The sequence below is a fragment of the Chryseolinea sp. H1M3-3 genome (assembly GCF_029360725.1).
Lineage (GTDB): Bacteria > Bacteroidota > Bacteroidia > Cytophagales > Cyclobacteriaceae > Chryseolinea.
In genome coordinates this window covers 1,188,730-1,389,150 of sequence record NZ_JARKMY010000002.1, presented here as the reverse complement: position 1 = coordinate 1,389,150, position 200,421 = coordinate 1,188,730, and the positions used below count along the sequence as shown (strand labels likewise).

Sequence of the window (200,421 nt, the reverse complement as noted above, 5' to 3'; positions counted from 1 at the left end):
TCATCAATGCAGTAAGAAATAAATTAATTCATCGAATTGTGGCTGTCATCAAACGTGGAACTCCGTATCAAACCACACTGAAAAATAATTTACAAATCTCTTGATTTGATCATAGATATCGTTTGTATATGCAGCGTTGCCGTGTTAAAAGTGCATCGCTGTCCAAAGTACAAACCGTTATTTGAAATACAAATTACCGAAATAGCACGTCACAGGCAATGATGCATATACTTTGTTAGCGGTTCGGGCTTTTGGTTTATCGCTCCATCTTCGTAAGCTTAATACTGTCAAGTGGGCTTCTAAAGCCAAACAAATAGTCATCCTTTATTCTATAAACTGTAGAGTCCGTTGTTAAATAATACTCGTTTCCTTTTTCCTCAAATTTTCCATGTAAAAAGCTCGTCGAAGAGCCTGGATTAGTACTTTCACTGATGTCATACGTATCTTCAAGCTTCCAATGATCGATTCTGAACGTAGTGTCTTGAATATTAAAAGTCCAACCTTCAACCCTTTTGTTCAAATACCGATCAACTCCCATCCCAAATAAGTAGTACATTAAAATACCAGCTATTATCGTGTTAATTAAAAATAGGGAAGAAAGATTTGACTTTTTAAAATAAAGAATCAATGCAATAACTAAATTTACGAAGACCACAAATGGAACAAGTATAATTAATGCAATTGACACGCTCGGATCTGGATCCATCAGTTTAACACACCACCAAGTGACTACGAAATCAATTATTGCAAGGCATATTATTCTGACCCAGAAATTTCTTAATAGTTCTGTCATCTATTTTCGGAGTTACTCTCTAGCCTGACCGCTAACAACTTACTAAACATATTACGTTTAGCCAACCACGGGTATGCGAATTCGCATATTTCTGTTTTAGGCGAAGTGCCTTTCAAAGTTCGGTTTTGAATTTTTCTATGGGAATTACAACATCACGAACGTGCTTTGAGAGCAAGACCTCGAGGGTGGCGCGAACTTGGTACTAGTTATCAGCCTTCCCCATATAAGGATCGGAAATTGAATCGACGCCGGTCTCCAGTCTGCCGGCGTATTGAACTTTGATACTTGCCGTTCCCTGCGTATGCACGGAGAAGTTATACCAGCCCTGCACCGAAGTTGTATCAATGACGAAGTTTCCTGTAGCGCCAGCTTTCAAGACAGTATCTTGTTTTTTGTTTTGATATTTATCGTCAGCCAATTGTAATTTCAAGGTTTGCTTGCCTGTGTTTTTCAGATTTATCTTCAGCACACCTGTAAGCTTTTGTCCCTTCTTCAGTGGCTCACAATTTATATCCAGCTGACTTGCATTGTTACCTTCAAATTCCCTGAAGTATCCGTTCGGTCCATAGACCCTCAGATGATAAACACCTCCTTCAAATGACTTCAATGGCCACCGGTATTCAATTACGTCTCCCGCCTTTACAGCAAACGCCCATGACTTTACCGGTTCAAATGCCCGCGTGTCGCTGTTCCAATAATTGCCGGGCGCGTAGACATTAAAAGGTGCACCAAGAGCTTCGTTACCAAACAGATCTTTGCCGGCTTTAAAGCGAATGATGAAATCTCTACTGTCGTCGCTGAGTTTGCCGTCTACGTGAAGCTCATACTTCAAACCATTGGAAGGTTTTGTACCAGGTTCCTGCTTAGGGAGAATCGAGATTTCAGGGCGCGCTAACACCGCTTTAACCTCGTCACCCGTGAGACTTTTAAAATTATTCGGCAACTTTTTAAACCTGGCGCTATAAATTTCCTGAACATGTTTGTCTCGATCCAGCCACGCAGGTAGTGATATAGCTTCACCGTTGTATGGCCTGAATGCCGATGTCAGATTGCCACTCACGGCCCTTCTCCACGAACTGATGTTGGGTTCCTCAACCTTTTTACCTGTCTTCTTTGAAAGAAACTTTTCCATGAATTGGATGGTAGACGTGATGTCACAGACTTCCGAATTTACCCACCCTCCTCTCGACCACGGCGAGGCGATAATCAAAGGAACACGGAATCCCAAACCAACAGGACTGGTTCTTGAGTCTTCCGCGTCAAAGCCAGCTTTCATCTCTGCTTCCTTCGTTACGAATTCGCCGTCGACACTAAGCCCGGTTGATACTTTTCCGTTATCGGTGCTGCGTGGATCAGGTGCTACGAAGGGAGGAATGTGATCGAAGTACCCATCATTCTCGTCATAGTTGAGAATGAAGATGGTCTTCTTCCATACTTCCGGATTTTGTGTCAGAATATCCAGCACCTCAGAAACATACCACGCACCGTACCATGGTGCGCTGGGGTGATCTGAAAATTTCTGCGGCGCTACCAACCATGAGACTGCCGGAAGATTTCCTTCCTGAACATCTTTGCGGAATTGATGAAGTATGTCGCCTTTTGGGATTTTTGTGGAGCGCTCTTCGCCACTATCAGAATAAGTCATGTCCTCGACTTTGTGATAATCCGGATCTCCGATGTTCGTTGCAAAAGCTTTCTTGTGAAGGTTCTGTTCCCTTGCTGAGAGCTGTTTGAATTTTTCCGGATTCCATTTTTCAAGATGGTGTATGACTTGTTCGATTTCGGTTTTCTTTTCGGATATCTTTTTTGTCAGTTCATTTTGATTTACACCGGCACCGCTAAGCTGAGCTTCAAGTTCCTTTAATTCGCCAGGCAGTTCTTTTTCTTTCTTCTTCAGAAATTCGTAAAAACCCGTAGCATAACGAACGCCATATTGTGTAAACCATTCCAGGTTATTGTCTGTGAAGTTTGCCAACAGTGAATCGTCTTCCACATCGGTCGGGAGACTCACTTCATTTTGATAAACTTTCCAGGAGATACCATGATCCTCAAGCCGCTCCGGAAAAGTTGCCCAGTTTGCCTCATGCTCATAGTTGAGTTCTCCGTTTCTCACCTTGGCTTTGTCACCCGGTGCGCCATGTGTTTTTCCTGTCCAGAAATAACTTCTATTGGTGGTGGTGCCGGTTAATGCTGCGCAAAAATGTTGATCACAAACAGTGAATGCGTCTGCCAGTGCATAGTAAAAAGGAAGATCTTCACGTGTGTAATAACCCATCGTAAGCGGGATATCTTTATACTCCTTATTACCCGGTCGTTTAGCTTCAATCCATCCATCATATTTACCTTCATTGCGGGCATCAACCTGATCATCCCACGAATGTGGTACACCGCCCATCCAAGTCGCTTTTGTGTCTTTGATATCGAGGCGAAATGGAACAAACCGGTTTCCTGCTTTGTCGGGTTGAAACCACACCGGGTTTTTATCGGGTAGCGAGATGGCCAACGGATCATTAAATCCGCGTACGCCTCTAAGCGTTCCGAAGCTGTGATCAAAAGAACGGTTTTCCTGCATTAGCAAAACGACATGTTCGGCGTCGTAAAAGGTTGTTCCTTTGTCGGGCGAAATTGCGAATGCTTTTTCTATTGAAAAGGGCAAAGTGTTCAAAAGGCCAGCACCGCCCGCAAGCATAGCTGCTTTCTTCAAAAATATTCTTCTCGATTCGTTCATTCTATCTTTTAAATAATGCGCTTGAGGTTTTCAATTTATTAATAAGTTTAGCAAAATTGGGTAGCAAATCACGCTTTTCATCTCCCACTACACAACTTATTCGCGCCTGGTTATTCAAGAAAATATGGTCTTCCGTTTGATCTGTTGTTTATACATCAATTCCTGCACGTAATGTTATGGAATGATAACTCATTTAAGATAACTTGTGTATTAAGCTTTTTTTAAGAATGAACGAATGCCTCAAACCAGCCTTTGTAATAATTGATAAAGCGATTGCCCAGATTATACTGGCTGGTTCGTCTTCTTCAGAAACGCAAAAGGTGCAGTCATGAGAAATTGTGGCCTAAACTAGAATCTAAAATCTCATGGATCTCTAAACCGATGTGATTTCGAAGTTCTTTCATCGCCTTTTTTAAACTTTCTTTTAAGATAAACCAATGTGCTTCTTGAACACACTGCACGAAATGTGAATTAACTGTCACTTATCATGAACTATCGGCGCATCACCACCAAACAAAGAAGCGCATCGCGGACTTGCCTGTAATTCGATAGTGAATCGTAGTCTTGTAAGGTTTCCTCCGTTTAGGATAGGAACCGATTCCTGTTGCATCTTTGATTCTACTATATTTATAGCACAACGATACGCTACACGTTATACAATGATCCACAATTTCCGCCCCGACAATCTCCTGGAAAATATTCGTGAAGAACTTCAAACATCACGACAGATATTGAAAGCCATTTTCGATAGCACCCAGTCCTCCATATTTTTATTGGCTCCAAATTATCGAGTCATTTTTTTTAACAAGTGGGCCCGTGACGGGAGCAAATTTCTGTACGGACGAGATCTGTTTGTCGGTGATAGTTTACTAAACTACAGACGACCCGGAGATGAAGAAATATTTCAAGCTTTTAAGCAGAATTTTGAGCGCGCCGTAATATCAAAAGAACCAGTAGTCGCCGAGCGCGAAATGCATTATCCACAAATGAGTTTTTGGGTACGCTCGGAATATACACCGGTTTATGACGATGACAATAAATTTATTGGCGTTCTGTTGAACGTGCAGAATATCAGTGACCGGAAAAGTTATGAAACGGCAAGCGATGAGATGCAGGACCAGCTTAAGCAAATTGCATGGTCTCAGTCGCATGAAACACGACAACCCGTTGCAACAATCCTGGGGCTCATCAATATCTTTGATAAAGAAACGCTAAGCGCCGAAAACAAAGAGATCCTGCTGCGCCTGAAAGAAACAGCCTGTAAACTTGAATGCATTATTCAGAAGAATGTACTTCTGGCAAACACGCACTCACAAGACCACAAGCGAAAAAAGGAAATGCAGCATGTTCATTCATCTCAACCAGATTCACCGGTATCCTAATAATTCAACTAGCGCTAGCAAAGACTAATGCCGTATGGTAAAACCTTTATACCAAATCGTTTCGACGGTGAAGGCTTTCTCGTTTTTGTAGGCTATTGAGAACTTCGCTACGAAATGACAAGACGTTCAATCGTCAGTCAACAATTTTCCTGAACACATGTTTATCGGAGATCTGACCGAAACCGACCAGATCTTGATCAGAAAAGGACAAGAGCCCAACCACGATTCGCGATTACCGTCACTTTTCAATGCATCCGGGTGGCATGCGGTTTGTCATTCGCAAATTATTCCCTGGCCAAACCTTTCAATATGATGATTGCTAACTCTGCGACGATCGCTTTCCGCCATCTAAAAAAAAATAAACAATACACCTTACTTAATGTATTCGGTTTATCTGTAGGTCTGGCATGTTTCATCATGATCGGACTTTGGGTTCGGACTGAATTGAGCTTCGACAGATTTCACACCAAGGCGGACAGAATTTTTCGGGTCGGCTCCGCCCTGATGGATGAAACTTCGAGTACGCAACAAGCCGTCACAGGTCCGCCATTAGCGGCAGCAATGATGAAAGATTTCCCCGAGGTAAGGGATGCCGTACGTATTGACCCAGCCGACGCTACTATTCGAATCGGCGGCGAAACATTTGTCGAAGACAACATACTCGTAACTGAATCATCATTCTTCAACATTTTTGATTTTCGCCTCTTAAAAGGCGACCGCCGTACCGCTTTATCTGAACCATACACGATCGTGCTTTCGGAAAGCCTGGCAAAAAAGTACTTTTTAGATAGCGACCCCGTTGGAAAAATAGTCCGGGTGTTTCGCTATGACCCAGATGGTACCGGCATTGAGTTTAAAGTGACGGGTGTTATTGAAGACGCGCCTCACAATTCACACATCACCTATCATGCGCTCATCTCATTTAAGACATGGGAAACCGTCAGACCGGAAATAAACGGGCCGGGTGGCTGGTCCAATAATAGTGTCCACACGTACGTGTTGCTGAATAAAGATGCATCGGCCGATGCGTTAGCGCGAAAACTGCCCACGTTGGTCACGAGCTATATGTCAGAAAATGGAGATGGTAAACACGCGCAGCAGTTTTTTCTGCAAAAGATGACCGATATACACTTGTTTTCACGTTTGATGTTCGACTTCGGGCCAAACGGGTCTATGACGCATGTGATTATCTTTGGCAGTGTTGGCCTTGTTGTTCTTCTTCTTGCAGCCATAAACTATGTCAATCTCGCGACGGCCTATGCGACGCAACGTTACAAGGAGGTTGGTATCCAGAAAGTCATGGGTGCGCGCCGGCGGCAATTAGTTTTACAATACCTGGTTGAAGCCTGGATACTTTGCATGCTGTCTCTTCTGATTGCCATTTGTTGGGTTGAATTTGCGCGACCACTGTTTCAAAGTATGACAGGGTCTGAAATTTTCGGACTATATCAATGGCAAACCCTCACCACTCTCGTTGGACTTGCAACGTCCGTAGGATTGGCAGCCGGATTTTATCCGGCGGCAATGTTGTCGAATTTCCATGCCATCGATATGATGAAAGGTGGCCGTGGTACGCTATCCGGCGTATTGGTACGGAAAATTCTAGTCGTTGCACAATATTCCCTAACCACCATATTAATTGTGGGCATCGTGGTAATACAACTTCAGCTGAAGTATGTTAGAGATCGAGACCTTGGGTTCGACCAGGACCAAATCGTAGTGTTTGGGGTGCATGGAAGTCCGGAAGTGTTGTCTGGTTACGAAGTCTTTGCAAATGAGCTGATACGCAACAACAAAGTGAGCGGGGTAACGCGATCGAATACAACGATGGGTGGAGGCCTTGGAAATTCACTTTGCAACGTCCAGAATGCTGATGGACGATATGTATCTACCACGGTATACCGGTTGCGCATAGACCATGCGTATCTTGATGTTTACGGCATCCGTTTGGTAGCAGGCCGAGGTCTTATTCCAGGCAACCCGGCTGACTCCAGCGGGGCATTCATTGTGAACGAAACCATGGTCAAACAAATGGGCTTTCGCGATCCGACAGAAGCGCTGGATCGTCCACTTGAGTTGGATGGTATCAAAGGGGAGATCATCGGTGTCGTAAAAGATTTTAATTACGACGGACTGCATCAAAGGATTGAGCCGATGTGCATGTGGCTCCTTTCGGGGGGATACTCCAGAATTTCCATTCGACTAAAAGGAGACATGAAGGAGAGCTTTAATGACGTGGCGGCTACGTGGAAGGCACATTTCCCCTATAGCCCGATGCAGTGCCAGTTTATGGAGGATACGCTCTCAGGGGAATACGCATCCGATAAAAGGTTTTCAAAAGTCTTCCTTATCTTCTCCGCCATCTCGCTTACGATCGCCTGTCTTGGGCTTTTTGCCCTTGTTTCATATAGTGTACAACGACGGGCAAAGGAAATAGGGATAAGAAAAGTACTCGGCGCATCAGTTGCCAATATTCTGTCATTAGTATCTCGTGAATTCATAGCGCTGGTAACCATAGGGTTGATTATCGCAACACCTGTTGGTTATTATTTAATGGATCAATGGCTTATCAATTTTGCTTACCACATTACACTTGAACTCTGGATGTTTGCTGCGGCGGCGGCATTTGTGCTTATCATCGCGTGGGTCACCATCGGATATCGTTCTGTTATAGCGGCATCCGTCAGCCCTTCAGATACCTTACGAAGCGAGTAGGACTTTGCCCTAGCCTTCATGTAAGCTTCTGGAACAGGCGCATGGATTTACAACAGACATTATCGCGTACATGGTGTCCATGATCTATTCTCGCTTGATTTAAGCAGTAGCGTGGCTGTATTGTTATCAGAATCTAAAGAAACCTACTTTCTTTTATGCGAAAACATCCACGAAAGAAATGCAGGATCAGCAAATGCATTATCCCAGCTGTTATGATTGACACCTGGATATTCCGTGTATTTATTTTTTACTTTTAATGACTTTAGTTTCGCAAGCATTTCGCGCGATAGGTTTACATCGACGACTGCATCATCGGCGCCGTGAAAAAGCCAGAAGGCAGTTTTCTTTACACGTTTATCGTACGCTTTAGTATCGCCACCGCCGCAGATCGGCAAAGCGGCGGCATACAGATCGGGGTACCGGTAAACAGATTCGAATGTACCCATGGCTCCCATTGAAAGTCCGGTGATGTAGATCCTTGACGGATCAATAGCCTCTTCGTTAGCTATTTTTTTCACCAATTCATTGGCAGCAACCAATGGCCATTGCGGCGGTGCATTGTAATCGAAACTGATCTTAAAAGGTTGGGTTGACCGGTCTATGTTTGCTGCAGCCCAATAAGAATCCTGAGGACATTGCGGAACTAAGATGATCGCAGGAAATGCTTTACGGCTCTCGTCTTTCAGGAACAGCTTCGCGCCATGCACCAATTGTTTGTCGTTGTCGTTGCCTCGTTCCCCGCCACCGTGCAACAAGAGTATCAACGGATACTTTTTACTTTTATCATAATTGTCCGGATACAAAATTCTATAGGGCAGAATGTTTCCTGCATGTACATATTCTTTTCTTACATAAGGTTTGAGCGCCGGGTCAGGAGTTTTAAGAAGTCCCTGAACATCGAGCCATTCTGCAAATCTTTCGATCCATTTGTCTGTGGGAAGATTTTGTGTTCTCATTCCAAAGCCGTGATCACCCCGGGCATACATGTGAAGCTCCACATCTTTTTTTGCTTCAAGCCAGGCGCTGTACAGCCCAACGCTGTGAGGAGCAAGTCCGAGTCCGTCATTGGACGCGGTAAGGATGAATAGCGGTGGCGCGTCTTTGGCTATAGCACCGATCATGTCTTTTGAGAAATATGGGTACACGGGTGCGGCAAAATCCGGTCTGTTCTCGCGCGAGTAATTAAACAACGTTCCTGACGTTACGGTGCCTCCAGCGGAGAAACCCATGATACCGATGCGGTTAGGTATTACGTTGAACTCCTCTGCATGTTTGCGTACGTAGGCAATGGCTTCCCTTCCGTCGGCGATAGCGAGCGGAATAACTGCCGCGTTCGCTTCATCAAATTCTTTCTTACCCCACTTTGCAGTAACTTCAGCTACCGGGTCCGTTGTAAAGCTACGGGCCAGCCGGTACTTCAATACAAAACAGGTAACACCTTTTTGGACTAACCATTTCGCAACGTCATATCCCTCACTGTTGATGGACAGCGCATGGAACGCACCTCCCGGCGCGATGACCACCGCCGTACCATTTGCTTTTCCCTCTTCGGGCTGGAATACGGTCAACGTTGGTCTGCTTACATTGTACACCACCTTCGTTTGCCAGAGGTTGCTGTCATTCTCTGCTTCCGACCATGTCCAGGATTCACTGCCGGGAGGCGCGCCACCATAAAGTTGAATTACTTTCTGCTGTGCCACGACAGTGGCGGTCGATATCACAAGGTAAAGAACTACGCAAATTGTTTTCATGGGATGGTTATGTCTTCGGTTCATTAAGGTTCCGGATCTTCCTGCGATCGTGAAGAAAAATACGAACTTTTTACATATGACGAATGCTGCTCATCGAGTTTGTTATCTTCGCCTGGTCGCCGGTGAGTGATAAAGATATTACGCAATGTTAATTCGCGATGGAAGTTGCCGCGTTATCCTGGAACATCAAATAGCTTTAGAATAGTAAAACCTACCGCAGTAGTTCATTGCATAAGTTTTGCCGCTGCCTCATTTGCTCTATCCAATAACCTTGGCTCATTCATTTTTGTCGTTAGTTCGGCAAAAGTTGAGGTAGGGCCAAGCCATTGCAGTTGGTTGACGTTGTTAAATAGTGGTGCGTCAGTTCTTAACGAGGCGAGTCGTTTGAACAACAATGCTCGCTCGCGTTGTCCCACCAACACCTTCGGTGGAAAATTTTCAATGGGTCCATATTGATTCAACATCTGCGCAGCGCCTACCTCTCCAACGCCGGATATTCCCGGATAACCATCTGCGCTGTCGCCAACAAGCGCAAGAAAATCAGGAATCAAATCCGGGCTTACACCAAACTTTTTACGTACGGTGTTAGCATCTCTGATTACGCCGGTTCTACGGTCGATCTGTACTACCCGATCGTCGCGCACACATTGAGCGAGATCTTTATCCGGCGTCCAAATACAAACCTTCAGAACGCGCGGATCGGCGGCAGCGAGGCGGGCGGCAGATGCCAGTGCATCGTCAGCCTCGAGTTCAATCATAGGCCATACAACAATGCCCATGGACATTAATGCTTCTTCCAGAGGTTGAAATTGCTTTCGGAGCGCCCAATCGATTCCTGCTCCTGTTTTATAGTCTGGCCATAACTCGTTTCGAAAAGATTCGATCACATGGTCCGTGGCGACGCCGAGGTGTGTGGCGCCCTGCTCAATCATTTCCAACACACCATGCAATACACCAATCACAGCACCGGAAGGTTTGTCTTTACCTTTATTGTAACTGCGTTGCCCGTAAAAGTGCCGGAATAGTTCGTACGTGCCGTCGATGAGATGAATGATCATGAGAGATGTATCGTTGATAACTTCTTTGAGCACATTGCCACGGTAGAGATATTGATAAATCCGGACATGCAAGAATAAAAAAACAATGTGGCCGGACAATGCAAACTGTCTATTTAAAAATTTGTGGGCGTTACGTTGGCTACTTCGTTCTTCATAAGTATCAGTTAATTTCCTGGACCTTTGTGGTTATTTCCAAGCTTGTGCGACTTGAAGATTTAACCGCAGTGGACGCCGAGTGAAATGCACGCAGCGGAAGCGCAGAGCCCTCGATTTAAAGTGCCTCTGCGATTCGGGTATTAGCTCAGCGTGTGTCTGCGGTTATTGCATTCCTGGTAGCGGGCTGAGGTTGAGATGAGGGTCATACCTTATGCCATACGTCTTCGAAGTTTTTTTTACCGCAGTGGCCGCGGAGGAATGCTACGCAAAGATAATGCACGCAGAGAGTAGTTGAATGAAGTCTCGGCGCCTCTCAGCGGGTATTAGCTCGGCGGAACTCAGCGCTTATTTGTATTTTGAATTGTTTGAGCACTTTCTGGATACGGAAATACGGCTAACGCTTTATTTCTTTAATGGCAATGTTCCTGAATCTATGTGCTGCGCCAGGCCTCCAAGCACCTGGCATGTTGAATCCTCCGGGAATGGGTTGATATAAAGCAGTCCAATGCGATTGGAGGCCGATCATTCCGGCCACTGCCCCGGCGGTGAAATCATTTTGTGGCTGGGTAACTTCCCACATGAAAACGTCATTTACCCAGAGAGAAATTGTTGGGATTTCACCAACCATTCGTATACGAAAAGAATTCCAATCGTCGGCCTTCCATACCTTTGCTATTTCCTTTGCCTCCGCCGATTTACTAATCTGCATTGCTTCTCCGAATAATGAACCAGTGCCTCCCGGCATTGCCAATTCAATTTGATACGCCTGACCGCTTTCTGTCGACCGAAGAAAAATTCCGCCGTTACAGAACGAATCTATCTTTACTTCTACGTACAGTTCAAAATCTTTGAATTTTTTATCAGTTAACAGAACACCTCCCTGGCCATAAGGATTTTGTTTTAAAACGATCGCACCCTGCTGAACATAGAAATTTCCTACCGTACCTTGATGAGAAGTTCTGCTGACATGCCACCCTTGCAGATCTTTACCATTAAGCAAACTCTTGAAACCTTTCGGCACCTGCGCGTTCACGGCGCAAAACAAAACGCTAAAAAATGGTATAATGAAAATAACACGTTTGATCATTTCGATTTTATTTCTACATCCTTTACAATCCGGAAACCAACATCCCAGCCGTTGCCGGGACCTCCGGCATGGGTCATGTAAGTGGCATTTTTTACATCACCAACAAATGAGGCACCCTTCAGTACATGCTGCTTACCTTTGCGCAGTGGCTTAGGATCGGCAAAGAGTTTTTCGTTGTAATAGTCGTCTACCCACTCCCATACATTTCCCAGCATGTCATATAAGCCCCATGCGTTTGGTTTTTTGCTTGCAACATTAATCGGTGTTTTTTTATTGAGGTTCGCGGCAATTTGTATTTCGTCCCAGGGGATATCTTTGGTTGCGCCTGCACGGGCTGCATATTCCCATTCAAATTCAGTTGGTAAACGATAGCTTTTGCATTTTTCAGACCGGTTGAGGTTTTTAATAAATTTCTGCGCCTCCTTCCAGGATACGTTTTCAACCGGGAGGCTATCGGCACCTGGCGTTCCCTGAAACACCGAGGGATTGTAGCCCATGATTTTTTTCCATTGGCCTTGCGTTACTTCTGTCGTTGCGATGTAATATGGCTTTTCAATCATTACCGAAAATCCAGGTTGCGAATCTTTCATTGCCATTTCCCGGGCTAATTTAAATTCTTCTTCATTATAAACACGGCCATCACCCATCCACATCGTATAGGTGTGGGGCAATGATTTCACTGTATCGTTTGGAACCGGATAGGGCGGTTGAAATTCGCCAATAACAACAGCCCCTGACTCTATTAACACGAACTCCATCCCGATGCTGTTGGTAATCCTTCCCTGTCCCATTGCGAAATGCGTAACGAAGAGACAAAAACATATTAAAAATCTTTCAGTCATTCAGAAAAGATTATTTTTTCTTTGAAGTCGAATTCATCAAGACAATTTCAGCCAACGGGAATAGTGCATCTGCCTTGCCCGGCTTAAAGTTTCTGAATACAAAATAGAGATCATGTACCCCGTTCGTCTCCTTGATTATTGTTTCCGACGGAATGGTAAAGGAGTTTTTGTCTGAGCCTCTCGCAAAAAACCTGGAGGGATCCAGCGCCGGATATCTTTTCATTCTCTTTTGTTGCTCGGCCGATGGATTTTTTAGTCCATCAAATAATCCGCGGTAACGCGTGTTAAATTGTTCAGGCTCGAAAGCAGCCTCACCAATTAATTCGCCATCGGGTTTATCAATCCGTACCTCGACTTTTCCACCGGGGTAAATATCGTATAAGTGCCAATTTGGGTGAAAGGAAATTTGTTTTACAGTTGTAAGATCAACAGCCTTGTAGCCGATATATGCGTCCGGTTTTGCCGTCAAAAAAATATATTCATCAAGCTGATCTCTTAATGCACCGCCTTCAATTATTTCTGCCTTTACCGGGTTAAGTTTTGGACTTTTCAACAACACTATGGTATCTGTGGTTTGTGGTGGAATAGATCCGGCACCACGGTCGGTATAGGCAGCTCGAAAAATATACGTTCCACGTCCATTATCATCGGAGGGTACTTTGAGGCTGTACTTTCCTTTTACCGGAAGAGATGAGGGCTTTGGATTGTTAATATTTAAAATATAATTGGCGATCGTCCGTGCATCGGTCACGCTCATGTTGGGATGCGCAGGCATATTGTTATCCGTTCCCCAAAGGCCGGAACTGCCCTTAATGATTCTCTGCGCCAAAGTGTCTTTGCTACCAGGGAGACCGTTGTATTTTTCTGCAATCTGCTTGAAAGCTGGTCCTACGGCTTTAACGTCCACCGTATGACAATTCCGGCAATCACTTGATCTTATCATACTTTGTGCTACAACGTCGCGCGAAGCCGCATCAAGGTCTGCATGACCTAGTTGAATGGGGGCAAAATCAAAACCTTCCGACGTATAATCGAAACTCACGACAACAGCGTTGTTGTCGATTCCGTTACCCAGCGTTCCATCCTCTTTGTCACTTACTTTTACATCATATTCAAAAGTCGTTTCCGGAAAGAAAAATGTTTTATTGCCCTCAGATCTTAAAACCACAACAGGCGGCTCGTTTCCAGCAATCAATCGAACCGTTGCACTTCCTGATTCACCTTTTCCATCAGTAACGGTCAGGGTAGCTGTGTAAACGCCAGGATCCGTGAGCGTAATCACAGGACTTTCTCCTTTTTCATTCATCGTACTATTATTATCGCCGCTAATTTTCCATTCATATTTTAATTCATCGTTGTCGTAGTCGACGGTTCCCTTCGAACTTAAAGTGATAGTAAATGGAACAGCCCCTCCACGCTTAGAGGCTGACGCCTGCACCACTGGCTTTCTGTTACCAGCGTTATACTCCACACGCACTAATCGGGATTCTGCTGCAGATCTAACGGTGTTGCTACCGTACTCCAAGACATAAAGATCTCCCGAAGGACCAAACTTAATATCCAGTGGTTGTACAGGATGGTAGTCCGGAGCAAAACGTTCCATGGATACGTAATTTCCATCATCGTCCAGTGTAACCGCCATGATCCAGAATCTTGAATAGTCGCCCATCAGCCATTTGCCTTCATAATACTCAGGAAATGGCCGCTGCGGATTTTTAAAATCACTTCTGTGATAAATGGGGCCGCCAATCGCACAACGCGAGCTTGAACCAACAAGAGGAAATTTGTCGGACGTTGCATATGGATAATAAATCAAAGCGGGTTGTGCAGGCGGCAATTCTTTTAAGCCGGTATTATTTGGTGAAGTATTAACCGGCCTGGTTGGATCAAGCTTTTCTCCTACCCTGTCATTTGCAAAATCATATTTAGGAATCGCTTGATTGTCTGCAATGAAATAAGGCCAGCCAAAAAAACCAGGGCCTTTCGCTTGATTTTGTTCATCGTAACCCCGGGGACCTGTCTCTGAATCGGTATCCTGATCAGGGCCAACCTCACCCCAATAGATCCAACCCGTTTTGCTATCCACTGAAACACGCCAGACATTTCTATGGCCCATCGTGTATATTTCAGGACGTGTCTTAGCGGTATTCTCAGGAAACAAATTCCCTTTTGGAATGGAATAACTCCCATCCGGTTCAGGATGAATGCGAAGTATTTTTCCGCGCAGGTCATTGGTGTTAGATGCACCACGCTGGTCATCAAGGTAACTGAAACCGGGACGTTCATCCGTCTGCGCTGTTAATCGATTGCCTGTATTGTTTCCAACAGTAAGGTATAAATTACCATTTTTGTCCCAGGTCATTCCTCCTCCCGTATGATTTGTATTTTCACGATCGACAGGAATTGTTAATACAACCTTTTCGGAGCCTTCAACGAGTTTATCATTTGACACCTCCCATCTAACCAGTTTAAACACGTTTTCTTTTGCCGGGGCGTATTGGAGATAGATCCAATGATTAGTTTGAAAGTTTGGATCAAGCGTCAACCCGATAAGTCCTTGTTCATTGCCGGTAAATACATCGAGTGTTGTGATCAGGTTCATGGTTCTGGTCTTCAGGTCGAACCTTTTGAGAGCACCCTTTCGCTCGATTATAAAAACTGAGTTCTCATCGGCAACTTCGAACATCATCGGCTCGTCCAACGCACCTTCGGGTGTAAGGATGACTGGCGTAAACCGATTGTCTTCCGGTTTTAACACAGAAACCTTCTGGACTTGTTCTTCCTTTACTGAACAGGAGGCCGTCATGATCAAAACCAATAAATACAGACCTTTAGTTATGATTCGCGCGTAATTCATTATCTGTTATAAAATTTCTTACTCAATACATTCAATGTAAGTAATTTCCTGCAATGCCGTCATTAGCAAATGGATGCATGATACCCAACATAAATTCGCAAGTTCCTTCCAAAACATTTATTCTCAAAGAATTTTACAGAGACACAAGCTGCTCGAGAACTCAGGCAAACTTGCGGACGAATATCTGCAATGATATAATATTAAATACAACACGCGGAAAAATTCATCACCTTCGCGGAAATCGGATTCATGAGCATCATCAAATATACAACGGTAGAATTGTCGTCGATCGTAAAAGAGGCAGACCTGATTCTGCAAGTCGCGTACCTGGAGCGGTATACAGAAGAGGTTCCCGTCAAAAGTGTTGACCCTAGCAAACCAGCTCCTCCATTTGAGAAAAAGGGATTTGTATTCAGCGTAAAAAACATTCTTAAAAATGCCAAGAAGATTGATGTTCCGCCAACGATTCGTGTTCCAGTAGAGGAATGGAGAAGATCTTTAGGTCAGTATAAAGAGCGATATGCCAACGGAGCTAGCAAATCATATATCGTAAAGAAGTACGAAACAAGTTCAGCTTCCCTTCAAAAAGCAACGATACTTTTCCTTCATCATTTTCAAGGCGTGTTTGAACTGGAAGTCAAGGGCTCATTTGAGTCTGAAGAGGCGCTTGAAAAAATAACGATCCTGATTGACGCAGATAAGGATTGACGAAGATGCATTCCCAAATTAGTTAAGAGAAAGAGTAATATTTTCTCATCGCAACCTAACATAACCATTAAACTCAAGCAGTGGCGTTCTGCCGGTAAACCAACGGAATGTATGTCACCCATTATTCCCATCAAATCAAGAATGGCATGAAACAAAATTACCATTCGTTGCAACAAGCGTATTTCATTTGAAGACCAAAATCGGTCCAACTTCATTGCTTAATTCAACACCGCTATGATTATACATCTTATTACTATACTGCTATTCGCAAATTGCATTTTTTCCGTTTCCGCCAATGCTCAAAACTTTCCCACTCCAAAAAAGGGATTCTTCATTGTGGCGGATGATTCCGTCGTCATTGAAAAAGGGACATTAAAAAAAATAAACGTATCCGTGCTCAGAGCAAAGGGTTTATCCAATGAAAATGTTCGTATGGAAACCACATCATTTCTGCCAGACGGTGTCGAAATATCGTTCGCGCCCGAACGCGGTGATATTGATTTGAGTGAAGCGATCATAGCGGTAGCGCCATCAACCAAGGTGGGCTCCTATTTTATCGTGTTAAGTGGAACCCTTCAATACAAAACCAAGGGGAGAGTCATCAAATTGGTCGTTACGGATAACGCGACGGTCAATGCATCGGGGCATTGAAAAGACCGGACACTAACATTTCTCAGTATTCTCACCACGATGCATATCTTTTCTCCACGGGACAGTAAATCAGCCTCGGCTTGCTGTCCGCACTGACATTATACTTTCAAATTTTTACGCACGCAACTTTTTTGAGGCGCGGCTCTGACACTCACTGCTAAAGCTGCCATCCTACCATACGCAAGGGATTTTTGTCCAGGCATTGCGTTGCTCCAATAAGAATCAAAGCGTAATCGAACACTTGATTGCGTGGTAATGCAACGAATCTATCCTCCGTTGAAACCATAATACCCGAGCGACATATTGATTACCGGTAACTTTATCCTACTAAAAAAACAGGTACACGAAGGTCGAGTGTGTTGTGTCTTCCTGTTTTTGAAGCGTAACAAGCCAGCCTAACCGAACCTCGTTTTCTTTTCACGAAAACGCAACGCCTTTTTCCACTCAAAAACCAGTAAGATTTATAATAAAGATATGCGGTACTATCTCCTGCTTCTATGTTTGATCATCCTTCCTTTTGCTTTTGGACAGAATCGAATTTTGGACAGCCTATACATTGCGTTGAAGAATCACCCTGAGAAAGACACCATTCGGTTAGCCATTATTTTCGACATCTGTCTTCAGGAGTATACGAACCGTCCTGAAGTGCATAAAAGACTAGCAGAAGAAGCACTGCAAATTGCCGAACAAATAGATTTTCCAAAAGGCATCGGTACGGCTAACGGGGCTATCGCACTTTATTACTGGGTGATAGGTGAGTACGAAAAAGCCACAAGATACGCCTACAAAATGCTGAGCATACATGAAAGCATCAACTACCAACGAGGCATTGGTCAGTCCTATCAAATGCTCGGCCTTATTCATCAATTGGAAGGAGAATATAGTAGAGCAAAAGACTTCTATGACAAGGCCGTTGCTATATATTTAAAGGAAAGTCTTGACGCTGATTTAGCGTGGTGCTACAATTTAATGGGAACATTTTATTTAAAACTTTCTCAGCTTGCGTTAGCAGAAGAATATTTTTCAAGGTCCCTACAAATAAGGCAACGGCTAAACGACGAGGATGGGATTGGCCAGGTATTTGCAAATCTCGCGCGGCTGTATACGTTGAAAAACGACCCAGAAAATGCATTAGCTTATTTCAAAAAGTCACTCGGCATTGCATTGAAGTTTAATAATAAATTCCGGATGACCACTATATATACAGCCATGGGGCAGTTGTATACACTTACCGCCAAATACGATACAGCAGAATTCTATTTATTCAAATCGATCGCATTGGCCAAAAGTTTTAACGGTAAAAAGAAATTGGAGGAAGCTTATAATCAACTTGTCGCCCTTGAGAAAAAAAGAGGAGGATTTGCAAAAGCAATTGCCTACCGCGATTTGGAATCCGCTTATCAGGACAGTCTCTATACTGAAAGTAAGAGCAGGAAAATCGCTGAGATTGAAGCGTATTATGAATCTGAAAAAAAAGAACAAGCCATAAAGCTATTGGAGCAGGAAAAGAAAATTCAAAAGCTGTGGACAAATGCACTTATTACCGGATCACTACTTTTACTCGTGGCGCTCATCACGATTTACAGGCTACAGCACTTACGGTCTCGCAAGGCAAAAGAACTGTTGGATATACAAAAAAAACTTAATGAAAATCTAAAAGATGCTCACCAATTAAAGTCAAGGTTTTTTGCAAATGTATCACACGAATTCCGAACACCTTTGTCACTCATCCTTGCGCCGATAGAAAGCAAATTGAAGTCCGGTGGTTTGAGTCAGCAGGACCGAGATGATCTTAGACTTGTCAATCGAAACGCGCATCGCTTACTCGATCTGATTAATCAACTCTTGGACATGTCCAAGTTGGAGGAAGGCAAAATGGTACTCAAAATTCAAGCGGGCAACCTGAATGAATTTGTAAAAATGCTGATAGCTTCTTTTGATGTTTTGGCAGAAAGGAGGAACATTTCATTTCTAAAAGACATTGAGATCACATCAGAAGACGCATGGTATGACGCCGACAAACTGGAGAAAATCATCAACAATATTTTGTCGAACGCAATTAAATTCACTCCGATCGGGGGTACGGTTACGCTCTCGGCTTTTACATCATCCGAAACAGGAATTCTGACGATCAGGGTAACTGATAACGGCAGGGGTATCCCTAAAAAGGATTTACAACACATCTTTTTACCATTTTATCAAATCGGAAACACCGCCGAAGATGGACAGCAAGGAACCGGTCTTGGGTTGTCTTTGGTAAACGAATTGGTAAAACTTTACCAAGGGAAAATCGAAATAACCAGTCAAGAAAATGTGGGTACAAGAGTCTCCATCGCACTACCTTTTAATAAAGAAAAATTTCCTAAAGCAACACAAGCCGGTACGACCCGACACCATTATTTCTCACAAGACCAAAACGTCGAAGTTTTTCTTCACGACCGTTCTGATGAGCGGTGTTTTAAAGAAACTGACAGCGATGAAATGCACGCCGAGTCAATTCTTATTGTGGAAGATAATCCTGAGTTAAGAAATTTTATCGCGGGAAAATTCCTTGACAATTTTGCAATACTCGCTGCAAAAAATGGTGAGGAAGGATTTTCAATAGCCATAGAAAAGATTCCAACACTAATTCTGTCTGATGTGATGATGCCAAAGATGAATGGTATAGAACTCACACAAAAGCTCAAAGCCGATGAGCGAACCAGTCATATTCCGATTATTCTGCTTACGGCAAAAACTGACTTTGAATCACGGATCGAAGGATTAAAAACGGGCGCTGATGACTATCTGCCAAAACCATTCTCGATTGAAGAGTTGCAGGTTCGAATAATCAATTTAATTGAACAACGAAGAAGATTAGCGGAAAAATTCCAGGAGGAATTTAGTGCACTACCCAAAGAGCCACGCGAGCTATCTCTCGACGATAAATTCATCATGAAGGCAACATTGGTTGTAGAGGCGAACATGAGTGATGCAGGATTCGGTATTGAAAGATTCGCAGCGGAAATGAATTTAAGTCGTACGCAATTATTTCGCAAAATGAAAGCGCTTCTTGGTGTTTCTCCTTCAGACTTCGTTAACAACCTAAGACTGCAAAAAGCTTCGGATCTAATTCTCGCCAAAGCGGATACGCTTTCTCAAATCTGTTATACTGTTGGCTTTAACGAACCATCTTATTTTGCCAAACGATTCCGCAAAAAATTTGGATTGTCGCCAAGTGAATATGCTAAATCAGCGAATTGACTTCTTCCTGACGAACACGCGGGAATATTCATTAAAAACACGGTACGCATTTAAGATTTAGCGGGTTGCAACGAAAGTACCTCTTTTTGAACTGATCCTACCATTCCGTTTGAGGGTTTTAAACGTCCTTTATTTAAATAAATTCTATTGCGAATGAAAGCACGCACCCGCTCGTTTTTAACGTATCTATCCCTGTTAATTTTATTTGCCTGTCAGTCGGAAGAAAACCACCCTTTAGACACCGGTCAGGTGACGTTCTCATTTTCGCCCACCACGAGAGATAATGGAAAAGGAAATGAAACAAAAGCGCCTGCTTATGTGCTGCTGAGTTTTAAGAATAGCGATGGCGTTTCGCAAGAAAATATCAAACTCGCGCTATTCGATTTTGGGCAAGGATACTTAAGCGACAAGCTTGAGCTCCCGGCCGGCAAATATCAACTTAACGGATTTGCAGTACTTGATATAACAAACAAAATTGTTTACGCCGCTCCCACTGAAGATTCCGATATGGCCAAGTACGTGGCACATCCACTGCCAATACCATTTACGGTCAATGATGAAAACACATTCATTACGCCACAAGTATTGGAAGTTTTTGAAGACGATAAACCGGAAATATTTGGATATGTAATCTTCGGATTTGAGGTTATTCAAAATAATCTGGTAAGGAAAGTCACGCTGGACGGTATCGGTGTTCAGGACTCGTTAAGTTTTTATTATGACAACGGAAAAATAAGTACCGTTAACTGGTGTACACATATTAAAGGCGCATCGTCTACTGACGGCTGCACAGTGGGATATTCGGAATTGAGGAGCTACAACGACGTGGGACACCTAAGTTCTATAAGCGGACGATGGGATCTGTCCTACATTTACGAAAACGGTCTCCGAAAGAAAATTCTTACCTACCACGACGATCAATACTTCAGTACGACTACTTTTCTAGAATACGCCGGAACATATCCAAAGCGGTTGAACGTGGAGGAAAAAGAAACCACAGCTGATGTCGAGCTCACCTTTAACACTGATGGCAATCTCATTCGCCAAACGATAAAAAAGCAAGGAACACTTCTTGCCGATTTCCAAATTGAATATACCAGCATTATCAATCCGCTCTACAAAAAGATGGAGGCCCTCTCCTATGCTGTGGAATTTTCAGGGTTCAACAATTTTGTTTTTTATTATTCACAACATCTTCCCGCAACGATTACCAACGCGGCGCCTACACAACCGGGTCACCCTGTGCTCATCAGTCACATTCAATACAATTATACTGTAGACAACTCGGGAAGATTCATTTCAGGAAAAGCTTTTTCCAAACAAAACAATGTTCACAATATTATCATCAGTTATGTCAAATAATAGCAATTTCTATTTGGGCCTGTTTGTTTTACTTCTCACTTTTTCTTCTTGTCAGCAGGAAGAAACACTATTACCGGTGAAAAGTCAGGTGAAATTTTCCATATCCGAAGTGATCGCAAGCAATGGTCGTTTGAAAGAGACCGTCACTCCCGCGTTTGTAAAACTCAGCCTTGTAAATGGCAGCGGCGACGTGCAGGAACTCATCAAACTACGGCTATATGATTTTGGCCAAGCCTACCTCAGTGAAAGCCTTGAGTTGTTAGTTGGTGAATATCAATTGACACATTTTGAGGTCTTGGACGAATCAGGTAAAACTATTTATGCCACGCCGTCGGAAAGTTCTGACCTCGCCAACTATGTTGCCGATCCGTTGCCGATAACCTTTATGGTTAAGAATGAAGGCATCCGTGTTACGCCACAGGTATTGGCTGTACAAGATGATGATCTAGCAAAACAAGTCAACCTTAACATTCATCTGCGGTATCCGGCTTTAACTGCTTTCGACTCCGCATATGTTGTTTTTACAAACGATTCGACCGAACTTAAATACACGCTAACGGTAGACAATTTACTGTACGCGGCAACCGGTCATGTTCGTATTCCAGTAGGTAATTGGAAGATCTCAACTTCATATTTCGGGAATATAATAGCGAACTATAAAAGTCTGGAAACGGCGGGGACAGTTGAACTCCAGATCAGTAACGCGGCTACAGATTTAATTTCCAACGAGACCAATGTATTCATTAAGGATGGTTCGGGCCCCGCTGATCTAAAGACGTTTCTTTGGGAGAAATATTACTATTACCAATTGTTTTTGGGCAATACCATAGAAGGCTTCGCGAGGATTCCAACCGATCCAACAAATCCATTTATCGAAGTGACTACATTTCAGTCCAAGTGGATTTATCTATTTACATCACGATCGTTCTACAACCGCAGTCAGGACGGAAGCAGCAATTATCACCAGGGAAGTTGCGCCTTTGAAGTTTATGGGAAAAGTGGCGACAGTCATGACCGTCTCGAGAAAAGAATTATCGATACAACTTCCTTGCAAGCTGGTATTCTTCAGGTCAAGGATAAAACATGGAATTATGTGGATGGCCTCATTATCCTGTACGATGATCAAGGTAATGAATTGTTATTTTTTGATGAATGGGATCTAAGAACATCAACAGGTGGATGACAATTGTACGATGCCATTGCAAATGAGCATAAAATCTGCAGGGGTCTTACCGAATTTCCTTTCTAAAGGGCAAGATGAAACAAATTCATCGGTGTATGCACTAAAATTACCGGCGCACACTTTTCAGTGAATGTACTTTTGAATGTGGTCTTTGGTTGAATTCTATGATCAGATCAACGTTTAGGCTATCAGCCGTGTAAAACATTAACAACATTCAAAATAGTATGAAGAAATGAAGGTTAGCATTGAGTGCCACGACAGGCTTCAATTCCGCATGCAGCTAGCCCCCGGGTGATGCATTTCATCACCGCATTAAAAGGAATCGGGTTGCGTTAAGATATTTTGCGAGGTGGTATGAAAATCATCTGTTGCAAGAAAAATTGATGTCGTTGAAATGAGTTCTCCAACAAACCACGCGGCGTTGACCATCTCACTAATGCGCCGTTACATGCTTATTAATTCACTTTATAAATATTAAAAAAAACGAAAGCCATACTTATGCGTAAAAATGTATTTCTATTAGCCTTTATCTTTTTGATTTCAGCGACCTACAGCTTGCACGGGCAAACAAATGATGCACGTAGGAGAATTTCGGGAACCGTTACGTCCGCCACCGGAGAAATATTACAAGGAGTTTCTGTAATCGTGCCCGGCACTACGCAAGGGACCATTACTGATTTGAATGGCCGGTATGCCATGCTCATTGCCCCAGGTTCGTACAGCCTTCGTTTCAGTTTTGTAGGCTACGAAACTGTTACCCGTGAGGTTGTAATCGGTCAGACCGACCAGGTCATGGATATCTTACTAACAGAAACAGCTGCCTCATTAAATGAAGTTGTAATTCTTGGATCCAGGGCAGCAACAGCGCGCACAAACATTGATAAACCCGTTGCGGTAGACGTTATCAATACCAGGGAAATAAAGAATTTCGCGCAGACTGATCTCTCTCAAATTTTAAATTACGTCGCGCCGTCGTTTAGTTCTAACCGTCAAACAGTAGCCGACGGAACGGACCACATTGATCCTGCATCGTTGCGTGGTTTAGGAACGGATCAAGTTCTTTTACTGGTAAATGGTAAACGGCGCCACACAACTGCGCTTGTGAACATTAACGGCACGTTTGGTCGCGGAAGTGTGGGAACTGATATGAATGCTATTCCTGTAGCAGCGATTGATCGTATTGAAGTGTTGCGTGACGGAGCTTCGGCACAATATGGATCGGACGCCATCGCCGGAGTTGTCAACATCGTGTTGAAAAAAAAATCACCACTTATTTTGTCAACTACCTATGGACAGTCACTGTCTAACACCTTTGGAGAAAAATTTACAGATGGGAAAACTTTTCAACTGGATGGAAACAAAAGTTTCTCGTTGGGCAAGAATGGGTTTATCAATGTTGGCGGTCAGTTACTCCACCGGGATGGTACCAATCGCGGGGGTCCTGATACACGTCCCTTGCTTTATTCCGCATTGCCATCAAAGGCTGCCGGAGAATCGGAAGCTGACTTTCTAGCCCGCTATACAACTTTAAAAGCTGCGGATGACGCCAAAGCGAGCGCGGCAGGGCTTGACAGGAACACGATGCTGGTAGGCAACTCACAATCAACGAATGCAGGCGTATTCGCAAATGCAGAATATAAAATCTCGCCAACATTAACGGGCTATTTTGCCGGAGGTTATAGCGCACGCAAGGGAAAGGCCGCCGGTTTTTACAGACTTCCTGTTCAAACCTCCCAAGTCGATCTCTCTTTGTACCCCAATGGATTTCTTCCCTTCATTAATACAACCATAAAAGATTTGTCGGCCATTGCCGGTATTAAAGGCGAAGTTGGAAAATGGAGCTACGATGTAAGCAATACCTTTGGGACAAACTCCGTGGACTTCCATATTACCAATACCATGAACGCGTCGCTCCCTGCGGGAACAAGTCCAAGGGAGTTCGATGCCGGTATGCTGAAGTTTTCACAAAACACTGTAAACCTTGATCTGGCGAGAAGATTTAATTTGACAAGCGGCATATTAAGCTCGCTGAACATTGGATATGGCGCCGAATTTCGCCTGGACAAATATCAGATTACAGCTGGAGAAGAGTTATCCTATTCTTACGGACAGCCCTCTAAAAATATCGATGGTCTTCCTGGCAAAGCTGCCGGTGCGCAGGTATTCCCCGGGTTCAGGCCTTCCAATGCAATAGACCAATCGAGAAATAGTAAAGGTATATATGCAGACATTGAAGCAGAGTTTGGTCCGCGACTGCTTATAGACGTGGCGGGGCGATTTGAGAATTTTTCAGACTTTGGTTCCAACTTCTCCTACAAATTTTCAGGACGATTTAAAATATATAATGAGTTCGCGATTCGCGGCGGCATAGCCACCGGCTTCAGAGCACCTTCCCTGCATCAGCATTATTTTAATAACGAGAGCACCCAATTTGTTCAGGGGCAGCCGACCCAGGTATTAACAGTAAACAACGACCACCCTATTGTACGTGAATTTGGAGTAGGATCGTTAAAACCAGAGATCTCCACGTCTTATAGTTTGGGTATTACCGGTGAACTGCTGAACTCGATAAACTTCACAATAGATGCATATCAAATTGATATTGATAACAGGATTGTATTTTCCAGTCAGTATGCCCGGGAGCGCGACGCAGGAAATCATCTAATAGCAACGGGGAAGGTAAACCAAATTTTAAATACCGTTGATCCCGGCGCTACGGTAAACAGTGTGCAATTTTTTACAAATGCAATTACCACCCGAACAAAAGGAATTGACATTGTCTTAACCGACAGGATAAATACAACGGCAGGCAACTTCTTCCTGGTTGCTGCTGCCAATTTCAATAACACCAAGGTGACTGATATTCGGGGTACAGATGTGATTGAAGGTGACCAAGGCTTAAAAACAAAACTGTTTGACCGTTTAGAGCGGTCACGCTATGAATCCTCAGTTCCAAAAAGCAAAATCACATTCAGTGTAAACTACAACGTAAAAAAATGGAGCATCCTTTTACGAACCGTTCGCTTTGGCGAGGTCACTTATTTAAATGCGGTTGATCCTCATGTTGCCGCAAATAATTTACCCACTGCGATTGATCAGACGTTTTCCGCCAAATGGATAACAGATGTTTCCATTAGTTACGCCCTTCTTAAAAGTCTCAACCTTACGTTGGGTGCAAATAATATCTTCGATGTATACCCCGACAAAGCATACATCGATCCACGAAATAATCAATTTAATTTAAGCGGAGATCCTTCCAGCAACTATACCACCGGACGTGATAACACATCCAACGGTCATTTTCTTTACAGCAGAAATGTGTCGCAATTTGGATTCAATGGGCGATATGTGTTTGCGAAATTTACGTTTCAGTTATAACGTTCAACGTTGGTGTTATGCTTTAATATACGGACCTTAAGTAACCGATCGCATCGCGAACATCGTTACATGAAAATAAAAATAACACTCCCGAAAAAACAGGAGTGTTATTTTTATCTATCGATTATGATATACAACTCATGATCGTCGTTTTATGTCTTAAAATTTTTCAACACCTCGCACATTCATTTCTATCGATGTTACACGATCCACCGGACCGGTGATGAATAAGGTTTTTTCATCTTTACCTGCAAAGACGTTGTTGGTGGCGCCACCACCGGTATCGATGGTCATAATTTTATTTCCCATCGGATCAAACACAACAACTCCCAGACTATTACTTATATAAATATTTCCTTGTTCATCCATTGACATACCGTCACCGCCCATGTCCACAAACTTGTTCATATTAGAAAGTGTTCCATCGTCCTTTATATCAAATACCCAGGTACCACCCATGTTATCGCCAGCCCATTTGTTAACGTAGAGTTTTTTTCCATCAGGCGTTCCGACAACACCGTTAGGCCATGAATCAGCATCCCATCCGTCTGTGACACGAACCAATGTAGAACTGCCCGGCGCGAGATAGTAAACATGGCCACCCTTACCTGCGTCGGCTTGTTCCGAATGAGTTGGAGGCCAATTTTGCTTACGCGGATCGTCATCTTCCCAATAACCTCTTGGGAACAGGGGGTCAGTGATGTACATACCGCCGGTAATGGGATTTATCCACACGTCGTTAGGTCCATTTAACCGTTTTCCCTTATAGTTATCTACCAGCACCTGGTGAGTGCCATTTGGAGCGATTTTCCAGAGTTCGCCATACATATCAGCACAAGCAATGAGATTCCCGTCTTTGTCAAAAGCCATCCCATTGGATCTACCTGTTCCTTCTAAAAAGGGAGTGACATCACCCGTTGATGCATCCCACTTGTAAATTTTATCATTAGGCTGATCTGTAAAGAATACATTTCCGTCCTTATCAACGGCAGGCCCTTCTGTAAAGCTAAATCCCGTTTCATGAGTTTCTAAATTTCCAACGGTACTAAGCGTAATTTTGGGATCATCTGAATCGCAAGAATAATATCCTAAGGATCCCATAACTCCAAGGAGAAAAAAAAGTCGTTTTTTCATAAAGAAGAATTTAGGTTTTAATAGAAAATGAGAGTTTATGATACAGCATATATAAACTCCGTTGTCGGGGCGTAAAGCTATAGGAACTTGGATGATAAGAACTTCCAGTAAACGTCGGCGACAGATATTGAACAAAAGCCGTTTGTTCAAAGTTTTTTACCAATAGCCAAAGTGTACCGTGAGTGAATTGCAGTGTACTACCTAGATCCACCCTTGCCTGGCCAGACTAACGACATAACCGGCAACTTTTCACTTGCAAGTTTACGTTTTGACAGCCATGTATGCCTGTAGAATCCCCAAGGGTGCTCTTTCGAAGGAGCAGATCCTTCGCGCCGCACCGGCCATTGCACGGGCCCTTGCTCAGGACATCGGTAAATTGGTAGGGTGGGCTTTCGAACAGCCGCTGATTATCAAAGAGTGCTGGCTCCTCATTTGGATCGAGTTCCTGAGTGGTGTATTGTGTAGCGCAAGAGCGAGCGAAGGATCTGTTGCGGGTTAAGGTGCTGTTCGAAGTGTGCTCTTTCGAAGGAGCAGATCCTTCGCTCCAGCCTTTAATATTTTTTCCGTCCACTCCATTTTATCATAGGTCACCTGGAGAATGATCATTACTTCGGTACGAATGGTGATGGTCCTCAAAAAACCGATTTGTTTTCGCAGGTCAAAAAACGGAATGATTTTTTAACGGCACCATTCAAATTCATAGAACAGGTAAAATAATTTCATCTGAAGATCGGACGTATGATGATAACTGCTTTTAAAACGCTATTGCAGTAACAAATTTTATTTCATTCTTTGGGAGTTATCTATTGATGATAATAAAATATTCTTTTACTAACTGATCCTACGTGAATGGCAAAGCGATTTGAATACACGACACTCGCTCAACGATATACTGCGAGATTTCCTGTACTTACCTATGTGGGCATTCAGGTGAACTTTTGGATCATTGCAAACATCTTGCTTGTTGCAATCATATACCTGCAGCTCCAGATCATTGGCCAGACCTTCGAGATACCGGTAGCAAAAAGCTTTGGTCCGATTCTATTGATCGCTGTCATCTTAGGTATTGTATATGGGGTGAGCCTAGGACTAACGAGTTATTATCTAGACAAAAAAGTTTTCAGGAGGCTATCATTAGGAAAAGTTATTTTATTCAAAGCATTGGGGTCGCTGGCTGTTCTTACGGTTCTTGTAGCATTCACAAGATTTGTTTTATTCGAACCCTTCATTTCTCCATCGTTGTATACGCAAGGCATTACACTGAATGAAACGTCCTGGGAGTATACGTTTTACGTCCTGTTAATCTATTATTTTTTCATGACACTCGTGATCAGTTTCATCAACCAGGTAAACAAGAAATATGGTCCGGGTGTCCTGGTGCCTTTACTGATGGGGAGATACCGAAATCCGAGAGAAGAAGAAAGAATTTTTATGTTCATGGATTTGAAATCATCCACAACGACGGCAGAAAAATTAGGGCACCTGAAATACAGCTCATTCATCCGGGATTGTTTTATGGACATCAATGATGTTTTGCTCCCCTTTCATGCGCAGGTCTATCAGTACGTGGGGGATGAAATCGTCGTTACCTGGACGGAAGACGAAGGGCTAAAAAATCTGTTTTGTATCAAATTTTACTTTGCCTGTAAAAAGCAGTTTTTGAAAAGAGCCGAATATTACCGAACAAACTATGGTTTACTTCCGGACTTCAAGGCTGGTATTCATACCGGAAAAGTAACGGCGGTAGAGATAGGAGACGTTAAAAGAGATATTGCGTTCCACGGCGATACATTAAATACAGCCTCCAGAATTCAAAGTGTTTGCAACGAATACGAGAAAAGTTTTCTCGCTTCCGAATATTTAATTCAAAAAATCGGGTTGGATGACGGCATTAAAACGCTGCCGTTGGGAATGATTTTGCTGAAAGGAAAGGCAGAGAAGATCGGGCTCGTTAGTATCGAAAGTAACGAACTTCCTGCACCTTTTTCTTAAGCGAAGGTCGCTCCAATTACACGCACGGAATATTAATCTCATCCACGGTACTATACTGACATTATTGCAGGGCTTTTAGCAAACCTGACTCTAGCTAAGGGGTAGCTAAGGGTTGGCTATACTGACACTATGGTGAAGCTGTAAGTTGCAAAGCCTGCGTTGTGGGCTACAAGAGAATCGCAAGAAGCGGGTTTTGTTGAAGATGCGGCTGCGTGATCTTTGAACAAAAGACAGCACTATGCATCAATCAAGTCAACCTTCCATTCTGTATTTTGGGACACCGGTGGTATTAATCAGCAGCGAGAATGAAAACGGTTCGTACAACCTTGCCCCTATTTCTTCTGTTTTTTGGCTGGGTTGGCGATGTATCATAGGAATAGGGACGAACACCAAGACGGCTCAAAACCTAAAACGAACAAAGATGTGCGTGCTCAACCTGCCTTCCGTAGAACAAGTACATGCTGTAAACAAATTAGCATTGCTTACCGGTTGTGATCCGGTACCTGAAAGGAAGCGTATAAAAGGATATCGTTACGAACCCAATAAGTTCGAAACAGCGGGGCTTCACCCCATGGATTCGGAGGTTGTAGCAGTGCCGTCGGTTAAGGAATGTCCTGTACAAATGGAGGCAATAGTTACCGCTTTTAACCCCATTGGGGAAGATGATGAATCCCTGAAAAACCGCCTCGTTTCTATAGAACTAAAAATTATAAAAGTTCGGCTGGAAGAAAACATTCTGTTTCCTGGCGACCGTAATCATGTTGATCCTGACAAATGGCGACCATTAATTATGAGCTTTCAACAATTCTATGGATTAGGAAAACAAATTCATGAGTCGGCGCTCGCGCAAATATCAGAACACCTGTATAAGACCTAGTGACAAAATAAATCTCCGAACATTAACAAAGTCTTCCCTGCGAAGATTGGCCAATTTTGGCGTCTTTGCTTTGACCGGCGTTACACGAATTGAATTCCGTAGTCTTCAAGACATGCCCGAATCACATTTACGAAGACCCAGAAATCCGTTGTAGTGCTATTGCGTCTACCCTTACGGTTATTTTTCGTGAAGAATGATTTTCTTAAGGAGGTGGTCAACTCTACCTGTATCCCCTGTTTTCGCTTATTCTTGTTAACGATATTGTTCGGCAGACTTCCGTCAAGCATATCCTGAGTTGTAATATAGGCATTGAAACCCGCGGTCATCAGTTGAACTTCAAGAATCTCTTTTAATTCCTCATCAAGGCCTCCGATAAGACAAGCTTTATATCCTTTTCCGGTGGATTCATCGGGTTGCAGATCAGTGCAGCCATGAAACGCGAGACTGATTACGCTATTCTTTACGATTACATTTGCGTCAACGTCATTGTAATGGGAAGAAGTCACGTGTAGCTTTCCATTTTCACCGCTTGGATTTGTTCCGTTGAATATAAAATAGTCATAGGTGTTACTTGTGTCTGTAGCGCCGTTGAAATTTTTAACAAACCCGGCGGTTGCAAGGGCAAGTTCTGTGGTGCCACTTTCGATACTGCCACCATGAGGCGCTATGATAAATATTTTGTTTGCATCAACATAACCCTTCAGACTTTTATAACGGGCGCGGTGGCGGTACCACTCTTTGGTAAAATTTATTCCCTCTGTTTCATTGGCATACAGCGCGCTCATGCTATCATAATAATCAGGTCCTTCAGGCATAACGTTATTTTTAAATGGTTTAACTCTCCGGCTTCCGATACACCAATCACTACAAAATTATTTATCTATTGAGGAATTCCCAATTGTTCCGCACACTTGACTTGATATTTCTTCTCTCCCTCTTAACATACCCAAATCGGTCGCTGGTCGCAATCACTGACACGCTCAACAAAGCGAAATTGAAATTTTAAACAAAGTCGGTCGTAGTAGTAGACTCTACTTTTGTATAAACAAAAACAATTTCAATTTATGACTCAAACAAAAACACTCGACAATTATAATGGGCAGCTTCAAAAAGCAGTTGGTTCAGGATTTACGGCAAGCTCAACAGCAAGTGATGTCATCAATGGCATCGACCTTACCGGGAAAGTTGCAATCGTAACTGGGGGTAATGCCGGTATTGGTTTGGAAACTACGAAAATCATGGCTGCTGCTGGCGCCACCGTGATTGTTCCTGCAAGAGATATTAAGAAGGCAAAGAAAAATCTCGAAGGTATTGCCAATGTGGAACTCGCCCCAATGGATTTAATGAGTCCCAAATCCATTGATGCCTTTGCGGAAAATTTTTTAGCGTCTGGCAGAGCGCTTCATTTACTGATCAACAATGCGGGTATCATGTGGGTGCCCATACGCAGGGACAGCCGGGGCATCGAATCTCAATTAGCCACTAATTATCTAGGACAATTTCACTTAACGGCAAGGCTATGGCCAGCAATGAAGAAAGCCAATGGCGCCAGGGTTGTAAACCTGTCATCTTTCGGCCATCAAATGGCACCGTTCAACTTTGACGATCCGAACTTTCTTCATCGCCCGTATGAGACATTGCAAGGCTATGGACAATCAAAGACCGCGACGAATTTATTTTCGCTTGAGCTTGACCATCGTGGTAAACCTTTTAACGTCAGGGCCTATTCAGTACACCCTGGTTCCATTAACGGCACCGAACTGGGGCGTGAAGCTCCTATTGAATTATTTCAGCAAATGGGTTTTTGTGACGCTCAGGGTAACGTGCTTCCGGAAGTAGCTGCCAAGCTGAAAACAATCCCTCAAGGTGCCGCCACTACCGTGTGGTGTGCAACAAGTCCAATGCTGAATGATATCGGCGGTGTGTATTGTGAAGATGCAGACGTAGCTGAACTGGATTTGGGGATTGAACATCGGTACGACGACCCTTCTTCGTCGCGGGGCGTGCAGCCCTATTCGTTGGACGAAACGAATGCAAAACGTTTGTGGAAACTAAGTGAGGAGATGACTGGTATAACATTCCTCACGAACAGTTCGTCGTTGTAGGGCATTACATCAGATGCCTTTAATCATAGGTCAAGATTTTTTATAGATAGCGATCAAACCATACTATCAATTCAACAAGATGTACCTAAAATACTACCTGGGGTTGTCGTTTGGGACAACCCCACTAAATTGTAAATTGTATGCCAATGACAAGAGATATGGAATTCAAAACAAACTATATCACTCCAGATATCAAGCTTTCAGTTTTTGAGGACGAATTGTTTAAGACCGAAGTGCTTTTTGAACACCACTTGCTCATTTGGTTTATTTCCGGTGAAACAAAAATTATTCAGGCTGGAACTTCATATGTGTTCAACGCGGGAGATATTTTCCTGATCCCGCGTAATCAAGTGGTAACCATTATTAATTATCCCAAAGATGGACTTCCGCACAAAGCTGTAGGAATGCATCTCACGATAGAGCGACTCAGAGATTTTTATTCAAAACTGGAAATGAAATCCGAGGCCGGCTTTACTGACAAAATATATTCGTTCAAGAATCATCCGCTTCTCCAGAGTTGTTTTTCGTCACTACTTCCCTACTTTGACTTGCAAGAGAAATTTCCGGAAAGCCTGGCCGCACTAAAAATTACAGAAGCGATCACCATTTTAAGAACGATTGACAAAAACGTGGATGGGATCCTCGCAAACTTCGACACACCTGGGAAAATTGATTTGGCAAAGTTTATGGAAAGTCATTTTATGTTCAATTTGCCTTTAGAAAAGTTTGGTTATCTCACTGGCCGTAGCCTCTCAACATTCAACCGCGATTTTCGAAAAACCTTCAAAGCCACGCCGCAACGTTGGTTAACAAAGAAAAGGCTGGAATTAGCGCACTATCAAATTGCAGCTCAAGCGAAAAAGCCCGTCGACGTATATCTGGAAGTTGGTTTTGAAGATCTCTCCCATTTTTCGTTCGCGTTCAAGAAACATTTTGGTTATATCCCCACTGCTGTTGTAAGAAACTAGTGCTTCATTGGAAATCCCAAGAAGTAGGGATACTGATTTGCTTCAATTTAAAACTGGAAACGAATTGTGGAGCAAGCTTTTCATTCCTTTCATTGCCGATAAATTGTCATTCACGTGAAAGTCATAACTTTGATGAACAAGCTTCCTTAAGGCACTAACTCACAAGCAGCTCCTGAACTAGAAAGGTCTTGTATACCGAATGACGTCTGATCAATCTCATACACCAACAAAACGATTGGTATCCATCGATGCATTGCGCGGTTTTGATATGCTCATGATATCTGGCGCCGGATCGTTTATTTACCTTTTACATGGCAAAACGGATTGGCCGTGGGTAGACGCGCTTGCGTTGCAGTTCGAACATCCGCCGTGGAATGGTTTTACCTTTTACGATTTTATCTTTCCACTTTTTCTTTTTATCGCAGGCATGTCAATCCCTTTTTCCACTCGCAAAGGGCTAGAACAAGGGCTGTCGAAATCTCAGCTTTACTGGAAAGCTTTTAAAAGGATGCTGATTTTAATCGCGTTAGGTATACTTGATAAAAATGCCCCTGTTCCTTTTTTTGAGTGGTCTGAGATCCGTTTTGTTGGCGTACTTCAACGGATCGGATTCGCGGGATTTATAGTGACGATTCTCTACCTAAATTTTAATGTGCGAAGCAGAATGTTTTGGGTGGCAGGGCTATTGTTGTTATACTATGGAGCTATGTTTCTTATCCCGGTTCCAGGATATGGTGCTGGTGACCTTTCGATCGAAGGAAACCTCCATGGCTGGATCGACCGGAATTTCCTGCCCGGCAGACTACTGCAAAAAACGTATGACGAAAATGGAATACTTACACAAATTCCTGCGTTGTGTCTTACCATACTTGGAACATTGGCATCAGATATCTTAAGAAAGGAAGAACTTTCTGATTATGCGAAACTTCGGAACCTTGTGGTGTCAGGAGCTATCTGCGTCGCAATCGGACTTTTATGGAGCTTACATTTTCCAATCAACAAGCATTTGTGGAGCAGTTCATTCATTATGCTCACAGGCGGAATGGCGTTTCTGTCCTTCGCATTGTTCTATTGGATTATTGACATTCTGAAGTATCAGAAATGGACCTTCTTTTTTATTGTGATCGGCATGAATAGTCTGACTATTTATCTGGCGTACCGGTTTATTGATTTTGGCCATACGTCAAAATTACTTTTTGAAGGCCTTTATAAAGACACCCCGGAAGAATGGCACCCTGTTTTCGAAAGCATTGGCGCGTTGGCTATCGTATGGATCTTTCTATATATTCTATACAGGCGAAAAATCTTTGTCAAGATCTAGCCCTTACGTTATTTTTGGTTAATGCAGGAAATCCAATGCTTCCTCAAACTTTTGCAATACCTCGCCCTTAGATAAGGTGCTGCTATCAATCACCACCGCCTTAAAGTCCTTCGCTTGGTCTCTTAAAAACTTAAGCCAATTTATCATATGTTTATTAAACAGCTCAGGCTGTTCCCGTCCGTGTGTGAGCCTGTAACGCATTTCATCTTCACTGCAGTGGATGAGGATGATTGTATAGTTGTCGAAGTGGTGTTTTGCAAAACCACTGCGAATAAATTCCAAGTTCACCTGGCCTTCCAAAAAGATTTTTTCATCCGTGTATTCATGCATAATTCGGTCGATCCATTCGTGTGTTTTAATTTCCTGCCACCGAACAGGCGAGCTGAATTTTTCTCGCATCTCTTCTAACGAAGGGACTCCAATCGTGTCAAAGTGCAGGAATGACCAGGGTCTGTTGCTATACTTTTCCTCTAGCTGGGTAACTAAAGTTGTCTTGCCGACACCAGAGGCACCTGTAATAAAATACACCATCTTTCCTTCACTCCTATTCATTATCGTGACGTTAAATATCCTAGATAGCTTTTACAAGATACTCTACAAACACACCCGTCATTCCTATAGTCATAGCATAAATATTCAAGTAAGGGAGATGAAAAGAGAAAAGAGAAAATTCATACTTACAAAAGAAATGAATAGTTCGCTTCCATTCGTTCAAGCAGAACATCTGCGTTAACCTTTTTCCTGAAAATGGGTTCCAACGGATCACCTACATTCTTAAGCCTCTTAAAAATCTCCACATGGTTGAACTCATCCAACCGAAGGTCCTCCTTTATTTCTTCCCATAAAAGCGGTGCCGCAACCGTTAATGATTCTCCTGCCACAAGAGAATAAGGTGTAATGATATTTTGACCTCCTTCGTTAAGGAAATACTTCAATGACACCTTCCCGTAACTGTTGTCTTCAGACCCTTCCAGGAACACAAATTCGGGTATTTTAAGCCTGATAAGTTTACAGATGTATTGAGCTGCCGCCTGGCTTGTTTCAAATTTACTTTTGGCATCGAGTGGTATATAAATCTGCAGGCTGGACCGACCGTCTGTTTTAACAAAAGATGGCAGTTTCAAACCCGATAATATCTCATTAGCAGCAAGGGCGACCTTGATTGCGTTTCCAAGTTCTGCTTCCGGAGACTCAATTTCGATAACAAAATAATCAGGCAATTCCAAAGACTTCGTACGCGAAAGACCACTCATAAATTCCACACAACCAATCTCCGCGTAGTACAACAGATGTTCTTTGTTATTGCAGAGCAGCGATTGTTCTTTCTCTTTTGGCTTAGCGGCGTTTGTTGTTTGAATCCAGTCTGGCGGTTCCACATTTTCAGGGAGCGCGCCTAAAGTTTTATATTCCGTATGCGAGCCATCAGCTGAAAGAATTCTAATGGCAATGGGTCGATCTTTAAGATAAGGCAAGATGTAATCAGCGATTTTATTATAGTACTCCAGGACATCTTTTTTAGTAAGTGATGGTTTCCTGAAAACAATTTTATCGAGATCGGTAAACTTAATTTTATGCTTGAGTTTAAAGTCCGGCTGCCTGGGCCCCTTATCGATAACTTTTGCAGGAATCTTTTTCTGATCTTTTTCTTTTTTTACGTGCTTCGATTCTGTCTTTATGTTCGCGGCAGGAAAAGCATACTTTTCAGCCTTCTCCTTTTTTCTGAATACCGGCAGATCCGGAAGAGAAGCAAAATCTTTTTTTACAGCCTCGTCAAATTCGAATGGCGTTTCATCCCATGCTTTATTTGAAGTGCTGTGGAAAAAATAAATTCCCGGAGTATCATCACTTGCATGCAGTTGGCGATTTGACGATTCCAAATTACTCAATACGGCATAATAATTCATTTCATAGAACAGCGCTGCTTCACCCTGAATTCCTTCTACGCTTATTCTGTCTTCTATTGAATGTCCAGCTTTTGTAATGTAAAGACGTATAAGTTTTTCGCGGTCGGGCCTGTCCTTACACTTTGTTATTATTTCATAAATAGTTTTAAATGCCTTTGTGTTTTTTCGAATCAACATAATTGGTTGGTGACTTCAACTTAAAGATAAAGTTAAAAACTTGACATTCGAGATGGGTCCGTCCTCAACAAAGCTGTCCAGTTAGTCGCGTTTTTATGTTCTCGTCATATTTTTTCAACGCTCGTACCTCTCGTCTACATTGCCGGCAGCAGCCGACACATCGCACATCACTGTTGCGGAAGTCAGTCTGATGCGCTGGTGGACGATTTATGCGCATACATTATCGCAAATCGATAGTGATAATCTGCGTAAGAATAGTTTTATTTAGGCGTCTGAACAATGGTTAAATCGTTCAAATCTTAAAACGCTAAAACGAAATTTATATGCCTGATTTTCAAATCAAGGAGACTTCAAAATCATATGACGTTTGTATTGTTGGATCTGGTGCCGGCGGAGGTATGGCTGCTTACGTGCTGGCGAACGCTGGTGTAAAAGTAGTTCTGCTGGAAGCGGGGCCGTTATATGATCCTGCTAAAAATGTAACACAACTAAAATGGCCGTGGGAGTCCCCACGACGTGGAGCAAGTACACCTTATCGTCATTTTGGGGATTTTGATGCCGCTTATGGTGGGTGGGAACTTGAAGGCGAACCATATACACATAAAGATGGAACGCAGTTCGACTGGTTCCGGGCCCGAATGGTGGGAGGGCGTACCAATCACTGGGGACGAATTTCGTTGCGCTTTGGTCCGAAAGATTTTAAACGTAAAAGTATTGATGGCTTGGGTGATGACTGGCCGATTGGATATGAAGATGTGGCACCTTTTTACGACAAGGTTGACCGGCTGATTGGGGTTTTTGGTTCGAAGGAAAATCTTCCCAACGATCCGGATAGCATTTATCTGCCTCCACCAAAACCAAGGTTGCATGAGCTCATGATTCAGAATGCTGGAAAAGCACTCAATATTCCTGTCATTCCATCGCGGCTTTCAATCCTTACGAAGCCTGTCAATAAAGACAGAGGGTCTTGCTTCTATTGCCGTCAGTGTGGACGTGGTTGTACGGTATATGCAGATTTCTCTTCTTCTTCCGTGTTGGTAAAACCGGCGTTAGCAACAGGCAACGTTGATGTAATACCCCACGCCATGGCGCGCGAAGTATTAACCAACGGTGAGGGTAAAGCAACAGGCGTATCATTTGTCAATACGCAAGACTTACAGGAATATACGGTCAATGCCAAGATCGTCATACTGGCAGCGAGCGCATGTGAATCTTCGCGATTGTTGTTAAACTCAAAATCATCAAGAAATCCCAACGGTCTGGCCAATACCAGCGGCGTTGTCGGCAAGTACCTGCACGACTCGACAGGTGCTTCCATGGGTGGAATTCTACCGCACCTGGTGGGAAGAAAACGTTATAACGAGGATGGTGTTGGTGGTATGCATGTATACACACCGTGGTGGCTTGATAACAAAAACCTTGACTTTGCAAGAGGATACCATATCGAATATGGCGGCGGCATGAACATGCCTGGCTACGGGTTTGGATTTGGAATGGAAAAAACAAATGGAAAATATCCTGGTCGCGATGGCAAGCAAAAAGCCGCGGGTGGATATGGCGCTTCCTTGAAAGATGATTACCGGTATTTTTATGGGGCCGCCATTGGTATGTCAGGACGTGGTGAAGCTATCGCCCGCGAAGATAATTACTGTGAGATCGATCCGCATACGGTAGATAAGTTTGGTATTCCAGTGTTGCGTTTTCATTACAAGTGGAGTGAGCACGAGGTAAAACAAGCGAAGCACATGAAGGAGACTTTCAAAGAGCTAATTCATAAAATGGGAGGTGTCGTTACTTCTGGCGACGATGGTCCGGAAAATGATTACGGTCTGCTGGCACCCGGGAGGATCATCCATGAGGTTGGTACTACGCGTATGGGTAATGATCCAAAAAAATCGGCCTTGAATAAATTTAATCAGGCGCATGACTGCAAAAATTTATTTGTTGTTGATGGTGGGCCGTTCGTATCACAGGCAGATAAAAATCCAACATGGACCATCCTTGCGCTTTCAATGAGAGCGTCTGAATATATCCTTGATCAGTTGAAAAAACAGAATATCTAATGCTTTTATAAACTGCCGTTGTTGATGTGTATACTTGTAACACATATCAACAACGGCGTAATTTCTAACAAGCACCCCGTCCATGAATTCCACACCGTTGAGATAATCATCCTCCCCTCGGTTACATCGATTGAAATACATTTCTTTCCGCGGAGCAATCGAAAGCCGCGAAAACATGCAACAGTATCTGGCTTTGTATCGTACCACACACATGCTGAGACGAACATTTCTTCAGTCCTTCATGTTGCTGGCTGCCCCGAAAGCAGTCTTCGTTGGCGAACGCAAAAAAATGAAATCAACAAGCTATATACAGTTAATCAGGCATGCGACGCTGGTACTTCAAATCGAAGGAAAGCGAATGTTGATCGATCCCATGCTGTCAGAGAAAGAACAACTGGATCCCGTCAAAAACTGTGGCAATGAAAAACGAATTCCAATGGTTCCGTTGCCCTTCGAAAGAAGCAGCATATCCGAACTCCTTGCGGATATCGACGCCGTTATTGTAACGCATACTCATCGGGACCATTGGGATATTGAAGCCCAACATTTAATTCCAAAAAGCAAACCTATCTTTTGTCAGCCGTCGGACGAAGAAAAAATACGCGCTCAAAATTTTCTAGACGTTCGCGCAATTCCGCAGGAAATCGTGTGGAAAGGTTTGCTCATTCACCGCACAAGCGGACAACATGGGACCGGTGAGGTTGGGAGACAAATGGGAGAAGTATCGGGCTTTGTCATCAGCACTAACAAAACCAAAATCTACATTGCCGGAGATACCATCTGGTGCAAAGATGTGGAGGGAGCCATTAAAACATTTAATCCTGACTATATTGTTTTAAATGCGGGCGGTGCGCAGTTTCTTACAGGAGGACCAATAACAATGACGCCTGATGATGTTATTGCTGTGAGTGAAGTATCTCCGAGTAAATTGATTGCAGTTCACATGGATTGCGTAAATCATTGCTTCGTCACCAGGCAAGATCTGGCTAACAGCATCCGACACAAAAACATAAATATCCACATACCTGTGGATGGAGAGATCATTTCTATCCGGTAAGACTTACAGCGAGCGTCGGAGTTGAATGGATAACGAGGAAGATGTACTCTGCAAAGAATCTCAGAGCGCTATGCTAGACCTGCTTTACGGCTTCAGCCTTATCAACTTTACAACCTCTTTTGTGATTAAGTAATTAGTCAAAAGCACGACCGTAGCAGTTAGCTCACTGTTTGAGTTACTTAGCATACTTCCTCGTCACTTCTCAGTCTTCAATTGATGGATAAAGGGGATGCTCGGCCCGATAGTTAAGAAAACTGAAACGAATTTGTCGTATTATAGAATGAAATTTTGGTTCAGTAAGTGATGAGAAACGAATTGACGAAGATAATACCGGAAAGCAGAATCAGGGATCGGTTCATTGATCTGGTATCCTTTGCTGCCGACGCAGGATTTTATTACCTGATGCCTAAAGCTGTGGTGCAGCCGAATACGGAGGAAGAAATAATTGCATTGTTTGAGTTTTCTAATAAAAACAAAATCCCTTTGGTATTTCGTACCGGAGGAACGAGTCTTTCGGGGCAGTCGATCACGGATGGTATTCTTGTAGACCTTAGCAAGTTTTGGAAGAAGGTAACGCTCCAGGATGATGGAGCACTGGTGCGCGTGCAACCTGGCATAACCGGTGCCATGGTGAATACCTATTTAAAAAAACATCAACGTAAAATTGGGCCCGATCCTGCCAGCATCAATTCGGCGATGATCGGAGGAATCCTATCCAACAATGCGAGCGGAATGTGCTGCGGCGTAAGCCTCAACTCTTATCACACAACAAAATATATCCGGTTCATTCTTCCCAATGGAAAAACGTTCACGACAGAGTCCAAAACAGATTACGAAAGATTTAAAATAGAATGTAAAGAGATTTCGGAAACACTTCAGACTATCCGGGATGAGATCAGGCAGAATAAAATGTTATATGAGAAGATACGTGCTAAATACAAAACAAAAACAACGGTCGGTTATTCTTTAAATGCTTTTGTCGATTTTGAACATCCGCTTGACATCCTAGCGCATCTATTGATCGGAGCAGAAGGCACGCTCGCATTTATTTCGGAAGCAGTTTTGGAAACCGTGCCAGACTATCCTTATAAATCCACAACGCTACTTTATTTTCCCGACATCTACGCGGCCTGCAAGGCGATTGTACCACTCAAGCTAGCTGGCGCGATGATGGTCGAGCTCATGGATAGGGCATCACTTCATGCAGTGGAGAACCTGGCGGGTATGCCTGCCGTTATTAAAACACTACCGGAAACGGCCGCTGCGCTTTTAATTGAATTTCAGGAGAAGTCAAACACAGACTTGACGGAAAGAGTAGACCGCTTTCTAAATTCGATCCATGAACTGTCATTGCTGAATACACCACAATTTACCACAGACCCGGATGAGCAAGCATTCTTATGGAAAGTCCGCAAAGGACTTTTTCCTGCCGTAGGTGCAGTCAGGGCTAGCGGAACAACGGTGATTTTGGAAGATTTGGCTTTTCCAGTAGAAAGGCTTGGAGATGCCATACTCGATTTGCAAGTACTCTTTAAAAAATACAAATACTTTAATGCCATCATCTTTGGCCACGCTAAAGATGGCAATATTCACTTTGTCGTCACCCAATCATTCAATGATGAAGATGACATACTTCGGTATGATCGATTTATCCGGGACGTAGTGAAACTCGTTGTTGATAAATATAACGGTACCCTTAAAGGTGAACATGGCACCGGCCGTAACATGGCGCCTTTTGTTGAAGTCGAATGGGGCGGTGAAGCTTACGACATGATGAGAAGGCTTAAAAAAATTATAGATCCCGAAAATCTTCTCAATCCGGGGGTTATCATCAACGACAATTCCGATGCGCACATCAAATACCTGAAGAAGTTACCCGCTGTTGAAGAAGAGGTAGACCGATGCATAGAATGTGGTTTTTGTGAACATGTTTGTCCGAGCCATGACCTTACGACCTCTCCCAGGCGACGAATCGTGATACGAAGGGTAATGAAAAGCCTGCAACTTCAGGGAGACCAATCGAGGTATAAACAACTGCTGAACGAATACGAATATGATGGGAAAGATACTTGCGCAGTGGATGGAATGTGTGCAACGGCATGTCCTGTCGACATTAATACCGGCGACCTTATCAAAAGGCTAAGAAGGGAAAATCATTCGCCTTGGGCGAATCGAATTGCTTTAACGGTGGCGAAGAATTTTAAAACAATGGAATGGCTTACCAGGGTGGCCTTGACGACGGGACATGCTGTCAATAAGATTTTTGGAATCAACGCCATGCGAAAAATGACGAAGGGAATTAAAACTGTTTTTCCAGGCATGCCGCTTTGGTCAAACGCGCTGCAGGCTCCTCCTTCCCTGCCGTCCATCAACGGAAAAGACAACGCAGTGACTGATCGCAGCGAAAGATCCATTGTGTATTTTCCATCGTGTATATCAAGGGTTATGGGAAGCTATGCGGGAAAAGAAAAAAACATCATGGAGACGTTTCTAAGCGTTTGTCAAAAAGTAAATGTTAGCGTTAGCATACTGGATGAGGCTACGGGAAGTTGCTGCAGTCAAATATTTTCTTCTAAAGGATTTCAAGATGCTTACTGCTTCACCGCAAACAAGATTGTGGATCACCTGTGGAATGCTACCATCGAAGGGCGAATTCCCGTGGTTATCGACATCAGTTCATGCGCCTATACACTCCATCAGATCCGGCCAGCACTCGATATTGAAAGAGCCGCAAAATATGATCGCTTGGTCATTTTTGATGTTGTGGATTTTTTACATGACATGGTAATGCCTTATGCAGATGCGAAGCAAAAGAGCAGACGTGTTGTCCTGCACCCGGTATGCTCATTAACGAAAATGAAAACCGAAAACAAGTTCGTTGCAATAGCAACGTATTTTGCCCAGCAAGTGACTGTTCCTAAACACAAGGGATGCTGTGGTATGGCAGGTGATCGAGGTTTTCTTATTCCCGAGTTAACGGCGTCAGCGACATTTTTTGAAGCGGCTGAAGTTCGAAAGGAGCAATACGATGGTTACTACGCTTCAACAAAAACATGTGAGATCGCTATGACGGAAGCGGTGAACGCAAACTATGAATCTATTCTATACCTGGTTGATGAATCTTTGTGAGGGTGATGAGAAGACGGCTGGATTCAGGCATGATCAATCAACGTCGTTATTGACGATTATGTTCAACCCAAACCAAATCAGAAGTCTTGTAGCCAATGCCTTCTGCCTTTTTTAGGTAGGCCTGTTTAATATTTTCCGGCATGGTTGTTTCGCGTGACAGTAGCCACAGGTATTTCATACTCTCCCCTGCTATGAGGGCATATTTGTAGTCCGGATCAATGGCGATAACGTTGTAACCTGAATAGAATGGTCCAAAGAAGGAAACTTTGAGCCGTCCCTCATCCTTTGCTTCCACAAATTTTGCTTTGCCTGTAGCTTCTACCCACTTCTGTTTTTTATAGTTATAACCACGGTTGACAACTTTAATGGTACCGTCATCATTTAGTGAGTAATCCGCTGTGGTGTTGTTCAGGTTCTTTTCAAAACGAAAATCAAGACGCGCAATTTCGAACCAATTGCCTGTATACTTGCTGATATCAAACGACTTAACAACTTCAACATTGTTAGGTGTTGTTTGGCACGCGGTAAGGATCAATAGCGTACCGATGAAAACTGTTAGCCCAGTGATAAATATTTTGTATTTCATTCAGATATCGAAGTCTTAATGGGAGCTGTTACCCGCCAGTGCTTAAACTCGAAAACCATAACATTGTTAGAAATTGACTTAGAAATTCCTTAGTCACTGAAATTGAATTTGTCGCAAAATACCCTTTAAAAGGCCGAATTACCCCCCGGTTGAGTCAACGGCCGCGGCTAATTTTACTGTTAAGAAAGAAGGAAACGCAAGTATGAGTCGATCCACAGAAATAAAAGTCCGGCAATTGTTCATCATCATTTTATCTTGGATGGTGGTTGGAACCTTTATTTCGTTTTATGATCACCTGGTGCTCCTGACACATGATTCGAAAGGTCTATCATCCAGCTATTCATTTTCAAATTCGCTCAGTCAACATCTGGTCTCCGCGTTGATTGGTGGATTATTGGGGGGCAGCTTTCTCGTTTTTTACATTAATGTCTGGTTCCAGGATAAACCGTATGGCTACACGATCCTCGCCATTATCTTTTCGTTCGCAATCATTATCTTGATTATTATCATAGTGAAAGCCACAGCCTTTGGAACATCCAATGGATCTTTCACTTATTTTCTACATGACACAAGTCGCATCAAAAATATTATGGCATGGTTTGTAGTTGTTGCGTTGACCCAATTTTTACTTCAACTAAGCTGTAAGGTAGGACAAAATGGTTTCGGAAATATCTTGCGTGGAAAATACCATGTACCGCAAGAGGAGAAGAGAATTTTCATGTTCCTGGATCTAAACTCATCCACAACGATCGCGGAAAAACTCGGGGACGAATTGTATCATCAATTGCTCCGTGATTTCTTTGCCGACATGGCAGAACCGATTCTCAACAACCAGGGGGAGATTTATCAATATGTAGGTGATGAGGCCGTTGTAGCGTGGGATCATCAGGATGGCATCGTAGACAACCGCTGCATTCGTTGTTATTTTGATATCATTGAGAACATAAAAAGAAACCAGCAGAAATATATTCGCCGTTACGGATTTGTTCCAAGTTTCAGCGCCGGCTTGCACAGTGGAAAAGTGGTTGCGGGTGAAGTTGGCGTATTAAAAAGAGAGATCACGTATTCGGGCGATGTTCTTAACACAACGGCTAGAATTTTGAGCAAAGGAAAAGAAATTGGTGCAGGAATTATTTCATCTTCGTCGCTCCTTCGCGAGTTGACATTTGATGCCGGTTTCAAGATTCGTCCAATTGGCGCGTTCAAATTAAAAGGTAAGGAACGGGAATTGGACTTAAATGAGATCCTGTTAGCATAGCGTATGACAGCCTTATTCCACTTGCATCAACGGAAATAAAAAAGCACGACTTTATGCCGTGCTTTGCTTTACGAACAAAACGTTAAATGATTAAAACAGTTTCTCTTGTGGAGGAACAACCTTTGCAAGACGAAGATAAACTGTTGTTTGTCCCCGATGATGCGTCTGATGTTCGAACAATTTAGTCAACACCATCCCCTTCGTCATATCAAACTTGTTGAACAACTTTGTTTGCTCGGCAAGTTGCTGGGGCGTCATTTTTTTAATGGTGTTGATAACAAAATCATACCCGGCCATCACGAGTTTTGTGACATTAGCCTTGGACTTATCCGTTGCCTTCTCTGACTCCCCGAATGCAACGGGACTTTTCTCACCAGACGCCCCGGCAGCAAAGCCATAGTTAGCGTCAGTCAGGTGCAGCATTTGGTCAGCAAATGAGCGCATCTCCGGCGTGGGTTTGAGCGCGTAACCAGACTCGGGCATGACATCCAGATATTCTTTGGTATAAGCCTTGGCTCGTTCCCATTCTTTTACCATGTCGTCGATGGACTGTTGCGCATGAACAAAAGTGGCTGTTAAAAGAAGCAATAATGCTGATAAAAGGTTTGTGAGTTTCATAATGATAAGAGATTTATTGGGTAAAAGTTGGCTGTTTATGTTAAAGATTCATGCAAATATTGCTCATTAACCGATAAATACGTTTCGTTGATTTGTTATTTATCATTCAATACCGTTTCGAGCTTAGTTACATCGTTGCAATTCAAAACAACGACTTTGAGAATTTCCGGTCACGATACCTATAACACGATTGGAAGGCACATCTCACCTCCTTTGCTCACCCAACGTTGCTTGAACAATTTTGTCTTAAAAATATAGTCTGGATCCATGAGCCAACAGGGGTAAAGTAGACATTGTAAGGGGTTGATTTGGACAACCTCACGAAGTATCTTTGTTCAAAATTCTGCAATGAAACAAGTCACCATAGTTGTTCCGAATGGCAATGTTAACCTGAGCAGTATAACAGGTTCATTTGAAATTCTCACACGGGCAAACGAACATTGGCGCTCGATGGGAAACCAGCCAAAAATTGAAGTTCGCATTGCAGGTCTCGTAAAAGAACTCAAGTTGGATCTTGGATTCTTTTCGATTTATCCCATAAATATTAGCGACATTAAAAAAACGGATCTGGTCATTATACCTTCATTTTATTATGACGAACATTTGATTGAAGACAATCAACGACTGATTAACTGGATCGGAGAACAATATAAGGGTGGCGCTGAAATTGCGAGCATCTGTTCAGGCGTATTTTTACTTGCAGCCTCAGGTCTCCTAGATGGAAAAATCTGTTCAACACATTGGAATGCAGCAGCAAATTTCAGACGAATGTTTCCCCATATTAATCTTCAAACGGACAAATTGATCACTGTTGAAAAGGGAATTTATACCAATGGTGGCGGCTACTCATTTTTAAACCTGATTCTATTGCTGGTTGAAAAATATTTTAACAGAGAGATTGCTATCTTCTGTTCAAAACTTTTTCAAATTGATATTGAAAGACACTCTCAATCACCTTTTCACATATTTCAAACGCAGAAGAATCATGGTGATGAGTTGATAAGCAGAGCACAAACTTATATTGAAGAAAATCTTAGTGAAAAAATTTCTTTCGAGGAACTGGCTTCCAAGCTTGCTATCAGCAGACGGAATTTTGATCGACGTTTTAACAAAGCAACGGGAAATACGCCGGTAGAATATTTGCAACGTGTAAAAGTGGAAGTCGCGAAAAGTACGTTGGAAAAAGGGAGGAAAAGTGTTTTTGAGGTGATGAGTGAAGTGGGTTATTCTGATGACAAAGCATTTAGGGAAGTGTTTAAAAAAATAACAGGCTTGTCTCCTTTGGAATACAGGTCGAAGTATAGTAAAGAAGTCGCTATGGTTTCGCAGTGATTGGTAAACTGCGTAATCTCACTTCTCGGCCCAGAAAATCCCTTATAGTTAGGATGTAAAATACTCTTCAGGACGCAACGTGTAGCAGACAAATAAACTTCAAGCCGAACGATGGAACCAGCAAGTTCTTTATGGCCAATTCATGCTTAGGTGACTCAACTCCATATCACATCATCCTTGGCGATAAGGTCTGCGAAGCGCAAATATCAGGGCGCATTTATCCAGGTACTTTTCTACAGCCATGAGTGTAGCATCGGCATCATCGGGTGTGAGATTAATTTGGGCATATTGTGTTTTTAGCATTTTCTTGTTAAAGGGGACTTCATGTTCGCGAAGAAAGGTATTATAGTCTTTAAGCCAAATTTTAAATTTTGCATTAGGTGAGGTGAAGTATGCATCACAAATCGATTCATAGGTTTTGTTATATGCAGCCATCAACTCCTCTCCTTTTTTTATAGCCCACGCCGGTGTGCCTTCACCATCGGGAAGCTTTTGATATTCCTGTTCTATCGGGCCCAGTTTTTTACCAAACTCAGCGCGGAAATCTGCTTCAAGTTGATTAAAACTGTTTTCATATTCCGTAGCCTTTTGCTGAAAATCGGCCTGTAATTGTTGCATCTCCATCATCTCATTTTGCATTTTGATGATTTCATCCGGCTTCATCTGCTGATATTTTGTGGCGATGGCCATCCTTTCTTCATTCGTCATCTTATTGGCCTTTGCCTCTGCTGCTTGCTGGCTTTTTTGCAACTTTTCTTTAATCTCAGATTTGAGAAGGTAAATCTTTTCCCCAAAATCATCCTTGTCGGAGTAACACTGGCTAGTAAGTGCCGGGATCTTTTCCCAATAATTTTGGGCCTGCACGGGTGCAGCAGCGATAATAGAAAGTAAAAACAATAATGACAGCGTGGGCTTAATAAAAGAAATGGGGTGTATCATTGAATTTGTTGGTGATTTCCGAATAACAGCATTATACGGAAGGATCTAGGAAAAGATATAGTAGTTTATCAGAATTAATTTGAGCCTTTTGTCAGATGTTTAAATTAAAGTTACGAGTGCGAGGATCAACATCTTGATCCTTGAAGAAATTAAGGCCCTAATAATATGGAAAGACAGTGGAAGGTTTGTTTACCAGGTTGGTGGGATATCTTATTCTGAAATTCGTTATGATCGTGGCCCGAAAATGGTCAAGTCCTTCAACTATCCTGGGGTAGTAAAATATTCGTGCTTCAAACGTGTTGAAAATAAGATTTTCATTGCGAGCCCTTAGGCCCACTGACAATCCCGCAAACAAATTTCGTGCTTGCAAAAATTTGCCGCTGCGCTGAATCAACGCAAACTCAACTCTTCCGGTAGGCGCCATTCGAAATCCCAAAACTTTCCATGGCGTAAAAATCGTTGCTTCCTGTGCAATCGTGAAACGCTGGAGCCCTACCAAACTGTCAGTCAAGAAACCCGCAATTCCATTCAAGTCGCGAATATCAATTCCCCTTTTTACATTTTGATTAAAAAGTACAGCATACCCGGACTCGAATTGAGTACGGATAATCGATCTCCTTATCTTATTTATCTTACTGTATTTGGTAAAATCAAATGAAAACAGACCGTCTTCAGCGTCGCTTCCATTCCAAAAGGAGGCAACCTTCAGATTGAAGGTCAAGATGGTTCCGGTAGCCTGAACTTTGTTATAATTCAATTCGCTGCCTACATAAGGTCTTTTGCTTTGTAATTCTCTCTCCCACCCTCCCGTAAAGGATATCCGGTAGCCATGAGGCACATCTTCTGTTCGTCCGAAGCCTAACACATATTGCGTCTTGTAGAAATCTTGCCGGAAGAATGTCAGCTGCGCCAATATTGACAACCTATCCCTATATGCAAAACGATCAGGCTCAGTTAAATCAATATTCGTTGCGCCCTTCAGAAAATACTGCTTAAAACTTCGTAGTGCGAGAAATGTTCTGTTCCTGTTTTCCCTTAGGTTTTTCGGCAATCTTTTATGACCAATTGAATACCCAATCCAATAATCTTGAATTCTATAATGATATCTGGAAAAAGTGCTATCGGCTTCGCTGTAAACATTCCTTGAAAGGTTATCACTGTACTCAATGGCCCCAGCGAAACGGGCAAAAGGTTGGTATAGCGCTCTACTCAGCTTGAAGTAAACAGAACGTTCATTCTCGTTTCCAACGCTGATACCCCTATTGAGTTTTGTGTAGCCAAGGCTCGCGTCGATAAAACTCCCCTTTATATTGTTTATCTGATAGAAACCCTCGTAAGCATAACGAGGTGTTCTTCGCTGGTCGTAGATTTGGCCGACCTGAACATAATGTCCCAGACCTGCAATATTTATATCGCGAATTCTTATTCTGTATTTTCCGGGCAGGGAAGTACTGACAGATCCACCAAGACTGAATACATCTCTTGTGACGATAAGCAAATCGACCGAGTCTGAACTTTTTGAAATCGGCTTTACAAAAATTCGCGCATCCAAAATAAATTCCAGGTTACGAATTGTGCGTTCATTATCCGCCACCCGATATGCATTCAGTGGTCTGCCTTCTCTAATGAACAAATGATTTCTGATCACAGATTCCTTAGTATCCGTATGGAGATTGTTGGCTGTGTTGGCAATAAAACTTCGAAAAGTGTAGGCCGTATCTAAAACAATTTTGTCAAACCCAATGCGTCGTATGTTGATCTTCCGAATAATTTTTCCCTCGTATTTCAAAAAAGGATCTTCACTTTTGATGGTGAAAGGTGATTGGTCCACTTCAGGTACACGCGTGATAAGTCCCAAGAGCTTTTTGACGCCTTTGTTAAATTTCGTCGTATCAATTCCTGCTTGCGAGCTAACCGTATCCTTTTTTTCCTGTGCAAGGCTGCCGATATTAAAACCAAAAACGATAAGCAACAAGGTGCACCACGGCCCTGCAGTTTTATGATACATCGATGTGATTACGGCTTCCAAGTTTTCTCTGCTCCAAAAATTTACGTATGACGTTCGATAGCCCCTCTTCGTAGTAGACCTGTAAAAGTGGGAATATAAAGCGGTACTTTCAGGGTTTTATTGAGTTATCCCAGGAGGTTATCGGCAGACCTGATGGATGGAATTGTCTCCGCGTATCAAAAACCACTTGAGTGGATGAGTAAAAAATATGCTGAGAAAAAGTTCCCTATTTGCGCAGGAGCATAAGTTCAACGGACCAAACCTGCACGTACACAATTACAACGTAAGGAAGAAACCTAGAAAACTTAGTATTCAAAAATCGATATATTTGAATTTTACAAAACAATGAGCGCAACATCCCTGGAAGAGTTCTACCGGCAGACGGCAAATCTAATCCCTGAAAATATCAACAAAGAGATTGGCCATTTTAATGTTTTTCGAATTGATGAACTCATGGCCAAGTTGCGGGAAAAAAAAGAAATGCCGTACAACCGTCGAGCCTACTACAAGATCAGTCTCATTATCGGTCGGAACCGTGCAGAATATGCGGACAAGGTAATTGACATTGACAAAAAAGCGTTACTGTTTGCAACGCCACGAATTCCCTATAATTATATACCCCAGGATGAGAATCAAACAGGACACTTCTGCATTTTTACAGATGACTTCCTCATGCAAAGTAAAAGTGGTGTAGTGCTTGATGAGTTGCCAATTTTTCGGCCCGGAGGTTATCCTGTTTTTAAACTTTCTAATGATGATGCGAAAGAAGTGTCACGCATTTTCCTGAAAATTCACAAAGAGCTTTCCTCCAGCTACATCTATAAATATGACCTCATCAGAAATTACGTTCTGGAACTCATTCACTTTGGACAGAAACTGCAGCCAGCATCTACTTTATACAGTACGCACAACGCGTCTGCGCGGGTGACATCACTTTTCATTGAATTGCTTGAAAGACAATTTCCAATAGAATCGCCACAGCAAAGGCTAACCCTCAGAACGGCCAAGGATTTTTCAGAACGGCTCGCCATTCATGTTAACCATCTTAATAAGGTCTTGAAGGAAAACACTGGCAAGACTACTACAGAATTGATTGCTGCGCGCACCCTGCAAGAAGCCAAAATCCTGCTAAAGCAAACGAATTGGAACATCTCTGAAATTGCCTACAGCCTCGGCTTTGAAGAAGTCGCACACTTTTCCAACTTCTTTAAAAAACAAACGAAGTTGGCGCCGCTCGCTTTTCGTAGCTGATTTGATTTTTGCAAACTTCGGATTGATCCTTGCAACAAAAACAACGCTGGTGCGAGTGAATTTTGTGTCATTAAAAAAACAAAACCATGACACAAAAAAGTAAGATCGCGTTGATAACCGGCGGGAGCCGTGGCCTCGGCAAGGATATGGCTATAAACCTTGCGAAAAATGAAATTGATGTAATCATCACATACAACACAAAAAAAGAAGAAGCGATTGCTGTCGTAGATGAAGTGAAAAAGTTTGGAAGAAAAGCTACCGCTCTTCAATTGGATGCAAGTGACATTGGAAGTTTTCCTCATTTTATAAACGAGGTAAAGAACGCTTTGAAGGAAACTTTTGAAGTTGAGGCATTTGACTTTCTTATTAACAATGCAGGCATTGGCATTCATGCGCCATTTGCCGAGACTACGGAAGCGCAGTTTGATGCACTAATGAATATCCATTTTAAAGGTGTGTTCTTCATCACTCAAAAGGCGCTGCCATTGTTAAGTGATGGTGGAAGAATTATCAACATTTCTACTGGGCTAGCCAGATTCTCAAATCCCGGATACTCAGCTTATGCTTCAATGAAAGGGGCTGTGGAAGTGTTAACCAGGTATATGGCGAAAGAATTAGGGGCTCGAAAAATAACAGTAAACACGGTTGCGCCGGGTGCCATTGAAACGGATTTCAGCGGCGGAGTGGTACGCGATAATGAGCAGCTCAACAAATATATCGCCGGCGTCACAGCTTTGGGACGCGTCGGTGTTCCCGAAGACATTGGTGCAGTCGTGGCGTTTTTATGCAGTGAAGGAGGCCGTTGGATCAATGGCCAACGCATTGAGGTGTCAGGTGGAATGAATTTGTAAGTGTCTGTGATGCTGATTGCGACCTTGTTGGAAATCACCGATAGCTTCAAGGATGACAAAGAAAAATACGCTACACTGGGTCGAACATGCTTACGCAACATTCTCTCCTTGATGGATGAGAACAGGATGCATCGGGAAACCGTGGAGCTGCTCGGTAGCTGCGGTATTTCTTCGGAAAAAATGCCTTTTAGCGCAGATTTACCGGGCGTTCACCGAAGCCCAACCGAAGCTCCATGCTCGAAACTAAGGTGAGATACTAAGCGTGGATGACTTCTTATCCTGCCCGCTCTCGAAATAATTTGGGTTACAGAATAGCGCGATTGGAAAAGTATTTGAGTAAAACCTGAAAGGCACGCCAAAAGAATTTCGGGTTTGTTAACACTGCATTATTTCCAGATATTTATTTGGAAACGTACGACCGTTGATGCGCGTCGATTATTAGAGCGTCCACGTTTCTTAATACGTTTAGTATAATGCTTAGCTAGGACCATTCTATTTACCGTAACTAAAAAATGTACAATGAGACGACAAGAAAAAATGAAAACGGCAGTGTTACTCCTTCTGTTTTCCGCTTGTATATCCTGTTTTTCACAGACGAAAACCTCAATAACAAAGTTTAGAAATCCATCATCGATAGCAACACCCAAAGGATACTCTCATGCGGCTATTGTAGATTTGGGAAATTGTGAAATGATAATTTTATCCGGCCAAGTTCCGTTCGATCAAAAAGGCGATTTGGTTGGGGCAGGCGATGTGAGCAGACAAACTGAACAAGTATTCTTAAATATCAAAAATATTATGTCTGAACTCGGCGGGACAATGGAGAATGTTATAAAGATTGGAGTCTTTATGCGTGACGTTTCTCATATACAGAATTTTCGAGATGTTAGAGACAAATTTGTTAATAGCAAAAACCCTCCGACTAGCACATTAATTGAAGTAAACAAACTCTTCAGGGAGGATGTTTTAATTGAAATCGAAGCAACAGCAATAATTCCTAAGCGTGATTAATGCATTAACCTCATTCGAGCGGAGAGGTTATACTCACTCATGATATTTCGAAAGGAAAATCAGAAAATAGAAATTGTTAGCAGCGCGATTGTGTTTGCTACCAGTAAGAAACTCTTTTCAGCTAATCCAACGTGGTGGCTGGAATGAGCGGCGTGGTATTAGGAATTTTTCGGCATTGATATCAGGAGAAGTTCCAAATGTCATCTAATACTTGTTGACCCGTTCCCGTACGGATCACCTAAAATCCCAACTTGTACTCATCAATCAGACTGGTCTTTTTACCGTGCCTGAAAGCGTATAAGTCAGCAGGTCGTCTTTTATTCGAATTGTCCTGACCTACTTTCACAATCATGTCGGACTTTAGAATTTTCCTTCTGAAGTTAGGTCTGTCGATTGTTCTGCCCAGAATCCCCTCAACCAACGCATGGAGGTCGGGCAACGTAAATTTAGGCGGCAGCAGGTTGGACGCTATAGGAGCATACGGAAGTTCTTTAATCAGCGATTCTCTGGCACTTTCAACAATATGACTATGATCCATTGCTAAGGTCTTTGCCTTCTCTACGGAAAGCCATTGCGCCGCATCCAGAAACTGTGTTGGCTTCAGTTCAATTTTACTAAAATCCACAAGAGCCAGATAACAAACACTGATAAATCGTTTAGAGAACCATTTTAATACCTCGGCGTCGCCATCAAGCTTAGAAGTTCTGAGTACCTTGAATTCTTTTTCAAAGGATCGTGAAGCATCGCCAAATACTGCAAACTGTTTAAATAATATTTTTTCTAATCCCGTACTTTCCTTAACAATTCGCTGAACCGCATCGGTCAAATTCTCCGTCTGCTTAACATAACCGCCGGGTAACACGAACATCGTTGACTGGCCAAGCGCTATTTTATTAACAATCACTTTGAGCGTCTTCTCATGAAAACCAAAAATGACGCAGTTTACAGACAACTGGGGAATAGCTTCCTTTTCAAGAGATCTAATATATTTTTTAATCTTATCAATCATGTTCTCGTTCCTCAATAATCAAATTACCGGTTCATCACCCATCGGGCAAGTACAGCACAAAATTGCATGGAAACAAATTTCATGTATATTTGAGTCATATTGACTCAAATTGTTTAAACGTCTCCTACCTGCATGAAAAAACGCTATATAATCCTGCTAATCATCATTGCATTATGTATTGGGGCATACTTTTATTTTACCCGCGACACGCGAGATATAAAAGTACTGGTATTTTCAAAAACATCGTCGTTTCGGCACGAGTCAATACCTGCAGGAATTGAGGCCATCCGCACTCTCGGAATGCAGCATGGCTTCGTGGTAGACACGACTGAAAACAGTGCCTCATTCAATGAAAATACATTGAAACGTTATAATGTAATTGTTTTCCTTAATACTACCGGCGATGTATTGAACGACACGCAGCAGCTTGAGCTGAACCGTTGGGTTCAGGCAGGTGGCGGGTTCGTCGGGATACACGCCGCTGCAGATACCGAATATGAATGGCCGTGGTACGGTGAGCTAGTCGGTGCTTATTTTAATGGACATCCCAATGATCCCAACGTACGCGATGCAACAATAAAGGTAATTGACAAGACACACGTTTCAACAAAGCATCTGCCGGAAACCTGGAAACGTACAGACGAATGGTACAACTATAAGGACATCAGGCCGGAAATCAATGTATTGCTAAACCTCGATGAAAAATCATATCAAGGTGGCACGAATGGAGACAACCACCCCATGGCATGGTATCGCGATTTTGATGGAGGAAGAACATGGTACACAGGACTCGGACATACAAATGAATGTTACCAAGACAAGGACTTTCTTGAAATGCTTTGGGGCGGTATACAGTACGCAGCAGGCCCCGGTTCGCCTGTGGATTATAACAACTCAAAGGTCGCACCAGAAGAAAACAGATTTCAGAAAGTTGTTCTTGATTTCAACCTCAACGAACCCATGGAGCTCGACATGCTCCCGAATGAAGATGTGCTTTTTATCGAACGAAGAGGTGGCATCAAGCTATTCAAGAAAGCTGAAAATAAAACAAAGCTCGTTACCACATTTCCTGTATTCAATGAATTGGAAGATGGGTTGCTCGGGCTTGCAGTGGATCCAGAATACGAGAAAAATCATTGGATATATCTTTATTATTCTCCAGTCGGAAAGGAAGCTGTCCAGCGTCTTTCACGTTTCAGTTTCATCGGCGACTCTTTAGACCGATCGAGCGAAAAAATTATCTTGACGGTATCCACACAACGTGACGAATGTTGTCACTCCGCCGGATCAATTGAATTTGGTCCGGACCGATTGCTTTATCTGTCAGTTGGCGATAATACAAGTCCGCGGGCTACGGGTTATGGTCCGATGGACGAAAGCCCCGGTCGTTCAGCCTGGGATGCACAAAAGTCATCCTCAAACACAAAGGATCTGCGAGGTAAAATTCTTCGCATCAAACCTGAAGATGACGGCACTTACTCAATACCCAAAGGAAATCTTTTCACTGATCCAGCCAAAGGAAGGCCGGAGATCTTCGTGATGGGTGTTAGAAATCCATTCAGGATCTCGGTCGATTCAAAAACCGGATATCTTTATTGGGGCGATGTAGGACCAGATGCAGGTAAGGATAGCGTTGGATTTGGTTCTCGTGGTTATGACGAAATCAACCAAGCCCGGAAAGCGGGGAACCATGGATGGCCATACTTCGTCGGAAACAATTTTCCATATAACGACTACGATTATGCTTCTAATAAATCCGGTCCCTTGTTTGATCCAAAGAAACCCGTTAACAATTCCCCTAATAACACAGGCGTAAAAGAACTACCGGAAGCTGTTCCCCCGTTAATTTATTATCCTTATGCGACGTCAAAAGAATTTCCTTTGGTTGGTGAAGGCGGTCGCAACGCTATGGCTGGACCTGTTTTTTACGCCGATGAATACCCTGAATCCGAACAGCGGTTTCCAGTGTACTACGACAAGAAGTTTTTCGCCTATGACTGGATGAGAGGATGGGTCGTGGCTGTAACCCTTGATGAAGATGGAAACTATGTGCGAATGGAAAGATTCCTTCCCACCATGCCGTTTAACAATCTTGTTGACATTGTCTTTGGTCCATCCGGTGACATCTACGCCCTCGAATACGGCACCAATTGGTTTTCGCAAAATATGGATGCACGACTTATCCACATTACGTATTCATCAGCCAATCGTGTACCGCTCGCAGCAATTAGCGCAGATAAGACCGTGGGAAAAACACCATTTGCCATTCAATTCAGTTCTGATGAATCCAAAGATTTCGATGGTGATGAACTGACCTATGAATGGGCGTTTGGTGATGGAGAAAAATCTTCAGAGAAAAATCCATCGCATGTATTTACGAAGCCGGGTGAATACAAGGTAACATTGATGGTAACGGATCCGGCAGGCGAAAGTGCCACACAACACTTACTTGTTGTTGCCGGAAACGACCTCCCTGAAATCAAGATGAGTTTTAAAGGTAATAGCAAGTTTTATTGGGACAACTCAACGTTCGACTACAGCGTCGATGTAAAAGATACCGAAGACGGGAGCATTAACAATGGCATTGATCCTTCGTCAATCACTTTTACCGCAGATTACCTTCAGCGAGGGCATGACGTTACTGAAATTATTCAGGGACATCAAGCCAATATGGAAGCATCAGCCAACCTGGTGGGAAAAACCCTGCTTGAAAACTCGGACTGCAAATCATGCCACAACCTGACTGAAAAATCTGTTGGTCCATCTCTAACACAAATTGCCGACAAGTATGCTGGAGATGAAACGGTGATCAAAGGTTTGGTGGACAAGGTGATTAAAGGAGGCTCGGGTGTATGGGGCAACCTGATGATGTCGCCACATCCACAGCTTACCACAGAGGAAACGGAAAAGATGATCCGCTATATCCTTTCCATGAACAAAAAAGGTATTACGGCAGGGCTACCCTACAAAGGCTCCTATGCGTTGAATAAACACAAACCCGAAGACAAAGAAGGAGCTTATATTTTCACTGCTTCTTACACTGACAAAGGTGCTAATGGAATAAAACCTTTAACAGCAACTAAGGTAATATCACTTTCATATCCGTTGATCAGCGCCGACCGATTCCACGAGCGGAAGAAAACAACGACCTTTAAGGTTACCAAAGATATCTGGCCCGGGTTGGAAAACGAGATCATGATTGTGTTGCCAAGTGATCAGGGCGTGATACGTTACAACGGTATCGATCTAACGGATGTAGGTCAGATCAAATTTAATCTTGCCGTAGCGCCAAACTATTTCTCCGGAGGTGAACTTCAGTTGTTTATCGATAGTGAAGACAGCCAACCCATCGGTGTTGCCAACTTCGAGCCTGGACTCACAGATATGGGCTTTAAGGACTTAGGCGTGGACATAAAATCGACCCAAGGCATTCATGACCTTATTTTGAAAGTAAAATGCAAAGACCCGAGCAAAATATTTGCGGGTATTGCGACACTTGAATTTGTTAAGCGAAAATGACCATATAACAAACAGGTAGTTATAAAAAGAGATAGACCTAACGAAAGAAATCAGCACATGAAAAAATTCCTAAAGATTTTACTCTGGACGATCGTGTCGATTTTCGCCTTGATTGTGATCGCTTTGAGTGTCTTTATGTACAAAGTAAAAAATGGCTTTCCGGTTTCATACGAAACGGAAATACCTTCTATTGACTTTCCGCAAGATCGTACAAACGTACTGCTCTTTTCCAAAGCCACCGGCTTTCGTCATGGTGAATCCATTGAAGCGGGTAAAAAAGTTTTTGACAAGTTGGCGAAAAGAAATAACTGGTTTCTCTATAGCACCGAAGAAGGCGGTGTATTCAACCCAGATCAACTTGCCAGGTTTGATGCAGTGATATTCAACAACTCAACAGGTCGTGTGCTAAATGAGGAACAACAGAAAACACTCGAAGCATACGTTGGAAACGGCGGTAAGCTTATAGGTATTCACGGGTCGGGTGATGACTCGCATCATTGGGATTGGTATGAACAGAATTTTGTGGGTGCAAAATTTTCACATCACCCAATGAACCCACAATTGCAAGAGGCGACCCTTATACGAAATGGTATTGGAATAGACAGTGCGTTGTTACAAGGTTTGCCTTCAACGTGGCAACATACCGATGAGTGGTATGTATTCTATAAAAATCCGCATGACAAAGGTTTTAATGTACTCTATGAAATTGATGGTGAAAAAATAATTTCCAATGGAAACTTTCTTTGGATAAGAGACAAGGATTTCGGCATGGGAAAAAAACATCCGGTTGCCTGGTATCGAGTAACGGGCAAAGGAAGAACCTTCTACACATCCATTGGCCATGATGCTGCCGCCTGGAAACAAGAGCCCTTTGTGCGAATGCTTGAAAACGCAGTAAAATGGTGATCTGTTAAAACGTTATAAATAAAAAAACCTGCCGCCGTTCAGTTGCAGGTTTTTTTCTAAAGTAGTCAACTATTTAATTGAACACGTAAGAAGCTCCCAACATATAAATACTTCCCGTTTTGTCTGTTCCAAAAAATTCCCTATTCTCATTATTCAAAACATTTCTGCCATTCAAAAACACATTGAAATTTGCCAGCGGGGTATAATTTATTTTGGCATTTACTAAAACTTTTCCTTTGATTTGAGCATGCTCACCTAAACCATTTGGATCAGTTGCGTCGTATTGAACGTGCGATTTGTAGTAATAGCCGTTCACATTGAAATTGATTTTTTCATTCAATTTATAAGTCAAAAAATAACCCCCATAAAAGGCGGGCGTGTTTTTATGCTTTTCGTCACGGTAAGTCAAACCGGGCATTGCCGCTGGTGAAATAAATGCATCAGGAAGGTTTTTTACTTCTGTTTCCTGGATGGTGATGAATGGCTTGAATTGTAGTTTTTCATTCGGCACAAGGTTCACTGATATTGTACCCCCGAGCTGTATCGCTTCCGTTGGCACGTTATTAAATTGGATTTGAGATGGGCTGAAGGGAGGAGCGGGAGGAGATGGAGCAAATCCAGTGACCAGGTATGTTCCAAATTCACTACCCGTCTGATGGAAGAGGTCAACGTCAACCTGAATATTCTTATTAATCTTCACGCGGTAGCCCACTTCGAGCATTTGAATTCTAAAGAGATTATAGTTTCTATTTCCACGAACGTTGATGATGTAACCAGGATACGGCTCAAGATCAAAATTTCCATAGTTTTGGCCGATGAATGAGCCCGTGTTAGAGCGCGTTACTGCCGCGCGGACGATATGCGCTCCTCCAATTTTATAGGTTGATGCAAATTCATATGCCAGGGTCGTTTTATCCGGCGTGGAAAATTTATCACCGCGGATCGCGGTAAGAAATCGCCAATTTTTGGTCAGGTTAATGTCAGTGCGAACAAAGGCAGCGGCGGTAGCAATGGAATAACTTCCGTTGAGATACCCGGTGCGGGTGTCACCCGCTGTTGCATAGCCATTGTCGCTGTAATTGACATCTTGGAATGCCAGTCCCGGTGTGATCATTATTTTCTTGGTGACCTGCAATACGTATTCAGCATTCACGTCAAAGTTTTTATAATCGTAGCCATTCGGCGTCGCACCCACGTTCAATTCATCCACACCCATCAGGTATGATGTGCGTATGGCCAGACCGTAAATTTTAGCGGCGAGATTGATGTATTCTGTTTTAGCGAGGTTCGTCGTGAGCGGAACATCCATTGGCGCCAGCAGCGGCTTTTGTGCATCTGATTGCTGTAAGCCAAGTGTGATGTCCAAGTCAATATTCTTATTCGGGTTGTAATTTATGAATGCATTCGCGCCCCACTTCTGCATTGCCCTATTCATATTGGGATACCTTTTGCTTAGCATTGGATCGGATGAAAAATCTTGGTAAGTATTTGTGAGCGGGTTAAAATATTCGGTTTGAAAACGTTCCTTCTGCTGAAAATTTGCAGAGGCTAGGATCGCCAATTTATCCGTCACCTGTTTTCCAAAACTTGCCTGACCGATGAATGTACCAGGTGTGCCGTATTGAAGTGAGGCATATGCATGTTTATCACGCGTCACTTGCCTTGTAATAATATTAATTACTCCTGATGCAGCATTTGGACCGAATAAAGGTGCTGATGGCCCCCGCACGATTTCAATTCGCTCTACGTCGTTTATATCTACAGGAAGCGTTTCCCATGCCGTGCCTCCAAGGTTGTGATTAAAAACCGGACGGTTGTCAATCATAACTAAAGTCGTAAGATTGCTCTTTTCGACAACTCCAGTAGTTCGAAGAATATTATCAAAGCCTCTGATATGGATATCATAGTTTCCGTTCGTCTGTTCCCTGACAATTACACCGGGAGCCAGCCGAAGTGCTTCCATGATAGAAGTGGATCCAGCCTGAAGGATGTCCGCACGAGTAATGGTGTAACTTGACAAGGGTGCATCAAATAAAGTTTCATCCTTCTTTGAAGCTGAGTTAATCGGAATATTCATTAATTCTTCCAGCGTCAAAGCATAAAGATCCTGCTCTTCGCTCGATTGAGCCTGAACGACTGGTGGCATTCCAAGCACCAGCGCCAGGACCGCGCCATGGTAAAATTTTTTAGTCATTAAAATTTTATTTAGTTATAGACAAATAGAGGTGTGCAGATGAGAGGAAGCCAGACAACCCGGTGCAAAGCTGCATCAAAGACAGCGATGGAAAAGTTGAAAGTGAGAAGCAATCTAACGTTGACAGATTTACGTGTACTTAATACACAACCCTATCCGTATCTGCCAAATGGCGTTTTCTTCGTCCAATGCGGCCTTAATATCGATTCACACACTTAAGTGTTTTCTATTTTTTTCGCTCTTAGGCATTGAGCGTTTATGCCTCCCCATTAAAGACACAAAAACTTGCATCGCTTGCTTGTAATCGCATAAAATCAACAACAGACGTCGGGATTAGAAGAAGATCTTAAAACAGTTCGTTGCAACGATTGCACCATCTTTTACTACAAGATTGTCGTTACATCACTCAACTGCTCGTTGTTTATTGGTATAATTCAACGACAGGTTCTGCTTCATGAACGGAAACGTGAAAGCTGACTTCCCGTGAAAATGGGTATAAACCTGAAATGAGGCGTCGGGCTTCATCGCAGACTCCGTGTGGTTGAAACATCGTGTCAAATGTTCTCGTGCAACGACTAAATTTGCCCTAACTCTTACAAATATCCGATGCATTGGTATTGCAACTGCCTTCCGGTTCAGTACCTTCGAGGACGTGGTTCATCCAATCATTAAACGTTGTTCGTATGCTAAGAAACTATATCAAGATTACCAGTAGAAATCTTTTGAAGAATAAGTTATTTTCTTTGATTAATATTTTTGGACTTGCTCTTGGCATGAGCTGTAGTCTTTTGATCTGGTTGTGGATTCAAAATGAAAAAAGTATTGATAAATTTCATGCTAATGATGCACATTTATATGCTGTTGTAGAGAGGCAATTCTATGATGGAAAGGTTGAAGCAGGATACTTTACTCCTGCTCAGCTTCCGGAAGCATTAAAAACCACTTTCCCTGAGGTTAAATTTGCTACTGGAATGTCGGCAGCTGGCCTCAACACCTTTGAAGCCAACAATAAAGTTTTGAAACAAAGCGGCGCCTACGGTAGCCCGGATTTCTTTTCCGTATTTAGTTACCAACTTATCAAAGGTCAGCCTGAAACAGCAATAAAGAACCCTGGCGATATTATCATATCCCGCAAAATGGCTGAAAACTTTTTCGGCACGCCCGAAGCCGCAATGGGCCAGGTGATACGGTTTAATAATAAAAGAGATTTTAACATCTCTGCCATCTTTGAAAACTTACCTCCGAACAGCTCCATGAATTTCGATTACATTTTACATTGGGAAATTTTCATGGAGGAAACTTCATGGGCAAAAAATTGGAAGGCCAACGGTCCGGCTACTTACATTGTACTTCGCAGTGACGCAAATCCAATCGAATTTGAACTGAAGATCAAAGAATTTCTTGATCCATATCTTGATCAAAAAAACTTTGTAATCCGCTTATCGTTGCAGAAATACAGTGATATCTATCTCAATTCCAATTTTAAAAACGGAGAGAACACAGGAGGCCGAATACAATATGTTAGACTTTTTACCATTGTGGCAGCGCTAGTGTTGCTGATTGCCTGTATTAATTTCATGAATCTTACAACAGCAAATTCGATAAAAAGAGGAAAAGAAATCGGCGTGCGAAAAGTTATTGGGGCCCGTCAAAGCGGCTTAATTCGTCAATTCATGGGAGAAGCACTCTCGATCGTCGCACTATCATTTCTTGTCTCCCTGATGATTGTATCACTTTTGTTACCCATGTTCAATACGCTTACCCAAAAACAGATAGAACTTCCCTTTGATCAATATTCGTTCTGGGTAGGCATGCTCTTTCTGATTATTTTAACAGGCATCTTATCCGGCAGCTACCCAGCGCTTTACCTTTCGTCGTTCAAGCCCGTGACTGTTCTAAAAGGCATACCGAGATTCAGCAATAGCGCTTTATGGTTTCGTAAAACCTTGGTGGTTTTTCAATTCACGCTGTCAACAATACTGATCATCGGAACAATTGTTATCGCCCGACAAGTGGATTATATACATTCAGCAAATCTGGGGTACGATTGGGCGAATCTCATCATGGTGCCGCTAGAAGGCGACCTAAAATCAAAGTACGATCTTTTCAAGAAACAACTGACGACCCTGTCCGGAATTGAGCTGGTAAGCAGTATGTCAGACCCCCCAACGAATATTTTTAATAGAACAGGAGCTGTCAACTGGGAAGGAAAAGACGCAAATTCAAAGCCGCACTTTACGCAAATTCCAGTGGGTTTAGATTTCGCCAAAACCATGGGTGTACAAATGCTGCAGGGGCGTGATTTTTCTGATGGAGATTCTTCTGATTCTGTAAGCTATATTTTAAATGAAGCTGCGCTTCAAATTGTAGGCTTTGAAGATCCCATAGGAAAGCCGTTCAGGTTTTGGGGCAAGCAAGGGAAAATCGTAGGAATTATAAAAGATTTTCACATCAACTCCCTTCATCATGCCATCACCCCTACGCTGCTACACCTGGAGGAAAAACAACGATCAGGGTGGGCGCTGATAAGAACTGCGCCTGGCCAAACAAAAGAAGTGTTAGCCAGCGTTGAAGTCCTTCATAAAAAACTGAATCCGCAATTTCCGTTCACCTTCCAGTTTTTGGACGAGGAATACAAAAAGTTATACGGTAACGAACAGGTCGTTCAAACGCTTTCAAATACCTTTGCGTTCCTTGCGATTTTTATTTCCTGCATTGGTCTGTTAGGCCTTGCAATGTTTACAGCAGAGCAGCGTAACAAGGAAATTGGAATTCGTAAAGTGCTTGGCGCCAGCATGGCCTCTCTTTTTGGACTACTATCGAAAGAGTTGTTCATTCTTATTGCAATTTCATTAATGATCGCATCACCCCTGGCATGGTATCTCATGGAAAACTGGCTGCAGGCGTATGCATACCACATCGGAATAGGCTGGTGGATATTTCTACTGGCGGGGACCTTGACCGTTGCGATCGCTCTTATCCCACTAGGCATCCAAACCTTTAAAGTTCTTGTTGTAAATCCGATAAGTAGTTTGCGATCGGACTAGAGTAGTCTTTCGTTTATTTCAGTCTACTACCTGCAGAGAAATTCTTTGAACGACTGCATATTTCTAAACGAAACTACCGCAGTAGGAACAGGTTTAGAGGTGAACATCATAATAGCAGTTCCGCAACAGTCTAGCGGCGCCTGCACAAGACAGGAAGCTTGAGGCCAGTTCATTGCTCGGTTGCTCTTCATTAATCACTAATTCGGTGTATTTCTAAAGCTATCTCCGTCTGTGTAAAACAATGACGATTGACAAAAAAATCTCGTACTTTAATACTAATGTGTACCGCATACGCAATAATCCCTATTACCTACTTAACTGATAAAACTCATGAATACCAATCGCAGAAAATTCATTCAAAATGCCGGGCTAGGCGCAGCAGCACTTAGTGTTGGAGCTCCTTCCCTTGCTGCCGTAACACGAGAAAGTGCAGACAAAGACGGGCAGATATTATTTGTGGGCGACAATATTGCTGTCGCTAATACTGCTTACGGAAAAGTCAGGGGTTTTATTCTTCGGGGCATTAATACTTTTCTTGGAATACCTTATGGTGCAGATACTGCCGGAGCGAACCGTTTCATGCCGCCTCAAAAACCAAATCCGTGGGCCGAAGTGCTTCCGACAGTCTGGTGGGGAAACACGGCGCCTCAGAATATGGAAAGAAGGTATGCAAATGTTTATGCCTCTTTCGTGGATCACTGGAATTATGATGATGTTAGTGAAGACTGTCTTAAACTGAATGTGTGGACACCTGCTATCAACGACGGTAAAAAACGTCCTGTCATGGTTTGGTTGCACGGCGGCGGATACGCTAACGGTAACGCTATAGAACAAGATGGATATCATGGTGAAAATTTTTCCCGCAAGGGTGACGTGGTGTTCGTTTCCATAAACCACAGGCTTGGCCCTTTCGGTTATGCCCACTTTGGACAGGCAGGTGAAAAATTTGCAGCTTCAGGAAACGTGGGCATGTTGGATTGCGTTGCAGCCCTGGAGTGGATACGCGACAACATCACCAATTTTGGAGGTGACCCAGCCAATGTTACCATCATGGGACAATCCGGAGGAGGCGCTAAAGTATGTGTGCTTACTGCCATGCCTGCCGCAAAGGGATTATTTCACAAAGCCGTTGCATTAAGCGGATCATCCTTAAAGGCAGTGGAAAAAGGTAACGCAGAAAAGCTGGCATCATACATTCTTAAAGAAGCTGGCCTTACCTACAACGATATGGATAAGCTTCAGCAAATGCCATGGAAGCAATATCATGAATTTGCAACGCGTGCGCTAGTCAAATACAGGGAAGAAATGAAACTGCCGATGTTCGGCGGAGGTGGTGGCTTTGCTCCTGTTGTGGATGGAACGCACCTGCCGCAACATCCTTATAACGTTGATCCCGCTCCAACAGCATCAGAGGTACCAATGCTGATTTGTTCAACGTTCAATGAACAATCGCCTAGCCGGACCGATGCCTCTCTTGAAAAGATCGATATCAATGGCGTGAAAGAAAAATTAAAGGAACGTTTTGGCGATAAGACGGGATCCATCGTGGATGCTTATGCAAAAGCCTTCCCTGACAAACGTCCCATCGAAATATGGTCCATGATTGCCAGTAACCGCCAGAATGCAATCGCGCTCGCAGACGCGAAATCAAAACAGTCAGCCGGCGTTTATCTGGCATGGTTTGGCTGGCAGCCTCCCATGTTTGATAACCGCATGCGCGCATTCCACTGCGTAGATATCTGCTTCTGGTTTTATAATACAGACTTGATGCTTACCCACACGGGCGGCGGCGCCAGGCCGCGGAAGCTTTCAACCAAAATGAGTGATGCGCTTCTTAATTTTATGCGTACTGGCAATCCGAATGGCGGATCATTACCAAAGTGGCCATCGTACACCAGTGCCAACGGAGAGACTATGATACTGGATGACAACTGCGTCGTGAAGAATGATCCGGACCGTGAGGCACGTAAGGCTTTTGTTTGATGTATATATTAAAACGCTCTGAGGGTATCTTATATTAGATACCCTCTTTTTTTGCAGATGGTCCTGGTCATGTACCGCATCAATACATCGGTATAGCCAGCTATTTAATTACCAAATGACCAGAATATTTTATTGCTTAAGTCCTGTCTCCATATTGCCTGATTCAATCCGAACGTATCACTAACATACGGCAAAGATGAAATTTATTGTATAACGGTTAAGTTCATTATACATTGCGCCGGTATAGTTCAGAAACTTAGATCATTGAATATCTGAATATCTTATCTTGCGCAATGGTCAATTCGTTAACATACCTGTCTTAATCAAATAAAAAAAGTTATTTTTCATTCCCGTTTCCAAACCCAAAGGACCTATGAGCCGGACAATAACAACGAACGTTATCGGCAGCGCTTTGCTTGCCATCATTGCATTTGCGACGACAGAATGTACGTCACCTTCTGCGCCTGAATGGCAAAAGAAAAATAAAGAACTGATTAGTAAACACAATTTGACGGTACGGGATCTTCCGGGTCTTCCCGAAAATGATATTGAGTCAAACCTCGAAAGCGGAAAAGTAAAAAATCTTGATACGGTGGAGCGCATTGAGTTGCATCCGGGCGTTAATGCCAGAATATTCTGGGGAAGCGGTGGAATGGCCAGTATTCTCCAACTGAAACCCAATTCAAACATCCCGGAAGAAGTATTGCCCGCTGAAAAGTTTGTTTTTGTCCTTGAAGGATCTGTCGTTCAGCTTATCGATGGAACAGCCCTAACACTGACCTCAAAGGAAAGAGAGAATCCAGACGGCATCCATAGCGGGACGCCGAGAACTGACTTTGTTTACCTGGAAAAAGGCAGCAAAAGTGCCGTGACTGCAGGGCCATCGGGTGCAAAACTGTTGGAGGTTTACAGTCCACTACGGTTGGACTATTTGCAAAAGGCGGGAGTAACAAACCTTCCACGTGACATAGCCGATGTGGCAACTGCGCTCACCCCTAATGTTGAACCAAACAAAGTTTATGATTTGTATGATATTCAGCTTACAGCACTTGCCCCAGGCGCGCATTCAAGATTGGTTTCAGGAAAGAATATCCAGCTCAGTTTTATAACGATGGATCCAGGATCAAATTTTCCACATCATATTCATCCAGAAGAGCAAATGATGCTGGTATTGCGCGGAGACTGTAAGGAGACTCTTTTGGAAGACGAAACCGACATGAAAAAAAATGATATGGTGCGTATTCCGGCAAACATGGTCCACGCTGCAAAGATCGGAGAAGTCGGATGCGATGTACTGGATATTTTCTGGCCTGCAAGAGCAGATTATTTGGAAAAGGAAAACACGACCATGGCAGCATATCATGCTATTATTCCAGATGACGCCAAACTGGAACTGGTTATCGATGGCAAGAAAACGAAACCTGAATTATATTTTAGCGAAGGCCCAAAATGGCTGAATGGCAAAGTATATTTTTCAAACATGTTCTTCGATCAGAATTTTGGCGCCAACCCCAAGAAGAGCTCTATTGTAGAGCTCAATCCCGATGGCAGTTATAAAAATATTACTGAAGGTAAAATGCAGGCAAACGGACTTTACCCTTATAAAAATGGCCACTTGCTGGTCTGCGATATGATGGGACACCGGGTAGTCGAAATGACAACGAGCGGGGAAGTAGTAAAGGTAATCGCCGACAAATACAACGACAAGCCTATTGACGGCCCTAATGATGTGATCGCAGATGCTAAAGGTGGCGTTTACTTCACTGACCCGCAGTTTACTATGGAAGCGGAAAAATTTCAGCCCGGGCGTGCTGTATATTATGTTTCGCCTGACGGCAAAGTGACAAGACTCGTAGAGCCCAATGAATTTGCCATGCCTAATGGAATCGTACTATCGCCGGATGGCAAAACACTTTACATCAATAATTGCTACGATGATGAGTCATGGTACCCTGTTAAGAGTGAAAAAGATAATTATGTTTGGGCCTATGATGTAAACCCCGATGGCACTATCAGCAATGGTCGCAAGTTTGCGAAATTATTTCTAACTGGAAACGTACTTGATAGAAAGGGGAAGTCTTCCAGCGCCGATGGCATGGCTATCGATAAAACAGGTAACCTTTACGTTGCTACGTATTATGGCGTGCAGATTTTCAATACTAAGGGCGAATACGTGGGCATGATCAATCTACCTTCATTCCCTGTGAGCCTCTGTTTTGGAGATGCTGATATGAAAACGCTTTATATCGTGAGTTATAGTAAGGTGTATAAGATCCGAACAAACATGGAAGGCTTTGTGCAGTATTTGTAGGACGAGAGGGTTGCAGGATAGATACTGCAAGGAAACCTGGTGCCTGCGAATAATTAATCACGCAAGGCGCAAAGTTTTTTTTAATGTTATCCTTTTGCTTGGTCGTTGAAGAGACTTACCACGTCCTTTTGCTCATCACCTTTTCCAATTCTTCCCGGGTCATTTTACCTAACTCGGGATGTTTTTCAAGCCATTTTAAAAAATCGGTTTTCATCACATCGGTCCACTGACTATCGATTTCTCCGGTGCTGTATTTTCCCGTGCGTACCATCTCAAAACCGAATTGATCTTTTCGTATCACAAACTCCGATGTTGTTACGACTTGCTCTGCCATGTGCGCCGGTACAAAAAGGACACCTTCGCTTGTGGCTATAACAAGATCTCCCGGAAGCACCAAAGCCGTTCCAATACGAATGGGAGTATTGAGGCCCATCAAAACCATTTCCTCTACGAAGGAAGGATGAAAATCACGAACAAAAGCATTGAACCCTTTGATGTTTCCTATCTCCGTCAAATCCCTTGCGGCGCCGTTGAACACAACACCATTACCGGATTTACTGTAAATCGAGTTGGCTAAGGTAGCTCCCATGATACTGCCGCCGCTAATTTTTCCATACGCATCAGCAACATATAAGTCGCCTTTCACAAGTACATCGATCGGCCAGGAATTGGTATTTCCTTTTCGTCCTTCTTTGGCACCGCGGGCCTTAATATTTTTTTCTACATCGGGACGGCTGGGCAAATACATCGCCGTTAAGGCTCGCCCTGTCATTGGCGTATTGTTAACTGTTTTCCATCCACCTTCGAATTGATTTAAGTAGCCTTCATTCTTCAACACGGTCCACGCATCGTCGATCATGATATGCTTTGCTCTCTCCAACAAGTTGTCTGGAATTTTTGGTCTGCCGTCTGCAAATCGTTCTCCTTTCCATTCCGAGGTAAGAAAAATCAATTCATCCTTCGAGATGGTTTGTGCTAACAACAAATTTTCACAGGAGATGCTGCTTAACAAGAGCAACAGAATAGCAAATTTTAGTTTCATGGATGCATCAATTTTAAAATAGTTATATAGGCTCTAAGTTATCAAATCTACTGTTCACTTGGTTACATAAATGGTCATCGCTGATCGTCATCACCCATCACATCGTAACCACGCCATTTATATTCCTTCGCCAGCGCAGTAGCACTTGGCCATGCAATCTGGTGTTGACTGCTGGCTACCCACTTCCGGCGGTTTTCTTCCGTGTCAAACGAAATCTGAATTTGGTAATTATAGGTGGTAGGCTCAGCTTCTATCGTTTTAGAAATGTCAGCCGAAAAGAGGCGCAAAAGTTTTGAACCGAGATAGCCCTGCTGCACTGTCATGGCGGGCACATAAATAGAATAATACATTTTCTCAAAAGCATCAGCATTTTCTTTGGCAACAACAAAGTCCATTTGCAATGCCATGGCTTTTGGTTTCGTCAACGGCTTGGCTAGCATAAGACCTTTTTCTTTTGACGGAGCTATACCAATCACCAATACTTCAAGGTCTTCGTTTCCAGCATTCGACAGTGCTACCTTCTCACCCAAACCACCAAAGAAAGTGTCATCCGCTTTAACGCTCATCTTTGCTTCATTAACTGCAACTTCGCCTGACCCTTTTATCACATAATAAACTTCTTCGACACCTTCCAACTGACGGGGGGGAACAGCACTACCGGCTGGAATTACAACGTGATCAACATGCGCCCAATCAGTGCTGAAGACTTCAGGGCCCAGCATGCGACGATAAAGCACACCCTTGCCACCATAAGCGGCATCATTTGCTTTGAGTTTATCACGTTCCAAGCGAGCCGAAACAAACACAGGCGTAGGATCGGTTTTCACACCTACTCTTGCATCACCAAGATCAAAAGCATCTCCGCGACCTTTGTTTACGCTTACCGCAAAATTGAGCCAGCGAAGCCTTTCCCCGGAGGGATTGTAAATGGCATGCGCATCGCCCATCTTGCAGGGAACAATCGCCGGCGCCTTTATCGTTGACGTGCGTCCATTAATTGTGAATTCTGCCGCACCATTGAGGAGCACATACATCTCTTCAATATTATGATGAAAATGATGACCAATACCTGACTTAGGATGAATCACCCCCGCGTGCAGGTAAAGAAAGTTTGTTGACAACTCATTGCGGCCAATCAATTGGGTGAATTCCATTTTTCCTGCACCGGCATGCACAGCAGATAGCTCTTTGTATTTAGCCGGATCGTTGTGTACAACACGATCTTTGACAGACTGAGCAATGGCGTTCATGGCTATGATCATCAGGAATAATACAAACAATCGTTTCATAAGGGTCAGCTTGGGTTTTTATTACTTCTCGAAATGTATCACTTGTTTTAAAAAATGTCCTCCGCTTATAAATTAAAAAACACAAAAATAGTTTAACTACCTCTCATCCATTGCAACGCCCGTGCCCTGTAGATCACTTAGCATCTGGAAGTGAATACACGACATAACCTCTCGGCAAAGCTCCCTCCTTTTTAGAATGATCATAGCTGTCTTTCATAAAATTAGATGTTGCATTGATCACCAGGTATTGTTTTCCATTGAGCGTGTACATAATGGGTTGTGCGTTGGTTTCGTGACTCAGCGTCGTTTCCCATAAAATATTACCGTTGTCTGCATCAAATGCATACACCTTCCCTCCTTTGGCTGTGGCAAATACAACGCCCGTTGACGTAACAACCATGCCTTTTCTTTGTGTACCATTCGGAGCACCTTTGGTCTTGTCGCCTTGAACATATAATGAGTCTTCGCCGATGGGTTTTCGCCATTTAATGGTTCCATTGTTCAAGTCATACGCCAGAATGGAAGACCATGGCGGCGATAATAAACCTGGCCATTCAAGTCCGTAGTCGGTGGTATAACGATCTGCAGGATGCTGCACACCTTCCGGATAATCCAACATCGGCGCGTTTCGTTTGGCATCAGGCCTGATTTTCGCCCCACCTGATGCGACTACCGGGCCCTCCGGTGTTGTGTTGTCCCCGCCTCTTCTGCCGAAATTAAAACTAATGGGATTACCTCCCAAATAGCGGTACAATGCTTTTAACGTTTCCTCATCAACATGAGTAAACCCAGGCATTTGTCCGCTGCCATTAGTGACGATGCTTTTAAATTCGCTGTAAAAAATACGCTGCCCTACATTCACGAGTGATGGACCAACGCCGCCGGCCATATTTTCACCATGGCACGTCTGACAGTTGCCAGTATAAAATGATTTTACTTTTTTAACGTCATTTTCAGATAGGTCAATTTTCGGTGGTCCTACTTTCTCCAGCTTGTAAACCGATGCATATTCCTGCGTCTGTATGTACATGATGCCGTTTTCAGGATCTGCCGCTGTATTTCCAAAATTGGCACCACCCAAAGCACCGGGCATCATGATGGTCTCATACTGATCTGAAGGCGGGACATATAATCCTGATTTCGCAGACTCCAGTCTTTTGTACCATTGTTGTTTGATGCTGTCGGGGAAATAAGGATTCAATGTCTCCTTCGTTACTTCGTGCCTGGTAAAACTTGGAAGCGAAGATATCGGTTGCGTAGGCCACGATACTTCTTCCGGCATTTCACTTTTAGGAAAAGGTTTTTCATCGATGGGAAATATCGGCTCACCGGTTACCCTGTCGAATACAAATACGAAACCATGTTTAGTAGCGATCGCCACGGCATCAATATTTTTTCCATTTCGATTTACCGTTAACAACTGTGGCGCTGGGGAAAGATCATAGTCCCAGATATCATGATGAACAGTTTGAAAATGCCACAACCGTTTACCAGTACGGGCGTCCAATGCTACAAGGGAGTTGCCAAACAGGTTGCTTCCTTTGCGATCACCGCCATAATAATCGTAAGTCGGAGATCCCAGCGGCAAATAAGCAATCCCTCTTTCGGGATCTACTGAAATTTCACTCCACACATTCACGCCACCCACATATTTGTAAGCATCTTTTGGCCATGTATCATAACCAAATTCTCCTGGATGAGGAATGGTATGAAAGGTCCATTCCAGTTTGCCGGTAACAACATTGTAGGCCCTCACATAGCCTGGGGGTGAGAAATAACTTTCACCCGGTGCAGAACCCATGATAACGAGATCATCATATATAACGCCAGGCATCATGGCTTGCATTCTCCGGATGGACGAAGGATCCCGGTCGAGGCCCTGACGCATGTCCACATACCCGCTGTCGCCAAAAGTGAGGATGGATTTTCCGGTGACAGCATCAATAGCCTGCAAGGAATTATTGAGGGTAAAAATCAGGCGTTTGTCTTTTTTGTCTTTGCTTTCCCAGTAGTTGATACCCCTTCTTGTCATTCCAGTAAGATTCGCGTGAATCCAGATTTCCTTTCCGGTAACTACGTTTACAGCAATGAGCGAAGAATTTTTTCCCAATACATACATCGTTGTATCCACCACTATGGGACTAAAGAAGTAAGGAAAGTTATCACCGGAAGGATAAGTCCACGCTACCGCCATTTGTCCCACGTTTTGCTTGGTGATCTGGGAGGCTTGAAAATATTTAGATTGGTCTGCACTTCCTCCATAGTGGGTCCATGTTGTATGATCCTTATTGGATGTGCGGTTATCACAGCCTACGTAAACAACCAGGGAAAATAACGAAACAAAAGTAATGATGGTTCTGCTAGTCAGCTTGTGAATGTAGATAGTCGGCATGAAAATACTTTTCAATGACAAGTATACAAACTAAGGCTGGGATCTCGATTAATGACTATGCAACAGGTTGAGATTTAGGAAGACTGGACAAAAAAACTGAAAAGAGCAGGAAAAATTGGTTTGATTGGGTACCCACAAGTGGAGGGATGCGGCGTTGGGGGAATCGACGACTAAAAGTCTACGAATTAATTCTGTTAAATTTAATTGTATACGTATATGCATCAAAAGTCTCACCTAGGATTTCAATCCTCTGGTGTGCCATCTTCTTGCACTTGCTTATATTCAATAGTAATAACGATGTCATCGGGTGTCTTGTTTTCACCTTTGTAGAAATTGTGCATGCCCAACATGTAAGCGACAATGAGTGCCCATAGTTGTCTTCTCAGATATTTTATCAATTGATAGAAGAGAGACTTCATGGTTATTGTCTTTGTTTGAACTATAGTTGGATTCGCTACCAATTAATAATCCAATTTTATTCTATGTCAGTCTGTCATTGCAGAGAATTAACAGAGTAAAATTAATGCCGTTTCGTGCTGCATCCACCATCTCTTTAATCTTTCTCAATCCTAAAAAGTCCTGGTTCGCAGCTTGATTTGAACGAGATCCTGCTCGGGTTCAAACCTACACACTTCCGCTGCTCAGGATATCGTTTCATAGAGGGCGTGAAGAAAGGCTGAATTCAGCGATCTGCATTTTGGTTGAAGAATTAACAGAGTAAAATTAATACTCCGTCATGCTGCATCTACGATCCCTTTAATCTTCTCAATCCTAAAAATCAAAGTCTCCACTTTGATTAAACTGGATCCCTTTCGACATGTCAACGACTATATGAAACCTCTCTCAGTTTAGTCTCTTCAAGATCAACAAGTGAGAGGTATTTCCTGACTAATTCCTCATCGTATTCTTGTTGATGATTGAGTTCATGAAGCGCTTTTCTTTGTTCATTCAATATGGCAAGGTAAATATCCTGGTATTCGACGAGCACACTGCGACTCACACTGTTGAAGTCATCAACATCTTTTTGAAATACAGTTAAGTCGGTTCGAAGCTTTGATGACAAATTTCTTAAATGATCATTCAATTCTTGTTCCTTACCATGTGCTTGTTCAAGAAATCGCAGTGAAGTTTCAGCGATCGTTTTCCTAATACTCAATTCATGTTCTTGCTCACGAATCGCAGACTTATCTTCTATGTTTATTTTTTTAATGATCCACGGAAGCGTTAAGCCTTGAAGAACCAACGTCACCAGGATCACGACGAAAGTGATAACCAGGATCAGGTTCCGGTAGGGAAAGGGGTGGCCTGGTTGAATGAGCACCGGGATAGACAAAGCTGCTGCGAGAGAAACAACGCCACGCATGCCCGACCATCCGAAAACAAAAGGTATTTTCCACCCCGGATTTCGATCGGCCACGGTAATGAAGCGTCCAATGAACCGCGTAAAAAGTCCTGCGCCAAAGGCAGAGCACAATCTCGTAACAATGAGAACCAGCGAGATCACTACTCCATACCAGATTGCCTGGCCAAGACTTACCTCTTCAACCTGGTTGGTAATGTAGGGTAACTCAAGGCCTATCAGCATAAACACAACACCGTTGAGCATGAATCCAACAGTAGACCATACGTTTGATCCTTGCACTCGTCCCTGGTAAGAGAGCATCTTATCACGTTTATTGGAAAGCAAAAGTCCTCCGGCAACGACAGCCAGAACACCCGAGAAATGGAATCGCTCGGCAAAATAATACATACAATAAGGTGCTAAGAAACTTAGAATGATTTCTATGCTTGGTGTTGTGGGTAACCAACGGTAAATACCATAGAAGATCAATCCAATAGCCAGTCCGATAAGCGTTCCCATAATAATTACGAGAAAGAAATCACCCACTGCCTCGGTGAAATAAAACTGTCCTGTTACTACCGCCGCCAGTGCAAATCGGAAGACGATGAGTGCAGAGGCATCATTGAGCAGGCTCTCTCCTTCGGCTACACTGACCAAAATTTTGGGCGCCTTCACTTGGCGCATGATGGTCGTAGCAGATATGGCATCGGGTGGAGATACAATACCACCTAAAAGAAATCCCAAGGCAAGTGTAAATCCCGGAATCAATGCTGTTGATGCAAAGGCGACGACACAAGACGTGATGATCACAATCGGAAAGGCGAAGCTTGTGATAACGCGCCTCCATTTCCAGAATTCTTTCCATGATGTCTGCCATGCAGCATCATAAAGTAAGGGAGGAAGAAAAATGAAGAAAATCAATTCCGGGTCAATCGTGATATTCGAAAAGAACTTTGTAAAACTTAGGGCTAATCCTCCCAACACGAGTACAATCGGGTAGGCAATCTTTAATTTATTCGCCAGCATCACCAGCGCTATGATGATAAAAATAAGATATACGTATTCAATGAAAATGACCTGCATAATGGATAGCAATTTGTAAAAGTAAAAAAAGCAATTGGGCCGACAATACGCGAGGAATGTTGTCTCAAGGTTACTTTTTCAGCGGGTTGTTAAATACACACAATTGCAATCAAAGAAGGGATTTACGGCGTTTGTCGAATGATACAGTGCAGGAGGATCGGTTTATACCAATATTTACCAATTGGCAAGATGAAGCGGAATACTTAGCAACGGTTAATGTAGTAATAACCAGTGATTAATACTCATACCTCCACACTTGATTACTAAATATGTGCGAGTTGGGAATGGTCCCCCCTACCAGATAGCCAAAGGACTGTATAGAAAACATAGTCATTCCTCCATTATACTCATAAGTCAATGACGACATCTGTTGCCATTTATCACCGGCAGGATCATATTCAAAAAGTTGGAGTGTCTTACTGTTTTCCGAAGAAATACTTTGGATAAATGGCTTATCATTGATCGTTACAGCATTTGCTGTCTGGCTGCTGAACACGAAAGAAGGAAAAGGAACTGGGGTCTTTTCTTTCCAGGTATCAATCTTTGGATCATACTCCAAAAATTCATTTAAGGTATCAATATTGTAATAACCGTATGCTAAGTACCCATGTTGAGAGGTAGCGCACGCCAGGCTAAAATATCTAGCCCCAAATAGCAGGTCAGCCAGTTGTGTCCAAGCATCAGTAACCGGGTCGTATTCCCACGCGTCGTTGTAGTAAGTAGGACCAATTTTTTCCCGACCACAGGTCACGTACATTTTTCCACCAATAGTAAAGGTACTGGTTGAAGATCGATAGCCGCCAGGAAAATCCGCCTTTCTTGTCCATGTATCATTGAAGGGATCATACATCCAAAATTGAACAGTAGATTGTGTAAAAACATACGCTTTGGTATCTATTACTGAAATTTTCATGATTGCAAATATCCCTGGCACATCATTTTTTCTTGTCCACTCATCACTGTCCGGATTGTATTCCCAAACATCTCGATATGATGTATAATGATTGTATTGGTTCGACGAATATCCTCCAACAAGATAACCTTTTCCATTAATCGTAAATGACTGTGCTTCAAATCTCGCCTCACCTGGAAAATCACTCATTCTTGTCCATACATTCTTTCTCGCGCTAGAATCCACTTCAGAATCAGAACAGCCAGGCAAAATCAATGCTAACGAAAGGGCGAGAACAAGCGAAATTTGGCATACACCTTCTTCTCTACTAAAAAGAAAACTAAAATCATATTTCATAACGGCCTGTCTATGCTAACTTTAAGTGTTCTCAATGTTAATGAATGCAGCAGCTTCATCCAATGATTTAAATCATGAATGGAATAATCAGAATATGATATATGTTATGTTCCAAGAATTACGTGCACGGCGGTTGATATCAGAAACTATAACCATTAGCTTTGCTGCTCATTATCTTACCTCCTGCCCTGCCTTTATCTCGTCGCTCCCTTTTTTTAACAACGTGTCGTTTTCAGCTAACGCACCAAATACTTCCACCATCCCATTTGCTTCCAATCCTTTTTTCACTGGAACGTATGCAGCTTTTCCATTTACAATTTTTATCACGTAGACGCCTTCTGCTGCATTTACAACCGTGCTTTTAGGAACGATGAAGGAATTGCTGGAAGAATGAAGCGTTGTACTAACATCCGCCACCGTACCAGCCAGCAGCTTACCATCGCTGTTTTCAATATCTGCTTCCGCCCGTTGAGAACGAAGCCGAAGGTCAAGGGCACCTGAAAGCCTTGTCAACTTCGCTTTGAAATTTTCCGAGGGCATCGATCGCACTTTGAATGCCACCTCATCACCTTGCTTGAAATAACCAGAATAACTTTCCGGAATCGAGATGACCAATCGGAGTTTGGCCTGCTGCTGAAGTGTAAGCGCCGGGAGCTCAGATCCTTTGCCGCTAGGCCCAACATACGCCCCTACATTTACATTTCGCGCGGTGATTGTTCCGTCAAAGGGTGCCCGAATGACCAGGTAGTTTTTAATATCCGTGACTTCTCTGAAACTGGCGCGTGCAGCCTCAAGGTTAGCATAGTCGGCGCTTTTCTTCGCCTCTGCTTGTTCAAGATCATTTTGTGAGATCGTTCCCGGTGTCTTGCTGGTTTCTACAAGGCGGTTATAATTAGCCTGACTTGCGGTAAACAATGCCTCCTGAGATTTCAGTCTTGATTGTGCTGCCGAAAGTTGTGACATCATCTCCGGTGCCTCTAAGGTAATCAACACCTGGCCCATCTTTACTTTTGAGCCGATATCAACTTTCAATTCCTTCACAAATCCTGTCACCTTAGCATAAAGGTCAACCTGTTGGTATGCCATAAGCTCGCCGGGAATCGTCAAGGTAGTTTCTAATGTGTCTTTTTTCAGTATGATCTTTTCTGAGGCAGCGTCCGCGGGCTTGGTATCAGATTTTGATTCATCCGTCGCCGGAGAATTATTGCAGCTGCTGGTGACAATGCTCAACAGCATAATAAAAAATAAAGATGGGCTTACAATTTTTAACATATCAATTAGTTCGGAGTATAAAATTTACTTTCATGATCGGTTGGATCGAGCGACACAGAAGCAATACTTGCCTTGTTTTGAATCCAGGAAAAAATTAAGGGTAGGACAATCAGTACTGCTACGGTTGAAAACAACAAGCCTCCTATGACTGCACGTCCTAAGGGCGCAACTTGTTCGGCCCCCTCACCATGTCCAATCGCCATCGGCAACATACCGGCAATCATAGCCACGCTGGTCATGATTATTGGGCGCAAACGCAAACTTACGGCCTCCTTCGCTGCCGACACAGCATCACCTGTGCGTTTCCGTATCTGTTCTGCGTTGGTAATCAATAATACAGCGTTGGCGATGGATACGCCCACAGACATGATGATGCCCATGTACGATTGAAGATTTAAAGTTGATCCCGTAAGCAAAAGCAACAACAACGCACCCAGTACAACGGCAGGGACAGACGTAAGCACAATAAATGAAACTTGAAACGACTGGAAATTTGCAGCAAGCATCAGGAAAATAACCACCACGGCTACCAATAATCCTCCCTGAAGGCTTGACAATGTTTCGTTTAAAACTTTACCCAAGCCGATCGATTCAATAAATAATCCTCTGGGCAATTCTCCCAGGGATTCGATAGCGTACTGTACATCCTTTTGAGCCGATCCCAAATCCGTTTGGTACACGTTAGCTGTCACCGAAAGAAACGAAATTGCACCCAGGTTATCATTTTCACCATAGGTAACCCCGGGCGTAATGGTCGCTACGTCGCCAAGTACGGGGCGGTTCGCATTCCTAAGCAAAGGAATAGCGTTGATGTCCTCTTGACTTTTCATTTGGTTCAACGGTACCTGTACCTGAACACTGTAAGAAAAGCCGCCCTTCTCGTCAACCCAAACATTTTTCTCTGTGTAACGCGACGATGAAGTCGCAGCAATCAGCGACCGTGAAATGTCATTCATGTCAATACCCAACTGCGCGGCACGCGTACGATCAATGTCTATGTTTAACGCGGGATATTCCAACGGTTGGGCAATCTGTACATCACGGAAGTAGTTAATATTTGATAGGTTTTCCACCAACTTCTTTGCATACGTTTCATTGATCTGTTTGTTTTTTCCAACAACCCTCACTTCTATTGGCGTTGGGGAACCTTGGCTTAACACTTTTTCTGTCAGTTCAATCGGTTCGAATGACAGCTTCACGTCTGGCATTAACTCCCGAACCCGATCACGCACCTGGTCTTTGAAATCATCCATATCGCCATCATAATTTTTTAGACTTACTTGAAATACGGCTTCATGGGGACCTGCTGTAAAAAGGTAGATTGGGCTGATCGAAAATAAAGCCGGATGCTGCCCCACATAAACAGAACTGATGGCAACGCGTTCTTTCCCAACCATGGTTTCAATTTCCTTTAGAACTGTGTGCACTTTCTCTTCGGTACGTTCGATCCGCGTTCCATTCGGCGCCCGAAGACGCAGCTGGAATTGACTGGAGTCTACGCGTGGAAGTACATCTCTTCCAATGTTTTCAATGAACAATACCGCCAGCGCCGTGACAACAATTAAATATGCGATTCCTATAACCCTCCTCGAAGGGGACAACCGATCAACAAAATTCACTATCCTGTTTTTGAATTTGTCAAACCGGGATAAGTTCGTACTGCGTTTACCATCACTAATATGTGCATGGCCTTCATGCGGTTTCATTAACCAGTTGGCCATTACTGGAACGAAGGTCTGCGATAGCAGGAATGATACAACCATTGAAGACCCAATGGCGAGTGCAAGTGGCAAGAATAAAGCGCCAGGTATTCCAACCATCGTAAACGCAGGAGCAAATACAGCCAGGATACAGAACAGGATCAGTAATTTAGGCAGTGCAATTTCACGACATGCATCCCAAATGGCGACAGCCTTAGGTTTCCCCATCGCGAAATGCTGGTGAATATTTTCGATGGTTACCGTGCTTTCGTCAACGAGTATACCGATGGCCAGGGCAAGTCCGCTGAGGGACATAATGTTGATTGTCTGCCCAAATAATTTCAAGAACAGCACGCCCGCAATTACTGCGGTGGGAATCGTGAGAATAACAATCAACGCAGCTCTCCTGTCACCCAGAAAAAGCAAAACCATCAGGCCGGTAAGAATGGCGCCTATTGCGCCTTCTGTTATCAGACTCTTGACAGAATTGATTACATAAACCGATTGATCGAACTCGTACGACAACTTAACATCTTCCGGTAACGTGCTTTGGATGCGTGGAAGGTTCGCCTTCAACTGGTTTACAACGTCCCAGGTAGATGCATCTGCTGACTTTGCAACGCTAATATAAACAGATCGTTTCCCGTTGATCAACGCATAACCTGCCGTTACGTCGGCACCATCGTTGATCGTGGCCACATCCCGCAGGTAAAGATTCTGAACCGCCCCTTTAAAAAGGGGAATATTTTCGAAGTCTTTAATCTCTTTCAACGTATTATTCGTTGGGGTGATGTAGTTCGTGTCACCTATTCTAACGTTGCCTGACGGCGCTGTCTGGTTATTCAGCCGAATAGCTTCTACAATCTGATCGGGCGTGAGATTGTGCGAACGCAGTCGTTCAGGGTCGACATTGATCTCAATGGTACGCACGTTACCACCAAATGGCGCTGGTGCCAATAATCCAGGTATCGATGTGAACGATGCCCGGACATAAATGTTAGCCAGATCTTGTAGTTCGTTGTTGCTGCGTGTCGGACTACTCAAGACCAACTGACCTACCGGTAATGAAGATGCATCGAACCGGATGATAAAAGGAGGATTGGAACCAGGAGGAAAAATTGCCTGAATCCTACTGGACAACGAACTCAGTTCGGCAGCAGCCTGTGCCATGTTCGTACCCTCATAGTACGTCAGTTTCATCAAGGTAAGGCCCTGAATATTTCTTGTCTCAATACTTTTCACACCATTCGCAAACAGCAGGATGTTGTTATACTGTTTACCGAAATAAGTTTCCATTTGATTGGGAGTATATCCGCCAAACGGGTGAGCGATATAAATGACCGGCAAATTCATTCTCGGCAGAATATCCACTTTGATATCGCGAATAGCCAATATACCAAAGAAGAATAAGCCTGCTACCAGTACTAAAACAGAGATTGGTCTGCGTAATGCGAGTTGTATTAAATTCATTATCTGGTCAATTCGTTTGTAAATAAATTAAGATCGCCAGTGGCTGCGGCTTTTAATAACAGGGCTTGCCATACATTGATAAAAGCAAGATCACGATCTGTTTCTGCGCGGTTAAGTGCATATAATGTTTGAGTGACGTCTACCAGCGTTGTTAGTCCATTTCGATACAGCGCGCTTTTTTGCGTATAGGCATCCGTTGCAGACTGTACTTGGATAGGCGCCTCTTGTTGGATGTGAAGCGCATTAGAAAGCTTTGCGTTAGCGATCTGTGTTTGTGTATTTATTTCCTGAGAGGCGAGCTCCAGTTCGGCTTGCGCCGCCATATTCAAATAACTCAAAGACTTCACTTGTGCATTCGTGCGCATTAGAGATGTCAGATTCCATGTCAGCCCGATGCCTACCAGATAGTTAGCCCTGGTTGGGGATATACCATCGCCATAACTGTGCGTAAACGCGGTTTGATCCTGCACATACTGCGCTTCAAAGCCAGAGGCTCGTGCTTGAAAAATACCGACAAGGCTAAGCGAGGGAAAGTAAGACTTCCTGCTAAGATTAATTTGCGCCTGGCTTTGCTGCACCCTGCTTTGATAGAAATTAAGTATCGGATGAGAACTTATCACGCTCGTATCCTTTGGCTCCAGGGCTGGCGTTATAAAAGCAAAGCTGCTGTCTAATGGCGTGTTGGAACCTACCGTGCCCAACAACAGTACAAGTTTTTTCTCCTCCTCCTGTTGGAAATCCAACGCTCGTAACAAAGCGATCCTAGCATTCGCAACTTCTGCGTTCGCAAGTGCAGAGTCTACGCCTGCGACCAATCCACCTTTTGCACGTGCGGAGACCGAGCGCTGAACAACCTCCGCACGTGCAAGATTTTTTTGTTGGGCCGCCGCAAGGCGTTGCGTACCCAAAACGTTGAGATATGCCGCAGCGACTCTAACCTGATGTTGAAACTGTTCTTGTTCAAGGTCACGCGCAGCTATTGCCTGCGTGGCCCGCGCGACTTGAATTCTCCCACGTGCTCTACCAAACGTAAACACTTCCCAATTAATATTTGCGAGGTATAACGCACCAAAGGCGGCATTCCAATTTTGTTCCGGCAATGGCAAACCAGAAGATCCGACACCAAAACCTCCGAAACCATAAAGCGGACCATTCTGTCCGTTGATGGTGCCATAAGTTTGCTGTGCTGACAAAACAATGTTAGGCAGGTATTCCCGTTTTGCCTGCGACAACGCATGTTGAGAACTTTGAACCTGAAAAGTTTTAGACTTTATAGTTCCATAGTTCATAACGCCAAGCGTGAGCGCTTCCTGCATCGTAAGGACATCCTGCCCTGAGACGTGATGCGATAGCATCGACAAAAAAAACATAATCAATAATAGCTTGGATCTGGGAGTCATATCTCTGTAGTGGGTAGTCCGTCTAAAATGCAAAGTTTGCATGAATGTTTGGATTAAAAATTATGGAATTCAAACGATCTTTTATGGCTTTCAAACAAAGACTAAGTTGCAAACGATTGTCGCAAACATCAACGGCAGAAACGCTTTATGGTTGAGCTTTTGTACATGCGGCGGCCGACGTTAAAACGGAGAATATTTGGGTTCTTAATCCAATTGGCAAGTGGAAGGTCGAATCAACAAAGTTTAGTGGATCGAAGATACTTTTAAACGGTCCTTTTTCTTAGTTACTCCGGCATCTGCGAGGCTGTACGAGAACCTGCAATAATTACATTTTCCTTTGAAATACCGACTGTCATTTAAGATCTCCTTTTAGAGCATTTTATAATTCTTTACAGCATTTCCTTCTGAACAAAAAACAATTCTGATAGTTAAAAAGAAGAACCAGTCACAGCACCTCGGTTCTGCCTACACTGTACTATGAAAAAAAATACCCTTCAGTCAAACCTGAAAAAAAATATTTACAGACTGAAACATTGGGAAACCTGGCCCTGGCTGATAAAGTACATTCCCATGATTCCATTCTGGATTCTACACTGCATTAGAGCAAGGTCTTGTTGGTTTTTTACGGCGGCGAATCCAACGCTGACTTTCGGCGGATACGAGGGAGAAAATAAAATGGAAATGTATAAAAGGCTGCCAGAGGGTACTTATCCACGAACAAGATACATTTGCACTACTGCATCAGACACAGAAGTTGAAGCTCAAGCAATGTGTTTCAATTTTCCAGTGGCTGTGAAGCCAGACGTGGGACGAATGGGCCTGATGTTCCGAAAGATCCATTCCCTTCAGGAGCTCCTTGAATATCATGGTAAGATGAAAGTCGATTATCTTCTCCAGGAATATATTCCATACCCCTTAGAAGTAAGTGTCTTTTACTATAGGTTTCCAAACAACGTAAAAGGTACTATTACAGGATTCGTTCGAAAAGAATGTCTTTCGATAACAGGAAATGGGGTTTCCAACCTGTATGAATTAATGCTGAAATATCCACGTGTTCAATTCCGACTCGAGGAAATGAAGATAAAGCACGCGACATCTTTAAAACACGTTATACCATGCGGCGAGAATTTCGTTCTATGTGATGCGCTAAACTTAAGCCGCGGCGGAAAACTTGTTAGCCTCGAACACGAAAAGGATGAAAAGCTCCTTGAATTTTTCGACAACCTAAGTCATGTTGGTGATTTTTATTTCGGTCGCTATGACATCAAATGCCGAAGTATTGACGACTTAAAAAATGGGAAGAATTTTTCGATCCTGGAATTCAATGGAAGTGGTGCAGAGCCACACCACGTTTATGGCGATGGCAACTCCCTTTTAAAAGCAATAAAGATTTTACTGGAACATTGGCATATACTCTTTCAGATTTCAGTTTTAAACAATAAAAAAGGCGTTCCGTACTGGGGTTTCCTCCGAGGCGTTCGTCATCTGCTGAAAGCAAGAAAACATTTCAAGAAGTTGAGAGCATTAGAGTTCAAGTCTTTCAACGAAATACAAACTGACAACCAGAAAACTAAACGCGAAGTGCATCACTATGCATTAACCCTAAATAAGCAAGAAAGTCATGAAATCAGAAGTGTTGATCGAAAAGAAGTACAGGGAATTTCTGGGTGAAAAGAGCTTTCCATGCGTTGGCGCCAAGGCAGCGCTTGCCAGAAATCATATTAAGTGTATGGTGGTATCCGATATGAAAAGTCCTGGACAGGACACTGATATTTTGCAATTCATTTATGACTTTGTAGATGGATACCGGTCATCAAATGACATGTACTATAGCGCTGCCGTAATTTTTAAAGAACCGCTTCACATATCTGAAAATGATTTTGATGAATTGCTGTGGCAGCGATTGAGCGCCCTCTCAGCTTTGGACAAGAAATATTTTCAACACGATCCACGGGTAGCTTCAGATCCTCTGTCAACCAGTTATAGTTTCAGTTTGAAAGCAGAGGCCTTCTTTATCGTTGGACTTCATGCTTCAAGCAGCAGAAAGGCACGACAATTTACTTATCCAACGTTGGTTTTTAATCCTCATGCTGAATTTGAAAAACTCAGAGCGTCGAACAAATTCCAAAAAATGAGAGACGTGGTTCGCCAACGAGATATTGTTTATTCCGGATCTGTCAACCCGATGCTTAAAGATTTTAACGAAGCATCGGAGGTTTATCAATACAGTGGCAGAAAGTATCCCACCGATTGGCGCTGTCCTTTATTCAAGTAATATGAACATCATTCCACCACGGTCAGGTGTAGCCTTTACGTTAAAGAAAGGTGACAAGCTCCAAGTTTACGACGTTCAGGGTGAGCAGGTTTCTGACTTTATATGTTATAACCTGCAAGACAGAACAGAATACCTCTCGTCAGGTCGTACACTGGACTATGCCGAGACGCTATTTTTAACAAAGGGGCATGTATTTTATTCCAACAGGAGCAATGAAATGTTTCAAATTATCGAAGACACGGTGGGCAGGCATGATTTTCTTTTAGCGCCTTGCAGTGCAGAAATGTTTCGAATTACTTATGGGCACACAGATCCTCATCATGGATGTTTTGGTAATCTTAAAGGTGCCCTTGCAGAATATGGCATTTCAGGCGACACCATTCCAACGTGCTTCAATATCTTTATGCATGTAGATGTTAACGGAGAAACTGGTAAACTATCTGTTCTGCCGCCGAAGAGTAAAGCAGGCGACTCCATAACGCTTGAAGCAAAAATGGATCTTATAGTGGGTATGACCGCCTGTTCAGCAGGGATGTCTAATAACTTTAGCTACAAGCCTATCGGCTACGAAATTTTGTAACTCGTCCGACGTTAGCCTTCGTTTATAAAAACGGGCCTCTCAATAGCAGTGCCAGAAATAGGCGATAGCCCGCTTTTTTTAAATTTTTATTTGCCCAGAAATAAACACTACCCTTGCCCCCGTGTTATAGTGGAGTAATAAAATAATCTCTCACCTAAAAAATTATCAGTTATGAAAAAATTATTATTTGCACTAGTTATGTGCTCCGCTTCGATTGCCGCTCTTGCTCAGGACGCTTCTACCCCTGCTGCTCAACAACCTGCCACCCAAGGTCAAAATACCAGTACTGAAATGCAACCTATTGCCACAAGCGATCTTCCTGCAGCTATTACAGCATCGCTGCAAGGTCAGGACTATAGTGGCTGGACGGTAAGCAATGCTTTTAAAAAGGAAAAAGATGGAAAGACAATTTACAAAGTGGAATTAAAAAATGGTGCCGAAACAAAAACAGTAAAATTTGATGCCGACGGAAATATGATGAAGGGCAAAGACAAAGATAAAGACAAAAGCGTACAGAAATAGTCATAAGGACCACTCAAGTGTAAAAAGGCTGCCTCAAAAGGGCAGCCTTTTTATTGATTATCTATCCTGGGATATTATTCACGGAAGTTACACTGGCAAACCAATTACTTGTAGCCCATGCGTTGCAACTCCGTTTAATTCTCAACAAACTTTAGCTGACCTGTAACACCATTTACTTATCTCCGAGAATGTTTTCCTACGGTGCTTAGATACACTTGAACCCCGCTCGCTCTAGCCTTTTTCAGACCGACTATTAAACGAAATATAAAATTAAACGGGATCAAAGAGTTACCCGACGTAAAGGCACGACGCTATTTTCTCTTCACATAACCACCTTTGTGGTCCCTCCTTTTGTAAGCGAAATGTCAACCGGAACATTTTCTTTCCAAGAGCCTGATGTAAAGTCAGGAATATCCACAGAATTTGATCTATTGGAAACGGATTTCTCGCTTAATGGTGCAATAGCACTCCAGAGCGCGGCATCATAAACATCCATGTCCACTGGTAAGCCATTGCGAAGGCAGTCAATCGTACGCCAGTCCATTAAAAAATCCATTCCGCCATGTCCGCCCACCTGCTTTGCCATCTCCCCGACTTTACTCACGATAGGCGCCACGTATTTGCTTTCGAGATTTTTAAATTCTTCCTCGTTCACCCAGTCTCCATGACCGAAAGCAATTTTCCCAGGTTGCGGATACTTCAAACAAGAGGCTTTGGTGCCACTGACTTTATGAATGCGTGAATACACTGCCGGAGATGTTACATCATGCTGCAACATGATCGTGCGACCTTTGCTGGTTCGGATGGTTGTTGTATTCATATTTCCCCGGAACTTTTTATTTGCAAAAGGCTTATAAAAGTCATCCTTGGAGGCCAGCTCATTTGCCATAGCTGCCATTTGAAAATCCGCACTAGAGACTGCAACTAAGTAGTCCATTTTATCTCCGCGATTAATATCCATTGCTTGCGCGATAGGTCCTAAACCATGCGTCGGATATAAATTGCCGTTGCGCAAATTTTCTTTCAGACGCCACATGTCATAATATTGATCTTTTTCAAAATTTTCATGAAGTAACGTATGGATATAAGCGCCTTCACCATGAATAATCTCTCCAAACAAACCCTGCCGGATCATGTTCAGTGTTAATAATTCAAAAAAGTCATAGCAGCAATTTTCCAGTATGATACAATGTTTTTTTGTCTGCTCTGATGTCTCGACCAATTGCCAGCACTCCTCCAACGTTTTGGCTGCAGGCACTTCAATACATACATGCTTTCCGTGGTTCATGGCATAAACGGCCATGGGTGCGTGTAAAGACCAAGGCGTTGCAATGTATACCAGATCAATATCCGAACGGTCACACATTTTTTTCCATTCTTCTGCATGACCTGTATATACTTCCGGATGATGTATCGATCCTTCCAGTTTTTTCTTCACCGCGTTCACCTTTTCGGGACGTATGTCGCATAATGCTTTTATTTCTGTCCCTTCCACATGCGTCATCCTTTCAACAGCCCCTGGTCCTCTGTTACCCAATCCGATAAAGCCGATCCGGACGGTCGGAATTTTTGGCGCGGCATATCCGCACATATTGAATCGTTTGGCCTTAGGTCTGTTAAGGGTCGCTGCCGCCACGTTGTAATCATTCAATACAGAGGTGCTAGCTAATCCCATTCCGGTAAGGCCCGAAATTTTTAAAAACTCCCTGCGACTTGTATCCATTTTGTTTTTTTTAAGTTCTCCCGAAAATATTAATGTCCTGAGTTCTGAAATCTTTATAAGTACGAGAGACACAGTTTCGATTTTTCTCCTCGTATTTCATAACTTTTTTTAACTTTTTCATCAAAATTATCCGTCACAAGGAAATGGAAAGGTTGCTAACCTGAACTCAAAATAAAAACTACTTAGAAAATTCAATAAAATGCTTCATGGAAGGTACCGCCGAAAAATGCACACCGCACAGTGATTTTAAAAATATTCTGCTTGTGATACACCAAAAAAAATTCGTGTATTCATTTACGCGGTTCCATAATTGGAGGCAAGTTCATGGGCTCATCGGGCAGTCAGTCTCCGCGCGTGCGGGATTGCGTAAAATGACTCTAGATCTGGAAGTAGTATATCTACAATTGTGATCTATAATCAATTATACGCATTTTTCACCGCTGTAATATTTGAGCTCATCACGGAATTTAAAGAAAGCTATTGCTTTGAAGGGGAGATAGGTGAATTATCAAAATGAATTAGAGACGTCTCAGTTGACCTTTTTAAGCCCTTTAGTAGGATCGTTCTGTTGTGACTGATCGACACTATCATCCAAATTGATTTTAATTTCCTCGTTGTCCTCATTCAGATCAACTTCTGAATTAGACTCGTCATGGCGGTAGTCAACTTCGTTATCCTGGACCCAGTCAGCATCGATTTCAATGTCAAGATTCATCTCATCTAAATCAATCTCAATGGGCTTAATTTCGATGTCTATGTCCTCGATGATGTCTATGTCCTCGATATCAGCATTGGTTAGTTCCAGATCAACGTTCAGCTCGTGAAGGTTGGTTTCGATGTGGTCAATCTCGGTCTCGATATCTCCAAGGGCAAACTCAACTGACTCCAAAGCCTCCTCGACAACTGCCTCTATGTTGACTTCCTCCACCGCTTCCTCAATATGGATATTGATATCCATCTCCCCGGATCCCGTCGCTATTTTTCTCAAACCCCTGTGTCTCGATGATTCTTCGTCAGTCTCTTTTATCTTGGAGGGTTCTTTTTCAGATTGTGGCTCGTCAGCTTTTGGATCCACTTCCTGGGAAAAGCCGTAAGTTGAAATGAGTGACATGGTCATGCAAACAAAGAGGGCGTAGATGGGGAATCTCATAGCGTAAAATTTTGGGTATAATGGGAATACTCGCACGCTTTAAAAAGGTTACAAGTTTTCTTTATTATCCGAATTTTATGAAATATGGGAGGCTATTTCTTCCCCAGACGGTAGATACAGTCTACTACTGGCACAACGCAACTTATGCGCATCATAATAGTTTGACGTAATTGGTGCTCTTTTAAAACCTTGCTTACTGTATCGCTATGCAAAATCACCACAAAATTTGCCATACGGGATTGGATGATCTTCCCTTTATCTACCAACTGTTTGAACATTCAATTTTATATCAGGAAAAGAAAGGTTTTCCGGTCTGGAGAGACTACGATAAAGGCGCTATTGTAAAAGACATTGAAAATAAAAATCAATACAAGATCATCATTGATAACACAATTGCGATTGTCTTTAGCGTTGCATACAGTGACAAAATAATCTGGAGAGATTTAGATAAAGGAAATTCTATTTATTTGCACAGAATCGTAATCAATCCGCTATTCAAAGGACAAAAACTTTTCGGAGCCGTAGTTCGATGGGCAATCGGGCATGCGAGGGAGAAAGGGTTAAGCTCCATTCGGATGGACACTTGGGCTGCAAATCCAACGATCATCCAATACTATAAAAGTTTTGGTTTTGAAACGGTGGAAAATTATACCACACCAAACAGCACAGAATTGCCAGTTCACAATAGAAATTTATCATTGACGTTACTAGAGTACCGAGGAAAAGCAATGTAGGAACTACACCCGAAAAATCGTAGGTACGATGCCGCCTTTCGTTAGGTTAAAAAAAAGATGTAAGCTGAGAATGATCAATTGCATCACAAACAAAAGAGCTAACTGGCTGCCATTTCGTTCGCTATCAGTTCGTAACGTTCCTGGCTTCCGCTGCGATAGTAGAGCGGTGACTTACCGAAAGTCTTCGTGAATGCGGCAGTGAAATTTGCGGCGTGTGTATATCCGATTTCATCCGCAATCTTTTTAATCGTCTTGTCAGTGTCACGTAACAAAAAGCGACTGTATTCCAACCGCTTATACTGCAAATATCTAATCGGAGAAGTGTCGAACAGCATTTTGAAACCATGCTTCAATTTGAAGTCATTGATACCAAAGTGCCTCGACAGCATCTCAAGTGATGTAGGGTCGAGAAAATGTTGATCTATATATTTCTTTACTTCATGCAGGATATCCGCATCACGTCTATTGATTCTTCCATCCTGCCGGATTTTTTTTCCGCTGATGATTGGGTTGAAGTGGAATAGTTGCAACGTAAGCAGGGCCCTTATGTGTTCACGGATAAAAGCTGCTTTCATATCCCCTTTGTAAGGACAGTCCATGATATTTTTCAGAATTCCGAGAATTCCTGCATCTGCCGGAATGTGCTCATTGATGGTATTGAATTCTGTTTGATGAAGTATCATTTCAGGCATCCTGTCTTCGGATACCGAAAGATGATTTGTAAGCAGATCAGTATAAAAACTCTTTTTCAGACGGAAAGTAATATCGTTCTGCCGCGCATGCTCATCCAGCAAATTGCGGCACTCATAATGCTTAAAAAAGTTTATACAATGGCTCACCGGTGATAAAAGAAACGGATCAAACCGGTCATTGAAAGCCGAATAGCCATTTAACGAAAAAATCATTTGTATAGTCGCCTCGTTGCAAGAAAACGGGATACTCATCGCGTCGCCGGAAGTCTCAAAATCTCGCCGGACGATACTAAAGTGATCATAGTTTTCAATGGAGCAGACAAAGGTTCCGAAATCAGCAGACTTTGTAATTTTGCCATCCTGAACTTTTGATAACAGGGAACCAATGGAAGAGATGATGTCAGCCTTGATTTCTGATTTATTCACAAAACGAAGATTAACAGAGTAGTGGAACGGGGAGTTTGGAATTTCGTTACGTGTGCGAGCTGAAATAACGTTTAATAGCTGTCTCCAGTTTGGAGACAGCTATTATTCGAATTATATCGCAAGATTTTTTATTCGGAATTGTCCTGCATGGGTATTTCGATATATTACATTTAAACATAAAAAAAGAGACTTGTAGTGAGTCTCTTTTTTATCATCTCAAAATCCTTTGTTATCCGGTTTGGCTTTTAGCTGATGCTCAACAACCCAATTCCCGATTTTTTCTCCAAGCTCAAGGCCTTGTTCGCAGGAGAAGCGGAAGTGAATTCCGGCGAACACCCGTGAATCAGCATTTTCTTCAGCAGCCTTCGAGAAATTCACAAATGTACGGGTACTGTTTGCAGGCTCGGCACTGGTAGACGTCATGGTAAAACCCGTATTAGCACCGATCAATTCATTTAAAACAGTAGCCGCAGCGTTACCCAAAGTACTATGAGTTGATGGATAGTCGTGCACGGGCGGCGTGTTCATCAGTGGCTCCCAGGATGCATCTTCGGAGGTGTTATCATTTCCGTCGGTTGCAGCAGCACGTACTGCAGTATACGGGCGCCAGAAGTTATAGTGAAATTTGGAATCCCAGCCAGCGATGTATGAATCGGCAAGCGCGATATTTACCAACGCAAATAGGCGCGCCGTTGATATAAGGTCGAGGTTTTTGTCCGCGGCGGCAGTAGCTGTTACCCGGTTCCACCCGATCTCTGAGAACTCGTACCAGAATTTCGCGATGGTTGTTTCTTCAGATGTTCGCGTACTGTTTTCCTTTATCCCTTTTGCCTTTACTTCATTAAAATCTTCGGTATACTCCGCACTATTGAGCGCTGGCATTGCTGCAATGCGAAACTGGTTTGGCGACTCAAGTCCAAATGTCGGAAGTGTTGCCCAAAAAGGCGCATATACAAATGGTGTTGGAGGAACGGGTTGATATAACCCTGGTTGCTGAGGGTTGTTGATTTCAGCAATTGGATTTTGGAAAGCACCATCATTAATTCGTCGCGTAATGATTGCCTTTCCTGCCAATGCTCCTAATGCCACACCGCGTTCCTTCGCGTCGGCAGACTTAACATCCTTGATGGCTTGTGCAAGCGCGGCATCCAGTTGGCCCTTCTTATCTGGAAACGTTTCGACAAGCACAGTATACGCTGCCGAAGAAATCGCCGCTATCGGATCTGCCTTCTTATCTTGTTGCTGCAACGTGTATGTTTCATACATGGGCGCAATACCATTGAGTGCATCATGCATGGCGATGTGAACCATAGCAAAAATTCGCGATGCAATCATCGGGTCGTACGTTGGCCCTTGCATAGTTTCAAAAGCAATGGTGTTCCACTGAAGAACAATTGCATTTGAATGGTTCCGGAAAGGGTTCTTCTTACGCGGCGACTCTCCGTAACCAAAACCTTCGGAATCCGAGCAGGCGGAAAAAAAGATTGCTGTAAATACCAGCAAAAGAGAAATACGTTTTTTCATGATCGTTATATAGTTTTTTGAAGATTCAAACGACGCATGATCACTCCGGTACTTATGAGAAAAGTAGCTTCATTTATGCAAAAGGTATTTTATAAAAGGTAAATGCCGTGGAACGAAACTTTCAGAACATAGTTATACGCTCCACGCCGGTAAAAGACGTGTAAGGTCTGCGTAAGTAGGTTGTACAGTCTTGTATTTCCTTGAGGCAATCGGTATTATCAATTCTTAGATCGGAAGAGACAGGGTGACCCCTAAATCCAAGTTATTAGGCAACTGACAACTCTAAATCATGTAATCTGGAAAAGCGTAACCCAGCCATCACCATATCTCATTCATCTCCGTCAACACAATCGGCTTACCATCTGTGACTACAATAGTGTGTTCGTGCTGTGCCATAAAACCTCCTTTGTTTCCAACCATTGTCCAGCCGTCCTGTAAAGTTTCAGCGTATGTTGACGTGGTAGAAATAAAAGTCTCAATGGCAACGACCGAATTTTTCTTAAACCTGGTCAGGTTCAGGGGATTTCTGAAGTTTGCTATCTCGGCAGGCGCTTCGTGAAGGCTTCGGCCGATTCCATGGCCTGTCAGATTTTTGATTACACGGTAGCCTCTTTTCTTCGCCTCTGTTTCCATGAGAAACCCAATGTCGGAAAGGCGAACGCCACTTTTTATATTGTAGATTGCCTTATGCAAAATCTCCTTTGAAGCATTGACTAACTTTTGATGTTGGTTCACTTTTGTACCAAGAACAAAGGAACCTCCGTTGTCCGACCAATAGCCATCCAGTTCCGCAGAGACATCAATATTAATTAAGTCCCCTTCACTCAGAACTTTTCTATCTGATGGGATACCATGGCAGAATTCATTGTTTACACTGATACACGTCCAACCAGGGAAACCATAGGTCAAAAACGGTGCAGATTTTGCGCCGAAGTTCCGGAGAATTTGTCCACCATAGTTATCCAATTGTTTTGTCGTCATCCCAGGCCGCGCATAATCTCTCATTTGCTTCAAGGTATATGCAACGGCTTCGCTTGCCTTTTTCATTCCGATTAAATCAGACTCTTTTGTGATGGACATACTTCTATTTTTAATGAATTTATGCGCTGCTGATGCGTTTTATGATTAATCGAATTCCAAAGATAAAAGGAATGATTAAATGGTTTTAAAAGATTCAGGCAAATTCCTCCAAAGTCATTTCTCTATTTACCATCATACCAGCGGTTGTGCCCATCGCTACAGCATTGGCCACCGTGCGCATACGATTTACATTATCACCACATGCAAAAATTCCGGAAACAGTAGTTCTTTGAAAAGAATCAATCCTAATGTATCCTTCATCCGTTAATTCACATCCCAACGTTTCCGGGATAACACAATGTTGTTCAAACGGGACACGTGTATATATGACTTTAGTAGACGCTGTTGTGCCATCTCTAAAAATTACGCTATGCAGATGCCCTTTTGTATGCTCAAACCTATCGATTTCAGTCTCCACAATATTTATGCGATGACTTTTAATTTTTGCAGCTTGTTCGGTTGTTAAAGTAGATCTTCCGTTGGTGAATAATGTGAGATCTTTTGTCCAGTTTGAAATTAGACTCGCGAATTCAAACCCATATTCACCGTTACCAACGATGCCTGTTCGCTCATTCCTAACTTCATACCCGTGGCAATAAGGACAGTGAAGTACTGAGATTCCCCAGCACTCACCAAATCCTTCCACGTTGGGCAGTATATCTTTGATGCCGGTGGCAAATATTAATTTTTTGGCGCCAAACCTTTCACCTGACAATGTTTGAATCTCAAATCCACTTTCTGTTTTAGTCCCTTTAATAGCCATACCGTTAAAGAACCGTATTGTATCGTACATTTGCACCTGGTGTTTTGCAAGAGTGGCTATTTCCCCAGGTGGTTTTCCGTCGTGCGTAATGAAATTGTGTGAGTAAGGCGTTTGCCTGTTGCATGGTTTGCCACTGTCAATAACCATCACTTTCCGCAACGCTCGGCCTAGAGCCATTGCTGCCGCGAGGCCCGAATAGCTCCCTCCGATTATTATGACATCGAATTTATTATGATCTGCCATCGATTTTTTTTGCTTTATTAAGATGAAACGATAAGAAACTTTCCAACACCTTCTTATGCTTCAAAGAAAGGCTGTGAATAACAACATGGCTATCGCGTTTACGAATTATCTTTATTACGGGTCGGTGAAGCCAGGCGGATCAATGACTCCACAAGCGGCATACCGACAAAAACTATCCATGGAACCAATGATAGGGTAAGTAACAACGTCCTTTGATACAATGGCAGGACAGATAATGTTTCTCCAAACAGATAAAGAAACAGAGTGATTGATGGATAGATTACAATCCATATCTTTAAGGATGCGATTAATTTTACTTTTGTTTTCATGCAGATTTTTTTTTTGATTATTACTTTGTTAGCACAAAGGTATTTCATGCAGAAATCTGAAGAATAGGACAAAAATAAAGTTGAATAGGACTTACCTGAAATTGTTTCTAAAAGACTCCGGTGAATGTCCCGTGTGTTTTTTGAAAAATCTGATAAAGTATGAGACATCTTCGTAACCCAGGTGATATGCTATCTGCGTTACCTGGTTGGAAGTCGCAAGAAGGTATCTCTTGGATTCTAGAATAATATATTCATCAATAAGCTCTGAGCATGTTTTACCAAGTGTGCTCTTCGTAATTGCGTTCAGTTGAAAATTTGAAAGGTTTAACATCTCTGCATATTGAGACACTTGCTTATGACTGGCAACATGGGTCTCCAAAAGTTCAAAAAATTGTTCAAGACGGTCTTGCGCGTAGTTGTTGGCATCAGGTAAAGGCCTTTTGCGTTGTTTTCGTTGACGGAGAAGCTCTATAAAGAAAATACTGAGATTCGCCTTAATAACGTCTAAATAACTCTCCTGCTGATTCACATACTCCTGAGAAATATTCCTCAATATCGCGTCCAATTTTTTGAAACCATTAGCATTCGGTTGGCAAAAATTTACATGGCTCGACTTCCGCAATAACTGATGTGAGATCTTGTCATGAGAAAAAAAGCCATTATTAAATTCTAGCAAATATCCCTTGCTGCCTGACTTTAATGTAAGCTGATGTACCTGACCGGGGCGAAGGAAAAAAACAACGTGGTCGGCAACTGTATAGGGTGTAAAATCGATTTTATGGCTACCGAGTCCCTTTCTCAAGGCTAGAATAAAAAAGAAATCATGTCTATGAAGCTCTTGGGTCATGTCTTTTCCACCAAGCACATTCTGGACATCGCGTATCCTGAAGCTTTCAAAAATACGCTGCTCTTTTTGAGTTGCCTGAATATGCCTTATTGGAATATTTCTCATTCGGAATTTCGTCTGGAAGAGTCCCCGCTTATATGAGGGTTTCAATTCGATGTAGTTACATTATGACTTAATCAAGGTCTAAATAACTTGCCACTAATTTACAATGGTTTTCCACTTCTTGATGTGTCTGGTTAAATAGCAATACACTTATAAAGGTTGAGAAAGTTAGAAATGCATAAACCGGCGGCACGACCATTGACTGATTGGCGGATCCAGATTCGTACCTTTTTCAACTTTAACAAAAATCGATTTAAGATTCCTCTTCTCTCATATTTCCTTCCAAATTATTAATTTCAAGCCTGCTTGATTTTCCATTATGAGGCGTTTGCTAAACATATTGCAGGAATCGTTTCCCTACTACCTTAATGATGATAAAAAAAACGCGTGGCTGATTGCCGGCTTCAGTGTTTTTATGGTAGTATTTCTAATTGTATTGCTACCCATGAAGCTGATATGGGTTTTAAAGTTCAGCCTCATTGGCACCGTGATTTTCGCTGTCCTTTTTCCGACCATACTCTGGTTTCCGAAAATTTTTCCAAAAATCATCAACCCTGAAACCTGGACGATTGGGAAATACATTCTCTTCACCTTTTTTCAACTGATGATCATCGGGATAGTAACTCCGATACTGATTCATGTTTTGAATTTCCACCCAGAACTATCGCTCTGGATGAATGTGAAATATTTCTTTATCGAAATGATGATGTATGGAAGCTTCTCCATCATCCTCTTTACATTCATTTTGCGAAATGTCATGTTAAAAAACAGCCTTAGAAGAGCGCTTCATGCCAACGAAGAACTGGAAAAGATACGTGGTCTAAAGTATACGCCTGCCATCACTAATGCTCAACAAAACATTACGATTCAATCCGACACAAGTGAGACGGCGCATCTTAACCCGGAGGAGCTTCTTTATATCGAAGCAAGCGACAATTATTCTACCCTATACTGGAAAAACACAAACGGACTTCAAAAAAAGATGTTGCGCGTTAATCTTAAAAATATTGAGACGCAACTGAACAACCCACTTGTAGTACGATGTCATCGCTCGTACATGGTGAACATCAATGCCATCACAGAAGTGGAAGGGAATACCAATGGTTACAGATTATCACTCCGGGACACCGACTTCACCGTTCCGGTATCCCGCGGAAAGGGCCGGGAAGTCATTGAGAAGATAGAACAGATCAGAAATATGGCCGAATCAGCCTAGCTGTTCGCCCCAAGGCTTTGTTATTCGTACCACGCCTTAGCAATTCGCCTCAAATTTCGCGTCAGATTCAACAATAAAGGGCTCCAAACTAACCCTGATAATTCGCTCGCGTTTTCAGATCCAAATCAAAATTTCACATGATACACAATCTGAAAACCACCGGTTTCCTGAACGTCTTGCTCCTGATGAGTACCCTATTTGTTTCACATGTCACGTTTGCGCAGTCCACCCAAATCCTCCGCGGACGCGTGACGGATGGTGTGAGCAATTCAGCACTCATTGGCGTCACTGTTCGTATGCCTTTAGATTCTATCACACTAATGGGAAGTATAACCGACGAAAATGGAGATTTCAAAATTGAGCAGGTACCGTTAGGCCGCCACACGCTGATCATCTCTTACATTGGTTATGAAACGCAGACCCTCCCGAATATTATCGTAACGGCCGGAAAAGAGGTTGTGCTTAATATAGCACTACAAGAAAGTATAAGCGAACTTTCAGAAATTACGATCACCGCCGACGCACACGATGACAAAACCGCAACCAACAACGATCTTGCAATGGTTAGCGCGCGGTCATTCAATACCGACGATACGCGACGGTATGCTGGATCGATTGGTGATCCCGCCCGTATGGCCGCCAATTTTGCAGGCGTGGTGGGTGGCAACGACGCCCGCAATGATATTGTCGTACGGGGCAATTCGCCAACCGGAATGTTATGGCAACTGGAAGGGTTGAACATTCCGAATCCCAATCACTTCGGCACGCTGGTGAGCACCGGTGGACCGGTCAGCATGCTGAACAATAACACGATCGATAAGTCAGATTTTATGACCAGTGCATTTCCTGCACAGTATGGCAATGCAACGGCCGGGGTATTTGATATAAAACTTCGCCAGGGAAACAATGAAAAAACGGAACTCATGGCACAGGCGGGTTTCAACGGATTTGAACTCGGCGCCGAAGGACCATTCACTAAAAATTCAAAAGGCTCTTACTTAGTTAACTACCGTTATTCAACATTGGGTGTATTCAATGCCCTGGGCATTGAGTTTGGGACCGGAACTAGTGTACCGCTTTACCAGGATCTTAATTTCAAGATTGCACTTCCGGCAGGAGAAAAAGGTAAGCTTTCCTTTTTCGGTATGGGCGGGAGCAGTGCCATAGACTTGCTGGGAAGCGAAGCCAAGCTTGACGATGCAAACCAACTATACGGAAGCGAAAATGTCGACAGCTATCCGCGTTATAAAACAGGCGTCGCTGGAGTAGCTTATGAACGAACATTGACAAATAAAACATTTATTCGACTGGTGACGGGCGTCAGTTATACCGACGAACAGCTCAAAAATGATTCGCTGGTGCGCAACGATCAGCAGGAGGTTATCAACAAATACCTTTGGAACGAAGCTTCGTTCCAAACAACCAAATATGCTGCGAATCTGCTGACACGCACAAAATTCAACCGCAGAAATTCACTTACCTCGGGAGTCACGATCGATATGATGGATGTTGATCTCTATCAACGTGATGTATTCGCCAATGTGTCCAGCGACACCGTTAGGCTTAATGTCCAGGATAAGACGGTTTTGTATCAATTCCATACAACGTGGAAACATCGTTTCAATGAACACTGGTCCTGGCAGAACGGCATTCATGCTCAATATTATAGTTTGAATAACGAGTGGGCCATCGAACCCCGGATGGGATTGCAATTTATCCCAGGTCAGGGCAACCAGGTCTTTAGCCTGGGCTATGGAATTTATAATCAGGCACAAAACATCACTACGTCTTATGCACAAACAAGGCAGGGCGATGAATCCATTCTGACGAATAAAGACCTTGGCTTTACTACCAGCAATCATTTTGTTTTTACTTACGATTGGAACATCTCCGAAAAATTGAGATTGAAAGCGGAAGCATATTACCAATCCCTGAAGAACGTGCCGGTTGAACAAAATGCTTCTTCCTTCTCAGCATTGAACACCGGCATTTCATTTGGTCCTTCAAACCAGGACAGCCTTGTAAACAAAGGCGTTGGAACCAACTATGGCATTGAACTTACCCTCGAACGTTTTTTCAACGATGGATATTATTATCTCCTTACCACTTCCCTATTTAATTCGCGTTATGAAGGCAGTGATGGGATCGCGCGCAATACAGCCTACAATACCAAGTTTGTATTAAATGTATTGGCTGGAAAAGAATGGGCGTTGAACGGTGGAAAATTTTTCTCTTTGAATTTGAAAGCTACTACAATCGGCGGACCTTATCTTACACCATTAAACTACGAATTGTCGCAGGCTCGTGGCAGAGCGGTTTATGAAGAAAGTAAAGCCTTTAGTGTGAAGCAGGATCCGTATTTTCGTGTTGATCTGAGATTGTCCTTCAGACAAGAATTTAAAAGAAGTACCCTGGAGGCATCGCTGGATCTTCAGAATCTGACAAACCACAAGAATATTTTTTCACAAAGCTATAATCCACGTACCAATTCCGTGATGACATTATATCAGCAGCCATTCTTTCCAGTTCCGTATGTGAGGTTTACGTTTTGATGGGATGCCCGGTTGATAAATGAGATATTACGTTGCAGCAGCTGAGACGCAGCGATTAGTTTCCAAACTTTTCGACGCCTCTTCGCTGCTGCGATTTACTTGCAATTTTTCTATTTCACGAGCTGATAGGATAGTATATCAAAGTCGTAAAAGCTGTCGTCCGGCGATCTGGCATTTCTCGTGCTAATCATTCTTACAACTACCAATTTTTTTTGAGGAAATATAGTCATTCGCTGACCGAGGTATCCTCTGGCTGCAAAACCTACGATGTCAGCATCATTTGTTACGAACGTGTAGATGTTATCAAAATAAGATTTATTGAAAAGTAAATCTCGTAACCGTGTCCATCCCCCCATTTTTTTCACAGACTCAAGTGTGTCGATGGCATTCCAAAAGTCGATATCATTCTGGTATCGACCCGTTACTTTTTTTAAATCGTTAATTAGTGTATCCTTAAGACCAACTTGTTGCAGCTTCTGAATGTTGTGGTCGTCAAACGTAAGATAACTTATTGCCGGGTCGTGCACCAACCACCACAGCAATCCATTCGTCGGCACATACGGTTGTCCCGGTTTCATCGATTCATCAAACCAGCTTTCATTAATGATTTGCATTCCCTTCCAACTTCCCCTATGAAGCACGAGTAGCCCAACTTTTGCCATATCATCAGCTTTAATAATAAGTTCTGCCATACAAATCGGGTTTCCTTTTTCTAGGAAAGCAGAATCATATTTACCTCGGGAATTGAACAAAAAAGCATCGGTGAGCCATGTATAATTTTGAATTTCGAGAGGTTTAAAAATGTATTGATGAATATATTTATCCATTCTCATTCCACTTGCTTTTTCAATTATACCTGCGAGCAAATTCACAGCCTTGTTGTTATAAAAAAATTTGGAACCGGGATTGTCAGTTATATCCGCATCTAAGGCAAGCTTCACATAATCCGGACTCGAATATATTTCACTCGTATAGCGTTGTGATTGAATGCCTGATGTATGATTTAAAAGATGCCGAATGGTTACGTCCTTTTTTATTCCCTTATTCCACTCTGGGTAAAACCGATGAACAGGCTCATCAATCGACTTGATTTTTCCGTGAGTTAATAGGAGGCCAACGCCAAGATTAACAAATGATTTTGTGGCAGACATTGACTCCAACGGGGAATAATTATCATCAAAACATTGATTTAAGATCAATTTATCGTCGTGATAAATAACGAGCGCACTTGAATGGGTTTCCTTTGCTCTTTCCACCAGAACATCTAACGCCCTTTTGTCAATTGACTGCGATGACAACCCTAGCGGAAAAAGCATGATCAGCGTAAACAGAAATTTGGTCATCATGCTACATAACGTTTATTGCTGGTTCATGGCTTAGTAAACTCTCGCCGTTATCTCAGCTTACCTGACGGCGTTCCAATAGACTACTGTCGAACCAAAATTACGACATCGATCTCCTTCAACCAATCACCGAGATAAGATCACAACACAGCATCCGCCGCAGCTTCACCCGTGTTAATGGCACCTTCCATAAATCCTTGCCAGTCTGCCAGGTGTTCACCGGCAAAATGAGTATGCATAAAGTGCTTTCTCAAATGCTTCTGCACAGTACTCCATTGACCTGGCTTGTAGACAGCGTAAGCACCTCTTGTAAAAATATCGGAGCCCCAATTGTAGTTTGCCTGCTTTTCAAAATTAGAAGCAATTGAGCCGAATCCACGTTGTAATGAAAGCTGTACCAGGCTTAACCGTTCTTCGTCGGATTGATTTCCCATTACATCCGCTTTGTCACCAATAGTATAAGAAATTAACGCCCCCTTTTTCGAAGGTTGATTTTTTGTTGCGTGATAAAAATAATGGGCTGGCATATCGGTCAGGAGATCAAAGCTTTCTGCTTCCCAAAAACGTGTCGAGAAAAGCAGGGGGTTCTTATTTATCCTGGCATACTGCAAAGCATGCATGGCGTCCACCTGCTCCGTTGGCAATGCAGGTTGCCAGGCAACTTTTCCCAGCGCAAAGGTCGGCATCGTACAAATAATTTTATCTGCTTTAAAGCTTTCTCCATTGCTGCAAAACACCTCAGCGCCTGCATGACTTTGAATTATTTTAGTAACGGTACAATTAAGCCTGACTTTATCCATCCCGATCTTTTCAACTATTTTTTTTGCCAGCATGCCGTTGCCGCCTTTTATTTTGTAATCCATTTCATTCTTCTCGCTGCTAAGGGCATATTCGTTCAGCGCTGCCAATGCCGAGACTTGCCGAATGGTTTCTCCAAAATCCGTGGTGTCATTTAACTCATGCACCATCAGATCAAATCCTTCACATCCATTATTGTTTAAGAAGCGCCACCAATCCATGTTATCCAATTTATTCCGCTCGGCCGCCGATAACGTGCTGTATCCTTTTTTTAGCTGATCAAATTTCTTTTTCCATTGTTCCGAAAAATCCCACTCTCCATGTTTATAATAACGGTTTGCCAAAATAAGGTGACTGTCCATTTGATTGTTCTCAATGGGCAGTTGCATTTCATCACAAAGTTGTCTTAACCGCGTGTGCGATTCACCAACCCATTCTGCACCGAGCTCGACTACTAAATTCTCGCCCTCATCCAAAACGTGCGAAAACACCCTGCCACCTATTCTATTCCGACCTTCCAAAATTATGAACTCGCTGTTTTTTTGATAAAGTCTATACGCTGCAGCCAGGCCTGAGAATCCGGCTCCTATAATTATGAACCTGGGTTTCTTGCCAATAGCAAATGAAGGGTTGAGCGCCAGTGCAGAGGCAGCAAGCGAGGTGCGCTGAATAAATTCTCGTCTGTTCATTTTGATATTAATACCGGAAAGCTTGTATACTTTTTTGACGTTAGATTAGCAAGCCAATCATTTTTACAACAATATCTTAAATTATCTTCTTTGAGAAATCATTCAGCATAAAAACTCTTCACGTCCTTTTTCAAGAGTTCACCGCTGGCTGCATACAGGTTGAACTGAATTTCTTGGTTCTTCGATAACGTCGGCCGGATAGTCTGCTAATTCCAGTGTTTTAATCGCATTTCGTGTGTTAAATGGCCAGCCTGATATTATAGTCAAAGTGAAGTTTGTTGTTTGAATCGTTTCCGTGAAATGAAATCATTTCACTCCGAAGAAAACGCCAATTAATTTTACCCTTCGTATCAAAAATTCATATAGCAACATGGTAAAGAAGAAAGTCCCTGTTACGATGATAATGTATTTGGCGGTTATGCTCCATTCACACCTGATCACATAGAATCCTATTGCAATCAAAACGGTTTGATGAAGAATATAGAAAGGGTATACTGCTCTATTGGCATACTGAAGTCTGGCACTGTTATGGGCAAGATAATGCCGCGCATAACCAAGTGAACAAAATATCCAGGAGAGGATATTTACACATTTAAGGAAATCAAAAATATATCTTCCTACTACAAATGTTTCAAGAAAATTTTTCCCCGGTTGGTGCCAACCAAAATAGATCATGCTGAATGAAAAAAGTCCAAGCAAAAGATACATGCTACGACGGTGTTCCAACATGTCCCAAAAAGATCCGGCCGTTGCGAAAAAAAAGCCATAGATAAATATCAGAAAATAAAATAAAAAGTTGTACCAGTCGCTAACAAGATTTCGCGTATCCGGCCAATGCGGACGAAGAAACAATTCTGTTAGAAAAAGCGGGATAACAAATAGTGATAGAAGATAAAATCTTTTTGAGAGGCAAGTAGAGATGGGCGCAACAATCGACGTCCCCGCTTTGCTTCGCAGATACAAAAAAAATGGCAGTGCAATAAAAGTAAATACAAACAGGTACGCCAGAAACCAGAGATGGTTCCAAGTAATGTTACTAAAGAATAGCGGGTAAAACTGCCAATAACTTCCTTTGAAAGTTTGATGATGCAGCCATTCGAAATATACCTGTGGGGGAATGATCACCACTATACCAAATACGAGCGGCAGAAAGATGCGTTTAAATCGCTCCTGAGCAAAAATACCGGCAGTACGCGTACCCAATGCAAAACAAATTCCGGCACCTGAAACAAAAAATAATAACGGGAGCCGCCACTGATTGAGAAATAACATGGGCAGTTTGAGCGTCTCGCTAAACGAACTGTTTTGTATATGAAAGCCCCAGTCTACAAACATAAGACCAGTATGGTAAAAAACCAGAAGCCCAAAAGCAATCACGCGCAACCAATCCAGAAAATAAAGCCGCCGTTTAGGCGTTCGTTCTTCCATATCGTACTTTATTTTCAACGACCCGGATGGCAGCGAAAGGTTGCATTGGGCTTTTTATTAACTAAGGGAAAATGATTAATACTTTCATTTGCGTCTGGCGGAAAATATCAGTGTTGTACGGTAGCAGGGAGCTAGTTTGTTATACTTAGTACAAAATTTTTACTTCAGCTTAAACGAAAATACATCACGATTAAAACAACGGACGCAAAAGCGTCATTCAAATGCGCTTTTTACGACCATCATAAACTTGGAAAAAGGCATCTTAAGTAGCCGTAAAAACTCTACACGATATTTTTGTTATGGATATGAGGTGAAAAAACCGTGCCGTGCATTCGTGATAGTACATGACAGGTTTCTTGTTTTAATTCTGCAACTTAAAATCTGTTTTATATAAAGAGATTATGATACCTCTTTTTTTCATCCTTTATAGATTCATGAGTTAATAAACGTAGTAATGTGTTCATGTGCCTCACAAGTGTGTCACTATGAATAACGATTTAAAAAATACTTTAAACAATTTAGCAACAAATCAACATGCGTCGGAAGACTCTCCCACAACAATTTATCCTTATCCTTTCTGTGATTGTCCTGATTTCAAGCTCTTGTAAACAGGAAAAAGAATCACCAAAACAAAACGAACCAACCGCGACAACCAAACTGGAAAAGTTGAAGTTGGCAGACGGATTTCGAGCTGAGCATCTTTATAGTCCGTCGGCAAACGAACAGGGCTCTTGGGTGTCTATGACCTTCGACAACAAAGGACGCCTTATCACATCGGATCAATATGGTGCGCTATACCGTTTGGAGCTTTCTCCTATCGGGTCAACAACACCACCAAAAATTGAAAAACTGATTATAGGTACCCAAGATTCACAACGCCAGGACACCACTACCCTAAAGATCGGCATGGGCTATGCCCAAGGCCTTTTGTATGCGTTCAATAGCCTGTACGTTATGGTTAATCATAACAGCAATAAAGATTTTGACAAAAACACTGGGCTTTACCGGCTTCAGGATACAGACGGCGATGACCAGTTTGACAAAATTACCTTGCTCAAATCGCTCAAAGGCGAACCTGGCGAACATGGACCACACAGCATTATCCTGGCACCAGATAAGAAATCGATTTACATCGCTGCAGGAAACCACACGGATCTTCCTGCCATGGACGCTTACAGATTGCCTCCCGTTTGGAAAGAAGACAATTTGTTTCCTCAAATCAAGGACCCAAGAGGTCACGCAAATAACCGCGAGGCACCTGGCGGGTGGATTGCTCACCTTGATTCATTAGGACAACGCTGGGAACTGATCAGTGCCGGCTATCGCAATGAGTTTGATATCGCTTTTAACCAAGCCGGAGATTTGTTCACTTACGACTCCGACATGGAGTGGGACTTCGGAATGCCCTGGTACCGACCAACACGTATCTGTCATGTCACCAGTGGAAGTGAATTCGGCTGGCGTACAGGAAACGGAAAATGGTCACCTGCATACCCCGATAACCTGCCACCGGTCTTGAACATCGGACAAGGTTCTCCTACAAATTTAATTTATGGAATGAGTGCAAAATTTCCGGCGAAATATCGCAATACCTTGTTTGCATTTGATTGGAGCTTCGGGATTATTTATGCCATTCAACTTACGCCGAATGGTTCGTCTTATGATGGGAAGGCCGAAGAATTTCTCTCGGGCTCACCACTGCCTTTAACCGATGGCGTAATTGGTCCAGACGGTGCGTTGTATTTTCTAACGGGGGGCCGCAGGTTGGAGTCCGACTTGTACCGTGTATATTATGACGGCGCTGAAAAAGATGGGGGCGATAATATCTCGAATGAAATTACTGAAGAAAACAAGCTAAGAAGAAAATTAGAAGAATTCCATACCGGCCCGCAGCAAGGGGCGGTTGATTTTGCATGGCCTAATTTGAAACACGAAGACCGGTTTGTTCGCTACGCTGCACGGATTGCCGTAGAACACCAACCTGTAAGCGAGTGGCAGGAACGTGCGTTGAAAGAAACAGATCCGCAGATTCTGACACAGGCTATCATCGCGCTCGTACGTCATGGAAAACAGGATCTTAAAAATAACTTGCTGCAAGCCCTCATGAGGGTGGACTATGCAAAGCTTTCACCTCCACAGCAAATAGATCTACTGCGCGCTTTCGAACTCGTTTTCTTTCGCATGGGAAATCCTGCGGGTGCTGTAAAGACGCAGGTCATTTCGTATTTGGATTCACATTTTCCTTCAAATGCAAATGATTTGAATCGCATGCTGAGTAACCTGCTGGTGCACATCGAAGCGCCCGGAGCAGTGAAGAAAACGCTTGCCCTACTGGAAACCGCGAAAGACGATCCCTTGGATAAAACAGCCAGCGCTTCCTCTGACCTAATTTTAAGAAATCCACAATATGGCTTGGACATCGCAGGCATGTTGTCTAAGGTTCCGCCAAGGCAACAAACGTATTATGCTGTAGTCTTGAGTCAGGCTAAAAGTGGTTGGACACCCGATCTCCAGGAAAAATACTTCAAATGGTTTGCCCAGGCATTCACTTTTAAAGGCGGTAGAAGTTATATTGGTTTTATTGACAAGGCACGCCAAATGGCATTAAGTAAAGTTCCTAAAAATCAGTTTGCGCATTTTAACACACTCTCAGGCGATTCGTTGGTAGACGGTTCCGGAATCGATCTTGCAGAGTTGCCTCGACCCAAAGGACCCGGAAGAAGATGGAATGTAGAAACTGCGTCATTGGTAGCCGATAGCGGACTCGTAAACCGAAATTTTGACCAAGGTAAGATGATGTTTGCTGCGACGTATTGCGCCACGTGCCATACCATGCAGGGAGAAGGAGGAAATATCGGTCCGGATTTGACGCAACTCGGCACACGCTTTACAACAAAGGATATGTTAGTGTCCATTCTCGATCCTAATAAGGTTGTATCTGATCAGTATGCAGCGACCGTATTTGTTATGAAAGATGGTAGTTCAATCGTCGGCCGACTTACCAATGAAGATGAAGAAAAGTATTATGTCTCTCAGAATCCATTTTCGCCACAGACATTGCGCGAAATTCCAAAGAAAGATGTGACGTCGACTAAACTATCACGCGTTTCTGTGATGATGCCTGGGTTAATCAATAGTCTGAACAATGAAGAACTCAAAGATCTGCTAGCCTATTTAATGGCCGGAGGAAATAAAGAACACGAGCTCTATAAAAATAAAAATCAGGCTGCAAAATAAACAAGCTAAACTGAAACGATATGGTAAACCGCATCCATCTCAATTTTATAAACCCGATGCTGATACTCATCGCTGTGATGATGAGCAGTTGTTATACCGCTGGTGTTGCTCAATCCAAAAAAGCGGGATTTGTAGAGCTTTTTGATGGGAAAACATTAAACGGCTGGGAATGCAACGCGAATTATTGGCGCGTGGAAAACGGATATTTGGTGGGTGAAATAACACCGGAGAAGCTCCTCAAAACAAACTCCTTTATCATTTGGAAAGGCGGAGAGCCTGCGGATTTTGAGTTGATCGTAGAGTATCGCATCACAGAAGCAGGCAACAGTGGCATAAATTACCGAAGCGAGCAACTAACGGATGTACCACACGCACTACGGGGATACCAGGCGGACATCGATGGCAAAAATAATTATACAGGACAAAACTATGAAGAACGCGGACGGACAACATTAGCCTACAGAGGCCAAAAAACCATAATTGATCCTTTAGAAAAACCCGGAGCCACTTTGCGGGATGACGTTAAAAATAACGCATGGACAGGATTAAAAGTATCAGAATCTTTGGGGGACAGGGACGCATTAAAAAAGCATATCAAAACCGGCGATTGGAACGAAATCCACCTGATCATAAAAGGGAACCGGCTGCAGCATTTTGTCAATGGTATTCTTATGAGCGACGTCACGGACAACGATGTTGCCAATCGAAAGATGAAAGGGCTGCTCGGCGTGCAGGTACACGTAGGCCCACCAATGAAAGTAGAATTCCGAAGCATTCAACTTAAGCAATTATGATTTAAAGATCTGCTGAACTATCTTTTGTTTAATCTTGAACTATAAAGAAACCCGCTTGGCACATCAACCCTGGAAAGAGAAAATAATTAATCCCACCCAATTAGGTGGTATCGAAATGTCGGTACTGGATAATGGTGCCGGACGGGGAACGCGCATCGCGTGGATCAACACCGGTACAGGGCTGCGATACAAAGTGGTTATCGATCGTGCCATGGACATCGCAGATGCTTTTTACAATCAGCATAGTTTAGCCTGGTTGAGTCATGGCGGTGTTACTTCGCCACAACCTTTTTCTCATCGTGGAGCAGATTGGATACGAACCTTTGGCGGTGGCTTAGTTACAACGTGCGGACTGGATCATGTGGGTGGGCCAGAAAAAGATGAATATGGTGAACGCGGACTGCATAGCCTGATCAGTAACATACCTGCAGAACTTGAGTCCATTATACAACCCGATCCGCTCCATGATAAAATGGATTTCAGCCTGACGGGAAAAATAAAACAAACGCAGGTTTTTGGTCCGAGCTTCGAATTAAAGCGCACGCTGTCGGGATCAATTGGGAAGCCGGCCATTCACATCCACGATGAAATTACAAATTGCGCGAACACGCCAGCACCACACATGCTGCTTTATCATCTAAATTTTGGATGGCCCCTCGTCGACGAAGGTACTGACCTTCTCTGGCATGGCACATGGCAATCTCCGGGAGAAAAAAACGCCAACAAAATCTTCCAGGAGGGAAATAACTTCCGAAAATGTTCACCGCCCTTACCGTTGCATAACGGCAACGGTGAAGAAGTTGCCTTTATTGATATTGCGGCAGACCCATCGGGGCTCTGTACTGCTGGGTTATATAATGCGCAATTGAATATCGCAGTCGCGATCCGGTTTAACAAAAAAGAGCTGCCGTGGCTAACAAATTGGCAGCATTGGGGAAAAGGAGAATATGTAACAGGCTTGGAACCGGGTACCAACCCTCCTATCGGCCAGGCTAAAGCAAGAGCACAGCATCAGTTGATTTTTTTGGAACCGGGAGAAACACGTCACTACGATCTGGAGATAGAAGTGCTAGACCAGGAAGCCACCATCAAACGGCTTTTACAACATACACATCATCAAAGTCATTAATTTTTATTTATGGAAACAATGGAAAAAACAAGCTTAGCAGAAAAAGCACTGGATCAGGGCAAAGGAATTTTGCGTCTGGCGCCCACGTGGGTTCCTCGGTCGTTTTGTGTTCCCGGACGACGTATCAAATTACATCCGGACGACTACTACGTCCTTGGTGGACAGCGCGGAGGTATTGATGAGCGTTGGTTGTCGTCTACGACGCCTGCTAAGAACGGTCCGCTCACAGGAAAAAACGAAGGCTTGAGCGCTGTTGTTTTCAGTGACGGCACGCAGGATAAACAAATTTTATTAAAAGACGCGATCGATGAATTAAAGGCAGAAATCATCGGCGCGCGGTTATGGAAAGAATATGGCAGTTGGCCCATGTATTCCAAATTTTTTGACAACAAAGGGCCGCTGCCTCATCACATTCATCACAACGATGAACATGCCAAGTTAATCGGTCAGCTGGGAAAGCCCGAGGCCTATTATTTCCCTCCTCAACTGAATAATCACGGCGGAGACTTCCCCTATACTTTTTTTGGTATAGCCCCGGGAACAACAAAAGAACAAATCCGTGAGTGCCTTGTGAATTTTACCAAAGGCGATAACAAGATTACAAATTTTTCTTCCGCTTATCGTCTTGAACCAGGCACCGGGTGGGATGTTCCTCCAGGCATGCTTCACGCGCCAGGAAGCTTGTGCACGTATGAACCTCAAAAAGCTTCTGATGTATTTGCCATGTATCAATCGCTGGTCAACGATGCCGTTATTCCTGAAGAGTTATTATGGAATGGTACTCCGAAAGATCGGATTGGAGATTTTGATCAGCTGATGGAAGTAATTGATTGGGAGCTGAATGTAAATCCACAGCTGATGGCAACACATTTCATGCGTCCTAAAGCCGTACGATCGGCAGAAGAAATGAAAGCTGATGGGTATATGGAAAAATGGATTTGTTACAAGTCACATGCCTATAGTGCGAAAGAACTAACGGTGATGCCGGGCGCAAATGTTACGATTAAAGACAACGCTGCCTACGGCATGATCATGATGCAAGGACATGGGAAAATGGGAGTTTGGGATATTGAAACACCCGCCCTCATCCGCTATGGTCAACTCACCCATGATGAGTTCTTCGTGAGTGAAAAAGCTGCACGTGAAGGCGTCACCATCGTCAATTCTTCTAAAACAGATCCAATTGTAATGCTGAAACACTTTGGCCCGGGAAATCCCGACCTGAAGCTTGAATAGAATACATTTCAATAATTATGAAAGAAAAATTACGTTCCACTTAAATCATTAATGTATGCCTGATAACAATTTCCCCAAACTGCATAATGCTACTTGGCCCGGCGTTGTCGGAAAAGGACAAAATTCAGAGCCACCCATCCCTTTCGATACCATGCTTGAGCTGACAGCAAATGCTGAAGTAAATGGAACGAGATTCGATGGCGTCGACCTCGGATTGCTTGAACCTCATATTGATTTGCTGAACAGCAAAGATGATGATATCAAAAAACTTGCAGATAAAGTTAGTTCGCTGAATCTTAACATCGGTAGCCTGGTAGCACCCATTTGGGGTGGTCCCGCCATGGGCAGCAAAGAAGACCGTGCATTGTTTGTTGATATGGTACGCAAATCCTGCAAGTTCGGACAACGCTTGCGCGAATTAGGGGTACGGCCTTACGGCATCATCCGGATCGACTCCGCATGCTCGCCTCAAAGTTGGGAGGCTGATCCTGTAAATAACACGAAACTTATTGCACAGACTTTTCGAGAAGCATGCGATGTCGCTGCAGGCTATGGTGAAAAATTAGCTGCCGAAGGAGAAATTTGCTGGGGCGGTATGCACAGCTGGAAGACAATGGTCGAAACTTTAGAAGCTGTTGATCGTCCGAATATTGGATTTCAGGCAGACATGGCGCATACTTTATTGTATTTGCTCGGCTACAACCACCCTGAGGATAGAATTCTTCCGGAAAATTTTGATTGGAACGATCGTAAAACCCTTACAGAAGGGTTGAAAAAAGTTACGGCGGCCCTTCGTCCGTGGACCATTGACTTTCATGTGGCACAAAACGATGGGACTGTATTTGGTTCAGGTTCTCATGATAAAACCGGTCGCCACTGTCAGGCTACTGATCCAAACGGAAAACTGGATATCGCCAAAGACGCAGGTTATTGGCTTCGAGATGAAAAAGGTAACCTTACCAGAGCCTTCAAACACATTTGTTGGGACGGATGCATGTTTCCAAATGCCGTCATGATGGAGCAACAAACCTGGAACGATGTGCTGGCCACTTTAATCCGTGTGCGCGAGTTGCACGGTTGGTATCAAACTGAAAAACTGGCGGTCGGAAATTAATATTTTAATCTACTAACAGAAGTTAAACATGAGTGAGAAAACGCTAAGAATTGGATTGGTCGGCTGTGGCTTTATGGGCCGGACGCATTCTAATGGATATAAACGTGTCGGTGATTTTTTTCCAACATTGTCGTACCGCCCGGTGTTACAAGCAGTTTGTTCGCGAAGCAGGAATAATGTTCAAGCGTTCTCCCAACAGTGGGGCTACGAGTCGTTTGAAACAGATTGGAAAACCCTTGTTAACCGAAACGACATCGATGCCGTTGATATCTGCACACCCAATGACACGCACGAACAAATTGCAGTTGCCGCTGCTAAAGCAGGTAAAATGGTACTTTGCGAAAAGCCGCTATCCAGAACGCTGGAAGAAGGAAATCGCATGGTCGATGCTGTAAAAAAAGCTGGCGTTGCTAACACGGTATGGTACAACTACCGCCGGCTACCAGCCGTGTCGTTGGCCAAGCAATTGGTCGACTCGGGTAAATTGGGAAAGATTTTTCACTATCGTGCGAATTTTTTACAAGACTGGACCATCAATGCAGACCTTCCCCAGGGAGGAACGGGTCTATGGCGGATGGATGTAGACGCTGCAGGATCCGGTGTAACGGGCGACCTGCTTGCCCATTGCATCGATACAGCCATGTGGTTAAATGGTGCCATCAAAGATGTTTCAGCGGTTACAGAAACTTTCGTGAAGCAACGACTTCATCAGCTTACAGGAAAGGTCCAGCCAGTAGGCATTGATGACGCCTGCATTTTCCATTGCCACTTTGAAAACGGTTCATTAGGACTTTTTGAATCAACCCGGTACGCCAGGGGACATAAAGCGCTGTATACTTTTGAGATCAATGGCGAGCATGCTTCCATTCGATGGGACTTGCACGACCTGAATCGCCTCGAATATTTTGATCATCGCGATGAGTCTATCGTAAGAGGATGGCGCTCGATTCATGTAACCGATGGCGACCAACCTTATATGGACAAATGGTGGGTGCCCGGCTTAGGAATCGGTTATGAACACAGCTTTGTTCACCAGGTAGCAGATTTTCTGAAAAGCCTCGAAGATGGAAGCGCGTGTCACCCTACTTTCGAAGATGCCCTGCAAACTCAAAAAGTTTGTGAAGCTGTACTTTCATCGGCATCTTCAAAAAGCTGGAAGGATACGGGGGTGAAGGGGAAACAGTATTAAAGGTGATCGGTTATCAGGTAATCGGTAATCGGTGGGACAATGGTACTGCCGCTGATTGCTAGATGTTGATCATTGATTATCTATAAAATTATGATATGAAACTCACAATCATCACACTCACCATCGCCCTGGTTATAGCGCTTACCGTCTTCGCGTCGGCGCAACCAGCTTCGAAAAAAACAAAGATAGTTTTTGTAACCGGTGATCATGAGTATAGCAGCGAAGCAACGATGCCGCTATTGGCGAAAGCGCTTGAAGAACAGTATGGTCTGCAGGTGACCGTGCTTAAATCGCATCCGGACCACAACGCGGAAGAAAATATTCCCGGATTAGAAGCGCTAAAGGATGCAGACCTTGCTGTATTCTACCTTAGGTGGAGGAGATTGCCGGCAGACCAGGTAAAATATATTGATGACTATCTGAAATCCGGAAGGCCTGTCGTGGGTTTACGGACCAGTACCCATGCGTTCAATTATCCAAAGGGTCATCCATTGGAAAAGTGGAATGCTTTCGGAGAGTTTGCATTGGGCTCCCCTCCCGGCTGGGGTGGAAAAGCGGGGCATACCCATTGCGGCCATGGATGCAGTACCGACGTTACTGTCATACCAGATGCTGCAAAACATCCCATTTTAACTGGAGTAGATCCCTCCTTTCACGTGAGCTCGTGGCTTTATAAAGTGCTTCCCGATTATCCAGCGAAAGGATCTACCTGGCTCCTGATGGGAAAAGCTGTCAATCCGGACAAAGCCGGATTTGAAGACAACCCGGTAGCCTGGACGTGGCAGACTCATGCAGGTGGAAAAGTGTTTGCAACAACGCTGGGTCACCCGGCAGATTTTAGTGTTGAAGCCTTCCAGCGTGTTTTAGTCAACGCCATTCATTGGACACTTGGCAAACCGGTACCAAAAAAATGGAAGGGAAAAATCGCCATTGACGTTCCGTATAGAACAGAAACAAAATAATGCATCGGCCCGAAGTGAAGCTCGGGATAATGCAATTAAATATCAACATGATCCAAATACCGAAAAAGCACCTCGTCGCTACGTATAAAATTTTTGGAATCTTCTTCATTTCATTATTTCTTATTCAGTGCTCTCAATCTCCTTCTCCGAAGATTGACATTAAGAAAAATTCTCACATTGTTTTGATCGGCAATAATCTTGGATCACGAATGATGAACTTCGGCCACTTCGAAACAGAAATGCATCTTCGTTATCCCGACAGTTTGTTATTTATCCGTAATATGTGTGATGGAGGAAATACGCCGGGCTTTCGTCCTCATGCTTCAAGGGTATCTCCGTGGGCATTTCCAGGAGCGGAGAAATTTCAAACGGAGCTAGGAAATTATTCCGACAGCCAGGGTCATTTCGAAACAGAGGATCAATGGCTATCAAGACTTCAGGCAGATGTTATCATCGCATTTTTTGGGTTCAATGAGTCTTTCCAGGGTAAAGAGGGATTGGAGAATTACAAAGATGAGCTTGACGCATTCATCCGGCATACGAAAAGTCAACAATACAATGGAAAAGTGCCACCCCAGTTAATCATTGTATCCCCTATCGCCTTTGAAGATCTTTCTTCGAAATTTGATTTGCCCAATGGTAAAACTGAAAACGATAACCTTAAACTATATGCAGAGGGAATGAAGGAAATCGCCGCGAAAAACAATGTTCCGTTTGTGGATGCCTTTACACCATCTAAAGCCTGGTTTAACAACAGTAATGAACCCCTAACCATCGATGGCTCACAGCTAACAGACGAAGGATACGCTAAATTTTCTAAGCTCCTGGCAGATGAAATTTTTGGTAGGGTTACACCAACAGCAGAAGCGCACCGGGAATTGGTTCATGCCGCCGTACAGGAAAAAAACTGGATGTGGCACAATGATATTAAGATCCCCAATGGTGTCCATGTTTATGGTCGACGATACAATCCTTTCGGTCCGGAGAATTACCCTGCTGAAATCAGGAAGATCCGCGAAATGACCGCAATACGGGATGAAGCCATATGGCAAGCAGCTAAAGGAAAAAAAATGGATCTCGCAGAAGCGGACAAAAAAACTTCTACGCTTCCTGAAGTAAAGACAAATTATAATCCCGAAAAAAATGGAAGTCTGGAATATCTGTATGGCCAGGATGCTCTTAACAAAATTAAAGTAGCCCCAGGTTATAAAATTGAATTGTTCGCTTCCGAAAAGGAGTTTCCAGAACTGGCCAAACCATCGCAGATATCATTCGACAACAAAGGTCGGCTGTGGGTAGCAACCATGCCGAGTTACCCGCATTATAAACCAGGCGACAAGCGCCCCGATGATAAACTTATTATTCTTGAAGACACTGACGCCGATGGTAAAGCCGACAAACAAAAAACGTTCGTGGGCGGTTTACATCTTGCTAATGGCTTTGAGATTGCACCGGAGGGCGTTTATATCTCGCAAGGAACTAACCTGGTTTTATTTAGTGACACCGATGGTGATGATAAAGCCGATAAAAAAGAAATCTTATTGAGTGGTTTTGATGACCACGACACGCATCACGAAATTCATGCCTTTTGTGCCGATCCTTCAGGCGCAATCTACATGGGGGAAGGTGTATTTTTACATACGAATGTCGAAACATCCTATGGTCCCGTGCGAGCAACGAACGGGGGCTTCTACCGTTATAATCCAGCACGTCATCACTTGGAACGGACGGCGCAACTCTCCATTCCTAATCCCTGGGGGATTGCCTTTGACGAATGGGGACAGAACTTCTTCGCAGAAACTTCAAGCCCTGATGTAAGGTGGATGATGCCAGGTTCCGTCAAATCACGATACGGTGTTTCGAATCCAAAATCAAAACAACTGATTGAAGAAAAACATCGGGTACGTCCAACGTCCGGCCTGGAGTTTGTTTCAAGCCGCCATTTTCCGGATGATGTTCAGGGTGATTTTCTGATCAACAATACCATAGGTTTTCTTGGCACCAAACAGCATACCTTAATTGATGACGGCACAGGCTATAAAAGCAATCATCGTTTAGACCTGATAAAATCAGAAGACAGAAACTTCCGACCCGTTGACATGGAGTTTGCCCCCGATGGTTCATTGTATGTTGCCGACTGGCATAACATATTGATTGGTCACATGCAACATAATGCAAGGGACCCACTTCGTGATCACGCGCACGGCCGTATCTATCGCATTACCTATCCATCACGGCCGTTGATTACACCTGCAGTAATAGCCGGCGCCAGCATCGAAGCCCTTTTGGATAACTTGAAGCTTCCGGAATATCGGACCCGCTACCGGACGCGCCGGGAATTAAGAGGACGGAACGTATCCGAAGTTCTGTCACAACTGACCACCTGGATGAAGAAGCTGGATAAAAACGATCCCCGTTACGAGCATCACTTGCTGGAAGCGCTTTGGGTAAGCTGGGGTATGAATCAAGTGGATCAACCGCTCCTTCGACAATTACTCATTGCAAAAGATTATCATGTAAGGGCAGCAGCCGTAAGAGTCCTTCGTTATACCGGCCATCAGGTAAAAGATCAAGCCGATTTATTAATGCAAGCCGCAAAAGACGACCATGGTCGGGTACGATTAGAAGCTATAGTAGCTGCGTCATGGTTGAACAAAGAACAAGGACTTGAAATTCTTAACGAAGCTGCCAAACTTCCACTTGACGAGTGGATGGCGCCTGCTCATGAGACAGCAGTGGCGCATCTTAACGGAAGGTCGGTAGAAGAGAAGAAAGAAGAAATAATCAAAACGCATCTTAAAGGAAATGATTTAGCACTGTTTACAAAAGGCAAAGCAATCTATAGCCGTGATGGTTTTTGTAATACCTGTCATCAACCGGACGGTGCAGGCCTTTCTGCGTCAGGCTTCCCTCCGCTCGCCGGGACTCCGTGGGTAACAGGCAGCAGTGAGCGCCTGATCAAGCTTGTACTGAACGGGCTCCATGGACCGATTGAAGTGCTTGGACAAAAATACGGAGGACAAGTTCCAATGACACCTTTTGCGGGATTGCTTAACGATGAAGAAGTAGCTGCGGTACTTACCTACGTACGAAATTCATTCGGTAATAAAGCATCCCCGATCTCTCCTGAACAAGTGAAAAAAATACGGGAGGCCACCAAAGAAAAATCCGGTTTCTATTCACCAGCGGAGTTGCTAAAGCAACATCCGATGGAGCGGTAACGTAGTGATTACGTCAAAATAGTTTTTTAAATATGCAATACAGCAAAGGATTATAGCGATGATAAAAATAGGATTTAATGTGCTGGCCTGGACAGCCGATGTTTCTGATAAAGTATTGCCCACCGTCGACAGACTAAAAAAAATAGGCTACGATGGTGTCGAATGTTTTATTGGATCACCCGATGCCAACGCTTACCGGCGCTTTGGTGATCATGCACATGCTTTAGGATTAGAGACTACGGCAGTAACGGTTATGGATAAGGATACTAATCCTGCTGACCCTTCTGCAACGGTGAGGGCAAAAGCATTGGACCGGATCAAGTGGGCCATCGACAGAACGCATGGTATGCATTCAAAAGTACTTTGTGGGCCTTTCCATTCTGCCCACGCAAACTTTTCACGCAACGCTCCGCAAGAGCAGGAATATCAATGGAGCGCAGAAGTACTTCACACTGCCGGTGAATATGCAGCACAAGCCAACATAACGTTGGCCTTAGAGGCGCTGAATCGCTTTGAATGTTATTTGTGTAACACCATGAACCAACTGAAGTACCTAGTCTTGACAGCTGATCATCCCCGTGTTAAGGCCATGTATGATACACATCATTCAAACATTGAAGAAAAAAAAATAGCAACGGCCCTCGATACCATTGCACCAGTTTTACATCACGTCCACATCAGCGAAAATGACCGTGGCACTCCCGGTAGTGGACATGTCCTTTGGGATGAAACGTATTCTGCCTTAGCAAAAATAAATTATGAAGGATGGCTTACTATAGAAGCCTTCTCGCGCAACGACCCCGATTTTGCAAATGCCATTAACGTCTGGCGTGAATACGATAAGCCCTGGGATATTGCTGAAAAGGGTTACGCATTTATTAAACAAATGTGCCAGGTTCACGGGTTGAAATAGATGGGCGCTGAAGTATAACGGCTTCAACGTACCACAATATTCAATAAGTTCTGGCGGCTTTATCAATCGCATAAAATTCAGGTCACATTTTTGTTCCTGCACCCGCCGTTGTTGGTGTTGTGCGGTTGGCCTTGCGCGCCGCTCATTAACAACCGCACGCAAGTGGATAACAGAATCTCTATGGCACAATAATGCAGAATGAAAAAAACCAAATGGAAGAACAAACAGGCCGTACCTTGAGATTTTAATTTATCACAACCAAACCTGTTATCCAAGTGAGCACGGTTGTTGGTAGAGCTAACTCACTGGCCACCCGCAATACCAACAACGGCGACGTTTTTACGTTCTTCCTATTCACGACCGTGAAGGACATCCAACACCCGCCGTTGTTGGTCTTGTGGGTAGACCAACAACCGCACGCACGCTGATAACAGACTTTCTATGGCACAATAATGCAGAAATGAAAAAAACCAAATGGAAGAACAAACGGGCCGTACCTTGAGATTTTAATTTATCACAAATAAAACCTGTTATCCAAGTGAGTGCGGTTGTTGGTAGAGCTCACGCACTAAGCTCTCCCGCAATACCAACAACGGCGACGTTTTTACGTTCTTTCTATTCACGACCGTGAAGGACATCCAACACCCGCCGTTGTTGGTCTTGTGCGTAAGATCGTGCGCGGCCGACCAACAACCGCACGCACGCTGATAACAGACTTTCTATGGCACAATAATGCAGAAATGAAAAAAGCCAAATGGAACAACAACAGGCCGTACTGTAAGACTTTAATTTATCACAACCAAAACCTGTTATCCAAGTGAGTGCGGTTGTTGGTAGAGCTCACGCCCTAAGCTCTCAGGCAATACCAACAACGGCGACGTTGTTACGTTCTTCCTATTCACGACGATGAAGGACATCCAACACCCGCCGTTGTTGGTCTTGTGCGTAAGATCGTGCGCGGCGGACCAACAACCGCACGCACGCTGATAACAAACTTTCTATGGCACAATAATGCAGAAATGAAAAAACCAAATGGAAGAACAAACGGGCCGTACTGTGAGATTTTAATTTATCACAACCAAAACCTGTTATCCAGGTGAGTGCGGTTGTTGGTAGAGCTCACGCACTAAGCTCTCACGCAATACCAACTACGGCGACGTTGTCACGTTCTTCCTATTCACGACGATGAAGGACATCCGACACCCGCCGTTGTTGGTCTTGTGCGTAAGATCGTGCGCGGCGGACCAACAACCGCACGCAAGTGGATAACAGACTTTCTATGGCACAATAATGCAGAAATGAAAAAAACAAATTGAAGGGCAGACGGCCGCAGCGTTAGATTTTTAATTGTAAAATTCAAAGACCGGTTATACAAGTGACTGCGGTTGTTGGTAGAGCTTGGGCACTAGGCAACCCGCAATACCAACAATGGCGAGGGCGGCGTTTTACGGTCTTGTTGTTCTCAAGAAGAAAAATTTGTACCACCGTTGATCCCGTACTCGTAAAACCACGCGACCGATCAACCCCACGCCTACTGCGAAGTACAACCTACCTTATCACCGCCACTCCAACACTTCGAACTTCAACACCCCAACACTTCCCATCATGCAAACAATTCCATCTCCGCCACCCCCTTGCCATCAGGTGTTGTATAGAATGGTCTCTTTTCGATTACGTAATGCGTATCTTCTGCAATCCCTAACGCATGGTACAACGTCTGGTGTACCTGATCAATTTTAATGGGCTTTTCTATTGTCTTACACGGACGCTCATCGGATGTCTTCCCATAAACAAAGCCTTGCTTAATACCGCCACCGAACATTAATATGGAACACCCATCTGTAAAATGACGATGCATGCCATAATGTTTTATGTTATGGATTACGTCCGGCTGATCGACCTGCTCCTTGACCTTTGCTCCGGGGCGACCTTCCACCATCATATCACGACTAAACTCACTGGCGAGAATAACCAGCGTTCTATCCAAATGTCCTGATTGCTTCAGGTCTTTTATTAACTGCGACACAGGACCATCAATTTGTTTTTTCATACCCTTTAACCGCGTATATCCATTTTCGTGCGTATCCCAACCTTTAAAGGGTTCATACTCCGTGGTAACACTTATAAATCTTGCACCTTGTTCCGTCAGTCGCCGGGCAAGGAGACAACCAAGTCCAAATCTGCCGGTGTTATATTTAGCATAACTTTCTTTTGGCTCCGTACTCAAATCAAACGCCTTTGCTTCCGGAGAATTCAGCAACCTGTATGCTTGTTCCATCGAACGTTTCAGCGACTCTTTTTGATAATCACTACCAGATTCATTGTAGGGACTCTTACTGATCAGTTCATTATAAAGTTGATTACGCTTTTCAAAGCGCTGATAACTCATACCCACTGGAGGCTTTACACTTTCCAACCCTGCACTCGGATCAGGGATAAAGAATGGACCAAATTCATTTCCCAAAAAACCTGCGGTATGAAAAGCTTTTAGTTCTTCGGCCTCCCCTACGGTAAATCTTTGTCCAATATCAATAAACGCCGGGATCACGGGATTTTTCGGACCCAATTCCTTCGCGATCCACGAACCTATGTGTGGAGCAGCGACTGTCTGCGGAGGTTCATAGCAAGTATGCCAGTGATATTGATGTCTTGAATGCAAAATGTGACCAAGGTCAGCGGCTACATAAGAACGAATGATGGTACCGAGATTCATTACACTTCCAATCGACTCAAGGCCCTCAGAAAAATGAATACCATCCAACGCTGTGGGTACTGATTTAAAGGTGCTTAAGACACTGTTGGCCTGCATACCTTTCTCGAACGGCGTATACTTCTTTGGATCAAAAGTATCTGTATGTGCCATTCCTCCCGCCATCCACAGCAAGATCACGGTGTCGGCGGTTGACTTGATCTTGTTTCTGCTGCAAGAACTTAAAAGGCTTGCCGTGGGCATTCCTGCCGCTAAGGCAGCGATCGTAGCAGCACCGGTCCTTTGTAAAAATTCTCGACGATTCCAGGTTCTATTCATACACCCTTTTCATGTCGATTAATAAATTAATTGAAATTCAGGTAAGAGCATTACCGCCCACAAAAAATCTTCCACGCTATCGTCATCGGGTGATTGCCCAAGTAGCTCTAAGGCCACCTTCACTTCATCAGGTTCAGGTTCGCGACTCAAAGCTTCTTTATAAACTGAATGAATCAGTTCCAAGCTTGTACCGTATTTGCGCTTCCATTTTTTAGCGCCTGATTTTAATACCTTTGTAAACAGATTCCCATTGGTAAGCTCCAGCGCCTGCAACAGATTAGCTTCTGTTGTTCTTCCTGTTAAAACATTCTCACGGTTAGGACGGCCTAAGGCCGTTAAGAAGCCATCATTTTTTACTAATGAAGCCCTCACGAATGGAGAAGCTGATGAAACCGATGCCGTTTTCTTGATTGGATTAAATACCTTAAGGGTATCATCGTACACCGGGTAAACAACAGCGCTGACAGCATCTGCAAATTGTTCGGCAGTTAATCGTCTGCGATGCATGCCTCTGAAAGTATAATCGTCAGCAATAAGCTCGCTTTCACTTTTGATTTCTACAGAAGGTAGTTGATATGTTATGGAGGTTGTTATTGTAAAGATTAATTGCTTGATGTCATTTCCATTTTCAAAAAAATCTGAAGCCATCCAGTCGAGTAAGTCCTGGCTCCAGGGTATATTATCCATCAAGTCTACAGGTGCTATAACTCCTCTTCCCATTAACTGCGACCAGATCCTATTCACGATCGTACGGTAAAGTCTTCCGTTTTTTGGTGATGTCAGGTATTCAGCCAGTTGCTTTAATTTTTTGTCGACACTCACCGTACTGTCAATGGTACCCAGTTCCTCGAAAATAATTCCAGTACCTGCCATTTCTCCAGTGGGCACATCACACCGGTTAATTTCAAGAGTGGTATCCGAGAATATGTTTGCAAAGGCATACGCTTGCTTAAGCGTTAAATCACTGATGAAGCTATCATGGCAGGAAGCGCATTTCAGGTTTAGTCCCAGAAATACCTGTGAAATATTTTGTGCTGCCTGCATTTCAACACGCTGGCTGGCGTTCACTGTTCCCCTCCATTCTATTCCTCTGATAAAACCTTCTGAGCTCTTATTTGGGCTAATGAGTTCCTTCACAAAAACATCATAGGATTTGTTGGTTTTTAGTGATTCGTATAGCCATTGGGTGATTGAAAACCGTCCCTCCGTGATGTATCCGGTCCCTGTATAATCATTTCTAAGTGCATCATTCCAGAATGTCAGCCAATGCTGTGCATAGTCGTCATCTCTCTGGAGCAACTCCTTTACCAATCCAGCGCGTTTGTCTGGGTCTAAGTCTTTAACAAATGCTTCTACAGCTTCAGGTGGTGGTAGCAGTCCGATAATATCGAGGTAAACGCGCCTGATATAAATTTTATCATCTACGATTGCTGGCCATGCGATTTTTTTTTCCTTAAAGTAAGCATTGGTAAACAGATCAATTGGATTATTGAATCCTGACTCTTCCTTTGGCAACGCTGGCATTCTTGGTGCTAGTTCAGCAACACGATAAACGCTTTTCTCATCGGCGTTATCGGGCCATGGTGCTCCTGCTTTGATCCATAATTTCAAGGTGGCAATTTCTTTTTCACTTAACGTCTTTCCTTTGGGAGGCATTGATTCTTCGTCTTCCCTGGGTAATAATAATCTCCGGATCATTTCACTTTCTTCCGGATGACCAGGAACGATCGCAGCTCCTGATTTGCCACCCTTCATAACAAATACTTTTTTATCGAGTCGGAGTTCACCTTTGATTTTTTCCGAACTGTGGCATTTATAGCAGTTGTGAGCAAATATCGACCTTACTTCCAGATTAAGATCAGCAATTTGTTTGGCGTTCATCACCGGCGTGCTTCCATCATTCGTGAATTGTGTAATATCAAAATCAGCGTTGCGGGGCATGTTCCTCCAAGGCAGCACACTCGTTAAAAAATCGGCGCCGTGGGTTAGAGAAGCGCCATAGTGGCCCGCAACCGTGACACTCAAGACCGTAATAATAAGAACCGCGCGGTAAGTTTTAAGAAGATGCTTCTTGTTTTGCATGACCACGCGCCGGTGTAGCGCAACCGTTACAAGCGAAAATATCAAAGTTACTATTCCTGACCATTGATGAATCGCGAGCACACTTCCGCTGTATTGATCTTGGGTTTTCAGTAACAGTCCAAATATTACGGCGGCAATAGCGCTCAAGGAACCTATGATCAGAAGAAGATTTATTCCTGAACGTAGCTCCTGATTTCTTTTATTTAACGTGAAGACTTCCAGCACCAGCGCGACAACCAATAAGCCAATGGGAAAATGAACAATCAACGGATGCAGACGGCCTAAGAACTGCCAAAGCCAAAAGTTTACCATAATAGAACTTCCCATAGCAACCCAGCTCATATCACGGATGCTTTAAAAGAAAAAAGAATATACCGACCGCCGAATAGAGAGTCATCATTGTTTTATCAAAGTAGAAATTGTCTCGATCTGAAGATAACAACGATCCGAATGATGTGTGCGTGTTTTTACCACGGCATCACATGAATGGTTTTAAATAAATTTACGCGCATCCGCCGACATAACAAAACATATATTACTACTTGCAAATGCACAGTCTACAAATTTAAATTTTCACCGGAATTTTAATGCCCTGCTCTTGTCCAGTTCCCGGAAGTTAAGAGGACGATGGCTTATTGATTTCATGCCTATCCATATTAATGATATAAACTAAACGCTCATATGTTGCACCCATTAGTTTTACAGTTTCTAAACCTCGAAATCCTAACTTTTCATAAAGTCTTTTTGCTAAGGGATTATTGTTCTCGACTAATAGGCTCACTTTATGATGCCCCTCATTGGCTGCATGGCGGATCGACGCCCATTCCTTGCTTGTGAGGAAATACACTTATTGTATCAAGATAAAATTCTCCGCCACTCGTTTCTTTTTCGGGAATTCTATCGAAACCGAATTCTTTTTTCAAATAATTTAAAACCGGTTGCCGCAGTCCAAAAAATTTGGCTCCGTCGTATGCTGTGATGCAGCCAGCAATTCCATCTGCATCTTCACATACAAAGGTGTTCTCATAGCTATATAAATTATCCTTTTGGATGACGAAGTTTTCAAACAAAGGATAAGCTTTATCGATCTTTTCACCGTTAAGGTATTTTAATGCCAAGTCACCCAGCGCCTGAACTAATAATTGGGCTATCTCTCGGGCGTCAGTTGTTTTCGCTGGTCTGATGGTCGTCACTTCTCTCAATTTAATTACTTCAAAAATTCGTCTTTAAAAAGCCAAGATTGTTTGTGCGGGACTAATGTGGTAAATGTCGTCCCTGCATATGAGGCTATTGCCGAATATAGATAACTTGTTTGGCCAACTGTCACACGTACAAAGATAGTCCGGCATCCCAAATCACGTACGACCCGGTCTTCAATCCATTGGCTGAAGCCCGGCTTTCAACAATCGCCCGTACGTGAGCACTTATTCCAATGAACAATAATTTTCTTTACATACTGCTATTTTTATCGCATTTTAGTCTAACCTAAAGCCATGCAAACAATTTTCTTGAAAGACATTTTCCGTTGCGTCCTGGTAGTCTTTGCTTGTTTTCTCACGCTGACTAGTTGCCAGTCAACTTCCAGCAATGAGTCCGAAGATATTTTTGCAATTCCTCACGTAGTCAGTCAAAATCCCATTACAGTACCACAATCTCCATCACAAGCACTTCAATCCTTCCGGCTTCCCAAAGGCTATCGGCTGGAAGTGGTTGCCAGCGAACCGATGATCCACGAGCCAGTAGCCATTGCATGGGATGGCAATGGCCGCATGTATGTTGCCCAAATGGAAACGTATATGCAGACCGTTGATGCACAAGGTCAGGATGAACCCATGAACAGCATCCTGTTACTCGAAGATACTGACAATGACGGAAAGATGGATAAGCGTTCCGTCTTTCTCGACAGCCTGTCGGCGCCACGCATGTTACTTTGCGTTGGACATGAGTTGTTTGTTAATGAAACGAACACTTATAATATTTATGCTTATCAAGACCGTGATGGAGACGGTCAGGCTGATCAGAAACGGCCAGTGTACGAAAACCCAAAGCGTGCTTTTGGAAATATCGAACATCAACGTAGCGGACTCGATTGGAACCTGGACAATTGGATTTACGTGACCACCGATCCTGTTCGCTTTAAATACAAAGATGGCACGCTAATCGTTGACAGTCTTGTGAGTGGTTCCAACGGTCAATGGGGTTTAACGCACGATGATTTTGGCAGGCTGTATTTTAGTCGCGCTGCTTCAGGAATGGCAGCCACTGGGTTCCAAATCAATCTCGCTTATGGCCAGCTTGACCTTGAGCGATCGTGGGATGAAGATTTCGCGCAAGTATGGCCTACCGTGAAAACACCGGATGTCAACGGAGGACCCAAGACGTTACGACCTGACAGTACGATCTTTGGTTTCACGTCAGTGACGGGCCAATCTATTTTCAGAGGTGATCGCCTGCCGGAAAACATGGTCGGCAATTATTTTGTAGCAGAACCTGTTGGCCGCTTTATACGAAGAGCCTATATCACAGACAACGATGGGAAGATCTCCCTAAAGAATGTCTATCAACAAGATGAATTCATTACCTCAACCGATATGAATTTTCGTCCCGTCAATACATACACCGGTCCGGATGGCAATCTATACATTGTTGACATGTATCGGGGAATTATTCAGGAATCAACATGGGCTCAGCCTGGGAGTTTTTTATATGATCAAATCTTGAGCAAAGGACTGCACAAGAATATCAGACATGGACGGATCTACCGCTTGGTTTATGATGGCATGTCCCGGGGAAAAACTCCGAACATGCTCGATGCGGAAGTCAGCCAATTGGTTTCTTATTTAGATCATCCCAACGGATGGTGGCGCGACAATGCACAAAAAGAACTCATTGTCCGCGGCGACAAATCGGTCATCTCCGTGCTCAAAGAAAAAGCTATTGGGCCGGATGCCAGTAGCAATCTAACTGGACGGTTACATGCGCTATGGACGCTTGAAGGACTGAACATGCTCGATAAGGAGATGTTACTATCTGCCTTAAAAGATAAGGAGGTGCAAATCCTAAAAGCTGCTATCAGGATGAGCGAGCCATGGCTGGAAAAATCCGATGCTGAAGTAATGACGGCCTTGGAACACCTCGCCTCTCATGCAAGCCGGGATGTACAAAGTCAATTGCTGCTTTCGTTAAGCCGGTCTGACGCTCGAGTGTCAAAAGCAATTGGCCAAAGGATTCTCGAAAAAAAACCCGAAGATGAACTGCTGGCCGGCATCAAGACGAGTTTGAAAAAAACTGAAGATGCCCGTCACCACGGTTATAAACTTGTGGGACTCCGACCGGAGGCGCGCCAGTCCGTTATCGAGGGTGCGACTATTTTTAAATCACTTTGCGCATCGTGTCATGGACCGGAAGGACAAGGATTGCCAACGAATATTGCACCACCATTGATCAGCAAATTTAAGCTGATTGAAAACAGAGACGAAGTAATCAAAATTATGTTGCATGGACTGACCGGGCCCGTGGACGGCGTAACTTACTTGGACCAAATGCCTCCCATGGGTGCCAACAGCGATGAATGGGTTGCTTCTGTTTTAAACTACGTGCGATATGATTTATGTATGCGCAGCTTTCCCCAGATGAATGAAGGCTACCTGAACTGGGTTATCATTACTCCGGAACAGGTAAAAAATATCCGTGAAAAAAATCCTGGGCGTAAGGCTCCCTGGACATGGAATGAATTGATGGGCGAACGCGCCAAACCCCAGCAGTGATGCAAACACGATTAAAAAGAAAATGCAAAGTAAATAAATTATGAACCGCAGAACTTTTGTCCGAACAACATTTCAGACCACCTCGTTGGTAGCAGCGGCTTCTGCCCTCTCTGGAATGATCGCTGATACTCCAACCGTTCGCCTGGGCGGTCCGTTGTTTGAACGCACTGATGATCCCGATTCGTGGATCGCGGCGGTTAAAAGGCTTGGATATCGGGCTGCCTACTGCCCTCTTAAACTTGATGCAGCTGCGGATGTTGTTCAAGCATATGCCTCGGCGGCGCGAAAGGCAGACATTGTTATCGCGGAAGTGGGAGCCTGGAGCAATCCGTTAAGTGCCGATGCTGAAATGGCACAACAGGCGTTTAAGCGTTGTGTTGACTCGCTGAAATTGGCTGAACTATCGGCGCAAACTGTTGCGTCAATATTAGTGGATCGAAAAACCCAAAGCATTGGGCAGGCCCTCACAAAGACAACCTATCTGAAGCAACATTTGGTCAGATCGTAGAGGTTACACGCAAAATCATTGATGAAGTAAAGCCAACACGGACGTATTTCACACTTGAATTCATGCCCTGGATTCACCCTGATTCCGCTGACAGCTACCTACGGATCATCAAGGCGGTCGACCGTAAACAGTTTGCAGTGCACATGGATCCCGTGAACATCATTAATAGTCCTAAAGCATATTTCGGCAATGGTGTGTTGATCAAAGAATGTTTTAAAAAGTTAGGACACCTCATCCGCAGTTGCCATGGCAAAGATATTACTTTGAAAGAAGATGCTTATTCGACGCAGCTCGAAGAATGCCGCCCAGGTTTAGGGCAGTTGGAATACCGCGTATATTTACAAGAGCTAAGCAAGCTGAAAGATATTCCGCTGATGCTCGAACATTTGCCTACAGCAGACGAATACGAAAAGGCAGCGGCATTTGTGCGATCGGTAGGTAAAGATATCGGTATAACGGTATGATTGATTTAAAATCGTTGTTCGATTTAAAATGAAACGCAATAACGATTAATTTACTTTATTCCTTTTCAGCAACATCATTAATTTAATCTGGTAACATTTATTTATGGAGACCTTATATCACCTGGGTGTTGCTGAGAACACCCTGACACAAGCTGAAAAAAAATTCCTCGATGAAAAAGGATATCTAAACCTTGGGCAGTTGCTGTCGGATCAGCAGGTTAAAATGATAAATGAGAAGATTTATTCGCTGATGGAAGCCGAGGGTGACCGGGCCGGATCAGAATTATTGGACTCTCCTTATATCAGACATCCGAAAGAAGCTGGCGCCGACCGTCTCGCTGACCTGGTAAACAAGGGAGAAATTTTTGATATGTTTTATACACATCCACGCGTGCTGGCTGGTCTAGCCCATGTGTTAGGACAATCCATAAAACTTTCTTCGTTGAATTATCGAGCGGCAAAACCTGGGATGGGTTTACAGAAACTTCATGTCGACTGGCATGAAGCGGTTGCTCCAGGACAGTACAAAGTGTGCAATTCAATTTGGTTATTGGACGACTTCACAAAGGACAATGGTGCAACCCGTATCGTTCCAGGTACGCATCTAGCCGGAACGTTGCCACAGGATATTTTATCTGATCCGGAAGCGCCACATCCGGACGAGGTGATAATAGAAGCACCGGCAGGTTCCGTATTCATTTTTAATTCGCATACCTGGCATGGTGGCACAACTAATCATACAAACAAAAGCAGGCGATCGATTCACAGCTATTTTTGCCGATCGGATCAACCACAGCAAGTCGACCAATCACGCTATATTAAAAGTGAAACATTGAATCGATTGTCGCCGGCGGCGATAGGAATTCTGGGACTGGCGGATAAGAAGGATATGAAATAAGGCGCAGGGAGTTTGCATTATAAGAATTCAACATCGTCCAGTATGCTTACTTCCTTTTGAGATAACTTTTTATTTTTTAACCCATTAATTGTTAAGAATAAATTCTTAACATCACGACTAGTCCATAATGCATTGCTGTGCTGTCTAAATATTTTCTTTTTCATGTCATTTTCTGTAATCCAGAAGTCGATACTTAGTCGACTAGCACCATTTCTATAAGAGCGTTTTAAGGTAACGTCCAAGTTATCCTGGTTGACAATCACCCGCGCCAACTTCTCAAAATCCGTAAACTCGATTAAAAAATTATTATTCGCATCAATTCCTAGTTTGGTCATGGTCTTTCTTTCCTTATGGTATTCAGTGAGTAGTCTGATCAACAAGATTAACCCCAAGACTATTATGAAGATAAAAGATATTAGCTCTAGATTTTCCTTCGTGCTTTTTATAGCAACTATTAGCGAAATTGTTCCCCCTATAAATAAAATTGAAAGGACAACGAGGTGTGGTTGCACGAACCGGCTTAAGAATGATTTTCGGCGTTTAGTTATAATTAATCGTTCCATGAAATTTAAATACAAACGACTTGCTAAACAAAGCTGCACTTACATATCCAAATTGGTATCTAACTTAACAATTATGAATTATTGCCTGACTTGCTTTTTTCTTAATCCAATTCCTGCTATCAAACCGCTTCTGGTTGCTTCCAGGGTTGTAAAGGCCGTAGAATCAGGTAGACCATTTTTTATTAAACTCCAACTTTTTCCCCAATCTTCAGATGCATAGATACCGTCCCATTGAGCGGCAAAAATCTTGTTATTAAATCGCTTCACCTCAAACGTGTAAAGCTTCTGTTTGCCTAATCCGTTGTTTGCGTTCTCCCAAGCCAAACCGGAATTATCCGATTTTTGAAGTCCATCACCCAACGTCATTGCATAGATTCTTTGACCATCTGTGGAGATGTCATGCAACGTATGAGGCTGGTAAACGTATTGCCAGTTTGCTCCATTGTCCCTTGTCATGACAGCACCATTCCTCACGGCGGCATAAATCGTATTATTCATTTCCGTAAATCCATTGACCTGAATGTCCTTCCACACATGTTGCCAAGTGTTGCCATTGTCAAATGACCTGTAAATTCCGTTGTCTGCACCGGCAAATAAAGTATTCCCTGTTGCGTGAAGAGTTCTGACGGCCGTGTTATTTATTTGAACAACCGGGTTGTCCCAATGCCGTCCATTATCCTTTGATATCATAACGCCATGCTTCCGTGTTCCTATAACGAAAACATTTTGAAGGGTAGATATTGCGTTGACATCAACGTTGTCTGGTAAGTTTTCATCAATGCGTCTCCATTCCCTGTCACCTTCCCTACTAGAATAAACTCCATCGTAATCTGTTGTGGCAAAAATCTTATCATCCACCACCAGGAACGAACTTACAGTTGCGTCTTCTGGAATTCCATTATCAAAAGGCATCCACGTTTTGCCTCCATCGCTTGAAATATAAATAACTGAAATGTCCTTATTCCCCATTGTATTTGCACCCGTCAACATCGTAAATGCAAACAAAGAAAATACTAACGTTTTGGTGAGCCTCATGATAAGTCTGTTTTAGTTCCCCTTGCTTTCTTCCCCCTAAAATAAAAAAAGATGCTGAATGCAGCACCTTTCCTATTGGCTCCTATTTTCGAATTGACAACATATAACTTAAACATAACTAACCCACCATTTTTTCTTGTTTCGAATTTTAAATTCGTTCCAGTATACACAGAGTGGGTGAAGAAGTAGTAGCACCACGATCCAAACCAAATAGACCATCCACAGACTGAAACCGTAACTTCCATTCAGCAATGGATTACCTTTCGCGGGCGACGCTGAAAATATCATGGCGTACCACGGAAAACCTGTGAAAACTGCTGCCATTACTGCCAGCAAGTGGATTAGAAAAACATGGGCCACGTAATAAAATAACGCCACGTTGCCGAATAGCGCGACAGGTTTCCAGCGCCTTAAATTTCTCCCTTCCATCGCACCGAGCAATAACAACGAAATACCTAATGTTACCAATAAATAAAGCATGGACGGCGGGTACTTCTCGAGATTGAAAAAGGACATAACAGTGGCTCCTACTTCAGTTTGTTTACTCCAGGGAAGCGGATCGCCATACTTATTAATAGCCCTCATGATAACAAAGACAAGTAGACATAGGATACCTAAATCAATGATTACTTTTTTTCGTTTCCTTGATGAATAATCGGGATGATAGAGTAAACCGAAGCAATAACCCAACGCCATAACACCTACCCAGGGAATGACAGGATAGAGGAAAGTAAAAGAGTAACCTCCGCCAAAATCAAAAGATTTGTTTACATGAAGAAACGACCAAAGCACATCGGCAACAGATCCGTCTTCAAAAGATAAGCCGTCAAATAAGTTGTGTCCGAGTACCAGGACAATTCCAATGATGAAAATTGTTTTCATCCGGAGATAGATGAGTCCTGAAAGAACAATCATGCAGATGCCAATGACGGATATGATTGTGTTGGAATTATAATGAAAAGCGGGATCAAAATTCCAGGCGAAACGAATCAGTGTGAGTTGTAGAAGAACGAGCCACATGCCTCTGGTAAGTAAAAAGAAAGAAGTTTCATGTATCGTTTTCTTTTGCGCGACAAAATATGCCGACACGCCTGCCAGAAAAATAAACGTAGGTGCGCAAAGATGTGTGATCCAACGCGTCAGGAATAAGGGCGCCGAAGTTTGATTTACATCCACAGGGCTATACAAAAAAGCATCGAAATGAAAATAATCCCTCACGTGATCTATCGCCATGATGATCATCACTATCCCCCTCAGCGTATCAATTGATTCAACTCTGATCGCTGGTTTAATGCTAGCGACGATTCGATCACCCAGTGTGTTTCGATCCGCATGCTCCCGCAACCCCGCATCTGGGTTTATGAGCCCTTCGTGAATTTTCGTCATATAAAGTTGTAGTTAAAAGTGATCAAACCTGCTCCTCCGTGTTTGAATACTTTTAACGGCAAATCTATTGGCCAGCCTCATTTGCGAGCCGTACGTTTGTTGCAACGACAGATACTATTGTTGAATTTAATGGCGATTCAGACTTAATAGCATACTTTCAGGCAGGACGAGCGTGAAGTTACTGTTGCAAAAGGTTAGCCGGCCTCAGGACTTGCGTAGCAAAAACAACGTAACTTGTTCAAAAATGTAAATATTAATTATGCTTCTCAGATTGTGCAGCATACTCACGTGGTGACATTCCAAATTTTTTCCTAAAGCGTTTCGCGAAATAAGATTGTTCATTGTAACCAACAGAGTAGCCGATCTGTGTCAGGATATCCGCTTTTGCTTGTATAAGTGCGGCGGCTTTATTTAACCGGATATCGTTGATAAATTCAATGGGAGAAAGTCCAGTGATACCTTTCAGTTTACGAAATAGCTGAGCACGGCTTAAATTGATCTCTTCCGCCATTTGCTCGACACCAAAAAGTGGATTACCGATATTTGTCTCCACTATTACTTTTGCCTTTTGTAAAAACTTTTCGTCGAGTGAATTTTCCCGGTGCACCGGGCCTGCTACTGCCAATCCGGCCTTGTACTTGTTCGCTAACTTTTTTCTTTGCGCTATTAAATTTTCAACACGCACCCGAAGTTCAACGGTAGAAAAAGGCTTTGAAAGATAATCGTCGGCACCAGTCGCTAATCCTTCTATACGCGATTCTAAATCTGCTTTCGCTGTTAGTAGTACAATTGGGATGTGACATGTACGCTCATCCGATTTTATTTTCTCGGCGAATTCAATACCATCCATTACAGGCATCATTACATCGGAAATAATCAAATTAGGAATATGATTTACAGCCATTGTTAATCCCTCTTCTCCATCCTGGGCAGTTAAGATCGAAAATGCGTCACTCAGGTTTGCTGAAATAAAATTTCTCAAATCACGATTGTCTTCTATAACGAGTACAACATCTTGCTGCAGTTTTTTTATTTCCGTGTCTGACTCATCAACGGATGGGCCATCGGTGAGAACTGATCCTATCTCCCTTGATGCAGTAGATTGAACCTCATTTACGATCACCTTAACCGTTGAAGGCGGAAACCGATTTTCAACGATTGGCAGCGTCACTGAAAAAATGGAGCCCACATTTATATCGCTTTCCACCGCCACAGTGCCGCCATAAAGCCGCACCAGCTCATGCACCAGCGACAATCCAATACCCGTTCCTGGATGTCCATCATCTACTGTATAATTTGTTTGATAAAACGGAGAAAAGATGTGAGGCAGATCTACTGCAGGAATGCCTTTACCGGTATCCATTATGCGTATATTAAGTTCACCAGATGCAGCCGAGCCATTCACAGACAATTCCACCTTGCCACCAAACGGTGTGAACTTAAAAGCATTCGATAAAAGATTATTAAAAATTTTTTCAAGTTTATCGTGATCATACCAGCCATCATCCATATCAGAAGGAAGGTTTTTTAAAAATTGAATTTCTTTATGCTCCGCAAGCGAGTCAAACGATGCACATATTTCTCTAATCAATTTTATGATGTCGCCTTTTTGTATTTGCAACTCCATCTTACCCGCCTCAAGCTTGGACAAATCCAACAACTGATCGATCAACGCGTGCAACCTGTTAGCATTGCGCCGAATAAGCATGAAAGACTCTCGGTCGGACTTCATCAGAGCAGGTGACAATAATTTTGCTTCAACCGGAGCAAGGATGAGCGACAAAGGTGTACGAAATTCATGGGAGATATTTGCAAAAAATTTTGATTTTAACTGATCGGTCTCCTGAAGCTTCTGATTGAGTGATTTTTGAACTTCGAGAAATGACCGAATCTTTTTATTGTGCGACCGTTGTAGTAGATAAATCAATAAAAAGACCGAAATAGCCGTAAACAATGCAATTAATAAATACCGTTGTTTCAACTTTTGAAATTGCTCATGCTGCTCAAGCTCAAGTATTTTTCTGTCCTTTTTTTCACTTTCGTACAAAGCCTCTGCTTGCGCTATTTGTTTCGCCTTGTTTTCGGTGTAAATGCTGTCTTTGTAAGTATGCATTAATTCCGAATAGTCCATTGCTGATTTAAATCTACCCCGTAAATTTTCCAGTAGTCGTAACCGACTATACGTCTCAACCAGCACTTCCTTGTGACGCATATTTTTTGCCAACGATTCTGCCTTAAACAAATACGATTCTGCCAGTGCATATTTTTTTAAATGACTATAAATTTCTCCAAGCGTAGAAAGATTGACTGCAATGCGATATTGGTTGGGTGAGTTTTGAAGTAGCTCAAATGCTTTTTGCGAATACTCCAGCGCGCGGATGTAGTCTTTTTTTGTAACATGAACAGCAGCAATATTTCCATACGTTTGGCTTAAGGCTTCTTCATCGTGTATTTCTTTTCTTATCTCCAGTGATTTATGAAAGTATGCTAAAGCATCATCATATTTTCCCTGACTGAAACTCAAACTCCCCAGACTGTTATAACTGTAGGCAACATCTTTTCGTAATCCGGCTTTTTGCCGAACTTCCAATGCTTTAAAATAGTATGCTTCCGCTTTGTCAAACTCTTTGTTTCTTTCATAGATAAGACCCAGCAAATTATAAGACTGACTCACTCCAAGTCTGTCGGAGGTCCCTTCAAAAACCTTTAGCATCTCAATCGCGTAAACAATCGCCTGCTCGTAATTACCATTTACCCAATAGTAGAGTGAATGATACTTTAAAGCCATCCCTATACCTCGAGTATAGTTGATGTTTTTTGAAATTCTCAATGCTTCAGCCGCAAGCGCTTTGTTCTTTTCATTGTTAGCAGTGTATTCATAATAGCAGATGCTGACCAATAGCAACGCACGTACAGAATCCTCGCCTGTGTGGTTTCGCAATTCAGTATAGAGGCTGTCCAGCTTTTTATTCTGACACCACGCTCCGCAGCTCATACATAGCAACAGCAATGCAAAAAATAATCTGTTCATAGAAAGTCCAAAGAAAAAAAATGGCTCAGAGATAATCACACGGGCTCTTGATCCGCTCTGGTTTGATTTTGATGTACAAAGCAAATTTGATTTGACCTCAGTGCAAAGACATGTTACGTAACCAATTTGTAAACGTTTATACGAAGCTCCATTATTAATGCTGTTATAAAAAGTACGAGCAAACTTGTTACCCCGGCGTCATCAGCGTTCACCCTATTTATACTTCGCCGACAACCCCTTTGTACAAGAGAACGTTGAGACATCATTCTATAGAATTCACACATCCACCACAAATAACCTTTGAAAACGCGTCCGGCTTACCCAGCTGCTATTTTCTTGTGTTACAGTACCGTGTAACAAGAATATCCGGGTTTGCAACAATTGTCTCGCTATATCGTTGGCTTTGTCTATAATTTTGGACGTTTAAAATAGCGCACACAACCTTTATGAAAACAATAAAATTGATTGCCAGTTTGGCTGTTATCCTGATTTTACATTCTTGTGACAAGCCTGATGAAGTGACACCCACAAAAGCAAGCGCTACTTTCACTTTCTCCGAAAAACAAAAAAGTACTGGTGGCAGAATATCCGGCACGTCAGTTCCAGCTTTCATTCTTCTCAGTCTGGAAGACATTAATGGAAAAGAAATTATAAAAGATAAAAAGCTGACGCTGCATACTTTTGGGGAAAGCTATGTAACTGAAGCTATTGAATTAACACCTGGTGATTACAAACTCACCAAATTCCTTGTTCAGGACGCAGCCAATATTGTAATCTATGCCACACCTTTAGAAGGTGCTGATCTTGAAAGCTTTGTTGACGACCCCCTACCCATCAATTTTTCCGTATCACGAAACATTACAACCCGGTTGTCCCCTCAGGTATTGACTGTAAATGAAGATGATAGACCAGAAAGTTTTGGCTACGTTGGTTTTGGATTTGAGATCGCAAACGTATCTCTGAAATGTAACGTAAAGATTGATATCGGCGGTGTCCATTATGAAAATGTGGATGCAACGCTCCGGGTTAAAGGTTATGATATATCCAACAGTGTGCGCTGGACAAAGGACTATAATTTCGTAGGACCCGAAGACAATATCATCGCGATAAAAAACGGATTTCACCACTACAGCATTGAACTCGTAGACACGTGGGGCGTTAGCGCCGTTGTATCCGATATTCCGGCGCAAACCATTTGGGAGGGCAGAGCCGATGGGCCGCAACCCCATACATATGCGCTGGTGGGATCCAAGGCCGCAAAAAAATTAACGTCTCTTATCACGTCTCGCGAAGTCAATGTTCCTACAGGAATAACTTATCAACCTGAGTCCAGAACATTTTTTGTGTACAAAGGAGACGGCCGTCTGGACCAAATTCGTTATGAACTATTCAATGCTCAAACAATGCAATTTGAAGAATTCACCACAGAGAATTTTACGTACGAAGGCACGCGGGTTTCAAAAATCGTAGGGCGTCAGCAGGGTAAATACTTTAAAGAGCTTAACTATACTTACGGCGAACAGGATAAAATCGTTGAGACAAACTTAAATAGCGGAATTACCACTACCCTGGTAGTGACAAACAATGAAGATACCCACAACGGAAGTGTAGCCTTCACATTCTCCAACGGTAATTCATTCCGTTATGATTTCAACACCAGTTTTAACAATATCGTCAGCGATCAAATTATAAAAGCCGGACAATTGTGTAGCAAAGGAATCTATGCCTTCGATAAGCAAATCAATCCTTTCAGGCATCTTGGGTATTTAGACGTTCAATTCCGAAACTGGGCGAACAACAATAAACTCACAGAACGTGTCGACCATCAAGCTTGTGTATTTCCAACGCTTATTCCGGTATCATATGATTATACATACGATTCGGATGGCTATCCCACAAAACAAATTACATCCTACAAATCCGGCTTCGGAGATGCTGATCCGGTTTCTCCGTATCACAGCAAAGCAGAGTTTTATTATGAATGATAAGTAGCAAGAAGCAATCAACAATGCGAACTAACGTGATGGATATATCAAATATTATAACCGTGGAAATTACTCCCGGTACGAATAGGCATGAAATCTACGCTTCCAACGTATAAACGCCATAGCTACCAACGCAACGGCAAAATTTCAGGAAAACACAATATCAACGATTCTAGTTAAGTTCTTCGACTACATAACCAGGGACTTCTATGTCTGATTTTGTTAACTATATTGTATATTCTTCTCAAGATACACTCGAACTGTTTTTCTGAAAGATCTTAGAATCCATATCGAGCACCCTAAATTTTTTATCGTCTATTAAAGGAAGAACTGCGTCGTAAAATCCGATAATCAACAGGCCATTATCATTGAGGGAATTATAAAATTTATCAAACAATTTTAACTTCGCACCATTATCAAAATAGATCATCACATTCCTGCAAAAAATTATATCATACCGCGCATTGAAGTCACCGGTAATCAGGTTGTGATACTCGAACGTAACGTGACTGACTAACTTTGTATCCATCATGCCAATCCCCGCATTTGTATCGCTGAAATATTTCCTTAACGTCCCACGTGAATTAAACGAGACATAATTTTGTTGATACTCATCCATTTTCATATTTATATATGAACCAGCCCGGGCTATCTCTATGGCATTCTTGCTAATGTCTGTTGCTTTTGCTATTACTGGCTTCGAAAAAGACGATTCTTTTAATACAATCCCCATCGTATAAACCTCTTCCCCTGTGGAACATCCGGCATGCCAGACCGTCAAGTCTTTGCTCGAAAAAAAATCACTATTGAGTAGTTCCTTTAGTTTGATCCACAGAATGGGATCACGGAACATAGCTGTAAGGCCGACACTGATTTCATCCATAAAGGAATAAATGAATCCATGTTCCTTTAAAATTTTTACCCACAGCTCGTGCACAGAATTAAATTTCAGTACATGAAGTGCCCTTATTATTCTTCGTTTCAATGACTTCGGTTCGTAACACGAAAAATCAATTCCATGACGTTGCTGGATGGCATCAGTCAGAGATTTGAGCTCTTCGTCTGAAATGATCATTACCTCATTCAGTGTTTCGATTTTCATGCTCTTGGTTTGTTAAATTACAGGGCCTTCAATTACCACCCAGTGACTATTTTTTTTTTAAATTCCCGGCTCTTGTAAATGAGCCTTTCAACCATTTGCTAATGTTTTTCGCTACCATTCCTTTACCATAAGGCGTTTTTAAAAACTGTTGATGAGCGGAGGCTGATATGATACTTTTCAACTAAGCTGTTTTGGCCAAAGTTTTACTATCCAGTACCCATACAAAAAATGGGCACACATGATTATTATTATCAACCACAAAAAATGTTGTATCGATATACACTTCTTCACTTTCATCTATAAAATCATCATAAATAATATCACTAATTCTTGCCGTAACTTTCTCCAATAGCGTTGGTACGTTACCATACATCTTTAAGTGCAATTCATTAGAGAGTCGTGTGATAACAGACGCAGACAATATGTTATCTAACTCCTTTAAAAATTCTTCTTTTAAATTGATTGAAGGATCTTTGCTTTCTGGTATCCCGGCTGAAAACAAATTGTAGTCGCTTTCCGAAAGAAATAAATAACTTTTTCCGGTTACATCACCAAAAATTTCTGTAATGATTATCCGATGATTCCCTCTGGCAATAATTTCATTACCAACAGAAAAAAAATCCGACTCAAGACTATGAAATCCATTGTCGGACTTCCTGAAGCCAATTTTGTTTTTGGTTAATTGCGCTAATGAGTTCGCTGCGTTTGAGTAACCAGATTCAAATGCATTAACTAAATTATTTTCAATATCAGATTTATTTTTCATTATGGATTTAAGCATTAATTGTTCTATTGACTTGGCTATTAAACAATGCGTTGAGGACACCTGGTATGCTTAAGGCAAGACATACATTCCCATTGCCCAGAATCGTTACACCACTTAAAAAAGAAATGGAGTCAAATGGCTTCTTCAATGGTTTTTCGACGATCTCTTTCTGTTGTAGGAGCTTGTCCACGATGAATCCGATTCTATTTCCACCAAAGGATACAACAACTACCTCGAGCTTCGCCTTCGACTGTAGCTTGTCAAATGATTTATATTTCCCGGCTTTTTTGTCATAGCTGGGATCAAACAAATCGCTCAAAAACACGATGTGAATCGTCTTATTCAGATATATTGTAATTAATTCATTTCCTGTCTTATGAATATCCGATTTAAATATTGAAATAACGGACTCGGTATACGAAAGTGGAATGGCATAGGTTTGAGAACCAAGTTCAAACAGCAAGGTAGATTTTACTGCCATTGAAGAAGGTAATGTCAAGGTAAAGATAGTGCCTTCGCCAATCATAGAATCTACCGCCACGGTGCCTCCCACAGAGTCAATAGCTTTCTTCACAACGTCCATTCCAACACCTCTACCCGAAATCGCAGTCACCTCATCGATAGTAGAAAAGCCGGGCTCAAAAATCAACATAGTCAAGTCCCTGTTGGTCATCAAAGCTGCGTCTTGCAAACTAATTAGACCCCTTTCTATTGCCTTATTTTTTATACGCTGTGGATCAATTCCAACACCATCATCCTTAATCTTAATAATTACAGTATCTGATTCGCTGCTGGCAGAAAGTGTCACGGTGCCTTCTTCAGGTTTACCGTTTTGTTTTCTTTGTTCAGGTCTTTCAATTCCATGCCCAATAGCATTTCTAATCAAGTGAATAAGAGAATCGCTAATAACCTGCAGAATATTTCGATCAATCTCAGTCTCAGAACCTTCAAGCTTTAACATTACATGCTTGCTCTCCTTAGTGGATGCATCACGAACAATGCGATGAAATTTATTAAACAAGAAGCCAACTTGAACCAAGCGAACATCCATTACAGAATATTGCAAGTCTGAAGAAATCCTATTCAATCTGGAAAATTCATTTGTCGAATGCGATCTCATATTATTTGCAATGATTCGATCACGCTCAATCACTAACTCACCCACAAGGTCAAGAAGATCATCAAGCTTTTTTACAGGAACCTGGACGAGGTCTGAGAAAGAGACCACCACTGATTCACCGGAATCGGCATCCATTTCATTCTCCTCACTGGGGTCAACTTTTACCAATTCAGACTTACTTTGAGATTGGCCATTTGGCTGAGACAACGAGTAACCTTGCTTGGCGGCTTTGATTAACACTTCCAACTTGGTTTTGATTCCACGATACTTAACATCTTTTTGAGTTTTTATCGAATCTATCAGCTGACCCAGCACATCGGCAGACTTAAATACTGAGGTAAAAATATCTGTACCCAACACAATTCTTCCATCACGTACTTCGCCGAAAAAGTCTTCCATCACATGTGCCATTTCAGCAATTTTTTCGTATCCCATACCCGTAGCGTTACCTTTTAACGTATGAGTAAGGCGAAAGAGCGCCTGAACCACTTTTAAATCACCAACACTTTTCTCTAACGCTGTAAGCAGCCTGTTGATCTCTGTGTAATTTTCTAATGCTTCAGCTAAAAAAATCTCGCGGTACTCTTTCTCTTTCTGTATACTCATAAAGCACTAATAATAAAATTGGAAATTTCAGTAACTGGGATCTGATGGATGGCGGCACCAGATTCCATTGCCATTTTAGGCATTCCATATACCACGGAAGAATGTTCGTCCTGAGCAATTGTAAGCCCGCCTGCATCTTTTATTTTGTTAAGCCCAACGGCTCCATCTCGGCCCATACCTGTGAGTATTACGCCAACTGCCCGCCTTCCATAGATTTTTGCTACCGATTCAAACAGGCAATCAATGGAAGGCTGATTGAACTCTTTGTATTCATCTGTTACATATTGTACTACAGGGCCGGAGTCCGACATTTCAATTCGCATATTTGCTGTACCAGGAGCCATATAAATGTGCTGACCAAGCAGCTGTTCTCCATTTTTAGCAACACTAACCCTTATACCCGTCGACTCATTAAGTCTGACAGCAAATGATTCTATAAATCGTTCAGGCATGTGTTGTGCAATTACAACTGGAAGGGAAAGGTTGGTAGGGAGATTACTCAAAATCAATTCCACCGCGCTCGGTCCCCCTGTTGATGCTCCAATGGCTATAATCTCATAATTAAGTTTTGCCGCAAATGTATGCTCAAATGTATTTTTGCCTTTCAGTCGCTGATTTAATTTCAAGTAATCAGTGAGAGAAGCCTCGCGTACCATACGCGTTAGTGGCAGGTATCCACCAAGAACTTCACTTTCCGCTGGTTTATCTACAAAATCAAAGGCACCTTCTTTAAGCGCCTCAAATATTTTAGGGTCAGTTCTGTCTAGCGAACTCAAAAGGATAATAGGCAGGGGCAAATCTTTCATTAGCTGTTGAACAACATATAGCCCATCATAGCGTGGCATGACCATGTCTGTTATCACAACGTCTGGCCTAAGCACTTTAACTTTTTCCACGCCATCTAACCCATTGGCTGCAGTGCCTATCACTTCAATATTACTATCCCTTCTTAAGAGATCTGATAATAATATTCTCATAAAACCAGAATCTTCAATGAGCAGTGTCTTGACTTTATGACTCCCCATAATTAGGTATTAAAGCTTATTTATTTCATGCAACAGCTGCTCAGAAGTGAAAGGCTTAACGATATACGCCTTTGCTCCCAGACTTAGCCCCTCATGAATTACTGATTCCTGCCCAACAGCACTGATCATAATTACTTTTGACAACAAGCCTTCCCCGGAATAGACTTTTAAAATATCCGTTCCGATCATATCCGGCAGTATATTATCAAGTGTAATGATGTCCGGTTGAAGTTCAAAAGCCAGATCTATTGCTTCCTCTCCATTGGCAGCTTGGCCAACGACATGAAACCCGGCAGATTCCAGGGCATCTTTGATCACTGTGCGCATATACAATGAGTCATCGACGATTAATACATTTTTTTTCATTATATTCTATTTTAAATACAATACCGCTTTTGATCTGAAGTAGAAATTTGCACCACTCTGCTTAAACTGTTGAAGCGCGCTGTACGGGAAACATTTCCTCCAACATCTGCTCCCGCGATAAAAATTTTCCTCTTCAATAATTCTTGAAATACAATTGACGTATTTAATTTCCCAATGTTCATTGAGCTGGTATACACTTGTGCCCCGCCAGTAACCTTAGCACAAAGCGATTTCAGGTTACTGCCCTTCGTGCTGAATGAAGAGAGTAGCGCCTCTATCATGCTTGTTGCATCCAGAAATTCACTGCTTTCCAGAGAACACGGCAATGGAATATGGGCGCCTCCAGATAGTCCGCGTATTCTATCGGTAACAAACAAAGCAATACAAGAACCCAAGCCGTAGCACGTATATATAACAGGTCTACTTGTTGCATCCACATCATTAATATTTAGGGTCTGCTCTCTCATTACGCTGCCAGTCCATTTTGTTTTTTAAAAAGCTGAACATCCTGATCATTAATAACCTTGAAAATGTCAATCATGATGATTAGCCGCTTTTCCAATTTCACTATACCTGTGATATACGATTGCCCTGCCTGGTTATCACCTGTAAAAACAGCATTCTCAATACTCGCAGATGAAATGGAAAGCGTGTTTGGAACATCACGCACCAAAATACCCATCTTGTATTCATCACTTTCAATTACCAATGTGAAGTTGTTCTCACTTACAGCATGGTCGTTACTGCATTCGAGCCCAAACTTGTTTTCTAAATCGAGAATGGCAATGACATTGCCGCGTATGTTAGCTACGCCTCTCATAAATGATGAAGTCTGAGGCATTCTCGTAATGTTTGGAGTAATGACAACCTCCTTGATTTGATCAATGTGTAATCCATACTCCTCCTGTCCGAGTTTAAACACCACTATTTGAGTGCTACGTTCGTTGCCAATACCGGTCTGTTGGCTATCATTTTGTTTTGAATCAATCATGTTGTTCAGCGTTGTTTTAAAAGAAGACAATCCCTCCGGCAAACAGGCTACTTTGGGCGGCCTGTTTGTTTATGTTGCCGGATAACAGGATTCATTACTTTTTAAGTTTGAATTGTGTAACACCTGCCTGCAATTCTGCAGCTACTGCCGAGAGCTCATCTCCCGCCTTGGCGATTTCCATCATTCCGCTATTCATTTGCTGACTAGAGCTGGCTACTTGTTGTGTGCCCGCAGCCGTTTCTTCAGAAACTACCACAATCTGCTCTATGTTCTTCACGACACTCCCAATGGATTCTTTCTGAGTGAGCGTGGCAGCTTGTATTTCTTTCGATGCGCCAAACGTCTCATCACTAGATTTGGCAATTTCCTGAAATATTTTTTCAGCTTCTACACTAGACTTGTTCCCCTCCTTCACACTTGCCTCCATTGCATCAATTGCTTTACCGGCCGCAAAAGTATCCTTCTGTACATCTCCAATAATTTTTTCAATTTCAACGGCCGACTTCCGTGAATCTTCTGCAAGCTTCCGGATCTCTTCAGCCACAACGGCAAAACCCCGTCCTGCATCTCCCGCACGTGCAGCTTCAATTGCCGCATTCAGCGCTAGCAGATTTGTTTGACTGGCAATGTCTGTGATGACATTCAACGTACGGCCTATTTCCTCAGTACGTTTTGTCAGGACGCCAATAGATTGTGACGTCTGCCCAGCCGATTCACGTATACCACCCATGTTTTCTACCAACACTCTTACAGTCTTTAAACCTTGCGTAGAACTTTCCAATCCTCGCTCTGCCGCTTTGTTGATTACGTCTGCCTTTTTTTCCATATCATTGGCAGAGGCCATAACATAGTTCACAAGTTTCGAAGATTCGTCAGTTTTTTGGGCTTGATCTTGAGCACCTTTGGCCATTTGAGCGATCGCAGTAGCAACTTCACTGGTATTCCTGCGCATGTCGTCTACTCTCTTTTGAAGCAGGTCGGATGATTTCGCTACAACTTCAGAACCCTGGCTTATATTTCCTAAAACTGAATTCAGGTTTTCAAGTGCCTTATTAATTTCACCAGTAAGCCCACCGTTGTCGACGGACATATCGCAACGCGCACTTAAATCACCATTAGCCATTGCCTTAATCACCCTAATTACTTCGGTCATGTCCAAAGCATATTTAACAACCTTGAACGGCTTGCCATTCATATCTAATATTGGATTGTATGAGGCCTGGATATATATCTCCTTGCCACGCTTGTCAAGACGGGTATAGGTACCCACCAGGAATTCACCGTTATTTAATTTCCTCCAAAAGTCGGCATAGTCACTACTGCGGGCATAAGTCGCATCAACGAATATTTTATGATGTTTGCCTTTTATATCAGCAAGAGAATACCCGCCGAGCGCCGTTAAAAAATTATCATTGGCGGTAATAATTGTTCCATCCATGTTAAACTCGATTACCGCATTCGACTTTCCTATGGCTGATAGCTGCCCCTCATAGTCCGCATTTTTTATTTTTTGTTGCGTTACATCTGTCGCAAATTTTACGACCTTAAAAGGATTGCCGTTTAAATCAAGAATAGGATTGTAGGATGCTTGAATCCATACCTCCTTGCCTCCCTTGCCAACCCGCTTAAATTCATCTGCAATAAATTCGCCCCGATTTAGCTTGCTCCAAAATTCAGTGTAGGTAACACTTCTGCCATAATTGTCTTCAACAAACATTCTGTGGTGCTTACCTTTTACTTCTGAAAGGGAATATCCCATGGCAGATAAAAAATTTTGATTTGCCGTAATCACTGTGCCGTCCATACCAAATTCGATGACCGCCTGTGACTTTCCAATTGCATCCACCTGGCCGCTATACGCTGAGTTTTGAACCTTGGACTCGGTAATATTCGTTGCCAACTTAATAATTTTGAACACATTACCTTTCTCATCTTTTACAGGGGTATAAGACGCAATTAACCAAACCTGCCTCCCATGATTTCCTAAACGGGCGAATTCCCCTGACTGCGACACTCCCGCTCTTAAGTCATTCCAGAATTTTTTATAGTCATTGGTTTTGCTGTACGCTTCATTGACAAACATGCTATGATGACTGCCTTTTATTTCGTCGATAGAATAGCCCATCGTCTCTAGAAAAATATCGTTTGCCGCTAAAATATTTCCCTGTGTATCAAATTCGATAAACGCGAATGCAGCGTTGATCGCATCTAACTGACCTTTCATATCGAGTTGATGCTCGTTAGAATGGCCTTTGCTTTTAGCTCTTAATTTCTTTACAGCAGTTTGTGATACATTTTCCATAGTTGAATAATTTTCCATAAATATTTTTAAGTGACTTATTGGTTTGCGCTTCCATGCGCTTCATATTCTCCTATAAAAATATGAGTCAGACAGGGACATGGTCTTTTTATTAGCCAGTCGATGTTATCCGAACGTCGAATAAGGGCTTATACACGGTGGGAATGCTCGGTAGATGCAACAACAAATGATTACTGATGGACTTTTTGTAACTCGAGGTTTCTTAGCTTCGTGATTCGATCACCTTCACACACCTGTAGCTGATGAATGAAGACTAGACGAGGAAAACTGACGGATATCGTCCTTTCAAAAAGAAGTAATCTACAGGAGTTGAACCCGAGAAGTAATCGACAATTACTATAAGATACTGATTCGGCTAAGTAATTGCTCCTTGTAAGTAGCGCTAACGGGAATAATTTTTTTGTTTATCTCAAGGTTGTTTGGATCGATATTGCTGATCTTGGAAAGGTTGACAATAAAGGACCGATGCACCCTCACAAACTTTTTACTTGATAATTTTTCCTCAAGCTTTTTTAATGTGGCGTAAACAGTATAAGTTTTTTCAATCGTCTGTATTTTAATATAATCACCAAACGCTTCGATCCACAAAATGGCATCGACATTTAGCTTCAACAACAGTGAATCAACTTTTACGAAGAGGTGTTCCTCCTCCTGTTCTTGCCCCATGTTGGTATTACGCTTCGCAATAACTTTGTTGACCGCGGCAAGGAACCGGGAATAATCTTGCAAGGGCTTTATCAAATAATCAATGACTGACAAATCAAATGCCTCAACAGCATATCCAGGCTTTCCGCTAATGACGATGACATCTGGCTTATATGGCAGTACGCGAAGCATTTCTAATCCAGACATACCAGGCATTTCAACATCCAGAAATAATAAATCAATTTCATTTTTCGCCAACCATATCATTGCCTGTTCAGGCGAGTTAAATGTTGCTTCGATCTTAAGGAATCGTGTCTTTTCAGCCAAGGAAGTTACTACCATCAACGACAAATCATCGTCTTCAACAATGGCACAAGTGAGTGTATTATTTTTCATGTTTTGTTGCGAACAACTTAATTATGAATTTTGGGGATAGTGAAACTAAAAGTACTTCCTTTTCCGATTTCAGAGACAAGTTCGATCGTACCTTCCCACAACTCCACCATTTTTTTTGAAATGGACAGCCCCAGGCCAATACCTCCCTTAGATCTGCTTATCCCTTCATGCGCCTGCCTGAAGGGTTTAAAGATATGTTCGATTTTACCCGGTTCAATACCAATGCCGGTATCAATCACATGAATGATATAAAAGTCGTTCGAGTTTTCACAGTCCACGGTGATGCTACCCGAATTTGTAAATTTAATAGCATTCCTAAGAAGATTGGTCAAAACCTGATGTAAGTGCTGCGGATCTATCAAAGCAAGTGCATTCTTAGGCAAGTTACTCTCAAATACAACTTGAATCGGTTTTGCCGTAAGGGAAAAATCCTGCTTGGTTTTTGTGAAAACATCCAGAATAAAATCATTCAAATTCGTTTCTACCGGAAAGGATTTTATTTCACCGTTTTCCAGACTCGCCATGTCAAGCAAAGATTCAATGATATTTTGCATATCAGAAGTTCTCCGCTTAATAATATTTAAAAACTCCTTTCTCTTAGAATCAGGTAATTCAGCATTTTCCAGAATCTCAGCAAAACCAAGAATTCCTTGCAAAGGTGTCCGTACTTCATGCGACAGATTGCCAAGAAAAATTGTTTTTAGACGATTAGACTCTTCCGCTTCCTCCTTTGCCTTTTGTAATTCTTCCATTATTTTGCTTTCCCGGTATTCTGATTTTTTCCAGTCCGTTACGTCCTGCGCCGATCCAAGAACATAAGGTGTTGTACCTTCTTCTTTCAACAATACGTTTCGGCAAAGGAAAATAAGCTTACGTTTATCCTTTGCAAGGATGGTTAAAAATCCTTCAAAAGATCCATGCTTTTTGATGTGCTCGAGATAGAATTCAAAATCAGCTCGAAATTCATCAGGAAGAAATTCACTTAACCTGTGTCCGATAAGTTCTTCCGGTGTATAGTTGATTAGTTTTGCTCCAGGTTTATTTACACTCAACAGTATTCCGTCCATATCATGAGAACATATCAGCACCATGCTTTCCTCAACAAGCCGGCGATACCTGCTTTCACTTTTGCGAATCTCGATGTTCAGTTCATGCTCTCGTTCCTTTCCTCTGCGCAATTCTGTAATGTTAGTGTTTACCGTCAGCACTTCGATAACATTGCCCTGATGAATTATAGGAATTAGCTTTGTCAGGTAAATCTGATCATGTAAATGTTCTTCTGATTGAATAGCCTTTTTCGTTTCAAATATTTTTTTGATTTCCGCGACAAACCTTTCTCCACGTTCAACCGGCAAAAACTCACTTACTTTTTTACCAATGATATGCTTAACGTCAAAAAAATAGGATCGATTCATATAGGCGACCCTTCCTTCTCTGTCCAGTATAGAATAAACGTCTGGCGAATTTTCCATCACCGAAAGAAGCCTGTTTCGCTCTTGTTCAGTCTCCAGGCGGGCTTCATAAGCATCCGTATCATCTAGCGCAAATGTTATGACGTAAGACTCGTTCTGATTGCTTGAGAGTATTTTGCTCTGAAACCTCAAAATGCGTATAGTCCCTTGAACGTTAACCACTTTAATCCAACCTTTGCTGCTACCGTGTTTTTTCAACTCCCTTAGTATGTTTGGAAGTTTACTTTTAAACTCCGGATGAATAAAATCGAACACAAACCTTCCCATCAAGTCCTTTGGTCCTGATTGAAAAGTATGATGAAATGCCATGTTAGAAGATATAATTTTTCCGTCGAGTGTATGTGTTAAAATGAGGTTTGAGCTGTGATCAAACAACTGACGAAGAAGTTGTTCACGTTCTTTTAAATTCTGCAAGACAGAATTTAATTCTATTTTTTGCGCACGAAATATCCTAGTGTTTTTGCGCAGCCAGAGAATAAACAATGAAAAAGATAATATTGACATCGCCCCAACGGCGATGTATATAAGGATCTGTCTATCGCGATCCCGAGCTTCCTCTATCCGCAGTCGAGATTCTTGTTGTTTAAACCTTGATGCTGCGCCGCTAACCTCAGTTTTCAATTGATCAGTAAATAGCTGTGAGCTTAGTTTATCGTACTCGTTCATCAGTTCTAAGGCATTTTGAAATTTCTTTTGGCTTTCTCGTAATGCCGCCAAGGTCTTTAAAAGAAAAAGGTAGTGTAACTTGTTCTTACTTTTTTGATGAAGCGATAACGCCTCCTCCAAATAATAATTTGCTGAGTCCAACCAATGGATGTCCAGGTATGCAAGACCTAATTCACTATAAAGAAAACCCAGCGTATCGCTGTTAGTCGTTTGATATTTTAAAGCAGTTTTTATACTCTCCATCATCTTTTCAGGTTGCTTGTCTTCCCTGTATACTTGAGCTTTTTTATATGATGCCTCCATTATTCCATGCCGGTAGCCTTTTCTTCTTGAAAGCAGAAGAGCGCTGTCGTAAATCATCAGAGACTTTTGAAGATCATGTTGCAAACAAGCAAGTTGGCCTCTCGAATTCAATATATCTATTTGCATTATTGTATCAGCACTGATTGTGGCGTCCTGATAGCCACGCAACAGGTAAGTATTGGCTTCATCCAATAATTTCAATTCCAAATAAAAGTTACCAATAAGCCTTTGCGCTTCAGCCTGTCCGTTAACATCGCCACTCTTTATAAAATACCAATACGATTTAAATAAATGCTCAATCTCACCCGATTTTAAATAGTAAAATGAGGATATCGATGCCATTAACCTGTGGGTTTTCGCCTTGATTAAAATGTTCGCAGACCGATCTGGAGACTGGATAATCTTTCTGCCTATTCTCTCAGCTTCATCATAAGCGCCATTTCGAAGTGCGGCGCTTGATAATTCAAAAAGTTCACTTTCGTTCTGTTCCGGTTGGGCATGCGCAACGCATGTACTCAGAAACAGAAAAAGAATGCACCTTCTAAAGAATGTCATTTTGAAATCAGGTATTTTAATAACGCTTTATTAATAGTATCGCGATTGGCAGGTTTAACAAGAAAATCATCAGCGCCGGCATCCAGAGAGTTTTGTTTCTCATTAAGTCGTGTAGATGCCGAAAGCGAAACTATTGGGCATGAAATACCTTTTTTCCTTAACTCCTTTATGGCATCAAGTCCACTAAAAAAAGGCATGTGCACATCCATGAATATCATATCCGGGTAATTATCCAGCGCAAATTGCAAAGCTTCATTTCCATCTCTAGCAACAATAACAGTGGCTCCTTGCTCTTTTATAAAGAGCTCAAATACCATCGCGTTAATTTCATCGTCCTCAGCCACGAGAACACATTTGCCTTGCAACAATGAACCGCCGTCTGCTTTTACATGCTTATAAAATCTGGTCTCCTTTAAACTAAATATGATTTCGGCATTATACTTCTTTAAAAGATTCAACCGTTGACTATAATCATTACCTGTACCCAGACGCAGTGAGGTCTCCCATTCCGTTAACTGATCCATGACTTCTGTCAAATCCAGGTAACCATAACGCGGTTTTAATCCATGTATTAAATCCGCAGCATTCTGCCATTTTCCATCCAATAGAGATTTCTCAACCTGTTCAGTTATTGACGGCGTGCTTTTTATAAAAACGGCTATAAAATTTTCTATCCGCTCAATATCATCATCCATTGTATGATGCAATTTTCTGAGGTCGATTTGACGTTGATCCATTTTAATTAACGTTTATAAATAGTTAGCATTTTGAAAGCCTTGTTATGCATTACTTTTTTGATATCGACCCTTCATCGAAAGAATAGTTCTTTAGCTAAAACGCTGCATAATACTAGGAGTACCAAACAGCCGAGGCACAATATCGGCTTTGCCATGCTGACTTTAGTTGTCAGATGGCGTGTCATTCCGTTTACTCCTTACTGCTGCAAGATTACCGACTATATTGCTATCAAAGTGACTAGTTAGGTGATTCACCATTTTTACACGCTAGAATCGGTATCTTGCACGACAATACAGCGCTGTACCTTGTTTTACTTTGGTGACGAATAGTAATCACTAAATTACCTGCCGTGTCATAGCATGAATTCATCGTCTAATCTGAGGCCCGTATCTAAAATTTGACCGTTTGGATCCCGTGGATGGTAAGTTTGGAGTCTATTATCAAGTCCAAACATTAAACTAAAATCTATTTTAATTGAAAGCCTTTTTTAATAACCAATGGGTTTGGATAACGAGCATTGGCTTTTCCGAAAAAATGAACTACGGGCAACAAGCACGATTGCTCACATTAAATGCCTTTACCATTATTTCAATTTTAATACTAATTACCTGGATGATTGTTTTTGCTTCGCTAGGCTGGCACCAAGGATTCAAAGCCCTCTTCCTAATGCCGATATTTGTTACTGTACTCATACTTAATGCCAGTCACAAATTTCGTTACTCCAAATTTCTTTTTATCTACGGCGTTTTGCTCATTGTCTTTGTAATGACGCTGGCAGACAGACGTACAGGAATCGAGTATTTACTGATGGCTACCGCATGCTCATCTGTCTTAATTTTCGAAAGTGTGTTGGCAATCATTACGACGTTTTTCATTGCCGCGGGATCTTATATGTTCTATGCATGGTTTGATACGGTTCACCCATTCGTTGAAGACCCGTTAATGCCATATTCAATCGTGAAACAGACCTTCTTATTTATCTCCGTTTTTATGGTTATGATTCAGTCTGCACTTTTCAGATCCATCATAAATACTTTTGGTAAAAAATTAGAAAGTACTAATCACGAACTAAAAGCTTCCAATCAAGAGTTACTAACCTTAAAGGATCAGTTAGATTGGATCGTGAAACAAAAAAGCACCGAGTTGAAATCCTATATGGATGCAATTGACATTCATGTCTACTCCGCAGTGATCGATAGAACCGGAAAAATTTTGAAAGCAAATGTCCCCTTTTTGCATGCTGTTGGATATTCAAAAGAAGAATTGATCGGACAAAATTTCGAAATACTAAATTCAGGATATCACTCTAAACTTTTCTTTAAAGAGCTTTATCGTCGGATATCTGACGGACAAACGTGGCGTGGTGAGATTCAGGAAAAAACAAAAAGCGGCAACCTGATTTGGACCGATTCAGTGGTGCTTCCACTTACGCAGCAAAAATTTCCTTCTAATTATTATCTTATCCTTTCACTGCCTATTACTCAGCGCAAAATAGTAGAAAACGAAAGAATTAAAGCCAGCAATATACTGGAAACAATTGCATTTCGAACCTCACATAAAATCCGAGGGCCATTAGTACGTCTATTGGGATTGACAGATTTAGTTCAAAAGGGTATGATCCGACAGGAGGAATTAAGCTTTATAGCGTCGAATATTCTTCAGGCAGGAAGAGACCTCGATACCTATACCAGCGAACTCACGCAGTACGTAAATGAACGTCAGAAGACATTTGCCACTAACCCACTCGGATCATGAAATTCATTAATATCATTAATATTATTTTCTTAAAAATATTGATAACAGTCTCCTGTGTTGGAGCACAGCCAAATCCGTCTACCGCCGCCATTCATATCTACAGCAATAGTAGCGAAGAGAGTTTTGCTCTTTACGGTCCTTGGGAATACTATCCCTTCACATTTTTAAAACCGGGAAGTTTGTTACCGCATTTCGAAGAAGTATATATTCCACATTTATGGAATGCACAAGGGGTCGCCGAAGGATTTGCTACCTATCGCACAACGGTACACATACCCCAAAATTTGATTCACACCAACTTCGTGCTAAGGCTACCGGATGTTTACAGCAGCTACCAGATTTGGATAGATCAAAAATATTACACTGGGAATGGAAAAGTTGGCACCGAACGCTCTCATAGTGAACCAGAGTGGTGTCCTCGAATAATTCAGTTTATTCCCACAGATGAAGCTATAGAAATAATTATTCATGTTTCAAATTTTCACCACGCTTACGGAGGCATTGGGAAAATGATTTATCTTGAAAAAAAAGCAACGGAACCAAAATTTAGCATAAAGACAATAATGGATGAAGGATTGTTCATAGGACTAACACTTTTAGTGCTCGCGAATCTATTTTATTTCGTTGCTTATAAGAAAAAAGTCTTCCTTTTCTTTACGTTACTCACTTTTTCGTGGGCGATTCGTTCAGCATTTTCTAACGACTACCTAATTGCTCAATACTTTCCCAATTTTCCCTGGTCATACTTGGTTAAGGTGGAGTACCTAACGATATATTTAAGTACGCTATTCGGCTTGCTGTTTGTTTCGTCATTCTTTCCGAAAGATTTTAGCAATGCGTTCAAATGGTTTTACATCGTTGCTTCAGTATTGTTTACACTTTTCACAATTGTAACGGACCCGATTCTTTTTACGAGATATTTAAATATATATTTAGCATTTTCTGCGTCGCTTTTGATTGCTATTGTCTTTGTGATTTTAAAAGCCTTTATTAATGACAGAGAGGGTTCAACCTTTTTGATGAGGTGTATTCTCGCCGGGACACTGTTGTTCGGATATACTATATTATCCTACAAAAATTTCATTGTTCTTTATAAACCTTTTTTTAATACAGCATTCTTTTTGATATTTCTTGCTGTATCTGTTGGGTTATGGATTGAAATAATTAAAACAAAAACATTGCCCGACCAACAACGCGTATAAAGTACCAGAATACATTTGCTGATCTCAAACCGCATTCAATGCCAAGTTTGGAAAGAAGAAAAGGTGGCGTGTTTTTTTTGGCAGCACCTTTCTTACTGAATATTGTTTCTACACAGCAGCTATTTGAAATGAGAAAAAATCGAAAGGGCCGACGCCTTTCATTGAGTGAACATTCTTGATCCTAAATTTGCTTTAGGGACAAACCCGGCAAACACTTTGCCTGCGATTGACATGTTCATTACGAAAACTAAAGACATATTTTTTCTACATACTTTTCTACGTATAGGGATGGTGAATTCTTCACTCCCTAACACAATAAACGAATTCATTTTTTTAACCAACTGAAAGCCCTAGGCTACTTCACCCTGGTTAGTTTCATTTCACCCCGCTCGTTCTTAATCAGAATTTCGTCATTGCTGATGAGTTCGCCCGTGCTGTTAATGGTCATGTCATTGAAAGAAATACTGTAGGAAATTTTTTTACCGTCCACTTTTCCGTTTTCTAATTTAGTTTCTCCAAAATTACTCTTCCATGTCCCTGTCAACACATCGCCCTCAACTTTAAAAGTGTAGTTGACTTCAAAAGTGCCGTTAGGTGTTTCGCGGGAACCTTTCCATTCGCCGTTAATCGGGCTTTGGGCGAACGCGGTCATACATCCTACCAAGAGTGCTACTGTAAATAGAATTTTCATAACGAGAAATTTTTTGGGTTTATACAAAACTGATTTTGTTATTCAATGCTATAGATGTTGTTGGAACACAAGTGATCCGTTGTGCATGAGTAAAAGTTTGCGCCACGTCAACAGCTAATTTTTAAACAGCAGGGGCGCAAGTTCATGCAGGCTGCGTCTCCATGTTTGAAACTCGTGCGCTGTACCTTCGGAAATGTAAGACACCGCGTTAAAACCTGCGTCCTTAAGAGCAGTAGCTGCACTCTTAACATTATCCGGTCTTTCTTTACTGCCACAACTCAAAAAGATCAACTTAACTTTTGATTTGTCCTTAATATCTTCCGGCTTGTAAACGCCGCCGCTAAGCAGCGCGAAGTGTGAAAAAACCTCTGGCTTATTCATTGTAATCGTGCGCGTTTCCATACCACCCATGGAGAGACCGCCCATTGCGCGATGAGCCTGATCTGCAATCGTACGGAAGTTGGCATCAACATAAGGAATCAGTTCGTCCACTAAGACTGTTTGAAATGGTGTAATGTCAAAATTTCTTAATCCACCGAACTTAATTTCATTCGTCATCCCATAGGTCATTACAATGATGAAGGGTTTGATCTTACCTTCAGCAATCATGTTGTCCATGATCAGGTTAGCGCGGCCTTGATTAGTCCATGCAGTTTCATCCTCACCCCATCCATGCTGTAGGTATAACACAGGATATCGTGTTGACTGATTCTTATCATACCCGGGAGGTGTATAAACAAATGCCCGGCGTGACGTATGCGTACTTTTTGAGGGAAAAAGGATCTGCTGCACGTTACCGTGAGGAACATCTTTTAGCGCGTAGAAGTCCTGATCATGGGCAGGTATTTCTATACCGCTCTCCCAACGAACAGAACCGTAAAAATTCAACGCACCGGGATCATTAAATTTCCCTCCATCCATGATCACATGGTAGTAATGAAAGCCCTCGTCCATTGGCCCGGGCGTGGTGCCCATCCAGGAGCCATCTTCTGTTTTCATTAGTTTCGTGCCACCCTTTCCGCCTAACCCCAGACTAACTCTCACGCTATCGGCTTGAGGAGCAAGGATTTTAAATCTTGCATAGCGCTGTGAGTTAACCTGAGGGTATTCTTGCCCGGGCTGATTTAAGGTTGACGGTTTGAAGTCTTCTTTTATTTCCTGGGTGGTCTGTGCAAAACATAATGAACCCATTAATGACAAGACTAAGAGGAGTGTATAATACTTCATGTTCTTTTTGATTTTATAGGATGGTTGGGGTGAAAGTCGTTTAGGCTTGCATGCAAATGTTACGGATATCGACATCTGAAATCTATTATAACGTATCCAGGCTGATATTAAGTGTTATTTATACAATTATAAGTAATGACACTTAGGAAAGCAAGTTTCGATTGTGAAAACGATTGTGATGAGGGTTGATCAAGTAAGTTTTGCGCTGGATCGAGAAGAAAGATGTTTTACCGATGAGGCATTAAACGCCAAGGTCGGTTATCACTCTTAGCACAGAAACCGGGCGAACAATCAGCGCGAACGGGCGCGGATAATCCGGATGTTTTCCTGTACGGCAGCAACGACAGACAAATGATCACGATTTTTTAATTCTGATGGCCGGGAACATGCGTTTTCAGAACTAACGAATTATTTAAAACATAGCCTATTGCTAGCATTGCAAGTCACGCTACGCAGTGCGAAGTATCTTCTCCATTTTACGACCTTTCGCCAATTCATCCACGAGCTTGTCAAGGTATCTCGCTTGTTGGGTCAGCGGATTTGCAATTTCTTCTACCCTGTAGCCACAGATTAGGCCGGTAATGCGATTAGCCATCGGGTTCAATGTAGCCTGCTGAAAAAATACTTCAAAAGTTACCTTTTCCTTAATGAGCTGCTGTAGCTTTTTTTCATCAAAACCAGTTAACCACTCAATTACTTGATGCAATTCTTTTTTCGTTCGACCCTTCTTTTCCACTTTAGCTAAATACAAAGGATACACCGAAGCGAATGTCATTTGTGCAATACGGTCATCGTGTTTTTTTGTGGTGGTGCTCATACAATGTGTGTAACGCTACGTTCTTATCTTATTGCAATCTTTCCAGTCGGCCTTTTCTTTTCATAATATTTTTATAGTCCCACTGAATTGCTTTTGATTTTTTTAGCCACCGCCTAAGATCCTTTGTATTAATTTGTTCACTTGTGGTGTAGAAAATAGACGCGTCTTTAAATTTTTTGCCAGTCACATTCAATCTTTCTTCTTCAAAACTTGCGCCACTCCAAAACATCAAACGCAAGCCAGCTTTCTGTTTACTGTAGCCAACAATTGGATTGCCATCTAAAAACCAAACCGGGTGAGCGTGCCAAATTTTACTTTCTGCCTCTTTCATTTCGCTGTCAATTTGCTTTGCAAGTAAGTCGCAAATTTCCTTGTCAACGGTTACTTGGCGATCGTTATATGCTTGGATTTCTAAGTTCATCTTGATCGACAAAAATGTTGTTGGGCTAAAGCAATACGCACTGCCTCCGCTTGGCTATAGAAAGCAGTTGTTGTTAAACTACTAGGAGTCTTGGCCCGGTTTGCAGACGAATTTAATAGTGGATATGTTAATAACCTACAAGCAGCATATGTTTTATGCATTTCGTGATGGCTTCGTTACCGCATTTCAGATGGTTAGCAGTGATTGAATTAATAAGGTGAAGATCATTTGACCTATCTGTTATCCAAACACAAGCGGCTGCTCGTTTATTGACCCGTCAATTATGCCACGCTGGAAAAAGTAACGTTTGCCGATGTGAAAGTTCAGTTAGGTAGCCGGTAACTGTTTGGTAAGCTGATTTAAATTCTTGCAACTCAGATACCGATGAAAAATCAATTCTGGAGATAGCCGTTCATTTTCAGCGTTTTTTTAATTTAAAGAATGTAACCCCAATTTGTTTCCTTCGGAGTCGATGAAAATTGCAAAGAATCCCATGTCAGGGCCAATCTCACTTTTGGGTACAATAACTTTTCCGCCATTGGCTTCTATTTTGTCCGCGACTTTTTGCAAGTCATCGCCCCCGTTTAAATAAACAACTATGCCATCGGCTGAAGGTTTATAATCACTCCCATGAATTAATTGGACAAAAACGCTTTCACCAGCATTAGGAAATAATGCCATTTTTATCCCATCCATATCCGTAACTTCGACATTAATATTTAAAACCGTTTGGTAAAACGTAATTGCTCTCGAGAAGTCTGCCGTTGGGATTTCAACAATTGAAATTAAATTTTTCATGTCGTTAATTTTATTTACCGTTGTTTGAACCTTTTCTGTTTGTTGTGTAGAGTTGTTTTTAGGGACGCATGCGGTAAGACCAACTCCAAGAATTATCGCTGTGCTCAACATTGTCTTTCTCATTTTACTTTTTTTAAATGACAATGCAGATTTACAGGATCTTCACAAATTGAAATTGTAAAAATGCGACAGTTAATCGGTTTTGTAGAAAAGTGCCGAGAGAATCATTTTATCATCTTCTAAAAAATCTTTCGGTGTTGTTCCGGTAAATTCTTTAAAATCTTTGATAAAGTGTGCTTGGTCGTAATACTCGCTTTGATAGGCAATATTCGTCAGGTTTTCAGATTCTCGGTTAAGCAACATTTTTAGCGCAGTTTGCAACCTGATGACTTTACCTAATTGCTTTGGACTAATACCAATCTGTTTTATGAATTTCCTTTCAAGCTGTCTTCGTTTTGATAAATCATCTTTGAGGATGGCGTTGATCGAAGCGCTTCCTTTTGTTAAAAGTATCGCGTCGATGGTTGTTTTTACTATGTTGTCGATGGTTGCCTTTTCACTTAATTTATCTAGAAGAAAGTCCTCTACAATTTCTATTCTTTCTTGGATGCCAGTTGCATAGATTATTTTTTGCTTTAATTCTTTTGAAGGTTCTTCGCCGAACAGCAACCGCACAGGAGTTTCTTTGTTTGCTAATTCTTGAATTGGCGTCGTCACGAAGTTAGCGAAGCCATAGGGATAAAATCGAACTGCAAAAGTATTGACGTACCCTGTCGGTTCGATAAAAAATGGTTCTGTAATTTGTCCGAGTACCAATTCACGAGGTTGTATGATAAACTTGTCTTCGTAAGTATATCGCTTTACGTCATCTGCAAGGATAAAAATCATTTCAATACATCCGTCAGGTATAATGCGTTGTCGTTGAGGATTTTTTTGAACTGGAACCTCTAAAGTCCAATAACATTTTACAAGAGACGCTAAATCTGAACGCGGTTGAAATGTTTGATAGTTCATCAATTGTGAGAGAAACAGTTAATATAAGAATTTCAGGTCTCATCTAATTCGAAATTTTTCATTGTCCCAGTCAAGTCCAAGAAGTCAAGCCCATGGCCTCAAATGATTAGTGTATAAAGCATATGCGTCTTAAAGAACACGTTGCTATCATTGATGATGAATAATTTTTGCTAGAAGAATTAAAGGGCCATTGAAGCCGAGAAGCAAACTTGAATATGAAACAATATTTTTTCCATCGTTGCCTATAACTTTAATTTTTTAGGATGTTGTCGCGGATCAAAAATTGTCACAACAGTTACGGAGTTTTCTTTCATATCGTAATAGATAACGGTATGCTTTGTTAAAACTGATCGTCTGATATTCTTTCTTTTTGTAGTCTTGGGAAACAATCTCGGGTTACCTGAAATCAGTTCAAGCCTTCTGTCAAGTCGCCTGACAAAATTTCGAATGTCTTTTTGGGTCCATTTTTCGCTAAGGTAATTGAGAATGTTTTGTAAATCATCTAACGCTCTGTCTGACCAGAAAAGTTTATAGCCACTTTGCATACAGCTTTTTCGCTTCCTTGTGTGGTTTAACTCGTCCAGCTTTAATATCCTCTATCCCCTTATCTATCGCCGTTTTCTCCTCATCAGCAATCTCGTTCCACCAGTCCTGTTTCTTTGGGCTGTCTCGCAACATCCTAAGTTTTTCAATTGCGTCCCTGTCTTTTAGACCCGTGACCCATTTGATAATCTCAAGTTTCTCCCTTTCAAAGTTTAATTCTTTTAATTTTACCCCCATAATGTCACCAATTTAAGAATTTTTTATCCGCTTGACAATCCGAACATTCCGTCTACCGTTCCGCAAGTGTTTGATATTCGGCTGTTAGGAATAATTATCAATCTCGGGTTAACTGCTTTGGATTAAATGATTAACGAGTCGGTTCATGCGAAGCTTAACATTACTATACACAATGCTGCAGCCGCCTTCTACTCACTCACTTCTAATTTCGTCAACAGGGTTGGTCATTGCCGCCCTGACTGTTTGTAAGCTAAGGGTTATAAGGGCAATAAACGTAACCATGAGGCCCGCTATAAAAAAAATCCACACGTTAAGTTCAATTTTATTAGCAAATCGTGTCAGCCATTCATTCATTAAGTAATAGCCTACTGGAGCGGCAATCAAAAAGGCGAGGACAATGCGTGTTGTAAACGTCAAGGTCAATAAATTCAATATGTCCAACGGAGTTGCTCCAAGAACTTTTCGAATGCCCATTTCTTTTGAACGACTTTGAACCACAGCCCAGGATAGCGCAAACAATCCAAAGCAAGACAGCACCATACTGATAACAGAAAATGTAATTACAATTTTATAGAAGAAGGTATCCTCTTTATATTTCCTCATTAATTGTTCTTGAATGACGCGATAGGTAAAGGTGTAATCTGGGAAGGCGCTCTCCCATTCTTTTTGTATTTGTGGAAGTATCTTTGATAGATTGATCCCGCTATAGTCAATCAATAAAGCTTGTCCCTCCTTATGAAAAGAGATAATTGACGGAGGAATTTCCTGTTTGAATGAGCCACATGTAAAGTCTTCCACTACGCCGACAATTACATCCTTTGTTCCTGGAACTTTCTCACCTATCGGCTTCTCGAGATTAAACTGCCGGACTAATGTTTGATTAACAAGTTTTCCATTATTCATTTCCGAAGGCAGCTCACCCTCTACTAACTTCAAGTCTAATGTTTTTAAATAATCTTCGTCACCACCAAACAAATACGGCGTATAGAACTGCTCATGCTCAAGATCATAACGAACTATACTATTGCCAAATATGGGATTTCCGTTGCTGATTGTTACATTATTAACATCCGGCAATTGAACGATTTTCTGCTTGATAACGGTGAGCGCATGCGCATATTTTTTATCTGGTGCATCAATTTGAACGATGTGACGGTTAAACCCAAGGGGAGCATTTTCTATATGGTTCATCTGTTGCACGATAGTTACCGCGCAGATGGCAAGCGTGATGGAAATAACAAACTGAATAGTAAAGAGAAGCCTACTGAACCTAACCTTTGAAGAGTCCTTAGTCATCAGGTTGATTGACTTCATACTCCACTGTTTCGAAACTGACAATATAACCACCAACGAGCCGATGAGAAACAGAACGATACATAATGATGCGATGATCTTTACATTTAAAAAATATTCAGGCAATAAATTGGCTTCAAAAACATTATTAAAAACCGGAATAGTGTAATAGGTGATAATCATCGCAAGTAAGAAGCCAGCGAAAACGTAAACACCCGCTTCCGTTATTGAGAAACTAAACAGGCCTTGACGGGTAACGCCCAAAGTCTTCTTGATCCCAATTTCTTTTTTTCGGCTTTCCGAGGAAAGTAAGAATAGATTTATGAAGTTAAAGCTCGCTATAAAAAGCACCAAGCCGCAAACAATATACCCGACAGTCAAAAACATAGGGCTTCTTGTTTTTACATAGCTCATCTTGTTGTCGGTATTGAAATAGGATTCAGTCAAAGGATTAAAGAAGTACTCCGTTTTTCCAAGACCGACAAGTCCCGGACGCCGAGGATCGTTATTAATTTTTTTTACCAGAGGCTCCTGAGCATCCGCGCTTGTCAATAAAACGTAAGTAGCGCCACCCCTCCACTTGTTGGAAAACGTTGAGTGATGCACGAGCATATCAAAATTCAAATGACTATTCTCAATGGGTCTGTCCACAACAGCGGAAACAATTAATTCTTTCGTGGTATCGGAAGAGGATACGGTGAGCAGATTTCCAACAACATCGGTATGCCCAAACAACGTCAAAGCTTTATCCCTTGTGATAACGATTTTATCAGATGTCAGACACAAACCTTTTCTTCCCTGCAGCAAGGGGAAATCAAATAATGTAAAGAACGAACTGTCAACGGATAGTATTTTGAAATCATCAAATGGGTCATTTGATTTTTTTATAGTGAATCCCTCTAAATCCCAAATCCGACATACATCTTTAACTTCAGCATAGTTATTGGTCAGATATTCAAAAAAGTAATCCGGTATAAAGGCAATCCGGTCGTTACCACCAAACGGATCATTACTGAATACCTGAAATGTTTTCTCTCGATTAGTGTGGAACGTATCTGTATTGGTTTCAAAAACAAGAAATGAGATAAGGATATTGCTACACACAAATCCGATAGTCAAGCTGAACAATATAATTATCGAGTATATTCTCTTTCTCCATAAGCTTCTTAAAATAAGTTTGAGATTGTGCTTTATCATAAACTCGTTGGCTGTGGATAATAAACAAAAAATGTACTCACATAATAGAAGCTCCGGTAAACCGGCCTTCAGGAGATTGGGTTGATTTTACTCCATTCCAAAATACAAAAAACTATTTAACCGGTTCATGGTGTTGCACCAAAACTTCCGGAGCGTCGGCGCACTTCGTAGTTCTTTGGAGTAATAAACCTAAACAGGGGCACAATGAACATCTAAAAAAGCTGCTAGAGCAGGGCATTTGCGCTAACGGAACAGAATTCAAAAGTTATTAATAAACTAACACACATTCTTCGCATATTGGCAGTCTCTTACCTGAGCGAACGAAATGCGGAACGAATGTCAGACGAGAATTACACAGTCACACTTACATGATTTGACAGCCTGCAAACGCAAGCGCTAAAGATCCGATTTTATCAAATCTGCTTTTTGTATAGGCAATCGTCTAACCCGGTTTCCCGTTGCCGCAAAAAGAGCATTAGCCAACGCAGGAGCTATTGGAGGAACGCCTGGCTCCCCAGCGCCGCCCATCTTCTCCGAACTAGGAACAATATACACTTCGACTTCAGGCATTTGATTCATTCTCAGCATTTGATAATCATGAAAGTTTGATTGCTGTACCTGACCTTTTTCCATGGTTATTTCACCATACAATGCCGCTGTAAGACCGTACACAATACACCCTTCCATTTGTGCATGAACACCATCAGGGTTTACAGCCAAACCACAATCTATGGCGCAAACCACACGATGAACCTGCAGCTTATTATCGTCAATAGATATTTCAACAACTTGTGAGACATAACTTCCCATTGCTTCATGAACTGCTATACCTCTAAATCTTCCTTCAGGCATGGGCTTACTCCATTCTGCTTTTTCAGCAGCCAAATTGAGTGCCGCTAAATGACGGGGAGAATTTTTAAACAGCGAGCGTCTATATTCAACAGGATCGATTTTAGCTATTGTAGCCAGTTCATCTACCAATGTCTCCATTACGAAAGCCGTATGCGTATGGCCTACGGAGCGCCATGCTGAAACCGGAACCTCCACGTGAGTAGTAATCAATTCAAAAGAACAATGAGGAATACTGTCTGAGTATGGGGCAGCCGTTGTTACAGAACTATAATCGATTCCATTCTGAACAATGTATTCCTCTAACGGCGTGCCTGTAAAAAGAGATTGGCCAACAATGCGATGTTGCCATGCCACGGGGTATCCATCTGTACCAATGCCAATATTAACCCGATGCAGATAAACAGGTCTGTAATATCCTCCCTTAATGTCATCTTCACGGGTCCATACCAGTTTGATAAACTGCCCGCTTGCCTTGGCAATATGAACGGCTTCCATAATCCAGTCAGAACTGAAAGTACCGCGCCTGCCAAAACTTCCTCCAAGATGAGGAGTATGAAATAAAACCTGCTCTGGCTGGAGACCTAAAAATACTGCGACTTCGGCCTGCCGATGTTTCGGAGCTTGGGTGCCTGCCCAAACTTCACATTTATCTTTTTCTATTTTAACTGTACAATTTAAAGGCTCCATGGGTGCGTGAGCCAGAAAAGGAAAACTGAATTCCGCTTCAATTGATTTGTTTGCCTTTTTTAAACCAGCCGTTACATCACCCTTTTGTTTGACAACTTGCCCTTTTGTTTTTGATAGTTGCACATACTCATCCAGCAACGCCTTACTTTCAATATTTTCATTTTCACCACGCTCCCATTCTATAGTTAATGCATCACGTCCTTTTTGAGCAGCCCAAAAGTTATCTGCAAGAACAGATATTCCCGTTGGAATTTGCACAATATGCCTGACTCCTTCTATCGCCTTTGCTGCCTCTGCGTTAAAGGACTTAACCTTGCCACCCATAACCGGGGCATGTGCCACAACAGCCGTAAGCAAATCAGGAAACTGGATATCCATGCCATACTTTGCTTTTCCATTGATCTTTTCTAAACTGTCTAACCGTTTCTGAGATTTACCAATATATTTCCAGTCTTGTGGCTCACGAAGCTTAACAACAGGTTTGGGTAATACGGAAGCATCATTCGCCACTTTGCCAAAGCTCAACTTCTTGTTTCCTGCTATCACATATCCATTTTCTGTGCTGCAAATTTCAGGCTTTACGCCCCATCTATTTGCAGCAGCATTTATTAACATTATGCGAGCGGTAGCACCAGCCTGACGGTAAATATCAAATTGCGATACAGTGGTCTCTGAGCCTCCGGTAAATCGATCTACCACTGGTTTCAGAAAATCATCCGCTGTTCCCGGCGGACTATGCTCAACCTTTATTTTTTTCCAATCACAATCTAATTCTTCAGCCATCAACATAGGTAACGTTGTCCAGATGCCTTGTCCCATCTCAACCTTTGAAAGAATAATCACGATGCTATCATCCTCTCCAATACGCAAGAATGCATTTGGAGAAAATATATTCGGAGGGGCGCTCTTTGTCGATAGGACATCTTTGAATGGTATTGCCATCGAAATCAAAATTCCACCACCGACAAGGGTACCCGCTTTAATAAAATCCCGGCGATTAATAACTGCTTTTTTATCCATCTATCGAATGTTTCTTCTTGAGTGAAACTTACCAATAAATACAAACTTTGAGGATTCTTATTGTCTCATTAACATCTATTTAACAAAACGTCACTTAACCTGAGATGGCTCACAGAAAGAAAGCTTAAGATCTTAAACTATATTGAATATCTCCGTTAGTATAATTATCAATGCGCATAACCAATTACTTTTTATCAAAAACAATCCCTCCACCTAAAATTTTCAAACCAATTACATCATCGGAATCATCTCGCACAAACTGGAGAAAGCTAAACTGATCTTTACTTGAACTTTTAAGTTTAATCGGATGGATGCGAGGATGATGTATCACAAGCTGGCCATCTTCATTTTTCAACGTCCAGACGGTTGACAACTCTTCTGAAAAATAAGTACCCACATACGGATTTACATCCACGGTCTCCCTATACTTTTTTGCATTCTCTATTTGCTTTAAAGCGCCCTCCACCGTCGGCATCTTATTCAGATCGGGCAGGTTCTCAGTATTTGTTCCCAGAAAAATATCCCTGATTTTCCAGGCACGCTGGTAGGTGGCATCATTACCATCATTGCTCAGGTAAACTATAGATAATTTTTGATCAGGGTAACGGAGTATTGCCGTTCTGAAACCCAAAACCAGTCCCAAATGAGCGACCTCATTCTTGTTATCGTTTTTTACCACTTCGTTCCCAAAAACATACTTATTTGGACTTCCATCCTTCAGGGTGGTAGTGGTATTCAACAGCTTATAAATTCGATCGTTCATGTGCTGCCTGCTTTCTATACCAATCAGCCATTTTTCAAGATCGTCGATAGAAGTTTGCAATCCTGAAGCGCCTGTAGCCGCCCAGTTATTTTGCAACTCCACGAAGCCATCTTTAGTGCCTGAATAACAATGTACACCATGTTCTGCAACCTGTCCGATGTCAGTTTTAAACCAGGTATTGTTCATTCCGTAAGGCCGGAAAATATTTTCCTTACACCATTCAGAAAAGGGTGTCCCGGTTACTCTACTGACTATCTCGACAAGTAAATTATAATTGGTATTGGAATAGTTGTAACGTGCTCCAGGATTAAAGAGAAGCTGCTTTTGTGCAAAGGCAAAGTTTAAACAGATAGGAAGCGTCGTTATATCCTGAGGGCCGAAGCCGGCAAACTGCAAATCGTCAGTACTTCTAATTCCCGAAGTGTGATACACCAGATTGGCAATTGTGATCGGTGTTCCATAGTCAGGCATTTCAGGTAAATATTTCCTGATATCATCCTCCAAACTGATCTTACCTTGATCAACAAGCAAAGCTATCGTAACCTGTAAATTGTTTGGAACAGGAGGCTAACTCAAACAAAGAGCTGGTCCTGATGGGTATGTTGTCCTCAAGGTTTGCAAGGCCTTTGGTAAGTTTCAGTACAACTTTTTCATTCTTAATCACCAGAAGCGCTGCACCTGGGGTATACTTTTCATACCAGCCATCGAACAATTGTTTCGATTTTTCTACGGCATTATTTCCTGCGCCCTCCAACTTATCAAGCGTAATTGTATATTTTCCTGTTAAAGGTTCGTTAAAGTTCCACCCGACAATAATCTTATAGATACCTGATTCTTTAGAAAAAATAGTTACTACTTCTTTATCTCCCATCTGGTTTTCATCCTTGTATTGAATCAGACTATTCTGTGGATCATATACACGGGCATTAATTCTTACATGCTTTTCGGTAATGCGGATACTGGCAAATTCATTTGATCGCATCTGCACATAAAATGTATCCAGTTTCTGGGGTGAAATTTCTGAATAAAAAGTTTTACCAAGAATCAAAAAATTTTGCGGGTTGGAGCTACATGAACAAATGGTTATAAAAACAATCAATATGGAATAGAATACCTTTATTTTTTTCATAGATGAAGAGAATTATAAATTTAATAGCAGTCAAATAACAATAGGGGCACCAGTCATGATGTAAGCTTTACCACGACTACCCTACTCGATTTTCTTACCCGATAAGGGCCGATGATTTCGTACCGGCAGAAATCATAAGAAAATGCTTAAGCAAAATTAGAATCTCAGAAATTAGAAAAATTGTATTTTTGGTATGGACGATTACCGTCTTAAATCATTGCAGGAATAGGAAGGTGTTTTTACGAACATTGAAGGGGTAACACCGCAGACCTTTCTGAAATCATTGACGAAATGAGCCTGGTCGGAGTATCCGAATTTATAAGCGATCTCTGTAAAGGAAGATGTAGGGTTAGCGAGTTTGTATTCTATTGATGCCCGCATTCTAATGAGAACCAGAAATTTTTTTACCGTGTGTTTTACATGCCGGAAAAATATCTTGTTTAAAATTTGTCGTGGCACATCGAATGTTTCAGCCAGTTCATTTACACTTACACTCCCTTTGCAATCGTAAATTTTTTCGCAGACCGATTTGACAAACTCCATTTCAGCAGATAAGCAATATTCCTTAGCGATTAAAAACTGTTCTGCGAGTGTCACCATCTCATTAAAAGATTTGGAACTAAAGATATTTTCATGCAGATCAAGTATTTCTTTTCCGAATAATGTTCTCAAATCCAAAATCCCTTGCGGCAGTGAATTCGGAAAAAACATTCCGTTGTTCCAGGGCTGTAGTTTTATACAAAAGGTGGTAAAGCAAGCTTTAAAATCGATCGAGAACGGCTGGGGTACTCTATTAATAGTGTATGTATGTGGGATTTTGCTCCTATTGTTTATACCATAACTCAAAAAAGCATCGGTCTCTTTTACAAACATGATTTCATAGCACCCGTCATCGGCAATGAGACCCGAATTACTTGCAACATTCCGGTTGAATTCCTGATAATAGAAACTATGTACAAGATGCTGAAGGGTTTTATCTGTTCTCCGATTTATAAAAGTTCCACCTGATTTCATTTTTGGATTTTAGAAAAGACTTACAATAAATCAATAGGTTACAAATAATGCATAGATACTATAGATTACATTTTTTGTATTGTAGACGCTTAATGTTGAAAATATTTTCTGCTTCAACTGCCACTAGTCCTTTACGCATCTCACGTACATCCCGCCCTTTTCTTCACCAAAAACCTTACCTATACCAGGTGCCCAACTTATACCGAAATGGATTGACAGAAGATTCGAGTTATTCTGAATAGATGAAGTGTCTTTTGAAGCGCACCAGAATGCGGTCTCCATTCCAATTCCGCCAAAGCTAGATTCGCCACATAGACCACCTCCTAAAACACTAAAGCCAGTTTCGTTCGAGGTTTTGGACAGTCCTTTCATCCATCCGGCAGCGTCCACCATCTTATCCCAAACCTGATTAGGCCCAACAGCACTGATCAGGCTTTCCCATTCTTGGTATTGAGGAATATGCCAACCCTTAGGAGCAAGTCCCCTGGGATCATTGACGGCGTACCAATTATAAAACTTTCCATAAACCAAACCATTGGCCTCATTAAATTCATAATAACACCATGCAGGCTTACCTTCATTGAGTGCTTTCTTCCATTCATCTGCATTTTTCGCTTCCTGAATAGGATCCATATTTCTAAAATGCCCCACATTCAGATTTTCAGCCGTCCACACCTGAGCGCCAATTTTAACATTTTTGGGATTTTTGTCTGTAGCTGATGTTCGTTTGCCCGGCTCGCTCTGCCCAATAGCTAACGAAGCGTGAACTACTATTCCGAATATCAAAACTGTAACTGCGTTCTTCATAATTATTGATTTTGATTTGCTATATAGAATCTTCAATTACCGCTAACTCAAAACCGTATGAGGCGACGGGATATAAATACTGATACACTATCCCCGTAACCCGATGTTGCAATGAGACTATGATCTACTGCTAATCCGGTAATGAAAAAATCCGGGGAGCTTTGACAAATACCTGGAATTTCACTCAACGGTTCGGCTATATTGTCGCCAATATATCCATTGCGTTTTTCTCTTTTATTGAAAGTTGTTTTAAAATGTCTGACGCTTGTTGTATATACTTGAAGTCTTTCGTTTGGCTTACTTTCTCAAATAGTTGAGAAACTGAAGTCCAAAGTTCGGCAATTTCCACAAATGCTTCGTGTCCTGATTTTAGTTTGCCAACTTTAAGCAAATCGTAACTTTCCTTTAAAAAGTCACGGTATAAATTTCTGAATAATGCACCACCTGTTCCTGCTTTCTCCATAAGCATTGCAGACATTTTGAAATCATTTTCAATGTCTTTACTTGCCTTGAACCATTTGATTATTTCAGTGCTTGTTTTCAAAATTCCCTTGTAGCCGATATTGTTGATGGGTGGATTGAGAAACTCAGTTGCATTGTTACGAATTGCAGATGGAATAGCCGTTTTTAAATCAAATTTCCTGGCAGTTTTGCTAAAAGTATAATACAAATTTCTTGAAGCCATCGGACCTTTTTCGGCTCTTGCTAATGCTAAACTTTTCAAACTGGTTTTCACTTTACCGCCTTGTTGTTTTGTGTCAACCAAGTATGCCGTTTCGTTGTCGTAACCATACATGGCTGCATAATGGCCTGCAAAATGAAAGGGTCTTGAAAAATACTCTAAATGATAGCAGTCTAATTTCAGTCCTACCACTTGGCCTTGGTCAAGCAATAGCTTTACATTGTCCCAAGCCTTTTTTGTTGAAGAAGTCTCCTTAACATTCAATTCAAGGTTTAGGTTCTTGGCTATATTTTGAGTTATTAAATCAGGTTTAATACGCCCACCGATAAATGGAAAATTCATGGATTTCATATTCCAAAAAATGAAACCAAGTCCTTCTCCAAGTCCAAAAAGCATTGGTTCAGAAAGTTCAATTCCCAATTGTAGCAATAAAGTTCCTGTTGCTGTTGTTTCGCAATGTTGACCGTCAAATGGTTTTAGATTCTCAATTTTCATTGTCTACCGCAATGTTGTTTTTAGCTGACCGATCACCTTGAATAATCTTTATACGCTGATTATTTAGCTCAACGATAACCAGCTTGTCCATGTACAAAAAAGGTATAAGTCCCATAAGCATTCCAATTAAAATAAAAATCACCGTTGTCGAAAAATCCGGCGCTCCAGGTTCTCCGTTAAACGTTGAATTCTCGGGATTTAAATGTGCGATTAGCGGAGCCGTGATAAAAAAAAGTCCCATGGCAATGGGAGATATTTAAAAGTATAAAAAACTGTTCTGTCGCTGTCCATAAAGTCACACAATTGGTTCGATGGCAAGAATCCCCAACGCCAATGCAAACGCATTTAATCTGCTTCATCAAATATATCGAAATATGCTCAATAGAAGCCTGCTGAATTTATTCCTATTCAGCAACCTGGAGATCAAATCTCGTAACTTGATTATCTTTGGTTTACTGATTTACTTAACCAGATGCATAATACTTCTCAAATCGCCACATCGCAACCTTTACTTGAATATTTCAACAAACTCATTCCTTTGAATCAGACCGAGAAAGAGTTGGTCCAATCGAAATTTCATCCACACTTGTTTTTGAAAAAGCAATTCGTTCTTCAGCACGGAGACGTTTGCGAATATTTTAACTTTGTGGTGCGTGGTTGCCTGAGGCTCTTTAAAGTAGATGAAAAAGGTGTCTACCACATTTTGCAATTTGCAACTGAAAACTATTGGATGCTTGATCTTACTAGTTTTCATAAAAGAACAAAGTCTGTCCTTGATATTGATGCTCTGGAAGACACTGTCGTTTTAAGAATCACTTACAATGATTTAATTGACTTATATGTAAAGGCGCCAAAATTTGATCGCATTTTCAGGGTATTATTGGAAAACCATTTCATGCAACAACAAGACCGGATTGGTCAGCTATTTAGTTCTACCGCTGAAGAGCGTTACCAGTTATTTTTGGAAACATATCCTCACCTTCTTAACCGTTTGTCGCAAGTACAAATTGCTTCATATCTTGGTGTCACCCCCGAATTTCTGAGTCGCATAAGAGCACGTATCGCCAAAAACGACATACGATAGCTATCTGGATATCGGGATAATCTTAAACCAGATCAATACTTTTTCTTAAACCAGGTCATTGGTGCGACCTCGGTGTTTGACGTTCCTTTGTGTCAACAAATTATCGATCAACAAAACGAAAAAGAATAAGTATATGTCAACTAACAAATCAACAGTAGCCATTATCGGCTTGGGAAACATCGGAAAAGTGGTTGCGTCAAACCTTGTAAATGGAAATCGCGAAATAATTGTAGCGAGTCATAAACTGGAAGATGCCAAAACATTCGCGAATCAATTGGGAGGCCTTGCTAAAGCTGCGGAAGTTGCAACGGCCATCAAAGAAGCAGACATCATAATACTGGCAGTGTGGTTCAGCACCATTCAGGAACTAATCGCTACATATGCTGCAGAGTTACAGGGGAAGATCATCGTTGATCCATCTAACCCAATTGCACCGGATGGCAAGGGTGGGTTCAAAAAAATTATTGGTGCTGAAGAATCGGCCGGGCAAATTATCGCTGGCTTACTTCCCAAAGGCGCTAAATTAGCAAAGGCATTCGGTACGCTCGGTGCTGGTTCATTGGCAAGTGCAGCATACCAAAAGCCCGATGCGGCTGTTCTATTTTATGCCACGGATGACAACACCATTGATGCACAGATTGAAGCGTTAATTAAAGATAGCGGATTCGAACCTGTGCGTATAGGAGGTATAAATCAGTCGATTCGCATTGAAGTATTTGGCGAATTGCATGAGTTTGGCGCGATTGGCAAGCCGATTACAAAATCCGAATTAAAACTGGCTGTTTAGTTTCACCAAAAACCTGAATTCCTATGAAGATGTCATTTTTTGTTCTCTTTGTGTTGAACTTTTGTGCGCTCAGTGCCTCGAGTCAGAAAATTGTTTTTCAAGAGCAAAACTTTGAATTGAAAAATGTTACTGCATCCGTTGTTAAGTTCAATGGAGAAGATGTTATCAAGGTTGAAAGAGATTTGAAAGCCTTGCCTTTTGATGTTAATCGTTTAGAAGCAACCGTGGACGAACCAACGTATGTCAAGTTAATGGATCTGGATTTTGAGAATGGGACAATCGAAGTGAAGATGCTGAGTCAAATTCAAAACCCTTCTCCATTCCAACGCGCTCAGGGATTCATCGGAGTTGCCTTTAGAATCAGTGAAAATGACACGGAATTCGAATCCATTTATCTCCGGCCCAGGGTCGGACGATCAGACAATCAATTAGCCAGGAATCGTACCGTACAATATTATTCTTATCCCGATTTTAAGTTTGAGACTTTAAGAAAAGAGGCACCGGGCAAGTACGAAACGACCGCCCCTGTCGACTTAAACGAATGGATCACTATGCGAATTGAAGTGAATGGGGAAAAAGCATATATGTACATCAATGATTCAAAATATTCAACATTTGTGGTTGATAAGTTGAAAGGAAAAACAACGCATGGTGCAATCGCATTATGGGTAGATATTGGTACCATCGGATATTTTAAGGATTTAAAGATTGATAAACGTTAATACCTTAAGAAGCCAATTTAGCTCTTGCCTTAACTTTATAGCTTGTATGTCGCGTGATCACAGATAGGGATTGGGTGGCGAGGCTCTGGTGTGTACCAAACGGACGGACAAGTCTAAGCACAATCTTCTTAACGTACGAAAGGTCAGCTTCTAATTTGTGTCGTGTGATTCTACCGGATTTGCCATTTTCCTTAAGCTTTTCTTCCGGAAGGTTTGCCATTCAATAAAATTGAACCAAAAATATTTAAGAGGAAGTCCATCCCATCAAAAAAAGCCGCTGATCACCGGCTTTTTTTTGGGTAGATATCGCTTCGTTGGTTAACTCGATTGGTTTATCGTCACAATCAATCAAACGAATGGCTCAAAATGTTTTATTGCCTGGTAAACTCATATAGCTGATCGCCGGGCTTAAAGAAAAGTTTGTTTTCTTTCGGCATAAAAACAATTTTCAGATTAGCAGTTTTATTTTCAAACTCGTGATTGCCTCTGTAATTAAGTCCGAATGTATTTTCGTTCGATGTCTTACCAACGAGTTGACCGTTCTGCTCCGTAAATTTTAAAGTAAAAGGGACAGCGGTAGTTTTATATTCTCCAAGGTAAAGCGCGATGTTTTCAATGGCGACCTCTGGTGCCGGAACATACGGCTCTATTGAAAGAATGTTATCAGTACTTTGAAGTCTGACGATAATACCCCAGCCGTAAAAATCATTGGCCACGGCAATCGCCAGTTCATTCGTACCTTTTTTTAATCGTAGCGGAATTTTTGCATTTTCGATGGAAATCCGGCCTTTCGGATATTTCAGGATTTGATGTTGGAAAAGATTTTTATCAACACTCAGCAAGCTGTTGTTCAGAAAGATCCAGACCTCATCACTGAATCCAATGTCAAGACTATTGGGCTGATCAATAGCGCTTTCTATGACTGCTTTCAACCAGATTACTTTTCTTTTTTCATTCATGCCATATTTGCGGGTGAGATTGACTAATCCCTCCCGTTCGGCGCGAATGTTTTGTTTGAACAACCTGTCGTCCGGCAAATTTTCGGTAGTCACTTCTCTTCCAGTTTCCAACAACTCCGGCTGTGTAACTGCCCAGGTTCTGATATAATTTGACCGGTGGTCCGTTAGGTCAGGTGCGGCTTCGGCACTCAGCCCATCCGTTTCATTGGGCCGGACCACTAAATTGGAAATATAACCTGCACCATCGAAAGCAATCGTACCTTCGGTAAGGTTGCCCTCAAGTTGCGGAATTTCCAGTACGGGCCTTGAGACGTCGTTAACATATACCCGCATTCTCTTGCCATGGATCACCAACTTCATGTGATTCCAATCATCTTTCTTGATCGGCGCGGGAGCCTGGTATTGTGGGTACATGTCCCACATGTTCACGCCATCAAAATATGGCGCGTATTGAATGGCTTCATTCGCGAGCTTATCTCCTATTTTTGTCACGCGCAGGTAAACAATTTCCTGTTCCTTTTCATCTTTGCGGTGAAAGTAGACTGACTGCGCAAAGCCAGGAAGAATAGACTCTACGTCAAATTCGATAATACCGTTTTTGAAATTCATATCTTTGATGACAACCTGCCCCGAGTTAGCAGCAAGCTTCATACTTTGCCGACCTTTATAAGTAAGAAATTCAACGGTACCTGCCTTGAAATCAAAATTCCCGGCTTTCATCTGGATAGCCCCCTTCTGGGCGCTTGAATCAATTCCCGCAAATAACAGTAACAGGATTACCACAATCTTTTTCATTTTCCTTTAATTTTTGGTTTGAAGATGTCCTGCAATTTGGAGGACACAGTGAATTTCAACTGCCCAAATCGAAGTCATGTTTGGTTCATTTTTGGTTCACGGAAGTAAATGGAAAGTTGAACGCTTGTTTTCGCCAAGAATTTTTAGTCGTGACAGCGTGTGGTCGTTGGTGTGGAAATAATAAATGATCTTATTTAAACATCGTTGTGGTCAGGCTCTTGAAGCGGCAACTTAGGTTTGGGAGCGCGTCACACTTGTGCACGTTACCGAACGAATTAGGGAAACTAAACTTGAAAATTTGCACTTTACCTAAGCTGCCGCATGGTTCCCATCTTAATCATACCGCCACAGACGCTCTGGTCCAACAACGACTTCATGTTCGGTCCCTCCGGCCAAGGAAACGCCTTATTTATACTTTAGGCAGACTGAAAAAATCCCTAAGGTCTTTTACTAACAAGTCGGGAACTTCCATGGCTGGAAAATGTCCGCCTTTTTCGTGAAACACATACCAATCTGGCTCTCTCGTAAGGGATAAGAGTTTTTTAAAGAGTGATTCATCGGCACGTTTTCCAAAGACGGTCATGCCAGATCGCACCTTTGGTGGTGTCCATTGACTGGATTCATTCGCACCACTGTCTGTGCCCCAGTTGAAAGCCATGCTCATATTTTCATACAACATTTCCGCACTGGAAGCACCGATTTTATTAAACCAGTACAACGATACAGTCGTCAACATCTGATCTATATTCATAGCCTCTTCTGGCAACTCCTTGTCTTCATCCGACCATTCCTTATATTTTTCAATTATCCATGCCAGTTGTCCTACCGGACTGTCCGACAGTGAATATGCAATTGTTTGTGGTCTTGTCGATTGTATTTCGAGATAGGCAGTACCATTCTTCTTATATTCTTTCATGCGTTCCAGCCGTGGCTTTTCCATATCAGATAAAAATGAAGTATCCGATGGAAACATACCCAGTCCGGCCACCGCGTAAAAATCAGTATTCACATGAGTTCCAATGAGTTTGTGTGCACCCAATGCCGACATGATACTGGTTATCCCGGCGCCCATATCCCCACCGTGAACGGCGAATTTTTCATATCCTAATTGCTCCATCAGGGCAGTGAAGGCAGACGCAATACGAAACATATTCCATCCTTTTTCTTTAACCGGAGTTGAAAAACCAAACCCTGGAATAGACGGAATAATTAGATGAAATGCGCGGACTTCATTCTTCTTGTCAATCAGCGGATTGGTTAGTGGTTCAATGATGTTTACAAAATCCGCGAAGGAACCCGGCCAGCCATGAATCAACATGAGCGGGGTGGCATCGGGATTACTGGATTTTATATGAAGGAAATGGATATTTTGGCCATCGATTTCAGTTATAAACTGAGGATACTTATTTAGCAATGCTTCTTGTTTTCGCCAGTCAAATTTGTTAACCCAATAATCCACCAGGCTTTTCAAATAATCTGCAGGTGCGCCCTTTTTCCACCCCTCCTTAATCATTTCACCTGGCCATCGAGTTTTTAATAGTCTTTCATTCAGATCGTTGATCTCAGCATTAGAAATTTGAATTTTAAATTGTTTCATCACTTTTTGGTTTTGTTATGCAACAAAGCTGGCTTGTGATGGTGTCTTAAAACGATAACAATTGTTAATAAATGCTACTTCCTGTTTCTGATTCGGCTTAGCGACACAGACGTAATTCCCAGAAAGGATGCTATATAATGTTGGGGTATCCGTTGCAGGATGTGGGGACTTTGTTTGAGCAACTCTTTATACCTTTCCTCCGGACTGTTTTTTATCCTTGAGAGAAACAATTTTTGATAATACATCAATCGCTGAAAGATCTGTTCTTCCAGTTCATGTTTGATGAGTGGGGAGCGCTCTATAATAATTGCATAATCTTTTTTGTTCAGTGTATGAATGATGCAAGGTTCAATCGTTTCAATTGAGAACAAGCTCGGTTCGTTGCTGCGAAAACTCTCAGCCGATGAAACCCCTTCACCCTCAAAGAAAAACTGAAATGTAATGTCCTTCCCATCCTTATTAAAAGATAACCTGATACATCCCTTCTCGATGTAAAACATTTTTTCAGAGACCTTACCTTCCTTTAACAATATTGTTCTGGCAGCAATCTCTTCGCGCTTAAAAAAATGCCGGAATTTTTCCCATTCGGCATTTAGTTGCTCACGTTCTTTTACCATGGGCTGAGTACTTAACAAATATCTATTGTTCGTAATTTATGTATTAATGACTTATGCTCATATGTTGTAGAATGAAACACCAAAAATTTGAACGCTGTTAAATTAGAAAACCGCCCGTGTTAGAATACACCTACCGTTAGCGAAATCACCTTTGAAATCTTTTTTATTTTATCTTTCTTCCTTGTTTATCGATGAAGAGCCAATCCGCACTTTCCCACCTGGAATGTTCACCATCACTAATAGTCACGCAACTTTTACCGGTGAGCTGTGCTTAGTTCTTGAGAATTTGCTTACAAACAGTCATGGATACAAATTCTTTTATCACCACTGCTGTAGATCAACCCATTTTTTCAAAATATTCACATTCTCCCTTCATCAATTTATAAGCCCTTTATCGCTAACATTTGTCAATCGGCAGTTACGGGCATGGGAGGAGATAAAGGTGAGCACAATAAATTATCAAGCGCGACCTGAGGAGAAGTTTACAATTGGGAAATTTGCTATGCCTCTGTAGCAACCCCGAAACAATGGGAGTGACCATCATCGTCTGTAACGAAGAACTCAGTTTGTCCATAGTCTCTCTCGGCAATTTCAGACACGTCATATCCAAGCCTCTTCAAACGCTCGCGTGTCTGATGAATATTAACCGGCGCCCAGTAAAGCCTGATGCCTTCATAATCTTCTTGTTTGATCGGTGTTCCTTCCCTCTTGTTGAGCCAGCAGTAAATATGTTCATTGTGAACCATGCAGCCGACCAACTTGCCTTCATATCTCATTTCCCGGTCTACCGAAAGGCCGAGTCCGTCTACCCAAAAGCGTAAACTTTTCTCAAGATCAGCGCTGGGGATCACAGGTATGCAAGAAGTCATAAGAACGTTCTTTGTGATATTGTTTACATCCATTATTCAAACTGCCTTGGAACTATGACCGCATTTAAACGCAAGCGTTTTAAAAAAACTTGCCATCAACCCCAGGCGAATAAATTTACTTACAGAAAAGGGGAATAGCAAAGTGGCCTGCATGCGATTTAACCGGTGCGGATAAATTTTCTTGTAGGAATTAGTAATCAAACAAACCCTATTATCTATTGGCATGAATTATTCACCTTGCTTTTCTTAATATATCTACGCAATAATTCACTTCCTTTATCAAAGTACTCTCAATATCGATGGTGTCGTCCTCGAAACGATTATGTCCGGTAGTCTCAGAATCTATAAGCTTGCCATTCTTAAAATAGTAGCGCCCGACAAAATTTCTTTCAGTCTTTGTGTAGTCGAATTCTCTTGAACGCTCAATGTGACGGAATCCGTCGAATGTCTCATACACAAAAATTAATTCCCCGTCTGTGAAATAGTATTCATAAATCTCCACACCATAAGAAAGTCCTATTCTTCTCGTTATCTTTTGAATTTGGCCGCTCTTAAAGAAGCCTGTTAGTTCTCCACCTCCCTCTGTCATTTGCGATAAGAATGCTTCGTTTTCCAACGTAGTTATCGTTAATGATTTATCCTGGTTAATTTGTTTAACTCTTTTTATAAGGCTGGGATATTTGTCAGAAATATCTTGTGCAATAGTGGACAAGCATACTATTAAACAAAAAAGTAAAATAAAGATGTTTTTCATACTTGTTTTAACAATGGGGGCTAATGGTTGGCTATACACCATGCCACCAACAAGCATCACCTTTTAAATCTTCCTTAGTCATATTACAGTACACCAATTCGATTAACTGAGCTTTGAACACAGTTTGTACGATTGTCTTTTCTCCTACGGTTATAACACACCTTCAACCTGGGCATCAATTCCCATCAATAAAATGCATACTTCACTAGCTACCGCGTGTCGTCTCAGCTTTAGCGCCCGGCGCAAGCTCCCATGCAACGGTCATGCCGGGCAATGCCGGCGCGGGAAGCCGGATTAATCATGGGATGCGGTAAAGCCCTAGTTCATTAATCCAGTCCACTCAAATTCTGTTTATTCAATAGTGATTGAATGCCATTCTCGAATGTTGGGATAGCCGTCCCCATATGTTCCATGTTCTTATACACTTTTGATCGCACTCTAATTTGTTCCTTTTCAGCTAATGTTTTCAACAAATCTCTTAAACCATTTGATTCATTTTCTATGATTTCTAATTCTCCAATTGTCAAGAAAAGTTCAACGACGGGCTGACGCTTTTTGTAATTCAAAGAGCTTTTAATTTGTTCAATTAAATATCCGTCATGATAATAAATTGAAGGACTTGCAGCTACGAAATTATTAAAGACTAAAGTATCTGTCAGTTCCTGGGTTAAAGCAAAGAGTACAAAGTATCCACCTAAAGAGTGCCCCATGATAGTTCGATTAGTTTTATCAGTTCTATAGGATGAATCAATGTGTGATATGACCCGTGTTTTAATGAATTGGTGGAAATTGTACCCCTGTCCACTTATTTTTAAACTGTCTGTTCCAAGAGCCGCCGGGAATGTGTAGTCACGGTGGCGTAATGAGTCCATGACGTAAGCATTTTCATAGCCAATTCCGACAATTATCGGTTCATTAAATGACTTTTTCTTTTTACGATATCTGGCCACCGCATCGACAGTTGGGTCAAAAAATGCGTTGCCGTCCAGAAGGTAAATTACCGGATACAGTTTTTTACTGTTCTTTGCGTAATTCTTTGGAACCCTCACAAAAAAAGAAAACGGTTCATTTGAAAAATCTGATTTTAATGTAAAGGTAGGAGTTGTTTCTACATCGTCAGGTTCGTTTGGCGCATTCTTATTTGTTAATGCTGTTACAAAGAGACAATAGTGATGGGGAGGTCTTGTCCATTGACCTAAGCTGGTTCTACGAAAAAAACTTTTTGAAGCACCCCCAATCTTGACTTCATAGAATATTTTCGATACGTCTTTTGTATTATCAGGAATAAACTCGATTGCTGCCAACACACTTCCCTTTAACAGTATGTTATCTTGGGATAAATCAAACTTCAACCAGCCCTCCTTAATGGGATGTCTTTGCAGAATACTTTTATCAATAATTCTTTCACGAGGGATGTTTTCATCTACGTCATATTTGTAAAAATTAATTCTAAAATTTGCACTGTCACTTCGCGGTGAATTGATATGAAGATTGATAGATGTTATATGTGCATGTGAATTACCCAGGTTAATGACTTGTCCTATTTCAAAACTGTCATCCTCTTTAAATATTCCGTCAGTAAAATGGATTAAACCCCTCTTTCTAATACCGTATTTTTTCTCCACAAGTTTTTCTGCTGCAATTACAATTTCCTTCAGTTGCGTAATTTTTTCACTTAATCTGATGGTAAGTACTTTATCTGTAACAAAGTTTTGAATTGGCAGGGTGGATTCATAATATCCCACCATTGAAAATGTTATACTGTCGAATTGAAATTTTGATGGAATTTCAATCCTAAAGGAGCCATCTTCCCTCGATACAGTTCCGATATCTTTATTTTTTATACCAATATTAACATAACTCAAATGCTGGCCGCTCCTTGCATCAACTACATTACCCGTAATTTGAATTTGTGAAAAGGTATAATGGGTACTCGAGGTCAATAGAAGAATTATACAAACAGGGACAAGATTGGATACAGTCATGCGTTTGGTTTCTATTGGGATGAATTGATTGCCTCAATAGTTGTGCATGTTGAATTTTTCCTCACACCAGCACGGAGCCTTGCAGTTGCTACTATCGTTTTGTGCGCCGGTTACTTGTTCAACTTGTACATCAATCCAATTCTGAAGGTATAGGCGCTTTCAAAAAAACTATTGCTATAGTTAATGGTCGTTTGTTGATGGATAGGAATAAGAGGATTTTTTATCCTGCTTTTTACGGCCTGGAGATCATAAATTTTCAAAGGGACATTCAAGTCAATAATAAATCTTTGGCTGAGATTGTATTTTATTCGCGGTACCATATTCAATACAAAACCGTACAACTTAGTTGACGAATAGTAACGGGTTTCAACATTTGGAATATATTCCACAAGCACGTAATATGGATTTATCCCTATACCGAGATTAAAACCAAGTCGGTTAGCTTTGTTTGTGAGTGTTTTGCTCAACTCATATCGTAGTGAATATGAACTAGCCTGACCCTCAAAATCTGGCATCTCTTTTTTTAATTCGTAATTCATCGGATACTGAATATTGTCATAGGATTTCGATACTTCAGGAATCAGAAATTCGATCTCATGCGTGTAGCCCTTCTTTGTATCGATATCTACAGCAAGACTTATCCTGGCGAAATTAACTTTATCAGACTCCTCCACCCTATTGGGTCTGCTTTCAAAGTACCGAATTTCAAATATATCGGTGTTCTGATAAATCTTAATTCCTAAGTTCTTTTGCCCGAAGGAACAAATGGTGTTCAAAATGAAGAGTGCTGTAATTAATATTCTTGTCATTACGGATTTTTCATTTGTCTGTTTGAAAAGTCGTGAATAGTCTTTGCAGGTATCCTTAAAAATGCTCCTTTTTCCACATCGATCCATTTGTCGCCGACAAGTATTGATGTGGTGCCTTCCATGCTGTAGAATACTCTGTCATTGTCTTCGTGATGGTGTGCACCTGGTCTGCTACGTTTGGTTCAATCCACCATTCCGAAATGCTGTATTTGTCCGCTGTTTCATTTTCGTCTGCCATGAAAACCTGCCGTCATTGTCCCGCACTTATAACTCTACCATCTCCCGCTTTAAGAAATAATTTGTCTGTTTCTTGTTGCTTGTGTTTCATGTTTTATCTCATTTTGCTGTCGTTCGGTGTCGTTCTACAATTCCGGCCCAACGTTTGTGTACCAGCAGTGATGGGCTTTCGGAGCCGCTTCTTTTCCACGTAACCAAACGTTGAACGAAGATAAAACTTAAACCCTACTCGTCACCCCAATTGCAGAACATTTTATTGACAACTGGTGGTGATCATTTATATTCAATTAAGTCCCACTTATTCCCGTAAAGATCCTCGAAAACAGTCACACGCCCATAAGATTCGTCTGACGGTTGTCGAATAATATTTACATTTTGTTTTTTTAGGTTTGCAAAATCGCGGTCAAAGTTGTCCGTTCTTAAAAAAAGAAATACTCGCCCACCGGTTTGATTGCCTACATACTTCTTCTGGGTATCTCCTTCCGCCTTGGCCAACAGTATTGAACAGTCGCCTTGTCCTTTAGGTTTAACTAATACCCATCTCTTTGTTTCGCTTAACTTCTCATCACTTATTAAGTCAAAGTCCAACTTTTGAGTATAAAACTCAATTGCTTCATCGTAGTCGTCAACTAATATCGAAATATGTACCAATTTCTGATTCATAAGTAAGCGTTTATCGCAAGCTAAGCAGCCTGGGCCGTGAAGCCGATGACCAAACCCAATATATTGATTAAAGAATAGCTAACTTTTTTTAATGAAGCCCTCAAAAACATTTTGATCATAGCAAACTGATTTCGTCTAACTGAAAATTTATTTCTCAACACAATCCCTGGCCTGAAAAAACCAAAACATCGCAGGATAAAACGCAGCTTCGCTTTTCGCTTCCCTATTGTCTTTACCTCGTAGTTGTATATCTATCAGGTCTCCCTCAATCTGTTCATACAGCTCATCAGGACAAAGTGCCCGAAGTAATCTCTCTGACCATGCGGGAAGTGATTTCATTTCAGCTTTGTGAAAAGATGATGGCCTTCAACCCCTCATTCATTCTTTAAGTGATCGATAGGATTGGTACTAGCCGCATTGATTGTTTGAAATGAGCTTGCGAATGCTACCAACAAAAGAAGAATCCCCACTGGAATTACAAAAAACATCGGGGAGACATCAATCCTCATCGGATAGTTCGACAGCCACTTCTGTGCAATACAATAAATCAATGGTGCTGCGATAATAGCAGAGAGCAAAATCAACCGCACGTTGTCTACCGACAGCAGACCGATCAAACTGGCTACCGACGCGCCCAATACTTTGCGGATGCTAATTTCTTTTTGCCGAGCACTTGCTTCAAACAACGTCATCCCCAAAATGCCAAGGCATCCTATAAAAACGGCTATTCCGGCAAATACAAAAAAGATCCGCTTTGTATACCGTTCTGATTTGAATTGCTGGTCATAATATTCATCGAGAAACGAATACTCAAATGGTTTATTGGGGAAAACTGCTGTCCAGCTTTTCCGAATGTCGTCAACAGCTTGTCCACGACTGCTGGCTGAATTTAAGCGGATGGAATAATACACCTGCTGAAAACTTCCGTAGTTGGGTGAAAAGATCATTGGGAAGATTTCTTTCTTCACCGCTTCGTGATGATAGTCTTCAACCACACCAATTATTCTATGCTTTTGGAAATGATCTTCAAAATTTTTGAACTCCACTATTTTATCGACTGCTTCTTCGGGCGAGTTGAAACCCAATGCGTGAATAGCACTTTCATTGAGAATCAATGTTAACCAGTTTTCATCGTCCCATGGATTGATCCATTTCTGAACTGGCCGGGGTGGATCAAAATTTCGTCCTGCTAAAAGTTTGAAACCATAAAACGGAATGTAGTTATCGTCTACAAAAAGCGTTTTAAATCGTGTGGGATTATATGGATCATGGACATTTCGTTTTAAAAGATTGACATAGGTGAAGCCAATTTCTGTGCCTGGTATAGCCGATGAACTGGTGACCATTTGTACGGAAGCATTTTCCATTAATTTATTTTCCAGTGTTCGATAGGCAGCATGTTTTTCAACTACCGCTTCGCTGGAATAAGCAGTCGGATTTCGCAAAGTGACAACATGGTCAACATTAAACTTTTTATCGATTGTCTGCATAAAGTCTAACTGGCTGCGCATTACTAACACACAAGCAATCAAGATGAGTGATGCGCTGAATTGAGTTATGATAAGCGTCTTTCGAATGGTACGTCCATTGCTCGTATTACCAAATTTTCCCTTCAGGGTTGCCACAGGGTTCAACCGAAGCAGGAATATCGCCGGATAAATGCCGACCAAAATCGAACCAACAACTACCACTGCAAACGCAATGAGCCATATCGATGGCTGAGACCACTGGATTGAATCAATGGGAATTCCTGTGAGGTAACTAAAGCGGGGAACAATGAACGTTATCAACGAGGTTGCTAGAGCAATGGCCAGGGCAAGAACACAGAAATATTCAATGAGGAATTGAAGTGCAAGGTCGGACTTGGCAGAACCTATGATGCGTCTCACACTCACTTCGCGGGCACGTATTGCAAATCGGGCCGTTTCGAGATTAATATAGTTTATCCATGCAATGATGAGGATAATAAACGCAATGGCTGCGGCAATGTAAACCAAATCTTTGCTGCCGTTGACTTCCAACTCATCCCCCATGTGAGAAGAGAGATGAATAGAAGTGAGTGGTTGAAGAAATGATTTTGTTTCTTTCATTTCCGGGTACTTCACCGCCATTTCTTGATAGAATTGGTTGAGGCGATTGGTCACCATTGCGGGGTGGTCATCTTCTTTAAGAGAAACATAGGTATGCAAAAAGGCCTGACTCCATTCGTCTCCATCTTTTATGAAAGGTTCCAACGGCATCACAAAATTGGCGTGCATGTGTGAGTTGGGTGGAAAATCTTTGAAGATACCGGTGATTACCCGTTCACTTTCGCCACCATCATCATTGGGCATTTGAATGTGCTGGCCCATGGGCTCTTCATCACCGAAAATCTTCTTGGCCATCGACTCAGACACTACCATGCAATGACGTTCGCGAAGAGCCGCCGCGGCATGACCTTTCAGCAACATACCCACGAAGACTTTAAAGAACGTGGAGTCGGTCTTGAGTTCACCGCCCAATTCATTAAAGATTTTTCCGTTATAGCGAAAGAATACGCCGGTATTTGCGGGTGTTTTGTAAAAACCAGTGACAGCATCAACTTCCGGAAAGTTTTCATGAATCAATTCCTTCAATCCTGCAAAATTTGTAGCTGACGATGTTTGGAGTTCGTTATTCTTATACCGTTCGAGACCTACGCGGTAAATGTTCTCGCTGTTCGTGTAGAAGCGGTCGTAACTCATCTCGAAACTTACGTACTGGATAATGAGAAAGGATGCCGTTATGCCAACAGCCAGACCGGTTACGTTAATCAACAAAAACGTTTTGCTATTCATCAGATGGCGGCAAGCAATTTTAAAGTAGTTAAAAATGATATCTATTGAATTGATGTTCCATGAAAATTTATTTCTTAAAAAAATCCCTGGCCTTACGAATCGAAAACATGCCAGGATAAAACGCAGCTTCGCTTTTCGTTTCCCTATTGTCTTTACTTCGTAATTGTATATCTCTATCAGGTCTCCCTCAATCTGTTCATACAGCTCATCAGGACAAATTGCCCGAAGTAATCGCTCTGACCATGCCGGAAGTGATTTCATTTCAGCTATTAACTATTTTCAACAGTGGAACTAGTTTCCAGATTTCCGTTCTTGTTTCTTTCATGGAGCGAAGTACAGCAAGGCCTGCATTCGTAATGGAATAGATTCTTTTTCGCCTTCCGCCACGTTCCTTAGTTGCGCCTCCAACTGTTGATTTTATGTAGCCTTTGTCTTCCAACCGGTAAAGTATTACGTGTACGGCACTCAGCGTTACTTTCCGACCAAGCCATTGTTCAATTTCGATGGTAATAGCAGCTCCATAGGCGTTTTCCCGGAGGGCAGCAACCAGCGTCAAAATCAATTCTTCGAAATCATTCAGGAATTCTCTCCTCATTTCATTCTTTTTTCAGAAGCAAATAAGTAAATTAATTTCGGCGGTACAATAAGCTGTTATAAATTATGTTAGTGGATGTGTCTACTGTGAGAAAATTATTTTCCAGCTTCACCTAAATCCCGATAAAAAAAATGTACTCACCCCTACCCTCCGCATGCCGTCTTAGCTTAGCGGTAGCGCAAGCTCCGTGCAACACGGATCTCACGCTGGGCTCACCACGCCAAGCGTTATTTATCGGAGGTTGTTTTATTTAGTGGCATCCAAATGTCATTTGCGATTTTTCTTCCAGTCAAACTTTCTAACGTTTGAAATATGAAGTCATTGTCAGAAAGTCCTTGTTCAGAAATCATTTTTGTCAACGCCATATTGGTCTGGGGAAATATCGATGTTAAGTCAACCTTCCATTCATTTTCTTCTTGGCTGAACTGAAAGTATAGAGGAGTTTTTTGTCCATTCGAAATCATTTGCCCGTTGGCGAAACTACCTTCTACGGTAACGTCACCAATTTGAACGGTGACAACAGTATTCTTTCCTATCATTCCATGGTCTACGGCATAAATAAAGAAATCTCTACCAGTCATTTTTAAGAGGTCTTTCTTAGGAACCCTATGCCTCGCTACAAAGACAGTCAATTTATCTATTACGCCTAACGAATTTATTGCGCTGCTATCACCATTGATTACCAAGTCTAATTCTTTGTCGTAGTATTCTATTGTTTTGCTATTAACATATTTCACCGCTTCTTTTCCTTGTCCTTCAAGAATGGATTTTTTGTAATTGTTAAAACTACCCCTAACTAGTTTACGCGCATCCTGTCCAAACGCAATTACCGTCAGCAGGCTCAAACTTATTAATATCAAAATTTTCCTTTTCATATTCATGTCTGATAATATAGCACCAACGTTGGTGTTTGTACAGTATGATACAAGAGCCAAAGTTAAATGAACAGACGCGAAACGACTTTCGCGACCATAGGTATCAATCAACCGTGACCAATCGTAATTAGAACTAATTTACAAATAAACATGAAATAAAACCACGCAGAAGAGGACCGAAAAATCACTACGCTGCTTTAAACTGGAAAAGGACCGGGTGTTCGGATATACCTTCCGTTAGCAGAATCACTTTCCAGCATTCAATCTCCATAAAAATATACCCAACGCTACCGGAGTTCCGGTACACACGGACTTCAAACTGGGCAATGTGGGTCACGCGAAGCCTTATTTATTATCCCAGTTTATTCTATCTCAATCGCTTTTCCAAAGGCTAAGTCTATCAAATTAATTTTCTTAAAATACAATTCTTTATCCTCAGTTTTAAATGATTTGTCGTTGTTCGTGTCCCGTTGAATTTTAATTAATAGAAATCCTTGCTTTTCAAAGTTTTCAAATGAAATAACATTTTCAGTCTGGTCAGTCAGTTGTTTTAATGTCTGTCCATCGGTTGAAACGGCAAATAAAATAGAGGGATCCTTTTCGTCAATACGGCCACTATTATTTGTGTCCTTCAACTTAACGAGAAGAAAAATCCATCTCTTCGTCAGATTTTTTAATACGTCAGCCGTTCTGGTGCCATAGGAATAACTATTGCTATTTCTTACAGCCTCTATGAAGGTGTCCTTGTCGAATATTTTTCTATAGGTATCTGTCTGGAAGTTGTATGCCACAATGTTTGCATAATAGCCACCCCAAAAAGCTATTTTATTGGAAGACAAAAATTCTTCGTTGTACCTTGTCGGAATAAATAGTGTAGAAGCCGAGTCCGTGAGGATTGGTTCTCCAAAGTATTTTGCTGGTCCCTTTTGGCAAAGCCCGTCACTTGTAAAAATTGCTAGTCCAAGCAAAACTGTTGCGAATAAGCGATTCATGGTTAAGTTGTAATTAAGTAATTGGCTTAGTCGAGTCACTCAAGGAAGTTCGTGAAACTTCCTTCGCTAACTGGCGGACTCTTCCTGTTAATCACAATGTATTTCTACATTATAAATATACCAATTCCATTGTGCGAATACATTCGGGTTCTGGTAGTTGGTCCGGAAATGATAAAAGATCTCATTCAAAAGCATCAGAGCAAGCTAAAGACTATGCTTAACTACTGCTTTGGGCAAGGCGGCCCGGAATTAAAAAGAATAACGCCTTATTAGAAAACTCTCCTAGTGTCACATATACGTACCGTTAACAAAATCTCTTTCCGGCTACACATCAATGCCCATTAGTAAAATGAACTCACGGCTACCGACCGCGTGTCGCCTTAGCTTTAGCGGTGGCGCAAGTTCCGCTGCAACACGGCTTCACGCTTTGCCCTGACGGCGACAGCAGGCTTTTGTTATTTAATGCACCAATTTTTTAAGCCCAAAATGAAAGAAGCGTTTAAATTTCATTAAGAAGCATCCATAACGTTCCAAATTTATCACGAAGCATAGCAAAGCGATTCGCAAAGAATGTCTTTTCCATCTTCATAAAGATTTCACCCTCATTGGAAAGCAGCTTATAGATGTTTTCTGCTTTTTCAGCCGTATCAAGTCTAAGCGTAAGATAGACGCTACGCATAGGTTCGGCACCAGGAATGTCAGCACCCCTGACGGTAGTACCGCCTATCTCCATTACGGCATGAAGAACTGGTTTCTTCCATTCTTTTGGAAAATTGGGTGGCGGTTGGTCGTGGGGCGTTATCATATTTATTTTTCCGCCAAGATGCTGCTCGTAAAACCGGAATGCTTTTTCACAATGTCCTGGATAGTTTATATAGATGTCAAGTTTTATTGAAAGATCTGTATTCATGACTTATGATCTTATTTAGCTTGTAACTATGGGTTAAATTCTCGTAAAGATGATTTTATCTTTACCAATTCAAAGGGTGAAGTTGCGACAAATTGAAGGCATATTGAGACAACTATAAAATGTCTGATATGCCTACCGTTAGCAAAACCTCTCTCCTGTTGAACATCAATCCCCATAAGTAAAAATATACTCACTGATACCGAAGCTCCGGTGCAACTCGGCTTCACGCTGGGCCGTGCCGGCCAACGCGAAGGCTTATTTATTAGCCCCAGTTACCCTTCCATTTTAAAAACTCGAGGAAATGTTTAAAAAGATCCGCACCCGGACAATTAGCCGTCCATTAAATAGCCCTTTCGGATTCCTCCTGTGAGTCAATCTGATCCCAAGCTGAATATTGCAAAGTAAATAAGTCAGTCCGCTTATCGTACCATACAGCCAATGTTTGTTGATAGTTTAACTTTCCGTTAGTTGGTTTGCTTATCAGTAATTTTCCAAGCGAAAAACCTGGAAACAACACGCTCGAATATGCATTCCTATTAATCCAAGCTACAAAATTAAAAATATGATGAGACGTCCATCCCGCATCAACTAACTCTTTGGCGGCGCTCTGAGTTTTTTGCCAGACGTCCCGTAGCATAGGAGCATCGTAAATTAATTTTTCGAAGTCGGCGGACATTTCGTGTTTCGGAATCATTATCCTAAATTGGGTTTAACGTTTGTATATGCAGCGTTTCCGTGATCTGGCGGATCACTGCCCCACGTACAATCGGTCGTTTGAAATACAATCTAACAAACAGCACATCACTGCAATGATGCATAATATTATCTTGTGCGTCTGTCCATTTACACTCTACCATAAATTACTTTGATTCGAGAAAGTTTTGTGACTTGTTCATGTGTCACATTTGCCGGCACAATTGTTATGTAAGAATCACTCATTTATTAAAGGATTGCGCCCCACGGTCAGAATATAAAGTGTATCACGGTTTCGAACAATTACTATCAACCGTTGCGGACTTTTCCTGCTTAATCGAAAAGATATTTTTACTTTATAAATATACCAATTTCTAATGTGCGGAAAAAAAATTCGAATTTTGATAATTGGCTGTAATCTCGCTTCAAGACGAGATAAAGTCGGTTTGTCCGCATCCGCTGGCCATCGAATTGCAATGGTTTTTAGTAGGCAATTATATGGAACAGCCCGACCTTGCATCCGATTTCCTGAGTGGTGGATGAGTGCTGGCAAGCGTGAACGAAGGATCTGTCGCAGGTTAGTCAGTGTGCTGTTTCCGGGGGCGCTCTTTCGAAGGGGCAGATCCTTCGCGCCGCACAGGCCATGGCGCAAACCCTTGCTCAGGACATCGGTAAACTGGGGAGGGAGGTCTTTCAAATATCCAATTCGCTCAGATTCGTTTCCAATGTTCGATGATGCAGTCGGGACCGCCGGCGCCGGAAATGATGAAAGATCTCATCCAAAATATCAGAGCAAGCAGGCTTCTTAAAGACGACACTTTGGCTGCTGCTTTGGTCGGACTATAGAAATATGGATTAACGATTTAAAATCACACGAAATGGTCAAACAAAAAATCCGTGGACTGCTTTAAATTAGAAAACGTTCTAGGGTTCAGATATGCCTACCGTTAGCAAAATCACTTTCCAACTGCACATCAATCCCCATAATCAAAAGCATATTCCCGCTACCAAAGATCCGTGATGTTGACTAAGAGTTAAAAACTTTTTGGCAATTCATTTCATCCTTTATCCGATTGACGTTTACCTAAAATTAACCCACAGTTCTAATGAACAGAAAACCTCTTTATATTTTTTTATTTGCCGTTTGCTTTATGGTGAGCTGTGAAAAGCTTAGTGACCCAAATCCAAATTACACATACAGCATTCCAGAGTCAGAACAGAGTGAATTTGTAGTCTCATCCTTGGAGGCAGAAGGAATGGATGAAGCATTAATTATTCAAATGACTAATTTGATAATAAGAGAAGAATATAAAAGGATTGACGGCCTTTTGATTCTCAGAAATAATAGACTGATTTATGAAAATTACTTTCATGGATACTCCAAGGATATCCGACATAATATATATTCAGCAAGTAAAAGTATTACTTCAATTTTGATTGGGATTGCAATTGAAAAGGGATTCATTAACAGCGTGAACACTCCAGTGACACAATTGCTTCCCGAATACGATAGCTTTAAAAATCCAGATTCCCGAAAGGATGAAATTACAATAGAACACCTGTTGAACATGAGTGCTGGTCTGGACTGTGAAGATTGGTATCAACATACGGAAGAGCAAATGCAACAAAGTAATGATTGGGTAAAATTTACGTTTGACTTACCAATGATTAACGACCCAGGAACTCATGGCAGTTATTGCACAGGATGTCCCGTTACGTTAGGTCGTATTATTGAAAACGGGAGTGGATTATCTCTGGTAGAATTTGCAAACAAATATCTTTTTAAGCCCATGAATATAACATCATACAAGTGGCACATTATGCCGGACGGAAAAGCTTCGGGCGGAGGATTGTTTTTTCTCAAGCCAAGAGACATGGCAAAGATAGGATTACTAATGCTCAATGATGGCATTCATAATGGTGAGCAATTAGTATCAGAGGAATGGATAAAACAATCCAGTCAAAATAAAATAAAACTATTAGGTCCTTTTGATGGCTATGGTTATCTCTGGTGGAAACAAGCTTTCGTAAACAACATAGAAACATTTTTTGCTGATGGCAATGGAGGTCAGCATATCTTCATTGTACCATCGAAAGAATTGGTTATCATATTTACAGGGGGCAATCAAAATACGGGAGTAGGACTTCAAAATTTTCAGATAGTAAATAATTACATTCTAAAAGCTATTAAATGAGCATCAGAAAATGTTGCATAAGCTTTGTGATTGCCTTAGCGTTGTCAAATGCTATTCATGCTCAGGACAGTTTAAAATATTCGACATTATCATTGGGTATTGGCGTCAATACTGTATCTAATAAAGATGCATTTCAATCCCCTTATACTTATAGAGGGAATAATTTACTTTTCAATTCTACCTTTACAAGATTTAGAACGAAGGGGCAGCACACTATTAATTTGACCTATTCAGGAGGGCAAATAAAATCTAATGTTTCGCCAAAAGCGGGTAACAAATTGCTCCTTTTTAACTACGACTATTTATTTAATCTCAAAACGAAAAGTACAAATGCGAAATTCATGCCTTCATTGGGCTTTGGTTTACATACATTACTGAGCAACACTAATTATCTTACAGACGTAGAATCGCCTAAAAGTTATTTATCAGGAGGAGCATTTTTTACATGGAGCGGATACATTCTATATCATCTTAACAGAAAGAGTGGTGTACGAATGCATGTAGGACTCCCCCTCGTTGGACTTGTCTATCGACCAGATTTTGAAGTCAACGGAAAGATGTTGACTAAGACAACGCTAATAGGGAAAGGTAATTTACTTTCCATTACGTTGGAGTATAATTATAAGTTAACTCCCAAGCTTAACTTCACAGCGACCTACAATTATGACTATTTTACCTTTGACGAGCCGCGACCGATTATCATTTTGCAAAATGGTTTGTCAATCGGACTACGGAAAACATTTTAAGGACTGTAATGAGGTCAACTATCCATTAAATGTCAAAAATATCGTTCCATCATTCAAATGTCTATTTGGATGGCACACAGTCGAGTGGCGCAAGCGCGTTTCACCTCTTTTCTACTTTTACTCAGCCAGACTTTATAAATTTCTTTAAGTCCAACAAATATTTCTCGATTTTTTTCAGGTCAAATTTTTTAGGGTTCAGAATTTCTTCAAACTGTCCGTCTTCGGTGTTAATAACAATCCATAAGTCACCAGACAAAAATTTGAGTCCGAATCTTTGATTGTCATACCAACCGAACTCTCTAAACATTCTGTTCCAAGAAAAGTTGTATTCATCTGTTAGTAACAACTCATAGCTTTTTCTAAAATTATTATCCATGTGATTGATTTCAGCATTGAAAATCAATGTGCGTCCGTTCAAGTTCAATTTTAATTGTCCCGAAAGTTTTTTCCTTCTATTTAATTTGCTTTCAGTCAGATATTCAAACGTGCCCAGTTGGGTTATAGATTTTGAATAGGCATCTCGGACTACACTAATGGCCCATTTATGTTCTCTACCCACTGCATCAAAGGCTTCAAAAATTAGATTCAATAATTCGTTTCTTTTTTCAAACTCTGATATTCCGTGAAATGGTCTGGCTAGTTTAGTTCTGTACTCATAAATGCTCCCGAACTTTGAAATTCTCTTCGGCTCCTCTGATTCAGAGATATAAATGTTTAGTCGATGTTGGAATAACTTAAGCCTATTGTCAATATTTTTTAAGAATGTCCAAATAACTTCCGTGCAAAAAGGCAGTTGATTAATTGCCTTATCATCCGCATATATTGTGACGTATGGATTAATAAAATTCATTGCTTACTACTCATGTTCTAGGGAACTCCGCCGGTTCGGATCAAGGTAATAATTTTAACACAAGGAAAATAAGCACCGCTGTCACAAGAACGGAAAACATCAGAATCATTAACGATTTTTTAGCTTCAGCCCTTCCCTCCGAAATAACTTTTTTTCTAATTTCCTCGCGCTCTGCTTGGGTAGCATTTTTATAATCAACATTAATCGATTGTGAAGCTTTTGTGTAAGTTTCCTTTATTTCAAAATAGTTCTTTTTCTTAAGGTTTCCATTTTCCTTAAGCCTTTTTATCATATCAAAAACATGCGTCCCTCCCGCCATATGTGATCATTTACGTTCGCGCAAACTCTGTTGTCATTATTGCGCCAACGGTAATGTATACTCAGTATCGAAATACACAATCCCGAAGTTCGATCAAATCTACGTATTTCGCTTCACTCTTTCAAGATTGAGCGCTTGTCCGATGTGTTTGCCCACTATCGAGTCTTGCAAGAGAATTTCACCCTTAGCTTGAAAAGAACGGTTCTGCAATTCTATATTTTAATTCGATGGCTATCTCACCTTCTTTGTCAATGTAACCCGAATAAATGTTGTCACGTTCTTCGCATATACCAATCAGTCCACAAGAAAATTTTGGAGAATGCTCGGAAAAGAAAAATCCTTTGTCTCCTACTGCTCGCAAAAATCTTTTTTGAAGCTTGAAATCAATTACGACTTTGTTGTTCTCGTCAATTACACCCCAAAGTCTACCCTTTCTTGCAACTGCTAAACCCTCTGCGAATTCTAATATCTCATCAAATGGTCTATGTTGCAATTCAGTATTTTTGGAGTTTTCAATCGTGGATGAATTTAAATCTTCAAATTCCCCTTCCTCATTCACAACGCCTTTCCTGCCGTCTTTGGTTTCTACAAATAGTTTTCCATTGGCAAATTGTCCCGTGTCAAATAAGCTGTCGGACGTTGTATAAAATTGAGGCTTTGATTTAATCCTTCCCTGCACGTCCATAAAACCATAAAACCTTTCACCTGGATTTCCACTCGTCGTTCCGATTAAAATTAATTTTTCTGAAACTGGTTTAAACCAAGTCCATTCTTTAGGGAGGTCAACCACTTTATTGCCATTGGAATCAATAATAAAATTATGTTTTTCGTTTAATGCAAATCCATTTTTTGTTGAGGCAACACCAAGTCCAAAAGCAAAGTCCGATAAACTTTCAAATGTATTTTCAAGTTTCCATTTTCCAGTTCTATCAATCAATCCCCACTTATTGTTAAGAGATACAACGCAACCTTCTTTTTGAAAGGAATGAACTTTGTCAAACTGAAAAGGAATTGTAACTTTTCCATCCTTGTCTATAAAGCCCCATTTTTTATTTTTGTTTACAGCGGCAAGCCCGTCCGAAAAGTCGTTGGCATCCCCGAAAGAAAAATCCGTAATCATCTTTCCGGTGGCATTTATAAAACCATAATCTCCGTTATAATGATTCGTCCAGTTGCCACCTAAATCAATATTAGTAGAGACCTTTTCAAGGCGGGCAATTCCTTCCTTCCAGTCATAAATACTACGACAGATTGGTTCAAGCAGATAATTTCCATTGATGTCAATTAGCCCCCAAAAGTCCCAGTTGGGTTTAACTTTTGCGATTCCGATATGTTGCTTGTCTGTTGTCATGGTGTTGCAGTCTTCCTGCCAGTCGAGTGCATGCAAGGAAATTTCACGTAGCGTTCTCCCGAAACCATACATGAAAGCCTCTCTGCTAACTGCGGGCTCTTCCTATTTTCATCTCCAGTCAATCATATCTAATTACGAAGGTCTGGCTCACATCAATGTCTTTAACCTGCCCTCCATTAAGTAATAGCCGGTTGATTGACTTAAACTCTGCGCTACGCCCTGCTACATTCATTATAATATTTTTATCTGGCCTTTCGTTGCAGTATTTTTCAGTCAAAGACTGAATGATTATATATCGTGGGTTGTCGTTATATAATCTTTTAATTTGTTTGTCTTCTGCGTAGAAGTCTACATAGTCAGGATGCCAATTTATTTGCGGTAATAATTTTCGGCAGAATGCAACTGGCAGGAATAGCATTATTTCAATCGCTTCAAGTTCTGGTATTCCGCTATTTACTAACAGCTCTACCAACTTATCGTTTTCCAATCCTTTCCCCTCTGTTCCGATCAACGTAATACTCTTCTTAACATAAGAATCAAATTCCTTATCCATCGTTAAGGATTGCTCTGGGCTAGTTTTAAATATTTTCTTAATAAAATTCATTTGTCCGGCGAATGCCTACGCCGCTGATGTTTGTGTTGTTTAAATTTTCCTTGATGTTAAAATAATAATAATTTATCCAACAACCTCACAGCAAGCAGGCTTCTTAAAGACTATGCTTAGCTCTGCTTTGGCAAAGCGCAGAAATAAATCGATTAATGACTTAAAACCACACAGATGATCAAACGAAAAATCCGTACGCTACTTAAAATTAGAAAACTGCCCAGTGTTCGGATATGCCTACCGTTAGCAAAATCACTTTCCAGCTGCACATCAATCACCATAAGTAAATATACTCACCGCTACCGACCGCATGTCGCTTTAGCGGTGGCGCAAGCTCCCGTGCAACACTGGCTTCACGCTGAGCGGTGCCGCCACGCAAAGCCTTATTTCCTATGCGTTCCTTACTTCCACTTAAATCTACTGCCGAATTTGACTGACAAACTCGATTCCGCCAATTCGTCCATCTTTAAGGATATCAAGAACAATTGTCCCTTCGGTCTTATGTTCCAATACAACATTCTCGTAAAATTGCCAGATTGATCCTGGTTGATTTGCATTTTCTGCGGATACGAATCTGACATAGGGTTGTCTTATCCATCCCTTAATACCAGATTTTCGAAGTTGCTCTATGAGATAAAGCCTGTCGGGCACTTGCTCTTTAATGAGCTCAACTATCCATTCAATATCAAAATATCCTTCCATCATTCAAATGTCTATTTGCATGGCGCACAGTCGAGTCACTCAAAGGATTTCACCTCTGCGTTCTCATAGAAATCCGGAGAGAAAGTCATACGACTCTTCCCGTTTAATCACAAATGTATTTCTACATTATAAATATACCAATTTCCAGTGTGCGAATAAATTCGGATTCAGGTAATCGGCTGTGATCTCCTTTCATGCTTGTCCTGTTTGTAAGCAACTCACGATGATCACAATCTTTAATTTTGACAGGCGAGGGCCGCCGGGTCCGGAAATGATAAAGGATCTTATCCAAAAACATCAGAGCGAGCAAGCTTCTTAAAGACTATGCTTAGCTACTGCTTTGGGCAAAGTGCAGAAATAAATCGATTAACGACTTAAAACCACACAGAAGATCAACCGAAAAATCCCTACGCTGCTTTAATTAGAAAACTGCTCAGTGTTCGGATATGCCTACCGTTAGAAAACTCTCTTTCCGGCTGCACATCAATCCCCATAAGTAAAATGTATTCACCGCTACCGAAGCTCCGGCGCAACATGGCTTCACGCTGGGCGGTGCAGGCCACGCGAAGCCGTGTTTATTAGGTGTAGTTGTGTCTATCTAAGTTGGTGTTCCAATTTCTGGTTAGTGTAAATCTTAATCCAATTTAAGGTGTCGCATGAAAAATGTAACTCCAGGTAGTCATAATATAGGTCGACTTGACCGGATATTTGCTCATAAGCCTTTAACGGTTCACCTAAATGTTTAATTACATTTCCTCTGGTAGCAGAGCCAATGCACAAGTTATCCGACAAGCATGCATTTGGAGTCTTATACAATGACACATTAACAAAAACTTGTTTGGCCGAATCAACGTGTTTAACGCAGGGGGTTGAAAACACAAAGGTTATCCCCAAACTGTCATTGATGAATCTTGTTGATTGCTCGTAGCACGCCCATGCCGGACCGTCAACAACAGATTTCCCAGAACGTTTCACAAAATCAAGTCCTCTATATTTTCTAATATCATTAGTATCTGAATTGAGAAAGGTCAAATTATCAATGCCAATTCCTGGTTTTACATTTAATCTATCAACATCCCGACAGCTAACAGCAAGCACGATAATGAATGTCAAATAAAGGCTCAGCTTCTTCATGCCTTCAAATTGCACATAGTTGAGTCACGCAAGGGATTTTCGCCTCTGCACCCTCACCGAACTGTTCGTGAAAGCGTCCCCTCACACGGCTCTTCCTGTTTAATCACAAATGTATTTCTACATTATAAATATACCAACTTCCAGTGTGCGAATAGATTCGGATTCTGGTAATTGGCTGTGATCTCATTTCATACTTACCCTGTTTGTAAGCAACTCACGACGATCACAATCTTTAGTTTTGATAGGCGAGGGCCGTCGGGTCCGGGAATGATGAAAGATCTTATCCAAAAACATCAGAGCAAGCAAGCTTCTTAAAAACTATGCTTAGCTACTGCTTTGGGTAAAGCGCAGAAGTAAATCGATTAACGACTTAAAACCACACAGAGGATCAAACGAAAATCCGTACGCTGCTTTAAATTAGAAAACTGCCTTGTTCGGATATACCACCAGTAGAAAAACACTTTCCGGCTGCACGTCAATCCCAAAAGTAAAATATATACTCACCATTACCGACCGCGTGTCGCCTTAGCTTTAGCGGTGGCGCAAGCTCCGGTGCAGCACGGGCTTCACGCGGGGCCGTGTCGACCACGCGAACCATATTATTAGCGGCTGGCCCTCTGTCCACGAAGGCGATGTATTCAGTTCCTACGGTTGTTCGCAATAGTCATAGAATTTGTTTGAGTAATAAATAATACCAAGCGCCAAGAAAATCAAATTAATTACCACTAACATTAAATACTCGCGTGTTGTTCTTCTCTTCTCCATTTTTCTCTCTATAAATAGATTTAGTCCGGTGATCAATCCGAGAAAAATTAAATAGAAGAATGCCAAACCCTTGCGCATATCCGCTTGGTGTTGGTACAGGAAATATCTGTACGAACGGGAAAGGGAAAGCATATTAGCCCAGTAAAGCGCGTAGAAAAGAAACCTCTACAGGCTGATGAAAGATAAGTTTGCGGCCATCGGGAAACAACAATTCTACAGGAGATGAACATGGACTTTGTTCCTTTAATTTTATCTGCTTAAAGAATTTTGTGTCGGTGCCAATGGATGAGTGCAAAGCTCTGTATTTCCTAAACCAATAGCTAAACTTATGATATTGGATATCTTTTTCCTTGCAGAATTCCTGCTGAGATTTATTACTACCCTGCCAAATCTCGATAAGTGAAAACATTAATTGCTGCGTAGTGACTTCTGTTGATTCCATGAGTACCATTTTTTTTCAGCAAACCTATAGCACCAATTTCTTAACTAAAAGATGTACTTCAGAGGAGGGTTACGTCGGAAGGGATTCATGGACATTTTGTTGCCAGACGTAGGGTCTTACCCTCACTTTAGTTTAGTTGTTGCCTTCATTTGCGTCAGTAATAATTTTCAATTTTAATAGCATTTCCTCGTTCCTTTGCTCATAGATTATTTGTTGCCTGTTTGGATTCAGTAGTAATTTAAACTGTTCATTAAAAAAAGTTATAATACCACTCAGTTGTAAATTGTTATAGAATTCACCTAACTCGGACCATGCTTGTCCCAGGTGTCTAAATTGTTCCATACTTGCCATGGGTGTTCCGAAGTCAACGAACTTAACACCACGTCCCAAAAAATTGTCCTGAAGGTCCCTGTGCTTAAAGCCACTTGCAAAGTCTATGTAAACACAAATAAAAAATGGCACTTTGTACTCTGAAATTATTGAATCATACTTATGAAGCTTTTTCGTAATCTCATTTGGTTTTAAATTTCCTGACTGTTTCACTTTTTGCGATTTTATTTCAATTGGGCTTACATTTCCTAAACAACAAACATTCTCGGTCTCTGTTTGTGATTTAATGACTTCAAATTCAAAATTATTTTGTATCGAAATCCTTTCTCCAACTTCTTTTTGTGAACTAGTCAACCAATCTCTTACTTCGTTAGTTATTAAGTCAACATTATAAAAAGTCGTATCGAAGTGTGCGTCCACAAAATATATTTTTAAAAAATACCTTTGTTGTATGCCCTCTATCTTCTCAATCAATCTATTCTCAAAGTCACTCCTAAATTGATCTTTCTCACTTTTACCCAGCCTGTAAACATCGCAGATAGCCGAAGAGCCTCTAATTCTTATTTCCCAGTCAGGTTTTTGATTATTGGGGAACAGCTTGTCGTATTCGATTTGAAATCCTAGCTCATTGAACAATTTTCCAAATCTTATTTCACCAATGGTGGAAAGAAAATTATTTCTGTCTTTTTCGTTTTTGAGCCTCCTTATAATTTTCCTCCTATTGTCCTCCGAAAACACTACCAGCGAGTCCATAAACTCCGGGTGGTAACCGTTATATTCGTCTAATAGCAAACTTGTCATTTGTCTAGAATCTGTATGGGTCAAAGTGTCATTCTATAATGTTTAAACTACTTTTCCGACCGTGTCGAGGGCAACGCCGGTGGGTTTCGAAGTCGACTCTTTCCACAAGTTAAACGAGCGTTGAAGGGCGATAGATATTTAAATCTAAACTAAACCCACCATTGGTTATATGCAATCTTGTGTGCTCGCCCAAAATCTACATTATTCTGGAATTCCCTTTCTTTTTGAGTTTTCCATCCAAAATTTTATGACCCAATAAAATCCCAAACGTGTTATTTTCAGAAGTCATAACAGATTTGTTTGTTGATGCTCTTCAATAAAACTTGCGATAACGTTGGTATTTCTGCAATGTGGCCTTCTCGAAGCCACGTCCCTGTCCCACGCGAAACTAAACGTTGAACGAAGATAAAACTTAAAACCACTGGTCCGGCACCATTGCAGAAACATTTTGTCAGCGGCTGCTGCTTTTCACCCAAGTCAAAATTTTGCTAGCATATATCAATTTAGAACTTTCTTTTTCAGCATTAAAGAAGTCGGATGGTAGTAGACTTAATAGTTCTTTAGCTTTTAGTTTTGATTTAATAGTCAAAAGATCAGCTACTTGTTTCACTTTTGGTAATTTAACGGCAGCCAGTCTTATCATTCTAGGAACCTCCTCGATATCGCTATTAATTATTTTTCTTCCAAAGTCCGTTATGTCCCTTTGCTCATTTACAATTCCCAAGATCAGGAGATCTCGATATCCACCACTTGTTATTTTAGAAGGAGTCGTTTTGAGAAGCGCAAGAGATTTAAGAGTCTCCGAAAATGATCCTCTAAGAATAAAATCTTGATGATCGTTACTTAACTTTGTTGTTATCCCAAATCTTCTACCTTTCCGAGGTTCCTCAAGCTTATTCTTAATTGAAAGCTGAGAATATGCTAACCAAGAAATAAGATTTTTTGCATAGAAAGACCATGTCTTATGCTTAAAGTCGTACCCTTTAAAAACATCTTTAAATACTTCGATTACATCATTTGCTGTTAATAATTTCTTGTCAATCTTGATAAGCTTGAGGTAGGGAGTATAGTTCAAAAACTTATCACTTATAAACTTAACAAAACCATTTTTGGAGGTTTCTATGCTCTGATGTGCAATCCGATATTTGTCTTGACCATCTACTTTCTGAACCAAACCCAAATTCCGCAATTCGATTAGCACATTTTCGATTGTTTCTCTTTTTACAGTCTTTGATCGTTTGTCTTTAATTTCACCAATCGTAAGTTCCTCTCCATGATTAAACAAAGAGAAGATCTCGAAGCAGACTTTTACTGGCTGTCTTATTATAAAAGATTCTCCAATTTGTTGAACTTCATTATTAACTAAATAATCTCTGAAGATATCCCAATAGACAATGTAATTTGCCCCTGACCTTATTATAAGTCGCTTGTCTCTTAAAGCTTCGACAGTCTTTTCGGAAATGTTATCTCCAAACTCTGTAATATCAAATAGATTTCCATCGAATGCCCTTTTTGCAATATATTTTAATGCCGCCAATTCTTCCGGGGTCACCCCTTCTAAATCAGTTTTAAAGAGAGATACTATATTAAGATTGTCATCAATGAGTTTTGTTGAGGGAATTCCCGATTTAATTTGATGATAGAGGTGAATACATAACTTTTTTGTTAACCAAGGGAGGCCTTGTGATCCTTCGACAATTCTTCGTTTAAGATCATTTCCAATTTTAGATGTACTCGCTTCCAATTGGTTAACGATTCCATTTACTTCTTTTGAACCAAACTCCGGAATCATAAAATTAACCGCCTGCTCTTTAGCCTGCTGCCAATAGTGATAAGCTTCATTATCGATCGGAATTGTAATCTCTGTTTTCCAAGAGAAGCCAATCACTAGATTTGATTTGGCATCCGTTACATCGGAAAGAAATTTATAAAAAGATTTGAATAAAGATTGCTTTCTAAACACATCCTCAAACTGATCAAATATCAGTACCAGAACCTTGTGTTGTCTGCTTAATTCGGATAACACCTCGTTAACTGAATCAGAACTCAAAAGGTCGAAATTGGATGTAAATGATACCTTTGCTGACAAAGGTGGCAATTTTAAGAAACCACTTGAGATAGATTTTTTAAGTAACTTATCAAAGGCCAATGCGACAAAATTACTTGAAGTAGCACTTCGTGTATCAATAGCAGTAACGTAAAATCTGTTCTTGTAGAATTTATTCCTAGACCTTCCTCGGAGCTCAGCAATTAAAGAACTTTTTCCCCAACCTGATTTTCCTGTGAGATAGAATATCCTTTTACTGGTTTGACAAGTGCTCACATCTAAGAAAAAATTAAATATCTGATTTCTAATTTTGTCTCTTCCAACGAAATGTTTAGATGAAGCAGGTAAATAATCGTACCAATTCGTGCTTTCTTGTACTTCCGAGATAGTTTCGATTTCTTTCTGATGAATCGGAGCTATGCCTTGCGTTGTTTCATTCTTCTCTTTTCCAACTATCATCTGATCTAAGTCCTGAAGATCATCAATTCTATTTTTTAAAATATTGAGTTTGTCTTCTGCGATGTCTTCTTCGTTGGATTTTGAATTAAACAGTAAGAAATGAGTTTTAACTAGACTACTATTGTTAACAATGTAGATAAGAAAATCACCAAAATAAGTCACCGCAAATATACGTTTGGAGATCTTGTGGGAGCTTAAAATGGCCGATGGTTCAAATATTAATTTAGCATCTGACAAGATCTTGATAATATCATCTGGTTCAAAAAATGTTAAATGTCTGTATCGGGAATCGTCTTGCAATTCCCTTAAATACCCACCTGCCTGACTCTCTAGTTCCTTAGTCCTGAAAAAATATCCAGCACTTGCTTTTTTATGCAATGCATTGAAACAAAATTTTGATAATTCATCAGAAGTTACTTTTTCTTTTGCTTTACATTCAACATAGAGAGTTTCATCTTTATGCTTGTGATTTGCAATAAGGTCTATCTCCATACCCACAAAGTTTATGTTAGACCTGACTTCGTATTGATGGGAGGTTAGTATATTCCGAATCAGAGTTTCAAAGCAGTTTCCCTGCTGTTTGTTTGATGCTCCTTCTTCTAATATGATTTTTAGCTCAGTTTTCACATGATTCTATTTTAAGCTGTTGCCGCTAACAAACAGCATACTATACGTATTACATTTTAGCAACCAAACATATACGAATTCGCATTTCCCTTTTACCCCGCAGGGTTTTCATCCCTGTTTTTCAATTTCTCACTTCTGCCGCTCACAGCGCGCCCGACTCCCCTGAACCGCGTTCACCCACCCCTCACCCCCACTCCCACCTTCTGCCTAACATAATTACTAAACTCTTCCGGCCCCTTTATTTCCACCTCATCCAATAAGCCCATCACAAATCTCCCAACGCCGTTGAAGCTGGATACGGGCCCACGAAAGGTGTAGGTATTGTCTTCTTGTTTTAGATATGGAACAGCAAGCGGAAATTCTTCTTTCAGCAGTAAGTAGGCACGGGCGGTCAGGAAATGTAACGTTATCCAGATGGTTGTTTCTCCGGTAATGCCGAAGATGTCGGCGGGGCGTTTTTCGTGATGGTCAGCGTGCGCGAAAGGTGTGTGGGTTTCGTTCACTTCACCGATGCGGTCGAGCTTGAAAGATTTGCAGCTCATCTCGTTAACATCGAGGGCTCGGATGGATTGGTAGTTGTCTCCGAAATAAATGGGCTCTACGAGGCGGTCGCTGATGGTGCCGCTGTTCGCGCTATGATATTTTTTTAGTACGACCTGGTGCTTGTTGCGTAGGGCATCCGTTAGCTGACCCACGAGGTTGGCGAGGTGCGCCTTTAATACCATGCGTGGCATGGTGTCGAGCTCGGAATGCAACGAAAGTTTTTTAAGCAACGAGCCGCGCAACGGATGGTCAGGGTCTGCAATGATAAAGTTGCGCAGTGTGGTCATCTCTTCGATGGTAAAGTTCGACTGGTCCGGGTTGTCTTCCGTGGTAACGATAAAATAGCGGTCGTGTGAATCTTTGTCCAGGTAGAATCCTGCTTCTTCGAGTGTCTCCAGGTAGCGGTACATGCTACTCTTCTTTACTTCGAAACGTTCCATCAGCTGCTTGATCGTCCAGCGGCTGGCTTTTAAAACAGAGATGAGCAGCAACAGCTTAAGGAGTTTAGCGGGCATCGCGCTGGTCTCCTTCGAGGCATCGACTTTCATAAGGATAACGTCAACGGGTTGGTTTAAAGGTTTGGTTTAGGGGTCTTACGGGTGAAGGTAATAAATGATTTCGGAAAAGTCCATGGACGATGGTCCAGGGGTATGGGGTAGGGATTCAGGGCCTGTTTTCCAAAAAAGGGAAAATAAATTTCATCTTACACCGATTCATTTTCACGTTATACATCTTTATAACGCGGCTACACATATTGATATTCAGGTTATACATCTGTATAGTCTGGCTAT

General features: G+C 42.0%; 152 protein-coding genes. 55 read left to right on the top strand and 97 right to left on the bottom strand.

Translation table 11 applies throughout. The annotated features are described in order from the left end of the window. Nucleotides 1–256 precede the first annotated feature (256 nt). Nucleotides 257–793, bottom strand: coding sequence for a hypothetical protein (locus tag P2W71_RS13240; protein ID WP_276371719.1), 537 nt, complete (start codon nt 791–793; stop codon nt 257–259). 202 nt (nt 794–995) lie between these two features. After that, nucleotides 996–3,521 carry a phospholipase C, phosphocholine-specific gene (locus tag P2W71_RS13235; protein ID WP_276371718.1) on the bottom strand — a complete coding sequence of 842 codons (2,526 nt, stop codon included), beginning with the start codon at nt 3,519–3,521 and terminating at the stop codon, nt 996–998. A gap of 659 nt (nt 3,522–4,180) precedes the next feature. On the opposite strand from P2W71_RS13235, the gene P2W71_RS13230 reads away from it, so the two are divergent. Beyond that, nucleotides 4,181–4,903, top strand: a complete 723-nt coding sequence (locus P2W71_RS13230; RefSeq protein ID WP_276371717.1) for a PAS domain-containing protein — start codon at nt 4,181–4,183, stop codon at nt 4,901–4,903. 309 nt (nt 4,904–5,212) lie between these two features. After that, entirely contained in the window at nt 5,213–7,618 is a 2,406-nt protein-coding gene (locus P2W71_RS13225) for an ABC transporter permease (protein ID WP_276371716.1), read from the top strand. Nucleotides 7,619–7,761: 143 nt separating this feature from the next. Here P2W71_RS13225 and P2W71_RS13220 read toward each other — a convergent pair whose 3' ends face one another. From P2W71_RS13220 to P2W71_RS13200, 5 genes are all read right to left on the bottom strand, one after another. After that, on the bottom strand, nt 7,762–9,369 hold the full coding sequence (locus tag P2W71_RS13220; RefSeq protein WP_276371715.1) for an alpha/beta hydrolase fold domain-containing protein: 1,608 nt from the start codon (nt 9,367–9,369) through the stop codon (nt 7,762–7,764). Between the two features lie 224 nt (nt 9,370–9,593). After that, nucleotides 9,594–10,460: a 5'-3' exonuclease H3TH domain-containing protein gene (locus P2W71_RS13215; protein ID WP_276371714.1), complete on the bottom strand. Its 867-nt coding sequence runs from the start codon at nt 10,458–10,460 to the stop codon at nt 9,594–9,596. 517 nt (nt 10,461–10,977) lie between these two features. Then, nucleotides 10,978–11,670: a DUF1080 domain-containing protein gene (locus P2W71_RS13210; RefSeq protein WP_276371713.1), complete on the bottom strand. Its 693-nt coding sequence runs from the start codon at nt 11,668–11,670 to the stop codon at nt 10,978–10,980. Further along, the gene (locus P2W71_RS13205; RefSeq protein WP_276371712.1) at nt 11,667–12,512 is read right to left on the bottom strand and encodes a formylglycine-generating enzyme family protein; all 846 of its coding nucleotides are present in this window, start codon (nt 12,510–12,512) and stop codon (nt 11,667–11,669) included. The genes P2W71_RS13210 and P2W71_RS13205 overlap by 4 nt, the downstream gene beginning before the upstream one ends. Nucleotides 12,513–12,522: 10 nt before the next feature. Next, a complete protein-coding gene (locus P2W71_RS13200) occupies nt 12,523–15,318 on the bottom strand; it encodes a PQQ-dependent sugar dehydrogenase (RefSeq protein ID WP_276371711.1) in 2,796 nt (931 codons plus the stop codon). Nucleotides 15,319–15,618: 300 nt separating this feature from the next. On the opposite strand from P2W71_RS13200, the gene P2W71_RS13195 reads away from it, so the two are divergent. The 6 genes from P2W71_RS13195 to P2W71_RS13170 all read left to right on the top strand — a co-directional run bounded on the left by P2W71_RS13195 (nt 15,619) and on the right by P2W71_RS13170 (nt 25,894). Continuing rightward, nucleotides 15,619–16,077, top strand: coding sequence for a hypothetical protein (locus P2W71_RS13195; RefSeq protein WP_276371710.1), 459 nt, complete (start codon nt 15,619–15,621; stop codon nt 16,075–16,077). Between the two features lie 234 nt (nt 16,078–16,311). Continuing rightward, a complete protein-coding gene (locus P2W71_RS13190; RefSeq protein WP_276371709.1) occupies nt 16,312–16,728 on the top strand; it encodes a hypothetical protein in 417 nt (138 codons plus the stop codon). A gap of 474 nt (nt 16,729–17,202) precedes the next feature. Then, nucleotides 17,203–19,971: an ATP-binding protein gene (locus tag P2W71_RS13185; RefSeq protein ID WP_276371708.1), complete on the top strand. Its 2,769-nt coding sequence runs from the start codon at nt 17,203–17,205 to the stop codon at nt 19,969–19,971. Nucleotides 19,972–20,124: 153 nt separating this feature from the next. Then, nucleotides 20,125–21,333: a hypothetical protein gene (locus P2W71_RS13180; RefSeq protein ID WP_276371707.1), complete on the top strand. Its 1,209-nt coding sequence runs from the start codon at nt 20,125–20,127 to the stop codon at nt 21,331–21,333. Continuing rightward, on the top strand, nt 21,299–22,516 hold the full coding sequence (locus P2W71_RS13175; RefSeq protein ID WP_276371706.1) for a hypothetical protein: 1,218 nt from the start codon (nt 21,299–21,301) through the stop codon (nt 22,514–22,516). Before P2W71_RS13180 ends, P2W71_RS13175 begins: the two co-directional genes overlap by 35 nt. A gap of 498 nt (nt 22,517–23,014) precedes the next feature. Continuing rightward, nucleotides 23,015–25,894, top strand: coding sequence for a TonB-dependent receptor (locus tag P2W71_RS13170; protein ID WP_276371705.1), 2,880 nt, complete (start codon nt 23,015–23,017; stop codon nt 25,892–25,894). Between the two features lie 159 nt (nt 25,895–26,053). On the opposite strand, the gene P2W71_RS13165 is transcribed toward P2W71_RS13170, so the two are convergent. Then, nucleotides 26,054–27,028 (bottom strand): SMP-30/gluconolactonase/LRE family protein, encoded by a 975-nt coding sequence (locus P2W71_RS13165; RefSeq protein WP_276371704.1) that lies wholly within the window; start codon nt 27,026–27,028, stop codon nt 26,054–26,056. A gap of 277 nt (nt 27,029–27,305) precedes the next feature. Here P2W71_RS13165 and P2W71_RS13160 point away from each other — a divergent pair, with 277 nt between their 5' ends. Next, entirely contained in the window at nt 27,306–27,527 is a 222-nt protein-coding gene (locus P2W71_RS13160; RefSeq protein ID WP_276371703.1) for a hypothetical protein, read from the top strand. On the opposite strand, the gene P2W71_RS13155 is transcribed toward P2W71_RS13160, so the two are convergent. Next, nucleotides 27,524–27,664 carry a hypothetical protein gene (locus P2W71_RS13155; protein ID WP_276371702.1) on the bottom strand — a complete coding sequence of 47 codons (141 nt, stop codon included), beginning with the start codon at nt 27,662–27,664 and terminating at the stop codon, nt 27,524–27,526. The genes P2W71_RS13160 and P2W71_RS13155 overlap by 4 nt on opposite strands. 213 nt (nt 27,665–27,877) lie before the next feature. Between P2W71_RS13155 and P2W71_RS13150 the strand changes: the two genes are divergently transcribed. Together P2W71_RS13150 and P2W71_RS13145 are read left to right on the top strand one after the other, a co-directional pair. Then, nucleotides 27,878–29,020: an adenylate/guanylate cyclase domain-containing protein gene (locus tag P2W71_RS13150; protein WP_276371701.1), complete on the top strand. Its 1,143-nt coding sequence runs from the start codon at nt 27,878–27,880 to the stop codon at nt 29,018–29,020. A 238-nt stretch (nt 29,021–29,258) separates the two neighbouring features. After that, nucleotides 29,259–29,897 (top strand): flavin reductase family protein, encoded by a 639-nt coding sequence (locus P2W71_RS13145; RefSeq protein ID WP_276371700.1) that lies wholly within the window; start codon nt 29,259–29,261, stop codon nt 29,895–29,897. Between the two features lie 80 nt (nt 29,898–29,977). Here P2W71_RS13145 and P2W71_RS13140 read toward each other — a convergent pair whose 3' ends face one another. Then, nucleotides 29,978–30,712 (bottom strand): poly-gamma-glutamate hydrolase family protein, encoded by a 735-nt coding sequence (locus P2W71_RS13140; RefSeq protein ID WP_276371699.1) that lies wholly within the window; start codon nt 30,710–30,712, stop codon nt 29,978–29,980. Nucleotides 30,713–30,961: 249 nt separating this feature from the next. Between P2W71_RS13140 and P2W71_RS13135 the strand changes: the two genes are divergently transcribed. The 3 genes from P2W71_RS13135 to P2W71_RS13125 all read left to right on the top strand — a co-directional run bounded on the left by P2W71_RS13135 (nt 30,962) and on the right by P2W71_RS13125 (nt 34,291). Beyond that, the gene (locus tag P2W71_RS13135; RefSeq protein ID WP_276371698.1) at nt 30,962–32,002 is read left to right on the top strand and encodes an SDR family NAD(P)-dependent oxidoreductase; all 1,041 of its coding nucleotides are present in this window, start codon (nt 30,962–30,964) and stop codon (nt 32,000–32,002) included. A gap of 140 nt (nt 32,003–32,142) precedes the next feature. Further along, the gene (locus tag P2W71_RS13130; protein WP_276371697.1) at nt 32,143–32,970 is read left to right on the top strand and encodes an AraC family transcriptional regulator; all 828 of its coding nucleotides are present in this window, start codon (nt 32,143–32,145) and stop codon (nt 32,968–32,970) included. Nucleotides 32,971–33,169: 199 nt separating this feature from the next. After that, nucleotides 33,170–34,291, top strand: coding sequence for a DUF5009 domain-containing protein (locus tag P2W71_RS13125; RefSeq protein WP_276371696.1), 1,122 nt, complete (start codon nt 33,170–33,172; stop codon nt 34,289–34,291). 18 nt (nt 34,292–34,309) lie between these two features. On the opposite strand, the gene P2W71_RS13120 is transcribed toward P2W71_RS13125, so the two are convergent. Together P2W71_RS13120 and P2W71_RS13115 are read right to left on the bottom strand one after the other, a co-directional pair. Beyond that, on the bottom strand, nt 34,310–34,843 hold the full coding sequence (locus P2W71_RS13120; protein ID WP_276371695.1) for an AAA family ATPase: 534 nt from the start codon (nt 34,841–34,843) through the stop codon (nt 34,310–34,312). A 125-nt stretch (nt 34,844–34,968) separates the two neighbouring features. Then, nucleotides 34,969–36,372: a hypothetical protein gene (locus tag P2W71_RS13115; RefSeq protein ID WP_276371694.1), complete on the bottom strand. Its 1,404-nt coding sequence runs from the start codon at nt 36,370–36,372 to the stop codon at nt 34,969–34,971. A 323-nt stretch (nt 36,373–36,695) separates the two neighbouring features. Here P2W71_RS13115 and P2W71_RS13110 point away from each other — a divergent pair, with 323 nt between their 5' ends. The 3 genes from P2W71_RS13110 (at nt 36,696) to P2W71_RS13100 (ending at nt 42,621) form a co-directional block, all read left to right on the top strand. Beyond that, nucleotides 36,696–38,435 carry a GMC family oxidoreductase gene (locus P2W71_RS13110; RefSeq protein WP_276371693.1) on the top strand — a complete coding sequence of 580 codons (1,740 nt, stop codon included), beginning with the start codon at nt 36,696–36,698 and terminating at the stop codon, nt 38,433–38,435. Between the two features lie 175 nt (nt 38,436–38,610). Continuing rightward, entirely contained in the window at nt 38,611–39,492 is an 882-nt protein-coding gene (locus P2W71_RS13105) for an MBL fold metallo-hydrolase (protein ID WP_276371692.1), read from the top strand. Nucleotides 39,493–39,795: 303 nt separating this feature from the next. After that, nucleotides 39,796–42,621 carry an FAD-binding and (Fe-S)-binding domain-containing protein gene (locus P2W71_RS13100; RefSeq protein ID WP_276371691.1) on the top strand — a complete coding sequence of 942 codons (2,826 nt, stop codon included), beginning with the start codon at nt 39,796–39,798 and terminating at the stop codon, nt 42,619–42,621. Nucleotides 42,622–42,667: 46 nt separating this feature from the next. On the opposite strand, the gene P2W71_RS13095 is transcribed toward P2W71_RS13100, so the two are convergent. Beyond that, a complete protein-coding gene (locus P2W71_RS13095; protein WP_276371690.1) occupies nt 42,668–43,207 on the bottom strand; it encodes a lipocalin family protein in 540 nt (179 codons plus the stop codon). A gap of 202 nt (nt 43,208–43,409) precedes the next feature. Here P2W71_RS13095 and P2W71_RS13090 point away from each other — a divergent pair, with 202 nt between their 5' ends. After that, entirely contained in the window at nt 43,410–44,465 is a 1,056-nt protein-coding gene (locus P2W71_RS13090; protein ID WP_276371689.1) for an adenylate/guanylate cyclase domain-containing protein, read from the top strand. 90 nt (nt 44,466–44,555) lie between these two features. On the opposite strand, the gene P2W71_RS13085 is transcribed toward P2W71_RS13090, so the two are convergent. Continuing rightward, on the bottom strand, nt 44,556–45,083 hold the full coding sequence (locus P2W71_RS13085; RefSeq protein ID WP_276371688.1) for a DinB family protein: 528 nt from the start codon (nt 45,081–45,083) through the stop codon (nt 44,556–44,558). A gap of 348 nt (nt 45,084–45,431) precedes the next feature. Here P2W71_RS13085 and P2W71_RS13080 point away from each other — a divergent pair, with 348 nt between their 5' ends. Next, nucleotides 45,432–46,415: a helix-turn-helix domain-containing protein gene (locus P2W71_RS13080; protein WP_276371687.1), complete on the top strand. Its 984-nt coding sequence runs from the start codon at nt 45,432–45,434 to the stop codon at nt 46,413–46,415. A gap of 171 nt (nt 46,416–46,586) precedes the next feature. Here the strand turns inward: P2W71_RS13080 and P2W71_RS13075 are convergent, their stop codons facing one another. Both P2W71_RS13075 and P2W71_RS13070 read right to left on the bottom strand, forming a co-directional pair. Further along, nucleotides 46,587–47,354: an OmpH family outer membrane protein gene (locus P2W71_RS13075; protein WP_276371686.1), complete on the bottom strand. Its 768-nt coding sequence runs from the start codon at nt 47,352–47,354 to the stop codon at nt 46,587–46,589. 157 nt (nt 47,355–47,511) lie between these two features. Beyond that, on the bottom strand, nt 47,512–49,383 hold the full coding sequence (locus P2W71_RS13070) for a hypothetical protein (protein ID WP_276371685.1): 1,872 nt from the start codon (nt 49,381–49,383) through the stop codon (nt 47,512–47,514). Between the two features lie 324 nt (nt 49,384–49,707). Between P2W71_RS13070 and P2W71_RS13065 the strand changes: the two genes are divergently transcribed. The 3 genes from P2W71_RS13065 to P2W71_RS13055 all read left to right on the top strand — a co-directional run bounded on the left by P2W71_RS13065 (nt 49,708) and on the right by P2W71_RS13055 (nt 52,475). Continuing rightward, entirely contained in the window at nt 49,708–50,613 is a 906-nt protein-coding gene (locus P2W71_RS13065) for an AraC family transcriptional regulator (protein ID WP_276371684.1), read from the top strand. Between the two features lie 86 nt (nt 50,614–50,699). Next, the gene (locus P2W71_RS13060) at nt 50,700–51,464 is read left to right on the top strand and encodes an SDR family oxidoreductase (RefSeq protein ID WP_276371683.1); all 765 of its coding nucleotides are present in this window, start codon (nt 50,700–50,702) and stop codon (nt 51,462–51,464) included. 519 nt (nt 51,465–51,983) lie between these two features. After that, nucleotides 51,984–52,475 (top strand): RidA family protein, encoded by a 492-nt coding sequence (locus P2W71_RS13055; RefSeq protein ID WP_276371682.1) that lies wholly within the window; start codon nt 51,984–51,986, stop codon nt 52,473–52,475. Nucleotides 52,476–52,713: 238 nt separating this feature from the next. Here the strand turns inward: P2W71_RS13055 and P2W71_RS13050 are convergent, their stop codons facing one another. Further along, nucleotides 52,714–53,484, bottom strand: coding sequence for an NUDIX domain-containing protein (locus P2W71_RS13050; protein ID WP_276371681.1), 771 nt, complete (start codon nt 53,482–53,484; stop codon nt 52,714–52,716). Nucleotides 53,485–53,616: 132 nt separating this feature from the next. Between P2W71_RS13050 and P2W71_RS13045 the strand changes: the two genes are divergently transcribed. Further along, nucleotides 53,617–57,003: a ThuA domain-containing protein gene (locus P2W71_RS13045; RefSeq protein ID WP_276371680.1), complete on the top strand. Its 3,387-nt coding sequence runs from the start codon at nt 53,617–53,619 to the stop codon at nt 57,001–57,003. 57 nt (nt 57,004–57,060) lie between these two features. Continuing rightward, nucleotides 57,061–57,909, top strand: coding sequence for a ThuA domain-containing protein (locus tag P2W71_RS13040; protein WP_276371679.1), 849 nt, complete (start codon nt 57,061–57,063; stop codon nt 57,907–57,909). A gap of 73 nt (nt 57,910–57,982) precedes the next feature. Here the strand turns inward: P2W71_RS13040 and P2W71_RS13035 are convergent, their stop codons facing one another. After that, the gene (locus P2W71_RS13035) at nt 57,983–60,103 is read right to left on the bottom strand and encodes a TonB-dependent receptor plug domain-containing protein (RefSeq protein ID WP_276371678.1); all 2,121 of its coding nucleotides are present in this window, start codon (nt 60,101–60,103) and stop codon (nt 57,983–57,985) included. A 683-nt stretch (nt 60,104–60,786) separates the two neighbouring features. On the opposite strand from P2W71_RS13035, the gene P2W71_RS13030 reads away from it, so the two are divergent. The 3 genes from P2W71_RS13030 (at nt 60,787) to P2W71_RS13020 (ending at nt 67,444) form a co-directional block, all read left to right on the top strand. Then, nucleotides 60,787–63,150, top strand: a complete 2,364-nt coding sequence (locus P2W71_RS13030) for an ABC transporter permease (RefSeq protein WP_276371677.1) — start codon at nt 60,787–60,789, stop codon at nt 63,148–63,150. 330 nt (nt 63,151–63,480) lie between these two features. After that, nucleotides 63,481–65,133, top strand: coding sequence for a carboxylesterase family protein (locus P2W71_RS13025; RefSeq protein WP_276371676.1), 1,653 nt, complete (start codon nt 63,481–63,483; stop codon nt 65,131–65,133). A 373-nt stretch (nt 65,134–65,506) separates the two neighbouring features. Then, a complete protein-coding gene (locus tag P2W71_RS13020) occupies nt 65,507–67,444 on the top strand; it encodes an SMP-30/gluconolactonase/LRE family protein (RefSeq protein ID WP_276371675.1) in 1,938 nt (645 codons plus the stop codon). Nucleotides 67,445–67,559: 115 nt separating this feature from the next. Here P2W71_RS13020 and P2W71_RS13015 read toward each other — a convergent pair whose 3' ends face one another. The 9 genes from P2W71_RS13015 to P2W71_RS12975 all read right to left on the bottom strand — a co-directional run bounded on the left by P2W71_RS13015 (nt 67,560) and on the right by P2W71_RS12975 (nt 81,725). After that, nucleotides 67,560–68,486 carry an RraA family protein gene (locus P2W71_RS13015; protein ID WP_276371674.1) on the bottom strand — a complete coding sequence of 309 codons (927 nt, stop codon included), beginning with the start codon at nt 68,484–68,486 and terminating at the stop codon, nt 67,560–67,562. A 74-nt stretch (nt 68,487–68,560) separates the two neighbouring features. Then, nucleotides 68,561–69,775 (bottom strand): cupin domain-containing protein, encoded by a 1,215-nt coding sequence (locus P2W71_RS13010; RefSeq protein ID WP_276371673.1) that lies wholly within the window; start codon nt 69,773–69,775, stop codon nt 68,561–68,563. Between the two features lie 133 nt (nt 69,776–69,908). After that, entirely contained in the window at nt 69,909–72,167 is a 2,259-nt protein-coding gene (locus P2W71_RS13005; RefSeq protein ID WP_276371672.1) for a PQQ-binding-like beta-propeller repeat protein, read from the bottom strand. Between the two features lie 242 nt (nt 72,168–72,409). Further along, nucleotides 72,410–72,586: a hypothetical protein gene (locus tag P2W71_RS13000; protein WP_276371671.1), complete on the bottom strand. Its 177-nt coding sequence runs from the start codon at nt 72,584–72,586 to the stop codon at nt 72,410–72,412. Nucleotides 72,587–72,987: 401 nt separating this feature from the next. Further along, entirely contained in the window at nt 72,988–74,592 is a 1,605-nt protein-coding gene (locus P2W71_RS12995) for a Na+/H+ antiporter (protein WP_276371670.1), read from the bottom strand. 235 nt (nt 74,593–74,827) lie between these two features. Next, nucleotides 74,828–75,841, bottom strand: a complete 1,014-nt coding sequence (locus P2W71_RS12990) for a kelch repeat-containing protein (protein ID WP_276371669.1) — start codon at nt 75,839–75,841, stop codon at nt 74,828–74,830. Between the two features lie 171 nt (nt 75,842–76,012). After that, nucleotides 76,013–77,113, bottom strand: a complete 1,101-nt coding sequence (locus P2W71_RS12985) for an efflux RND transporter periplasmic adaptor subunit (RefSeq protein WP_276371668.1) — start codon at nt 77,111–77,113, stop codon at nt 76,013–76,015. A gap of 5 nt (nt 77,114–77,118) precedes the next feature. Further along, complete coding sequence (locus P2W71_RS12980) at nt 77,119–80,283, bottom strand: efflux RND transporter permease subunit (protein WP_276371667.1); 3,165 nt, start codon at nt 80,281–80,283, stop codon at nt 77,119–77,121. Beyond that, nucleotides 80,283–81,725 (bottom strand): TolC family protein, encoded by a 1,443-nt coding sequence (locus P2W71_RS12975; RefSeq protein WP_276371666.1) that lies wholly within the window; start codon nt 81,723–81,725, stop codon nt 80,283–80,285. Before P2W71_RS12975 ends, P2W71_RS12980 begins: the two co-directional genes overlap by 1 nt. Before the next feature lie 435 nt (nt 81,726–82,160). Here P2W71_RS12975 and P2W71_RS12970 point away from each other — a divergent pair, with 435 nt between their 5' ends. The 4 genes from P2W71_RS12970 (at nt 82,161) to P2W71_RS12955 (ending at nt 85,060) form a co-directional block, all read left to right on the top strand. Next, a complete protein-coding gene (locus P2W71_RS12970; RefSeq protein ID WP_276371665.1) occupies nt 82,161–83,354 on the top strand; it encodes a hypothetical protein in 1,194 nt (397 codons plus the stop codon). Then, nucleotides 83,305–83,958 carry a guanitoxin biosynthesis heme-dependent pre-guanitoxin N-hydroxylase GntA gene (gntA, locus tag P2W71_RS12965; protein WP_276371664.1) on the top strand — a complete coding sequence of 218 codons (654 nt, stop codon included), beginning with the start codon at nt 83,305–83,307 and terminating at the stop codon, nt 83,956–83,958. The genes P2W71_RS12970 and gntA overlap by 50 nt, the downstream gene beginning before the upstream one ends. Before the next feature lies 1 nt (nt 83,959). Beyond that, entirely contained in the window at nt 83,960–84,538 is a 579-nt protein-coding gene (locus tag P2W71_RS12960) for an urea carboxylase-associated family protein (RefSeq protein WP_276371662.1), read from the top strand. Nucleotides 84,539–84,709: 171 nt separating this feature from the next. After that, nucleotides 84,710–85,060: a hypothetical protein gene (locus P2W71_RS12955; protein ID WP_276371660.1), complete on the top strand. Its 351-nt coding sequence runs from the start codon at nt 84,710–84,712 to the stop codon at nt 85,058–85,060. Nucleotides 85,061–85,382: 322 nt separating this feature from the next. On the opposite strand, the gene P2W71_RS12950 is transcribed toward P2W71_RS12955, so the two are convergent. Together P2W71_RS12950 and P2W71_RS12945 are read right to left on the bottom strand one after the other, a co-directional pair. Next, nucleotides 85,383–86,783, bottom strand: coding sequence for a Gfo/Idh/MocA family oxidoreductase (locus P2W71_RS12950; protein ID WP_276371658.1), 1,401 nt, complete (start codon nt 86,781–86,783; stop codon nt 85,383–85,385). 529 nt (nt 86,784–87,312) lie between these two features. Continuing rightward, nucleotides 87,313–87,933 (bottom strand): hypothetical protein, encoded by a 621-nt coding sequence (locus tag P2W71_RS12945; RefSeq protein WP_276371656.1) that lies wholly within the window; start codon nt 87,931–87,933, stop codon nt 87,313–87,315. Between the two features lie 206 nt (nt 87,934–88,139). Here P2W71_RS12945 and P2W71_RS12940 point away from each other — a divergent pair, with 206 nt between their 5' ends. After that, nucleotides 88,140–88,667 (top strand): GNAT family N-acetyltransferase, encoded by a 528-nt coding sequence (locus P2W71_RS12940; RefSeq protein ID WP_276371654.1) that lies wholly within the window; start codon nt 88,140–88,142, stop codon nt 88,665–88,667. Nucleotides 88,668–88,765: 98 nt separating this feature from the next. On the opposite strand, the gene P2W71_RS12935 is transcribed toward P2W71_RS12940, so the two are convergent. From P2W71_RS12935 to P2W71_RS12915, 5 genes are all read right to left on the bottom strand, one after another. Further along, a complete protein-coding gene (locus tag P2W71_RS12935; protein ID WP_276371652.1) occupies nt 88,766–89,785 on the bottom strand; it encodes an AraC family transcriptional regulator in 1,020 nt (339 codons plus the stop codon). Nucleotides 89,786–90,001: 216 nt separating this feature from the next. Beyond that, a complete protein-coding gene (locus tag P2W71_RS12930) occupies nt 90,002–91,309 on the bottom strand; it encodes a vanadium-dependent haloperoxidase (protein ID WP_276371650.1) in 1,308 nt (435 codons plus the stop codon). A 318-nt stretch (nt 91,310–91,627) separates the two neighbouring features. Further along, a complete protein-coding gene (map, locus tag P2W71_RS12925; RefSeq protein ID WP_276371648.1) occupies nt 91,628–92,389 on the bottom strand; it encodes a type I methionyl aminopeptidase in 762 nt (253 codons plus the stop codon). A 94-nt stretch (nt 92,390–92,483) separates the two neighbouring features. Beyond that, a complete protein-coding gene (locus P2W71_RS12920) occupies nt 92,484–93,395 on the bottom strand; it encodes an NAD(P)/FAD-dependent oxidoreductase (RefSeq protein ID WP_276371646.1) in 912 nt (303 codons plus the stop codon). A gap of 420 nt (nt 93,396–93,815) precedes the next feature. Further along, nucleotides 93,816–94,676 (bottom strand): AraC family transcriptional regulator, encoded by an 861-nt coding sequence (locus P2W71_RS12915; protein ID WP_276371644.1) that lies wholly within the window; start codon nt 94,674–94,676, stop codon nt 93,816–93,818. A gap of 316 nt (nt 94,677–94,992) precedes the next feature. On the opposite strand from P2W71_RS12915, the gene P2W71_RS12910 reads away from it, so the two are divergent. Continuing rightward, complete coding sequence (locus P2W71_RS12910) at nt 94,993–95,889, top strand: LytTR family DNA-binding domain-containing protein (protein ID WP_276371642.1); 897 nt, start codon at nt 94,993–94,995, stop codon at nt 95,887–95,889. Nucleotides 95,890–96,026: 137 nt separating this feature from the next. Then, complete coding sequence (locus P2W71_RS12905; RefSeq protein WP_276371640.1) at nt 96,027–98,441, top strand: TonB-dependent receptor; 2,415 nt, start codon at nt 96,027–96,029, stop codon at nt 98,439–98,441. A 110-nt stretch (nt 98,442–98,551) separates the two neighbouring features. Here the strand turns inward: P2W71_RS12905 and P2W71_RS12900 are convergent, their stop codons facing one another. The 3 genes from P2W71_RS12900 to P2W71_RS12890 all read right to left on the bottom strand — a co-directional run bounded on the left by P2W71_RS12900 (nt 98,552) and on the right by P2W71_RS12890 (nt 102,699). Continuing rightward, on the bottom strand, nt 98,552–99,787 hold the full coding sequence (locus P2W71_RS12900) for a serine hydrolase (RefSeq protein ID WP_276371638.1): 1,236 nt from the start codon (nt 99,785–99,787) through the stop codon (nt 98,552–98,554). 137 nt (nt 99,788–99,924) lie between these two features. After that, nucleotides 99,925–101,271 (bottom strand): NAD(P)/FAD-dependent oxidoreductase, encoded by a 1,347-nt coding sequence (locus P2W71_RS12895; RefSeq protein WP_276371636.1) that lies wholly within the window; start codon nt 101,269–101,271, stop codon nt 99,925–99,927. Between the two features lie 306 nt (nt 101,272–101,577). Then, nucleotides 101,578–102,699: an acyltransferase family protein gene (locus P2W71_RS12890; protein ID WP_276371633.1), complete on the bottom strand. Its 1,122-nt coding sequence runs from the start codon at nt 102,697–102,699 to the stop codon at nt 101,578–101,580. A 534-nt stretch (nt 102,700–103,233) separates the two neighbouring features. Between P2W71_RS12890 and P2W71_RS12885 the strand changes: the two genes are divergently transcribed. From P2W71_RS12885 to P2W71_RS12845, 9 genes are all read left to right on the top strand, one after another. After that, on the top strand, nt 103,234–105,936 hold the full coding sequence (locus P2W71_RS12885; protein ID WP_276371631.1) for a c-type cytochrome: 2,703 nt from the start codon (nt 103,234–103,236) through the stop codon (nt 105,934–105,936). A 77-nt stretch (nt 105,937–106,013) separates the two neighbouring features. After that, the gene (locus P2W71_RS12880; protein ID WP_276371737.1) at nt 106,014–106,730 is read left to right on the top strand and encodes a DUF1080 domain-containing protein; all 717 of its coding nucleotides are present in this window, start codon (nt 106,014–106,016) and stop codon (nt 106,728–106,730) included. A gap of 115 nt (nt 106,731–106,845) precedes the next feature. After that, entirely contained in the window at nt 106,846–107,859 is a 1,014-nt protein-coding gene (locus tag P2W71_RS12875) for an aldose 1-epimerase family protein (RefSeq protein ID WP_276371736.1), read from the top strand. A gap of 9 nt (nt 107,860–107,868) precedes the next feature. Next, nucleotides 107,869–109,095 (top strand): hypothetical protein, encoded by a 1,227-nt coding sequence (locus P2W71_RS12870; protein WP_276371628.1) that lies wholly within the window; start codon nt 107,869–107,871, stop codon nt 109,093–109,095. A gap of 55 nt (nt 109,096–109,150) precedes the next feature. Beyond that, a complete protein-coding gene (locus P2W71_RS12865) occupies nt 109,151–110,209 on the top strand; it encodes a TIM barrel protein (RefSeq protein WP_276371626.1) in 1,059 nt (352 codons plus the stop codon). Nucleotides 110,210–110,237: 28 nt separating this feature from the next. Next, nucleotides 110,238–111,398 (top strand): Gfo/Idh/MocA family oxidoreductase, encoded by a 1,161-nt coding sequence (locus P2W71_RS12860; RefSeq protein ID WP_276371624.1) that lies wholly within the window; start codon nt 110,238–110,240, stop codon nt 111,396–111,398. Between the two features lie 95 nt (nt 111,399–111,493). Further along, nucleotides 111,494–112,360, top strand: a complete 867-nt coding sequence (locus tag P2W71_RS12855) for a ThuA domain-containing protein (protein WP_276371621.1) — start codon at nt 111,494–111,496, stop codon at nt 112,358–112,360. A gap of 47 nt (nt 112,361–112,407) precedes the next feature. Continuing rightward, nucleotides 112,408–115,581 (top strand): PVC-type heme-binding CxxCH protein, encoded by a 3,174-nt coding sequence (locus P2W71_RS12850; protein ID WP_276371619.1) that lies wholly within the window; start codon nt 112,408–112,410, stop codon nt 115,579–115,581. Between the two features lie 58 nt (nt 115,582–115,639). Continuing rightward, nucleotides 115,640–116,494 carry a sugar phosphate isomerase/epimerase family protein gene (locus P2W71_RS12845; RefSeq protein WP_276371617.1) on the top strand — a complete coding sequence of 285 codons (855 nt, stop codon included), beginning with the start codon at nt 115,640–115,642 and terminating at the stop codon, nt 116,492–116,494. 1,603 nt (nt 116,495–118,097) lie between these two features. On the opposite strand, the gene P2W71_RS12840 is transcribed toward P2W71_RS12845, so the two are convergent. The 3 genes from P2W71_RS12840 to P2W71_RS12830 all read right to left on the bottom strand — a co-directional run bounded on the left by P2W71_RS12840 (nt 118,098) and on the right by P2W71_RS12830 (nt 122,797). Then, on the bottom strand, nt 118,098–119,522 hold the full coding sequence (locus P2W71_RS12840) for a DUF1501 domain-containing protein (protein WP_276371615.1): 1,425 nt from the start codon (nt 119,520–119,522) through the stop codon (nt 118,098–118,100). Nucleotides 119,523–119,540: 18 nt separating this feature from the next. Next, nucleotides 119,541–121,946 carry a PSD1 and planctomycete cytochrome C domain-containing protein gene (locus P2W71_RS12835; protein WP_276371612.1) on the bottom strand — a complete coding sequence of 802 codons (2,406 nt, stop codon included), beginning with the start codon at nt 121,944–121,946 and terminating at the stop codon, nt 119,541–119,543. A 452-nt stretch (nt 121,947–122,398) separates the two neighbouring features. Beyond that, entirely contained in the window at nt 122,399–122,797 is a 399-nt protein-coding gene (locus tag P2W71_RS12830; RefSeq protein WP_276371609.1) for a hypothetical protein, read from the bottom strand. A gap of 300 nt (nt 122,798–123,097) precedes the next feature. Between P2W71_RS12830 and P2W71_RS12825 the strand changes: the two genes are divergently transcribed. From P2W71_RS12825 to P2W71_RS12810, 4 genes are all read left to right on the top strand, one after another. Then, complete coding sequence (locus P2W71_RS12825) at nt 123,098–125,371, top strand: c-type cytochrome (RefSeq protein ID WP_276371604.1); 2,274 nt, start codon at nt 123,098–123,100, stop codon at nt 125,369–125,371. A gap of 40 nt (nt 125,372–125,411) precedes the next feature. Next, entirely contained in the window at nt 125,412–125,879 is a 468-nt protein-coding gene (locus P2W71_RS12820) for a hypothetical protein (RefSeq protein WP_276371602.1), read from the top strand. Beyond that, nucleotides 125,774–126,343, top strand: coding sequence for a TIM barrel protein (locus P2W71_RS12815; protein WP_346659958.1), 570 nt, complete (start codon nt 125,774–125,776; stop codon nt 126,341–126,343). The genes P2W71_RS12820 and P2W71_RS12815 overlap by 106 nt, the downstream gene beginning before the upstream one ends. 103 nt (nt 126,344–126,446) lie before the next feature. After that, a complete protein-coding gene (locus P2W71_RS12810; RefSeq protein WP_276371599.1) occupies nt 126,447–127,241 on the top strand; it encodes a phytanoyl-CoA dioxygenase family protein in 795 nt (264 codons plus the stop codon). 17 nt (nt 127,242–127,258) lie between these two features. Here the strand turns inward: P2W71_RS12810 and P2W71_RS12805 are convergent, their stop codons facing one another. The 4 genes from P2W71_RS12805 to P2W71_RS12790 all read right to left on the bottom strand — a co-directional run bounded on the left by P2W71_RS12805 (nt 127,259) and on the right by P2W71_RS12790 (nt 133,256). Beyond that, entirely contained in the window at nt 127,259–127,804 is a 546-nt protein-coding gene (locus P2W71_RS12805) for a hypothetical protein (protein WP_276371597.1), read from the bottom strand. Nucleotides 127,805–127,882: 78 nt separating this feature from the next. Beyond that, on the bottom strand, nt 127,883–128,839 hold the full coding sequence (locus tag P2W71_RS12800; RefSeq protein ID WP_276371594.1) for a sialidase family protein: 957 nt from the start codon (nt 128,837–128,839) through the stop codon (nt 127,883–127,885). 108 nt (nt 128,840–128,947) lie between these two features. Beyond that, nucleotides 128,948–130,225, bottom strand: a complete 1,278-nt coding sequence (locus P2W71_RS12795; RefSeq protein WP_276371592.1) for a heparan-alpha-glucosaminide N-acetyltransferase domain-containing protein — start codon at nt 130,223–130,225, stop codon at nt 128,948–128,950. A 253-nt stretch (nt 130,226–130,478) separates the two neighbouring features. Next, complete coding sequence (locus tag P2W71_RS12790) at nt 130,479–133,256, bottom strand: tetratricopeptide repeat protein (RefSeq protein WP_276371590.1); 2,778 nt, start codon at nt 133,254–133,256, stop codon at nt 130,479–130,481. Between the two features lie 446 nt (nt 133,257–133,702). Here P2W71_RS12790 and P2W71_RS12785 point away from each other — a divergent pair, with 446 nt between their 5' ends. Continuing rightward, on the top strand, nt 133,703–135,241 hold the full coding sequence (locus P2W71_RS12785) for a hypothetical protein (RefSeq protein ID WP_276371588.1): 1,539 nt from the start codon (nt 133,703–133,705) through the stop codon (nt 135,239–135,241). Between the two features lie 244 nt (nt 135,242–135,485). Here the strand turns inward: P2W71_RS12785 and P2W71_RS12780 are convergent, their stop codons facing one another. From P2W71_RS12780 to P2W71_RS12730, 11 genes are all read right to left on the bottom strand, one after another. Then, complete coding sequence (locus P2W71_RS12780) at nt 135,486–136,343, bottom strand: CheR family methyltransferase (RefSeq protein WP_276371586.1); 858 nt, start codon at nt 136,341–136,343, stop codon at nt 135,486–135,488. A 181-nt stretch (nt 136,344–136,524) separates the two neighbouring features. Further along, on the bottom strand, nt 136,525–137,109 hold the full coding sequence (locus tag P2W71_RS12775; RefSeq protein WP_276371583.1) for a hypothetical protein: 585 nt from the start codon (nt 137,107–137,109) through the stop codon (nt 136,525–136,527). 7 nt (nt 137,110–137,116) lie between these two features. Further along, complete coding sequence (locus P2W71_RS12770; RefSeq protein WP_276371581.1) at nt 137,117–138,835, bottom strand: chemotaxis protein CheA; 1,719 nt, start codon at nt 138,833–138,835, stop codon at nt 137,117–137,119. Continuing rightward, complete coding sequence (gene cheB / locus P2W71_RS12765; RefSeq protein ID WP_276371578.1) at nt 138,832–139,860, bottom strand: chemotaxis-specific protein-glutamate methyltransferase CheB; 1,029 nt, start codon at nt 139,858–139,860, stop codon at nt 138,832–138,834. The genes P2W71_RS12770 and cheB overlap by 4 nt, the downstream gene beginning before the upstream one ends. Nucleotides 139,861–139,869: 9 nt before the next feature. Beyond that, on the bottom strand, nt 139,870–140,226 hold the full coding sequence (locus tag P2W71_RS12760; RefSeq protein ID WP_276371576.1) for a response regulator: 357 nt from the start codon (nt 140,224–140,226) through the stop codon (nt 139,870–139,872). An 11-nt stretch (nt 140,227–140,237) separates the two neighbouring features. After that, nucleotides 140,238–140,693 (bottom strand): chemotaxis protein CheD, encoded by a 456-nt coding sequence (locus P2W71_RS12755; protein WP_276371573.1) that lies wholly within the window; start codon nt 140,691–140,693, stop codon nt 140,238–140,240. Beyond that, nucleotides 140,693–141,217, bottom strand: coding sequence for a chemotaxis protein CheW (locus P2W71_RS12750; protein WP_276371571.1), 525 nt, complete (start codon nt 141,215–141,217; stop codon nt 140,693–140,695). The genes P2W71_RS12755 and P2W71_RS12750 overlap by 1 nt, the downstream gene beginning before the upstream one ends. Nucleotides 141,218–141,311: 94 nt before the next feature. Then, nucleotides 141,312–143,537 carry a PAS domain-containing methyl-accepting chemotaxis protein gene (locus P2W71_RS12745; protein ID WP_276371569.1) on the bottom strand — a complete coding sequence of 742 codons (2,226 nt, stop codon included), beginning with the start codon at nt 143,535–143,537 and terminating at the stop codon, nt 141,312–141,314. Between the two features lie 336 nt (nt 143,538–143,873). Next, nucleotides 143,874–144,578 carry a LytTR family DNA-binding domain-containing protein gene (locus P2W71_RS12740; RefSeq protein WP_276371566.1) on the bottom strand — a complete coding sequence of 235 codons (705 nt, stop codon included), beginning with the start codon at nt 144,576–144,578 and terminating at the stop codon, nt 143,874–143,876. A 17-nt stretch (nt 144,579–144,595) separates the two neighbouring features. After that, nucleotides 144,596–147,574, bottom strand: a complete 2,979-nt coding sequence (locus tag P2W71_RS12735) for a PAS domain S-box protein (protein WP_276371563.1) — start codon at nt 147,572–147,574, stop codon at nt 144,596–144,598. After that, nucleotides 147,571–148,311, bottom strand: coding sequence for a response regulator (locus P2W71_RS12730; protein WP_276371560.1), 741 nt, complete (start codon nt 148,309–148,311; stop codon nt 147,571–147,573). The genes P2W71_RS12735 and P2W71_RS12730 overlap by 4 nt, the downstream gene beginning before the upstream one ends. A 475-nt stretch (nt 148,312–148,786) precedes the next feature. Here P2W71_RS12730 and P2W71_RS12725 point away from each other — a divergent pair, with 475 nt between their 5' ends. Both P2W71_RS12725 and P2W71_RS12720 read left to right on the top strand, forming a co-directional pair. After that, nucleotides 148,787–150,067, top strand: coding sequence for a PAS domain-containing protein (locus P2W71_RS12725; protein ID WP_276371557.1), 1,281 nt, complete (start codon nt 148,787–148,789; stop codon nt 150,065–150,067). Continuing rightward, nucleotides 150,064–151,269 carry a 7TM-DISM domain-containing protein gene (locus P2W71_RS12720; protein WP_276371554.1) on the top strand — a complete coding sequence of 402 codons (1,206 nt, stop codon included), beginning with the start codon at nt 150,064–150,066 and terminating at the stop codon, nt 151,267–151,269. Before P2W71_RS12725 ends, P2W71_RS12720 begins: the two co-directional genes overlap by 4 nt. Nucleotides 151,270–151,624: 355 nt before the next feature. Here P2W71_RS12720 and P2W71_RS12715 read toward each other — a convergent pair whose 3' ends face one another. From P2W71_RS12715 to P2W71_RS12640, 16 genes are all read right to left on the bottom strand, one after another. After that, nucleotides 151,625–151,960, bottom strand: a complete 336-nt coding sequence (locus P2W71_RS12715; RefSeq protein ID WP_276371552.1) for a hypothetical protein — start codon at nt 151,958–151,960, stop codon at nt 151,625–151,627. Nucleotides 151,961–152,074: 114 nt separating this feature from the next. After that, nucleotides 152,075–153,187, bottom strand: a complete 1,113-nt coding sequence (locus P2W71_RS12710) for an alpha/beta hydrolase-fold protein (RefSeq protein ID WP_276371550.1) — start codon at nt 153,185–153,187, stop codon at nt 152,075–152,077. Nucleotides 153,188–153,635: 448 nt separating this feature from the next. Then, nucleotides 153,636–154,004, bottom strand: coding sequence for a DUF2200 domain-containing protein (locus tag P2W71_RS12705; RefSeq protein WP_276371547.1), 369 nt, complete (start codon nt 154,002–154,004; stop codon nt 153,636–153,638). A 28-nt stretch (nt 154,005–154,032) separates the two neighbouring features. Further along, on the bottom strand, nt 154,033–154,425 hold the full coding sequence (locus P2W71_RS12700) for a DUF1801 domain-containing protein (protein WP_276371544.1): 393 nt from the start codon (nt 154,423–154,425) through the stop codon (nt 154,033–154,035). 429 nt (nt 154,426–154,854) lie between these two features. Then, nucleotides 154,855–155,223: a VOC family protein gene (locus P2W71_RS12695; RefSeq protein WP_276371542.1), complete on the bottom strand. Its 369-nt coding sequence runs from the start codon at nt 155,221–155,223 to the stop codon at nt 154,855–154,857. A gap of 192 nt (nt 155,224–155,415) precedes the next feature. Further along, nucleotides 155,416–156,237, bottom strand: coding sequence for a helix-turn-helix domain-containing protein (locus tag P2W71_RS12690; protein WP_276371540.1), 822 nt, complete (start codon nt 156,235–156,237; stop codon nt 155,416–155,418). A gap of 242 nt (nt 156,238–156,479) precedes the next feature. After that, nucleotides 156,480–156,782 (bottom strand): type II toxin-antitoxin system RelE/ParE family toxin, encoded by a 303-nt coding sequence (locus P2W71_RS12685; protein WP_276371538.1) that lies wholly within the window; start codon nt 156,780–156,782, stop codon nt 156,480–156,482. Continuing rightward, nucleotides 156,766–157,017, bottom strand: coding sequence for a hypothetical protein (locus P2W71_RS12680; protein ID WP_276371536.1), 252 nt, complete (start codon nt 157,015–157,017; stop codon nt 156,766–156,768). Before P2W71_RS12680 ends, P2W71_RS12685 begins: the two co-directional genes overlap by 17 nt. A 192-nt stretch (nt 157,018–157,209) precedes the next feature. After that, nucleotides 157,210–159,507 (bottom strand): FtsX-like permease family protein, encoded by a 2,298-nt coding sequence (locus P2W71_RS12675; protein WP_346659956.1) that lies wholly within the window; start codon nt 159,505–159,507, stop codon nt 157,210–157,212. 396 nt (nt 159,508–159,903) lie between these two features. Beyond that, entirely contained in the window at nt 159,904–162,066 is a 2,163-nt protein-coding gene (locus P2W71_RS12670; RefSeq protein ID WP_276371532.1) for a xanthine dehydrogenase family protein molybdopterin-binding subunit, read from the bottom strand. 184 nt (nt 162,067–162,250) lie between these two features. After that, on the bottom strand, nt 162,251–163,360 hold the full coding sequence (locus P2W71_RS12665) for a serine hydrolase domain-containing protein (RefSeq protein ID WP_276371530.1): 1,110 nt from the start codon (nt 163,358–163,360) through the stop codon (nt 162,251–162,253). Next, the gene (locus P2W71_RS12660; RefSeq protein ID WP_276371529.1) at nt 163,350–163,958 is read right to left on the bottom strand and encodes a serine hydrolase domain-containing protein; all 609 of its coding nucleotides are present in this window, start codon (nt 163,956–163,958) and stop codon (nt 163,350–163,352) included. Before P2W71_RS12660 ends, P2W71_RS12665 begins: the two co-directional genes overlap by 11 nt. A gap of 201 nt (nt 163,959–164,159) precedes the next feature. After that, the gene (locus tag P2W71_RS12655) at nt 164,160–164,972 is read right to left on the bottom strand and encodes an AraC family transcriptional regulator (protein WP_276371527.1); all 813 of its coding nucleotides are present in this window, start codon (nt 164,970–164,972) and stop codon (nt 164,160–164,162) included. A 123-nt stretch (nt 164,973–165,095) separates the two neighbouring features. Continuing rightward, nucleotides 165,096–165,779, bottom strand: a complete 684-nt coding sequence (locus tag P2W71_RS12650) for a fibrobacter succinogenes major paralogous domain-containing protein (protein WP_276371525.1) — start codon at nt 165,777–165,779, stop codon at nt 165,096–165,098. Between the two features lie 196 nt (nt 165,780–165,975). Continuing rightward, nucleotides 165,976–166,956, bottom strand: a complete 981-nt coding sequence (locus tag P2W71_RS12645) for a BtrH N-terminal domain-containing protein (RefSeq protein ID WP_276371523.1) — start codon at nt 166,954–166,956, stop codon at nt 165,976–165,978. Next, nucleotides 166,946–167,197, bottom strand: coding sequence for a hypothetical protein (locus P2W71_RS12640; protein WP_276371521.1), 252 nt, complete (start codon nt 167,195–167,197; stop codon nt 166,946–166,948). The genes P2W71_RS12645 and P2W71_RS12640 overlap by 11 nt, the downstream gene beginning before the upstream one ends. Nucleotides 167,198–167,548: 351 nt before the next feature. Between P2W71_RS12640 and P2W71_RS12635 the strand changes: the two genes are divergently transcribed. The 3 genes from P2W71_RS12635 (at nt 167,549) to P2W71_RS12625 (ending at nt 169,549) form a co-directional block, all read left to right on the top strand. After that, entirely contained in the window at nt 167,549–168,040 is a 492-nt protein-coding gene (locus tag P2W71_RS12635; protein ID WP_276371520.1) for a Crp/Fnr family transcriptional regulator, read from the top strand. 61 nt (nt 168,041–168,101) lie between these two features. Beyond that, nucleotides 168,102–168,827: an NAD(P)-binding domain-containing protein gene (locus P2W71_RS12630; protein WP_276371518.1), complete on the top strand. Its 726-nt coding sequence runs from the start codon at nt 168,102–168,104 to the stop codon at nt 168,825–168,827. Nucleotides 168,828–168,850: 23 nt separating this feature from the next. Beyond that, the gene (locus tag P2W71_RS12625) at nt 168,851–169,549 is read left to right on the top strand and encodes a family 16 glycoside hydrolase (protein WP_276371516.1); all 699 of its coding nucleotides are present in this window, start codon (nt 168,851–168,853) and stop codon (nt 169,547–169,549) included. A 371-nt stretch (nt 169,550–169,920) separates the two neighbouring features. Here P2W71_RS12625 and P2W71_RS12620 read toward each other — a convergent pair whose 3' ends face one another. From P2W71_RS12620 to P2W71_RS12545, 16 genes are all read right to left on the bottom strand, one after another. Continuing rightward, nucleotides 169,921–171,303, bottom strand: coding sequence for a family 16 glycoside hydrolase (locus P2W71_RS12620; RefSeq protein WP_276371514.1), 1,383 nt, complete (start codon nt 171,301–171,303; stop codon nt 169,921–169,923). Nucleotides 171,304–171,712: 409 nt separating this feature from the next. Then, complete coding sequence (locus tag P2W71_RS12615; protein ID WP_276371512.1) at nt 171,713–172,900, bottom strand: epoxide hydrolase family protein; 1,188 nt, start codon at nt 172,898–172,900, stop codon at nt 171,713–171,715. Between the two features lie 74 nt (nt 172,901–172,974). Beyond that, nucleotides 172,975–173,517 (bottom strand): Crp/Fnr family transcriptional regulator, encoded by a 543-nt coding sequence (locus P2W71_RS12610; RefSeq protein WP_276371510.1) that lies wholly within the window; start codon nt 173,515–173,517, stop codon nt 172,975–172,977. Between the two features lie 500 nt (nt 173,518–174,017). After that, the gene (locus P2W71_RS12605) at nt 174,018–174,386 is read right to left on the bottom strand and encodes a VOC family protein (protein WP_276371508.1); all 369 of its coding nucleotides are present in this window, start codon (nt 174,384–174,386) and stop codon (nt 174,018–174,020) included. Nucleotides 174,387–174,618: 232 nt separating this feature from the next. Then, a complete protein-coding gene (locus tag P2W71_RS12600) occupies nt 174,619–175,140 on the bottom strand; it encodes a hypothetical protein (RefSeq protein ID WP_276371505.1) in 522 nt (173 codons plus the stop codon). A gap of 326 nt (nt 175,141–175,466) precedes the next feature. Continuing rightward, a complete protein-coding gene (locus P2W71_RS12595) occupies nt 175,467–177,125 on the bottom strand; it encodes an alpha/beta hydrolase-fold protein (protein ID WP_276371503.1) in 1,659 nt (552 codons plus the stop codon). Between the two features lie 110 nt (nt 177,126–177,235). After that, a complete protein-coding gene (locus P2W71_RS12590; protein ID WP_276371501.1) occupies nt 177,236–177,934 on the bottom strand; it encodes a hypothetical protein in 699 nt (232 codons plus the stop codon). 55 nt (nt 177,935–177,989) lie between these two features. Continuing rightward, entirely contained in the window at nt 177,990–178,172 is a 183-nt protein-coding gene (locus P2W71_RS12585; protein ID WP_276371499.1) for a hypothetical protein, read from the bottom strand. A 272-nt stretch (nt 178,173–178,444) separates the two neighbouring features. After that, complete coding sequence (locus P2W71_RS12580; protein ID WP_276371497.1) at nt 178,445–178,834, bottom strand: VOC family protein; 390 nt, start codon at nt 178,832–178,834, stop codon at nt 178,445–178,447. 147 nt (nt 178,835–178,981) lie between these two features. Continuing rightward, nucleotides 178,982–179,173: a hypothetical protein gene (locus P2W71_RS12575; protein WP_276371495.1), complete on the bottom strand. Its 192-nt coding sequence runs from the start codon at nt 179,171–179,173 to the stop codon at nt 178,982–178,984. Between the two features lie 35 nt (nt 179,174–179,208). Next, nucleotides 179,209–181,911, bottom strand: coding sequence for an ABC transporter permease (locus tag P2W71_RS12570; protein WP_276371493.1), 2,703 nt, complete (start codon nt 181,909–181,911; stop codon nt 179,209–179,211). Nucleotide 181,912: 1 nt separating this feature from the next. Beyond that, the gene (locus P2W71_RS12565; RefSeq protein ID WP_276371491.1) at nt 181,913–182,245 is read right to left on the bottom strand and encodes a PadR family transcriptional regulator; all 333 of its coding nucleotides are present in this window, start codon (nt 182,243–182,245) and stop codon (nt 181,913–181,915) included. A 227-nt stretch (nt 182,246–182,472) separates the two neighbouring features. Continuing rightward, nucleotides 182,473–183,120: a hypothetical protein gene (locus tag P2W71_RS12560; protein WP_276371489.1), complete on the bottom strand. Its 648-nt coding sequence runs from the start codon at nt 183,118–183,120 to the stop codon at nt 182,473–182,475. A gap of 362 nt (nt 183,121–183,482) precedes the next feature. Beyond that, nucleotides 183,483–184,112 carry a hypothetical protein gene (locus P2W71_RS12555; RefSeq protein ID WP_276371487.1) on the bottom strand — a complete coding sequence of 210 codons (630 nt, stop codon included), beginning with the start codon at nt 184,110–184,112 and terminating at the stop codon, nt 183,483–183,485. Between the two features lie 499 nt (nt 184,113–184,611). Beyond that, nucleotides 184,612–185,022, bottom strand: coding sequence for a VOC family protein (locus tag P2W71_RS12550; RefSeq protein ID WP_276371485.1), 411 nt, complete (start codon nt 185,020–185,022; stop codon nt 184,612–184,614). Nucleotides 185,023–185,362: 340 nt separating this feature from the next. Then, nucleotides 185,363–185,716, bottom strand: a complete 354-nt coding sequence (locus tag P2W71_RS12545) for a hypothetical protein (protein ID WP_276371483.1) — start codon at nt 185,714–185,716, stop codon at nt 185,363–185,365. 1,105 nt (nt 185,717–186,821) lie between these two features. On the opposite strand from P2W71_RS12545, the gene P2W71_RS12540 reads away from it, so the two are divergent. Continuing rightward, entirely contained in the window at nt 186,822–187,910 is a 1,089-nt protein-coding gene (locus P2W71_RS12540) for a serine hydrolase (RefSeq protein WP_276371480.1), read from the top strand. After that, nucleotides 187,907–188,656: a hypothetical protein gene (locus P2W71_RS12535; RefSeq protein WP_276371478.1), complete on the top strand. Its 750-nt coding sequence runs from the start codon at nt 187,907–187,909 to the stop codon at nt 188,654–188,656. Before P2W71_RS12540 ends, P2W71_RS12535 begins: the two co-directional genes overlap by 4 nt. A 121-nt stretch (nt 188,657–188,777) precedes the next feature. On the opposite strand, the gene P2W71_RS12530 is transcribed toward P2W71_RS12535, so the two are convergent. The 10 genes from P2W71_RS12530 to P2W71_RS12485 all read right to left on the bottom strand — a co-directional run bounded on the left by P2W71_RS12530 (nt 188,778) and on the right by P2W71_RS12485 (nt 200,178). Next, nucleotides 188,778–189,506 carry a hypothetical protein gene (locus P2W71_RS12530; RefSeq protein WP_276371476.1) on the bottom strand — a complete coding sequence of 243 codons (729 nt, stop codon included), beginning with the start codon at nt 189,504–189,506 and terminating at the stop codon, nt 188,778–188,780. A 40-nt stretch (nt 189,507–189,546) separates the two neighbouring features. Next, nucleotides 189,547–189,825 (bottom strand): hypothetical protein, encoded by a 279-nt coding sequence (locus P2W71_RS12525; RefSeq protein ID WP_276371474.1) that lies wholly within the window; start codon nt 189,823–189,825, stop codon nt 189,547–189,549. A 184-nt stretch (nt 189,826–190,009) separates the two neighbouring features. Continuing rightward, nucleotides 190,010–191,248, bottom strand: coding sequence for a WG repeat-containing protein (locus P2W71_RS12520; RefSeq protein ID WP_276371472.1), 1,239 nt, complete (start codon nt 191,246–191,248; stop codon nt 190,010–190,012). 46 nt (nt 191,249–191,294) lie between these two features. Further along, nucleotides 191,295–191,780, bottom strand: coding sequence for a hypothetical protein (locus tag P2W71_RS12515; RefSeq protein WP_276371469.1), 486 nt, complete (start codon nt 191,778–191,780; stop codon nt 191,295–191,297). Nucleotides 191,781–192,197: 417 nt separating this feature from the next. Further along, entirely contained in the window at nt 192,198–192,485 is a 288-nt protein-coding gene (locus P2W71_RS12510; RefSeq protein WP_276371467.1) for a hypothetical protein, read from the bottom strand. A gap of 591 nt (nt 192,486–193,076) precedes the next feature. Then, nucleotides 193,077–193,616, bottom strand: coding sequence for a hypothetical protein (locus tag P2W71_RS12505; RefSeq protein ID WP_276371466.1), 540 nt, complete (start codon nt 193,614–193,616; stop codon nt 193,077–193,079). Between the two features lie 898 nt (nt 193,617–194,514). Then, nucleotides 194,515–194,823, bottom strand: coding sequence for a hypothetical protein (locus P2W71_RS12500; protein WP_276371464.1), 309 nt, complete (start codon nt 194,821–194,823; stop codon nt 194,515–194,517). Between the two features lie 132 nt (nt 194,824–194,955). After that, on the bottom strand, nt 194,956–195,891 hold the full coding sequence (locus tag P2W71_RS12495; protein WP_276371461.1) for a hypothetical protein: 936 nt from the start codon (nt 195,889–195,891) through the stop codon (nt 194,956–194,958). Nucleotides 195,892–196,405: 514 nt separating this feature from the next. Continuing rightward, entirely contained in the window at nt 196,406–199,087 is a 2,682-nt protein-coding gene (locus P2W71_RS12490) for an ATP-binding protein (protein WP_276371458.1), read from the bottom strand. Nucleotides 199,088–199,260: 173 nt separating this feature from the next. Then, nucleotides 199,261–200,178: a WYL domain-containing protein gene (locus tag P2W71_RS12485; RefSeq protein ID WP_276371456.1), complete on the bottom strand. Its 918-nt coding sequence runs from the start codon at nt 200,176–200,178 to the stop codon at nt 199,261–199,263. Nucleotides 200,179–200,421 lie beyond the last annotated feature (243 nt).

What these genes read in the sequence shown, in the direction of transcription:
- P2W71_RS13240 (WP_276371719.1), bottom strand. Translation starts at nt 793, where the DNA reads ATGACAGAACTATTAAGAAATTTCTGGGTCAGAATAATATGCCTTGCA.
- P2W71_RS13235 (WP_276371718.1), bottom strand. Translation starts at nt 3,521, where the DNA reads ATGAACGAATCGAGAAGAATATTTTTGAAGAAAGCAGCTATGCTTGCG.
- P2W71_RS13230 (WP_276371717.1), top strand. Translation starts at nt 4,181, where the DNA reads ATGATCCACAATTTCCGCCCCGACAATCTCCTGGAAAATATTCGTGAA.
- P2W71_RS13225 (WP_276371716.1), top strand. Translation starts at nt 5,213, where the DNA reads ATGATGATTGCTAACTCTGCGACGATCGCTTTCCGCCATCTAAAAAAA.
- P2W71_RS13220 (WP_276371715.1), bottom strand. Translation starts at nt 9,369, where the DNA reads ATGAAAACAATTTGCGTAGTTCTTTACCTTGTGATATCGACCGCCACT.
- P2W71_RS13210 (WP_276371713.1), bottom strand. Translation starts at nt 11,670, where the DNA reads ATGATCAAACGTGTTATTTTCATTATACCATTTTTTAGCGTTTTGTTT.
- P2W71_RS13205 (WP_276371712.1), bottom strand. Translation starts at nt 12,512, where the DNA reads ATGACTGAAAGATTTTTAATATGTTTTTGTCTCTTCGTTACGCATTTC.
- P2W71_RS13200 (WP_276371711.1), bottom strand. Translation starts at nt 15,318, where the DNA reads ATGACGGCCTCCTGTTCAGTAAAGGAAGAACAAGTCCAGAAGGTTTCT.
- P2W71_RS13195 (WP_276371710.1), top strand. Translation starts at nt 15,619, where the DNA reads ATGAGCATCATCAAATATACAACGGTAGAATTGTCGTCGATCGTAAAA.
- P2W71_RS13190 (WP_276371709.1), top strand. Translation starts at nt 16,312, where the DNA reads ATGATTATACATCTTATTACTATACTGCTATTCGCAAATTGCATTTTT.
- P2W71_RS13185 (WP_276371708.1), top strand. Translation starts at nt 17,203, where the DNA reads ATGCGGTACTATCTCCTGCTTCTATGTTTGATCATCCTTCCTTTTGCT.
- P2W71_RS13180 (WP_276371707.1), top strand. Translation starts at nt 20,125, where the DNA reads ATGAAAGCACGCACCCGCTCGTTTTTAACGTATCTATCCCTGTTAATT.
- P2W71_RS13175 (WP_276371706.1), top strand. Translation starts at nt 21,299, where the DNA reads ATGTTCACAATATTATCATCAGTTATGTCAAATAATAGCAATTTCTAT.
- P2W71_RS13170 (WP_276371705.1), top strand. Translation starts at nt 23,015, where the DNA reads ATGCGTAAAAATGTATTTCTATTAGCCTTTATCTTTTTGATTTCAGCG.
- P2W71_RS13165 (WP_276371704.1), bottom strand. Translation starts at nt 27,028, where the DNA reads ATGAAAAAACGACTTTTTTTTCTCCTTGGAGTTATGGGATCCTTAGGA.
- P2W71_RS13160 (WP_276371703.1), top strand. Translation starts at nt 27,306, where the DNA reads ATGTATGCCTGTAGAATCCCCAAGGGTGCTCTTTCGAAGGAGCAGATC.
- P2W71_RS13150 (WP_276371701.1), top strand. Translation starts at nt 27,878, where the DNA reads ATGGCAAAGCGATTTGAATACACGACACTCGCTCAACGATATACTGCG.
- P2W71_RS13145 (WP_276371700.1), top strand. Translation starts at nt 29,259, where the DNA reads ATGCATCAATCAAGTCAACCTTCCATTCTGTATTTTGGGACACCGGTG.
- P2W71_RS13140 (WP_276371699.1), bottom strand. Translation starts at nt 30,712, where the DNA reads ATGCCTGAAGGACCTGATTATTATGATAGCATGAGCGCGCTGTATGCC.
- P2W71_RS13135 (WP_276371698.1), top strand. Translation starts at nt 30,962, where the DNA reads ATGACTCAAACAAAAACACTCGACAATTATAATGGGCAGCTTCAAAAA.
- P2W71_RS13130 (WP_276371697.1), top strand. Translation starts at nt 32,143, where the DNA reads ATGCCAATGACAAGAGATATGGAATTCAAAACAAACTATATCACTCCA.
- P2W71_RS13125 (WP_276371696.1), top strand. Translation starts at nt 33,170, where the DNA reads ATGACGTCTGATCAATCTCATACACCAACAAAACGATTGGTATCCATC.
- P2W71_RS13120 (WP_276371695.1), bottom strand. Translation starts at nt 34,843, where the DNA reads ATGAATAGGAGTGAAGGAAAGATGGTGTATTTTATTACAGGTGCCTCT.
- P2W71_RS13115 (WP_276371694.1), bottom strand. Translation starts at nt 36,372, where the DNA reads ATGTTGATTCGAAAAAACACAAAGGCATTTAAAACTATTTATGAAATA.
- P2W71_RS13110 (WP_276371693.1), top strand. Translation starts at nt 36,696, where the DNA reads ATGCCTGATTTTCAAATCAAGGAGACTTCAAAATCATATGACGTTTGT.
- P2W71_RS13105 (WP_276371692.1), top strand. Translation starts at nt 38,611, where the DNA reads ATGCAACAGTATCTGGCTTTGTATCGTACCACACACATGCTGAGACGA.
- P2W71_RS13100 (WP_276371691.1), top strand. Translation starts at nt 39,796, where the DNA reads ATGAGAAACGAATTGACGAAGATAATACCGGAAAGCAGAATCAGGGAT.
- P2W71_RS13095 (WP_276371690.1), bottom strand. Translation starts at nt 43,207, where the DNA reads ATGAAATACAAAATATTTATCACTGGGCTAACAGTTTTCATCGGTACG.
- P2W71_RS13090 (WP_276371689.1), top strand. Translation starts at nt 43,410, where the DNA reads ATGAGTCGATCCACAGAAATAAAAGTCCGGCAATTGTTCATCATCATT.
- P2W71_RS13085 (WP_276371688.1), bottom strand. Translation starts at nt 45,083, where the DNA reads ATGAAACTCACAAACCTTTTATCAGCATTATTGCTTCTTTTAACAGCC.
- P2W71_RS13080 (WP_276371687.1), top strand. Translation starts at nt 45,432, where the DNA reads ATGAAACAAGTCACCATAGTTGTTCCGAATGGCAATGTTAACCTGAGC.
- P2W71_RS13075 (WP_276371686.1), bottom strand. Translation starts at nt 47,354, where the DNA reads ATGATACACCCCATTTCTTTTATTAAGCCCACGCTGTCATTATTGTTT.
- P2W71_RS13065 (WP_276371684.1), top strand. Translation starts at nt 49,708, where the DNA reads ATGAGCGCAACATCCCTGGAAGAGTTCTACCGGCAGACGGCAAATCTA.
- P2W71_RS13060 (WP_276371683.1), top strand. Translation starts at nt 50,700, where the DNA reads ATGACACAAAAAAGTAAGATCGCGTTGATAACCGGCGGGAGCCGTGGC.
- P2W71_RS13055 (WP_276371682.1), top strand. Translation starts at nt 51,984, where the DNA reads ATGAGACGACAAGAAAAAATGAAAACGGCAGTGTTACTCCTTCTGTTT.
- P2W71_RS13050 (WP_276371681.1), bottom strand. Translation starts at nt 53,484, where the DNA reads ATGATTGATAAGATTAAAAAATATATTAGATCTCTTGAAAAGGAAGCT.
- P2W71_RS13045 (WP_276371680.1), top strand. Translation starts at nt 53,617, where the DNA reads ATGAAAAAACGCTATATAATCCTGCTAATCATCATTGCATTATGTATT.
- P2W71_RS13040 (WP_276371679.1), top strand. Translation starts at nt 57,061, where the DNA reads ATGAAAAAATTCCTAAAGATTTTACTCTGGACGATCGTGTCGATTTTC.
- P2W71_RS13035 (WP_276371678.1), bottom strand. Translation starts at nt 60,103, where the DNA reads ATGACTAAAAAATTTTACCATGGCGCGGTCCTGGCGCTGGTGCTTGGA.
- P2W71_RS13030 (WP_276371677.1), top strand. Translation starts at nt 60,787, where the DNA reads ATGCTAAGAAACTATATCAAGATTACCAGTAGAAATCTTTTGAAGAAT.
- P2W71_RS13025 (WP_276371676.1), top strand. Translation starts at nt 63,481, where the DNA reads ATGAATACCAATCGCAGAAAATTCATTCAAAATGCCGGGCTAGGCGCA.
- P2W71_RS13020 (WP_276371675.1), top strand. Translation starts at nt 65,507, where the DNA reads ATGAGCCGGACAATAACAACGAACGTTATCGGCAGCGCTTTGCTTGCC.
- P2W71_RS13015 (WP_276371674.1), bottom strand. Translation starts at nt 68,486, where the DNA reads ATGAAACTAAAATTTGCTATTCTGTTGCTCTTGTTAAGCAGCATCTCC.
- P2W71_RS13010 (WP_276371673.1), bottom strand. Translation starts at nt 69,775, where the DNA reads ATGAAACGATTGTTTGTATTATTCCTGATGATCATAGCCATGAACGCC.
- P2W71_RS13005 (WP_276371672.1), bottom strand. Translation starts at nt 72,167, where the DNA reads ATGCCGACTATCTACATTCACAAGCTGACTAGCAGAACCATCATTACT.
- P2W71_RS13000 (WP_276371671.1), bottom strand. Translation starts at nt 72,586, where the DNA reads ATGAAGTCTCTCTTCTATCAATTGATAAAATATCTGAGAAGACAACTA.
- P2W71_RS12995 (WP_276371670.1), bottom strand. Translation starts at nt 74,592, where the DNA reads ATGCAGGTCATTTTCATTGAATACGTATATCTTATTTTTATCATCATA.
- P2W71_RS12990 (WP_276371669.1), bottom strand. Translation starts at nt 75,841, where the DNA reads ATGAAATATGATTTTAGTTTTCTTTTTAGTAGAGAAGAAGGTGTATGC.
- P2W71_RS12985 (WP_276371668.1), bottom strand. Translation starts at nt 77,113, where the DNA reads ATGTTAAAAATTGTAAGCCCATCTTTATTTTTTATTATGCTGTTGAGC.
- P2W71_RS12980 (WP_276371667.1), bottom strand. Translation starts at nt 80,283, where the DNA reads ATGAATTTAATACAACTCGCATTACGCAGACCAATCTCTGTTTTAGTA.
- P2W71_RS12975 (WP_276371666.1), bottom strand. Translation starts at nt 81,725, where the DNA reads ATGCAAACTTTGCATTTTAGACGGACTACCCACTACAGAGATATGACT.
- P2W71_RS12970 (WP_276371665.1), top strand. Translation starts at nt 82,161, where the DNA reads ATGAAAAAAAATACCCTTCAGTCAAACCTGAAAAAAAATATTTACAGA.
- gntA (WP_276371664.1), top strand. Translation starts at nt 83,305, where the DNA reads ATGAAATCAGAAGTGTTGATCGAAAAGAAGTACAGGGAATTTCTGGGT.
- P2W71_RS12960 (WP_276371662.1), top strand. Translation starts at nt 83,960, where the DNA reads ATGAACATCATTCCACCACGGTCAGGTGTAGCCTTTACGTTAAAGAAA.
- P2W71_RS12955 (WP_276371660.1), top strand. Translation starts at nt 84,710, where the DNA reads ATGAAAAAATTATTATTTGCACTAGTTATGTGCTCCGCTTCGATTGCC.
- P2W71_RS12950 (WP_276371658.1), bottom strand. Translation starts at nt 86,783, where the DNA reads ATGGATACAAGTCGCAGGGAGTTTTTAAAAATTTCGGGCCTTACCGGA.
- P2W71_RS12945 (WP_276371656.1), bottom strand. Translation starts at nt 87,933, where the DNA reads ATGAGATTCCCCATCTACGCCCTCTTTGTTTGCATGACCATGTCACTC.
- P2W71_RS12940 (WP_276371654.1), top strand. Translation starts at nt 88,140, where the DNA reads ATGCAAAATCACCACAAAATTTGCCATACGGGATTGGATGATCTTCCC.
- P2W71_RS12930 (WP_276371650.1), bottom strand. Translation starts at nt 91,309, where the DNA reads ATGAAAAAACGTATTTCTCTTTTGCTGGTATTTACAGCAATCTTTTTT.
- map (WP_276371648.1), bottom strand. Translation starts at nt 92,389, where the DNA reads ATGTCCATCACAAAAGAGTCTGATTTAATCGGAATGAAAAAGGCAAGC.
- P2W71_RS12920 (WP_276371646.1), bottom strand. Translation starts at nt 93,395, where the DNA reads ATGGCAGATCATAATAAATTCGATGTCATAATAATCGGAGGGAGCTAT.
- P2W71_RS12915 (WP_276371644.1), bottom strand. Translation starts at nt 94,676, where the DNA reads ATGAGAAATATTCCAATAAGGCATATTCAGGCAACTCAAAAAGAGCAG.
- P2W71_RS12910 (WP_276371642.1), top strand. Translation starts at nt 94,993, where the DNA reads ATGAGGCGTTTGCTAAACATATTGCAGGAATCGTTTCCCTACTACCTT.
- P2W71_RS12905 (WP_276371640.1), top strand. Translation starts at nt 96,027, where the DNA reads ATGATACACAATCTGAAAACCACCGGTTTCCTGAACGTCTTGCTCCTG.
- P2W71_RS12900 (WP_276371638.1), bottom strand. Translation starts at nt 99,787, where the DNA reads ATGATGACCAAATTTCTGTTTACGCTGATCATGCTTTTTCCGCTAGGG.
- P2W71_RS12895 (WP_276371636.1), bottom strand. Translation starts at nt 101,271, where the DNA reads ATGAACAGACGAGAATTTATTCAGCGCACCTCGCTTGCTGCCTCTGCA.
- P2W71_RS12890 (WP_276371633.1), bottom strand. Translation starts at nt 102,699, where the DNA reads ATGGAAGAACGAACGCCTAAACGGCGGCTTTATTTTCTGGATTGGTTG.
- P2W71_RS12885 (WP_276371631.1), top strand. Translation starts at nt 103,234, where the DNA reads ATGCGTCGGAAGACTCTCCCACAACAATTTATCCTTATCCTTTCTGTG.
- P2W71_RS12880 (WP_276371737.1), top strand. Translation starts at nt 106,014, where the DNA reads ATGATGAGCAGTTGTTATACCGCTGGTGTTGCTCAATCCAAAAAAGCG.
- P2W71_RS12875 (WP_276371736.1), top strand. Translation starts at nt 106,846, where the DNA reads ATGTCGGTACTGGATAATGGTGCCGGACGGGGAACGCGCATCGCGTGG.
- P2W71_RS12870 (WP_276371628.1), top strand. Translation starts at nt 107,869, where the DNA reads ATGGAAACAATGGAAAAAACAAGCTTAGCAGAAAAAGCACTGGATCAG.
- P2W71_RS12865 (WP_276371626.1), top strand. Translation starts at nt 109,151, where the DNA reads ATGCCTGATAACAATTTCCCCAAACTGCATAATGCTACTTGGCCCGGC.
- P2W71_RS12860 (WP_276371624.1), top strand. Translation starts at nt 110,238, where the DNA reads ATGAGTGAGAAAACGCTAAGAATTGGATTGGTCGGCTGTGGCTTTATG.
- P2W71_RS12855 (WP_276371621.1), top strand. Translation starts at nt 111,494, where the DNA reads ATGAAACTCACAATCATCACACTCACCATCGCCCTGGTTATAGCGCTT.
- P2W71_RS12850 (WP_276371619.1), top strand. Translation starts at nt 112,408, where the DNA reads ATGATCCAAATACCGAAAAAGCACCTCGTCGCTACGTATAAAATTTTT.
- P2W71_RS12845 (WP_276371617.1), top strand. Translation starts at nt 115,640, where the DNA reads ATGATAAAAATAGGATTTAATGTGCTGGCCTGGACAGCCGATGTTTCT.
- P2W71_RS12840 (WP_276371615.1), bottom strand. Translation starts at nt 119,522, where the DNA reads ATGAATAGAACCTGGAATCGTCGAGAATTTTTACAAAGGACCGGTGCT.
- P2W71_RS12835 (WP_276371612.1), bottom strand. Translation starts at nt 121,946, where the DNA reads ATGAGCTGGGTTGCTATGGGAAGTTCTATTATGGTAAACTTTTGGCTT.
- P2W71_RS12825 (WP_276371604.1), top strand. Translation starts at nt 123,098, where the DNA reads ATGCAAACAATTTTCTTGAAAGACATTTTCCGTTGCGTCCTGGTAGTC.
- P2W71_RS12820 (WP_276371602.1), top strand. Translation starts at nt 125,412, where the DNA reads ATGAACCGCAGAACTTTTGTCCGAACAACATTTCAGACCACCTCGTTG.
- P2W71_RS12810 (WP_276371599.1), top strand. Translation starts at nt 126,447, where the DNA reads ATGGAGACCTTATATCACCTGGGTGTTGCTGAGAACACCCTGACACAA.
- P2W71_RS12805 (WP_276371597.1), bottom strand. Translation starts at nt 127,804, where the DNA reads ATGGAACGATTAATTATAACTAAACGCCGAAAATCATTCTTAAGCCGG.
- P2W71_RS12800 (WP_276371594.1), bottom strand. Translation starts at nt 128,839, where the DNA reads ATGAGGCTCACCAAAACGTTAGTATTTTCTTTGTTTGCATTTACGATG.
- P2W71_RS12795 (WP_276371592.1), bottom strand. Translation starts at nt 130,225, where the DNA reads ATGACGAAAATTCACGAAGGGCTCATAAACCCAGATGCGGGGTTGCGG.
- P2W71_RS12790 (WP_276371590.1), bottom strand. Translation starts at nt 133,256, where the DNA reads ATGAACAGATTATTTTTTGCATTGCTGTTGCTATGTATGAGCTGCGGA.
- P2W71_RS12785 (WP_276371588.1), top strand. Translation starts at nt 133,703, where the DNA reads ATGAAAACAATAAAATTGATTGCCAGTTTGGCTGTTATCCTGATTTTA.
- P2W71_RS12780 (WP_276371586.1), bottom strand. Translation starts at nt 136,343, where the DNA reads ATGAAAATCGAAACACTGAATGAGGTAATGATCATTTCAGACGAAGAG.
- P2W71_RS12775 (WP_276371583.1), bottom strand. Translation starts at nt 137,109, where the DNA reads ATGAAAAATAAATCTGATATTGAAAATAATTTAGTTAATGCATTTGAA.
- P2W71_RS12770 (WP_276371581.1), bottom strand. Translation starts at nt 138,835, where the DNA reads ATGAGTATACAGAAAGAGAAAGAGTACCGCGAGATTTTTTTAGCTGAA.
- cheB (WP_276371578.1), bottom strand. Translation starts at nt 139,860, where the DNA reads ATGGGGAGTCATAAAGTCAAGACACTGCTCATTGAAGATTCTGGTTTT.
- P2W71_RS12760 (WP_276371576.1), bottom strand. Translation starts at nt 140,226, where the DNA reads ATGAAAAAAAATGTATTAATCGTCGATGACTCATTGTATATGCGCACA.
- P2W71_RS12755 (WP_276371573.1), bottom strand. Translation starts at nt 140,693, where the DNA reads ATGAGAGAGCAGACCCTAAATATTAATGATGTGGATGCAACAAGTAGA.
- P2W71_RS12750 (WP_276371571.1), bottom strand. Translation starts at nt 141,217, where the DNA reads ATGATTGATTCAAAACAAAATGATAGCCAACAGACCGGTATTGGCAAC.
- P2W71_RS12745 (WP_276371569.1), bottom strand. Translation starts at nt 143,537, where the DNA reads ATGGAAAATTATTCAACTATGGAAAATGTATCACAAACTGCTGTAAAG.
- P2W71_RS12740 (WP_276371566.1), bottom strand. Translation starts at nt 144,578, where the DNA reads ATGAAAAATAATACACTCACTTGTGCCATTGTTGAAGACGATGATTTG.
- P2W71_RS12735 (WP_276371563.1), bottom strand. Translation starts at nt 147,574, where the DNA reads ATGACATTCTTTAGAAGGTGCATTCTTTTTCTGTTTCTGAGTACATGC.
- P2W71_RS12730 (WP_276371560.1), bottom strand. Translation starts at nt 148,311, where the DNA reads ATGGATCAACGTCAAATCGACCTCAGAAAATTGCATCATACAATGGAT.
- P2W71_RS12720 (WP_276371554.1), top strand. Translation starts at nt 150,064, where the DNA reads ATGAAATTCATTAATATCATTAATATTATTTTCTTAAAAATATTGATA.
- P2W71_RS12715 (WP_276371552.1), bottom strand. Translation starts at nt 151,960, where the DNA reads ATGAAAATTCTATTTACAGTAGCACTCTTGGTAGGATGTATGACCGCG.
- P2W71_RS12710 (WP_276371550.1), bottom strand. Translation starts at nt 153,187, where the DNA reads ATGAAGTATTATACACTCCTCTTAGTCTTGTCATTAATGGGTTCATTA.
- P2W71_RS12705 (WP_276371547.1), bottom strand. Translation starts at nt 154,004, where the DNA reads ATGAGCACCACCACAAAAAAACACGATGACCGTATTGCACAAATGACA.
- P2W71_RS12700 (WP_276371544.1), bottom strand. Translation starts at nt 154,425, where the DNA reads ATGAACTTAGAAATCCAAGCATATAACGATCGCCAAGTAACCGTTGAC.
- P2W71_RS12695 (WP_276371542.1), bottom strand. Translation starts at nt 155,223, where the DNA reads ATGAAAAATTTAATTTCAATTGTTGAAATCCCAACGGCAGACTTCTCG.
- P2W71_RS12690 (WP_276371540.1), bottom strand. Translation starts at nt 156,237, where the DNA reads ATGAACTATCAAACATTTCAACCGCGTTCAGATTTAGCGTCTCTTGTA.
- P2W71_RS12685 (WP_276371538.1), bottom strand. Translation starts at nt 156,782, where the DNA reads ATGCAAAGTGGCTATAAACTTTTCTGGTCAGACAGAGCGTTAGATGAT.
- P2W71_RS12680 (WP_276371536.1), bottom strand. Translation starts at nt 157,017, where the DNA reads ATGGGGGTAAAATTAAAAGAATTAAACTTTGAAAGGGAGAAACTTGAG.
- P2W71_RS12675 (WP_346659956.1), bottom strand. Translation starts at nt 159,507, where the DNA reads ATGATAAAGCACAATCTCAAACTTATTTTAAGAAGCTTATGGAGAAAG.
- P2W71_RS12670 (WP_276371532.1), bottom strand. Translation starts at nt 162,066, where the DNA reads ATGGATAAAAAAGCAGTTATTAATCGCCGGGATTTTATTAAAGCGGGT.
- P2W71_RS12660 (WP_276371529.1), bottom strand. Translation starts at nt 163,958, where the DNA reads ATGAAAAAAATAAAGGTATTCTATTCCATATTGATTGTTTTTATAACC.
- P2W71_RS12655 (WP_276371527.1), bottom strand. Translation starts at nt 164,972, where the DNA reads ATGAAATCAGGTGGAACTTTTATAAATCGGAGAACAGATAAAACCCTT.
- P2W71_RS12650 (WP_276371525.1), bottom strand. Translation starts at nt 165,779, where the DNA reads ATGAAGAACGCAGTTACAGTTTTGATATTCGGAATAGTAGTTCACGCT.
- P2W71_RS12645 (WP_276371523.1), bottom strand. Translation starts at nt 166,956, where the DNA reads ATGAAAATTGAGAATCTAAAACCATTTGACGGTCAACATTGCGAAACA.
- P2W71_RS12640 (WP_276371521.1), bottom strand. Translation starts at nt 167,197, where the DNA reads ATGGGACTTTTTTTTATCACGGCTCCGCTAATCGCACATTTAAATCCC.
- P2W71_RS12625 (WP_276371516.1), top strand. Translation starts at nt 168,851, where the DNA reads ATGAAGATGTCATTTTTTGTTCTCTTTGTGTTGAACTTTTGTGCGCTC.
- P2W71_RS12620 (WP_276371514.1), bottom strand. Translation starts at nt 171,303, where the DNA reads ATGAAAAAGATTGTGGTAATCCTGTTACTGTTATTTGCGGGAATTGAT.
- P2W71_RS12615 (WP_276371512.1), bottom strand. Translation starts at nt 172,900, where the DNA reads ATGAAACAATTTAAAATTCAAATTTCTAATGCTGAGATCAACGATCTG.
- P2W71_RS12610 (WP_276371510.1), bottom strand. Translation starts at nt 173,517, where the DNA reads ATGGTAAAAGAACGTGAGCAACTAAATGCCGAATGGGAAAAATTCCGG.
- P2W71_RS12605 (WP_276371508.1), bottom strand. Translation starts at nt 174,386, where the DNA reads ATGACTTCTTGCATACCTGTGATCCCCAGCGCTGATCTTGAGAAAAGT.
- P2W71_RS12600 (WP_276371505.1), bottom strand. Translation starts at nt 175,140, where the DNA reads ATGAAAAACATCTTTATTTTACTTTTTTGTTTAATAGTATGCTTGTCC.
- P2W71_RS12595 (WP_276371503.1), bottom strand. Translation starts at nt 177,125, where the DNA reads ATGACTGTATCCAATCTTGTCCCTGTTTGTATAATTCTTCTATTGACC.
- P2W71_RS12590 (WP_276371501.1), bottom strand. Translation starts at nt 177,934, where the DNA reads ATGACAAGAATATTAATTACAGCACTCTTCATTTTGAACACCATTTGT.
- P2W71_RS12585 (WP_276371499.1), bottom strand. Translation starts at nt 178,172, where the DNA reads ATGGCAGACGAAAATGAAACAGCGGACAAATACAGCATTTCGGAATGG.
- P2W71_RS12580 (WP_276371497.1), bottom strand. Translation starts at nt 178,834, where the DNA reads ATGAATCAGAAATTGGTACATATTTCGATATTAGTTGACGACTACGAT.
- P2W71_RS12575 (WP_276371495.1), bottom strand. Translation starts at nt 179,173, where the DNA reads ATGAAATCACTTCCCGCATGGTCAGAGAGATTACTTCGGGCACTTTGT.
- P2W71_RS12570 (WP_276371493.1), bottom strand. Translation starts at nt 181,911, where the DNA reads ATGAAATCACTTCCGGCATGGTCAGAGCGATTACTTCGGGCAATTTGT.
- P2W71_RS12565 (WP_276371491.1), bottom strand. Translation starts at nt 182,245, where the DNA reads ATGAGGAGAGAATTCCTGAATGATTTCGAAGAATTGATTTTGACGCTG.
- P2W71_RS12560 (WP_276371489.1), bottom strand. Translation starts at nt 183,120, where the DNA reads ATGAAAAGGAAAATTTTGATATTAATAAGTTTGAGCCTGCTGACGGTA.
- P2W71_RS12555 (WP_276371487.1), bottom strand. Translation starts at nt 184,112, where the DNA reads ATGAATCGCTTATTCGCAACAGTTTTGCTTGGACTAGCAATTTTTACA.
- P2W71_RS12550 (WP_276371485.1), bottom strand. Translation starts at nt 185,022, where the DNA reads ATGAATACAGATCTTTCAATAAAACTTGACATCTATATAAACTATCCA.
- P2W71_RS12545 (WP_276371483.1), bottom strand. Translation starts at nt 185,716, where the DNA reads ATGATTCCGAAACACGAAATGTCCGCCGACTTCGAAAAATTAATTTAC.
- P2W71_RS12540 (WP_276371480.1), top strand. Translation starts at nt 186,822, where the DNA reads ATGAACAGAAAACCTCTTTATATTTTTTTATTTGCCGTTTGCTTTATG.
- P2W71_RS12535 (WP_276371478.1), top strand. Translation starts at nt 187,907, where the DNA reads ATGAGCATCAGAAAATGTTGCATAAGCTTTGTGATTGCCTTAGCGTTG.
- P2W71_RS12530 (WP_276371476.1), bottom strand. Translation starts at nt 189,506, where the DNA reads ATGAATTTTATTAATCCATACGTCACAATATATGCGGATGATAAGGCA.
- P2W71_RS12525 (WP_276371474.1), bottom strand. Translation starts at nt 189,825, where the DNA reads ATGGCGGGAGGGACGCATGTTTTTGATATGATAAAAAGGCTTAAGGAA.
- P2W71_RS12520 (WP_276371472.1), bottom strand. Translation starts at nt 191,248, where the DNA reads ATGTATGGTTTCGGGAGAACGCTACGTGAAATTTCCTTGCATGCACTC.
- P2W71_RS12515 (WP_276371469.1), bottom strand. Translation starts at nt 191,780, where the DNA reads ATGAATTTTATTAAGAAAATATTTAAAACTAGCCCAGAGCAATCCTTA.
- P2W71_RS12510 (WP_276371467.1), bottom strand. Translation starts at nt 192,485, where the DNA reads ATGATGGAAGGATATTTTGATATTGAATGGATAGTTGAGCTCATTAAA.
- P2W71_RS12505 (WP_276371466.1), bottom strand. Translation starts at nt 193,616, where the DNA reads ATGAAGAAGCTGAGCCTTTATTTGACATTCATTATCGTGCTTGCTGTT.
- P2W71_RS12500 (WP_276371464.1), bottom strand. Translation starts at nt 194,823, where the DNA reads ATGGAATCAACAGAAGTCACTACGCAGCAATTAATGTTTTCACTTATC.
- P2W71_RS12485 (WP_276371456.1), bottom strand. Translation starts at nt 200,178, where the DNA reads ATGAAAGTCGATGCCTCGAAGGAGACCAGCGCGATGCCCGCTAAACTC.